The following is a 227500-nucleotide window of genomic DNA, read 5'->3' as shown; positions in this document are numbered from 1 at the left end:
TTCCTGCGCTTTCGTCATGGAATAAGCTTTGGAACTCACCTTCACGGTTCCATCGGCCTGCTTCGCTTCCGTCCATAAGCGTGTGTAAAACGGCACACCCAGCAACAGTTTTTCGTTAGGGACTTCTTCCAGCACTCCTTGCAAGCCCCGCTCCACCCATGGCAATGATGCGACGGAACCAGCTTTTGGACTCGCTGCCCAATGCTCATCATACGTCATCACTGCAACATAATCGACGACTTCGGCCAACGCTTTCCGATCCAGGAACATGGACCATTGCTTCGCGTTTGACTTGATCGTCACATCTATGGTAAGGGTCAGTCCTTGCTGATGGAGATACGGCGTCAGTTCGCGAACAAACTGCACGAGTTCTTCTTTCTCTTCTAAATACACGTTTTCAAAATCGATGTTGATGCCATCGAGATCGTATAGATGAGCGTAGTACAGAAGCTGGGCAATTAATTGATCTCGCTTGTCATAGCTACTGAGAACGGACTTGGTCCAATCTGGATTAAACCCGTTTGTAACAAGCCCCCAAACCTTGTAGCCTCTCTTATGGGCCCATTTGACGTACGCAGAATCGGCTCTGTTCAATAGTTTTCCTTCTGCATCCTTCATTTCAAACCAAGTAGGTGAAACTACATTTACTCCTGGTAATGCACCAATTTTTGAAACATCCGGATTTTTACTGACGACGTGCTCCCATACGAGGTTGATCTTTCCCTCAGGCTTCCAAGCAGTGTGTTGTTGTCCGGTAGTAGTCGTGTGCTCCAGCTGGACTTTGCGCACATCTGTCATTCCAATACTTTTCTCTGAAATGAATCCACCTACTCCCGAAGCCGTCAAAACGTGATACCAGTTTTCCTTTTTGCCAAGAACGTCGACAACCTCACCCGCAGACAGCTCTGCTACAATCGGAGTTCGGTGAGAAGCACCGGTACGGACTGCTTGTTTTTCCTCCGCTGCGATTACTTTCGCTTGCTGAATTTCATAGCCCTCTTTTTCGACGACCAGGACACCCGTATCTGCTTTTCGCTCAAAGGAATACGGATACAGCTTTTCCAAAGGATCTAAGGGGACATAGCGTGTGCCGTCGACCTCTTTCACCGGCACGAGTAAATCCACAGGTTTTTTGTTCAGATAAGCGACAACTTCTCCGCTCTCCATCCGAAGCACCTTATCCTTCGTCGTGACGATAACGGAACGTGTAGGTTCATCCCAAAAAATCGCTGGATCAATGTTTTCTTTAATGAAATCAAAGGGCAACAATATTTGCTCTGATTCCAATAAATACGTAGACTCTTTCCGCGAGCCTTCGTATACAATCACATTTTTATCACCATCATACGGCTGCACATGCTCAGTTGAGGCACGGAGTACAAAAAACCAGTAAATGCTACCAAAGATAGCCAACAAGAAAAAGCTTAATAAAAACAGCCTGCCAAAAGCCCTTCTTTTTCTTCGTCTTGGTCGCAGAGCTCTACCTGACCCCCTGCTCATAATCTCCACCTGCTTCCCGGTACATAAGCCTGTCTTCTGACTTGGGCTGTATGATTTGACTCATTATTTCGATCATAGCGTTGGTTCAATACATTCACAACCTTTTGTATTCTGGTAATTCACGGACAAGCTTCTACCAAAAAGAAGACGTACGAGAAGCCAAAAGGTTACAGATATCGACAGAAAGGGTTATGTCCTCCAAAAACAAACACCCCCTGCATCACCGGAATTATCCGATTCAAGCAGGAGGTGCTCATCCATCAAATACATTCTTAGTGGGGATTCTTTTGACAGGAATCACAAACGCCATAAACTTCCATACGATGTCCGGTTACTTTGAAGCCGATGTCCTTGGAAGCAGCTACTTCTGCATCCCGCAAATACGGAAAGTGGAAGTCACTGATTGCCCCACAGGTGGTACAGATCGCGTGATAATGATCTTCTTCCACATTGGCATCGAATCGGCTGGACGCATCCCCGTAAGTGAGCTCTGTAACCAATCCAGCATCTTTAAAGACTCGTAGATTGTTGTAAATCGTTGCAACGCTCATATTCGGGAATTTGCCTTCAAGGGCTTTATATATTTCGTCAGCCGTCGGGTGAGTCATCGTTTCCAGCAAATAGGTCAAAATTGCATGGCGCTGTGGTGTCATGCGAACCCCGGTATTCTTCAGGATTTCAACAGCTTTCTCCACACGTTGTACCATCTTGTTACACCCCACAGTCTTTCGCAAAGACAAAAGAACAAGCTTCTCTAATGTCATTGATTAGAATTACTATAAATAAGTGTACGTCTAGTCGGCGAAAACTGTCAATATCCATTCATTCGATTTGAACAGAAAGAAGTGGAAAATCCAGTTTTTTACTTTGCTTTTGCAGGCTTTTTGGTTGCAGGTTTTTTGGCTTTTTTGGCTTCAGCCTGTGCAAACTTACACATGGATTGAAGTGTACAGCTACCGCACTGTGGATTGCGCGACGAACATACACGTCTGCCGTGCCAGATTAGCCAATGATGCGCATCCGTCCACTTCTCTTTCGGAATGCGCTTCATGAGCTGACGCCCCACTTCGTCCACATTGTCGCTATTCGCAAGGCCTAACCGGTTTCCTACGCGGAATACGTGCGTATCCACCGCGATCGCAGGAATCCCGAATGCATTGGACAAAACGACATTTGCAGTCTTTCTCCCTACTCCCGGCAATGCTTCGAGCTCGGCATGCGTTTGTGGAACTTCGCTATCATATTTTTCGTACAAGATTCTACAGGTCTCTAAAATGTTTTTACTCTTATTCTTATACAACCCGAGCCCTTTTATATGCTCTTCCATTTCTGCCTGTGTCAAATGAAGGTAATGCTCCGGCTGGTTTAGTTGCTGGAACATGGGTGCGGTAATCTCATTCACCCGTTTATCTGTACATTGGGCCGAAAGAATGGTCGCAATGAGAAGTTCAAACGGGGTTGTATAATTCAATTCACAGTGCGCATCCGGATAAAGCTGCTGCAAATTATCCAAAATGTCGGTCACAGGTACTTTGCGTTGTGCCATAAATATATCCCCCTTTTCCCTACATTATACCGCCTTGGTCAACACAGCGATCGATAGCACCGCAGACTGCAACTGTTGTACAATGAATCTGGAAGTATTTAACGGGAGGAGGTTTTCCATGAAAGTATTCCTGACTGGTGCCACAGGTTTTGTTGGACGGGGTATACTCGAGCGCTTGCAGGCAGAAGGATATGAGACGGTTTGCCTCACCAGAGCTGGTTCAACAGGTAAGCTTCCCTTTACCGAAACCGCAAATCCACATGTTACGGAAGCAACTGGCGATCTATTTGATAAAGAATCATTGATAAGAGCAATGCAAGGCTGCGATGCTATCATCCACCTCGTTGGAATTATTCGCGAACAACCGGGGAAAGGCATTAGCTTTTCTCGTATCCATGTAGAAGGTACAAAAAATGTACTGGACGCCGCCAAGCAAGCTGGAATTAAGCGCATTGTCCATATGAGTGCTCTTGGTGCACGTGAAAACGCCACGAGCGCCTATCACCGAACCAAATACGAAGCAGAGCAGCTTGTGCAAACAAGCGGTATTCCATACGTCATTTTCCGTCCATCTGTTATTTTTGGGCCTGGAGATGAATTCGTGAACATGCTCGCCGATCTGGTGCGGTTACCTGTCACACCAGTCATTGGTGATGGCTCCTATCCTTTGCAGCCAGTCGCTCGCAAGACGGTGGCGGATGTATTCGTCCAAGCCTTGAGCAGACCGGAATCAACCAATCAAACCTACGAAACAGGTGGACCCGAACGGCTTTCCTACGGACAAATTCTCGATACGATTGGCGAGGCCATTGGAAAGCGAAAGGTCAATAAAATCCACATCCCTCTCGCTCTCATGAAGCCTGTAGTAAATATGTTGGAGAGATTTCCATTTTTCCCGATTACCAACACGCAGCTCACTATGCTGCTAGAAGGAAACGCATGTAAGGATGGAAAGCTTCTCTACGAGACTTTTCACACAGAGAAAATCGATTTTCTGCCGGGAATCACCACTTACCTGCGTACCAAATAAAAAGCGGAAGCCCCCTGCTTGATCCCAGGGGGCTTTTGCCTATTCATGCAGTGTTTTTTCTACTGCACTTGTCTCTTTATTAATATGACGAGCCACAATGAACAGATAGTCGGACAGTCGGTTGAGGTATTTGACCACGGACGGGTTTACCTGATCCTGCTGTGCCACATGAACAGCTTTGCGCTCTGCACGTCGGACGACCGTCCGCGAAACATGGAAGGCAGCCGCAGCTGGATGTCCGCCAGGCAAAATAAAATTGGTGAGCGGCGGCAACTTAGCATCTAGCATGTCAATTTGCTCTTCCAGAAAAGTAACGTCCTCTTCTGCAATCGGCCAACCGACCTTCTTGCCTTCTGGCGTCGCAAGCTCAGCTCCTACATGGAACAGCTTTGTCTGAATGACATGGAACACATCCTGCAATTCCTTCCATTCTTCTGTCGCAGGCAACAGAGCCAGTGCCAAACCAATCTGCGAGTTGGCTTCATCGCAAGTACCGTAGGCCTCTACACGGTCCGCAAACTTAGGCACGCGGACACCTGCAACCAGTGACGTCTCACCTTTATCCCCTGACTTTGTATAAATCTTCATTCCATATCCCCTCCACAGGTTCCGTTTACAAAGCCTCTGCGACCAGAATCAATTCTGAGCTATTTGCATCAAAAGGAGTCTTTGCAAAAGAACCGTATCGTTGTGTGACCTTCAAGCCGTTTAAACGAAGCAGATGATGGAGCTCCGCGGGGAAAATGTAGCGGAGGGTAAATCGGCCCCTCACCCGTTCCGTCACAACTCCCTGTGCATCCGTACGCTCGTATATGCGTGTCACTTCGGACAGTTGCTGAAAGTGGTCATAGCGGGTGTAATCCCACATCGCAACCTCTTCTCCTGACGGGAGTGGATAGGTACCACGCAAGGACATTTTTTCATTTTCCTCGTAAAAATGATGGATCTTGGGTACAAACACGTTCATGATGAACTTCCCGCCTGGAGCCAGATGCTTGCGAATGCACGTCAATGCCTTCATTTGCTCTTGAACATGCAAAAGGTGCAAAAATGACCGAAAAGGAATCATAATCAGTGAAAATGACTCCTGCAGATCAAAGGCGCGCATATCCCCTTGAAGTAGCTTCAAGCGGGATGTCACACCTTGTTCCTCTGCTTTTACCTGAGCCCTTGCCAGCATATCCTGGGATAGGTCAATTCCGGTAACGTCGATGCCCGCCTGCGCCATCGGAATGCTGATTCTTCCGGTGCCGCAAGCGAGATCCAGTACTTTTCCGCCTGCCAGCTTGGCTTGATCCAGATAGAACTCAACATCACCCGCAACACCACGTTGGGTGAGATCATAGTAGTCAGCCCATTGATACATATTGCTCATCTGGTCCTCCTATGCTTGCATTTCTTTCGATTGAAGGTAGGCCATCACGAGCTTTGCCGTGTTGTCGAGCGCTTCTTTATGTGTACGTTCATGGGAGTGGGAAGCATCTACTCCCGGTCCAATCAAGCCATGGACAACGTCATATCCGGCTCTCAGGGCAGCACTTGCGTCAGAACCATAGTAAGGATAAATATCCACTTGATAGTTAAGACCGTTCGCTTGTGCGAGCTTGGTCAGATGGCTGCGCAATCCGTAGTGGTAAGGTCCTGTGGAATCCTTCGCACAAATGGACACGCAATACTCATCTGTCGTCTGACCGTCCCCAATCGCTCCCATGTCAACAGCCAGGTACTCCACCACGTTGTCAGGGATGCTGGAGTTGCCACCGTAGCCGATCTCTTCATTATTGCTGATAAAAAAGTGCGTGGTGTAAGGCAGCTTCAAGCCGGATTCACTCAGTTCTTTGAGAACCCCCAGCAGCACAGCTACGCTTGCTTTGTCGTCGATGTGGCGGGACTTGATAAAGCCGCTATCCGTTACAGTCACTCGTGGATCAAAGGAGACGAAATCTCCGACGGAAATCCCAAGCGCAAGGACTTGCTCTTTGTTTGTAACCTTTTCATCCAGTCGAACTTCCATGTTCGCCTCATTGCGCTCTGCTTTCCCCGCTTCTGAGCTGTATACATGCACGGAAGCTTTGGTGGACAAAATGGTACCGGTTACAAGACGGCCGCTGCTAGTCTCTACAACGCAGTGCTCTCCTTCAATCGCATTGAATGCAAAGCCACCGATCAAGGTCAGCTTCAAGCGCCCGTTGCTCTTTATTTCCTTTACCATCGCACCCAGCGTATCGACGTGAGCGGTCAAGAGTCTTGCCTTTTCGTTATTGGCCCCCGCTACTGTTGCAACAATTGCCCCTTTGTTTGTCCGTTTATAAGAAACGCCAAGCTTTTCTAACTCTTGTGCAACCCAAGCCATTACTTTTTCCGTATTGCCGGATGGACTTGGGATGTTCGCCAATTGGCAAAAGCTTTGTACAACATATTCCGTGGATACACTCATTTGTATTCCTCCATTCGCTCATTGCGAAATAAACGTTAGGATTGAAGCTCTTCCTTAATAAATTGAAGCACTTCCTGCACATGTCCTTTGACCTTTACTTTTGGCCATACCTTTGCGATGTTGCCTTCTTTGTCGATGACGAACGTGGTGCGTTCTATACCCATGTACTCTCGTCCGTACATTTTCTTCAACACCCACACACCATAAGCCTCAGCCACTTGGTGATCCGGATCGGCCAAAAGTGGAAAAGGTAATTCGTGCTTCGCGATAAATTTATCATGCGATTTCACAGAATCCGGACTGATTCCGAGAACAACTGTATTCAGCTCTGCAAAGCCCGAATGGAAGTCACGGAAATCACATGCTTCTGTGGTACATGTCGGCGTTTGGTCCTTCGGATAAAAATAGAGTACTACATTTTGACCATGAAATTGGGAAAGTGAGAGGGTCTGATTGTCGCTCGCCTGCAAAGTAAATGCAGGTGCAGCTTGTCCTACTGCCGTCAAACTTTTCCCTCCTCTCGATAATATCCTGTTTTTGCTGGTCCCATTTTACCACAATCTAGTAGTGACTTCATCCGCATACAAGTTGCGCTTTGATCCAGAAAAGGATAGAATAAAAAAAAATAAAATTTGGCCTAGTCAGTTGGATGGTGAATTCGCATGAAAGAGTTTTTTGAAGTAACAGATCCAGAAGCGCTAAAATCGCTTGCTATAGCGGAACGGGTTAAAATTTTGGAACTCTTTGAAGATTTGGAGCCCAGAACGGCCAAACAAATCGCTACAGAACTAGGCGAAAATGCTGCACGGCTACATTACCATGTAAAGGAGCTCGTGCGTGTTGGACTGCTCGAGCAAGTGGATACCCGGGTAAAAGGCTCCATTGTGGAGAAATATTATGAGCCTGTTGCCAAGGTCATTCAGGTCAAGCTCCAATTGATGATCGAAGAAAACGCTCAACAATTAAGTGATGTCATGTTTACTCCGTTTCGTACTACGGAAAAGGACCTCATGCGAACTCTCAATCGCTTCGTCGCAAGCGACCAAGATGTTAGGAAAGAGTATAAAAATACGTTCGCTTATAATTTGACTGAATTTTATTTGAGTCAAGATGAACGTAATCAATTTGTGGAAGACATCTCTGAGCTGTTGCAAAAGTACAAAGGGTTCAAAAAGGAATCTGGCCGTCGAAAATTCAAGTTTTTCGACACCCTGTTCCCATTGACTCCAGCTGACCCAACAGATGATTCAGATGATCCTTTTGATGATTCGGATGAGTAAGTCACCAAGAAAACCATCAGATACGATGGTTTTCTTTTATTTTCTAATCAAAGGAGGACTCCCATGCGGACAATCTTGTTTGATTTCGACGGCACAGTTGCCGATACTCTCCCCTTGATCTTCACCGCTTTTCGCTCTACCTTTCAGCAGTTTTTACAAGAGCATTATACCGACGAGCAGATTGTAGCTCTCTTTGGCCCAACAGAGACAGGCATTTTGCAAAACAAGCTGCCCTCCCATGTGCATGACAACGCCCTCGCTCATTTTTATCGTGTATACACAGATGAACACTCCCGTATACAAAACCCGGAAAATATCCGAAACATGCTCGATGAACTACACACAGCCGGTATCCAAATGGGGATCGTGACAGGAAAAGGCCGCAAAAGCGCTGATATCTCCCTCCGAGAATGGGGATTAGACAAGTATTTTTCCGTCGTAATCACAGGGGATGAGGTCACCGATCCGAAGCCCCACCCAGAGGGGGTTTTTACCGCTATGCAACAACTAGGCGCAACACCGGAGGACACCATTTTCGTAGGTGACAGTGATGCCGATGTGTTGGCTGGTCGTGCCGCTGGTTTGCAAACAGTCGGTGTGGATTGGCTTTTGGTTACACAAAAGTCGGGAAAATTCGCTCCCGAGCCTGACTACCACTTTACGGATGTTCGAGCTTTTACTGATTGGATACTCGGACGCTAGATGACAAAAGGGTGTGCCCTGCCGCCAAAGCGTGGACACACCCTTTGTTTGATTAATACGCCCTACCGAACCAGACACTATGCTGTGAATCTTTGCCGCAGCAAATGCAGGCTTTCTTTTGTACAGGAGGCTCAAACGGGATGTTGCGGGAGGTGAACTTAGTTTCTTCCTTGATCTTCGATTCACAACCATCATCTCCACACCAGCCGGCTAACACCCATCCACTCGTTTTGCTTTCGCTCTCATTTTTGGCAATATGAGCGGATAGTTGCTCCAGTGTATCGATCCCCAAATGGGAGTTCTCATCCCGGAAGGCTAGTGCTTTTTGGAACATATTTTGCTGAATCTCTTCTAACAGTTGAACAACTGTTTGCGCGATACCTTCAAGTGAAACCGTCACCTTCTCCCCTGTATCACGTCGAGCCAAAATTACTTGACCATTTTCCACGTCACGCGGACCGATCTCTAGACGCAGAGGAACCCCGCGCATTTCCCATTCATTGAACTTCCAGCCTGGCGTTTCTTCGCGAAGATCAGCACGGACACGCACACCCGCGGCCTTGATCTCGTCAAAGAGTGGATCAAACGCCTCCATGACTTTCTCGCGCAGCTTCATCGGACCGACTGGGATCATAATCACTTGTGTCGGAGCCATGCGAGGTGGCAACACGAGACCGCGGTCATCGCCATGCACCATGATCATCGAACCAATCAGTCGCGTAGAGGTTCCCCATGATGTGGTGTGAACGTACTTGAACTGATTGTCACGATCCAAAAACTTGATTTCAAAGCCGCGCGCAAATTTATCGCCCAAATAGTGCGAGGTACCCGCTTGCACTGCTTTGCCATCCTTCATCATCGCTTCAATGGAATACGTGTCGACAGCACCAGCAAAGCGTTCACTTGGTGTTTTTTGTCCCTTCCAAACCGGAATGGCCAGCTCCTGCTCGACGACCTCTCGGTAAATCTCTAGCATTTGCATCGTTTCCTGACGAGCTTCCTCCTCTGTCGCATGTGCCGTGTGGCCTTCCTGCCAAAGAAATTCTGATGTCCGCAAGAACGGCATCGTCCGCTTCTCCCAGCGAAACACGTTTGCCCACTGATTGATTAATACAGGCAGGTCGCGATAGCTCTGAATCCATTGGCTATACATATGTCCGATGATCGTCTCGGAGGTTGGACGTAGCGCGAGCTTTTCCTCTAGCGGCTCGCCCCCAGCCTCTGTTACCCAAGGCAGCTCGGGATTAAAGCCCTCGATATGCTCTTTTTCTTTTTGAAAGAAAGACTCGGGGATCAGCATCGGGAAATAGGCATTGCGATGCCCTGTCTCCTTGAAGCGCTTATTCATCGCCTCTTGAATTCGCTCCCATAGCTCGAAGCCATCCGGCTTGAACACGATGCAGCCGCGTACCGGTGTGTAGTCCATCAAATCCGCCTTTTTGATGGCATCAATGTACCAACGCGAAAAATCCTCCGATTGCGGTGTAATTTCTTTTACAAACGCTTTGTCCTCTTTCATCCGTCTACGCTCCTTTTTGTTCTTACGTAAAATGCAAAAAATCCCCCATCCCAAAAAGGGACGGAGGATTAACTTCCGCGGTACCACCCTGATTGACTACAGCATACGCCATAGCCCTCTCAATAACCCGATAACGGTGGGCATCCGGCTCAGTTCTTCACTAGCGGCTTCAGGATGGGGTGCAGTTACCCTTTACGTATCAGCCTTCCAGACTAGGGCCGACTCTCTGTCACGTGGGTATAGCTGCGGGTCCTTTCATAGCCTTTTGTGACTTTCTATTAAGTAAACATATTAGCGAGTCACATCGTGGTTGTCAATTGTTGGTTCGCGCAGCGATTCTGGAGCCGAGCTTCACGTAGATCGGATATGCAACCACTGAAATCATAACACCTTTGAAAAGATTGAATGGTACGATTCCGTACAGAACCAATGACCAGATACTTGTCGCATTGAACATGGACAAGAGCTGTTCAATCGGCATTTGATAAAGCACAGCATACGCAGGCAACAGCACATAAGCATTCGCTACAGCCATGACCAGCGTCATCAAAATCGTCCCCAGAGCCAGACCAGTCAGGAAGCCTTTTTTGCCTTGGCCAAGACGCTGCATGTAGACAGCCGCAAAAATAAAGCTTGATCCTGCTACGACGTTTGCGAGCTCACCGATCAACAGACCGTCTGTATTTTTGAAGAGCATATGCAGTGTATTTTTCAGTACCTCGATAATAACGCCGGCTACAGGTCCGTACATGAGTCCCCCGATCAATGCCGGAAGTGTACTGAAGTCGAGCTTCAAAAAGCTAGGCATCATCGGAACAGGAACCTCGAGATACTGCAGAATAAATGCAACCGCCGCCAGCATGGGAATCGTCACCAGCTTTTGGGTTGCACGTGTGCGCGAAGAATGCAGCGCTGTTTCTTTCATGTTTACCATCTCCTCATTTTTCTACTCCTTCTTGAGGAATGGCAACAGTCGTTGTAAGCTCACACGTCTTGTTACACAAACAGAATAAACCCTGTGGCTATAAGTTCCACAGGGCATTTGCAAGCGTATGACAAACCATGCGCAAATAAAAGGTACAAGAAACAAGAGGACTGGCCTCTACGTTCTCATCCCGTTTGCACAGGCAAACAAGCACGTGTGATAAACGTACTGTCGTCATCCTTCTCCCATCCAGACTGTACTGTCGGCTCTGGAATCACACCAGATCCTGCACTCCGTCGCTACCTATCAGCTCGGGAGGCTCGCGGGCTTAACATGCATAAAGCATGATCACCGCCGGTCGGGAATTTCACCCTGCCCCGAAGGAATGTGTAGTTGTATACAGCATATTATACTGCTGTTTTTTGATTTGACAATAGAGGAAACTGCCAGCTCGACACTTCTTGTTTATTTTTCCGATGTGGTTAGTGTGATTAATGAATGAAAAAAGACACTTGCTAACTAGAGAGCATTTCATGCTATCATTCGCTTGTACAATAGAATCGGCTCCTCAAGGGTGGTCGCGGCTCATCCCCATTTGAAAGGGGGTGAGGCCTGTGGTAACGAATGATACACTCGGACTGCTTTTCCAGTTTGGGTTGTTCCTGGTCGCTTTAATCGGCTTAGTTGTTACCTTGACCAAAAAGAAATAGACCGCCCTTGAGTTCGCACCTCAGCGGTCTATTTCACACCCAGATTTGAGCCGCACCCCTATGGGGGAAGCTCCTATTGTACCGACCGTTCCGGTTGCCGCCGGAACGGTCTTTTTTACTTTATGCTTGTGGATCTCGTTACATCCAATATTACCACAGCGAGGTCGAATTATAAATAATCAAGAACCTGCTCCCCGATACTTCGTAACTCCCCAGTTCCAGACTAACAGCCCGATCCCGAAAAAGATGACAGCTACTAGCGGAGTCATCGCGGCATACGTGTACCAGACTTCCTTGCGTAAAAAGTAAGCCGCTGGATAAACACCCACGAAGGCAAACGGCAGCACGTAAGTGAGCACAAAGCGAATAGCCTTGTTGTACACATCTACCGGATAGCGCCCATATTGCTGGATGTTGTAAATCATCGGGGCAATCCCTGTTCGCGAGTCGGAAAAGAAGCTAACCGCAGCAATTGCAGTATACACGCCACCGTAAATCAGTGCCCCACTGATCGAGAGCCCGATAAAGATGAACACGTCGTACCAGTAAAACGACAAATCGAGTTGAATGGCAGCATACCCCATAATGATGATTCCGGTTATGACGCCAAAAATGCGGTCAGGCGCAATCGACTCGAGGCACACCTGCGCCAGATTGTGAATCGGTCTCGTCAGGATGCGATCCATCTCACCACGGATGATATACCGTTCATTGAAGTCCCAAAAACCGAAGAACATCGAGAACAATGCGTATGGAACCAAAAAGAAACCGTAGATAAAGATAATCTCGTCACGCGTCCAATCCCCCATCAGCGGAACATGGGTGAACACAACAACAATAAAGACGAGATTGATCAACTCAGAAACCAGATTGGACACAAAATCTCCGAGAAAATCCGTTCGATAGGCAAGTCTTGTCTTGAAATACTGGCTTAGGTAGTCGGCAAAAATACTAAAAATATGTCTCATGTTTTGCATGCTCTACCCTCCTTGCACAACCAGCTTGTTGCGGGCAAGACGCCACATCACCAAGATGGGGACCAGTATGACAAACATCCAGATGAACTGAAAACCGATCAATTCCCAAGAGCGTTCCGTTGAAATCGCACCTGTGAAGATCAGGCTCGGATAGTAGTTGACCGCCTGGAATGGAAGATAGCCCATTACCGTTTGCGCCCAACCGGGGAAAAAGCTGATCGGCAGCACGAGACCAGACAACAGATCCACCACGACCCGCTTGGCTCGCATCATGCCATCGTTTCGGAACAGGAAGAAAGTCAACAAGCCTGTCACCAAATTGATTTGTGTATTGATCAAAAACGCACACATCAAGCTGAGCAAATAAAGCCCCCATCCGGTCGCTGTAGCCGGGAAGCTGAACGGAATGATCAGGCTGATAAGAAAGATTCCTGGACCCGCGAAAAAGAGAAAGCGAAAGATCCCTTCCCCAAACGCCTGCGCCGTTTTCACGGTCAAGTAATTATAGGGGCGTATCATTTCGATCGCGACCTTGCCTTCTCGGACGTCCTGGGCTATTTCTGTATCGATGTTGTTAAAATAAAACGCCCGCGACATCCAAGCAATCGCAACGTAGGAAGTCATCTGTTCCACCGTTAGCCCGCCCAGCTGCTGCTGGCCTCCGTAGATCGCTCCCCATAAAAAGTAGTACGCACCGATGTTGATCGCGTAGATAATGATCCCGCTGTAATAGTTCACACGATAGGCAAGCATCGTCAAAAACCTCATGCGGATAAGTTCCATATAAAGCTTACGCATGGCTGGCTACCTCTTGGTCTGAGGAATAAATGTTGCGCACGATATCCTCTGTGCTCGTCTCCTCGATTTTCACGTCACTGACTTCAAACGATGACATGACCGTCGACAAAACAAAGGGCAACATTTCCTGACTTCGCGCTACTTTTACATTGAGGGTAAAATCATTGATTTGCTCGATCTCACAAGGCATCTCTCCCAATGCCTGGCGAAGTGCGGCTGCGGAAGTGCGCTTTTTCATTTGGAAGGACACCTCAGTGCCATTGCCCCATTTTTCCTTGAGGTCATTCAGCAAGCCATCGAAGATCAGCTTCCCTTTGTCCATGACAAGCACACGTTTACAGAGTGCTTCGATGTCTGACACATCGTGAGTCGTCAACAAGATCGTCATGTTTTCCGTCTCGTTCAGATTGCGGAGAAACTCACGGATTTTTTGCTTAACGAGCACATCGAGTCCAACTGTCGGTTCATCGAGAAACAGCAGGCGTGGCTTATGAATCAACGAAGCAGCCACTTCACAGCGCATCCGCTGTCCAAGACTCAGCTTGCGCACTGGCTGACTGACAAACGGAGAAATTTCCAGCTCCTCGATCAAACGCTCCAGCCACTTTTCTCCTTCTGCTTCGTCAACTTTATAAACACTTTTCAATAGGCGGAAGGACTCTAGTGGAGATAGGTCCCACCAAAGCTGAGAGCGCTGCCCGAAAACTACTCCGATGGAACGAACATACTCTTCCCGCTGCTTGAAAGGCACAAAGCCGTTAATGACGATTTCGCCATCGCTCGGAGTTAAGATACCAGTCAGCATCTTGATCGTGGTCGATTTCCCAGCACCATTTTCCCCAATCAGCGCGAACATTTCCCCTTCCTCTACTGTAAAGGAAAGGTCATCCACCGCTTTTACCGTCTTGTACTCCCGACTGAACAAATCACGAAAAGCACCACCAAGGCCCGGTCTGGACTGATGGATGCGGAAATCCTTTTGTAAATGATTTACTTGAATCATGGAAAACCGTCCTTTTTTCTTCGCTTAAATACCATTTGTAGTGTATATGAGCTAATCGAATTGTGCAAAAGGCAAACTGCACCAAACTGTCAATGAAGAGAAAGGATCATGCCCGTTTTGTCGTCAGACTTTTTGAAGCGAATATAGTGGATGCATTCGGGATCGTTATTTTCTAGAGAAATGAGCTCGTCTGTATAACGTTGCAGCCCTTTATGTACGATCGGCAGCACCGTTTCTTCCCACTCCGGCTGTGCTCCACCTAAAGCTCTCGGCATGAACAGACCGTCCGTTGCCAGCACCAACGCCTTCACGCCAACTCGATTCATGCGTCCATACTCAATAAAATCCCGACAGGCAGCATCGCCATTCAACACACCGTAGCCCCCTGGTCCATTCGCCTGATAGCGGTTATGGATCAGGATGTCCATACATCGTTCGTACAGCTCTGTTCGGGTACACAATCCTTCGTTAATTCCTTCTTCCCACTTCGCCAAGGCCGCCTGTTCCAAATGGCTGACTTGCGTATGCGTCAGGGGTCTTACCATGTCATCCTCATAAACGGCAAATATCATGCAATCTCCCAACTGTGCGTACTCGATTTGGGCATCTTTTACACGGACGACTGCACAGGCCGCTCCCCACAATGCTTCCTTTTTCTCAAGATCGATGCCGCTTTGCCCCATCTGCTCCCGGAGAGCTTCGTTTATCATCTCCATATAATCGTGCAAAACTGCATCCTCAGGGATTGCTTCCAGCTGCTTTTTTACAAGCTCAGCCGCGATAGCTCCGCCTGTCTGTCCTGCTTCGTTCTCATACGGGATCAGCGACGTAATGCCATCGATGACCGCATACACATGCTTGACCTGCTGAATCACATAGGCGTCCTCATTGCTTTTGCCGCTTCCTTTCATGGAGATGCACTCAAGTTTCATGATGACCCCGCCTTTACCCATGGAGTGATTTGCTTGAAAATTGTATCATTTTTCCTTTCCTTCATCTATAGCCCTCCGTTTATATCCAGTTGTTGAACTGCTGTGGTAAGATAATGAAGGACTTTTTCCAAAAGAAAAGAGGGAACATGCATGAAACGTGAACGATCCGCGCAACTGCACGAGCAAGCACTCGACGTCATTCTAGGCGGGGTAAACAGCCCTTCCCGCTCTTTCAAGGCTGTAGGTGGGGGAGCACCCGTAACGATGGAACGTGCCCAGGGCGCGTATTTCTGGGACGTGGACGGCAATCGATATATTGACTATTTAGCAGCATATGGCCCCATCATTACTGGCCATGCACATCCACATGTGACCAACGCGATTTGCGAAGCCGCCACCAACGGAACCCTTTACGGTACGCCTACTCCATGGGAAATTACCTTTGCAAACATGATCCGCGAAGCAATTCCTTCGATGGAGCTCATTCGCTTCAACAACTCCGGTACAGAAGCAGTCATGACCTGCATTCGTGTCGCACGTGCCTATACCGGGCGTGTCAAGATCATCAAATTCGCAGGCTGCTACCACGGCCACTCTGACCTGGTCCTCGTTGCTGCCGGCTCCGGGCCATCTACCTTGGGGATTCCGGACAGTGCAGGTATACCACAAAGCATTGCCAGCGAAGTCATTACGGTACCCTTTAATAATATCGAGGCTTTCGCAGAAGCTATGAGTAAATGGGGCAGCGAAACGGCTTGCGTCCTCGTTGAGCCGATTGTCGGCAACTTCGGTATCGTGACGCCTGAGCCTGGATTCCTGGAAGAGGTTAACCGCATTACGCACGAAGCGGGCGCACTTGTCGTCTACGATGAAGTGATCACGGCCTTCCGCTTCTGCTATGGCGGAGCACAAAACCTCCTTGGAGTCGAGCCTGATCTGACTGCATTGGGCAAAATTATCGGCGGTGGTCTGCCAATCGGCGCTTATGGCGGTCGTCGGGAAATCATGGAGCAGGTCGCGCCACTCGGACCTGCGTATCAAGCAGGAACAATGGCTGGTAACCCTGCTTCCATCCGTGCGGGAATTGCCTGCCTGGAGGTATTGAAGCAGCCGGGCGTTTACGATGAATTCGAAAGACTGGGCGCCATGCTTGCGAACGGAATTATCGAAGCGGCAAACAAACACGGCGTAACCATCCAGCTCAATCGTGTAAAAGGGGCATTGGCTGTTTACTTTACGGACGAGCCTGTTCATGATTATGATGCAGCTCAGAAAGCGAATGGAGAAGTATTTGCTCGCTTCTTCCAGCTGATGCTGAACGAAGGTGTTTGCCTGGCACCATCTAAATATGAAGCTTGGTTCGTGACGACAGCTCATACAGAAGAAGACATTCAATTCACCATCGCAGCTGTAGACCGCGCCTTTTCTCAGCTGTAAACCATTCCCACGTCCTTTCGCATCCTTCCGTGGAAATAATAAGCCTGTTCGCGATTATGTTTTCGAGGAGGATATTTCGGTGTCCAAAGGTGAAAAATCATATCCCCAGGCTCCTGAAAAGACATTGGATTCCAAAATGAGCAGTAAAATGCTCGAAGTGAAGGGCTTTCAAAACCCGCGAAAAACCGAGCATCATAAAACCCAAAATCACGACAGATAAGTATCAAAACAGACACATTCCCAATCATACTGACGAGGAATGTGTCTGTTTTTTTGGCATGCAGCTACATTGTCAATAATGGTCAGAGAATGTACAATAAATTAGTGAAACTGCCATAGGACTTATTCGTATACATGAATATGGGACAGAATGTAGTAGTAAGGTTACATGTATGGCTTAGCAACATTCGTTTTCATAGATTACAACGAGGAGTGAGTGTGGAATGTTTTTCCATCCTATGGATTTCCTGATTCTGATTGCATTCGGACTGTCGCTCTGGGCACAGTTCCGTGTGAAAGGAACTTTTAACAAATTCGCCGAAGTTCCTACCTCCTCCGGTCTAACCGGTGCAGAGGCCGCCCGCCGCATGCTCGATGCCAACGGCTTGACGAACGTTCCTGTTCAACACATCCCAGGTACATTGACAGACCACTACGACCCGACTGACCGTGTCGTACGCCTGTCTGATCCTGTATACTTCGGTAACTCGATTGCCTCTCTGTCCGTCGCATGTCACGAGGTCGGCCATGCGATTCAGCACAAGGTCTCGTACCCGATGCTGGTAGCTCGTCATCGTATTTTCCCAGTAGTCAACCTGGTGTCCGGTGTGGCGCCATTGCTACTGTTGGCTGGTTTCTTCTTTAAAATGGCTGGCCTCCTGCTGATCGGGATTATCTTCTTCTCCGGAGCAGTTGCCTTCCAGCTCGTCACACTGCCTGTCGAGTTTAACGCAAGTAGCCGTGCGAAAGACCTGATGCTCAGAATGGGCTTCATCCGTAATGAAGAAGAACGTGGCGCAAGCAAAGTACTGGGTGCAGCCGCTCTGACGTACGTAGCTGCCGCTCTGATCTCTGTTCTGGAGTTGGCGAAGTACATCATGATTTTCCGAAGCTCTGACGACTAATCTGTTAGATGAAACATCAAAGGTACAGCTCTCTCACATGGGAGGCTGTACCTTTTTTCATGAGCCTACGTTACAATAAGACGGGAGGTTTTGCACATGCGAATTGGAATCATTGGACTAGGCAGTATGGGTCAAATGCTGGTGAAATCACTCTGTAAAAGCGGTGTGATCCAGCCCGAGCATATCACCGTCTTCAATCGAACAAGAGAAAAGGCTGAAAATCTGCAAGCATCACATGGCATTCTCATAACTGAAAGTGCGCAAGAGGTTTGCGACCAGGCAAAGCTTGTCTTTCTCTGCACAAAGCCACTGGATATCCTGCCTATACTGCGTGAGTTGTCTATCCCTGAAAATGTACATATTGTTTCTGTAGCAGCAGGTGTTAGCATCGATGATTTGGAAACCTTCCATGCAGATGCCGTGAGCAAGGTAATTCCTACCGTCACTTCGCAAGAGCTGCATGGTGTATCTCTATTTACATGCAACAGTCGAACAAGTACAGAGGATCGCAATGAGCTTCTCACTCTCCTGTCTTCCATTAGTCAATCACAGGAAGTATCCGAGGTCGAGATCGAAACAGCGACGATCCTCACCAGCAGCGCCCCAGGACTGATCGCAGGGATTCTTGATTCGTTCGCGCAGGCTGCCGTTCGCAAAACACCAGAGCTTGACTTGGATACTGCGAGAAGCATGCTGGTGGAAACGATGCTGGGAACCGCTCTTTTGCTCAAAAACGAACAGCTTAGCTTCGACCAGCTGATCGAACGTGTTGCTACCAAAGGTGGCATTACCGAGGAAGGCTTGCGTGTTCTGGACAAGACGCTTCCTTCTGGATTTGACGAGTTGTTTGCGATGACAGAATCCAAGCACGCTGCTTTGAAGATACTTGTCCAACAACAAAGTACAGTTTACAAGGGACTACACAGGGTAACGGTGTGACGGGAGGTATACTGCCCGTCAGATTTTCCATGTAATGTTCATCTTGTCGCTGGTGGCTTCCACAGTAGTAACCAGCAAATCCAGCACTCGCCGCTTATCGTCAAAGCTGACGGTTTCCCATGTGTCCAAGTACCCGGAAATTTGCTGTACCTGTTCCGGGCTGATGGTTTCCACCGTCAATTCCGCAATCTCTTTGACAAGAGATTGCTTGTGGCTGTCCAGTTCCGCTATCTTCACATTCACATAGGAGAGCAGGACATTGTTTGCCCCGGTAAGGCTGTCCACCAGCTTTTCAATTTCGCTGTCCACACGGACAAGCTCCACTTGCAAGGCGGTGATTTTCGGGTTACCCTTTGCCGCCTTTTTCCGTCCCGTCAGTGTCTTGTAGCTTGCCAGCTTTTTTACCATCTGCTGATAGGCAAGGGCTTCCAGTTCGGCGGTGTAAATCTTCCCGCAGCCGATACAGCAAGTCGTTGTGATGTGCCGCCAGTTGGGAATAGACTATACAAAACTGACGCCAGAGGAATTTCAGACATTGATTAACATATTGAAAAAATCCAAGCATCTGAATATTCCTAAAGGCAAGCGAAGGATGAAACGGAAATGACAGGGTTGGATTTATGTGGTAGAATGAGTATTAAGAGGGAACAGAAAATTGTAGAGCTGGGTTGAACTAAGAATTATCTATATAATGCGAATTTAATGCGATTGCAAGGAGGATAACATATGTCAAATTTATTTCCAGAGCCGATTAGCAACCTTCCAGAAGCAGATATGCCTTTTTCCAATTATCAAGCATACCTTTCTCAAGGAGAGAATCACCAAATAATTTTTATGCAATTTAATGAGGATATTGATTTGCCAGAACATTCGCACGAAAGTCAATGGGGCATCGTGCTTGAAGGCAAGATTGAATTAACCATAAATGGTGTAAAAAATATTTATACTAAAGGCGATAGGTACTTTATTGAAAAAGATGTAAAACACTCCGGAAAAATATTTGCGGGCTATGCTGATATTACTTTTTTTAATCAAAAGGATAGGTACAATACAAAGCTGAAAAAGCAAAAATGAACAGCTTGTGTAGATGCCGGTTATGAGCATTATATGAAACTTGCAAACATTTGAAGCAAGGAATGGGAAATCAGGCCGCTACGCCTATCCAGCTGCCTTTGCCCTGAAGCATATGGCCAAGGACCTTCGCCTTGCGAATGAAGCAGGCGTCTCTCCCCATTAGCTGAATCCGTAAATGCGACCTATCATCATGCACTGGAATCAGGGCTGGGTGAGCTCGATTTGATGGCGATCCTGCGTAACCTTGGTGGAAAATAGTTTTCGTGGTTAGACTGACCCTACATAAAAAACAGCGGCTACCTAAGACCTGAAAATAACGTCTTAGACTGGCCGCTGTTTTTTGCATTCTACGCAGAGCATACGCCTATGTTTGACATATATTGCATACAAAAGGAGGAGTATGCTATGCATTATTCAAATTTTCAATATGTAAAATACAGTCATCGACTCCCTTTATACGCTGGTAAGACCTTTCGCTATGATTATGATGATGGCAATGTTTTTATCATTCATTTCTTTGACGCTACTCATCGGCATGATGAAGGGATTGCTGGACCGCATAAAGGCTTCAATGGTTACTATACATTCAATTACGTAGAAATAGCTCCTTGCGTTTACTTTATGTATTGGCTGGAAGAGGTCTACACGGTCAGCCAGGTTGCTGATTTTAATCGAATGCTTGTGTATACCCATTATACCTATGATGCACAGGGTGTTCGAAAAAGTCTGTTCCATTCCGGTATCATAACCGAACTAGACAGCTTCAACTCCTAATCCGTGAAAGATGACAAAGCGAAAGACCGGAATTGTCGGTCTAAGACTGTAGAGAAACTCCATTTTTTTCGGGGTTTCTTTCATTATGATAATCCGTGGGAATAATAACGATTAACGAAAAGAGCCGGCAAAATTCGTGAATGCAAAACAAACCTTCAGCTCCACATTTCTAGTGGTTTTGAAGGTTTGTTTGTAGCGGATGATTTAGCATCCTAGCAAATTTTTCTTGTAATGCTGGTACACTCATCCCCTAAATTATTCTTTTCCCTAGCAGCAGGTAAAGTTGAGAGGATTCTGCCAGTTATGTTTTGCTGTCCCTTTTTCTAAAATACAAAACACATTAACGGTGCAGGGAGGATCGATATTGATTGTAGATTCTTTCTTGACACCAATTAACTTTGAAAATTGATCTAACATAGTCATAACCTCCATATTTTTACATTTTTTACTTTCGATTCAATTATAAGAATTGCAACACATACTGTCAAATGATATATTATTTTCAAATAGTTACCAAATTATAGTTTGAGGGAGGTTTCTGTGTACGTTCTCATTCCACTAACGGTAGCAGTTGCTTTATTCGGCATGCAACTCTATTCATACCGAAAGTTCAGGAATATCATTACTCTCTTTTCTGTAGAAGATTCTTTATTTTCACTTCTAAACCAGTATTTTATCGGTGTAAATCTCAAAGAGTCACTTATATTCCCCACGCATTTTTCACAAACACCAACCATTGTCATGTTCGCTGCCCCCTCATGTGATACATGCCATCATGAAGTAGAAAGATACTTAACCCATATCAAGAAAAAAACAACCAACCTTCCTTTCTTATGTGCAGTTAAGCAGGATGATTCTGACTATCAGCACTTTATCGACACTTTTAGCGAAAAAATTACTATGGTTCCCGTCGACAAAAAAACCTTGAGCGAATTACAAATCATCAACTTCCCAAGCCTGTTTATTGTTGACTCACAGGGGATCATTCGATACGTAGGGCGCTCAGTTGGTGAGCTAGTAGACATCTTGAAGCACAAGGAGAAGCAAGAGCTTCACAACATCCAATAAAACTAGAAAAGGTGTTCCTCATGATTGTTCAATCATTTATCAAGCTGTTCGCTTTCTTATGGGAACATGCCCGGCTACTTCTCACACTTTTAGTTTGCTTAACAATCATGACTGGTTTACTACCAGTAGCCACCCTTTGGCTATCCAAAGAAATGATCAATGAGGTCGCGAAAATCATTCAACTCCAAGTGGGTGATTATCGTTATGCTTTTTTCTTACTCTCACTTCAATTTTTAATAGCGATGGCTACATCTGTGCTTCTTAATATCCAACAATACCTGAATGGAAAGCTTGAAAATGTTTTGGAAATCGCGGCGCAAACACTTGTACTTCAAAAGGTAGAAGCGGTACCGCTTTTCTATTTTGATATTCCCGATTTCTACAATCATTTAGAGAGAGTTCACTTGAATGTGGGCACACGCTTTTTATCACCACTCACGATCCTTCTAGAGATCGTTAGAGCCAGTATTACTATTTTCAGTTTCTTGCTCTTTTTGCTTTCGGTTCACTGGAGCCTCGTCATTTTAAGTCTGATCGCGGCAATTCCCGTCTTCTTTGTTCAAATTCGGTTTGGCAGTATCAATTATTGGCTCAGATACGGCTTAACCCCCTTAATTCGCGACATACAATATACCAGTTTTTTATTGAAAGATCGGCAGTCAGCCAAGGAAATTCGACTATTTGGCTTAGGTCAAACGTTACTGAAAAGATGGTCAACCTCCATTACCCACCAGTTCACTGAAACATTAAAGGTGCTGCGAAAGCAACAAGCAACTGAGGTCGGCCTAGATGGGTTTACCGCACTTTTGTACTTTGGGACAGCTGGAATTATCATCTGGTTAATCCGTACCACCTCTATGCAAATCGGGGAGTTTGTAGCAATCGGACAAGCTGTGCAGGGAACACAAGGATTGACCAATCAGCTATCTAACCAGTTAGCCAAAATATTTGGAGAGATTCTCTATATAAACGATTTTTTTCAGTTCATCGAATATGAACACCCTGAAAAGGATGCAAGCGACGAAGGCTCGGCTCTTTTTCCTGCACCGCTACAACAGGGCATTTTTATAAAAGGATTGTCATTTACCTACGTGAATACGACAAATCCTGTTCTACGGGATATTCACTTGCACATACGGCCTGGTGAAAAAATCGCAATCGTTGGTGAAAATGGCTCGGGTAAATCAACCTTGGTCAAATGTGTGATGGGGTTGTATCCCATATCACAGGGTGACATTTTCTTCGATGGCCTCAGTATTAGCCAGATCAAACCTGATGATTTACGCAAAAATATGACCGTGATCTTCCAGGATTTCATCAAATATGCCTATACGTTACAAGATAATATTGGTTTTGGTGATACCGAACGAATGAACGATTTAAAATGGATGCAAGAAATTGCCGCTACAGCTGGAGTGGATCAAATCGTTTCCAAACTTCCAGATGGCTACCAAACGTATTTAAGTCGCTATTTGCAAGAGGGAACGGATCTTTCTGGAGGACAATGGCAAAAAATTGCCTTGGCTCGTGCTCTGTTTCGAAATAGTGATATTGTGATTTTAGATGAGCCAACAGCAGCTCTTGATCCCATGACTGAGCTTTCTGTATACCAACTCGTAAGAAAACTGACCGAAAATAAAACAACCCTATTTGTCTCACACCGTATGGCTGCCGCTAAAATGGCAGATCGGATTATCGTGATGAAGGATGGTCAGTTAGTCGAGTCTGGAACGCATGATGAACTGATTTCTCGTAATAAAGAATATGCGCAGATGTATCATGCTCAAGCACAATGGTATGCAACACCAGTGGAAAGTAGGTAAAAAATTGGAAATCGCATCCTTTATCTTTCGCATGGTTCTGGCACTGTTGTTTATAAGCTCGTCTGTATCAAAAATCAAAAACAGCACGACTCATGCTTCAATTGTAAAAGACTACAAAATACTGCCTGAGCGATCTATTAGATTTTTTGCCGTCCTCGACACTTATTCTGAATTGCTGATTGGATTGCTACTCATTTTCGGGCTGTACTATTCCTGGGCAGCTGTGACTGGTAGTGGTTTACTACTCCTGTATAGCGTGGCTATTGTGGTCAATTTATTGCGCGGAAGACGAGAAATATCATGTGGTTGCGGTGGTATCGTCGGCAATCACAATCTATCATGGGTACTGGTTGGCCGAAACGTCTTGCTCATTACGATGTGTCTCTGGGTCTATCAAATACCGACCACCTATGGGAATCTCTCATCGGCATTAGAAACAGGAAATTTCAGGACCGTATATGGAGAAGAGTACTGGACGTTAATGATCATCACATTGTTGTCCACACTTGTGATTCTGATTGGTCAACATCTAGGGAGCATTCGGAAGAAAGTACACGAGCTAGTCGCAGAAAAATAAATATCATTCCCTCACGAAAAAGGAGCGATCCTCTGTGGAAACGTTTATACATTGGTCTGTGATTGCGTTATGGGTATTTGTCATTGTGCAATTCATCGTTATCTACCTGCTAACAAAACTAGTAGCAGACTTTATCAATAAATTACAAGCAAAAGAAAAAGAACCGAGTGTAGACAACTGGATAGGCTCCAGAGCCCCGGTTCTGATCGATAACAGTCCATCTGGAACAAGCATTGATTTTACAGAGATGAAAAGTCACTCTACACTTGTCCTTTTTACTGCAGAAGGTTGTCCCATATGCCAGCAAATCATTCCACATTTAGAGAAGGTAAAACTACGATTTCCTCAGCTTAAATTACTAGTTGTTTATTCAGGAAAGCTCATTCACGAGACCCAAAACCAGGACGATATTCAGTATATCGCCTCTACCATTTCGTTTTCAATGTACCAAATCGATGCCATCCCATCTGCTGTCCTGATCGACAAAAAAGGAATTATCCTTGCCAAAGAATCGGTTCCTACCTTTCATTATCTACTGGCATTGCTTGAAAAACATGTGCATATCGAAGCAGACACCTCGGAGTTCATTCCTGCGTCGCTCTCAACAAAACCAGGAGAAAATAAAGCAAATAAAATTACCCCTCAACCATATTCATGACTGTAGAAAACCTACCATTCATATTTTAAGAATATTACAGTAAATCAACGCGGTGTCTTCATTTCAGCTACTCATAAAAACCTTCGCTTCCTCTACTCCCCGTTGATCTGTCAATATACATCACCGGGTTTGTTGCCTTCCCCGATGATATAGCCCGCAAATCGTATGCCTACAAAAGAAAGCACATACTGAATATGATCAAGAAACATATCATCAAAAAAGGCTGCCTTACCAGTAGAAAAATCTACGGATAAGACAGCCTGTTTCATGTTTAATTTACGGAAACCCCACTAGTATGATCCGTCTGCTTTTTTTGTAAGCGCAACGCCAAAAGGAAAGCGATGAGTAGCAATCCAGCAGATACATAATAAACAACCCGGACTCCCTGCCATTCAGCGATAGCACCCATCACTAGGGCAGAAGTACCAAAAACGAGTAAATCAATCGTCCCCTTTGCTGACAGGACATAGGGCAGTACTGATTCCTCCGTCTCTTGCTGCAAAAGCGTCTGCTTGCTTACATGCACCATTTCCAAAAACGGTCCCAACGCAAACGAAAATAACAGTGCCACCAGAGCGTTCGTACTACTGCCAAAACAAAAGGTAAAAAATCCGACGCCAATCGTACCGCAAATGATCCAGCGAAATAAATGGCGCCGCATCCGCTCCGCATACATCAATAGCAGCGTCCCACCCGCAATGGCTCCAAGCATGTAACCGGCATTGATATAGCCCCACCATTCTTCTCCTTGTCCAAGCACATCGAGGACAAATGGCAGCATAATCGCAGCGATCCACACACCCCCGGACAAGCCGATCACGACATCCATCGCGACCAACAGTCTAAGGACAGGTACATCGCGAATGGTTTTCCATCCAGTGAGCCAGTTTGTTGTCGCCCTAGCTGCCTGTTCTTCACGCAGCTTTTCACTTTCCGGTACAATGCCTGTCATCGCGATCGTTGCCACTACATAGGCACCAACCGTTCCCCACAGAACAACACCCGCTCCCAGCCAGGAAACGAGTAATCCTCCTGCGGCCCAGCCAGCAAAATGAACCGTTTGATCCGAGGTGGAAAGCAAACCATTCGCTCGCATGAGATCTTCTCGCCCTACCAACTGCGGCACCATGGCGTTGCGCGCAGGGTTTGCCCATCCATCCATAAAGGCGATGGTTGACCCTAATCCGAACAACAGCCAGATCCACTCTCCCTGCTCTCCCACACTGCTACTGACAGCTAATGCGGCTAAAGCCAAAAGTATTGTCTTCAAGCCTTGCGACAGCACGAGCATGCCCGTCAACGACAAACGCTGAAACACTAACGGAGCCAACAAGCTGCTCACAGACTGCGCGGCTACGATGACAACCGGTATGAACGCCGTGTACATGACAGAACCAGTTGCAGCGTACATGACCGAAATAAACGCGACAATATAAAATACATCCCCAAGGTTGGCCAATGTCTGACCCGCCCAGAGGCAAATAAAGCGTCGATGCCACATAAAGCACACCCTCCTGTCGGTTCAGGACCAGCCTATACGTCCTGATGGAATATGAAGTTATTCACACCGACTCGCCGTCACAATGGAGGTGCACCTCTTTTCGTGAAAATTACCTTTTATTCTATTCCAGAATCAGGATGCTGTACAGATTTGTTTCGGAAAAAGCTGTAGTACACCCAGCCTGCGTTAATAAACAGGAAAGCACTCGTCATGTAAAAGACTCCGCTAATGCTCACATAACCTGCCAAAAAGCCGCCAATCATCGGTCCAAGCATGCTGCCAATACTGACGAAGCTGTTGTTATAGCCGTAGACGCGACTGACCATATGTACTGGTGTTGCTCGCCGCAGCAAAGCATTGACGGATGGGTGTAATCCTCCCAGCGACAAGCCTAACAAAAATCGGAGCACGACCAATTGCCATACCGTATGTACGAGACCTTGTGGAATGAAGATGATTGCGGCAGCCAAAATCGAGAACAAGAGCACCTTTTGCGAGCCGAACCGATCTCCTAAACGCCCCAGCTGTGGGGAGGCGAAGACATTTGCTACCCCCATACATGCCTGGACAATTCCGGCCCACAGCGCTACCTTTGCCCCTTCTGAACCGAGCAACTGCGAAATGTAAATCGGCAACACAGGGATAATGCTAAACAGCGCAAACTGGATCATTACGGTTACAAAAAAGAGCGCCGGGAGTTCTTTGGAGGAAAAGATCATCTGAAAATCTTCCCGTAGACTCGACCGTTCCTTTTTTTCAGGTGGAACAAAATTCTCTTTCACCGTAAACGTAATGACCAAGGTCGCCAGTAATAATACGCAACCAGTAATCACAAAAATCATTCGAAAGCCGATCTTCTCCGCGAGAACACCGCCAAACAGCGGTCCCATAATAGTTCCGGCCGTAATAAAAGACTGAAGCAATCCTGTTGCATAGCCAATTCGTTCTTTTGGGACAGAGGATGCTACTAATGCGGTACTGGCAGGGATGATTCCGCCTACGAGTCCATTGAGCAGACGAAGGGCCAAAAGCTGCCAAAGACTTCCCGCAAAACCGGTCATTGCCATGGTAATGGACATGAAAAATCCCGAACGCAGAATCATAATCTTGCGCCCGTGCTTATCGGCCAAATTTCCCCAAATAGGCGAGACGAGGCCCGCCGTCAAAAAGTTGGCTCCAAAAATAATCCCCGCCCAAGCCGTGACTTGATGAGGATCTTCAATTCCGAAATCCTGCTGAATGTAAAGCGGTAAAAAAGGCATGATCATGCTCATCGCCACCATGACGAAAAACAGCGATCCACAGAGCACATATAAATTACGGCGCCATATCTCCATCGGATTTCCCCCAATCCCATCTGCTTATCCCTGTTGCAGGTCGGATGTACTTCCTAAATCTTGCACACTCCACAGGCCATAGTATACTCCCTTTCTCTCCAGCAATTGCTCGTGGGTGCCCTCCTCAACGATTTGTCCCTCTTTCATGACAATGATTTTGTCCGCATGGGTAATCGTTGAAAGTCGATGGGCCACGATGAGCGTGGTTCTTCCTTTTGCCAATCTGGACAAAGACTCCTGAATCGTGTGCTCTGATTCCAAGTCGAGTGCAGACGTCGCCTCATCCAGAATCAGAATACCCGGGTCACGCAGAAAAACACGCGCAATCGCGATTCGCTGCTTTTGCCCGCCAGAGAGCTTTACGCCTCGCTCTCCCAGCTCCGTATGGTAGCCATTCGGTAATTCACTAATAAAGTCATGGGCATTGGCCGCCTTCGCAGCTTCTTGCACAGCATTGTCATCTGCATCAGGATTGCCCATTAAAATATTCACTTTTGCTGATTCACTGAACAAAATATTATCTTGCTGCACCATCCCGATGTGGTGACGCAAATTTTGCTGCTTCACATCGCGGATATCGAGGCCATCAATCGTAATTTTCCCTTCTGTCACGTCCCAAAAACGCGGAAGCAAGCTAATCAACGAAGATTTTCCACCGCCTGACATCCCGACAATCGCAACTGTTTCACCAGAAGAGATGCTCAGATTTACATTGTTCAAGACGAGAGGGCCTTCCTCCCGATAGCGGAAGGACACATTCTCAAAGCGGATTTCTCCACGAATGCGTTTCGTTGCAGGGTCTACAGGCAACTCTCCTGCGTTTGGCTTGTCGACGATATCGTACGATTCATCGATAAACTCGAACATCCGGTCCATCGAAGCAATTGCCTGCGTCAGTACCGTACTGGAATTGACCAGACGTCGCAGTGGTGTGTACAAGCGCTCCAAATAAGCATAAAACGCAACGAGCGTCCCTACGCTCATGCTCCCGCCGATGACTTGGTAGCCAGCATAGGCAATGACCAGAAGTGGTGCGATATCCGTCACCGTATTGACCACAGCGAAGGTTCGGGCATTCCACCGCGTATGTGCCAGTGCCTTATCCAGAAACTGATTGTTCTCCTTGGCAAACTCCTTGCTCTCTTGCTTTTCTAATGCAAAGCTGCGGATGAGCGACATGCCGTTCACACGTTCGTACAAGTACCCTTGTAAATGAGCCAGTGCAGCAGAACGATCCTTTGTTAATTGACGCAAGCGCTTGTAGAAAAACTTGACGGAGATACTGTACAAAGGGAAGACGATAATGGCGACGACCGTCAGCTCCACGTCCATATAGAGCATGATCCCCATCGTCAGTGTAATCGTAATCAGGTCCAACCAGAGATTCATCAATCCCGTTTCCACGAAACTTTTGGTTGATTCCACGTCGTTAATGACCCGAGAGATGACCTCACCCGTTTTTGTATTGTTGTAGTAGCGCATTGACAGTCGTTGTAAATGAGAAAACAATTGATTGCGAATGTCGAACAAGATACGACTGGATACCCACTGTGCATAGTATTGCCGGATGTACTCAACAGGGGCGCGAACGACGGTAAATAACAAAAAGGCCCCGAGCATCAGCCAAAATAACTGTTTCAGCTTTTCCTCTTGAGGAAGCGGACTTGGCAGCAGGTCATCAATGACGTATTTGATAAGAAGCGGCAGAGCAAGTGGGATCGCGAACTTAATAATACCAATCAATATAGTGCCCAATATTTGTTTCCAATAGGGCAGGACATAAGCCAAATAGCGGCGTATGCTCATCCTTCATACCTCCTTTGCAAACAAGGAAATCCCTCCCCCGGTCATTCGGGAAAGGGATTATTCCTCATCATCTCGTACTAAAAGATAACGCTCGTACCAGCGTTGGACGAAGCCGTTTTGAAAAGGGCCACGTCGTGCGCTTACCCAATCCAGCACCTCTCGCAATGCTGTCTGCACTCTTTCCACAACAAATGGAGGATAATTCATCTGTTTGCTATGTAAAAGAAACTCCTCTTCGTCGAGAATCGAGTACGTCATATCGGGAAACACTTTTACGTCGAGATCATAGTCTATGTAGCTTAGCAATTGCCCCTTCATGCTGAAGGGCGAACCAATGTTGCAATAATAATAAATACCGTCATCACGAATCATGGCAATGGTATTGAACCACTGGCCTCTACCAAATGTACAAATGGCCGGTTCACGCGTACGCCATTCCCGCCCGTCTGCTTCTGTCACCTTGACCCGATCATTTCCCCCAATCACCACCGCATCACTGGTATGAATCAACGTAGATTTGTCCCATATGCGGTGCAACGAATGGTCATGTTTATAACTTTCTATGCGGATATTGGAGCCCGGAGTTGGTGACATGACTCTCCCCTTTCTTCTCTTCTCTATTTGAATGGGGACAAGCCTCCTTTAAGAAGAGAGCTTTTTGGAAAGTGTAACATATTTTTGTACTTCATAGCCAAGTGAAAGGTAAAACGGAAGGACTTCCGGATTTGATTGATTGACCATGATCAAGACGTTATTGACACCTCGTTGCTTGAAACGCTTTTCAATTGCTTCAACGAGTTCGCGACCAATACCTGAGCCTTGCATCTCTGGAAGTACAGCCAATCGGTAGAAATAGGCACGTGCTCCGTCGATCGTGCCAACCACGACCCCTACCACTCTGCCTTCAATTTCCGCAACCATTACCAGATCGCTGTCCCAAGCCAAATGCTGGGCCAAATCGTTCAATGACTCTTTGTCCGATTGGTCCAACCCCGTCTCCTGCCAAATACGTGTGATAGCCGAATAGTCACCGAGTCGAAACGGACGAATCAGCATGTGTTGCCTCCTTCGTAACCTTCTTCCTCTATTGTACAACACATGGACAACTTTGTCTTGTGTCGCAACACCACAAAGTCTCCAACTCCATACTCCATCTACAATTAATCATTATGTCAAAAGAGAAATACCGCCGTCTACAATCAATGTCTGTCCGCGAACCATCCACGCTTTGTCGGAGAGCAAGAACATCACAGCATTAGCCAAATCTTCCGGCTCCACAATGCGTCCTGCTGGCGTACGCTCTGCTGAGCTACCGAGCAATTCTTCACGATTCGGGAAATGTTTGAGTGCATCCGTATCCACCGCTCCGCCAGATACAGCGTTTACTACAATATTATGCGGTGCGAGCTCTACTGCCAAATAACGAGTAATCGCTTCTACAGCTGCCTTCGATACGCCAACGGCTGTATAGTTGTCGAGTACGCGAATGGACCCAAGGCTGGACAAGCTCACGATTTTTCCGCCGTTGCCACCCTTGATCATTAGTTTTGCCGCTTCTTGCGCACAGAACAACAGCGCCTTGCTGTTAATTTCCATGGTCCAGTCCCAATGGCTTTCTTCCAGCTCCATCAGGGGACGCAATACACCCGATGCCGCATTGTTCACAAAGACATCCAAGCGACCGAATTCCTGGTCAATTTCTGCGAACAATTCTTTGATTTTTGCTACATCCCCTACATTGGCTTTGATCAGATGGACACGAGCGCCCTTTGCTTCCAGCTCTGCTGCTGCTTCTCTTGCCGCAGTGCGGTTACGCAAATAGTTCAGCACCAGGTCATAACCCTGTTCCGCCAATTGAAGAGCAATCGCTTTTCCGATCCCTCGGGTCCCGCCAGTAACCAGTGCAACTTTTTTCGTTGTATTCATAAAAAGATTACCTCCCAACCTGACCAACTATTAATAGCAGGTACTAATATGTAAAAATCACCTTTTCATTATACAACTCCACCTGCGCTTTTTCCACCTACGGAAAAAATCCCGGCATGACTTGATCCTCTCAACTATAGCCATACTAAGCTCGCGGTATTAGGCAACCACTACCACATAAGGAGGAATGGCAGGGTGTACATAGGTCGGGAATTATCCGAATTAACCATGGTGCCACTAGCTGATTGGGAAATGAATGAGCTACTTTATTACCATCACAATTTTTCGCAATTGGCAGCTTACCTCAGTGCAGAAGGAGCCTCTCTTCACGTCAAAGTAATCCATGAGCTTGAATCCAGAGGGCCAGTGAATGGAGACAGCGGGGGATGGGATCATTCCTCGTCACCTATTTACGATTAAGGAAAAAGCCCGGCTGCTCGTGTATGTAGACACGGCACCGGGCTTGTTTTTAGATACGGAATTGACCGATCTGGTTTTGCAATTCTTCCGCGAGGTGTTCAAGAGAAACGGCCGAGGAAGCGATCTCTTCCATAGAGGCTAGCTGCTCCTGGGCAGCTGCGGATACACTTTGTGTTCCATCAGCCGCTTGCAGTGTCACTTCGGAAATATGACCAATGATCTCAACCACTTGCTGTGCCCTTGTAGAGAAATGACGTGTCGCTTCAGATACCTGACCGATTTTCTCTGCCACTTCATTGACGGCTGATTGAATTTGTTCGAAGGACTGACCAGCTTCGTTCACTTTTTCAATACCTTGCGTGACTTCACGCTTGCTCTGATCCATGACAAACACAGCATGGTTTGTCTCCGCTTGAATCGCGGTGATCAGCTGACTGATTTGTTGTGCCGAGCTTGCAGATTGCTCTGCCAGCTTGCGTACCTCATCAGCCACCACAGCAAAGCCTCGTCCATACTCCCCTGCTCTAGCCGCTTCGATTGCCGCATTTAGTGCGAGCAGATTGGTTTGGTTTGCGATAGCAGTGATCACATCCACGATGTTTCCGATTTCCTGGGAACGGGTACCCAAATTATCCACGACTTTTGCCAGACCGTGAATCGATTCGCTGGATGCGTTCATTTGCAGCACAGCCGATTGAATGGCTTTGTTTCCGGTCACTGCTAAGTCTGACGATTCCCTAGCTGCGATGAATACGTTTTGTGTATGCTCTGCGATTTGACCGATTCTTGCCGACATTTGTTCGACTGCTGCGTTACCCTCCTGCGTATGGGAGACTTGCTGCTCGGTTCCTTCCGCCATTTCTTGCATGGTCTCTGCGATCTGTTCTGTCGCTTTGCTTGTCTGGTCCGCACTTGCAGAGAGCTGCTCTGCCGAAGAAGCCAGCTGCTGAACGGAATCATTCACAGAATGGAGCAAGGAACGAAGAGATCCCGCCATATGATTGAAGGCTTTTCCCAACGTACCCAACTCATCGTCACTTCGTATATGTACTTGTTGTGTTACATCGCCTTGGCTCATTTTTTCCGCTGCTTCTGTCAACATGCGCAAAGGACGGAGTAAGGAGCGCAATATCAGGTAAATGACTCCGCCAGCTAGCGCCAGCGCAGCTATTATAATCACGAGCATCGTGTAAAAAATCGGATTTGCTGCTTCTGCTGCTTCGCTTTCATACATCATGCCAACCAGCTTCCAACCCGTATTTTCATTCGTAGTAAACACGGCTTGGACGGGATTTCCTTCGTGCTGAAATTGTAATCGACCTGACTGTTCTGCATATACAGTATCCGCCCAAGACTCCACAACCTCAACGCCAGACTCTCCATTTGGATTGACTAGCATTTTTCGGTTTTTATCCAAAATCGCCATATATCCTTGGGTCCCGATTTTCGCTTGCTTGACCGTCGCGTCGAGCGCTGTCAGTTGAATATCGATTCCCAGAACACCGGATTTATCTGGCAAGGCCATCGCCATTCCCAAAACGATTTTTCCGGTTATGGCATCAACGTATGGATCCACAATGATGCTCTTGCCTGGTTGCTTCATAGCTGCTATGTACCAATCCCTCTTACGCGGGTCAAACCCCTCTGGAAGCTTCGAACCAGTCGCGGTCAACATGCCACCATTTTCGTCCCCGATATACGCCTCACTCACTTCTGGGTTCATCGCGAGAAAACGCTTCAATTGCTTTTTCGTTTCCATTTTGGTCTCTTCTAAGATGTCATCGCGTACAATATCAGAAGCAATCCATTCCACATTCCTCGATTGCTCCAACAGTATTTGATTCAAAAGCGCATCTATCAACCGAACGTTTTCAGAGGCAGTCGTCAGCAATTCATTTGACAGCTCAGCCTTGGCACTTTGATAAGAGAGCAACCCGAGCAAAAGCATGGGGATCACTAATATTGTGGAAAATGTAGCGATAAGCTTGGATTTTACAGTGAGTCTGGGTGTTTTCATTCACTAGCATCACCTTTCTGCGTGTCATGATTGTTCTATATGGTTATCCGTTATATTCTCATTGTAAACTTTCCATTGCCCACCAGACTACATATTTGTTTATTTTTTATTATTTTTTATTATATTCAGAATATACTTTCTTCTAGAAATAGGTAAAAATCGCTTTACAACAAGAAAAAAATGCCATATTCTAAGAGTACGTTCCACTCACACTACTACTTCGGAAAGAAAGGAGGCAGCACCATGATGATGATAGCAATGAATCTAAAACCAGCTCTTCTTGATCGTCTTGTGGATGTTACAACTGAATATAGCAGCGCCTCCTGGGTCGACGAATTCCAGTAGTATTCGTACTCTTCAACATTTCCTTTTCGTCTATTACCGACCACAGGCGTTGTTGCTTGTGGTCTTTCTATGCCCTTCAAAACGGCATGTCCGTTTTTGTTGCCAGAAGACCGCAGGCTTTCGCCCGTGGTCTTTTTCTTTCTCATGAATTAACATTTTCCACCTTGAAAGGGGGTGATTGGTAATGGTACTGAACTTTTTGCTTTTCACTGTCAAGATTGAACGCAATAAGGAACAAGCAGAGAAACTTTTCGCAGAATCTGCTCGCTGTCGCTATCTCGAAGAACGCGCCGAAGAACACGCTTTTGAAGCTGCACAATTTGTGAGCCGCATTTAATGGACACCACTACTTGACTACAGGAGGGATTTTGGTATGAAAAACAAACAACGGCGTCAGATGATGAGGTTTACAGGAGTCAAAGCGATAGACGGTAGCTGACTGCACCAAACTAACGGGATGGGAGGGATACACTCATGTACATTCCAATGATTTTCTTCACAATCATTATTGAGAAACGGAAATTGACACCGAAGCAACTTGAAGCAAAATACATGCAACAGCAAGCGCTGAAACGCATCGAAGAACAAAAGCATCAGATCGTGACACAATTTCCAGAGTTTTTGATTCGATAAAAAGTAACAGTTTCACAAAGATCATGTCTGCGGGGGCATGATCTTTTTATTTTCCACTGCTCTTCCCCTCTCTCCAAGCTTTATAATGGATTCAAAAGGAGAAAAGTGGGGAGTGAAATCATGGAGTATCAAATCGTCTTTTTAGACATTGATGGAACACTCATCAACGAAGAGAAAATCATACCACCGGATACACTCGAAGCCATTCAAGAGCTGCAAAGAAACAAGATCGAGGTCGTCTTGGCAACAGGCAGAGCTCATTATTATTTTGACGAGCTTGCCAAGCAGTGCGGCATCGACTCGTATGTCAGTTGCAATGGCGCATATGTCGTCTATAAAGGAACAACCATTTATGATCGCCCCATCCCGACCAAAACACTCGATCAATTGCAACAGATCGCAGCCCAACACGACCATCCTATCCTGTTTCAAGGCAGGACGGCGGGCTTTTCTACCCATAAGCAGCATCCGTATTTGGATTGGACCTTTCAGCAACTGAAGCTTGATTCCCCTGATCACAATGCAGATTTCGCCCATTCTGAAAATATTTATCAAGCGCTGTTGTTTACACCAGATGCGCATGAACAGCAGTACAGAGAAGAGATTCCCGCTCTCTCGTTTATACGCTGGCATGAGTATTGTATGGATGTTTTTGCGAAAGGCGGTTCAAAAGCACTCGGTATTGAAGCGCTTCTATCCCATATCGGGCTTGCGCCAGGCAAGGCAGTCGCTTTTGGAGACGGTCTGAATGACAAAGAAATGCTCTCTTATGTCGGGATGGGAATCGCCATGGGTAATGCGCATGAAGCTTTGCTGCCGCATGCCAATTACGTCACGCGCCACGTCGATGATGGCGGGATATCTCACGGTTTGCGTCACATCGGTCTGATGAAATAAATAAAAGCTGCCGAGAAATGCTCGACAGCTTTGCCTACCTGTTATTTTTGTCCCAACAGCTCGCGAATTTTTTGATGCGCCATCGGAATGGTGTAAGCATCTAATTCCTCCCAAGCTGCGTATCTTGCATGAACGGGGAGCTCTTCCCCTTCGATCCAGTCACAAGACCATACCTGCATGTTCCACTGCAAATGGGAGAAAACGTGCTGAACCGTACCTAACGGCTGCATGACTTCTACATCGATTCCGAATCGTTCACGCAATCCAACTGCGAGTGCCTCCTGCTTGGCAGCATCACTTTCCTGTTCGGTTTCAACAGTAGGAAATTCCCACATGCCGGCGAGTAGCCCCTGATCGGGACGCTTGTTCATCAATACTTTGCCGTCGCGAATGATAATACCTACTTGCAGATCAACAGGACGTGGAGGTTTGGCTTTGCCTTTGACCGGCAGCTCTTCTGCCACTCCTTCTTGGCGCGCCATACAGTAGTCAAACACCGGACAGGTCAAGCATTGCGGAGTGCGTGGAACACAGACCATCGCTCCCAGCTCCATTAAAGCCTGATTGAAATCTCCCGCTCTTCCCTCTGGAATGACTTGGCGTACGAGATGTTCGATTTTGATTCTTGTGGCAGGCTTGGCAATGTCATCAGTTAAATACAGCAGGCGTGAAAAAACACGCATAACATTTCCATCCACAGCCGGCTCCGCCTTTTCATAGGCAATGCTAAGAATGGCACCTGCTGTATACGGCCCGACACCTTTTAGTGTAGCAATCTCTTCTGGTGTATCTGGCACAACGCCTCCATAGCGAACCGTTACCTCGCGGGCTGCAGCTTGAAGATTGCGTGCGCGGGAGTAATAACCGAGTCCTTCCCACGCTTTTAAGACATCTTCCTCGGGTGCTTTCGCTAACTCACTCACCGTCGGAAATTTCTCCATGAAATTCGCATAATAAGGTTTAACGGTCTCTACGCGTGTTTGCTGAAGCATAATCTCCGATACCCAGATCCGATATGGGTCTTTATTGATCCGCCAAGGCAAATCCCGCTTTTGTGAGTCGTACCAGGCCAGCAAATCCTGAGCAAAGCCAAACACATGAAATTGTTCAGGAAGTGTATATTTCAAGCTTTCTTTTTTTCTCGCCATTTCCGTTTACTCTACTCCTTTTCAACCCAGTTTAAGCGGGACGAAACGCCCACACATGCAGTTTCGCAGCTCCGCCGGAAATACAGTCGCAAAAGTCTTGATCTGCCAATCGGTTTGCCTTGATATCTTCGTATATTTGAACAGTCTCGACCTCAAACGTTTCGACAAACAGACCGGGCTGATCCAAGCCCTCCATTGAGCGGTATTGACGTGCCCCCATCGCTTCCATTCGCTCAGCCATCGAGGTGAGCAATCGCAGAGCGTGACTTCGTTTTTCAGTATCCAGCTTGTATTCAATGAAAACCGTTAGCATGCGACGTGTTCCTCCTTTACCGATTCAACGCTTTCATCATACCCTTCCCACCGCGTATCGAACAAGCACACAAATATTTTCAGAACGGGCGGGAATTAACCTTAGGCAAACGCTATAATAAACAATAACAGTGGAAGGAAGGGAGGAAGACAACGATTCCATGGATACAGCCACACATTTTGCCATGGGCTTTGGATTGGCCGGGCTCGCCTATCTTGATCCTGTCGTAGCTTCTACTCCGTCACTTGCAATGGCCGTCATGATTGGTACGGTCATTGGCTCGCAGGCACCTGATTTGGATGGCTTAGTCCGCCTTCGTGGTACCGCTGCCTACATTCGCAACCACCGAGGCGTTTCTCACTCGGTTCCCGCTTTATTTCTCTGGACTGGAGCCATTTTTGTTCTCATCCAGGCCATGATGCCACAGCCCCATTGGCTGCATTTGCTCGGCTGGATATTCCTGGCCGTCTGTTTACACGTATTCGTTGACTTGTTTAATTCCTATGGCACAAAGGGCCTGTACCCGTTTCGCGATAAATGGGTGGCGCTCAACGCCATTTTCATTTTCGATCCGTTCATTTTCGCTGCTCATCTCGTCGGCTTTATGCTATGGGCGGCAGGCGCGCATCCTGGACACGTCTTTTTATGGATATATGTGATCATTGCCGGATACTACTACTGGCGTTGTCAGGTGCAAAGACGTACGACGGAGCTGGTTCGCCAACGAATCGGCAAAGCTGGTACCTTCACCATCATCCCTACTCTTTCCTGGACGTATTGGACCTTCGTCGCAAAGACAGAGCAGCATTGGTATGTAGGTGAAGTCATTTCGGGGGACGTCGTCATCTTGGACACCTTCTCCATCAAACCGGAAAATGAGCGGATTGCGGCAGCCAAGAAAAGTTACAAAGTCCAGTCCTTCCTCGCTTTTACTCATCATGTGCATGTAGAAACAAAGGAGCGTTCCTTTGGCTATGAGGTCAAATGGATTGATCTGCGCTACCGCTCGCGTTTTCAAGGGAAAAGTCACTACATGTTCGTCGCCGTGGTCTACCTCGACTTTGATCTGACCATCCGCGATTCCTTCGTCGGCTGGATCCACCGCGGAGAAGAACAGCTCACTAAAAAATTGGATTCAAAACGCTCGTAATAAGACGAGACTCCCGCCCCTGCTAGAAGAGGGCGGTTATTTTTTGATCATCTGACCCGTTCATTTTTACCAAAATTGCACCTGTTCTCCTAGTCAAATACCCATTACGATCAAAATAACAACGACAGACTGGGGGACTCGACATGATACCAATTCGTTATTCCAAGCGTACCATTACTGATCAGGAGCAAATTGACCAATTTTTGCAAGTGGCAAAGGTCGGCCATCTCGGCTTGTCCAATGAAATCGAGCCGTACATCCTGCCTTTGAATTTTGCTTGGTGGAATGGCTGTATTTATTTTCACGGCGCGGATTCTGGCAGAAAAATCGAAATGATCAATGGCAACAACCGCGTATGTTTCAGTGTTTGCGAGGAGTACGGCACAATCGCCTCACCTGTGCCTGCCCATATCGATACGGCTTACATGAGTGTGTTTATCGCCGGAACAATTGAGCGTGTTTCTGAACCTGAGGAGATGCGCGATGCGATGCAATCCATGATCGACAAGTACGTACCCGGCTACTATTCAGAACCGTTGCCTTTACAGCATGTCATCAAGTATCGTTCTTCGATGGGCAGTACAACTGCCATCTTCCGGATTACACCTACTGCACTGACCGCCAAAGGTAACCCACTTTCCGAAGAGAAACAGTTCTATCCCGGCAGAAAAGTCGAGATGGATGTATAGCAACGAAAAAAGACACGCTCCTTTTTATAAGAGGCGTGTCTTTTGCTTGAGTGATCTTTACTTATTATACGGGGCACTCATTCCTGTCGAAATCGCGATTCGGTTCCAGCAGTTGATCGTATTGATTGCCATAATCAAGGAAACGTACTCGTTCTCGTCAAAATGCTCGCGAACCTGCTGATAGAGCTCTTCAGAAACACCATTAGCTGTAATGACAGTGACTGCTTCTGTCAGAGCAAGGACGGCGCGCTCTGCCTCTGTGTAAACCGCGGATTCTCTCCATACACTGAGCAAGTAAATGCGTTGCTCTGTCTCACCGAGCTTGCGCGCATCTTGCGTATGCATATCCATGCAAAAAGCGCAGCCGTTGATTTGGGAAGCACGAATTTTGATCAGCTCAATCAGTTTTTTGTCCAAGCCGCTCTCATTCACGAATTTTTCCAGCTTGAGCATGGTTTGATACGCTTCGGGATTTACTGTACGATGATTGATTCTAGCTTGCATGATTCATCTTTCCTCTCCACTCGAATTTGCTTTCAACCTCAAAGACGAGTGAAGCGTCGTTCTTGTGACGAATCATCCATTTTCTTTTTGCAGATGGGCAAGCTTATCAGGATTGACCATCATGTACAAGCGTGCAATGCGATCATCTTCATTCATTGTGATCTGCATGATCGCTTTCAGCTGACCTTCGGAGTAGACAGCGATTCCATCCTGGCCATTGATCGAGCGAATTTGCATGGTAGCATGAGAAGCCCACCTTGGCCATACCCCCATCCAGAAGGCCGTAATCCGCTCATCTGAGAAGATGGGATGAATAGCCGCACGGACTTTCCCGCCACCATCGCTGACAAACACGGCATCTTTTGTCAAAAGTCCGATCAACGACTTCGCATCTGACTTGGAGATGGCCAGCATCAACTGTTCTACCAAACTCGAAGTCCGACTTGGCTGAGGGACGATCGCCTGATAACCTGCTTCAGCCAGCTTTTTTCTCGCAAGGCTAAACTTCTTACGGCAATTTACTTCGGTCATTCCGAGCATCGCAGCAATTTCGCTGTATTCGTAGTCGAGTGCTGTTCGGAGCACAAAAACGGCCCGTAGCGTCGACGGTAGTTTCTCCAAGAGAACAAGTAAGCCATACGAGACGGCTTCTTCGGCAATCACCGTTTGCAAGGGATCATTGGTTTCCGAAGCGTCCAGCATCGGCTCTGGCAGCCATTCCCCTACATACTGCTCCCGCTTCCAACGGGCTGATTTTAATACGTCCAGGCAGCGATTGGTCACAGCTTTGCACAGATAGCTTTTTACATGGTGAATGTCTTGGATGTCGGTACCTGCCAATGCAAGAAAAGTATCCTGAACAATGTCCTCCGCTTCCGTTACGGAGCCAGTCATCCGGTACGCAAGGGAAAACAGTAATGATTTATACTCCCGATAAACATCCTCCATGTGCACGGTCATTATTTTGCATCACCAAACTGCCAAAGGGTGTGGCTGAGACTTCCATAGCGGATGCTCATATGCAGGCGCTTCGCTGTACGCTCATCGTCGGCAGCACCCATGACGTACACGAGTGGGACAAAATGCTCGGTTCCATACGCGGGAACAGCTTTTTCGGCATGTGGAGCAAGTTCGCGATAGTTGGCTAGATCATCGACATTCCAGTCAGTCAATGTTGTTTGCAGCCAGTCTTCGAATTGCTCCGCCCACTCAAAGGTATTACTATCAGACTCTCTCAAGTCCATATAGGAAAAATTATGGACAGTTCCGCCACTGCCGAGGATCAGAACGTCTTTTGCGCGGAGCGGACTGAGTGCTTTACCGATCTGATATTGCTCCTTCACTGTCAGGTTCGGATTAACTGATAAGGCAACAACAGGAATATCTGCATCCGGATAAATATGGCGCAAAACTACCCAGTGTCCATGGTCCAAGCCTCTTGTCGTGTTCAAAGCGACCGGAATGCCGGCTTCCTGAAGAAGTCGGATGGTTTCATCCGCTACTTCACGCTCTCCTTTTGCCGGGTACTCGATTTCGTATAACGCTTGCGGAAAACCGCCAAAATCGTGAATGGTCGGGAAGGTGTCCATGGTTCCCACCATTTGATCATAGGCTTCCCAGTGAGCGGAAAAAATGACAATAGCACGTGGCTTGCGCGGGAGCAGGCCAGGCAATTGGTTCAGTGCTTCTGTATAGGCATTGTTTTCTATAGCAAGTAACGGGGCACCATGTGCAATGAAAAAAGACGGCATCATATGCGTACACTCTCCTCTATACTTTTTAAACTTAGTTACTTTTTGTAAGTATTATATCGCATAATCATCACGGTTACAAGTGTATCCAGAATTGATGCCGTTTCTTTCTTCTGAACAAAAAAAGCTTGCCGTTCCTAAAGAACGACAAGCCTTATAGCTGGTAAAGTTACAATTACTTCGCTGCTGCGAAACGCTTGCTAACTTCATCCCAGTTTACTACGTTCCAGAACGCACCGATGTAGTCAGGGCGTTTGTTTTGGTAGTTCAGGTAGTATGCATGCTCCCAAACATCCAGACCAAGGATAGGTGTTTTACCTTCCATGATTGGGCTGTCTTGGTTAGGAGTAGAGCTGATTGCTACTTTTCCGCCTTCTGCAGTCAGCCAAGCCCATCCGGAACCGAAACGAGTAGTAGCTGCTTTTGCGAATTCTGCTTTGAAGTTGTCAAAGCTTCCGAAAGCCGCGTTGATTGCGTCAGCCAGTTCACCAGTTGGTGCGCCGCCGCCGTTCGGGCTCATGATTTCCCAGAACAATGTGTGGTTAGCATGGCCTCCACCGTTGTTGCGAACAGCAGTGCGGATGGACTCAGGCAGAGCATCCAGATTGCTGATCAGCTCTTCAACGCTTTTACCTTGCAGGTCAGCGTGTGCTTCCAGAGCTGCATTCAGGTTGTTAACATAAGTAGCATGGTGGCGTCCGTGATGGATTTCCATGGTTTGCGCGTCGATATGTGGTTCCAAAGCGTTGTGTGCATAAGGCAATGCAGGAAGTTGATGTGCCATTGTAACATTCCTCCTCAAATTATGTAGGTCAAGCTTACGACTTCATTATACTGTAAGCCAAACAGTTTTTCAACAAATCGGTATGCAAAGTATATTAATCTATTTACTATTTCAAAGAAATTCTATCTTGCAAACGAAAAGGAGCGTGCTAGACTTGGATTATTACAAACGAAGAGAATCAGGTGATTACTAGTGGAAATGGACTTATCAACGATCGTACTTCTCGCCGTCTTTGGATTCGTTGCAGCATTCATCGACAGTACTGTTGGTGGAGGTGGACTCATCTCTCTCCCCGCTCTGCTCGGTCTAGGAATGCCACCGTACCTTGCTCTTGGCACAAACAAGTTGGCTGGCACGATTTCATCTGCCACCAGCTCCTACACCTTTATCAAGAACGGTAAATTTGACAAGAAGCTCATGCTGATCTTGTTTCCCGTCTCCCTGGTCGGCGCCTATTTCGGAGCGAAAACAGTTCTGTTCGTTCCTCAGGAGTTTTTGAAGACCCTTGTCGTTATTATGATGGCACTCATTTTTGTTTACACCCTTTTTAACAAACGATTCGGTCAAGATTCCAACTACAAAGGGCTGACCAAATTTACACTCGGCATCGGGATTCCTTTTACCTTTTTAATCGGATTTTACGATGGATTTTTCGGGCCAGGAACCGGTTCGTTCTTTGTTTTTCTGATGGTGCTTTTGTTTGGCTATGATTTTGTGATTGCAGCCGGCAATGGACGAATATTGAATCTGGCCAGTAACATTTCTGCGCTTTTTGTCTTCACCATGGAGGGCAAGGTCGTCTTCATGACTGGGCTTATCATGGGGATTGCGATGTTGTTGGGGGCAAACCTCGGTGCCAAAATGGCCATCAAAACGGGAGTACGTTATGTCCGTCCGTTGTTCTTGGTTGTATCCATTACCTTGATTGTGAAGATGGTGTATGAGTTGATTTTTACAGCTTGATCATATGACGTACAACACTAGTACGTTGCTGTAGTGGTGGGGAGGAAACAGGAGAAAACGCTCAGATTCTAGGGCCACCTGCTGAGGGATTGACTGCACGACTCCATGTAAAAAGCGAAACCGCGTCCAAAGTAGTCCATTCAGGAGGTTTTTCAGAGGTGGACGCTTAAGAGCGTGTTTCGCTTTTTGCATTCCGTCTCGGTCGGTGTCCCTAAGATCTTCGCTTATTTCTCCTGTTTCCTCTACGAGCTTTCCGTGTTTAAACGGGTTGTAAACGACATAAAAAAATGAAGAATGCAATCAGTTACGATAGAGAAGAATATTTCCAGACGTAGCGACTTGTGGAGTCCTACCGAGCGGAGAAGGGATTCGCGGGAAAAAGAAACGCAACCGTGCCCATGCGACGTAGCGGCTACCACTTTTGCGTTTCCCCGTGAATCCCTTCGGAGCGGACAGTCCCAACCCTCAGCAGGACGGAGCCTGGAGCCTAGACTGGAAATATTCTTCTCCCCACTACAGCCATAAGCAAGTGATAACAAACTCTCCTACTCAAGCTGCCATGGCAATGCCGGGCTGGATTCGACCTCGTCATTGACAGGAGTTACCGCCGTCGATCCGCAGTACATCGCCCGCTCTGACAAGGTACTGACAATTGAGGATCGGATCAACGGCTTTTTTCAACGATGCATGAATGGTAAACCATTGCCATACAACAGTGATGAAATGCGGGCAATGGTCGCTCATCTTACTTACATCGCTACAAATCGACCCTGGCTCATGAAAAGTGATACGGGCATAGCGAAAAAGGTCACCTGCACAAGGGGCTGTTGACAAAAAGGGTTAGGGACCCAATGCCCTAACCCTTTTGCCGTTTTTTCACTTATACGTCGTCGGATTGTTTTGTTTCGTAACCTGTGATTAGTTTGCTTTTATCATTCGTTTAATGTTAATTGCCATTGCAGAAAAGAGGCAGTGTTCGGATACATTTCGAATGCCTCTTTTGTATGTTTCTTTTAAGTTATGCTGCCTTTTCATTGTACCGAAGGTACCCTCGCACCATATTCTTCTTTGCCTTTGGATAACACTGTACTCTTGGCTTTGCTTCCTTGCTTGGTTGCGTTCTTTAGCCTCTTGGAATAATGGTCTTTCTATTGTTTTGCGAGATGCGGTTTGTCCAAAACATTGTTGGCGTAACTCACAGGACTTACAGTCCTTTGTTTGGGCAGCATAAATTTTGCTATAACTTTGTTTCCAACTGTGCCACTTAACATGAGTAAATTGAAGTGCCTTGCCATTCGAGCAATAATAGGCATCGTTCATTTCATCAAATGTAAATTGTACTGACCTTTCGGTCTGATCAATAACACCTTTTATCGGAGAGATATAACCGGTTATCTTTAAATTTTCTAATTCATGGTGTACTCCAGAGCGATCATACCCTTTATCTGCGCCTACTTTGCCAATATGTAAACCAAATTTCTCTTTTTGTATCTGTAATCGCTTTATAAATGGTTCGTGGTCATTCACATTAGCAGCCGTAACGTGTATATCAGTTATGATTCCATGCTTAACGTCCACACTGGTATGCGCTAAATAGTGAAATCCCTTGGGTTTATTAGGACGGTTCAATAAACCTGACTCCGGGTCTGTTGTGCTCTGTTTTACTTCCTTCTCAGGAGGAGAGGTTTTAGGTTTTCTTCCTCGTTTTTTCCTAGTGGGATCGTTATCTCTGTCTTTTTTAATTCTCCGTGCTTCCTTTTCTAGCTCTTCAAGGTACTCAGTAGGCTTTTTCTCCACTAAAACTTTTTCTGACCTATTAATCGATGCATTCGCTTTGATGTGAGTAGAATCAACAACAATTATTTCCCCAGTAACTAAACCAGTTCGAATACATTCCGAGACGATGTGATCGAAGATCTCCTGAAAAATATGACTTTCTTTAAATCTACGACGGCGGTTCTGGCTCAGTGTGGAATGATCGGGAACAGTGTCAGTTAAGTCCAATCCTAAAAACCATCGATAGGCCAAATTCACTTGGATTTCTTGTTCCAACTTCCTTTCGGAAGGGATGCCATAAAGATACCCGATAAGGATCATTTTCATTAACAAAACTGGATCAACTGAGCGACGACCTACAGGCGAGTATAAGTGTTGCACTTTCTCATAGATAAAAGAAAAATCAATCTTATTACGAACAACACGTAAAAAATGATTCTCGGGTACAAGATCATCCAAATTTAAGAACATAAACTGGTGCTGTTTGTCTCCATCGATTCCCATCATGAGATAGCCCTCCAAAATAAAAAGAACCGTATAGAAATGATTTCTACACGATTCCCAGAAACCCCTATCTCTACGGCAATTTGTCAACAGCCCCGCACAAAGGGGACCTTTTTCGGCTAGCATGTGTGATTCGTCCCGCAATGGAGATAATGGCGCGTTCTTATCCTGCACCGTTTGTTTAATCAAGATAGCTCGCCATTGCCTTTGGTTCCAAAGGCACATAGACTAGCGAAGGGGTCTCTTGGCCTTTCACCCATATATAAGCCAGCTCTACAGGATGGTTTTTCAAGTAGGCTCTCGCTGCTTTTTCTGGCTGCATCTCTTGCTCGTCAGTCTGCGCACTTGAAGTGTTGCTGGATAAATCCTTCTGAAAGCCGATCACCTTTCCGGTTTTGGAGTCGATGTCAACCGTGTACCCTTGTACATGATTCACCGGAGGCTTTTTTCCAGACAGAGCTTTGAAATAGATGCGGTATGTAGGTGAATGGAGTTCAACTTTGATCACTTGCAGCCCCGTAATTTCGGAATCCAGATATTTTTGAAGGAATGAAACGGCTGTATCGGTCACAACAGCAGCATCCTTCGCTTCAGCAGAAGGAGAGGTTGGCGGATTCACATACTCGATTCCGGTGACCTCACCTGTCAAATCGTTCGCCTGAAGAGAAACAGAACTGTTCTTGCCCACCTTCCAATAATAGGTAGTCGTATACTTGTAGTGCTCCACTTTCCACAAGCTTTCTCCTTCTACCGTGAAATCAAAATTCGTTTCCAATATTCTCAAGGCCTCTTCTTTATTCATAGCAATCATTCTCGTTCCAACGCCACTCACCTTGTAATTCTTGCCACGCAATTGGCTATATTCCCTCTCGACTCCAATCAATTGACCATCTTTGGCATCTACAAAACCCATCAGGTCAGGATTGTAGCTGATGTTCTGCGTGTCTGAATAGAAAAGCGACATGACATCGGCTAGAATGGACTCCGCCTCTACTTTAGAAATCGTACGGGATGGATCAGGAAAGGTTTGTTCATTTCGTTCTCTTTTCTGAATCTGGCTAGCAAGTACAGATTTTCCGTTGTTGGCTTCATCCAGCATCACGATGTAGTGATCATTGATGAACGGAATCCCGTTTACGGTACGCGCAAAGACAAATTGCTTTTGCTTTGTATCCGACAAGGAATCTACAAACTGGTAGGAGCGACTATCCTGTCCAACCATTTGCTTGAGATAGGCAGCTGCTTGGTCATGCAGGGTAGTCGAGGTCGTTTTGCTGTAGGGAGCCGTTGTTGTCATAGCAGTGCTCTCCTTAGGAGATTTCTCTCCTATTCTCGACTCTTTTGCAGTGACTCGTTTTTCTGGCCCCGCTATCTGTTCTTTTTTCCCCCCAACCGCAGGAGGTACCGGTACACTTTCCTTGGTATCTTCAGGAGCTATTTTTGCAACAGTCATCGGTTCAAAACTCGGAGGAGACAACTGTTCTGGTGACGAGTGCCTTGGTTCTTCTACATCTGTTGAAGGAAGAGCGAGTGAAGCTCCCCAGGCAACCAACAGTAAAAAGGCAACAGCCTGAACACTCTTGATCATTCGATTGCTGGCGATTGACTGCTGATCCATTTTCCTTGCTTTCGCCGCCAAAGCCACTCTTAGCCGTTCCTTTGCTTCCATTTGCGGTTTTGGAGCATATTGATTCAATTCTTTCATTCTCTCATGTAGGATATCTACGTCTTTCCAATACATGTGCTCCCCCCTCCTTCCGTCCCCTTTCCTCCATCTTTTGTTGAACGAGTTTAATGGCCCGATGATAGTCTACCTTGGCTTTGGACTCAGAGATACCCAGGAGCTCTGCTGTCTCTTTCACGCTGTGCCCCTCAATAGAACGTAAAATCACAACCATGCGATACTTGGGAGGAAGCGAGAGAATCGCATCTCTAAGCTGGCGGTCTCTCTCCTTTTCCATATAAATCTCTTCTGGCAAGCCATCCTTGGCTGGAAGCTCTTTAAACCAAATATCCGCGAATATTCTCTGGAATTTTTTGCGTCGATAAAGATCAATGGCAGCATGTTTGGCAATGGAAAATATCCATGTTTTTATCTGCACTCTTCCGTCATACCGAGGCAATGCCTGCAACACCCGCGTGAATACTTCTTGGGTGATATCTTCCGCGTCGTTTCTGTTCCCAATAAAGTGATAGAGGAAATAATAGATGTCCTGATAATAGGTTTCGACAAGATCATGAATCCGCTCTTCATAGCTCCCATACATCTGCTTCCCTCCTTTACACAAAACAAGTGTGCTTGCTCCATTATTGAAAGCAAGCACGGCACTCCCTTATTTCTTCTTTCTTGGGTTTTGGATAGACTCCCCAGTCAGGGCGTCTACGTACTCTAACATATAGTCATTCTCTTGTGGCTTGTAAACCAGTATCGTGGACTCCGAACTTTCACGGTCTATGACCGGAGCATAGTACATCAGTTCCAATGGGTGATGCTTCAGATACTCTTTGGCAGCTTTCTCTGGTGAGACTGCCTTGGCTGGATCGGGATAAGTGACTGCGCTGGGGTCAAATTCTCCAAACAGACCCATGAGTTTGCCTGTCTCACTGTTAATCTCAACCCTATAGGTTTGATCCTCAACCGGGATGCCATTTATCGTGTTGAAAAAATTGAAGATGTAATGATCGGATTGCTTCAGTCGGAAATCCTTGTCCAGTACCACAGCTTTTGTATCGGTATGCAAATAAGTTTGTAGCACTTGCAGGGCTGTCTTTTGAGCTTCTTCGATGGATACCTTCTTGCTAGGCTCTTTAGAATCGTCTTCCAAATACAGAGCAACGACTTGACCATTCGTTGTTTTTACCCGTACGCTGGCGACTTGATCCCCTTTTTTCCATTGAAACTCCTTCACATCCCCATTTGGCTTATTTTCGGGGACCTTTTCAGTAAAAGTAGCTCCGGTTGTGTCAAAGCCAAGAAGATTTTTCAAATGGCTCGCAGCTTCATCCTTATCCTTTGCAGTCAACTTTTGGCCCTGCGGCGAAACTGGAGTAGCAGGAGCTGAAAGATTAGGTTCTCGGTAAAATCTTGCATGTTCGGTCTCGACTGATTTGCCCGACTTGGCATCCAAGAATCCGGACCAGGAGACTTGATAGGTCAACATCAAGCCACTGCGGTCTTTATTCGAACGATAAACGGGTGTCATCAGTCCTACGACTGCTTTTTCTGCCTCTTCTAAAGACATCGCTTCTTCTGGTTTCGGAAGGGAAGCAGGATCAATCTGCTTGGAGATCTGCCCAACGTTGCTGATCAGAGAGACGACCTCCCCATTCCCATTCAGACCCAAAGACATTTTTTCATCATGATGCGGAACCCCGTTTATGACTAACCGATATGCGGGACCGCCCAATTGCTCTGACTTTTGCGGATTATATTGGTACATCTTCGCCGCGTCTCCCAATAAAGCTTTCAAAAATGCATCCGCTTTTTCCTTCTGGACGTCCAACGGAAGCTCCTTGTCTTCCGGTTCATCTGTCCTATAACCAAAGCTGTTGATGTCCCCTGTCTTCTTGTCCAGAAAAATGACCATCCGGGGAGTTTTTTTACCGTCTCCCTTTTTTCGTTCTACCATTACAACATCGCTTGTTTCTCCTATGTCCATTTTCTGAACAGTGAGCTCTTTCATATATGGCAGTAGCTCTGACAGCTTGTCGATTGTTTTTTGGGCCATGGCCTGCGCTGTTGCATCCACCGCCACTCCCGTATGGCTGGCTGAAGTCTTCTCAGCTTGAGCCGCCCATGCTGGCGTTGCTGTCAGAAGAGTTGCCGCCATGACTGACATAACTGCCCGATTCCATTTTTTCATCTATTCTTTCCTCCTCAGATTTGTTTCCTGCTTCTCATTTGCATTATTCGCACGAGCTTACAAAAGGTTACATTTTATTTCCAGTTTCCTCCACAAAAAGACAATCATCTGAACAGCGACTATCCGTCAAACAATCGGTTTCCCCGGTCAAACTATGGTTACAAACATACAAAAAAACCTTGCTATGGTGATAAAACAGCAAGGTTTTCAGGCTGACTTTTTATGTTTTGGCTTTTAGCTAGCCCCGGCTGTTACAGCTTTTGCTTGATGATCACGCACCGCCTGATTGCTCGCTGCCATAAACGCCTGCGCGACCGCCATCAGTACATCTCGATGCTCGGCAACTCCTTTAAAATGACTTCCGTTGGCGCTGACCGTCACGATCGCTTCGCCTGTCGCATGCTCTCCCGACGACAATGAATACAGCTCCATGTCCGTAAACTCCACGTCGAACGGCAGTGCCTGCTTGATGCCTGCCACCAATGCCTCAACAGGTCCTTCTCCCGTGCCAGAGTATGCTTGTTCTGCTCCTGTCACATTGTTCGTAATCGTGCAGGAAGCCATGCGATGTCCAGATGTGCCGGTGAGCACTTGCGCATTTACGAGTGTGAATGGCTCCAGTACGGCGTTCACGGTATGTCCCACGAGTTCAAGCAATTGATGATCCTGAACAACTTTTTGCTTGTCAGCCAGCTCTTTAAATTGGACGTACAGTGTCTCCATCTGCTCATCGGTCAGCTGTATCCCGAATTCGTTTACACGGTGCTTAATGGCATGGCGACCGGAATGTTTTCCGAGAATGATCATGTTGCGAGGCACGCCCAAGCTCTCCGGGTCCATGATTTCGTAGGTGCTGCGCTCTTTTAAGAGACCATCCTGATGAATTCCCGCTTCGTGTTGAAAGGCATTGCGACCGACAATTGGTTTGTTGAAAGCAATCGGGAAGCTCATGGCACGACTCACCTTTTGTGAAGTGGTGTAAATGTGCTCCGGTCTGATGCCAGTCTCGGCATCCAGTGCTTCTTTGCGCGTCTCAATGGCCATCACCAGCTCTTCCAAGGAGCAGTTCCCTGCTCGCTCACCGACCCCGTTGACCGTTACTTCGACTTGAGTGACCCCAGCACGAATCGCAGCCAAACTGTTTGCAACCGCGAGTCCCAGGTCATTGTGGCAGTGTGCACTGAACTCTACCTTGTCGCTGCCACGAACGTTTTTCATGACACGAGTGAACATAGCTCCGTACTCTTCCGGAAGCGCGTAACCTACCGTATCGGGGATGTTGATAATGGTTGCCCCTTCTTCAATCGCTGCCTCAATCATCTCAAACAGGAACTCATCACCTGTACGAGTCGCATCCATCGGCGAAAATTCGAACCGGTCTACAAACTGTTTGCCGTACGCAATCATCTCGCGGGCGATCTTAATCACCTGCTCTCTGGACTTGCGGAGTTGGAAGTCCAGATGAATGCTAGAGGATGACAGAAACATGTGGAGTCTGCGACGCTCTGCCGCTTGTGTAGCCCGAACGGCAGCGTCGATGTCCTCTTTCACCGCACGAGCAAAGCCACAGATTTCCACGCCCTGCACCTCTTGCGAAATACGTTGCACCGCCATGAAGTCACCAGGGCTGGAGATAGGAAAGCCCGGTTCGATGACATCCACACCGAGGTCTGCCAAATGCTTTGCTATCACGATTTTTTGCTCGGGCGAAAGAGACGCTCCTGGCGCTTGCTCTCCGTCACGCAGTGTCGTATCAAAAATATGGATTCGTTTTGTCATGGGTAATGCCTCCTCAATTTTTAGTCGTTTTTTTCGTAATAAAAAAAGCCCACCGTCTCCATATACAAGAGACGACAGGCTTTTCGCTGCCGCGGTACCACTCTCGTTGATCCCCTCTTTTTTCAGAAGAGAATCCACCTCGCTGTCCCGATGACGTGGGACGATCCGTCAAGGTCTACTGAACGTTTTCAACCTTGCCGCTCCCGGGTGAGATTCGAGCATTTCCTGACTGCGTCGCACCTACCCGCAGCTCTCTGGACAAGAAATTCGCTTTACTAGCTCCCGTTCTTCGCGTTTGTTCTATGTCGTTGTGAAAATCAAAAAGGCCTGCCGTCTCTATCGAAGAGACGACAGACCTTGTCTATCGCGGTACCACTCTCGTTGACCCCAGCTACTCGCCAGAAGTCCACCTCATGTACTGATCCTAGTCGATCAGCACAACCCGATCACGGAGGTTAACCGTCAGAACTTACTACTCGATGCAGCGCTACATCTAGTTCAGTCCTGCCGCTCCCGGGCGAGCTTCACTGGCTTCTCTGACTGCGTTGCACCATCCCGCAGCTCTCTAAACAGATCAGTCCACTTACTGTTCCCGTTCTTCGCGTTATTGTTATTATTGTTTGAAATTTTATTCGGTTTATATCTGATTGTCAATGGCGGCTAGCAATAAAAATAATTTTAATAAGCAAATTAATTGACCTCTCTCACCGATCTGCGGCTGAACTGTCTGTAATAAAGGCAAGCGAGACCCAATATCACGAGCACTAAAGCGGAATAAATATTGCTATAGACCGACGCTCCTGGATAGCTATTGAGCAGATTCCAGCTCTCAGCAGCTCCTCCATCAATCGACTTGCCGTACAAGGTAGCTGCAAGTGCACCCGCAATAAAGTTCAGCATTGCCAACAGTCCCATCCCGACGCCGATCTGTTCCTTTGGTAACGACTGTGAGATTGCGTTTGACATCGAAATCATCATAAACGATAGTCCGACATTGCCAAAAATCAGAAAAACGGCAATGAAGAACGGGGAAACTCCCGCAAAGGAAGAGAATAGGACAAAGCTGCTCAAAAGTAGCGTAGACGCAGTGTAAAATAAATACGAATTCCCTTTCTTATCTGCAAGAATCCCAGCCTTTTTCCCCAAAAACGCGGTCACAATTGCTCCTGGTACCATGACAAAGCCAATGAGCCCCGGTGCCAGATGATTCACATCAGCCAACAATTGTGGACTAAGAAAAGCGAATGAATAGCCGCTCCCTATCATCAAAAAGGCAATGACCAGCCCGAGCGAATAGCGTTTACTCCGGAATAAGCCAGGGCGAATAAATGGTTCTGCAGTCGTCCGAATCCTTAACAGGAACAGAAGGAATGAGAGGATGCACCCCAGTGCGAGCAACAAGCTCTGATTCGTAATAGCGAGCAAAAGCAATGCAATCGTTATGGCGAGAAGCCCACCACCGACCCAGTCCATTTTGACGGCTTCCCGCTCCTCCTCCTCCAAATACTTGCGGAAAAAAGGCACGGCAAAAAGCGCGAACAACGGCATGCAGAACAGCCATCTCCAATCGAGCAGACTGACCAGCAAAGAGGAGAGAACAGGACCTAATGCGCTACCGATTGCCATCCCGGTCATGGAGATTCCTAAAGCTCGGCCCCTACTCTCTGGGGGAAAATAACGCACCGGAATAATGGAAGACGTCGCCGGAACAACAGCAGCTCCTGCTGCCTGCACAATTCTCCCAAAAAGCACCATGCCATAATTATCGGCGAAAAAACCGATAACGGAGCCGATGGCAAATAGAATCAATCCGAATGTAAGCAAATGCTTGAGCTTGTAGGAATCAGCTAGCTTTCCGTACATCACGGTTCCAACCGCATAGATTAACAAAAAGGCAGACGTCACCCAGCTTACTTGGCTAAAGGATAAATGAAACTCCGTCCTGATTTGCGGTAACACGATATTGAACATCGTAGCACTCATCACCGTAATCATGAGCGTAAACACGAGTACGCAAAGAACTTTTTCGGCAGATTGTGGTTGTGGTTCGGTTTGCATATTGGAAAGACACCTCTCGTTATCACCGATTTCTTCCCGGGAAGGTGATTGTTGGCCTTGCTAGATGTAGTTTATAATGATTTTAAAATAAACAAAAATATATCTTCTGACATGTAGTTGATATACCTGAGTATATGGAGTTGAATCGAATGGAATTGTTGCAATTGCACTATTTCCGAACAGTGGCCAAGTGGCAGCATATGACGAAAGCCGCCCAAGAGCTGCGAATTGCTCAGCCTGCTCTCAGCAAAACCATTGCTCGGTTGGAAGAGGATGTCGGGGTTCCGTTATTTGATCGCGAGCGAGGACGTATTCGGCTGAATACATTTGGGAAGGCGTATTTGGAGCGTGTAGATAAAGCACTGAACTTGTTGGAGGAAGGTCAAAAAGTCGTATCGGATCTGGCCGGAATGGAGCATGGTCGTATTCATCTGGCAACGTCGACCTTGGATCTATTATCAGAACCGTTGGGCAAGTTTCTCGCACTCCATCCAGATGTGCATTTCCAGATCACGCAAGCCACCATGGAAGAAATGGCACTCCTTTTGGAATCAGGCGAAGTGGATATTTGCTTCACGCATTTGCCGATCAAGCTACCGGATATTTTGACAACGCCCGTATTGAAAGAAGATATTCATGTAGCTGTCCCACGCACGCATCACTTAGCCAAGCAAACCAGTATTCAACTAAGCGAGCTGGCTGAAGAGTCCTTTATCGGCTACCGTGAGGACTTTCCCATCCAAATGCTGTACGATCAGTTCTTTCAAAAAGCGGGGATTACCCCCAAATTCGCTTGTCGGGTAGATGATCCCGGCTCTATCCAAAAGCTGGTCCGGGCCGGTCTTGGTATCGCCCTCTATGGCTGTATCAGTCGAGAGGAAGACCCTCACCTAGTCATGCTTCCGATCAAACACCCGATCTGCCAGCGACATTTTCAAATGATTCGGCACGAAAAAAGATACCTCTCCCTGGCAGCACGCCAGTTCTGTGATTTTATCGTCCAGTATTTTGCTGATTCTCTTGAAAAATAAGCCCCTTTCCAACAGAAAAAAGCCTGGCATCCGTCGCCAGGCTCTTCCCCTACTCTTGTTTTCTTTTTTTCATACGTAAAATAATGCCGTCAATGAGCAGTCCAATCCCCGCTCCGTAAAAAGGGGCCGCAAATCGAGTTCCTTCAGCAAGCGGCAGGTCTTTCAAGTACACGATAAACACACCGACAATAAAACCGATCATCGTGTAGCGCAGCCGGGTCGCCCCCATCAAACGACACTCCCTTTCACGCTACTTCCCGAATTTATTTGGCATTTTCATGTTTTTCATCGTACGACTCATTTGTTTGAGCTGCTTTTGATTGAGATTCATCCCCATTGAGCGGGCCATGGCTTGAAGCTGCTTGTCGTCCATTTGCATGTTGGACATTTGTTTTTTCAATAAATAAGTCCCTCCATAAAATCCACCAGCGAGACCGATTAACAATGTAACAATTGGAATTACCCAGTTGTACCAAGCCATCAATACATTACCATCCTCTATACGTAATTATGAACTCTTTTATTGTACCATAGTTGAGCTATCTTCTGTAAATTGTGATTAGAAAACTTGGAAAATGAGAACACTGCCCTCAACAACATCCTTGTCTCAAGCATATTCTAATAGCAAGAGGTGAAACAACTATGACTCCAATTGTGATTCTGGACGCTGGACACGGTGGCAGCGATCCAGGCGGAGGTAACAACACGCAATTTACCGAGAAAGATATGAATTTGCAAATATCGCTTTACCAATATAATCGCTTTTTGGCTCTAAATATTCCTGTCGCGATCACACGAACAACCGATGTGACTCTGACAAGTGAGGCTCGGACTGCTCTGGTTCGAAACAGCAGTGCTCGCTACTGCATATCCAACCATATTAACTCAGGTGGCGGCCGGGGCTCCGAGGTCATTTACTCGATTTATGGCTCCCCAACCTTTCCCCAATTGATCCAGGATGCCCTGACAGCGGAGGGGATGCCGAATCGGCGCATTTTTACGCGAACACTGCCAGATAATCCGCGGCTCGATTACTACTTCATGCACCGGGAGACTGGTAGCGTGGAGACGGTCATTGTCGAGTATGGCTTTGCCGACAATGCGTTGGATGCAAATAAACTACAGCAGGATTGGCGAGATCTCGCGGAAGGGGTAGTCCGGGCATTTTGCACGTACGCTAAGCTTCCCTACCAGCCCCCTACGACTCCTACTTCAACTCCAAAACCTACTACAGCACCTACCCTTGCTCCCACCACTTCTCCCGGAAACGGCGATGACTGGAAGCAGGAAGCCGTCAATTGGCTGTATGATCAAGGCTTTTTAACAGACGAACAATGGCGTCAGCAGCCTGACCAACCTCTGCCGCTCTGGGCACATGCTGTCATCCTGAAGCGTTTATTCGAAAAGCTCAAACCGTAATATCACGTCTCCGTTTAATCATCTGCTTTAAAACGGGTCAGCGGCGTATCCGTTAAACCCGAATAGTTTCTTTTTGCTGGCACACTCACCAATTCGTCCTCTGGGTAACGGTAGGCGGTTAACTTTCCGCCGAACACACATCCTTGGTCGATGTTGATGGTGCCATTTTTTCGTTTTGGTTCTGGATGCGGATCATGTCCCCATACGATGATGGGCGAAGTCACTTTTCGTTCTTTTGCCCATTCTCTGCGGATCGGGCGCCCATCCGGCCCCGTCCCTGCTACATCGCCATATCGGCAAAACGTGTAGACCGCAGGCGAATCCATCCCTATGTAATCGTCGCGAATCCCCGCATGAACTGCGATCGCTACTATTTTTTCATTTTGTTTGATGATCATGTGCGAAGGAGAAGAAAATAGCAATCTACGGCTCTGCTCACGCAGTAAGGAGGCCTTCTTCGGTCCGTATTCTTGCTGATACAACCGAATCTCCTCTTCTACCTTTTCATCTCCGTGAGCCAATGTCACTGGTCTGCCATCCAACCAGCGGGCTACTTTCCACCCGTGGTTACTATCTACCATTTCAGCCAGGCCTGCCGTGACATGCTGGTGAAAAAATTGCAGCATTTTGATTGAGTAAGGTCCACGACTCGTGATATCACCGAGGGAAAGGAGCTTTCGGCCGTGGGGATGGCGATATGTACCGTCTGGGGCTCGTTCATATCCCAAGCGTTTGAGCAATTCTATAAATTCGTCGTAACAGCCGTGAACATCCCCAACGATATCCACACCATTGTCAGCCGAAAGCACCTTGGAGCGTGTTTGAGGTTTGTGCCTCATAGCCCGTCCCTCCTTTCCGTTATCTCTCATTCGTTACTTACTATCTTTACCACATCTACGAAAAAAACTCACGGTTTGCATACAAGAAAACGGTTTAAACAAGTAAACGCGCGAAAAAGCCCCTGTTTACTGAGGAGCTATTTGGCGCGTTTACTTATTATATGATGCTATGTGCTTAACCTAAGCTATGCGTGTGCACGTAAATAGCCGCTTGCGTGCGATCCTCCACGTTCAGCTTGGCAAGAATGTTGCTGACATGAGTCTTGACTGTTTTGATCCCGATAATCAGCTCATCAGCAATTTCTTGGTTGGACTTGCCCTGACCGATCAGCTTCAAAACCTCCAACTCGCGCGGTGTCAGCTGTTCATGAGGATGAGACTCTTGACCATGACGGAAACGGGCCATGATTTTTCCTGCTACTCTCGATTCCAGAACTGGCTCACCCGCCGCAGCAGAGCGAATTGCTTTTGCAATTTCGGCTGCACGCGAAGTCTTTAACAAGTAGCTGAATGCCCCCGCTTCAATGACCGGATATACCTTTTCGTCATCAATAAAGCTAGTCAAGACAATAACCTTACTGGAAGGGCAGCTTTCACGAATACGCCGAGTCGCTTCCACACCGCCGATGCCTTCCATGACCAAATCCATCAGAACGACATCTGGGAGCAGTTCTTGCGTCATTCGCACCCCTTCTTCCCCACTTCCTGCCTCTGCTACGACTTCAATATCGTCCTCTGTAGACAAATAAGCCGCCAGACCCATCCGAACCATTTCGTGATCATCTACCAGTAGTACCCGAATCACCGAGCCTTCACCCTTCCCGTTCCGTCTGTGACACTAGAGGAATACGCACCTCAATTTGCGTCCCCTTCCCAATCGCCGAGTAAATCTCCATGGAGCCTCCGACCTCTGCTACGCGTTCTTGCATGCTGCGCAAACCGTAGGACGTCATTTTCTCCCCATCCGGATCAAAACCAACACCGTCATCCGTTACTCGCAGGCGAACCTGCTCTTGCAGTGTAAATAGCTTCACTGTAATCTGGGTAGCTCTGGCATGCCGCAATGTATTGGACAAGGACTCCTGCAAAATACGGAACAAATGATCCTCAATTCCACTCGGCAAGCCTTCGACGTCTTCGATCTCCCAAGTCAGCTGCATGGTATTTTTACGCGTCAGCTCATCTAAAAGTTCCAGAATAGCTTCCTTCAATGACTTGTTTTGTAACGTAGCCGGGCGAAGGTGCAAGAGCAATGCCCTCATCTCCGCTTGTGCAGCTGCTGCCATCTCTTCGACCAATTCGATCTGTTGGGCTGCACGCTGAGGATTTTTTTCTACAAGCCGCTTCATCGCCGCAGTCGTCATGGCGATAGCGAACAACTGCTGGCTGACTGCGTCATGCAGTTCTCTCGCCAATCTCTGTCGCTCCTCCGTTACTGCTGCATGCTTCAATTGCTCTGCGAGAGCCGCATTGTGGTTCGACAAACGCTGCAAAGATGCTACTTGCTCTTCCCATTGCGAAGCCAAGCGATTGATCTGCCATCCTAATTCGCCGACTTCATCGACGCCCAATTCGGGAACCCGATATGACAACATCCCGCGTCCAAGCTTCATGGCAGCTTCCCACAGTACACTCAGTCTTTTTTTCAACAAATTGCCGATAATATAGGAAATGATCAATGCCACTAAGACACCTGCCGGCAAAGAAACAACAAAAGCAGCAAGCTGAATCAAGCCCTCTGGATCGATAGGCAGATTGATGCCTATATATTCTGCCAGCCACTTCACGAGGTTGCGGTCGCTAATTATTTCGTTGTACCACCGATGAATCCCGGGGTGGTCTTTCCATAAAAAATATAGCCAAAAGAAACAAATAAACGCGGCAGTAATTGCACTGACGGCCAGTAACATGCCATAGCGCACGTATTGCCACTGAATACTTGCCAATCGCTGTCGACGCATCCGCCAGTACCTCCTAGATGTACTTGACTTTTATATCGCCGACAAGCAGCGAGATATGCAAGTTTACTTTTTGCAATGCTTCATCATACTGATCAGAACGAATCTTAACACTGCGATTGATACCTCCCTGTCGGTGGCTTAGCACCTCCAGGTCACCAATACTCAAGCCTGCCGTTACCGATACAGGAAGATCGATAGGCACATAAATCGTCACATCGCCTACCCAGCCCTCTACGACAAGAAACGCCTCATCCCGCATCAACACTGCCCGAGAAAGATCAATCACAACATCCCCGATTCCATGCCAGACATGCAAGTAACTCAGTTCAAAACGCCCGGAAGTCAGGTGATAATCCCCAATCAGAGAACTGCGGGAATCTTTTGGCAACATGTCGTCAGGTGATGAAGACATTTTTTCGTGATGAGGAATTTTGCCACCAACATGCTTCCATTTGTTCCAGTTGTCTTGCCAAGGGCATTCTGCTGTTGAAACGTTCACGTCATTCGGGACACTCGCATCACTAGTTAAAATCGTCTCCGCAGCAGAAGGGGTCCCACTCTCTCCCAATGGTTGATTCACACGCTGATCTCGTTTGTTGTTCTTGCCCCGAATCAACTGAAAGCCGAAATAAATAAACACGATTGGTACTGCAATCTGGAACAAATCATCAATTCCGACACCGAACCACATATCCGTCGCGATGATGGTCCCAAGAGAGAATAGAATCCCTCCGCCAATCCGATTTTTATTCCCCCACAAACGAAGGCCAAAATAAATAAGCACCATCGGCCACAAGTCAAACAGACCGAACGATATGATACCCAAACTGTCTAATAAAAGACCGATTCCCGTAAAAATAATCAGGACACCAGCCAACATTTTGTGCAAACGGGACAGTTTCACAAAAGTCTCCTCTCTCACGCCCCACGCTGATCGTTTTCACTTTGTCCATTACGACATGTATAGATGAATGCAGGCGGAATGTTCAACAGGGTAAAGTCGATCTTGACCCAGGGAAAACGATCCTGCAACTCAGCTTGGAGTTGTAGCGAATATTGGAATGTAATAAATAGGCCCCCTGGCTTCAGTACAGATTGAACTTCGTCCAGAATTGCTGCCCGCAGCTCTTGTGGAAAATTGGCGAATGGCAGACCTGAGATAATGACATCTGCACTTGCAAGGTCCTGCTCCTCCAAGTAAGACCTAAGTTTAGTCGCTTCCTCCCTGATAGGAAGATCGGGAAAACGTGATTGAAGCATAGAGCGAAATTGGGAATCTCGTTCCACGAGCACGTACTGTGTGCCGGGATGCAAGCGCTGATAGATCGTTTGGGTAAATGCCCCTGTACCAGGTCCCAGCTCCAGGATCACATCGGTTGAAGCCCAATCGACGCTTTTCAACATTTGCTCACATAAAAAACGAGAGCTGGGGATTATACTACCGACGCGTCCAGGCTCAGCGATAAACCGCCGCAAAAAGACCAAGAAGTCCTGCAAGAATCGTACCTCCTAGGGGAAAAGCAGCCTGATGTACACAGGCTGCCGAATTGACACAATCTATTCTACACCTTATCCCCCAGTTCCTGTTGAATTAGGATTGTACTGGTTTGGCTACCGGTGTTTTCACTTCCTTAATGGATGCTTTGATGCTGGCAAGTTCTGCATCGAGATCATCCTTTTCCAGTTCAGACAAAGCGTTCTCCCAAGCGCGGTTCGTTTGACGCCATTGCCCGCTCATTTGCGCTTCTGCTTCCATGCGCATGACTTTCTCTTCCATGCGAGCGAAGCCACGGCCTGCGGACTGATTGCCGATACCGACAACTGCTTGATTGACTTGCTTTTGGGTACGAGCTACTTGTGCACGTGCCATCAGTGTGAACTTTTTCGCACGCATTTTATAGAACTCTTCCTTCAGCTCAGCCAGCTTCTCGCGCATTTGCGTAGCTGCCTCGGATGCTGACAGGTAGAGAGTTTCATATTCCGCTGCACGGCCTTCGTACTGCTTCTTGTCAGCGAGTGCTCGACGAGCCAACTCGTCTTCTCCTTCAGTCAAGGCGAGCTTGACTTGGCGATCACGTTTTTCGATCAGAGCATTGGCTTCGTCCAATTGCTGACGGAATTTCTTTTCCAGTGCAACCTGACGGGCAACCGCTACTTCAACTTGTCCGATTTCTACTTCCATGTCACGCATATATTGATTCAGCATTACTACCGGATCTTCCATCGAATCCAATGCATCATTTACCGAAGCTACTGTCAGGTCACGCAAACGTTTAAAGATACTCATTATTTTTTCCTCCTCATCATATCACATCATATTGTTCATCCAAAAGACTCTTGCGACATTGGCGTTACTGTGGGCGTCTTCTTACATCTCTCTCCCAAGTGTCCAGCGTATCTTCCTTTAATACTTTTTGGGCCCATTCACGCTCCCAAGCAGGTGGCGCTTGTTTAGGTTCTTGGCTGGGACGCAGTAAGCGATATCCCAGATAAATCACCCCAATGGCCAGAAGCGCGTGAAACAGTAGGTCAAGCTTGCCAATCAACATCAGGAACCCGAATAGGAAGACCAGGATTCCCCAAAAACGTGAACCGGTTTGTCCCATGATCTTTTTGGCACCGTATATCATGATCACGCCGGGAATGATAAACCCGAGCAAGTCTCCGATATCGATCCCCACCAGATCGAGAAGAACCAACCCACCGACTAGCAGCAGAACCAGCCCGAGTAGTACTTTGCCAGACCGTTCGCTCATTACTCGCTTACCTCCATTCGTTTTGCATGTGGTGCTTGTGGAACGTTATGCCCTTATTGTAGCCCTCGGTATAGGCTTCCCATAACGGGCGTGCGGTTGGTTTTTCCCTCCGTCCTTGGACGGAGACATTTTCCTGCCTTAATCGGACGAGCTCTCCCGCAAGGCAGGAATAAGCCCGCGTCGAAGGGCGGCTTGCACTGTCGAACGAAAACGTTACAGCATTTGACGGTATCTTTGTGACGAATATGTGAATGAACAGATAAAAAGAAGGAAAAAAAGGACTGGCGTAGAATCTTAGTAAGAGTGCGTGTAAAAAAACATCGAAAAATAGCCGAATTCCGCTTAGCGGAAACGGGGGAACCACGTTTTTGGGGTGAATGGTTGCTACTCCTAGCAGCCTAGGGCGTCCTTTCGACCGAACCCTTCAGCTAACCTCGTAGGCTCACGAAGGGAGCAGTTTCTTTTGCGCAAGATGGTTTTATCTTTATTTATGGCTGGATTACTTGCTATGGGGGCAGGCGCTGCACAGGCTGCTGAGGAGAATACTCTCCATGAAGTTGTCAGTGACTTGTACGGTACCCCTTACAAATCTTCCGGCTCGTCCAAAAAGGGCTTTGACTGCTCCGGTTTCACGCGCTACGTATTTGATGCGTTAGGTGTAGACCTGCCTCACAATTCTGCTTCCCAGTACGAATTAGGTACAGAGGTAGACAGAAAAGATTTGCAACCAGGCGATCTCGTATTCTTCAATACGAACGGTCGCAGCATTTCTCACGTGGGTATCTACATCGGAGACGGCACATTCGTGCACTCGGAATCTGGTCGTGGAGTCGTCAACACCAAGTTGAACGATCCATACTACTGGAGCAAGCGTTATGTAGGCGCCAAGCGTCTCAATGCTCCTGTTCTAGCGAAAGCAGAAACTCCGAATAAGGAAAAAGCGGTGCAAGCTGCATCGTTGCCGGAAAAACCAGCTAAAAAATAGTCATTCGGCAAAATAATAAAAGCCAGGGACACTACGTCTCTGGCTTTTTCTGACGAAATTTAGTACCTGGTCTAAAGAGGTACCCTCACATATTAGAACAACTTAATAACTTACGGGGTTTCTTCCCCTGATAAGGTCAAAGCATGTTATGATAGACAAGACCCATTCTTTGAATGGTATTCCTTATTAATAGAAGTAACTGGGGGTTGTTCCGGTGAAAGATCACATTTTAATTGTCGATGACAATCTGGAGATTATTGAACTGCTAGAAGACATTTTGGAGAACGAGGGCTTCAGCGTTTCTTCTGCTGAAAGCGGAGAAGATGCTCTCTCGTTGCTCAGCCAAGGTGAGCGTCCCAACCTGATCCTTTTGGATATTATGATGCCCAACATGAGTGGCTACGAGCTCTGCTCTCAAATTCGCCGTGAGTGGGATTTGCCTATACTGTTTCTCAGTGCCAAAGGAAAAGCGGTAGATAAGGTAGTCGGTTTCGAAATCGGCGCAGACGATTACATCACGAAGCCTTTTGATACAGAAGAGCTGCTCGCTCGCATTCGTGCCCACCTTCGTCGCTATGAGCGCATTCGCAAGCATACCGAAGAGCAGCCTGAGAAAGAAACAGCCTCTTCTCCAATTACGGTTTTGAAATTCAAGGACTTGGAAATTCATAAAGAAACGTATTCCGTATATGTATGTAACCAAAAGATCGAGCTCTCTACCAAGGAATTCCAACTGCTCACCTTCCTCGCAGAAAATGCGGGCATCGTCTTTACAAGAGAGCAAATTTATGACCGTGTTTGGGGATATGGTTATGGCTCCCTCAATACAGTGACGGTCCATATTAAAAACCTCCGTGAGAAGCTGGAAACAGAACGTCAATTCATTAAAACACAATGGGGGACAGGCTACGTATTTATCGGGGAGAAGCTTTAAATGAGCTTGCGCAATAAAATTTTTCTCTCCTTCATTGCCTTGCTCACACTCAACATTTTGTTGTTTAAATTTGTTTTTCAAGACATTATTGTCGCTCAACTCAAAAATGACCGGCATAATCAGTACCAGGCTGAGAAGGAAGCCGCTGAGAAGGTCATGCTCAATCAACTGCTTCTCGTCAGTAATTTCAAGGACCCAATCGAACGCATGGAGCTTGAGAAGCAGTTGCCAGACGACGTGATGTACCGCATGCTCGTGAAGGACGCCAATGGAAACACCATCTATAGCAAAACATCAAGCGCCTATAATTTAAAAATGCCTTCCCCCTCCTCATCAAGCCGTGGCGATTCTGCTAAGCAAAGTGACCTCAAAGTGGTCGCTGAGTACCATTTTCAGCAGGAGCCACCGCGTACAGGGGAGATTGTTGTTTATTTCTACACGGATGATTACGACATGATGGCTACAACAGGAGTTTCCATGATGCTTTGGTTTATTTACGGAAGCATTAGTCTGGTAGGATTGGTTCTGCTCGCTTTGTTCGTTCGCTGGATACTACGGCCAGTTAACGAATTATCGCGCGTCACCCAAGAAATCCAGGAAGGGAAGCGACTGGTCACATTTACGTATCGCTCGCATGATGAATTTGGACAACTCTTTCGATATTTCGGGGAAATGGTTGATGAACTTCGCTTAGCGGAAGAAAGACAGGCTGAAATGATTGCTTCGATCGCCCACGACTTCCGTACACCTCTCACCACGATAAAAGGTTATGCCTCATACATCGGCTCTGGTCGCGTGACGGATATGACCAAAATACAGAAACAGATGGGCAAGATCGAGCTAAAAACGACGGACTTGGAAAAGCTGCTGGACGAGCTGCAGGACTTCACCACGCAAAGCTCCGAAGTTCGACTCAGCATTAACCGCATTCATGTCAAAAGCTTCTTGCGAGGAATCATTGAGGACTATTTGCCAAGAATCAAAGAGGCAGGCCTCACCTTTCAATGGAAGCTACGAATCTCCAATGAACTACACATCGAAGCGGATGAGACCAAGCTTCGTCGTGTCATGGAAAATTTGTTGAACAACGCCATTCACTACAACAAACCAGATGGCTCCATTTACCTTACCTGTGATCAGCGAGAAGGACATGTCCTTTTCACTGTAATCGACAAAGGGGAAGGAATCGCCGCTGAAGACTTGACGAAGATTTTCACCAAGTTTTATCGGGCGGAGAAATCACGAAATCGCAACAGTGGCGGTACAGGTTTAGGCTTAACGATTTGCAAAAGCATCGTCCGGCTTCACGGCGGAGATCTGATGGTAAACAGTGAATTGGGAATGGGAAGCAGTTTCTCCTTCACCATCCCCTTCTTCCACGGGTAGCTTTCACAAGCTACCCTTACTTTATATAGATTTATTCTCAGTTAATTATTTCTTTATATTTTACTTGTAAAATCATTTTTGTAAGCATGTTGCTTTCAGTGATAAATAACCCCCAGTTCGGTATCTGACACAATCGGCGAAACCGTAGTGATAAGATGCCTCTTTTTTTGCCTCTTGCTCCCATTTTTTTCCTATCTCTTTTCTAAACGCATCGGCAGTCCGTTCTTAGGACGCAAGGTGACCAATGGTTCGGGCTCCACTACCTGGTTCGGTTCAGCCAGTCGTAATCGATATCGCTGTGCAATCGTCGCTAATAGCAAAGCTGCCTCCATCAAAGCAAAGTTATTCCCAATACAAACACGCGGCCCGCCGCCAAACGGGAAATAAGCATAAGCTGGATTTCTTTTTAAGAGGTCGCTGTTAAAACGCTCTGGAATGAATTCTTCAGCCTGCTCATAATAGCGTGGGTCACGGTGCATGACATATTGGCTCATCATCAGTGTTTCCCCAGGCTTGTACGTGTGACCACCGATCTCAACCTCATCTACCACTTCTCGGTTAATCGTCCAAGCCGCAGGATAGAGCCTCAGCGTTTCCTGTACAATGAGATTCGTATACTTCAGCTGCGGAATATCTTCAACTGTCGGCAGCTTATCACACAGCACCGTCGACAGCTCATCATGCAGCTTTTTCTCCACCTCGGGATGAGTAGCCAGTAAATAGAAAATCCACGACATGGTATTCGCAGTCGTCTCATGGCCAGCTACAAAAATGGTCATGACCTCATCGCGCACCTGCTCGTCTGTCATTCCCTCCCCATCATCTTCATCACGCGCAGCCAAAAGCATCCCCAACAAGTCCTTGTGCTCTTCTCCTTGGCTATTACGACGCGCTTCGATCAAGGAGTAGATCGTTTTGTCCAGCAGCTCACTCGACTCCAGGAACTCCCGATTGCTTTTGGTAGGTACGGACAACGGAATGTCGATAAAAGAGGAGCCCTTGTTTGCTACATATTTCAAACCAACATCGATGGCATGTCCAATCTGATCGGCGCCTTCCTTGACGGTTTTGCCAAACATCGTCTCCGTAATGATCGCAAGCGTTACTTTCATCATGTCCGAGTGAATATCGCGCAGCTCCCCGGTTTTCCAATCCGACATGAGATCAACTGCTTGCCGGACCATCACGTCTCCGTAGGTGGCGATACGATCTCGATGAAAAGCTGGTTGCATAAGCCGTCGTTGTCGCAAATGCTTTTTTCCTTCACTGGTAAGAATTCCATCTCCTACAACAGCTCGCGCAACCTGTAGTCCTTTCCCTTTTCGAAAATGCGCCTGCTTGCTGACCAAAACCTCTTTGATGTGATCCGGATTCGTTAACAGATAAATATGGCGGGAAGGACCGAAGCGAAAATGGACGACTTCTCCATGCTCTTCTGCCGCGTCGCGGATGAACTGAAGCGGCGATCGGCGAAATGCCATCAAGTTCCCTGAGATTGGAAGACCTTTTGGGCCAGTGGTCGTGATATTCATGCGTCTCCTCCTTTTTACATGCAAAATCCTACCGATAGTATCCGGCACGTTTAGGAGATTATGCGAAAAAAAACCACCCGAACTTCGGGTGGCTGACGAAATCATTTTGTTTATCGTGTAACAGGCTGATCTGTGCGCAACAGACGAGAAGCAATCAGTCGCTCGCGTACCTTGATGCCAATCAGAGAAGCCAGAACTGCTTTGACAACCCCTACAATGAGGAAAGGTGTTACACCAAAAGCGACAGCTTTATCCCAAGGAATGTCCATGACGTATTTGAGCTGAACAGTACCAAAAGCGAGTGTGACAAACATACCAATGATATTGGCGATGATGGCGTTTTTCAAGGTGAATCTTGTTTTCTCCAAGTAGAGTCCGGTCACATAAGCGGTTGCAATAAACCCAAATATGTACCCGCCGGATTTTCCAACCAATATTTGCAATCCGCCTTTTGCCTCGCTGAATACAGGCAATCCGACTGCACCGAGCAAAACGTAAATAACCAAAGCAAGTGTCCCGTATCGTTTTCCCAAAATGGTCGCCGTCAGCCCTACCGCTAACGTCTGCGCGGTAATCGGAATCAACGGCAAGGGAATTGTCACCTGCGACAATACCGCAGTCATTGCAGCAAAGATGGCAGAGAGCAATAGCCATCTCAAGCGTTCGTTTCTCATGCGTACTAGCCTCCGTTTTGTTAACTAAAAATAATATAAGGTTAACAAAATAATAATACGCATCTGCCCTTTTGTAAATCCCCGTTCTGTCCGCTTACCTTTTTGCTTGTTGATTCATGTATAACTGTAGCTTTTGAAGTGACTGAACCGTATGATCGATTAATTCGTTCAAGTCATCGATGTTGCCTTCATCAATTTTCCGATGAAAGTCCAGCGTCACCTGATTGGTTATTTGCTTCGGCGGCCAGTCGATTCGATGCTCTTCTAGCTTTGCCGATACTTTCTGTGTAATATACGGTCGCTGCCCCCAGATGTCATTGAGAATCGATGTGATTTCTCTCGCTTCGGCGGGCACATCTCTGTAATTCTCCATCTGCAAGAAAAAATGGATACAAATCGTACATCCGATATGATCTGTCAACGGCTGTTCTAGCTGCTCGGCTGCAATATCAGCTAACTGGGTACGAAGCTGCATCTCAGCACGGACAGCTGTGGTATGCTCATGTTGATCAGCTAGTTTGAACTCGATCTGAAACTGTCGATGGAACGTAGCCATATCCATGACATCCGAACGGTTCGTAATCGTGATTGCCCCTTCGAAGTCCCGGTCGTATACCGCACCTTCCAACACAACCCTGATATTGTCAAAAACAAGTGGATGAAACATTTCGCGCCCTCCTTTTTCCCAGGCGTTCCGGCCCTTTCTTTTACAGTATATAGCATGCCTGCTTTCTCCTTGTTTTGCAAGCAGACCGACTTCCCCATGGCGGCGTCTTCAGGAGAATGGTACCATGAGAGTGATCCAACCTTTGAGGTGACAGCCATGTTTTTAATCGGAATTCTAATCGTTGTTGCAATCCTTGGTGAAATTATTCATCGTTTGAATCCATGGAAAAAGCCAGAACCTGCATATGAGGATCTCGTCGCCCAAATCAAACAGGCAGACTGGTACCAGGAGCTTTCTCGTGATCAGGCGTGTCGTTACGTTCTCGACAACGATCCGCATGTCCAAGCCTACTATGCGAGTACGTATGAAGCCAAACGTCTCCTTACACAGGAAGGCTTTCAATTGGGACTGATTGATTACGTCAAGCAGGAAGCTGCAAAGCACGCCGATAAACCGCGCTGACATGCGAAAAAGCCGTTGTTATGGAACAGCGGCTTTTTCTTTGAATCAAAAAACAGGTATACCTGCCATGGCTCATGCCCTGTGGTATACCTGCTTTATCCAGTATTTATGCTCGGCTTAGCGTTTTTGATGATAGTATTTGTAAGCGTCAAAGGATGCTTGCTCTTGGCAAGGTGCGCATTCTGTTGCATACGATTCAGCTTGTTCGTGGATCGTCTGACCGCAAGCAGCACAGCATTTTGCTTCGAGATTGCGAAAGAAAGAAGTGATCGGCGTCATGATTAAAACCCCCCGTGTGTTATTATCTGTATTGTATTACAACAGTATCTGTTTTATAAAAGTTTGTTATAATACATTACGCCGATTTATCTTTCTCTCTCGCTCATTATCTCTTTATTGCTCCTTTTTTCGCTGTATTCATACATTTTTGTAAATTCCGCATCTGTTGTAACACAATGGCCTAAATCAGCAGATTGAACAAATACGGATCATTCGTAATCTCTACATAGCGGATACCATGCTGCTTCATCCGACTGACTAATGGCTGATAGTCATCCTTGCACTTCATTTCAATTCCAACCAGCGCCGGGCCATTTTCTTTGTTGTTCTTTTTCGTATACTCAAACCGGGTGATATCATCGTGCGGCCCCAATACTTTTTCCATAAACTCTCGCAAGGCTCCGGCACGCTGTGGGAAGTTGATCACAAAATAGTGCTTCAAGCCCTCATGCAGCAGGGAGCGCTCCTTGATCTCTTGCATCCGGTCAATGTCGTTGTTTCCCCCGCTGATGACACACACAACGTTTTTCCCGGCGATTTGATCCCGGTAGTAATCGAGAGCGGCAATCGACAGGGCACCAGCAGGTTCTACGACGATGGCATTGCTGTTATACAATTCCAAAATAGTTGTGCATACCTTGCCTTCTGGGACCAGCACGATATCATCCAGCAGCTCCTGACAAATACTCATCGTTAGCTGCCCTACTTGCTTGACGGCTGCACCATCGACAAACTTGTCAATTTCATCTAAGGTGACAACATCGTTTTGCTCCAGAGCGGCTTGCATTGAGGCTGCTCCTGCCGGCTCTACGCCAATGATCTGGGTGTTCGGGCTGATGCCTTTTACATACGTTCCCACACCCGCTGCCAATCCACCTCCACCGATACTCATAAAGACGAAATCAGCTGGTTCCTCCATGTCATTCATAATCTCCAGGCCGACTGTTCCTTGTCCAGCTACCACCAATGGATCGTCAAACGGATGAACAAAGGTCCGATCTTCCTGAATGCAATACTTCATCGCCTCTGCAAATGAATCATCGAAGGTGTCCCCGATCAATACAACCTCTACATAGGAGCCGCCAAATAGCTTGACCTGCGATATTTTTTGGCGCGGGGTGGTCGCTGGCATAAAGATCGTGCCCTTGATTTGCAAATGGTTACACGAGTAAGCTACACCCTGCGCATGATTGCCCGCACTCGCACAGACGACACCACGCTCCCGCTCCATTGTGGAAAGATTCCGCATAAAATGATAAGCACCACGGATTTTGAAGGAACGAACGACCTGCAAGTCTTCTCTTTTCAAATACACGTTGCAACCGTAGCGCTCAGACAGCACTTTGTTTTTTTGCAAGGGCGTCTTCTCCACAACGTCTTTTAATGCATGATTGGCTACTACGATGTCTTCCACTCTGACCGTATGCATATATATGTTCCTCCCAAATTCCTTCTCTTTTGTAATAAGGACCAGACCAAATCAAAAAGCCCCCGCCCCAACCAGCTACGCACAAATTACGCACGGCTGGCTGAGGCGAGGGCATCGCGGTACCACTCAGCTTCTCTGTCTTCCTCACGAAAAACAGACTTTGGCAGTTCACTATGAAACTCCCGTCCGATAACGAGGACGAATTCGTTGTCCTATACTCACTGGCTACACAAGCTGATTTTCCAGGACAATGCTCCAAGGTGATTTTCAAAACAGGCTGGCGGCCATTCTTTCAGCACGGGGAACGGCTCTCTGCACGCTGCTTTCTGTTTCTACTCTTCCTTTTCAACGCTCATAGATACGAACTATTCGAATTAGTTAAACATTCTACGCCGAAACCCACTAGTTGTCAATCTTCTTGTCATTTGGCAGGAAAGCAACGACAAAAAAACGGGTTCCCTTTCGAGCTAATTCACTCAAAACGGTACCCGTTTTTCTCTTCGCTACACCCTATACTGCTTCGTAAATTGCTTCGTAACGCTTGCCGATTTCTTCATCAGTCAAACCAGCTTCACGCAGACGACCAATCAGTGCATTCGCCCAAATCTCAGTGCGCTGTGCCATTTTTGCGTATTTTTTCGCTTCCTTCACTTTGCGTTTGGAGCGATCTTCACCGTTTGACTTGAGGTTGTCGAGGATGAACAGCATGTGCATGGTATCTTCCTCGTTCAGCGTTTGCCAGCTATCGTTTAGAAACGCAGTTACCTTTTTGTAGTAGCCATCAAACTCGTCAAAAGAAATCTCAGTATCCATGTTGAGATATTCTTTCATTTTTTCAAATAGATCTTGCATCTAGCGTCACAACTCCCTCATTATTCTCCGCACTATTATAACAAAAACATAGCTGGACAGGAAGTTTCCATTATCTGTGAGGTTTTTCGAGGTACCTTCTCGCATACATGCAACGTCTCTCGTAATGCTCTATAATAGGGAAATACTGAATTGCTTGAGGAGAACGGAACAGATGACAACGCATAAAAAAGAACAAGACGCCAGCATCCGTGTCGGCCAGCAAATGACGCTCACGATCAAGAGCTTGGGCATTAATGGCGAAGGGATTGGCTATTTTAAAAGAAAAATCGTTTTCGTAGAGGGTGCCCTCCCTGGCGAGGTCGTCCATGCGGAAGTGACCGAGGCAAGAGAAAAATACGCGACCGCGCGTCTTTTACGTGTCGTTGAAAAATCAGCATCTCGCACGCAGCCCCCCTGTCCAGTCTATGCGGAGTGTGGCGGATGCAGCTTGCAGCACATGGATTATGCCGCACAGCTCGCAAGCAAGCAGGAAATCGTCATCGAGTCACTGCGCAAGTACGCTCGACTGAATCAGCCACCAGTCGCCCCTACGATTGGTATGGATAACCCATGGTCGTATCGAAATAAAGCACAGTTTCAGGTGGGCAAGGAAAAAGGCAAGCTCATCGCTGGACTGTATCAAACAGGCAGCCACAAGCTCGTCAACTTGGAAGGCTGTCAGGTGCAGCATGAAGCGACAACGAAAATCGTCCAAACAGCGAAGCAAATCATCGAGGAGCTCGGGATTCCGATCTACGACGAGAAAAAACGGACGGGCGCCATCCGTACCATCGTAGCTCGTGTTGCTTTTGCTACGGGTGAAACGCAATTAACACTTGTAACGGCTACACCAGAAATTCCACGGGTGAAAGAGCTGCTTTTGGAGCTCCGCACGAGACTGCCTGAGCTGGTAGGAATCGCGCAAAACGTAAACAACCAAAAAACGTCACTCGTTTTTGGTGACAAGACCGTATCCTTATGGGGCAAGGCTTCCATCGCTGAAAAGCTAGGTGAGCTGTCCTTCGACTTGTCGGCTCGTGCCTTCTTCCAATTGAATCCCGAGCAGACACAAAAGCTGTACAATCAGGTGAAAACGGCGGCTGGACTGACCGGAAAAGAGCTCGTGCTCGATTTGTATTGCGGGACAGGGACGATTGGTTTATGGCTCGCTCCTTATGCCCGCGAGGTACGCGGGATTGAGCTGATTCCTGAGGCTGTCGAGGATGCCAATCGCAATGCAGAGCGTAACCAAGCGGCGAATGCCAGCTTTCACGTGGGGCGTGCCGAGGTCTTGATGCCGAAATGGGCCAAGCAAGGAACTCGACCAGATGTCGTCGTAGTCGACCCGCCGCGGACTGGCCTGGATGATGCGCTGATTCGTTCCTTGTTGGATGTGCAGCCGAAGAAGATTGTGTATGTGTCTTGTAATCCTTCTACGCTGGCGAAGGATGTTGGGAAGCTGATGCAGCGGTATGAGTTGAAGAGCGTGCAGCCGGTGGATATGTTCCCGCATACGGCGCATGTGGAGTCAGTGACGCTCTTGACGTTGAAATAGGTGTTAAAGAAAAGGCTAAATTCCCTTGATGTAATGGGAGTTTAGCCTTTCTCATTTGAAATAGTAGGTTTCTTTTTGTCGCTTTTCGGAGGTTTTGGAAATAATTATTTTTTGAGAAATAAGTTATGTCCTCCTTTTCGTAGTCCTAGTGTTTAGGATGCGATTTTTTCGATAGTATGGGCGTAAAATTGATCGGGTTTTGCTTCATTTAGAGATTGATGAGGGCGCTCCTGGTTATAAAATTGGACATAACGAGCTATCTCTCTGAACTCTTAACGAACTTCATCATCAATACACCATCTTACAGTTCAGCAGAATAATAATTTTCGTTTAAATTTTCAGTTGAATATTGATATTCGAGAATTGCATCTGCCATTTCTTGAGTGAATCTCCCCTTAAAATACGGTATATTTAGCTTAGTTCCAACTTGAAAATCTTCATCACAACAATTAATATCAATGTGTTCTATTATTGTTTTAACTGGATCGCTTAAATCAGCCCATTTTAAATTACATTGATTATTCACCACTTTCTTCCTCCTTAAAATTATCTTTTCATTACATCAGAAGTTAAGTCATAGGAGGTGAACCCCTCCTTTTAGACAGTCTACAGAAGCACAAGGCAAGGACAATTACAGGAGTTGTTTCCCCCTACATTTCAAAATTCTCCTTTCTATCAAGCTTTATGAACAGGGCTTTTTACATAACAAAAAGAAGTGGGGCTATCACCACTAAAAAAAGATGATGATAGCCCACGTACTTGAATAAAAAGCTATCCAAATTATTTACCACGATGCTTAGCTTTAGCTTTTTGAAGTCTTAATTCTCTTTTTCGTTCCTTCATTTCGTCTCTTTGCTGACGAGTGTATACTTTTTTCTCTTTTTTTCTCTTCTCATGCTCCAATTTCAAAGCCTCTTGAGCATAAGAAGAGATTCCTTTCATGCTTAGTTCGCGAGCCACTTGTCTGGCTAAACGTTTTGGATTAACCCTTCGGTCACAAGAGGTATGAATATCCACCTCTTGTGATAATTTGTTCGTGACTTCATGAATATTTTTCTGGATGAACTCCAGAATTTCATTATCCTTTGGTTCAGAACCAAATAAATATCTGCCCGCTTTTAACTTACCGTAATCATTTTCCTCTACAACACCTACCCAAAATTGACCATCATAGTAGACAGTCAGCTTCATAAATATTCCCCCTCAAAAGTATTACGGGTAACGATGGACATCCCGAGGGGGGAAGGTTACTGACATGGACAAAATTATGGCCATGCGTTCGGACTACCAACCGAACCGTGTTTTTTCGTTCCCGTTGCAAAATTACTGGCTCATATTGTATCATTCATCCCCTAAAATTTCCACGGGAACGCCGCCCTAATACACGATTTATCATATCGCCTTCATTCGTTACACCCTTTCCTTTATCTTGACAGGAATTGTAATATCGCAAAGGCTATGTATGCAGCAACTATTAAAAACATGAAATACATGCTTGCAGTCAGCACAGCGTAAAGGAAAAGGAACTCATTGAGGTCGTTTTAACACACATTCTGAATAATGCAAATGCCATTAACGAAGATTATATAGCAGTATTAAGAACCTTCTGCAATATTTTAAGTTTGTATGGAAAGGTATCCTCTATTATTGTTTTGGTATTGTTCTCCCAGTCTTCTCTTATCATGGCATACCCAACAGAATCAATTGACACTCCCCATGCCTAAAGGCGGGGGATTCTTGGGTAGTCACTCCTAACGGAGTGAATTTTACCAAGCTATCCCTGTGTGTCCCACAGTTTAGTTGACTACGCCAACAATCGAAGTCCTTCTTGCTCGATATTGATCGCAGCGTTTTGGTCACGATCATGTTGCACGCCACAGTGCGGGCATATCCAACTGCGCAAGTTGAGACTTTTCACTTCTTTGTTGCGGTATCCACAGTTTGGAGTTGAGCAGAGCTGGCTTGAAGGAAATTGTTTTCCAACAATAGAGACCTTTCTTCCATACCATTCTGCCTTATACTCCAACATCGTACGAAACATAGACCACGAAGCATCTGCAATGGATTTGGCTAACTTGTGATTTTTGACCATATTTTCCACTTGCAAGTCCTCCAAACAGATCACTTGGCTTTCGTTGATCAGCTTGGTTGACAGCTTATGTAGGAAATCGTTACGGGTATTTGCAATTTTTTCGTGAAGTCGAGCTACTTTGGTACGCGCCTTGTTCCGGTTGTTGCTGCCTTTTTTTCTACGAGATTGAATCCGTTGCCACTTCGCCAGTTGCTTTTCATACTTGCGATAGTATTTGGGATTTGCCACCTTCTCACCAGTAGAGAGAATGGCGAAATCCTTGATTCCAAGGTCAATCCCAACTGTTCGTTCTACTTGTGGGAGTAATTTACACTCCGTTTCACACAATACGGATACAAAGTATTTACCTGAAGGATTGCATCTTATCGTAGCTGATAGGATTCGCCCTTCAACTTCTCTAGATTTAGCATACGATACCCATCCCAACTTAGGAAGTTTGATGCGATTCCCTTCTATTTTGATGTTCATCTTGCATGTATAGGATTGCTTTGGGTTCTTCTTGCTCTTGAATTTGGGATAGCCTTTTTTCTCCTTGAAAAACTTTTTGTAGGAGGAATCCAAATCTTTTAAGGTTGATTGCAGGGCAGTGGAGTCCACTTCTTTCAACCATTCGATTTCTTTTTTAAGTTGTGTGAGCAAAGCAGAACAGTCGTTGTAATTCAACGTTTTGTTTTCTTGTTCGTAAGCATCTTTTCGTTTCGCAAGAAAGTGATTGAATACAAAGCGAGTACATCCAATTGTCTTGTTGATGAGTGTTGCTTGTTCTTTGTTTGGATACAAACGGAATTTGTAGGCTCTATGCAAGTTCAATCATTCCTTTCTTTTTGAGACTCAATGTAGTTCTTAATCACATCGAGTTGCACCGTGCCAACCGTTGCTACAAAGTAGGAGTTTGTCCATAGCGAGGGAAGTCTACTTTTGAGATGTCTAAATTCCATCCGCAACACTCTAGAGGTATAGCCCTTCAAATGTTTTACCACTCGGTGGATTCCGAATTGCGGATCGCATTTGATGAGCAAATGAACATGATCAGGCATGATTTCCATTTCAACAACTTCCGCACGTAACTCCGCTACCTTTTCAAGAAGCAACTCTTTTAATCGAATGTCTACTGGCTCTTTCAAAACCTTTTTACGATACTTCGGACAGAAAACAACGTGATATTTACAGTCAAATACGAGATTGTGGTTACTTTCCACTGATCTATTCAAAACCATCACCCATGGTTAATTATACCACTTCGTTAGATAGAGGAGAAATATCTAACAAAAAAGAACTATTTTTGTTTGCTCTTAGCACCCCCTACAGGGGATGCAGAGCAAAGTGCCTTATATCCCCATAGCTAAAGCAAGGGGTTTTACGGCACGAGTGATAAAGACATCCAAGCATATAATCCTTATACAAATAAAGATAATTTATCAAGCTATGATATGATAGCGAAGTATTTACCGGTCCTTCATTTCAAAAAGCTTGTCGATACAATTAGAGCTGATAGCATCGACACATATGAAGACAACATAAACTTTCAAGTGAGCAGCGAGGTTTGTCGTGGTATGTTACTTTGTGCTACTTACGGAACAATCTATGCCAATAATAAGCTAGAAGTTACGCATAATTGTTAATAAAAGAGTAACTGCCGTAAATACTGGCAGAAGGCTTTGTGAACATAGGAGGATACATGTCCTGGAGCAAATTGAAGAAACAACTGGAGAGCTTTCTCTGTCCTGCGTTAGATGGAAGGGTCGAATACAGTGCAACCGCTTACCGTTATTTACCTGATAAAGCCGGAATTTGTTATATTGCCGTAGATAAAAAGAACATACTTAATATGAAAGATATAACTAGCTCAATTAAATGGTATCAGACGGAGCAGGAAATTAAGAATGATTCAGATATCCAAATTCCTATCAGCAATGAAGAAATGGAAGCAGTCAGAAAAGATACCAAGGGAACCGTTCCGGAGGATCGCCTAAAAGTAATTGCAAGAAATAGAAAAATATCAGAATATGCTAAGGAGCTTTTGTCAGCACAGTCATCATTAAGTAAATCAAATTTTATCGTTGTGGCTAATCAATTTTTATCTATTTCTATAGAGGAAAGCATAGAGAGCAATGATATCTTATTGAATATTCTAGCCTTGGTGGACAGAAGGGTTGGGAAAAAGAGGATTTTAAATATGTCCGAGAAGATGAAGTTAAAGCATCCAATTGTGCAGTATTTCTATGAATTACGGCTTAGCACATTATGAACCGAAGACCATGAGTATCTGAATATAAAAGGAAAGCACCCAAGCGTGAATGCTCTCGTGCTTTCCTATCAAACCAAACGGTTAAGAGGGAAAGTAGCCCTTTTTAAATAATTCGTACCATTGATTCAATTCATCGCCTTCTAATACGGCCAACCTCCCCAAAATATGTCTTGAAAACTCCAATGCACCGCTTCCATTCGCAGTGATGAGATTCTCGTCCCGGATTGACTGACCCTCTACATAATGTTGATCTCCTCTGTAGTTCGGAGCCCCTTCCTTCAAATAAGCTAACGTATTACCTGTATGTTTGTGATTGTCCAAAAATCCGTGATTCCCCAAAAAAGTCGTAGCATCACAGATGGCAGCGACAGGAATATCCTTGCTCACACAATAATCAACTACTACTTTTGCGTGCTGATTCTTTTCTTCTCTCCATCCCGTTCCGCCAGGGATGATTAACATGGCGATATCCACATTCGGATTGAATTCGCTTACGCTATAATCGGGAAGGACCGTTAACCCACCCATCGAAACTTTAGGTTCCTGATCGATGGCGATTGTCTTTACACGATATCCTGTTCCTGGCTTGTTCAGCTCTGAACTGACGTAACTTGCCTCCCAATCAGCAAAACCATCCGTAATAAAAATCAACACTTCCTTCAAAGTGATTCCCTCCTTGTAATGTTTTGTACAAATGAATTGTAAAACAACTTCACTGACAGTTATGGTCAGGAAAGAAAACGGAATCACATGAACAATGTGTGAATGCTAATCTAATTATTGACCACTTTGCAGTATAACGCTCAAAAAAAAATTGACCACCTGAGCACCTCTTTCCTATATCTTGAAGTTGCTGAGACTAACAAGATATAGGAGGAAAGGAAATGCTTCAGATGGCTAATTATGAGTTTATCAGGAAACAGCACTTCGTGCTAGGCAAACCGATTCGTCAAATTTCCAGAGAGACAGGATATTCTCGGCAAGTCATACGTAAAGCCTTAACAACAACAGAAATTCCTGTATACAAGCTTTCTAAACCGAAGCCGAAACCAGTCATTGAATCCGTTAAACCAATCATCTTGGAATGGCTGCGTCAAGATGAACATGCTCCTCCAAAGCAGCGACATACTGCCAAACGCATCTATCAAAGACTCGTAGAAGAATATGGCTTCATAGGCGGCGAATCAACCGTTCGTGGCTATGTTAGACAATTACGAGTTTCTCCGCCAAAAGCGTACGTTCCTCTTGAATTCCCACCAGGGAAGTTTGCTCAATTCGACTGGGGAGAGGTGGATATCCTACTGTTTGGAAAGCAAGTTACCGTCCAGGTATTCTGTTTGCGCTGCACGTATAGCCGGAAAATATTTATCCAAACATTCTTTCATCAAAAGCAGGAAGCACTTTTACAAGGTCATGTAAATGCTTTCGAGTTTCTTGGAGCCGTACCTCAAACCATTGTCTACGACAATTTAAAGACAGCTGTGAAAAAAATTCTGGAGGGGAAAAATCGAGAAGAACAGGAACGGTTTACCCAATTACGAGCACACTATTTGTTCGAAAGTTACTTTTGCGAGCCCGCAAAAGGGAATCAAAAAGGACAGGTCGAGAACCTTGTGAAAATGGTCAAACAGCAGTTTTTTACGCCAATGCCCTCCGTATCCTCTTTAGATGAACTAAATCGTTGGCTATTGGAAAAATGCGTGTCTTATGAAAAGACTAAGGTTCCGCGATCAACCATTACAGTGGCGGATGCTTTTATTGAAGATAAGGAGCGTATGTTGCCACTTCCGCCTCAGCCTTTAGATTGCTGTCGAATGGTAACCGTCAAGAGCAATTCGCTCTCCTTGATTACCTTTGAGCAAAACGCGTACTCTGTACCTGTTTCATATGCATCAAAGGAGTTAGTATGCCGAGTTTACGCTGATGATCTTGCGATCTATCATAATGGAGAGCTAATCGCTACCCATAAACGCTGTTTTGAAAAAGGAAAAGAGATTTTCGATTATGACCATTACCTCGATCTCATGTTGATCCGTCCTGGATCTGTTCTTTACGCTCGGCCCTTGCAGAAGGCCAAATTCCCTGATGTTTATCACCAGTTTCTAGATCGGTGCAAACATCGGTCTGGAGGAATGAAAGACTTTATTCGTATTCTCTTATTGCATCGGGAGTTCGAGCCCACCTTAGTGGAGAATACATTGCGCGAATCAGCCCAAAAAGGGATTTTCCAGTACGATGCCGTAAGGCAACTTCTTCTCCAACGAACAATACCAGAGCATCGGGTTCCGTCTCTTGCTTTTGAGACTGACAGCCATGTCCCTGTTATCCGAGTAAAGTCCCCTAATCTTACTCAGTACAATGACTTGTTGCGAAAAAGGAGTGTGGTTCATTGAGTACATCATTTTTACTTGAAGCCTATGCAAAACGTCTACGGTTGCCCGCAATCAAGAAATCCTATAAGGAAATGGCTCATGATGCCATGGAGCGTCAAATCCCTTATGAAGATTTTCTCTTGGCTCTTTTGGAGCAAGAGGTTTTGCAACGAGATGCGAATCAAATTGCATCCCGCACCAAACAAGCAAAGTTCCCTACAATTAAAACCATAGACCAATATGATTTTTCAGTCATGCCAGCTCTAAATAAACCGAAGGTTCTCCAGCTTTCTCGTTGCGAGTACATCGAGAAGGCTGAGAATGTAATCTTTATCGGAAATTCAGGCACCGGGAAAACACATTTATCGATTTCCCTTGGGATGGAGGCTTGCCGTCACGGTTACACTGTTCAATTCTGGACAGCAGCCAAACTGTGTAATGAGCTGATGGAGGCGCAATCAGAGAGGCGCTTGCTTCAATTGGAGAAACAATGGTTAAAAGTCGATCTAGCCATTCTTGATGAGGTAGGCTTTGTTCCTTTAAGTAAAACAGGTGCTGAGCTACTATTTCAATTTTGTGCTGCTCGTTATGAAAAAGGAAGCATGATCCTTACTAGCAATTTGGACTTCGCTAACTGGACTCAAGTGTTCAAAGATGAACAAATGACGGCCGCTTTAGTGGATCGACTTACACACCGAGCTCACATTTTTGCAATGAACGGTGATAGTTACCGATTTAAGCAAAGTCTGAAGCAATCGTGATCATGAAAAAGTTACCCACCCGTCGGGTGGAATAATTTTTGCCATGGTGGTCAATTTTTTGATGAGCACGGTGGTCAACATTTTGATTGACATTCACACAATGAACAAATTGAAGCGATCAAGCCGGAAACAAAAAACGTAATACCATCACGACAATAATGCCTGCGAGAACAGTTACCAGTAAGCTACGTGTTTTTATCGCAATGAAAAAGGTTGGTATGGCTGCTAAAAGTTCAACATGATTCAAAGAAAAAGAAATATTTTCACCGTTTTTAAATATCTCTTGCGCTACTAGAGCAGCCATAACAGATATGGGGACATAGCTTAACCATCGTGTTGCCCACTCTGGCAATTGAAAACGACTCAGTACCATAAGAGGAAGGACTCTAGGGATGAAAGTAACAATAGCTGTTCCTACAATGATCAAAAAAACATCCCATCTTACTTCCATTTTTCCAACACCATCCCTATCGTTGAAGCAAAAATTGTAGCAACAATAACTCCCATACTGCCAGACAACACTGAACTGGCTCCCACAACAATAACAACTGCGATGATCGCAACAACCACATCACGTACAATTTTTTTTCGACTTAACATCGAAAGTACCAAAAGTCCAATAAACATCGCTGTCAAAGCAAAATCCAAACCTAATGTTTCAGGATTCGAAATCCATTGTCCCAAGAATGCTCCGGCTATATTGGCTGCGCACCAGTTTAAATAAGCCGTTATATTTAGACCGTGCATCCATTTTTCACTAATGTAATTCTTTTTTGCAGCTTCGTTGATCGCAACACCAAACGACTCATCGGTAAGTAGAGACCCTACCAGCATGTTTCTAAGCGGAGAAAGATGCCGAAAATATGGTGCCAGGGCTGCACTAAGTAAAAGATGCCGAAGATTAACAAAGAAAATGGTAATAATAATGGTAGTAATCGAACTGCTTGCTACCATCATTCCGGCAGCGATAAATTGGGCGGAGCCAGCATAAAGAATTAAACTCATCAGGGCTATTTCCGCTATACTCAGACCCGCTGTTTTTTCGATAACACCAGCAGCAAATCCAATACTTAAATAACCCAGCAACGTAGGGATACAATCCTTTACACCTTGGCGAAAAGTATCCTTATCTCTTGAATCTGCCACCGTTTCGATTTGATCATTTGCCAGACCCATTTTATCCCTCCTTCGTCTTATTTACATTCAGGGAGTTATTGTGATAACTACTATGAAAAAATGAAAGAAAATACGGTTCAAATTACTTGAACCGTTTTCCTGTAACCACGTGGAACAGGTCAGGATGGTTAATCCAGACAGCTTCGGCTTTCTCGGGGCCAACTTCCTTAACTAATTGCGCAAACATAATGTCGTGCCTGATGTACTCCACTGCTACTAATACAAGTGCTGGGTCTTGTGTTTTTATAGCCCATGCAGCAGTATTGGGAGCGAAATTTGCTATTAATACTTCTTCATTGTCCCGGGAGACAATAGTTAAACGACCACTCATACGTTCCTCTGCTACTTTCGGAGACATGTAATCATGATGAGTGGTTGCCCCTAACTCCGTATCGGGTGCTCCAAACAACATAGAAAATACAGGAACACCTTCTTTTACCCGCTTATCTACGTCCTGTTTAATAAAAGAAATCTGTGGTTGCCAAATCGATAACCAAAGTTCTTCTCGGGCTTTGTTTATCATATCAACCATTTCTGTGATAACCAATTCATCGGTACTAATGCGTCGAACTACGTCTACTTGCTGTTCACTTTCTAATGCAGATAGATTTTTTTCAAGATAATCAAATGATTGCTCGAAGGAATTACGTAATCGCGTGATTAATTCTTTTGCTGGCAAAGGAGAGTAGGTCAGAGGTTCAGACGGTACCGTATAAACTGCTCCTTTATCTAGCAATTTCCCCAATACCTCATAAATCATGGAACGCGGTACACCCGATCTTTTACTAATTTCATATCCAGTTATAGGAGACTGCTTTAAAAGCCCGATATATGCTTTGCACTCATATTGTGAAAATCCCAATTTCTGAAGCTCTTTATAGATTTCATCCAAAGAAAGCCACCACCTTTCATGCTTACCTTTAGTCTTTCGTGGTTATGATAATAACCTCTACGTTTTATGGTAGTTATTATAATAATCACTAATAATATCGTCAATCATTTTCATGATACTTTTAGAGAAAACAACGGAAGAAGGGATATACGATGGATGTAGGGATGGTCATGCAAGAGCTTGAAGCTCTCGGCAAGGAACGAACCAAGAAAATTTATCTATCCAATGGCGCTCACGAACCACTTTTTGGCGTAGCTACAGGCGCTATGAAGCCCATGGCGAGAAAAATCAAGATCAATCAACCCTTGGCTGAGCAGCTTTACGCTACCGGGAACTACGACGCCATGTACTTTGCTGGTGTGATCGCAGACCCAAAAGCAATGACCAAGGCGGATTTTGATCGGTGGATGGATTCCGCTTATTTTTATATGCTGTCCGATTATGTGGTTGCCGTAACCTTATCGGAAGCAGATATTGCCCAAGAAGTTGCCGATCAATGGATCGCAAGCGGCGAAGAGCTCAGAATGTCTGCGGGCTGGAGCTGTTACTGCTGGCTTTTGGGTAATCGCCCCGATCATGAATTTTCCGAAAACAAACTTACCCATATGCTTGAAACTGTGAAAAAAACGATTCACGATGCTCCCGAACGCACGAAATACGCTATGAATCAATTTATTTACACCGTGGGAACCTCCTATTTGCCACTCCATGATAAGGCGGTCGAAATCGCGAAAGAAGTAGGTCCGGTAGAAGTCCAAAAAGATAAAGCAAAAAGCAAGTTCCTAAACGCTTTGGATCAAATTCAAAAGGCAGTAAATAAAGGTCAGCTTGGCTTCAAACGGAAACATGTGAGGTGTTAACAGCGCGAACAAACTCCTTCTGGAGACTGAGGTCAAAATACATCGACTGCGGGATGTAACCACTTCTCCTTGGTATATTATGGTAGGTAAGCTTCGGAAATTAAGATACGAGGAGATGTAGTCCGTGAAGACGTTAATCGAATTCAAAAGAGTAACGAAAGAATACAAAATCGGAGAAGTGCCAATCAAGGCGCTTAATGGTGTTGATTTTTCCATAGCGGAGGGAGAATTTGTCGTTATTTTGGGTGCAAGTGGCGCTGGTAAAAGTACGATTTTGAATTTGCTAGGCGGAATGGATACGGCTACCTCAGGTCAAGTATTTGTTGGCGACCAAGAAATCACCACATTCAACGAAAAAAAATTAACGCAATTCCGCGGTGAGAAAGTTGGCTTTGTCTTTCAATTTTATAACTTAATTCCGAATTTAAACGCTCTCGAAAATGTTGAATTTGCCACAGAGGTATGCAAAAACCATCTGGATGCGAAAGAGATTTTACATAAAGTTGGATTACAAAATCGCATGAAGAACTTCCCTTCTCAGCTCTCTGGTGGCGAACAACAAAGAGTTGCAATCGCGAGAGCTGTTGCCAAAAATCCTTTGCTCTTACTTTGTGATGAACCAACCGGAGCATTGGATTATGTAACAGGTAAGTCCGTCTTAAAGCTTCTCCAGGATTTGAACAAAGAAACGAAAAAATGCGTCGTATTGGTCACACATAATTCCGCGATTGCTCCAATGGCTGACAAGGTTATTAAGGTAAAAAGCGGGATGATTGAAAGCGTTACCATTAATCAGGAAAAGCAAAGTGTGGAAGGGATTGAGTGGTGATCATGAAATTATTTTTAAAATTAGGAAGGGATATCAAACAATCGATCGGGCAATTTATCGCCTTTGTTTTGGTTATCGCAGTAGGAGCCTTTTTCTATGGAGGGCTCGTAACTTATAGCAATAATCTTAGTACTTATACAGAAGGTTATTTTCAAGAACATAACATAAGCGACCTGTATGTATTTTACAATCAAATCTCCCAAAATGATGTCGCTGTTTTAAGGGAAATAGAAGGCATTAAAAAAATAGAAGCACGTTATACCTTTGATGCCACGCAAGCCTTTAAAGGCGAAAAAGCTACATTGAAGATTCATTCCATCCCTGTCAAAAACGAGATTAACACCATTACTCTGATTGAGGGCAAAATCCCGTCCAAAAAGAATGAGATAGTAGTAGATTCGCGTTATGCAAAAGAACATCTTTTTCAAGTCGGTGATGAAATCAGCATTCGTGCGAATGAAAGAAATTTTACATTTACCATTAGCGGTCTGGGTGAGAATGTCGAACATGCCAAAAAGAACGAAATACAAGACCATAAAACCTACGGAGTCGCTTATATAGCCGAAGAGACCCTCTCTGAAATCTTAGGTGGCCTTTCTTATAATGAGATCATGATCGATGCTACAGAAGGTTACGATATAGATAAATTAGGTCAATCCATTCAAACACACTCCAAGCACCTTCCTTATGTAAATCAAGTAAGGAAAGAACGGACTTTCAGCTATTCGAAAATTAATGAGACGATCCAAAACAATAAATTGATGAGTATGGTTATCCCGTCCGTTCTCTTTTTGATTGTCGCCATTATCCTGTTTCTTACCATGTCGAGAATGATTGATTCTCAAAGAAACCAAGTAGGGATTATGAAGGCTTTAGGTGTCAAAAACAGAAGCATCATGCTTCATTACATGGGATACCCAGTGCTGGCTAGCATCATTGGCTCAATCATTGGTTGTGCGATTGCCGCACTCGTATTTGTTCCATTCGTAACGGCATCGAGTGCAAGAGCCTACTCTCTGCCTGGCATTACATACTCCCTTTCTTTTTACACTTTCATTCCTCCCATTATTTTCTCCAGTGCTTTTGGAATCCTTGCGTGTTACTTAAGTGGTAGAAGCATATTAAAAGAATGTGCGGCTCAGGCTATGCGTCCCAAACCGCCAAAGAAGATGAAAACACTATTGATAGAAAGAATTCCAGGTATTTGGAGTCATATTTCCTATAGCTACAAACTCATCTTAAGAAACATTTTCCTCAATAAACAAAAAGCGATAGCGAGCTCCATTGGTGTTGTTGTAAGCACCGTCTTATTGATCACTGCTTTTGGTACTCAATCTGCCCTGCAAAAAGTAGCGAGTCAAATGGAAGAGGTTTATACGTATGATTTACGAGTAGATTATATGCTGGGAACATCTGGTGATACGGTAAAACTCCCCTCCGGGATAAAAAATGGTTATTCTTTATCCACCTTTCCTGTTGAATTCATAAAAGGTAATGAAAAAGATAATGCCACTCTTATTGTTACTGAAAAAGAAAACACTCTCATTCATTTCTTTGACGATAATAATAATCGGATCACCTTGGGAAATAATGGTGTGCTGGTACCGAAATCCTATGCCGACAAATATCAAATTTCAGCAGGAGATACGATCCCTATCACATTCAAAGCCCCAGAGCTTCAAAACAAATCTGTAGATATGAAGGTTTTACATATATCTACGCAGTATTCGAATCCTTCGTTTTATATCACACCAGACTATTTAATGGGCTTTGGCATAGACTACAGCCCAACCTCGCTTTTCGTTGAAGCAAATAGCTCTGCAGTGTATTTGGCAAGTAAAAAGTGCAGAGTTCGGCAGCCATTTTGTGCATAGCCTTGCCAGGCTAAATTTTTATTATTAACGGTGGGAAAGAGCATGCCGAAGGCGATAACTCTCTCCTGTGAAAGCTACGATGTGAGCATGATGCACAAGACGGTCAATCAAGGCAGCGGTTAAACGGTTATCTCCGAAAACCGTATTCCATTGGCTGAATTCCAAATTCGAGGTAACAATGACACTGATTCGCTCATAACATTCTGAGATTAGATGGAAAAGTAGGTCAGCACCATCCTTGTGAAACGGAACAAATCCTAACTCATCTAAGATTAGTAAATCAGCATCCATTAATTCCTTCTGAAATCTCGGTAGATTGCCAGCATGAAACTTGGTTTGCAAAATGGAAACCAACTCTGCAACCCGATAAAACCTCACATTTTTCCCCTGTTTACACGCCTCTACACCAATTGCCGTGGCCAGATGCGTCTTTCCTGTGCCTACGGCACCCAGCAAAATAACATTTTCCTTTCGTTCTACAAACGAGCCTCTCTTCAATTCCTCAATCGTTACACTCTCAGGTAGCGAAACCGACTCGAAAGAGTACCCTTCAAAAGTCTTTATTTGCGTAAATCTTGCTTTCTGTAACAATCGTCGGATTTTTCCCTGCTCACGGGAACTTCGTTCCGCTGATAGAACCGCATGAAGAAACTGAGTTGGGTGTTCAAACGGTACTTGATCATAGATATTCATGACATGTGCTAATCTCATCTGCTTGCATAGTTGACGTAATTCTTCTCTCATTTTCGTACCTCCGTCCGTTGAAGTTGATCATATCTCGAAAGATCTGGCTGATACCCAACGAAAACAGACGGTGTTCGATTGTCTTTCATAGGTGTTGGGATTATCTCTGGATGACGTAAACGGTACAGAACATGCTCCAATCGACTCACATCATCCTGCTTTTCTTGCGTAAGGCATCTTTCGATCTCCTCAATTTGGTATGTTCTTAGCATTCGAATGATCCAGCCGATTCTTGCTTTGCGACTTTTTCCTTCCACAGATTGAAGAAAAGCTTTTGTTTGGCTGGGAAGCAAAGCAAGGACAGAACTGTAATCGAGAGCCTTCGGCCTATTATAAAGTGGCTCCAACAGCGTTTGCAGATCAATTGGGATCGGCTCGTCTATATATCCCCTTGGTAGTGAAATGAGGACTTCATAGCTGTCATTTAGTACGTCTACTTTGTTCCACCAATACTTCAGCCATACTCGTTCGTGAGAACGGATAGATGGAACCTTTAACGTTTTTTGATCAACGAGAACTTCACCGTATCCATTGGCTTTTACGGATTCTAAACGGAAAGCCTCGTAAGGTACGAGAGGAAGTTCCAAAAGCTTGATTTTCTCTCGCTCCCAAAGCTCTTGCTGTAAGACTCCCTTCGCATAATGGAGTCTTTTCAAATCCTCAAAGGCTTGCTGATTGATAACATACTGTAGTTGTTCCAAATCATTGGCTACAGGTAATGGAACACACCAATTTCTTCGTGCATAACCAACTTTATTCTCAACATGTCCTTTTTCGTTTCCCTGAGCTGGATTACAAAATACAGGCTGGAAGCGATAGTGAAGAGCAAATCGTTGAAATTCGTCTGTAAGCTTTCTCTTTCCATCGGTTCCTACAGATACAACTGCCGCTGAAAGATTGTCAAACCAGATTCGATTAGGCACTCCGCCGCTCATCTCAAATAACCGCCGTAACCCTTCCAAGAAACACTCGGTGTTCTCCTTCGGAGTAACAAAAACAAATGCCGCGTTGCTGTAAGGGTAGGAGAGGATCAACATTTTCCGCTCTACCAGTTCACCGCCAATAATTGCTTGAAATGTTCCAAAGTCCGCCTGAGCTTCTCCACCTGGATGTTTTAAACGAATATAAGGTTCCGATTTTTCGATTTGCAGTTCTAACTTCCGCTTGGCAACATAGTACCGTACGGTACGATCTGATCCTGCAAAGCCAAATTCGGAAACAAGGCGATCATAGATACGTTTTGCCGTGTGCCTCTGCTTTTTGGGGCGGGTTTGATCTTCCATAAGCCAAGTATCCACTTGCTCACGATAAGCTTCCATAATAGGGAATTTTCCTCGAAGAGGACACTCTTCTTTGTTCCAGTCCGAACAATCTGCATATTTCTTTGCTGTTCTCCAGTTAACACCAGTTTGTTCTGCTATCTGGGAGATCGATTGATCTTTTACGTCCCGCAAGTATTTGATATAGTATTGTTGAGCCATTGCCAGCATTCCTTTCATCCCTCTCCTATCTGTTCCGCAAATAGAAGAGTAGGGGGTTGTTTAGTTAGCTGGCAAGGCTTTTTTCATGTTCGGAAATGGTCTGCACTTTTCGGTTGCCAAAGTGTGTACTTTTATTTTGCCAAACACACTGCAGATCTTATAAGTGTTCGTAACTTCTTTGAACAAGACCCTCATGTAGAAACCCTTGCAGATAGAGATGATCTAAAGAAAACCGCGGAATATATTTTGAAACAAAACAATTTCGTATTTATTATGTTTATTGTTTGCGCCGTCATCCTCTCTTTTGGCGCGATATACTCGATCTCTTCCATCAATATTTATGAAAGGAATCGCGAGCTTGCAACCCTTAAGGTATTAGGCTATCAAAAACATAAAATAAACCGACTTATCTTTTTTGAAAACCTGATACTCACTACATTTGCGATCCTTGTAGCTTTACCGATAAGCAGTTACGTTTATTCCGTGATTGTCAAAGCACTGTCTAGTACCCATCAACAAATCCCGGATCAATTAACGATTCCTATCCTGTTGGTTTCTGTCTTTCTTGCCTACTTGCTTACAATTCTGTCCAACTTGCTACTTCAAAGAAAAGTAACCAACATCAATATGATTGAATCATTAAAAGGAGTTGACTGAAATTATCGGCCAACTGCTTGTCTTTGCTATGAACCACCTTCCAGTAGATTTAATAAATATCTGATTTACTAGAAAATATAAATTTATCTGTTTAAATTCCCCTCCATTTCCATTACATTATATATATAACTAATATTTTACATTCACTAACAGAGGAGGATTCCTATGATTAACAAAAAATCCCTGAGCGCTATGTTCCTAGCTACGATGGTAGCAACAGGAGTCGTAAGCTATACAGTACCTACAGCAGTAGAAGCAAAGATAAGTGAATCTACAAGTCATTTAAATCTTTATCCAGCAGGAGTATTTGCTTACACACCAACACCAGAGGAAGAAGCGCAATGGGGTTACCGATGGGCCTTTTTGGATAAAGAACAGACTCTTAGAAAGTACGTTTATAAAGAGCATGCATTGATGCAATACAATCAATATGGACCCGACTCTGATTGGAAAGGCTCAAACAAAGGAGTGTTTGCGTACAAACCAACGCCAGAGGAAGATGCACAATGGGGCTATCGTTGGGCATTTATTGATAAAGAAGGCAAGGTTCGAAAGTTTGTAAAGAAAGAGAATGCTGATCTGATTTATAAGCAGATTTTTGGATGATTGCAAAAGGACGGAGCTGTCTTCTGACGCTCTGTCCTTACTCGTTTCCACCTCAGCAGAATAGGCCATCATCCGTTTCCGTCCTGTACCTGTCTTCATACGATAAACAAAAACAGGGAGGAAACAAGGAATGCCCAAAAAAGCCTCGCTTTGTGAGCAGTTCTCCAGAATTATCAGGGGGCAATCCGGCTTTGCCGGCGGAAAATGCGTCGCGACCATCAATCGTAATCAAATAAAAGCGACCATTTTGGGGAAAAGATTTCGTGTGACGTCTTCTTTTTCGTTCGAATCCTTGAATCCAAAAACGGGCAAAGCACTCTGTTTAGGGAGAGCTGCGTTCTTGCAGAAAGAAGTCAATCCGTTCATTACAGCCATCCGAAAGCAAGGCATAAGAGTCTCGTCCATCCGTAATGAATGGTTATTCGATCGTCCCCGCTTGATTTATGTAAATATGGAAGCAGTCGATAGACCTCTGGCTTTCGCAAGAAAAGTAAGGAGAGCATTGGATGCCATTCCTTCATAAGATATAGAAAGAAACGAGTCCTCTCTGTCACCGCAGGGAGGATTTTTTCGTCTATAGAACCTAACAGCTCCATCAGATATAATGAAAAACAACCAAAAATAGGCATTTTAGTAAAATTCGGTACACGCTCATAATCTCTTACTAGGAAGGATGAATTCTCTTGGACACACAGATCATCGATATAGGCGTAAACCTGATGCACCGCTCCTTTCAACAAGACCGCGATGAAGTCGTTGCCAGAGCAGAGAAACAAGGAATATACCCATTAATTTTGACAGGGACAAGCTTGAGAAACAGTATGGATGCCTCCCGATATGCGAGTCGCTCCAAAGGAAAGCTGTACACTACGGCAGGTATTCATCCTCACGATGCAAAAAGCTGTGATGAATCGACGATCAAGAAGTTAAGAGAACTGGCATCGCTTCCCCATGTGGTAGCGATTGGAGAGTGCGGGCTGGATTATAACCGTGACTTCTCCCCCCGTGATGTTCAAAGAAAGTGGTTCATCGAACAAATCTCCCTAGCCACAGAACTTCAACTGCCGTTGTTTTTGCATGAACGCGATGCTCATCTCGATTTTGTCTCGATTCTCAAAGAGCATCGTCAAACTATCAATCGTGCGGTTGTACACTGCTTTACCGGAACCTCCAAGGAATTGGAAGCCTATTTAGAGATGGACTTCCATATCGGGATTACGGGATGGATTTGTGATGAAAGACGTGGGAAACATCTTCGGGAGCTTGTCAAAAAGATTCCGTTGAATCGTTTGATGATTGAAACAGACGCGCCATTTTTAACTCCTCGTGATTTGCAAGAAAAGCCTGTGGATGGTCGGAATGAGCCCATGTATTTGAGACATATTTTGCACGCGGTCGCGGGGTGTATGGGATTAAGCCCTGAGGAAGTAGCCAGCGGTACTACCAAGACTGCGAAAGAATTTTTTAACGTATAGGTAGTATACGAAAAGGCGTTTTATTGGGTAGATCCCTCCCGCACTCGAAACGGCGGCGGTGCGGGATTGGGCTTGACGCTTTGCAAGCAAATTGCTGATAGTCATGGAGCAGAGCTCCGCTTTGCATCGGAGCCGGATAAAGGGACAACAGCTAAACTGGTCTTGCCCACCTACTAAACCTATACGATAGAACAAAGACACCTGACTGATCTTCCGGGGTGTCTCATTTTTTTTCATGAAAGTGAAAGATTGTCAGCAGCTACTCCGTCTATACAGTGACAAGGAGGTGGAACACCAGTGGATGATCATTCTGGTGCACGAATTGAGCAATGGTTTCTTACATACAGCCAGGATGTATATCGGTTTCTCGTCTATTACACGGGACGAACAGATATCGACGATCTGGTTCAAGAGACCTTTATTCGTGCCCTCAAAGCTATGCAGGGAACAGAGGTTGAGAATCCCAAAACGTGGCTGTTTGCCATAGCACGTAACGTAGCCATTGATGAAAGACGCAAGGCAAAGCTAATCAGCTGGTTGCCGGATATCTTCTTGCAGCACCTCGTGTCGCCGGACAAAACACCGGAAGAGTCCCTGATGTTAAGCGAAAACAAGCGTCTGCTCTATGAAATGATCAATCAGTTAAAGTCTTCTTATCGGGACGTGTTGATACTCAGAGGGATCAAGGGATTATCGAGCAAGGAGACTGCGGAGGTTTTGGGATGGACAGAAGCCAAGGTCAATCTTACTTTGCATAGAGCAATAAAAGCGATTCAAAACAAAAGGCATGTTTCAATTGCGGAGGTGATGAACGATGCCATCATGTGATGAGCAGATCATTCTTGAAGAATTGAATCAATTCCCCGAGCAAATCCTTTCCCGAGAACGAAGCCAAGCCATATTAAAGGGTGTGCGAGAAGAAGGAGGTAGACTTCAAAAAGTGAGCAAACGAAGAATGTACTATGGATGGATGGCAAAAGGGCTAATTACCTGCGGGCTGTTGCTCGGCTTTTTCTGGATGAAACCATTTTCTGCACCAGCAGAATCGACGAGTAGTGCGGCAGCCTTGACTCCTGAAGAACAAATGTATTTTGCGGCTGCTCAAAAAGCCGTACAAGATGCGAGTGGCATTCAGAAGACCTTCCCATTTAGAGAGATTGAGAAAGACGCAGACTCCTATAGTGTACAGGCAAAGGATGAAGAATCCAGAGAAGCTCTCGTAACTTTTAAGCCTGGTACCACAGAGGTTCTTACCGTCTTTGCGAGATTTGCGATCAACGAATTACCGAAGTCCTATCATACCTATGTAGAGACTGCACGAGAAGCATTTAAGGATACGAAACAGCAGGTTACCTTCCAAAAAACCAGTTTTTTCAAAAGCAAGAATCAGGCATATTTCTCCTTTTGGACAGAAGACAGACAGTACGTCTTAGTCGATTTCCCAACAAATAAAGTGTCTGATTTCACATTATATTACAACCTAGAAGACGTCGATCAAAAGATCATCTCCATCGCGCAAACAGCCTTGATGCGTTTTTCCAATGAAAAAAATCTTTCCTTTACCCAAGCCAAAAAACGTTCAGACGAAAGGGAAGATAAATGGCTGCTCATTAATAAACAAAAGAAATACGATGTAATGATCGGAGCAAATACAGGTCAAGTGTATGAAGTGAGCTATGAAACAGATAACTATAAAATTAAAGCACTAAATGAAGTCATACCCGTAACTAAGCCACTTATTCAAGACATTTTTGGCATAGATATCTCTGGGTATACGGCTTACGGCGGCCGGGACTGGGGCGGCTATATTCTGAGAAGTCCGGGGAAACCAAGTTTCTCCATACAGCTTGGAAATTTGGATGTTGGTGATATTAATCGAATTGAAATCGAATAGGCCAAGACAACGTCATTGTCTTGGCTCGGTCATAGCCGAGTAGCAACGGGTTCTATATTACGTATATGGAACCCGTTTTCCTTCCCCATCGTACTTTTGCTAGTCGATCGACAGCTTCATTTTCAGCCCCTCATGCATCGCTCGCCAACAAGAAAACCCCTTTAGCTAAAAGGGGTGGGGAATTCATATATGCTTACTTGCACGTATTTCTTCTATTCGGATTCAAAATCAGCGCGTCATCTTCCAGCTCAAACAATTTATCCAATAGTGCATCCATGCCATGCTCCAATTTATATTCCATCTCTTCTTTATACAAAGGAATTAAGAAATAGGCATGAATCTTGTTTCCGTCCTTGGTAGGAATGACACTGATTTCTTCTGATAGCTGAAACAGAACGACTCCATTTAAACCCGTGCCATCCGCATACGGTTCATATTCCTGAAAATTCGGTATCGTATGCCCATATCCCAACCATGTATTGTAGTGATGGGGAAACCGCGCCAGCATCTTCATCAGTCTGATTGGCCAGTAGTTATTCTCATCCTGTAGCGACTCTTGTGTCAGCTCCCAGGAAGCTGGCAAGAATATCATCAGTTCTGCTCGCTCGATATTCTCTTCCATCTGCTCCTGTATTTCATCCGGGATCGTCATCGGTAAATCACTCATCCCGTTCGTATACAGAACCCAAAATGGCTCTTCTTCTGTAGGGCTCATCACATTCACATCAATATGGATCGTATCGGAAATAATTTCGTGAAAAACACTGCTTTCTCTTCCCACAAATACTGTTTGAAAGTGGTTTCCGATTTCTTCCACATATTCCATTGGAGCTGGGGGTTCATACGTTGCCTGCTGGTCATATGTGTAAATGGTAGTGCCGTCCTTTGACTTTTCTCCGTTATTCGTACCGCCGAATAGCTTTTTGAAAAAGTTCATCGCTGTTCCTTCCCTTCTTATCCTTCAGGTGCGTGGTCCTCTCTATTGTATCGGCATGAGATACACCCAACTTTTACCTTAACTTTTCATTTCTTGCAAGAGAATTCCGAATCAATTTGCATAAAAAAGAGGGAAGCCTCTCTAGTGCTCCCTCTGTTCGTCTTTCTTATTTCAATTCTGTATAATACCTGATCTCTTCTTTATCTACCTCGAATCCAACCGATTTGTATAGAGACAAAGCTGATAGATTCGTCGTTTCAACCATGAGATACGCGGATTTCTGCTCATGCGATTTTAGATATTCCAATGCTTTTGTCAGTAAAAACTTCGCAAACCCACGCTTCCTCCAAGGTTCTTGTACGAAAACATCCTCGATTACTCCCTCATCTTCTTCTCGCCATGCCATCGAGCCGGCAGCTATCGTATCGTTATGACGAATCACCATGGATGTCCAGAGCGCTTTCCTCTTGTATTCGGACAATCGTTCAAGTCCTAATGGAGCATCCGGCCAAATCGTGGCTTCCACATTCAAGTAATCTTTTTCTTCTTCTGGGCTCTCCATTTTCCAATATGAAAAATCAAAGTCTTCGTCCAGCGTTAACACGGGAATAGGCTCCAGTAAATCTCGCTTCATTTGATACAAGCTATTCAAATGCTTGTAGCCCATTTGAGTGAAAAATTGGTTGTTCGCCGTTTCGGAAGAATCGTTGCCGACACATAACATTGTTTGGTACGTTCCTGGCAACGTTTCTTTTAATTGCAGAGCTCTTTGAAGAAGATGCTGATACATCTTTTCTAGCAAATCGGCGTCATCGTCTCGCTCCGGGAGTGTTTTTAGATTCACGAAGATCGAATGCTTGTTTTCTTCTGAACGTCCGGGAGGGATCGTATTTATGATACGAACTTGCCCTTTCGCAATCATTTTCCCATTTTCAAATGCACAATAGACATTACACCAATTTGCTTCTTCACCGACCCACCAAAACGTTGCGTTTTCTTTTGCAGTAACAGCTTGATATAACTCGCCAAGTAACGGGAAGTCTACTTTTTGAAAATTCCGAATAATTATATTCGTTGATAATTGACTCACCATTATACCCCTTTCAAAATCAGGGAAGATCACGGGTTTGCGGGCTACTTACGCGAGTTCCCCCTCAAAATTTTGCCCTTTGTCAGCATTTGCTCAATCAAGCACAAGATTTATCTTGCGAGAAAATCAAAAACCAAGTAAACTTTATCTCATTTACTCGGGGGTATGAAAATTATGGAAGCCCCCAACGTGTTCAGCCATGATCGACCATGCAAACGTGATAGTTGCTGGATGAACATCACGCGAATCTTGATTACCAAAAAGGAGCTTGCTTATGGACTCGAGAATCCCCGAAAGCGTTAGACCTTTATTACACGACTATACGCAACGGCTTATGACAGAACTGCCGAATGTCATCTATGGTGTGTATTTGTATGGTTCTATTGCTCTGTCTGGCTTCGAGGAAGATAACAGTGATATTGATTTTGTGACACTTTTGCATAGAAGGTTAACGAATGCAGAAATAGAAATGCTCAAGAATATTCATAAGGCTCTTCATAACACCAGCCCATTCGCTAAAAGAATGGACGGCATGTATATCCAGCTGGATGACATCGGAAAAACCAATCCATCCTTGGAGCCTTATCCTTATGTTGACAGTGGGACATTCCAATCATCCGGCCACTATGATATCAATCATGTGACGTGGTGGATTCTCAAGCAACGGGGCATTGCGGTTATGGGGAAAAGTGTTGAAGCATTACACATCCCTACCCAGTGGTTTGATGTTGGGGAAACGATGAAATACAACATACATGATTATTGGTCACCGAAAGGAAAAAGCATGATGAAATTCATGCTCGATGAGTGGGTGGAATTCGCCGTTTTCACCTTATGCCGAATCGATTACGCGCTCAACCATGAAGACATTATTCCGAAGAGAAAAGCCGTAGAGCACGCTCTACAAGAGTTTCCCAGCGAATGGCATCTCTTACTGCAAGAGTCGTTGCGAATACGCTACCAACCAAATGATCCATCCTTATTTTCGAACAGAATTAAGCGGGCAAAGGAAACCCAAAGATTTATTCGCTATATTTGCGAGCCGAAGCTCTAACGCAAAGCCGCTTGCGTAAAGAAGGAGATTTGCTTATGAAGATCATGGAGCATTTGCACCTTGAGCATTTTAGACAAATGGAACAACTCGAGCTTCAATACTATGATGCTGAATTTATTACACCGTATCAAGAGAGCTATAATTGGTATTTGTTTCGTCCCGATTCGGTCGTTGCGATCGAAGAGAATGGGCGCATCATCGCTTTTATGAACCTGCTTCCCGTCAAGCCGCATATTTATCTACAAATTGCGCAAGGGACGTTTAACGACAGCCTGATGACGACCACGGATATCGAAGATTTAACTACTTCTCCCGAGCAAGTCTATTATTTTCTGTCCTGTGTCGTTGTCGATCAAGCTTATCGGAAAAGCCCTGCCTTGCCCATGATGCTACATCATTATCTCGATGTACTGGCTCATGTCGAACAGAGTGGCTACCGCATTCAATCGATCATCATGGATACTATCACAGAAGCAGGCAATCGGTTCGCTCAGCGCCTTGGCATGAAGCATGTGTGCATAAGCGACCACGACTCTCATATACATGCCTCAGACTATGAGAGCTTCAAACAGCATGTGCACGCGAGTTATCCCCTGCTCTCCCGCTAAAAGGCTTCGTATCGACCGTTCTCGAACCAGTAAAAAGCAAATCCTCCATGAAGCGTCTTTTCATGGAGGTTCGTTGCGGGCTTTTTAGTTGATGACCTTACCTGTCGTGGCTTCTATTGCCCATGGCTGTTCTGAATCCCGACGGATTTGGTAAGCAAGCACTGGCTCCGCCCCTTTTTCTGCTGGCAAGTACACGAGTTCCAGTGGAGCATGTTGCACAAATTGATCCAGTGCCTCTTCCTTGGAGAGCGTTTTTGCTGTCTGATCAATCTGTATCCATGATAAATCCGAAAAGTTGCCCGTAAGCTCGGTAACAAGCCCGCTAGCCAGCTCGACCGACACTTTATAAGGATGCTCCATGACGGGAATCCCGTTGACCTTCGGAGCAAAGGTAAACTGAATGGTGCTAGGTAACTCTTGCGACGCTTCCAATGACAGCTCACGAACATCGTTGGGGAGGAATTTCTCCAGGTGGGCTATCGCCAGTGTTTGTGCCTGTTCGTAGGTCGTTTCACGTTGGTTCTTACGTTCATTTGCAGTCATCCGTGAAAACCCGAGGAACGCTCCGTCATCTGTTGTCTCAACGGAAACGCTGTTGCCCTGCCCATCGTTCCAAGAGTATGAAATACCACGCGGATTTACACCGATAAATGCTTTTTGTTCCACCTTTATGCCCAGCTTGCGCTCAAGCAGCTCTGCCACCTCATTAGAAGTTTTCAGCACAAGTGGTTTTCCTTGTCCCGAAACAGCAACGGACTTTTTCTCTGCTCTCGCTTGGCTGATTAACGTGCCTGTTTTCGCGTTCACATAAACATCTGATGCTACTACATATTGAAGCTCTGGTTGTTTCTTTCCTGCATAAACAAGGCGAAGCGTACTCCCCAGCTGTTGTGCGGCCTTCTTCTTGTCGATCGTCCCGTCCCGGTTGGCAGACTGGGATGCTCCCCCACTATCTTCGAGATCAGGGTAAAGAAGCAAGGTCATTTCCCCGGTTTTTGGGGAGATACGGACCGTCGCGCTATTCTCCTGAAGAGGAATGCCATTGATGATTTTGCGAAAAGCTACTTCTCCTTGTGCCAAATTCGAGTGAATATAATCTACTTCAAACTGCTTGCTCTGTGCTCCCAGCTTCTTTTGCAAATAAGCCTCTGCCTGATGTTCCAATGGTGATTTCTCACGTGTTGTTGTGGGTTGGCTCCTATCTGTTGCGTTCGTTGCAGACTCCTTGGCTACGGACTTCGGCTGTGGAGCATCACGTGTAACCGTTTGGTTTTGAACGATTTTGTTGTCTACTTTTGGGGTAGCTTCCTGCTCCTGCTGTGGCTTGGCCATGCTTTCAACTGGCAGAGAAGGCGTAGCTGATATGGTGGCTGGAGGTGAGATCGTTGTTTGCCTATCAACAGACGGCTTCAGCGGTGAATCATAGCTCAGCCAAACACCCATGAATACGGCTGCTGCAAGGGAACCTGCTCCGGCGACAACTCGCTTGATCTTCGCTGACTGCTGCTTGCGATGCGCCTCACGAAGGAGCCTTTCCTTGCCCATCTGCTTCCACACTTGACGAGGTGGGATGCTCTCCTGCCTGACTTGCTTCAGTAATTCGATCACGTGGTTTTCATCTGGCAAACTCATTGGCAATCCTCTCCTCGCAAGCGTTGCCGAGTATTTTCTGCAACGCCTTTAGTCCCCTGTGACAGTCCACTCTCACTTTTGTCTCCGGAAACCCCAAAATCTCGGCTGTTTCCTTGACGCTGTACTCCTTTATGTATCGTAAAATCACAATAATACGCTGATCGGGCTTTAGCTTTTGCAAAGCCCGTTGAATACTATGCATCTCTTCTTTTGTGGCAAACTCCTCTTCTGGAAGACCCTCCGTAGACTTCATGAGGGCCAACCAGTTGTCTGAGAACAAACGCTGCCACTTTTGCTTGCGGTAATGATCAATCGCGACATGCTTGGCGATGGAAAAAAGCCATGTCTTCATTGCGACTCGACCATCATACCTCGGCAGTATTTTTAATAGTCGTGAAAATACTTCCTGCACCATGTCTTCTGCATCTTCTTGTCTGCCCGTAAAGTAGAGCAAGAAGTAGTAGATGTCATCATAGTGAGCCTCGTAAATAACCCCTATCCGTTCTGCCAAATCGGGAGACAACAGGCTCCCCCCTTTCTATTCAGTTGCTTCCTCTTCTCCATAGGTGTAGAACTCGCCAGTCAGGGCATCCATTTCTTCTATAGGAACGAGTGGAGACATATATACGAGCTCGGCAGTATTTTTATTTTCCTCATCCAAGGAGTAATACAGCTTCATGGGATATTTTTCGAGAAATTTCTTGGCTGCTTCCTCTTTTGTCATCGCGTTCTTGATATCCGGCAGCTTGATATTTGAGGAGACTCTCCAGTCTAGTAAAGTGGCTTTTCCTGTAGCCCCATCTATATGCGCCTGTCGAAGCATACCATCTACCTTATAGCCCTGATGAAGCATGGTAAAGTCAAACTTGTATAAATTTTGATCAGAGTCATATTGATCTGAAATGATTACCATTTCTTTATCGGTGAGAGGAAGGAACTCTGACATGGCTTCCACGGTAGCTTTTAGTGCCTGTTCTTCGCTCAGCTTTTTATCCGCTTCACTTTTCCGCTTTCTATCCAATACTTGATAATTCGTGACCTTTCCAGTCTTGGTTTCGAAAAAGATATTGGCAATGACCTCGTCCTCGGTCATCCACAAGTAATGGCTAATTCCAGTTTTCGGATCGCTCTCTTCCTGAAAAGTCGCGCGCCCTTTTGTGGGATTGTATCCTGTCTTAGCTGTCAAAAAAGCTGCTGCCTCTTCTTTTGACTTGATGATCGTTTGCTTTGCTTTTGGTTGAAACTGGATGATTTTATTGTTCTGTTTGGCTGTCAGTTCGGCTCCGATGCTTGCATTGATTTCGAGAGAAGGCGTGTACAAGAACCTGTAGCTTTGTCCATCCGCACTCTGTCCGTAATAAGGCGTCATAGCATGAGCAAACATCGCTTCTACCTTTTCTTTTGCATGCACCTTATTTGGATCAGCGAATCGAATTTTGCTGATGTCCTGTTCCATTTCCACTGGCTCTGCATACCCATCGCCTCTGGCCAGATGCCCAATCTGCCCTTCACTATTGATGGCGAAATTCAGTGTGTCATTGCGGAACGGAATTCCATCTACCATTTTGCGAAACTTAATCGAAGAGCTTTGTTCGGACGCTTCCTCGTCCAACTGATAGCCCGCCATGTCCTCTCCATACCATTGCTTCATGAACTCCGTTGCCTTTTTCTTCGCATCATCTAGGGGATAGGTGGAAGAGAAGTCTCCTTTACCTGTGATATGGCTAAAAAATTTGACTTCACCTGTGTTTTGGTCGATATGTATTCGAACATAAGGAGCTTTGTTTTCCTTCGTTTGATACTTTTTCACTTCAATCCGGGATGTTTCTGCGTTCATCTCAAATTCGGTGATCGGATAGTCCTTTAGATAAGGCACAACTTGAACAAGTCTCTCTACAGACTTTTCTATTTTCTTGATCAGCTTCTCATCGATTACACGATCGCCTTTGCTCTCTTCCTGAACCGATACGCTCGATTCCTTTGCCGCCACAGCACTGATTGATGCCGTTACAGCCAGACCCGCTGTCATGAGTACAAATACGCTTTTCGTCCATTTATTCATGGTTTGTTCATTCCTCACTCTTTTGGGATAGTGGGCTGGGGCCCCAACCGTTTTTCGCTCTGTCCATTATTCGAATGAGTTCCCTTTTTGTTTCAGGGGGAAGAAAATTTTCCCATAAAAAAAAGACTCCCCTAAAAGGAATCGGCTGTATGCGGCCTGTATTTGAACTAAAAACGAAACTAGATGTCATCGATATCCTTAAATAATCACCAAAAATAGACTGTAACGAGTTATTAGGGCCTACCAAAGAAACGGAGCCGATGGTGAGACCTGGAAGACGTATTATAACGATCCACATAATACCAAATAATGAATCATATCGAAACAGGCGTGTTATGCCGACAACTTTGGGCAGCCAGGGCATATGATGACCAGTAGAAACCAGGCATAAGGCTACTACGGGAGGTAACTAATATGAACCTGACATTAAATCGACTCAGTCTGACGAATGTGGATGACTCTGCTGGTGTGTGGCAATATGAAGGTGGTAAAGTGTTTGATGGAAATAACCATGTAGCCAATTACGCGAGTACGAAGCGAACCGTGCATCAGGGAACTGAAGCGCAGAATACGGCAATGCTCACATTGACACTTTTCTTTTATGGTCTCGAGAATATTACTCTCCAAGGAAGTCATGATTACAGCTCTGGCAAGCAAATTGGAAGCATTAGCGCTGCTTCATCCCAATATGCTTCTTCTATTGGTAAACAGTTCACAGTATTAGGAAATAATCTCGTTATTCAGTGATTTCAAGCGATGAGAAAAGCCGATTCCCCTTCATTTAAGGAGGATCGGCTTTTGAGATTTTGCTGTAAGGGTATCACCAACAACATAACCAATTTACAGCAGTAAGGGTCTAACATTGAGTTATTCGTTTTGCGTCGCTTATATTTTGCAGGAGCCATCTGCGCAATTGTCGCCGGATTGCTCGTCTTTTTTCTCGTCGTTCTGTACGAATTTCAGAGCAGGAGCGGCGCTTTCTTCTTCCCATACCTGGTTCAATGCGCCTAAAAAGACTTCTCCTGGCTGCGCGCCTGAGACTGCATATTTGTTATTAATGACAAAGAACGGTACACCTGTGACACCCAAATCGTTGCCTCTTTGTTTGTCCTCTTGTACTTGCTCTCTGTATTCGTCTCCTGCCAGCATGGCGAGCGTCGCTTCCTTGTCCAAGCCTACCTCAGAAGCAAGCTGTGCTAGCACCTCGTGGTCACCGAGATGGAGCGATTCCGTAAAGTACGCCTTCAGCATTCGCTCCTTCATTTCCTTCATTTTTCCATGGGCATGAGCAAAGTGCGTCAAGCGGTGCGCATCGAATGTATTGGTCGGAATCATCGTGTCAAAATGATAGTCGAGACCGACACCTTTTGCCATTTGGGTAACTTGGTCATTCATCCCCTTCGCCTGTTCGAGCGGAATGCTATATTTGGCTGCCAGTACTTCATGCATGTCCATATCGGTGTCGCGTTCCATCTGCGGGTCGAGCTGGAAGCTGCGATATACGACCTCTACTTGATCCTTATGCGGAAATTGAGACAGCGCTCCTTCCAGACGGCGCTTTCCGATATAGCAAAACGGGCAGGCAAAATCAGACCAGATTTCAATTTTCATGTTCCATCCTCCTCTATTTGAACGGTGCTGACCAAAAGACAGCAGACCGCACACTGCAAAATTCGTCGTATGCACATTATACAACAACACACGGTACGACTATGCACTTTGGAGGCTGAAAGCTGCACATTTCCCTTAGCGAGTCATGCGAGTCATGCGAATGATGCGATCGCAAATCGTTTCCGCATCTGCTTTGTCATGCGTGACAAGGATCGAAGTCATCTTGGCAGCTCGCAGCATTTGCTTCAAGTCATCGCGTATTTTCGTTTTCAGCTCGGAATCCAGATTACTGAACGGCTCATCCATCAACAAGATAGCCGGTCTAGGTGCCAGTGCACGCGCAAATGCGACACGCTGCTGCTGTCCCCCGCTCAGCTCATGTGGATATCGCTTCCCATAGCCTTCGAGCTGCACGAGCGCCAGCATCTCTTTCAATCGAACTATACGCTCTGCTTTGGACAATCGATGCAGACCGAACAAGATGTTTTGCTCGACAGTCAAATGCGGAAAAAGCGCATAATCCTGAAAAATCATGCCGATCCCGCGTTGCTCTGGCTCCACAAACTGCCCCTGATCGACCAACAACTTTCCATCGATCTGGATACGTCCGCTCTTCGGGGACTCCAGTCCGGCTATTAAGCGAAGCAATGTACTTTTTCCGCAACCGCTATTCCCGAGCAGCCCGACTACTTCCCCCTGCTCCATCTGCAAGGAAAAATCCCGGATAACGCTGCCGTTCCCGCTTGCATAATCAAACGTCAGGTTTTTCACTTCAAAAAAAGTCATTTTGCCTGTCTCTCTCCTAACCAGTGATAGAAAATAACGGAGACGATCCCCACTGCAATGATACAGAGCGAAGGAATCGCGGCCTGATGAATTTGTTCATCGCTCGCATATTGATAAGCTTTGGTCGCCAGCGTCTCGAAGTTATAGGGACGAAGAAGCAAGGTAAGCGGCAATTCCTTCACGATTTCCATGAACACCAAGATAAAACCAGTGAACACAGCCCCTTTGATTAATGGCAAATCCACCTTGAAAAAGGTTCGTGTCATGCTCATCCCGAGCATACGTGCCGCTTCTGAATAACGGTTTCCCGTCTTCTCAAACCCCGCTTCGACTGCATTGAATCCGACAGCAAGGAAGCGGATGATGTAGGCAAACGTCAGCATGAACAAGGACATGCTGAGTACCAGCTTGTTGGCGCCTAAGCCCAGCCAGCTATAGAAGGAACTCAGTTCTTTATCTACGGACATCACCACCGCCATCACCCCGATGGACAAGACTGCGCCCGGAATGGAATAGCCCATGGAAATCAAGCGCGTCAGTGCCACAGCGAATATCGAGCCTCGGGAGAATCGGATGACATTCGCTACAGTTACGGCGAGCAGCATCAAGATCGTGATTGAGATACAGGAGATGAACAGCGTATTGCTCAAGAGCTTCCAGAAGGTCTCATTCAACACTTCCCCATACGTCCACGTCGCCCAGACAATCAACTGCCCAACAGGGATCACAAATGAAAATGTAACAATAACCAATCCGAAGATTACAGCAGCGAACATCGGGATTCCGCGCAATTTTCTGCGTCTGAGCGGCGTGCTCCTGTTCGTAGGCGAGCTGTATTTTTTCCGCTTACGCACGAGTCGTTCGACGATAAAGATCCCGATAATCAAGGTCATGAGCCAGGCGGACAAACGAATGGCCGATTCTACGTCATACATGCCAAACCACGTCTTGAAAATCGCCGCTGTAAAAGACTGAATCCCAAAATGCTTCGTCACTCCAAAATCATTGAGCACTTCAAATGCAACAAGACTCGCACCACCCACAATGGCTGCCTGTGACATAGGCAGGACGATGCGGAAAAAGATATGCGCTTGGTTTTTTCCAAGCAATCTGGCATTTTCAATGAACACCGCACTCTGTTTTTCAAGAAAGGCTTTCGTAATCAAATAGACGTACGGGAACAAAAACAGCGTAAATATAAAAATAGCGCCCTTCATCGACATGATGTCAAAGTAGCGTTGATCGAGCGTCAACCCGAATGTTTCACGCAAAGTCGTCTGAATGCTCCCCGTGTAGCTGAGCATGGAGCCGTACGTGTATGCTGCGATATACGGAGGAATCGCCAGCGGCAGTACAAAAGTAAATGAAAAAAAGCGACGCAATGGAAAATCGTAAGCAGCGACCAGCCAGGCCAGGGTCACACCTACGATGATCGTACAGGCTCCGGTACCGAGCACGAGCCATAACGATTGCAGCGCATAATCCAGCAGCATGTACTCTTGAATATGCTGCCAGTTTTCATTCTGTTTTTGAAAGAGTCCGAAAAAAATATAAAGAGACGGGAGAAGGGCCAAAAAGGCCCCTATCACGCTCAGCGTTACCCACCCGTTCAGTTTTCGTCTCAGGCTTCTACGCAAAAGTGCTCCCGTCATGCTTATTTCCAACCTGCTTGATTTAGCAGTTCTACCGCTTTTTTGTTATACTCGCCGAGCTTAGCAAAGTCGAGCTTTTGCGTTTTGAATTCTCCCCACTCTTTCAAAAGAGCAGGCTTGTCAGCCTCTGCATTGACAGGGAACTCGTAGCTTCCGTTTGTCAGCATCGTTTGAGCCTCTTTCCCTGTGACGAACTCAATCAATTTCACGGCATTGTCCTTGTTTTTCGCGTGCTTGGTCAAACCAATACCACTGATGTTCAAGTGTGTGCCTGTCGTTTCTTGGTTCGGGAAGAACACGCCGATGTTTTGCGCGACTTTTACTTCCTCTGTATCTTTAGAATTCAGCATTTGTCCAACATAATAAGTGTTCATGATCGCAACGTCACCGACTTTGGCAACGACAGCTTTTGCCTGATCACGGTCTCCACCTTCAGGCTTGCGTGCGAAGTTGTTTACCAGACCCTTTGCCCAATCCAAAGCAGCCTGCTCGCCATTCAGCTCTATAAAAGAAGCAACGAGTGACTGGTTGTACAGATTGGAAGAAGAGCGTACCAATACTTTGCCTTTCCATTTATCTGTAGCCAAATCTTCATACGTAGACAGTTGCTCTGGCTTCACGCGATCCTTTGCATAGACGATTACACGCGCACGGGTAGCCATACCGATCCATTGATTGTCAGGATCGCGCAGCTCTTTCGGTACGTTTTTCTCTACTTCAGCAGATTGAATCGGTTGCAGAACGCCATTTTGCTTCGCGTAGTTCAGAACACCACCGTCAACCGTGATGAACAAATCCGCTTCGGAGCTCTCTCCTTCACGCTTCAAACGCTCAACCAGCTCTTCTGCTGTACCCTTCACTTCGTTTACCTTAATGCCTGTTTGCTTGGTAAATTCAGCGAACAGTTTGCTATCAATATCGTAATGGCGCGCAGTAAATACGTTGACGACTTGCTCTGTAGCAGCCGGCTCTTGTGCCTTTGGCGCTTCTGTTTGCGGCTGGGCAGTATTCGCACCGTTTCCGCATGCAGCAAGTATTGGCAGCGTCAGCATCGTACTCAGCATGACCGCCAGCATCGATTTTTTTCTCATTTTGATTCTCCCTCTCTATCGCACTGATTATTGATAATGAATATCATTGCCAATTGACAAGGCTTATTGTAACGAACAAAAATGAGAAAATGCTGTGAAAATAAAAAAACATCCCCAATTATTTTTAGCGAGATGTGGATCGGTTGAAATTCACTGACGAAGCGGCACAAAAACAGTAACAGTCGTGCCTTTCTGCTCCACACTCTGAATCGTTATACTTCCGTTGTAAAGTGCCAGCAATCGTTTGGCGATGGCAAGCCCGAGTCCATACCCGTTCTCCCCGCTATTTCTTGCTTTGTCTACCCGATACAATCGGTCCAAGACATACGGCAAGTCCCGCTCGGGTATGCCGATTCCTTCATCAATGATTTCCATACAGGCAACCTTTTCTTGCACCTTGGCCCTCACGCAGATTCTCCTGCTCTCCCCGGAATACTTGACCGCATTATCCAATAGGATCAGTAGCACTTGCTCCAGGTGTTCTTCCGATATGGCTAAGGTTTCTCCGCCCAAAGGACCAAGCTCTTGCTCAATCGTAAATGTCGGCTGAATCATGGCAAATTTCTTGACCATGTGACAGACGGCTCGATCCGGATCATGGAGCGCAACTTCCTCTTCTACCTCCACATGCTCCGCTCTCGTCAAAGCGAGCAGCTCCTGCACCAGTCCTTTTAGTCTGGCGAGCTCTTGAACAGATGTCTGCAAGGATTCCTCCAAAACAGCCGGATCATTTTTGCCCCAGCGCCGGAGCATTCCCAGATGCCCTTCGATAATCGCGATCGGCGTCCGCAGCTCATGTGAGGCATCTTCGACGAATTGTCTCTGCTGCAAAAAGGAACGCTCCACCTGATCCATCATTTTATTGAACATTTTCATCAGGGTCGCAATCTCATCCTGATTATCGTGAAACTGCACACGTTCATGGAATCCTTTTTGCCGGACGTTGCTCATCGTTTCATTCATCGATTGCAGGGGCCTAAGCAACTGCCGCGCGAGCAATCTGCCACCCAGACCGCTTATGATCACAGCGGTCAAGCACCCGATTGCCATGACCTGAAAGAGCGCACCACTCAACTGCTCAAACTCTTTCATATTCTTCAGAATCATCACTGTCCCGTTAAATTGAAAGATCGTAAGCGGACTGCTCATGATCAACAGGTCACCACGCACTTCTTGGGTCTGGGTGCGAATCGACTGAACAGGTGGAAGCGATGGCAGTGTGATATCTTGAAAATTTTCCGATACGACAACAATCGGATTACCCTCTTCGTCCAAAATGCGAATCATCTGGTTTCGTTGATTGATTTTCTCCAAGAAGCTGCGCAGCTCTGTTAGGTCCTCTCCCTCAAAAGATTGCTCTTTTTCCAGCGCGTAGTTGAGGAATTCTCGCATTGTCTGTTGCACAACCTGCTGTTCCTGATTAAACATCCACTTCTCTACAAAAAAATATTGAAAGCTATTATAGCCAATGAATACAAGAAAAAGCAGAAGCGACGACCAGAGTGTCAGCTTCCATTTGATCGGGAGCTTTAAAAATCTCGATGGTCCTCTCATTTTCGCATTACATAGCCAATCCCGCGTACGGTCGAGATATAGCTGTCCTCATTGGGGGAATCGATTTTATTACGCAAATATCGAACGTACACATCGACAACATTGGTCTCGACAGCCGCCTCGAATCCCCACACGGTATCGAGCAGCACGTCACGAGGCAGGACTCGATTGATGTTTTTCATGAACGTCACGAGCAAATCATACTCTCTTTTGGTCAACTCAACAGGTTGATTATTTTTGGTTACGATACGTCCCTCTATTTGGACCACCAGCCCTCTGTGCGCGAGCATGGTTCGGGGGACATTCTCCTGTTCTTCCTGACGGCGAAACACAACGCGAATGCGTGCCAATAGCTCCTCGATCGCGAAGGGCTTCGGAATATAATCATCGGCCCCACTGTCCAAGCCAAAGACGCGGTCCGTAATACTGTCTCTGGCTGTCAGCATAATAATCGGCGTTTTTTTCACGCTGCGTATTTTTTGACAAACCGCAATACCATCAAGCCCCGGAAGCATGACGTCCAATAATATGACATCCCATTCTTCCTGTAAAGCGAGCTCGAGTCCTTTATGTCCATCATGCGCGACTGTAATCGCAAACGATTCATAGCTAAGCTCCAGTTCAATAAATCGGGCCATATTGATCTCATCTTCTATCAGCAGCACTCTTTTCACGTTTTGCCCACCCTTTTGCCCATGCTGGGGAATTCCACCTGATTGTAGATGAAAATAATTATCAGCGTCAATGTTCTCCTACCCAGCCCAGTAACCATCCGCCCACCACTTACATAGAATATGTCAAACTGGTTCATGAAGTAAGGTGGTGTATAGCATGCACAGATATCAGCCTTATGAATACCCATATGAATATGACTTGCGAGCCGTGTCCTCTCAACATGGACGGAGAACAGGACAATCTTTTGCCGAAATTCAGGGTGGTCCACTGGCACCGGATCTGCACGGCTACATTGTGTTTACCGATGTCCCCTACGGCACCGACGTGTTCGTGGAAGTCAGCGGCCTTCCCGCTTTCCAGCCAGCCACTGGCAATCGACCGCAAATCGGGCCATTTGGTTTTCATTTGCATGAGCATGGCGTCTGCACGGTAGGAAATCCGGAAGATCCCTTTACCGCGGCAGGCAGTCACTGGAATCCTACACAACAACCACATGGCAACCACGTCGGCGACTTCCCCGTGCTGTTTTCCAATGACGGCTATGCACGAATGACTTTTTTCACAAACAAAATCAGTGCAGCCGATGTGGTCGGCAGAAGCGTGATCATCCATCAAAGTCCGGATGATTTCCATTCACAGCCGGCAGGAAATAGCGGGAAACGCCTGGCATGTGGATTGATCTACGCTGGATAAGCTTCACTCGAACAAAAAAAGGGGGCAACCCTGTAAGCTGCCCCCTCGCATTATTGAATTAGCTAGCGTCGTAATGTCGACAGATCAAATGCTGGTACAAGCCCTTCCTCGGCTGCACGACCGAGCAACGCCTCTACAGCTGCATAACCATCATTCCCCAAATTTCTTGTAAACTCATTTACGTACAAATTAATATGCGCTTGCGCTACCTCCAGAGATAACTCTTGGGCATGGGACATGACATATTCTTGTGATGCGGTCGGATTCGCCCATGCATATTCCACAGAGGAGCGCGTCCAATTCGTCAGAGCCTCGATATCCATTGATTTTTTCGCGATGATGGCACCCAGCGGAATTGGTAAGCTGGTATCAGCTTCCCACCAGTTGCCCAAGTCAGTCATAAGCGACAGCCCGTAGTTTTGATACGTAAAACGTGCCTCGTGGATCACGAGTCCTGCATCGATCTTGCCGTCACGTACAGCAGGCATAATCTCATGAAACGGCATGACGACGATCTCCCCTACACCACCCGGGACATTTTGTGCAGCCCAGAGCCGGAACAGTAAATAAGCTGTGGAGCGCTCACTTGGAACCGCTACACGTTTGTTGGACAGGCGTGCTGGATCGTTCACACTCTCGCCAGAATTTCCTTGGGTCAAAACGAGTGGCCCGCATCCTCTGCCCAATGCACCGCCGCAAGGGAGCAGCGAGTAATTGTCCATCACCCATGGCAATGCTGCATAGGAGATTTTCATTACTTCAGGGCCTTCTCCCTGTGCAGCAAGTGTATTCGTAATATCGATATCTGCGTACATAATATCGAGCTTTGGCGCTCCCGGAATCAAATCATGTGCCCAGGCATGAAAAACAAAAGTGTCATTCGGACATGGTGAAAATGCAATTTTCATGATAGTACCTCCCGTAGTACAGAGCTTCCCTTTTCTAGAGATTCCAACGCATCTTTTATCCGCCAAGCAGATTTATCCCGCGGTCCAATTGCATTCGATACCGTACGAATTTCCAGAACAGGTCGTCTGGTAGCCTGGGCAGCAGTCGCAACGCCATACCCCTCCATCGCTTCAGCTAGCGCGTCTGGCATCCGCTGCGCCAAAGCCGCCGCTGTTTCCGCTGTTCCCGTCACGGTGGATAGTGTAAGGACGATGCCTTTTTTGGCAACCAAGCCTGCCGCTTTCATTGAATTGGTCAGCTGTTCCACCAACTCCTGATCAACACTTACTTTTGCTGATCCAAATCCCAGCTCGTCCACACTGCAAAAACCTTCAGGGGTTTCTGCCCCCAAATCTGCACAAATAATCTCTGTCGCGACAACCAGTGACCCAATCTCTGCTTGCCCTATGAATCCACCGCATATTCCTGCACAAATGACCAGATCGTAATCCGCCCAAGCAAGCTCTCTAGCTGTACTCGCTGCGGCTGCTGCGGGCCCTACTCCCCCAACGATGACAGTGAATCGCTCATCTCCTTGAATGCCGCGCATCACTGCATCCCGTTCTGCGTCAACGGAGGTCACGACCAGAATGCTTCTATATTGTTGTGACAAAATCATTTGCCCCTTCTCCCTTCAATCGCTTTCCACTTTCCACGTTATCGCTACTTTTCGTTCGTGTAAAGCCGTTTAAAGAGTTTGTCAAAAGACAGGGAAATACTTACAATGAATTCTGTTGTGCATTTTCATTAGATGAGAGGTGACCGATCATGCTTCATCCCCAGAATCCGAACACCCATCCTGAGTGGCTCGCCCCCCACTCATTGGCCTGGTACACTCAGCTGGGAAAAATGACTGGTGAATACGTATACCCATGGCGCTCTACCATTACGGAACCGAATGGCGAGTCGCTTTTTATGGAAGAAATCAGTCGTCTAGTTCCGAATCAATCCGTTCTCGACATCGGCTGCGGGCACGGCGCATTCACACTGCACTGGAGCCGTTCTGCCAAAGAAATCGTCGGCTTGGATGTGACAGAAAACTTTGTGCAAAAGTCCGGTATGCAAACACCCGAAAACGTCTCCTTCGTTGTTACCAATACGAAATATACCCTCCCCTTCCATGACAATACTTTCGATTGCGCCTACAATCGCAAGGGACCTACCTCCGCCTATCCAGATATAGCACGTGTCGTCAAAAGAGGAGGCTCGTTCATCGGATTACATCCGGGCGATCAGTTGTCTGCCGAATTATTCGAATGGTTTCCTCATTTATTTGGTTCACGTCCAGCAGACACTCCGATCCTGCAAAATCTGCAGGAGAGACTCAGACAAGCTACTTTCCAACGAGTGGATATTCAGACGGTGATTGCCACCGAGTATTTTCAGACCCCACTTGATGTCATTCGCATGCGTTGCTACGGGCAAAGTCCCACTATTCTCACGTCCGCCATCGAACAACACATGGACAGTGTTCTGCCGATTTTTGACCATTATGCGACTTCTGACGGTCTGCCCACTACGCATATGTATTACCTCGTTCGCGCGATTGTTTGATTCGTCTTATTAAAAAACCTCCAGCCGTATTTGGCCAGAGGTCGTCACTGCTCTTATCCTTTTAGCAAATAGCTGTTGCCGTCTTCATCCTGAAAAGTCGCATAGGTCCCCCATTGCATCTTGTTCAGTTCTCCTTGAAAAACAACGCCGTTCGCCCGCATCGTTTCGTACGTCTTTTCAACTTCTGTACATTCAAAAACGATCGAGGCTTTTTGTTCCTGCCAGTTGCTCATCATACTTTTCGGATAGAGCACCAAAGCAGTCTGGGCACCTGCTGGTCCTACCTCCAGCCAACTGCTGTTTGGTCCCATCGGGTGCTCTTGCTTGACCTCAAATCCAACCTTCTCTGTCCAGAACACTTTAGCGCGTTGCTGATCTTCTACGTAAACAGCTACCGTTGCCATTTTTGTAATCATAATATCCTCCTTAACTAATTCGAGCATTTATCATCCCATTTTAACCGAAAAAAAGTTTACTTATCGCTATCAGCAAACCCAAATGTTGACAACAGTTGCACGCAATTTTATATTTAATTACGAAATGTAAGAAACAAAGCATTGAATAAGCTTCTCCCTTTCAATGCATCATGTTAGTGTAAAAACAAGTTGCAGGAGGAATGCAAAGTGGGTAAGGATTTTATTGCAGCCGTAAAAGACAGAAGAACGTACTATGGAATCAGCAAGGAAAACGTTGTATCTGATGAACGTATTAAAGAAATCGTGCAGGAAGCAGTAAAGTACACCCCATCGGCATTCAACTCCCAAAGCGCTCGCGTTGTTGTCCTCTTGGGTGCGGAACACGATAAGCTGTGGAACATTACCAAGGAAACGCTGCGTAAAATCGTTCCCGCTGAAAATTTCGGAGCCACGGAAGAAAAAATGAACTCCTTCGGTAGCGGCTACGGCACTGTTCTTTTCTTTGAAGACCAAAGCGTCGTCCAAAACCTCATGCAGCAATTCGAAGCGTACAAAGATAATTTCCCGATTTGGTCCGAGCAATCTTCCGGAATGCTTCAGTATGTTGTGTGGACTGCGTTGGAAACCGAGGGCTTCGGTGCTTCCTTGCAGCATTACAATCCACTCATCGATGAAGCAGTCCAACAAACGTGGAAGATCCCTAGCGAATGGAAGCTGAGAGCACAAATGCCTTTTGGCAAACCAACCGCTCAACCAGGCGAAAAACAATTCCAATCGTTGGATGAGAGAGTGAAGTTCTTTTCCTAAGTAACTTTTGTTCCATGTCTGTAATGGACGGCTCAGAATTTCCTATTTGGGCCGTCCTTTCGTGTATTGAGCGATTGCTTTCCTCTGTCGTCTGTGATAGTATTAGCTTAAACAAAAGATTCTTATTTAAAGCGTTCACATATTGTAAAGGGTTTACACTTATGTTTGAACCTTTTACAATGTGTGAATTTTATTTTATATAAATAAAAGTTACATATTCATTTTATTTTGTTGGAGGTAACACCCATGCAAACAGGTACAGTTAAATGGTTCAACGCAGAAAAAGGTTATGGCTTCATCGCAGTTGAAGGCGGAAACGATGTATTCGTTCACTTCAGCGCAATCCAAGGCGACGGTTTCAAAACCCTCGAAGAAGGCCAACGCGTAGAATTCAACGTAGTTGAAGGCAACCGTGGTCCACAAGCTGAGAACGTAACAAAACTGTAAATTACACATAAAGCTGCCCTTGCGAATAACAAGGGTGGCTTTTTTTTCCACATCTTTTTCCTCACATAATTCGTTCTTTGTTCCTAAAGGGCAGTTGACATTAGCCATGCCTCCCCATATAATCTCTTTATAATGCAGAGTAAAGCAACGGCGCTTTCTAGCATAAAATATTCAGAATGTACACAAAGGAATAAACGCGACATGTATTTTTCGTTTATTTTTAGCGAGCTATGAAAGCGGTTCCAGTTGGCTGTTATTACCATTACCTGTAAACAAGTTCATAAAAGTAAGCAAAGGCGCTTAGGGTATCACTCATTTATTTAATGAGATCCTAAGTGCTTTTATTGTTTACATCCGCAAAAAGGTGGGATATCCATGGAGCACATTGGAAGCGTCATTATTTACATCATCATGTTATGTGCAGTAATTGGTGCCATTGCCGCGATCCGCAACAGCGATGAGGGTCTCGGTAAGGAGTTCATGGAAGGGATTCACTCAACAGGTTACATCTTCGTTCCTGCCGCCGGTATTATGGCGTCCCTCCCGTACATCTCTTGGTTCGTAGAAAAAGCGGTATCACCCATCTTTAACAAAATTGGAGCAGATCCTGCAATTGCGGCAACTGCGATTCTCGCATCTGACATGGGTGGTTATCAGTTGGCAAACCTCCTGAAGACCTCCACGGAAGGTTGGATTATGGCGATGATCGTCGGTCTGATGGCCGGTGCTACGATCGTGTTCTCCATCCCAATGGGACTTGCTATGTTGGACAAGCGCGATCATAAATACATGGCGCTTGGCGTAATGTCCGGTATTTTGACAGTTCCGATCGGCGCTTTTATCTCCAGTGCCATTCTCGTTTTGACAAATGCAGAGGTTCGCAATGAAATCTCGACGAACGCTGAATCGACTTATGCTTTTGCCATCGGCTTCGGACAGGTACTGTTGAACCTTTCACCAATTTTGTTCTTCGTATTAGCGATTGCTGCTGGTCTGCGCTTCCTGCCAGACTTGATGATTAAAGGCTTTATGATTTTCGGTAAGACAATGGATGCAGCTATCAAGCTCGTACTTGTTTTCTCGATCGTGCAACACTTTACTGGCATCTTCACAAAGATTTTCGGAGCTTGGGGCTTCGATCCGATCATTGCCGATCCAACCGACCAATACCGTGCGTTGGAGACCGCTGGTTACATCGGTATCATGCTCGCAGGTGCGTTCCCAATGGTTTACATGCTGCGTAAATATGCAGCGAAGCCACTGGAAGTATTGGGTAATAAGCTTGGCATGAGCCCTTCTGGTAGTGCAGGCTTGCTCGCAACGAGCGCAAACATCCTGGCGATGTTCCGTCTCATTCGTTCCATGCCGCCTAAAGACAAGGTTATCAACATTTCCTTCGGGGTTTGTTCCGCTTTCTTGCTAGGTGACCACTTGTCCTTCTCGGCAAACTTCCAACCAAACATTATCTTGCCGGTCATGCTCGGTAAATTGGGCGCAGGTATTATCGGGATTGCTTTTGCTTACTGGCTCTCCGTACCGAAAGCCCTTGAACTGGAAAAACAAGATCGTGCTGCTGGAATTATCGGACCAGATGAGTATCTGGATACTCACAACGCTCAAGCTGAAGTTGCAGCAACCAAACAATAAATGCAAAAGAGCGGTCCTTCGTGGGCCGCTCTTTCCTTTACACACCGTTCTTGCTCATCTCCCAAATTTCCAATGCAGGTACCGGCTTTTTTGAGCACCCATCCATCGTTAATTCACGAGCTTCTTTTGACCACAAAAAAGGATAGATTGCGAACATTTCATCGCCTTTTAGCTCGGAAACGTGCTTGTCCCAATCCGTCCAGAAAAATGTTTTATAAAACGTATGGATATCCCCGGTCATTGCCCAGTGCAAAAAGTCGGTATAGCCAATTTCAAGATCCTCCCACGCAAGACTGTCCGGAGCGAAATACCATATACCGCCTATCGAATCCGGAAACAATCCACCATTGATCGCAAAGAATCCCCCTATGACATCGTCTGCTACCAGCAGCATTCCATTCAAGGCACATTGCTGATTCCACGAAGTGATGGAACGCGGCAAATGAGGATGGCCAGACCCTAGAATCCTTAGCCAGCCTTGGTGAATCAGAATCCCGCCTGTTTCAAAAGCAACAGCACCTAGAGTTGACCTCGTCGTCACTTGTAAATCAACAAGCTGTTTTTTCCCTTTCTCCAGTTCAGCTGGAAGAAGAGTAATTTTCCGCTCTGATGCTGACTGCCATTTTTTTATTTCTTCCATCGCTGAATCCTTTTCGCTGTACAACTCCTCGAAGCTTTTCATTTCAGTCTCCACCGCCAATTTCCGCTGATCTTACCAAAATAAACAATAGTATGGATGCTGTTAGCTCGCCATGACGGATGAATCCTCAACATCTACCCTTGATGAGCAGCCTGTGGAGAGCAGCACAGATCCCCTTTGCCCGATTCAAGTGCAGACTTCAGGCTCCCCAACACATGAGACCAAGCCATTTCGTGCCACCCCCGAGCCTTTTCCCACTCCTCTCCCTCTTTCCAACCGAAATGCTCGACTACTACATGCGTTTTCCCCTCTGTTTCAGACAAGGTGACAAGCACATATGTCAAAGCATCCTCGTGATTCATGGTATCTGCGAATTCATCCGGTCCCTTCCATGTGAAGCCCAGGCGCTCCTTCGGTTCAAAATGGGTAATGATGCAACCTTTCGTCCCCATCTGCTCGCGATTGGCTGGGTTGAAGTACAATTCATACGTTCCGCCCAGGTACGGCTCAATCGTTGCATCAGGCGCAAACCACTGAACTAGCCGTTCCTTTCGTGTCCATGCCCACCAAACCAGCTCTATAGATGATAATACTTCTATCTCCGCTTTCAAGAAACCCATGGAACATCCCCCTAACTATTTTCCTAACAGTTTGAAAATAGCAATTTCTGTATAACCAGTCAATACGGTACACTCGCTATCCTCAACATTCACGCCCGAACGAGATTTTAAGCGTATGAATGAGTCTGAACAAGTCTGAATGGATTATTTTTTACTAAAAAGTGTAATTATGCAGTAATCGCATAAGAATGAATGCTATAATAGCTGAGTAAGTAAAAAATTTCACAATGGGGAGAGGAACGATGGAACAACCACTTGCTAAATCGGCTCATCAGAAATTACCCATTGGAAAATTGCTCAAGAGGGTCTTCGGTATCCTGATTGGTGCTTCCCTGTTTTCGGTAGCGCTCGAGATTTTTCTCGTACCGAACAATATTATTGACGGTGGAATCGTAGGTATCTCGATTATTACCTCGCATCTGTCTGGAATCCCTCTTGGCGTTTTCCTGTTTGTGCTTAACTTGCCCTTCTTGATCATAGGGTACAAGCAAATCGGAAAAACGTTTGCACTCTCAACCCTCTTCGGGGTTACGATCATGTCAGTTGGAACGACATTCCTTCACGAAGTCAAAGGGCTAACGGATGATCCCTTGCTTGCGGCTGTTTTTGGCGGCATACTTCTCGGGATTGGGGTAGGACTCGTTCTCCGTTATGGAGGCTCTCTGGACGGTACAGAGATCGTCGCTGTACTTCTTAACAAGAAATCTCCATTCTCCGTTGGTGAGATCGTAATGTTCATGAACTTATTCATTTTGAGCAGTGCCGGATTTGTATTCGGTTGGGATCGCGCGATGTACTCGCTGATCGCCTATTACATTGCATTCAAAATGATCGATCTGACCATCGAAGGCTTCCAGGAGTCGAAAGCCGTATGGATCATTAGCGACAATCACAAGGATTTGGGAGATGCAATTGTTGCTCGTCTGGGCCGTGGCGTTACCTATTTGAATGGTGAGGGCGGCTATACCGGAGACGACAAGAAAGTGATTTTCTGCATCATTACGCGTTTGGAAGAAGCCAAGCTGAAGCTGATCGTGGAAGAAGTGGACCCGAATGCCTTCCTGGCTGTCGGCAATATTCACGATGTGCGCGGTGGGCAGTTTAAGAAGAACGCGATTCATTAAAGGGAAAAAAGTGTACCCTATAGATTGGGCGTTGGGGAACGTCTGTCTATAGGGTATTTTTTGTATGTTAATAAGATATGGTAATATTTTCGAAGACTTTCTTTTTTCTATCTAAATTGTTGTTTTTTACATTGATTTCGTAACGATGGGATTTATCATAATTGTATTTTTTATACGGTTTATCGCTGGGAACTTATATATATCGGATTATTTAATAGGTATTTTTACAATAAATAGTAAGATGGTAGTGGACATTCCTTAAAAAACAAAAAGCCCCAAACGAGTACAGACAGCTCGTTTGGGGGCATCAAATATATACCATATGTTCCCACAACCTAAAAAATAAAGTACGATACTCCTATATCTCAAGAAAAAAGGAGGTTTTCTCAGTGAATCAAGCATTCTCGATAGAACGAGTTCCTTTTGAACAGAAGCACGCTCTCAAGCAACTGTTGGAGCTGTATACGTACGACTTCACTGAGTTTGAGCCTTTCGAAGTAGATGACGACGGCTTGTTTGGCTACGACTACTTTGAGAAGTATTGGGTCGAACCAGAGCGCCATCCCTTTTTCATCAAGGTTAATGGTAAGCTCGCTGGTTTTGTCCTCGTCCGCATGCTCACAAGCCCTAATGCAAATTTGCCATCGGTCCACTCCATTGCTGAATTTTTTATCATGAAACGCTACCGTCGGCTGGGGATCGGAAAAGCGGTCTCCCATCAAATCTTCAAAATGTTCCCGGGTGCTTGGGAAGTCTTTCAATTGGAAAATAACGTGCCTGCCATCGGCTTTTGGCGTGCGAGCATCTGCGATTACACTGCCAATCACTATGAAGAGCGTCAAGCGGATGGCAAAGTCATACAAACGTTCATTTCGAGACCATAGCAGAAAAAAGCCAGGGGACAGCGCAAATCCCTTGGCTTTTTTTCATGAAAACTAACTAGCTGATAACCGCAGGAAAGGTCATCACGACAACCGTTCCGCTACCCAGCTTACTGTCCACCGTAATCTCTCCCCCGTGCGCCAAAACGAGCTGCTTGGCTATCGCCATACCCAGCCCCGTCCCACTCGTATTCTCTCCTGTATGCCCACCTCGGTAGTATCTTTCGAACAGATTGGCCAGTGTCGTCTCATCCATGCCTGGACCATTGTCCGCGATTTTGACCACAAACTGATCGGCTGCAATCGACTGTACCTCTACGAGCACGTGTGTACCTGCCGGGGTATACTTGATCGCGTTTGTCAAAATGTTGACGATGATGCGGCGAAACCAGATTGGATCGACCTCGGCCGTTATCGATGGGACATTCGCCGAAAATTCGATATCATGCAAAGACGAGCTCGGATCGTTCACCATATCCACCACAATCCTGCGAATGGTTTCAACGATCGCGACAGGTTGTTTGACCATCGGCAAAGCTTGATTCTTGAGTCGATAGGTCAGATTCAAATCTTCAATCAGCCCGTTCATGTAGTCTGACTTTTCCCGAATCGTCTTCCCAAATTCGCTGACTTCTTTTCTATCCCACTCATACTGTTCCGACTCTAAAAAGGTAGCATAACCGTAAATCGAGCTCAGTGGTGTCTTGAGATCATGGGAGAGTCCGGTAATCCATTCCTCTCGCGTCTGCTCGATCTCTTGCTGAAGCTTTTCGTTGGAGCGCAAGGTTTCACTCAGATGCCGGAGAGCGTCAAACACGTCCTTGAAAACACGAAATGACTTCTTTTCCTTCCCTCGCCAATTCCTTCCGATTGGTTTCCCCTTTTTTCCGATCGGCTCCTCATAGCGGCCTTGGGCCAGTCTGTCCAGCCAATTCACCATATGCAAGAGCGGCTTGCCTACCCGCCACGCATACCAGCTGCCTGCAAATAAAACGACAAGGATCAAAAGAATACCGATCTGAAGGAACGTTTCCTTGACCATGGCATCCTCAGACGTTTCTTGGACACCAGACTGATAGGTTGGATTCGGTGTGCCCACTACGTAGGTCAAGTCGCTCTTCGTGTCATATCGACTCGTAATGCGGACAGGAACATTTTTGGTGGTCTCGCCGTTCTGAAGAGCCTCCGTCATGTCTAACTGGGCAGAAGCGTTCGGGTGATTCCATTGATGGATGAGCTTTCCCGTACGATCGTATACCAAGTACCATGCCTTTTCTTGGGAAAAGCTTTTGTTCAACTCGTCCCATGTCTCCTTGCTCTTTCCCGTTTTTTTTGCGATCAGATGGTGCATCATTTCTTTTTCGGGAGCGGGTGTTCCATAGAGGATGATCATGTTTTCGTCAGATTGGTTTATAACCCAGTGCGTGACGTGATAGCGAGAAGCATCACGGTCTTCTACATAACTAATCCACTCTCCTGGCCTGAATTGACTGGGAACGTCAGCAGGTGTCCGATAGTTGTACAGTATTTTTCCGTGCTTATCGATAATCTGCAACCAGCCTTGATGTCTCGCCACGCTCTTCTCAATTTCCGGATCGACGCGGATTCGATTCCCCTCATACTCTATCTTCAATGTCAAATCGGATGCATCCAGCCGGGACAAATCGCTAGACAACTGCTCGTTCATAATGCGCCAGCCTAACCCCAGCATCGCGAAAATCAGAAATAGCAGCAAGACGAGGAGAAAGCCAAACAGTTGCCGGACATATTGAAAAATCAGCTTGTTCCGCAAATTCATGACTGTCTTGCCGGACTAACCAGCTTGTAGCCCAGCCCTCTCACCGTGACCAAGAGCTTTGGCTGTCCCGGGTTTTCTTCTATGCGCTGACGCAGCTTGTGAATATGCACCATGACTGTATTTTCGTCAAACATCCCGTACTCGTCTTTCCATACATGATCGTAAATTTGTTCTTTCGTAAATACCCGGTTCGGATTCTGGCAAAAAAAGACGAGCAATGAAAATACTTGCGCTGGGCAGTCCACTCGCTCTCCGTTCACGAACAGCTCGGCTGCCTCCACATTTACTTGAAAACGTCCAAAATCATAGCGCTTTTCTTCCTGCGATGGAGCAGAGCCCCCCAAGGTTCTGCGCAGATGAGCCTTCATCCGGGCAACGACCTCTAATGGATGAAATGGCTTCGTTATGTAATCATCCGCTCCATAGGCAAATCCGCTTAATTTATCAAAATCGGTACCTTTTGCTGTCAGAAAAAAAATCGGTGCCTTCGTTCGCTGGCGCACTGCTCCGCACAGCTCAAATCCACTTTTATCAGGCAGCATGACATCTAGAATCAACAAGTCGTATGTCTTCTCCTCCACGAGACGAATCGCCTCTGCTGCTGTCGTGCATGTATCAATCTGGACAAATCCTTCCTTTTTCAGCACCGTTTGGAGCATCTGCAAAATCGCTTCTTCATCATCTACCAGCAAGATTCTTGCTTCTTTCTCCATATCCGTTCCCTCCCTTGCTGTCATACATTCTACCATGATAAACGACGCCAATAAAAAAGATAAGGAAATGGTAAGGTAGTGTTTTAGTAGGGGAAAGGTCTGGCTATTATGATGAAGGAGAAAGGAGCGGATTCACCTATGTGGGCTATTTGCCAACACGAATTTTTTCGGTTGTTTAAAAGTATCAAATCGTTAATTACCGTTGCCTTTATCGTCGGCATCTCGTACTTGGTTTCTGACCTCGTCAATCAGGCAGCAAGTCTTCTCCCAGAAAAGGAGCTGGCGCAGGGACATGCACTTGGTATTTTTGCACTTATCATGCTGTTCGGGCCCTTGTTTGTATTCAGCCTGTCTCATGATGTCATAAATCGTGAGCTAGCGGGCAGGACCATTCGCTTTCTCGTCACCCGGACTTCACGCAATCAGATCATTTTGGGGAAATTTCTTGGAGTGGCGTTCTTCTGGTTAACCTGCATGATTATTACGTTTGGCGTAGTTTTTGCCACCGTGCAAACGTTTGACGCGAAGACTTTTTATCTATGCGTATCTCTGCTTATCTACTGCATCTCGCTGGCACTGCTGCTCTCGCTCGTGATACCTCGCCCCAGCTACACGATGTTTTTGGGAATCGTGATTGCACTGATTTTGCCAGGCCTCGGACTATGGAGCACCTTCTCTAGTCACCCAGCAGCACCATGGATTAAATATTTGACACCCTTTTCATTTATGGAAAAAGGCGGCGCTTGGACCGGCTTCATTTGGCTCTATGCAGCAGCTTTCCTGGTCGCTTCTATGTACTTATTCCGACGGAGGGATTGTTAATGGCAATGATCGAGACCATACAGTTGAACAAGCGCTTTGGCAATCGCACGGTCGTGAATGACGTCAGTCTTACTGTGCACAGCGGGGAGATTTTTGGATTCCTCGGTCGAAACGGCGCAGGAAAATCGACCTTTATCAATATGCTGACAGGGATTCTGATTCCGACAGCGGGTACCATTCGTATGTTCGGAGAAGAGGCCCATACAGAAGGATGGAAAAAACGAATTGGCGTACTGCCAGACTACTCCACCTTCTACGACCATTTATCTCCTGCGGAGCACCTGCACTATTTCGCTCGGGTAAAAGGCGTCACACTCACAAAGGAAGACTGTATGCGCATCCTGACAGCCGTTGAGCTTGAGGAGCATGCATCCCGCAAAGCCAAAACGTTTTCCTTCGGGATGAAAAAGAAGCTGGGTATTGCCCAAGCCTTAGTCGGTGACCCGGAGCTCATCTTCCTTGATGAACCTACTTCTGGCGTAGACGTCGAATCAGCCCTGCATATTCAAAATTTGCTGCGCAAGCTCCATCAACAAGGAAAAACGATCTTCATGACCTCGCACAATTTGAATGAAGTTGAGAAAATCTGTACCCGCATCGCCATCATGAAAAGCGGAAAAATCAGTTCACTCGGCACTCTCGATGAGCTGCAAGCTGCCCACCAGGCATGGCGATCTGTTAACGTACGTCACTCGGCTTTTATTACAGAGGATTCTGTAAACCTGCGCACCTTTATCGAGTCCCTCGGGCGCAATACGATTTGGGAAGATGGTCGTCTCTCGATTCAGGTTGATGACGATCAAAAAGTGGCAACCCTCGTTCGTGCTCTTGTTCAGGCACGCGTGGATATTTATGGCGTGAACGTTGAAGTCCCTTCGCTCGAACGAATTTTTATGGGGGAAGAGTCTCATGATGCTTAATCTCGTTTTTGTCCTGCTCCTATCCGGGATGCTGCTTTTCAACATCTCGATAGGAAAAAGCATGACTACCGGAAGTATGTCAATTACGCTTGGCCTGATTGTCCTCAATCTCATCTTTTTCATCACAAAGTACAGGAAGAGTCAGCATGAAAAAATAGATCAGGTTAGTAGATACGAACGATAATCAGGCTCATGTAAATGGGGGAAGATTCGTATGAAAAGTAGGTATCTGGATTTTGCCGTTATCCTGACAGGGGTTTTGCTGTATAGAATCTTTTGGGGAGATAGCCTTACACCAGGAGTTATCGGGATTTTAGTTGGGCTGATTATTGTTTCTCTCATCCTTTTCATGAGAAAGCAGTACGCACAACGCTAGGAGCAAAAGGAGCAAGAAAAAAAGCAGCTTGATTGCCACCGAAAACAGCCTGCAAGCTATGCGGCTATGGGGCAATGGGCTGCTTTTTTCTACAAGATTGCCAAAAGCTGATCCAGTCGTTCAATGACAGCGAGTGGCTGATGCCGGGAAGTAGGCTTTTTCCCTCGTGGATTGATCCAGACAGCTGAGAAGCCTGCGTCCATCGCTCCGGCTACATCTGCCTCCCACGTATCTCCGACGAACAGCACCTGCTTGCTCTCAACTCCAAGTTTTTCACGAACATGTTCATATATGCGTAGATCTGGCTTATGATGTCCGATGATTTCTGAGAGAAACACCCGCTCCCGCGGAAAATAAGCAGACAATCCCAGACGCTCCAGCTTGATAAATGCCATATCGACAGGACCATTCGTAACAATCCCTAGTGTATGCTCTTCTGCCAACCTCGCAATGGTAGACTGAACAGTGGGATCTGGCTGGACTGCATCCATACATGCCGCCTGATAGGCTCGTTGAAAATCGTCGACCTGCTCCACTTCAATCTGTCGGTTACAATCAGCCATAGCTCGCTGAAAACGCAACCTCCTGTATTGCATAAAATCGTAGCGCTTGGCAATAACATCGATCCACAAATCATCTCCGTGGCGCCGCAGAGCTTCAAGGAATTTCTCTTGGTCGAGTTCTGCCGTAAGTGCATGGGTCGCAATCGTCTGCCGCATCCCTTTCTCCCAGCAAGCTGAAAAATCGAAGAGAGTATCGTCGAGATCAAATAGGATTGTTGTAAATTTGGACATGGCTATCCCTTCCTTTCTTTTGCGAAATTCTATCTGCATGAGATTCTGTCTTTTGATATGATCATTGTAATGGATGAAAAGGAGGTTGGGACATGTCTGAACAGAAACTCGATATTTTGTTGGAAGGGATTAATGAACTTCTCTTGCATCTTAACCGTCCACTATTATTTTCACTCCGTTCTTTGGTTGACCGTCTCCAACTCCACAAGCAATGTCTCTTTCAACTCAACTGGTAAAGAAACAGATTGGCGTGTATTCGCATCGATCATGACCATTGTCACATCGGCGTCCGCCACTAATACATTTGCAGCGTTGTACAGCTCCTGGCGGATGACGAAGCTTTTTTCACCCACCTTGACCACCGTAGTAATCGCCGTTACCTCTTCACGCATTTTCAATTCTTTGCGGTAGTTAATGTTTATATTGGCCACTACTGGCATGATGGCCCGTCGCCTCAATTCATCCAGTGTAAATCCTTGCTCCCATATCCACTCAAAACGCGCCCACTCCATGTACTCCAAATACTTGGCATTGTTCACATGTCCGATTACGTCAATATCAGTTGAACGCACAGTTAGATGATAGTGATGAGCCATCTTTCTCACTCCTTGTTTTTCTTTAGTATAACGAATTCAGGTTGCTGAGTGAACATTCATTCAAAATATTCCGAATGGTCATGCTGTTCTTTCCGGATCTTTTTCCTATAATATAAATAAACACTAGAAAGGAAGATTGGATGTTCGAACAAGAACTATTGCCGACCTTGCAAACAGCTCGCTCCCGGTATCAGGATGCACTCGTCCAATTGGAAGAAGCCGAGCTTGGCTGGAAGCTGGCTCCGGGCTCCAATTCCATCGGATTTTTGATTCATCACATCGCGGAAGTCGAATATCGATTCTGTATGATGTTTTTCGGAAGAGCAATCCCGTCCGACATCACTCTCACTACCATTGGACCTGTGAAGGATGAAGGAAACTTTACCGACTTGTCTGCCTTGCTTGCTTTCAAAGATGCTGCCTACCATCACTTGCTGGATTCTCTGGCTGCCCTGCCAAAAGACGCGTGGGACATCCCCTGTGAAGCACCGATTGCCACATTGACTCCCCGTCAGGCACTTGGTCGACTGATCTATCATATGGGCTACCACGGCGGACAGATTGGACTTATCCGCAAGTACGGAGGACCGCAATGAGTCTCATTTTGACAGGTGAGCGGCTCATCATTCGCGAATTGCTGCGCGAGAATTTACCCGACTTACTCGCCACCTACAACAGCAATCCAAAGTACAATCAGCTTCGAAACGGCACGAGCGCAGTAAGTCTTGCTGAACTGGAAGCGGAATATGACGCTACCATAAGCATACCTTCCGGGCATTGGCTCACTATTACTCGTGAAGGTACGATCATTGGAGTCATCCATATCGTCCTCTCCAGTGAAAACGATCCAAAAAGCTGGATCAGTCTTTTGCTTTTGCATGCCGATTATCAACAGCAGGGCTTTGGAAAAGAGGCAGTGACACTCATGGAAGCCTACTGCATCCAACATGGCAGTCAGCATGTTCATCACGGTGTCATTGCGCATAATGAACCTGCTCTTCTTTTCTGGGGGAAGCTTGGCTATGAGCAGTATCGTCAGGTGGAGGCACCAGTCGGTCGTCTGACACAACCGGTGCTGCTGGTAGCCAAATGGCTAACCGCTACAAAGTAAGGAGGTGAAATACATGAACCGTCGCCTTTTTGAAAATGATGTGCCCACCCTCCTCTCCTAGTCGGTGAGGAAGTGGTTCTCTTACTGCCTCCCGGCTACGGAATAACGCTCGAACGATTGATTCATTATTCCGGGAGGGACTTGTTATGTCACAATCACAATGGAAGCAAATGTTTTTAGGGGCTGTCTGCCTGACTCTCGCGGCAGCGATCTGGGGCGGTGTTTATGTCGTCAGCAAGGTTGTGTTGGAAGTGATTCCACCGTTCACGCTATTGATTTTGCGCTTTTGCATTGCCTTAGTCGTGCTGGGGGCATTTATCGTTGCTCGCAAGGAGCGTGTCGCGAAAAAAGATTATCCTCTGCTGATGGCCATCTCCTTTGTCGGGGTCACGATCTCCATCGCCGCACAATTTCTCGGTACCAAGTTGTCTACTGCCCATATGGGTGCTTTGATTACCTCCGCATCGCCTGCCTTTATTGCCATTTTTGCGGTCTGGCTATTAAAGGAGCGCATCCATCTGAAGCAGGCAGCGGGTATTTTGTTAGCGACGATTGGTGTCATCATCGTCATTGGTGTTCCTGATCAAGCTGACGCTCAGTCTTCCCTCGCAGGAAACCTGATTTTGTTCCTAGCAGCGATTAGCTGGGGATTGTATACCGTTCTCAGCAAAAAGGCAACGCAGCGCTATTCATCCCTGATCGTCACTACCTACGTAGCATTGTTTGGCATCATCTTTACGAGTCCGCTCATGTTTTGGGAGCTGTCTGTCACACCCGTCTCCTGGCAATTTGGTTGGGACATCTGGGCAGGCGTCCTCTATATCGGGATGATTTCTACCGCAGGTGCTTTTTATTTGTGGAACAAAGGCTTCGAGCTGATGCCCGCAGGGAGTGGGGCCGCGTTCTTTTTTGTTCAGCCCATTGTCGGTGCATTCTTGGGCTGGCTGTTGCTGCATGAACATTTGGGTATTGGCTTTTTCGCTGGTGGCTCATTTATTTTCCTCGGTGTCGCCTTGTCCACTTTGCGTACCAAAAATAAACGTGAATCGCTGGAGGAACATCCTCTCCCCCATTACAACGAGAAGCAAAGCTAAAATCGTGTTTGCTTACATGCTACGAGGACTTCCCAATCGTTGGGAAGCCCTCGTTTTTTAAGCTATGGACGAAAATATTGCCGTACACTTCCTTTTTCAAAAGACAACTCCACTTCAGCAAATGCCCCATTTATAAATGTGATTTGTGGCGGCATATGCCCACAATCTATATCGTAGAGGACAGGGACTTGCAGCTCTTCAGCCAGTTCCTGATAGACGTCTTCCACAGTGTAGCCGTCGACCGTCTGATTCGCTGGACTGCGCCCAAACATGATCCCCGCACAATGGTCGAACCATCCGGCCAGCTTCATTTGTACCAATGATCTGCGCAGATCAGTCGTTGAAAGCTCACAGTTTTCCAAATACCAGATGATCGCTTCATTCCCGATCTGTTCTTTTTGAAACGTTTGCACGTCCCCATACGGTGTGCCGATCACATGCCGAATGATATCGATACAGCCGCCTAGTAGCCGTCCCCGCATATTTACGTGAGGAGTAGTCTCTGTAGTTTTCCATACAGTCGGTTCCGTCAGGTGAAAGATATGCGGCGAAGGATTCGTATGCTGCCATTCCTTTTGATACATCGGAGAAGAGTACTGCAAGACTGACTCGCCCTTTTGCGTTGACAAAACCGTTTCCCACATAGCCGTCGTCTCATCCATATCTGCTCCACGCAAATCTATCAAATTCGTCCCATGGGCCGTAGCCATCCCCGTTTTTAATGTAATCGCGAGCAACAGCACACTCACATCCGAATAGCCTAACACCCATTTTGATTGCATGGCATCAAAATCAAGTTTGTCCAAAATCTCAATCAGCAACTCGCCACCCCAAGGAGGGATGATGATATCGACGTCTTCCTTTTGCATCAGGGAGTTGAATTCGGCTGCGCGGTTTATGGCAGGAGCTGACTTGGCTTTTTCCTGTGTCCAGACTGTATCTTTGCAAACGATGGAATACCCCCTGCTCTCCATACGACTGCTTGCCAGCCTGATTAGTTCATGCAAATACTCTGGTACACCTGATGATGGTGCAGTTACCCCTATAGTAGCGCCCTTTTTCAACGATGGATACGTGATCATGCTTCTCCCCCCCGCTATGTATGATTTTGGATAATCATACCACATGCCACCGAAGCGTAGACTGGAAATGCACTTCTCATCACTACGGCTACTTTTCTTAGACAAAAAAAAGACGACCTATAGTCGTCATCAAAGTATATAAAACGGGAGGGAAGTAGAGGAGTTCAGACGAACGTGTTTCCTGTTCGTGAATGATTACTTCTTGCTAGCGTCAGTCGTTGTAGACTGTCCAGCGGAACTGCTGTTGTCGGTTCCCACAGCACCAGGCGATCCAGTGCTGGTACCTGCATCAGATTTGGCATCTGTCGCAGGTGCTTCCGTAGACGAACCTGTGTCCGTAGATGCATCAGAGCTCTTCGCTGAAGCATCCGGAGTAGACTGATCTTGCGGAACCGAGCTATTGGTCGATTGTCCGCTATCAGAAGTGGAGGAGCCCGGAGCGGTTTCGCTTGTCGTGCCCTCTTGTTGTGTCGCCGGTTCAGGTGTTCCTGTGGTGTTAGAGCAGGCAACCAAGCTGCCAGACAGGAGTAATGCGACAGTGGCAATGGAGAACCACTTTTTGTTCATGTTCATTCCCCTTTCATTCCTTGGCTTCGTGACCTTCTCGCTGTCACACCTATATCGTAACGGGCAAAGATAACCATTCTGTAAGGAAAGTAGGAAAAAACGATGATCAAAATATGAAAAAAGTATGACCATGATCATTTTGAATAGATTCATTTTGAACGGATTATGATTTAGTTCTCCGGCTTAATCCTAGGAAGCCATATCGTAAAAGTACTGCCCTTACCAGGCGAGCTTTCCACTCTGCATTTGCCATCATGCAGTTCTACCAGCTCTTTTACAATGGCGAGTCCAAGTCCTGTTCCTTTATTGTTCTTGGAACGTCCCCGATCTACTTTGAAAAAACGTTCCCAGATGCGGTCCAGGTCATCTGCTGCAATTCCCATCCCTGTATCGATCACTTGAATCTGTACGTATTCTCCTTCCAGCGAAGCACGCATGCGGATTTCACCAGCAGACGTAAACTTGAGTGCATTCTTCACCAGATTTTTTAGAATTTGCGCGATCCTGTCTTTATCGGCATAAATTCGCGGAAGCTCGTCCTCTACTTCTACTCCCATGCGAAGCCCTTTTTCCTCTGCTTCTTGATGGAAGGAAAAGGCAACCCGATTCATGACATCTGCCACATCGACAGGGAACTTGACCAGATTTACTTCATTGTTCTCCAGCTTCATCAAATCCATCAGGTCATCCACCAAGCGATTCACTTGCATCGTTTCGGTGTACATCACAGCGTAATACTTCTGTCGCGCCTCTTCCTCCTCTACCAAGCCATCCTGCAACGCCTCGAGGAAACCTTGGATCGCCGTGAGAGGCGTACGCAATTCATGGGAGACATTCGCCAAAAAATCATTGCGGACTTGCTCCAAATGATGACGCTCCTGCTCTACCTTCTCCAGCTTCTGTGCCATCGTATTGATCGTTTGCGCCAAGTCGCTGATCTCGTCGGACGTATCGACCTGGACGCGCTCTGCATAATTCCCTCGACCAATTTCAGCCGCTGTTCTCTCAATGGTTCGCAATGGGCGAGAGATTGACCATGACAAATACGAAACCATGATCGTAGAAAGAAGCACCCCGAACAAGGTCGCCCACAAAATCGACTCGCGCATTTGCCCAAAGGTTTTCTCAATTCCTTCAATCGGCGCGTGCAAAATAATTCCGCCGTAGACGTTTTCTCCCTCGCCCCATGGGACGGAGACCGACAACATCGGATCATCCAGACCTTCGATTTGCAGCTCGGTAACCGCGCTTTTTCCCTTCAGCACGTTATCCGCGATGGAAACTGCCACGGACTTGCCCGTAAACATCTCATCCTTCATCGAAGTCGCGACAATTTTTCCTTTTGTATCAAATAACCAGATGCGGGTATCAAATGACTCGTCCAGCATTGCCAGCTTGTCCAAGAGCCGTTTGTTTACTTCATTGCTGTTATGGATAGCGGTATTCACTTTTTTGGCCATCCGCAAAAGCTCTTCTTCTTTGGCGTTGTAAATATACTCCTTCGTAAAAAAGGAGAGAACGATCCCTGTAATCCCCAACCCTACCAAAACGGTCGCCAAAAAGCTGACCAGCAGTCTGCGGTAGATACTTTTCGACATGCCTAGCATCAGTTATCCACCCCAAACTTGTAGCCGATCCCCCAAACCGTTTGAATGCAATCATACGGGAGCTTATCTAAACGCTGTCTGATCTTTTTAATATGAACATCGATCGTTCGAACATCGCCAAAATAATCAAATCCCCACACCTGTTCCAGCAATTGCTCCCGCGACCATACACTTCCCGGCGATTTGACAAGTTGAACAAGCAGATCAAACTCCTTCGGGCGAAAGCTCACTTTTTCCCCAGCAACGATCACTTCCCGTTTATCCAGATCTATCGTCAATTGCTCAAAAACAAAGGTTCGAAGCGCTGCCTCGTCTTCTACTTTTGACTTTGGCTGCAATCTGCGCATAATCGCGCGGATACGTGCAACGATTTCACGTGGACTAAACGGCTTCGTCACGTAATCATCCGCTCCGAGCTCCAAGCCGAGAACACGGTCAAACTCCTCATCCTTTGCCGTCAGCATAATGATCGGCGTATCCCACTTTTTGCGGATTTCCCGGCATGCTTCAAAGCCATCCAACTGCGGCATCATGACATCGAGAATGACCACATCCGGCTGTTCCTTTTCCATCATCTCAAGAGCTTCTCGTCCATCTGTTGCTGCGATGAGCTCGATTTGTTGTTTTTCAAAATAAAGGCGAATAATTTCGCGTACGTTTGGATCGTCATCGGCAACCAAGACTTTCATCGTGGACATAGCCAATAACCTCCCTTCTTTCAAAACGACATAAAATGAAACATGCCGTTCAGACAATTTACGTTTTTCCATGGTAACATAGATCACCCGTGTTGTGGACGGGTAGAAGTCCTATCCAGCTGGTAATAGCAGGACAAAATGGTCTGCGACAATAAAAAAGCGAGTGGACCTAAAGCCCACCCGCTCTTCATTCTTTACTTCGTTTCTCTTACAATCGGAACACTGCGTGTGAGGCTAGCCCACAACAACCCGAACAGTGCGCCTGCAAAGGCTGGCACCAGCCAACCAATTCCTACTTTATACAGTGGCAATTGCTCCAGGATTGGTATCAACGAGTCGATAGACACCCCAAACTGGGAAACTCCATCCAACAGACTGATGACAGCCGTTGCCGTGATCGCACCTACGTATACAGCACGATGTCCATTGAACATCCGATGACAAAACGTCAGCAGCATCAGCACGATCGCCAGCGGATAAATCGCCATCAAGACAGGAACGGAGAAGGTAATCAACTGTGTCAAGCCTACGTTTGCTACCGCAGCACTGAACACAGACAAAATTACTGCCATGTTCTTGTAAGAGATGCTAGGAATCCGACTGGAGAAAAATTGACTGCACGCAGTGACAAGCCCGACAGAAGTGGTGAGGCAAGCAAGCGTAACAGCTGCTCCCAACAAGAGCGAGCCTAACGGACCGAACAGTTGATGCACGACCCCTGTCAAAATTTGTCCACCATTTTCCGATTTCGCAAACGATATACTCGTCGCTCCCAAATAGCTGAGGGCAAGATAGACGAGTCCGAGTCCGGTAGCGGCGAGAATTCCTGCTTTGATCGTAGACCACATCACTTTTTTGCGATCGAGGATGCCTCTTTCCTGGACAGCTGTTGTTACTACCAGACCAAATACCATCGCAGCTAATGCATCCAGTGTCAGATAGCCCTCGATAAAACCTTTGAAGAATGCTGTATCCTGATAGGCGCCTATCGGTTGTCCCACCTCACCCATTGGAGAAATGAGTGATTTAACAAACATCAGGCCAATGATGATTAAAAGAGCAGGTGTCAAGACTTTACCAATTCGATCCACCAGCTTGCTCGGGTTCAGACTCAACCAGAAGGTGATGGCAAAATAGACGACCGTGGTCACAAAAAGCGGTACCCAACTGCCTTTCATCGATTCTGGCAAAAACGGCAACACGCCCATTTCAAAGGTTACTGTACCTGTCCGCGGAATCGCCATGAATGGACCAATCGACAGATAAACAATAAACGTGAACACGACTGCAAACATCGGATGGACTCTTGACGCCATCGTTTGCAAGTTACCTCCCGCCAAGCCTACCGCGATGATGCCTAGTAAAGGCAGACCTACACCAGTAATCAAAAAGCCGCCCATCGCGATCCAAACATTATCTCCTGCAGCTTGTCCTAGCGCTGGCGGAAAAATCATATTCCCTGCTCCAAAGAATAGGGCAAACAGCATTAAACCAATTGTAATTGTTTCTTTCGTGGAAAGTTCTTTCATATGAATCCTCTCAATATTGTTTAATAAAATAAAATTTTCATTAGTATAACTTGAAATTAACTCACTATTCAACCTTTAATTTTTTAAAATTATTGAACTTTTGTAAAAAATGAAAGTTCTTACAGGTCAAACATCTCTTTTCTCTTGATCGCCCCCACAGCTTCCCATACGTACAGACAATAGATACTGCGCCATGGAGCCCACTTTTCCCCTAGTTTGCGAATATCGTTTTCATTCGGCTTCGTTTCCATCCCATAGAGGTGCACAATTCCATTTCGCAAACCGATGTCAGCAGCAGGCAACAAGTCTGGACGTCCCATTCCAAACATGAGTAGGCACTCTACTGTCCACCGCCCAATTCCTCGTAGCGAAGTGAGGTACGTAATGATTTCCTCGTCCTTCATTGTCCATAGTCTTTCCAAATCTACCGTTTCATTCACAATGGCACGGGCGAAATCGATGATATACTCTGCTTTTCGCTGACTAAATTGCAGAGAACGCAAATCCTCCACAGTCAATCTCGCTACTGAGTCAGGTGTCGGAAAAGCGAGGATGTCCTCGCCGTTTTGGTTTTCTACTGGGTCGCCTGCCATTGTAACTAGCCTCTCGGTCAAATTGGCTGCAAAGGTCAGATTGATCTGCTGCCCGATGATCGTCTTGACCATACATTGAAACAAATCAGCATCCAGCATAGGACGAAGACCGCGAAACCGCTCAGTCAAGATGGCGAGCTCACTCTCCTCCCTCATCTGCTCGTAAATAACGGATAGCTCCAAATCGGCACTAAAAGTACGGCGGATCATTTTTTCTAGCAGCTGTTGGTCTGACGTGGACAAAATCGCCTGTGTCTCGTAGCGCAATGCCGGTTCTTCCAAGCTACCCATAAATTGCATATGGACCAGAACAGGCCGTAAGCCGATACGAAAGACGCGCTGTAGGCTATTTTTTTCTTGATTCACACGTATCTGCGTATCTGGATGTGTCTCTAGACGCCGAAGCAACCGGTCAAAAGAATATGGAGGAGTAAGCGAAATAATCCAACAATTCACAAGACTCTCACCTTTCCAGATAAAATAAAAACCTCCGGAGAATCTCCGAAGGTGTCAAGTATACTTCGCAAAACTTATTTCGTAAACATCCCTTTGAGAACAAATTTTACGTTTGCCGGACTTTCTGCCAAACGGCGCATGAAATATCCGTACCAGTCGTTTCCGTACGGTACATAAACACGCATTTTATAGCCTTCGCGAGCCAAGTCAATTTGGGACTGCGTACGAATACCATACAACATTTGGAATTCAAACTGTGTACGCGGGATGCTGTGTTCCTTTTCCAGCTTTTTCACAAAATCAATGATATTGTCATCATGAGTTGCCACAGCAGCGTACCCGCCATTCAACAGATGCTGCTTGATGATTTTTTTGTAGTTCTCATCTACATCTGGCTTGTTCGGGTAAGCGACTTCAGGAGACTCCTTGTATGCTCCTTTTACGAGACGGAAGTTCACTTTTTTGTCCTTCAAGCTGTCGATATCGTCCGATGCTTTGTAGAGATACGCCTGAATAACGGTTCCGACGTTGTCGTACTCTTGCAGTAATTCGTTCAAAATCTCCATGGTCACCTGATTGTGTGCGTAGTCCTCCATGTCGATACGAACGAAAATGTTTCCGTTTTTCTTAGCCGAATCCAAAATGCGTCTCATGTTGTCCATGCAAAGCTCACGGCTGATATCCAGACCAAGCGAAGTCATTTTCAACGAAAGATTGCAATCGACACCAGATTGGTGGATCGCATCCAGCGTTTTGATGCAATAGTCAGCAGATTCGTTTGCTTCCTCTACGCTGAACACGAATTCGCCCAAGTGATCCAGCGTGCATACCAGACCTTGCTGGTTCAGCTTGCGTACGGCGTTGATTGCCTCCGCGATTGTTTGACCAGATACAAAGCGGCTCGCTCCAAAGCGCAGGCCCCACTTTTTTGCGGCAGAATTTAAGGTTTTGTTTTTGGATAAGAATAGAAAGAAATCCTTCATCGCTTGTTCCATCGTTGACTGTCTCCTCCTCAACGTACTCTGTCCACTTCTACAAGCATGAATCATGCCAACTATTTCACGTAAGCGCTATCGTGATGTCTATCCGACGTATTTAACACATATGTACATTACGTGTCTATTCTTGTACACTTCTGATTAGATGTACAACAGGAACCATTCCTTTCCCTGTTAGTTTGGATAAGAGGTGACAATTTGAAACCGTTATTTTCGTTGGACAGTACGCTCTCTTCCTTTGCGATTCCGCTTCCACCTGATATTGTCAAAATACGCACAGGAGAAACTGTGGGTGAATGGGTGGATAAAGAACGAAAGGGCAGAGTAGTCGTCGTCGCTTCTACAACTACGCTCGAACAATCCATTAGCCACATTGTCGCTGGCTCAGCTCTTTCCGATCTGCCAGCAATCGTTATCGTGGATGAACATGGCACTCCTACGGGAATGGTTGAGCCATACCAGCTCATGACTGCCTTTGTCGTGTTGACCCAAAACCAGTCTGCCCTGCTCCGTACCTTGATGGATACGATGAGTGAGGCTGTCACAATCGTAGACTCCCGCAATGTCGTCCAACACTGGAATCGGGCAGCAGAAACGATTTATGAAATCGATCGCGCCAGGGTCGTCGGAACCTCGCTCGATGAGCACTTCGCGAGTGAATCGATTCGCCTGCTCGATGCGCTGCGCCAAGGGACATCTGTACAACGCGTCTATCACATTCCTCGTCCTGATAGTCATGTACTCATTAATGCGGCACCGATTCGCCGTGAGGGTGAGATTATCGGAGCGATTTCCATCGAACAGGATATTACCGAGCTGGTTCGTCTCAATGAAGAATTGGCACATACGACGGCCCATCTCCATAATTTGCAGCAAGAGATGAGTCGGTTTCAGGCAGCAGACGATCCTTTTTACGCAATCAAAGGTCATTCCGCCTCGATACAATCTGCTATTGGTTCCGCTAAAAAAGTGGCGCAGACGGATGCGACTGTGCTGATTTATGGAGAAAGCGGCGTTGGGAAAGAGCTGTTTGCCCAAGCCATTCATCAGGCAAGTCGCCGACATGAGAAGCCTTTTATTGCGATCAACTGCGGTGCCATTCCTGCTGCACTGTTCGAAAGTGAGCTGTTTGGCTATCAGGGCGGCGCTTTTACTGGAGCCGAGAAAAAAGGCAAGCCTGGCAAGCTGGAGCTGGCGCATGGCGGGACGCTTTTCCTCGATGAAATAGGAGAACTGCCGCTAGAATTACAGGTCAAGCTACTTCGTGCCTTACAGGAACGACAGTTTTACCGTGTAGGCGGAACAGAACCGATCACCGTCAATACACGGATCGTAGCGGCGACAAATAGACAACTGGAGCAAATGGTTGCAGACGGTCGTTTTCGCGAGGACCTGTATTATCGGCTGAACGTCTTTTCTCTGGAAATCCCGCCACTGCGCGAACGACGTGAGGATTTGCCAGAGCTCGTGCAAATTTTCATTCATGAGTATTCCGTGGCCCATAACCAATCCGTACCACGCATCTCTCCCGAAGTCATGCAAGCGTTGTTCGAGTACACTTGGCCTGGAAACATCCGCCAGCTTCGCAACGTCATTGAACGTCTGTCGATCCTGCAAGAAAACGGCGTAATTTTGCCTGAGCATCTGCCGTCTGTCATTCGCAGTCACACAGAACCCACACACGTCTCTCTGCACACGCCGATGGGGGGAACGTATGCACCACCGACTACGACACCGCCGCCCATCATCCGTCCGTCGATTGCGTACCCTTCTTCACCTGCGAACGAAAAAGAGCGCATTCTGGCAGCGTTGGAGCGCACATACGGCAACAAAAAAGCAGCAGCCGAGCTGCTCGGCGTCTCTCGTGGCACCCTTTACAATAAAATGAAGAAGTTCAATATAAATGAGGAGTCTTTCAAATGGGATTGATAACATGGTCGGATGATACGTATCAAATCCATTATGCTGGGGAAACGATTGTCCTTTTGCCAAAGGAATACGCCTTGTTTCAATATCTGTACACATGGAAAAACCGGGCCTTTTCAAGGAGTGATTTGCTAGATCGCGTCTGGCCGCTGGAGGAGCCTACTGACCGTACTGTTGACGATCACATATACCGCTTGCGGAAAAAACTGCAAAAGTGGTCTCATCTGCTCACGATTGATACGGTCCGAGGAGTCGGCTATCGGCTTACACTAAAAGAGCAGCCATCACCTAGTCCATCCGTATTAACCAGTGATTTCTCCGAGAACATCCAGAGGATGCTAACCACCTACCACGGCATGGGTATGGGGGCCGCTTTGCAGACACTCTATGCGAATCAGCAAGTGCTTGGCTTCCAGATGGACTCTTTTTATGCTACCTATCTGCGGTTTGTTGGCGGTGACTTCGGCTGGTTTGTCGAGGATAAAACTTCCCTCTCCGACAAGCTGTTTTATTTGTTTCATTTATACCATATGACAGAAATTGACTCGCAAAAAACATTAGAAATTTTACAATGGGCTCTGAAAAACGCGAAAAGTATGCCTAAAAATTATCAGGATGAGATGCAAATCACCGCAATCAGCGTCTACGCCCAAGCCAAAGAATGGGAGCGAGCAAAAAAACAGCTGCTTCCTGCCTGGAAGGTTGTTGAGCGAATCAATTCACCCGGCTTTCAACTCTTTTTTCAAGCGGAAGAAGCCCTCTTATATCTGCTCATGGGTGAGGTTGAAAAGGCTGAGAAGGTCATTCAACGCTCTGAGGAGATCTTGCAAGAACTCCCTATGCAACGTGAACTCGGCAGCTTTACTATTACGCGCGGTCTTTGTCTGTACCATCGACAGGAGCTTACCAAGGCGCGCCGCTTGGTCGATGAAGGTCTGGAGGTCTTACGAAGCACCAAGTTCGTCCCCCATCTCATTTATGGCGCAAAAATGATCTTGTTGTTCTTGAAAGACTTCAGTTACGACCGAGAATGGGAGCGCAAATACCAGAAAATCTGGACAGAATTATCCGAAGAGTACAAGTTCGACTACTTGCAGAAAAAAATTCGTGCCATCATCTCATCCACTATCTGATATTCCTCTGACAAATCCCTTTTATCATCGAGTTAACAGATCGATGGAGGGATTTTTTTGTTAAAAGAAAATAGAACGTTTCGCACGTTGTTCGTCTCTTACGGACTGTCTACGCTTGGCGATTGGTTTGATTTTATAGCGGTATCCATCCTGTTGGGGTTTGTGTGGAAGGTTGATCCGATGACGATGGCCCTCCTGCCCGTTGCCTATGCAGCTCCAAGCATTTTGCTCGGACAGTTTGCCGGGGTACTTGCAGACCGCGTGAACAAGGTTCGGATGATCATGTCCATGAATATCATGCAGGCTGCTCTCACTCTGCTCCTGCTTGTCATGCCGAATCCGTTCTGGTTCCTGGTAGTCATTGCCCTGCGTTCAGGTGCCTCTGTCTTCAACGATCCAGCGCAACAGACCTTGACGCGTCAAATCGTCCCTGAAAATCAATTGTTACAAGCCTCTGCCTTGAATGGAGCCGTATACCAGATGGGGAAATTGATCGGTCCACTTGCCGGAGGATTGGTAGCGGCCGTTTTTGCACCCGCCATTTGTCTCATGATTAATGCTTCGACATTTCTCCTCTCTACTGGATTTCTGTTCACGATTCGTAAAGTGGAGAAAACGTTGTCTCGTCCATCCGTAGAAGAGCAGCCTCTCCCTTACCGTCAAGCATGGCAAGAGGGCTGGCGGATCTTTTTGCAAAACCGTGTCCTGTTGTACAGCACGATCTTCGCAATCATTACCTCATTGGCGATTCAGTTGGCGGATACACAGTTTCCCGTGATCTTCCGCGAGAAGCTGCCCGACAATCCGGAAATGCTCGGGTTTACAGTCAGTGTCATTGGATTAGGCGCACTTGTTACCGTCACTTGGCTCCATCGCTTAAAAGAAATTCATTCCTATGGATGGGTACTGGGCGGTGGCGTTTTGCTCATCGGAATTAGTTTTTCGTGGATTGGATTTTTCCAGCCGGGTGATGGTATGTATTGGCTGCTGATTCCTGCTTTATTGGCTGGAGTCGGAACGGGTCTGACTTCGGTCGGCACCAATTATCTGGTACAAAAAGAAAGCCCCCCGCAAGCACTCGGCCGCGTGAGAGGAATTATCGATTCATTGACGAGCGCCACTTTCATTATTGCTCCGTTGCTCGGAGGCGTCATTATGACCATCTGGGGTCCAAACACCGCTTTTTTATGGGTCGGAATGTTAATCGCTGCGATTGGCGGAGGCGCTGTCCTCTTACAGCGCTGGATCTGGGGGAAACGAACAAAAGACGTGACTGTCTCGACAGCTACAGCTGGATCGGAACGAGCCGGATAAATTTATCGTCCCCTTCTCTGTTGAGTAGCATCTAGGTGCCAATGTCGTATTACCGCTTTGCAGGAGGGGGTTTTCATCCCCTCTTTTTGCTGTTCACCAGAAATGACCGTCCTGTCGAGACGATGATCCAGACCGATTTGATTTACCAGAGAGGCCTTTCCGTTTTTCTGTGTTTTGCTTTATCTTTTTTCCTCTTTGATGCCTTTCAAATGTTGACTGAAGCCACGTAGGAAGAAGCGGATTTCCAGTCCAAGCGCCTCTGGAGCCCTACTCAGCGAAGGAATGAATGTCGGGGGTTTTCAGCCTCAACCTCTGAAATTTCATCCTCGAACCTCTACTTTTGAGGCGCTCCCGACATTCATTCCGTAGCGGACAGTCCCCGCCTCCCGGCAAGGCATAGGCCGAAGCGTAGACTGGAAATCCGCTTCTTCCCCCTCCCTACACCCCCTCCAAAAGGCAAAAAAAAATTGGTCCCATTGAACCAATTAACGAAAAGACCTACTCGATTTTCACTCGTCTTCGTTCCTCGATTTGTCGATGCAAAATGTACTTTCGCAAATTGTGAAAATGACGGGCATTGATTCCTTTGATCGTGCAGCCGTAAAAATAATTCGGTCCCTCTATTCGCTCATGAATGATAACCAAATCAGTTTTTATTACCCCGTCCGGGCGATTGCGACCATACAATTCAAAGGAAAAGACAATGTGCTGATCCGCGGGAATCTGTTTGTCTGAGCGGAATGCCAAGCCTCCCAGGCTCAAGTTCACCAAGTACACCATTTGACTATAGACGGAAAAAAATGAGTCTGGCTCCTGCGTCGGATACTGGATCCAACCCTTAACCTCCATGTCGAAACGGGGATAGCGTCTGCGCTGCTCCCGAAACTCAGCAGCTGTTGGAGAGTGGAACAAAAATAAGCGATTTTTGTCTTTAGCCACGACTACGGCTTCAAACGTATTGATTGTTTCATAGTCAGCCGTCAATAGACAGGGGAGCTGATCCCCTACTGTGACATCCAATGGGCTGGGAAATACGGCTTCGATCAAGTCCCCTTCTTCATAGGTAACATGACCTTCTATCACTCGATTCCCTTTTCTAATTTGTATTATGCTTTCCATCTGCGTTCTCCACCACTTCGCACAAATATATTACCGGGATTTCCGAAATCTTTACCTGGATGCTTTTCGCGGAAAATAAGGTATAATGGGAACATTGACAGGTAGGAGGTTACAGACCGATGAATCGTTATCAATTGGTAACACTGGCTTTGGCATTTTTGGTAACCGCCTGTCTCATCGGAGTTGGCATTGCCATTGGGGAAAAAAGCCCCCTCGGTATCCTTGGCTGTATCGTTGTTGCCTTCTCGTTGATGGGATTTGGCTTTTCGTACAAGCGCAAGCATATGCGCTAACCTCTTCTCCGTTATCGCCGTACAAGTAAACTGTTCACATAAAACAGGACAGAGGGCAAGCCCTTAGCCTGCTTCAGCAGTTGTCTAGCGATAGTATAAATGTGTGGCTGGCTCCGATTTACCTTGCGATCCGCGAGATAAAACGCGACTAGCCCGTCCACGATCATACGGTGAAATGCAGGATTTGGCAAGCGTTTAACGCTTGCCTTTGCTTGTTTTATGAAAAGCTTCAAGCGTTCAGTCGCTATCCGTTCCGAATCGTAATAGCTCACGAAGTTTAAATCTCCACCCATTTTATCTTCTTCCAGGTCAATTAAATAGTCCAATAAAATATGTAACCCGCACAGCCACGGAAAGTAAGCCTCACTTACTGTTTGTATTTGCTCTTCCCCTACATCAGGATCAGTCGCCAAGCAAAAAAGAGCGAATATCCCGATAGTCGAGCCTGTGACAGCCGCAAATTCTTGCCAGTGCAAATCGTGATAGCGTTCTTTGTACTGATCCCACCACGTCAACAGGTGATCCTCGCGCAAATGGGGAGCAATGTGCTTATATACTTGCAAATCGCTATACAAACAAGAAAACTCGAGTATCTTTGCCTGGATTTTTTCATAGGCTGGCAATTGTGCGACATGCTGTTGACAGGTCTGAACCAGCCCAGCCAAAAAGCCGCCGTCATCCTTATCCTCACGGTACAAATAATAGTCTCGTAAGGGCGCACCTGGTGTCAATGCATCCTGCATCGACACGTGAAGCTGACGGAAGTCTTGCGGATCTAGTGACGTGCTGCGATCACACAGATTATCCAAGTAGTCGCTGATTGTTTGGTAGGCGACAATCAGTGGAACAATTGTCTCTACATGCGGAATGACCTGTGCTGCATAGACACATCCCCCTTGGCAGTGAAACTTTTTGGAGTCCATGCTGTCTTGTGCCTGTTTTCTCAGCTCGGGATTGGGAATCGCCTGCGCTCTTTTATACCAGGCCGCAAACTCCCGCTCCAGAACAGGTTGCACATGACGATAGACTCGGTAAAGTAGCTGCCATGGATTATGTAGTTCGCTCACTTTCTTCCCTCCCAAAACAAATGTAAAACGGAGGCATTCCAAAGCTTTTACCAGCTTACATCGAAGCCCTCGCTCATGACCAATAGAAATATCTTATCACATTTGGATGCCCACTCCAAAAATCAACACTGAAATACACCAATTCGCCTTTTTGACTCCATGTAGAGTACAAAAATAAACTTCTTGGTATTGATACGCGTAGAAGAGATCGTCGCTTCCATTTGATTCTCCAGCTCCAGCATGCGTTTTCGCACCTCGGTAAAATCGAAGAATGTGGTCGCGTAGCTCTCGAATTTAGGATGACTGTAATCGGTCAGCCCGAGGGAAGCCAGGTGGGTTAATGCCTGATAAATGGCTCTGCGTACCCGCTGCTCAGCGGCCTTCGTTTCCTTTTGGATCAGGACAGTCACTCCCTTCCCCAGCTTGCGGGCAGCAATCGCCCAAAAAATATCGCGTAAAGGAGGGAGATTCACTTCTCCATCCCTTTCCTTCTCCCAGCGATACAGCCACTCCATCATGTCGAGTAAATCTTTGCTGCCTTTTTCACTAATCATCCCCAGTTCAGTCAAGAGAAATCGTGCGGAAGATAAGATGCCCTTTTCAGGATACGATGTATCTTTTGATGGAGCTGCCGTCATGTTAATCGTGCCGGACAAGACGGAAAGGGACCGTTGAATACCCTCGATGGATTGCTGTAGCAATATGCGTTCCCGTACCTTTTGCAGAACACTGATGACCTCTAGGCGATTCACCGGTTTGGTCACGTAGTATTCGATCCCTGTCGCATACGCCTCAGCGATCATCTCCTTCGTTTCGATTTGCGAGATCATGACAATTTTTCCGGTAAAACGCCTCAGATGGCGCACCGTTTCAATGCCATCTCGATTCGGCATTAAAAGATCAATCAACAAGATGTCTACTTGCTTCCAATTCAAAAAATCGTGGTCAATTTGCGAGCCATCCTCCGCTTCCCCACATACCTCTCCCAAATCAGCATCCTCAATCATTTGACCGAGCATGAATCGAATCGCAGGATCGTCGTCCACAATGAAGTAGCGCATGAGGTCACCCTTTCTGAATCAGAGTTGCGATTGGCAAGCGAATGCAAAATTGTGTCGTTTGTCCGTATGAGTCGGATAAATCAATCATTCCTTGGAGACTGTCTGTCATTTCCTTTACGTATGAAAGTCCGATCCCCGTGGAAGGTCTGCCTGATACGTCGTATTTGGTCGTGAATCCCGGCATGAACAAGAGCTCCTTATCCTTCACCACAATGCCTGGACCATCATCGGTTACGACAAAATGAAGCCAACCCTGACTCTCATCAATCGAAGCCACGATCGATACCATCCCCCGGTCGCGGATCGCTTCGACACTGTTGCCGACCAGATTATTGATGAGTGAGAGTGTCGTGTAAATGTGGCAAGCGAGATACGGCACCTCCACATTCGTTTCAAACTGGATGTCCTTCTCCAATAGTCTCGCGTACTTTCGTTGTCCCTGAACAATGATCCCTATCAATTCGCCCAGTGGCATATAGTCTCGATCATTCTCATCAGAAATCAGCTTGGAAAGACCAGCATATATGCGTTGATTGTCCTTTTTCACTTCATGCACTTGTCCAGCAAGGGATAGCAGCCGCTTCGCGTAACGCTTGCTCGTCCCATTCTTTTGTTCCACCTCGTCCATCTCGCGATACAGCTCATAGCAGTTGCGTGTGATTTCCTCAACCTGATGCAATGTCTTTTTTAGGTGAACAGATTCCTCGTACAAATTGGAAATGAGCATCAACATCTGCTCGTTTCGATTACGCTGTTGCTTTTCCATCCATTTCGCCTGACGCAGCTGAATCATATTGAAAAAACTAAGGACAAAAAAACTGCGTATCAATGCAATCACAGCAATCGGCCCTACAACCTCCAACTGAAAAACTCCCTCCCAGGACACAGCACGGAAGGACAGCTCTACCAAATTCGCTGCTATTTCTGCGACTGTCCCCAACAGCCCCACCCAAAGCGGTCGATGATGTAGCGTATTAACGCGAAAGAGCGAGAATAGACAGGCAAAGGCAGCATAATAGCAAAATGCGGGGAAGTGCATCTGAAAAGAAGCCAGAAGCGAAAAGACATCCTCATACAAAGAATCCAAGACTATTCGAAATAGAACGACAATTAATCCGGTTATGACCCCTGCCAAGAAAGAAGGACGCAGCCACAATAAAAAAAAGAAAAACGCCGTTGTACCAAAGCTAATGCGAAACTCATCCTGAAACGGGTGAAATTTGAGCTCTCCGGCAATCGGGACAGCAATGAGCATAAGCAGCAAAATTGAAATGTTCTCTCTCATAAAATGTTGCCCGCACTTTCTCATATGAAATTGTTCAAAAACCGTTAACGTTTATTTCTTAGTTTACTATATTTTTCTATAGAATTTTGTAGTTTTTTATAGACCTCCCTTTACAATGCCGAAGAAAGCCGTATAAACAGAATTTTTAGACTAAGGGGGAATTATCTTGAAGAAGCGTCATTTTCTTCTCTCGCTCACACTGCTTCTGTCCATGTCGCTCATGACGGCATGTGGAGGTGGCGGGAACTCTGCTCAAGGAGGGGCAGGTGGAGGCAGCTCCAGCTCGGGAGGAAGCGCCGATCCCTCTCAACTCATTATTGCAACAGGCGGTACAGGAGGCACCTATTTCCCACTCGGCGGCGGCATGGCTGACCATATTACGAAAAACGCCGGGATCACTGCTACAGCCCAAGCCACAGGCGCTTCAGCAGAAAACATTCGCCTCATTCGCGATAAAAAGGCGGACATCGCCTTTACGCAAAACGACATTGCCGAGTATGCGTCAAAGGGAACGAACATGTTCCAGCAAGACGGTAAAATTGATTCCTTCCAGGCATTGGGCGCTCTCTACGATGAAACCATCCAAATCGTCGTCTCTGCTGACAGCAATATTAAAAGCGTTGCCGATTTGAAAGAGAAGCGCGTATCTGTAGGCGCTCCAGGAAGTGGGACGGAAGTGAACGCCCAACAAATTTTGGAAGCATACGGGATGACCTTTGAAGATACGAAGCTCCAGCGCCTCTCCTTTGCTGACTCCGCCAAAGCCATTCAGGACGGGCAATTGGATGCTGCCTTCCAAACGGCTGGTACGCCTACCGCAGCAATCACGGAGCTGGCAGCGACAACTGGTGTAAAAATCATTCCAATTGACGCGGACAAAATCGATGCAATCATCGCCAAATACCCTTACTACGTGAAAACAACAGTCCCTGCCCATACGTACCAAACTGTTCCTGAAGAAGTGACAACCGTCTCCGTCAAATCGATGCTCTTGATTCGCTCCGATCTGAGTGAAGACCTCGTGTACAAAGTAACAAAGGCGATCTTTGAGAACAGCGACAAGCTCGGTCACGCCAAAGCCAAGGAAATCAAGCTGGAGAACGTGAAGAACGGCGTCAGCATCCCTGTTCACCCGGGGGCACAAAAGTACTTCGACGAAAAAGGCGTGAAGTAAAGCCAGATGGTTTTTATCCAGGCAGTAACAAAAGGAAGAGGGCGGACGTTGTTCCGCCTTTTCTCCTTCTTTCTTCTCATCACTATCTTTTATGTAGGCATCTCCACTCCTTTGTTTCCCGCTCTGGTTATCCGGGATATACAGTCAAATCAAGTTGTTTGGAGTGCCAACATACAGGATGAAGCAGCCTTTGGCATCCGCTGGACTCATTCCATTCATCGCTCCACAATCGAGGAGCAATACCGGATTGTAGACGGTCAAATTATTTTGTCGGAGATGAGCTTTCACGACTACGGTATCGGCATGGAAAATGAATTGGCTCCTGGCGAGAAGCTGGTTCTGGCCGATGGTCGATTCCACATTCGCAATATGCAGCGGTCTTTTCCTGCCCTCCGGCTGTTTATCGGGCAAGTACGTGCTAATCATACGTTGCTTTTCGCTGGACAGGATATTCCGTTGAGCTTGATCGACAAGCCGGGAGAAGCCATCACGATTCAGGCAGAAAAGCGATCCATTCTGAGCGAGTTAGGAGGTTACTAGATGAGTACAACAACGAATATGAACCAGCAAGAGATGGATAAGCTGATCGCGCAATACGACAAAGAATCAGCCACACGCCAGCTCGCGGGTCCCATGAAGTGGATCTCCTTTGGTCTACTTGTCCTCTTCTCCCTGTACCAATTATCCAGCACGCTTTTCTTCACGCTTCCTCCCCAGATTCACCGCCCGATCCACTTAGCCTTCGGGCTTGCCCTTGTCTATCTGCTGTATGCGGGGACATCCAAAGGCAAGCATAACAAAATCGGGATCGTGAACATGATTCTCGCTCTGTTAGGTGTCTTCGTCTCACTCTATTGGGTCATTGACTACGAGGGACTCGTGACCCGAACAGGCAACTATACGTCGATGGATATGGTTGTCGGCGGTATCGCTGTCTTGCTTGTCCTCGAGGCTGCACGACGAGTCGTCGGAATTCCAATTGCTCTCATCGCCACCATTTTTCTTTTATACACCTACTTCGGACCTTACATGCCAGGCTTTTTGGAGCATCGCGGCAGTGATGTCGAGCGGATTATCGGACACAGCTATTACACGCTGGAGGGGATTCTCGGTACTCCGCTCGCCGTTTCCTCTACCTTTATCTTTTTGTTTGTGCTGTTTGGTGCGTTTCTCGAAAAAACAGGCGTCGGTGAGTATTTTAACGATTTGTCGCTGGTCATTGCAGGTAGACGTATCGGCGGTCCGGCGAAGGTAGCCGTTTTTTCCAGCGCCCTCCAAGGAACGATTAGCGGCAGCTCTGTTGCCAATGTCGTTACCTCTGGTGCCTTTACCATCCCGATGATGAAACGACTCGGCTATCGCTCCGAATTTGCCGCTGCGGTGGAAGCCTCGTCCTCTACCGGCGGACAAATCATGCCGCCTGTCATGGGAGCTGCTGCCTTTTTGATGGCGGAGTTCATCGGTGTTCCTTACTTGGAAATCGCCAAATCAGCGATTCTTCCTGCGATTTTATTTTTCGTAGGGATCTGGATTATGACGCACTTTGAAGCGAAGCGACTCGGATTACGCGGACTCTCGAAGGAAGAACTGCCTGACAAAAAAGAAGTGTTGAAAAAAATGTACCTGCTCCTTCCCATCGTGATCATTATTACAGCCTTGATGATGAACATATCAGCCGAGCGCTCCGCGATTATCGGTATTGTTTCTACGATTGTCGTAGGAGCCTTCCGAAAAGAAACCCGCATGTCTATTGCTGATATTTTTGCAGCACTTGCCTCAGGTGCCAAAATGGCTCTTGGCGTCGTCGCTGCAACCGCGTGTGCCGGAATCATTGTCGGTACGATTACGTTGACAGGGATTGGGTTGAAGCTGGCAAATGGTCTGATTGATCTGGCTGGCGGTCAGCTTTTGCTTACGTTGTTCTTTACCATGATTGCATCGCTCATTTTGGGAATGGGAACGCCAACAACGGCGAACTACATTATCACTTCGACCATCGCGGCTCCAGCGCTCATTCAATTGGGCGTTCCTGCTATCGCGGCTCACATGTTTACCTTCTACTTCGGAATCGTCGCAGACATCACTCCGCCAGTTGCGCTTGCTGCCTTTGCCGCATCAGGCATTGCCAAGTCAAAGCCGATCCAGACAGGTGTAGAATCAACGCGGCTATCGATCGCCGCTTTTATGGCTCCCTATATTTTCGTCATCTCGCCAGCCTTGCTGCTCATTAATACCACCTTGCTGGAATCGATCTGGGTCATGCTGACATCTATAATTGGGATGATCGGTGTGGGAGCAGGATTGATCGGATACTGGATGTCCAAGCTAAACGTACTGGAGCGAATCCTGGCCATTGCGGGTGGCGTGCTCGCGGTCATCCCCGGAATTGAAACGGATATCACCGGCTTTATTTTGATCACACTCGTATTTGCCCTGTCGTATCACAAAGCCCGCAAGCAAAAGCAATCTGTACAAACGACACTGTAAGAACAACCAAAAAACCCTCCCGAGCATTCGTTTCCTGTTGTCAGGAAGCTTTTGCCCAGGAGGGTTTTCTTCATTTAATCTTCTTGTTCGCTTCGAATGATTTTGGTCCAACCGTCTACTTGCTCCACGCGGCGTTCCTTCATCAGCTTGCCAAGTGCTCGCTTGAAGCTGGACTTGCTCATTTGGAATTTTTCTCGGATGACATCCGCTTCTGTCGAATCAGTATAAGGCATAGCCCCGTCACGATTGATCAAATAGCGCAGCAGCTTGTCCGCATCTTCGCCATACTGTACTTCCTTGCGCTCTTTCATGGAACCGTTCAGGCGACCATCCTCACGAACAAAGCTAATGCGGCAGCGCACCGTTTGTCCGAGTCGCAGACGCCCCACCATTTCATCACGATGAATGAAAAGGATATGCTCGTCCTCCGTCAACAGGAATGCACCTGCTTGAATCACTTTGTAGACCGTACCTTCGACAGATTTGTTTTTCATACCCTGATCTGCCATTGCTGCGATCTTGACGATTTCGTTTTCCGTGACCGGCTTTGCCAAGAGTCTGCCGAGCTTGTCTTGCTTCAGCGCTACCAGCATTTGATCCTTGGGACGCGGCCATTCATCGCTATGCTTGGGCAGGTCATCGATGAATAAGAGCAGGTCCTTGTTAATGCCGTTGTCCAGGAAAACACCCATGCGTGGAGAAATGTCCACTACCTCTAGCCAGCCATATTCACCCATGCCGACATGAGGCATGTCCATGGTCGCAGCCAATCGGTTTTCGTGATCATGGTACAAAAACACTTCAACCTCATCATCGATATGTAAACGCTCGTGCGCTTCATTGGCATGGAGAAACACTTCGTCTTTGCCATCGCTCAAAAAATAGCCGATTTCTGTTTTACGCGCTACCTTCAGGGTAAGCGTCATCCCTGCCGCCAAATTGCCGTTCTGAATGATTTGGGGCTCACGCTTTTCACGCATTTGTCTTTTGTACATATGTATTTTTTCCTCACTCTCTACCTTTGTGCACACTAACTATACCCATCCCCCGCAAGAAAATACCACAACTTTTTTCTAACAAAATAACGATGCCCAACGAAATAGGCAAGTCTTCCATTCACGGACATACATATGACAGTAAGACTGGCTTGACCCTACTTTTTCCAGACTGGAGTGACTCTTGCCTATGCTGTTGTTACTTGAACATATTTTTCTCGGCATTGTACAAGGCTTGACTGAATTTTTACCGATATCCAGCACGGGTCATCTCGTCCTGTTTCGCAAAATGTTTGGCATGCAGGAGGTCGGCCTTTTATTTGACACGATGCTTCATTTCGGTACGCTGATCGCTGTCGTTATTGTCTTTTGGCCACAGGTTCGGTTTATCATCATGAATCCGATGAGCAAGCTGACAAAGCTATTGGTCGTAGGTACGATCCCTACAGCAGTGATCGGACTCGCCTTTGAAGATTATTTTGAAGAAATCTCGCAGACAGGCATTACGATCGGGTGGGAATTCCTTGCGACAGGCGCGATTCTCTGGGCGGTGGAATCTATGCGCCGTGGAAATCGGCGATTCGAGGAAATCAACTACACGGACGCCCTGATCATCGGGACACTGCAAGGTGCTGCGATCCTGCCTGCTATTTCCCGCTCAGGACTGACGATTGCCGGTGCTCTCCTACGCGGGATCGACCGTGCTGACGCTGCGCGCTTTTCGTTTTTAATATCCTTGCCCGCGATTCTGGGTGCTTGTGTCTTGCAAACAGCCAAACTCGTAGAAACACCGCTCGAAACAGCTTTATTGATCCCGATGCTAGTGGGCACTATGTTTGCCGGACTTGCTGGATATGTTGCCATTCGCTGGATGCTTACGATCATCAGTACAGGCTCTATGAAGGGCTTCGCCATCTACGTCTGGGTATTGGGTGGGTTCATTTTACTCATGCAGCTCTTGGGCTGGTAATGTAAAAAAAGCCGGCTGCTTGCTCGCCGGCTTTCATCTGCTTTCTTCCTTGTCTGGATAACGGCTGGCAATTAATTTACCTACCAATAAAATAACGCCGTAGAACGCTGTTGCCAAAAGCGAGGTAGCCAGCCACGTCGCCGTCCCCAGCACCAGATAGAGCGCGGCATGAGCAACAAAGATACCCACCAGCCACACCATAATGTTCATTCGATTAAAAAATGTCATCAAACTACGCAATTACCTTACACCTCCACCATTCCATTTACTACTGTTATAGCCGATGAAACGGTGTTTTATCCCCTTACCGCTCTCCAAGATCAGGATGAGGAACAATAACCGCAAAGCCCGCTTGCTCCAAAATTTCTGCCAGTACCGAATGAGGCGTGTCGGCAACCTCTCTGTACATTTTCGGCGTATGCAGATGGATCGCATCAGGAAAATCTTCACTTAAATGCGTTCGCAATTTTTTCCCGCTGTCGTCTTCATCAGTAAATAGGTATACCTCATCTGCATCTGCTGCTTCCGTTTGGGCGAGCAGCTTCTCCCCTTTTTCCAAGCTGTAGGAACCATATGTACAAAGAATCGTGACAGGCTCAGCCAGCACCCGAAGCAAACGTTCTTTGTCTGTCTTCCCCTCCACGATCATGACACACCCTGCCATCCGCTCCCATCCTCCCTGACGCACCCATTTTATTTAGTATACCTCAACTGCCGTCTAGGAAAATGAGGATGACTACTCCCCTTCGAAACAAGACATCTTAAGGAAGCATCCATTTTAGCAAATAGGGGGTAGTAATATGTCCAAATTCAAAAGCGCCAAAAACCTGAATCAAAAAGGATTAGCCGTAGCAGGGCTAACCAGCAGTACCGTTGCAGATGATACGCATACCGAAGACAACCAAGGCGCTTCCTATCAGCACCAACACAACAACGAAAATAGGAAGTATCAAAAATAAAAGGAATGAAATGGTTGCCTGGATTGCGTTTCCTTAGTAAGATAGTTTTATGAATATTGAACAACTTGAACTCACCGAAAAGCGAATCAAGATTTTTAAAGCGTTGGCAGATGAGACAAGGCTAGCCATTTTAAAGGCCTTATATCATTCCAGCAACGAGCTGAGTTGTACAGAAGTGGGTTTGACCTGCGATACTTCCAAGTCCAATGCCTCCTATCATTTCAAGACACTTCGAGAGGCAGGACTGATCAAAGTAAGAAAGGAGGGGCAAACACGGTACATGCACATTTATAAAGAGACATTTGATGAAATTCTGCCTGGCTTTTTAGATACCTTATAATTGGTATCCTTTTTTTGCTCACTAGTTAAAAAGTTATTTAACTATAGAATTATAAAACAAAGAGGAGAGTTTTTTATGGAGCGCCTATTTTTGATGATCTTTTTCTTCACCATGTTTTTGATCGGTACGAATACATTTATCATTAGCCCACTGCTGCCAACCTTGCGAGAGTTATATCACGTATCCACTAACCAGGCTGCTTGGCTGATCGGAACCTATGCTCTCGGATTTGCTTTAGCCGCTTTAATCGCCGGCCCGCTATCTGATAATCGAAACAGGAAACATGTGATGGCAGTCGGTATGCTCGGATTTGCCCTTTCCACACTTGCATGCGCCTTTGCACCTGGTTTCACCGCGATGCTTTTCTTTCGCTTCCTTGCTGGTATCTGTTCAGCCTTTATCGGTCCTCAGGTGTGGGCCGCCATTCCTGTTTTGTTTCCCCCTGCTCGTATCGGAAAAGCAATGGGGGTTGTCATGGCAGGTCTTTCGGTTTCCCAAGTGATCGGTGTGCCTATCGGCAGTTTTCTGTCAGCTTATCATTGGTCGTTTCCTTTTTTGGCTGTAGGAATTGCTTCTCTCGGAGCTTTTGTACTCATCATCCGAAAACTTCCTGATCTATTACCTCCTACCTCCATTGCCGGACTTGGAACCACCAACGCTATTTTTGCACGTTACAAGGATCTGTTGCGACTGCCGCAAGCTTCACGCAGCTTTATCGGCTATTTCGTTTTCATGACGGGTGTCTATGCAGTCTTTTCATTTTATGGCGTATGGCTTTCCGATCAATATCAACAATCTGTTACCGAAATTGGCTTGATCACTTTAGTTATCGGGCTTGGCAACACCGTTGGGAGCTTACTCAGCGGATGGTTACTCGAGCGTTGGAAGAGAGGTACGATTTTGACCGTTGGGTTTCTGGGAAGCGCCCTGCTCTATCTTGTTTTGCCTTACATACCGGGAATCATCTTTTTGCAGGTTGTCCTCTTCTTCATGTATTGCTTCGGCGGTGTACTCGTGCCTGTCCTGATGGGCTACTTGCAATCATTGTCCGACACCTCGCGCGGTACCATATCGAGCTTGGCTAACGCTTGCATGTACATAGGAACTTTCATTGCCTCTTCTTTCGCAGGCAGTTTGTATTCGATTTTTGGTTTCGTGGGGGTCAGCACCTTCGCCACCTTCACTTTTCTGATCGCCTATTTTCTCTTCGTTTGGAGGACTGGTAAATTACATGTAACCGCACAAGCATGAGTCCTTTACTTTCCCTCTTCGCCTTGCTACGCTATGGTCAAATTCATTTTATCGCAATCAGCAGGACGGAGAGGGTCAACGTGGATTCATCCCCATCTTTATGGAAAAACAGTTCGTTCCTCAAGCTTTGGCTTGCACAAATGACGGCAAGCATCGGTGATCATTGCTACAGCTTTGCTTTACTCTGGTATTTGCTCCAAGCAACCAAATCGGGTACGGCGCTCAGCCTGCTCGCAATCCCGGAAATGGTGGCGGGTCTCATGTTTTACCTCGTTGGCGGGGTCATGGCTGACCGGTACAGCCCACGCATGCTTATGGTGGGTGCGGATGTTGCGCGAATTCATGTCGCAATCACGGTAGGCATCCTGGTCTACATGGGTGTGAAGGAGTTTGTTTTCTTTCTGGCAGCCCAATTTTTGTTGGGGTTGTTCTCCAGTCTGTTTCAGCCAGCACGAACCGTTGCACTCAAATCAGTGGTTCCCCAAGAGCAGCTAGGACGAGCAAATGCCATCTTGGACACCACTTTCCGAACGATTCGGATTATTGCGCCAATGTCGATTGGGTTGGTCGCTTCGATTATGCCGCTGTCTACCTTGTTTTTTGTAAACGCAGGCAGCTATTTGATTTCCGTCTTTTTCCTTTATGCCATTCGTATTTCGTTGACCGATCAACAACGCGCATCTTCTACGAAAATGACACCCAGCCAGTACGCCCGGGATATTGCCTCAGGTCTACAGGAGCTAAAACAAAATCGCGCTCTGTTCTTGATTCTTCTCTTTAGCAATATGGGCTTTCTCGTCTGGCAGGTGACTTACACGGTGGGCTTCCCGTTTATGGCCGAGCGCATGCAGCAAGGAAACGGAAGTACATTAGCTGTCTTGTTGGGCTTTTACGGGATCGGTAACTTGCTAGGAAGCCTGTACATGGCTCGCTCATTCTACACTCGGTATTTATTTGTGGTTACGGTTGGATGGGTGTTTCAGGCAGTCGGATTCCTGTTGCTAGCGACAGGAGGTGCCGCTCACTGGATTGCCTTTCTCGGAGCAGCAGTGGCAGGGATCGGAGGGCCGCTCATTGGTATCCCGACCGTGACTGCCATTCAAATCAAAGCATCTATCAGCAGTACAGGGAAAATTTTTGCGATCAACATGCTCATGTTCACCTTCTTTTGTACATTGTCCAGCAGCCTCGGTGCCATCTGGATGGGCAAATGGCCCGTCGAGCAGCTTTTCCTCGTCAGTGGACTATTCCTCGCTGTCATGAGCTTCACTGGCTTCCTGATAGAAAAACGAAAAACAACCGGACAACATCAATCCTCCTCTGTTTAAGTAACATTTTACTACCAAAAAAGCCGGTTTTTCCTCCTTCAAGGAATCACCGGCTTTTTCAGTACGGATTTAAGGCATTTCAACTGGCTGTTGTTGTGTTACACAATGAATCATCCCGCCATATTTATAAAGCTCTCTTACATCAATGCCAATCACTTTACGATCAGGGTAAAGTTTTTGGATGATATCGTTTGCGACTTTGTCGTTCGGATCATCATAATTCGGAACTAATACAACGGTATTCCCAATATAAAAATTGAGATAGGAACCTCTGTATCCTAAGTCCTTTCCATTCTCTAAAACGACATCGTGTTTCGTTATTGGTAAATACTTATACTGATACGATTTTCCAAAAGCATTCTTTGCACGCAGTAATGTTTTTCTATCCTTATTCGGGACACCCCATTCTTCCAAATCATTTTCATTCATCGTAATGATGGTTGACTGATCATAAAATTTAGCAAAACCATCAATGTGAAAATCTGTAATGTCCTGGCCAGGCACACCATCTAACCAAATAAAGTTCGTAGCACCAAGATACTCTTTTATATATTCCTCAACGTCTGCTTCTGAAAATTGGGGATTTCTATTCTTATTCGTAACAGCACTGCGTGTCGATAAAAATGTACCATTCCCATCCAGTTCAAATGCTCCACCTTCAAGCACAAGATCATTCAAATCAATTCGTTCCATCCCCGATTGCTTGCTTAGTTTGCTTGAAAGTAATGCATCTTTTTTATACGGCGTTTTCTTCCCCCATCCATTAAATCCCCAGTCCATCATTTTCAAGTTCTTATCCTTGTCGTATACAAAGATCGATGCAGTGTCTCTTGCCCATACATCGTCCGTAGGCGCAATGTAGAAGTCAATTTTGTCCATATGGATACCTTCCTCGTACAGAAGATCATAAATATAGTCCTTTTCGTATTGATCATAGGCGACAATATGGACATTTTCCCCTTTACTTAAGGCATCTGTCATCTCGATCCAAATGGACTCAACCTCTTCTTGATAACCTTTCCCATACGTAAAGTTATGCGGCCATAGTAACCACGTACCTTCATGCTTGCTTTTTTCATCTGGCATGGTGTACTTGCCTACGAATTGTTTTTCCACACCTTGATTCTCCTCCGCTTTACTTGACATACACCCTATTAAAATCCCGGCCGTTAATACAACCCCTGAGCACAGTACCATAAACTTATTCAATTTCATCATCCCCTCATGTCCTAGAAGCTTTCTTGCAGAAGTAGAATAAGCTTTGACATAGTGTCAAGGTCAAGCAATTACTGTTTGGCTTTTTTCATGACCGGAAAGGAGATTTGCGTCACATATTCTTCGACAGGACAGTCACATTCTGTGCCTTTCAAGTAGGTTTCGTAAGGCGGACCTTCCAAGCAGTAGCCGCTGCTATCTGTCCACTCTTCAAGTGCCATATGGGCGTATCCGATATCGTCATAACTGCCGAAATGCAAAGTAGTCGCAACAAACTGTTCGGGAAGTTGTTTGATTTGCCATTCGCTTGATGAATCAACGCTATTCCCATTCATGATCGGGATCATCAACTCCATATTGCTGTGGTCAGGGGCGAATTCTTCATCGAAAAACACAACAGACGGAGCACCCAGTAACTGAACTTGATTTTCTTCCGCCTTTGCGTACATAGAATCAATGTACTTGTCCATATCCGCAATACGAATCTGTAATCTTTGACTGATGACACTTACTTCTTTTCTCATTCCCAGCAATATATCGTACGATCTTCTTTCCCCACGAATGATATCCGCTCTTTTTTCAATCATCTCTTGCATTTCTGTAATGATTTGTCTATATCGATTCATCTCATTGGATAATTCATTTATTTTCGAGTGGATCAATCCGATAAATAATTTCCTATCTGATGTCTGAAGGATCGCTTTAATCTCTGGCAGGGAAAATCTGTATTCTTTCAGCTTCTTGATCAATAAGGCTGTTTCTAATTGACTCTTTTCATAGTATCTGTACCCATTTGTTGTATCTACATGTACGGGCTTCAAAAGTTCTTCCTTGTCATAATGTCGCAACATGCGCGGACTCATTTTGCAAAGCTGAGAAAATCTGCTAATTGTGTACATATTTCTCCCTTACCTTCTGTGATGGTATCAGAGGCAATTATATCATTCCGTATCGAAGTCCTCCCGATGCCTTCAATCGATGTTTTCTCATTATTTGCAAAAAAACAATTGCATCCGAATTTTTCATGTCATATAATCTGACATAAATAAAATCAGTGTCAGGTTATCTGACACAGAAAAGAGGTGGATGGATGGAACCTACTGTCGCAAGTCTCTCGTCTGCCATTGACTCCACATGGGTCATGGTCTCGGCCATTCTGGTCATTCTCATGCAGGTTGGATTCGCCCTGCTGGAAGCCGGTTCTACTCGCATGAAAAACGCCGGTCACGTCGCAGGCAAAACGGTCCTTACTTTCGGCATCTGCTCGATTGCCTTTTGGGCGTTTGGCTTTGGGCTGACGTTTGGAGACGGGAACTCTTTCATCGGACTTTCCGGATTCTTTTTTGACGGCATGCAAAAAGACGCTTTCTCCACTTTTTCCGCTGCAACTGTACCTATCTCGATTCTCTTCCTCTTTCAGCTCGCTTTTGCAGCCGTTTCACTCGCGATCGCCTGGGGCGGTTTTGCTGAACGCGCCAAGCTGTCCATTTATTTTCTTTTCAGTGTACTGTTTACCGTCCTCATCTACCCTGTCGTCGGTCACTGGGTATGGGGCGGAGGTTGGTTGGCACAGCTCGGGATGCAAGACTTCGCTGGTTCTACGGTTGTCCATCTCCAAGGCGCTATCGTCGCACTCGTCGCCACTATCCTTTTGAAACCTCGCATCGGAAAATACAATCGCGACGGCAGCTCCAATCTGATTCCTGGTCACAACCAAGTCTACTCTGTCCTAGGTGTCCTGTTTCTGTGGATCGGCTGGTTCGGCTTTAATGCTGGCTCCACGCTCGGCAGCACATCTGGATTTTTCGGCTATATCGCCGTCACTACCAATCTCGCTACCGCAGCGGGCGCCGTCGCCGCTCTTGCTATCTCCTGGATCGTCATGGGGAAAGCAGATATTCCAAGCATGCTCAACGGCGTCCTCGCAGCTCTCGTCGCGATTACAGCATCCTGCGCCTTCGTCGATCTGTGGGCAGCTGTCGTGATTGGTTCCGTGTCAGGTATTCTGACATTTTATACATCTATTTGGTTTGACCGCATGGGGATTGATGATCCTGTCTTTGCTTTTTCCGTGCATGGGGTGGCTGGTATATGGGGAACATTGTCCACGGGCTTATTCGCTACCCCTGAGCTTGCTGAAAAGGTCGGCGTAGGCGGTCCTGGGCTGTTTTATGGCGGCGGTCTGCATCAGCTAGGGGTTCAGGCGTTGGGCTTGGCTGGCTCTGCGCTCTACGTTTTCGTAGTAGCCTTGATCATTTTGTATGTGTTAAAAGTAACTATTGGCCTGCGAGTCACTGAAGAGGAAGAGGTGATTGGTCTTGACCTTAGCGAACATGGGGGATACGGCTATCCCGAACTGCTCCAGCCTGAACGCGCACGACCGACTGGATCTACTCAAAGCAGCACCTCTCACTCTCTCACCTAAACAAGTGGAAAAAATACGGAATGTTGACTCCTTTAACGAGCTGGCCTTATTGCGACGCGAATTGTTGGACCCTTCCCCGTTACGTTCATTAAATCGCGCAGGAGAATTGGCCTCCTTTTCCATCGTCGTCAATCTGATTCATGATAATCTCATCCGACAAGGGGTACTTCTCGCAGTAAACGACCTTGCCAAAAGAGGCTTGGGCACCCCTCCCGTCCCCTTTGCCTTTCTGCAATTCGGCAGTGGCGGCCGATCAGAGCAAGCACTCATCAGCGATCAGGATAACGGTCTCGTCTATCAATTGCCAGATCATCTGGGCGAACAGGACACAGAAAAAATACATGGCTACTTTCAGCTACTGGGGGCGACGATCGTTGCTGGTTTGGAGGTAGCTGGCTATCCTCCCTGCCAAGGGAATGTCACTTGCCTCTCCCCTAAATGGCGGGGCAGCACCGATCAATGGCTGGACCAAATAGACAGATGGGTCTCTCACCCCATCTGGGAGAACGCTCGTTATTTACTACTCGCAAGTGATGTGCGTGTCTTATGGGGCGAATCGGCCATTTTTACTCCCGTCCATGACCGCTTCCGTCAATTGCTTGCAGGGAACGTCTTTTTGTTGAATCGACTAGTGAGCAATACGTTGCATTATCGGGTACCACTTGGAATATTCGGCAGAGTTTTACCCGAAGTCCATGGGCGCTTCCGCGGTGCCATCAATGTGAAGTATGGCATCTATTTGCCACTGGTGAATTGCGTACGGCATTTTGCCTTGGCACATGGCATCTTTGCCAGCTCTACCTTAGAACGATTGGATCTACTCGGCGAAAAAGGCGTCTGGAGCAAAAGCTTTTGTGACGAGGTAGCCGCGTACTTCCGGCAAATTCAAGGTCTTCGACTGATCGCTCACCTCCATTGGGAAGATGGACAATACACAAGCAATAGCTATATCAAACTAGGGGAGCTTTCTCCTGACACCCAATTGATGGTGCGACAGTCGATGAAGCTAGCGATCCGCCTGCAAAAAATGACAGAAAAGCTCCCGTCCATTTTGGGGCGATAGGAGGAAATTGCGTGGCAAACTGGGACTTATTCGGTCGCATTTGGCATATGAACCGCGACGTGCCGGGTATTGCAGATGATAAACAACACATCGCCTATTTGCGTTCCATCTCCAAAGTGAATAAACAGGTCGATTCCAGTGCCGATATTCCACTACACGATCTGGAGGTTGTTGTCGTCGATCTGGAAACAACCGGTTTTTATCCCGATCACGGAGACGCGATTATCTCGATGGGAGCAGTCGCCATGAGAGGAGAACACCTCCTCCTCGGCGATTCTTTTTATACGTTGGTCAATCCCGGACGGGCGATTCCTCCACACATCCGCTCTCTCACCGGGATTACCCATGATATGATTGCCGATGCTCCTCCGCTATTAGAGGCTTTGTCCCGGTTTTTTCAATTCGTTGGAGATCGTCCGCTCGTTGCCCATCATTCTCGCCATGAGCGTGAATTTTTGCGATCTGGGCTTTGGAAAACGAGCCGGCGTCCGTTTACCCATCGCATGCTGGATACGATGCTGCTCATCCGATTGTTGAATAATCCGATTGGCAACGGCTCGCTGGACGCCCTCTGTGCGGCCCACGACATCCCGATCTCACGCAGGCATCACGCTTACTGTGACGCTGTTGCCGCTGGAACGCTCTGGGCGAAGTATTTGGTAAAAGCACAATCCCAGGGATTTACAAGCCTGCGGCAGGTTTACGAAGCCGCACGCTAGAATTCGTTCGAATCGTTCAATAAGTCCTACCACCCAACATGAGGAGAGAAAATATCATGCTACAGATCAGAGACGCAGTTCTGGGTGACCTGCCCGCTATGCTTGCTATTTACAACTACGCGGTGAAAATCTGGTTGCGACATTTGACTTGGAGCCACAGACCTTAGCCCAGCGCGAAGTGTGGTTTCACAAGCACGGTGGCAGACATCCGATCATCGTCGCCGAATATGAAGGGAAAGTGATCGGATATTGCAGTCTGTCCATTTTCCGTGAGAAGCCCGCCTATCAAAAATCAACGGAACTGTCTATTTATATCGCCCCTGATCAAAGTGGGAAAGGCGTTGGCACTACCTTGATGAGTGCGATTCTGGAGCGTGCCAGACAACTCGAATACCACACGATCGTGAGCGGAATCGTAGGTGGCAATGACGCCAGCGTGAAGCTGCATGAGAAGTTCGGGTTTACATTGGCAGGGAGGTTTCAAGAGGTGGGATTCAAGTTCGGAGAATGGCACGATGTTCATTTTTATCAATGGATGGTCAAGTAACCACATACGAAAAGCCGACACCCCTTTTACACAGGAAGTGTCGGCTTATTTGTTTTGTAAGAAGCGAATCCCTAAAAGTGGCACATCTTAAGCCAGGGTCTAATCCCTTAGCCCTTATGATATTAGTGTAACCGACGGATGATTATAAGTCTATATCTTTTTGAAAATTTGCACTAAAGTGGGTGTACCTGGCCAGGGAATCAAAAATAGGAGGTAACCCTGCTGTGCAATGGCTGTCATGGGATCTGAACCTGAAGACCAGATTGATCGGCGAGACCCTTTTCAACCTATTATTTTGGATGTACTTTCCCTTTCTTACCCTCCACTTTAGTGATACCTTTGGCAAAAATGTTGCCGGGTTACTCATGACAGTGCCACCGATTATGAGTATGATCGGCAATCTTTTTGGCGGCTATTTGGCTGATCGATTTGGTCGTCGATATGTCATGCTGTCAGGAGCGTTTTTGCAGGCGAGCATGTTTGTCCTGTTTGCCTTCTCCCTCTCTTCTTGGATCGATTATCTTGCGTTTATTGGAATCGGGATTGGCAAAGCGGTATACAGCCCGGCGAGTTCTGCGATGGTCGCTGATCTCACCTCCGAAAAAGACAGACGCAGAGTCTTCGCTACCTTCGTTACGGCCATGAACATTGGCGCCGTATTGGGACCCGCTCTGGGGGCCATCTTTTTCTTTCAATACCGCAGTGAGCTGCTGTGGACTTGTGCGCTTGTCACTTTTTTGTATTCGATCGCCATCTGGATCAATGTGAGAGAGACACTGCCACAGTCCGTAAAAAGCTCTGTCGCCTCTATCCATTTCCCTTCCGTTATGAAGGAGCAACGGCAGAGCTACGCCGTCATTCTACGCGACAAAGCTTTTGCTATCTATATTTTCGCGGGCATGCTAATAACGATCGCAATTGTGCAGCTCGATTTATTTTTGGCGGTCTATGTAAAAGAGTTTGTCCCAGCGCAGACACTTCTTTCGTGGAATGCCTGGTCGCTCTCGCTTAGCAGTACGGAGATTTTCGGATGGATGCTGGGAATAAGCGGCATACTGTTTGTTCTGTGCGCTCTGCCAGTTACCAAATGGTTTGAGAACTGGAGCGACCGGAATATCTTCCTCTTGTCCTCCTTGCTATTTGGCATAGGCATGTTTTTGGTGGGTTTCACGACGAATGCCTGGCTGTTGTTCGGATGCGTGGTTGTCTTTACAGTTGGGGAAGTGATGCGAACTCCGGTCGAGCAGAGCTTCGTCAGCAAATACGCACCAGAACATGCACGCGGACAGTACATGGGTGCCGCTAACCTGCAGTACTCGCTTGGTCGCTTCCTCGCTCCCGTGACCGTCATTCTTTCGGAGTGGATCATGCCGATTGGCGTTTTGGGGTTTATCTTGTTCTGCTCTCTGTTGAGTGCCATTCTTTATGTGAAGCTATTCCAAATCGTTCAGACACGCGAGTCCTCTCATTCCCGCTAAACGACAACAAAAAACGAAAAGTGGTTGCGCAGCCATAACCTCCTGCCAACCACTTTTTCATTTTCAGCATCATAATTTTTTCGGAGCTTCTAATTTCACAGGGTCAACCATTACTTTTATATGTGCTGACGTTCCTTCGATCGTTACTTTCACATCGGAAACAACCATTTCTTTTGGCGTTTTTGCAATGTTGGTAACCGCAACGAATTGATCCAGCTCTGGAGTCCAGGTAAGTCCAGTAGCTTGAATCATCGCCTTCACTGTATGAACGTCAGGTACCCCTTCATACATGATACCGTCTATTGTTTTTTGATCACCGCTCAGCATAACGCTTACCCATATCGCTTTTTCGTTTGCCGCATTTTCTTGTTTTGGATAATAAAAGCGGTAGTAATTCGTTTGCTTGTCCAACTCAAGCTGAAAAGGAAGAGTATGAATTCCTTTCACAGCTAAATCTTCTTTGATTTTGTTGTACTGACTCAGGTACGTTTCTGTTGTCATCTCTTTAAATGAGGAAGCAGATTGGGAGATGTTATTTCCAATGGCTGTCGTTTGGTTTGACATTCCGAGCATGGAAAGACCCGCGACTACGACAATGGCTACTACTGCGATGGAAACTGCAAGCTTTTTCATGATGCGCTTCCTTCTGCCGAAGCCGCATCGATTTCCTTTGCCCCTGTCATTTCCAACAGTGCTTCATAAGAGACGGGTAAAAGCGATTCTGCTATACCAGCAGCCGTATAAACCACAGAAAAGCGTTTCAAGGATCGATCCACATAGACAGGTACTTCTTCCTGCAAAGCAAACGGACAAACTGCTCCGACACGGAAGCCTGTCATTTTTTCTACCTCTTCCGGCGTAGCCATCTTTGGCTTTCCTTGTCCAAATGCTGCCTTCACTTGCTTGGGATGGACACGTACATCGCCTGCTGCCACAAACAAGGCGAACTGCTCATCCACCCGAAACAAGATTGACTTTGCGATTTGTCCGATCTCGACACCTAATGCCTGTGCAGCCACTTCCGACGTAGGCAACGGCTGTTCAAACAAAATTGGCTCGATACTCGAATCATAGCGTTGTACATAGCTGCGAACCTTTTCTAAAGGGCTAGCGATCATTCCCCGTCACTCTCCATCTCCACTAAAAAAACGTCATCGCCTTGTGACACACTGCCAGTCGTGACAACTGAAGCATAAACACCGAAGTGATTGTTGTGCCGCTTGACGCATGCCTTCAATACGGCAGGGGTCATCGCCAACGTTTCCGGGTCGATATTGACATATACACAGCGCTCGCAATGCTTGTTGATTTGCAAGGTCACATCATTGATTTTGATCTGCTTGCCCAGCCATTTGTCTTCGGCGAACGGCTCATCATCCTCCAGGACAACGACCAAATTCCCCCGAAAGCGTCGTGGATCTACCTGTTCTGCGTCAATCTGCCGCGCAATCTCTCGAAGAGATGCATCCGTGACCAGCAGAATGTGATCTTCCCAGTTCACGCCGCCTTCATGCGGATTACTAATCATAGGCGTAACGGAGCGCTTCGCCGTCTCCGCGACATGGGCAAATAAGGCATCATCCCACGTATGTACACTGCCGTCTCGGGCTTCAATCCGAATCGGCGGGTACGCCTCTTTTCCTGTCCCTTCGCTCATGCTGGCATGATACCCGATTAAAGCGGGCACAACATCCGCACTGAGATACTTACCTTGACGAGCATTATCCAAAAAATAATAGGCACGGTCTCCATACAAGCCAAATTCATCGACCGTACTGGATGATAGCTCTTCCCCTCGCATCCCTTTGACAGGATGACGGAAAATGGTCTGCAGTGTTCCTACTTTTTTCATTTGGTTCCCCTCCCCAACGCTTTCTCTATCCGGATATAAACGAATTGCGAACCCGCCCCCAAAACGTCAGTCGCTTGTAGCGAGCGAATTTCACTTTGTCAGGTCCCACTCGGCAACGAATGGAACACACATCTTTCCACACTGCCTGCTCGCGGTCCAAGCCAATCATAATCTCAGGATTCATGACGATCAGCTCTACTTCATGATGCTTCGGCAATACGAGCGAGCTGTTGATCGTCCGATACGCTTGATTATTAATCGAAGCGATCTCGGACAACTGAATCGCCTCAATAGACGGATGAACAATCGCTCCATCCACCGCCTTGTTGTAGGCTGTACTTCCTGACGGTGATGAAACGATCAAGCCGTCACCGCGAAATGTCTCCAGCTCATCGCCATTTATATAGACGCATGTCACCAAGGTAGACAAATTCGCGTTGCGCAAAACCATTTCATTCAACGCCCACTTTTCATACTGCTTGCCATCTCTTGTGCTAATCCTGCATTGGACCGTCGGGTATTCCGCGATCAGAGGCTCATCGTTCATCAGACGCTCAACAAATTCGTCCAGCTCCTCGGGACGCCAGTCCGCATAGAAGCCGAGATGTCCCGTATGAATCCCCACATAAGACGGCTCGATTCCGTATTGATGGACAGCCTCCAAAAGTGTCCCGTCTCCCCCGATGGACAACACCATATCCGGGTGCTCACCTGGTCCCTTCACAAAGGTAAACGGGCTATTCGCTGCATGCAGCTTTTCTTTTAATGCTTGTTCCACTTCTCGTGTATAATCGTCATTTCGCAGTACAGTCGCAATCTTCATGCTGGTCTGCCCTCACTTTTATCCTTACAAGCGGTCATGTACGCTCTGGTGTTTGTCTTCACTATACCATAGGAAAAATCGACTTGCATAAAATCCCACCTGTCACCAGTGGTCACTCTTAAAAGACTGCATGCGATACTGAGATAAACGCCTCTCTGTAGCTGGTGATATTTCCTGAGGAAGTTCATCCCAAGCAAAAAAGCGCATTTCCGCTACTTCTTTGTCATCCTTATGCAATTCTTGGCCAGGTGTGAGGTCGACATGATACAAGGCAATGTGGTCACGTTTTCCTTCCCGCTCACTGTAAAACAGATGGCAGAGGGTAAGTACGTCTGCTCGTATCCCGCACTCCTCCCACAACTCCCTGCGAGCAGCTTCCCCAAACGACTCTCCTCGCTCTACCCCTCCCCCCGGCAAATACCAGCCATGGACATACGTATGCCGAATTAACAAAACTCCCTTTTCTTTATCCGTTACAATGACACGGACACCCAAGGTGAGAGGCTTGCGGATTTTCCAATACCATTTCGCCACTGCATGGTACCAGGCCATATTTCCACCTCGCTTTTTCCATGTGCTACCATTCTTTAGTCACCTATATTTTCCCTGCTATGAACAAGAAAAAACAGGCCTATCGGCGGCCTGTCTCACGCGAGGCGATTCTCCAGCTCTTTGACAACCGCCTCTGCTTTTCGAATCCATCTCGAATCAATCTGTGCGTCTTTGTCTACCGGCTCTTGAAACTGATTCATCAAACCCGAAGCGAGCGCCTCCGTGTAGCCAATATCTTCTTCTACCCCAGTCTGGTACACATGCCGGATCACAAACGGTCGCCCCAGTTCCAGCCATGCATCCGGGCTATCTAGCTCGCCTTGCAATACTTTTACAGGCAAGCGCAAATAGACCATGTTTTTATCATCCAGCGCCCGGTCGAAGTACCCTTGCTCATAATCCCAGTTGGATAATGTAAAATGCGGCTGAAGCGCTTCACGAAAATAGCCAAATGTCGCCCGCGTGCCTGGCAAGCTGCTGTTTATTTGTTTCATCGTCAATCCCTGCCTTTGTTTATACTATGAGAAACGTCCACCTTTTGTTCGTAGTGTGTGACAAAAGGCGAGGTTGTACTCTCACATCTACAAAAAGCAGCAAGCCTCCTAAGCCTGATGGCCTTGAGAGGCTTGTAAGAGTTCCCCACCATTAAATCAAGACAATTGTCAGGAGTGTAAAGAGTGCCAATGGAATGATTCTACGTCCGTTCCGGCATCTTCTACGTCTTCTCCCTTGGACTTTTGGCAAAATATATGGCGGTGGGGGTGGTGGCGGCGGCGGACAAAAAAATGGCGGATACGGCGAGAATGGTGGAAATGGCGATAGATTTTGCTCCCACGGACTTACCTGCGGTTTCTGCTCGCTATACGGACTGACTTGGGGAGCGGGACGGTTACTGCTGCTGTACGGGCTGACTTGGGGGGCGGGACGATTGCTGCTGCTAAACGGGCTGACCCGTGAGTTGTTGGAACTGCCGAAAGGACTTACCTGACTGTATGGATTGAACTCATCGCCATAAGGACTTACCTGCGGATAGTATGGATTGCTTCCATATGGACTGAGATCGCCATAGGGAGGATAACCTGCATACGGATTATAGCTCACATATTGAAAGTAATAATCAGGATACTGCCCCCATCCTCCATACGGCTGCCGATGCGCCACTTCCATTACTTGATAAGGATTGTAGTCCTCATAGTTCTCATAATCATACTCTTCGAAAACTTCTTCTTCCTCCGCATCCTGGTCGACAACTTCTACGTATACGTTTTGATCATCATAATCGACAATGACGCCTTCAAACACTTGCCCGTCAAGTGCTTCGATGCGCACTTTTTTCTCCACGTGCTCCTTGCAGATGTTGTGCACATTTTCTCGCATATCCTTTAACAGGCTGACAAACTGAATGTCAGCCTGATACAGGTTTTTTTCAGAATCAGACTGCATGGAAACTCCTCCCCTTCTGGTGTTTCTTTATTACCATATACAAGTGCCCATGGGGAGGTTACCGGAATCTAGGCGTGACTAGCCCAATTTATAGAAAGCGGGCAGGTAAAAATGGCAAAAGGCGCTCCGTCTCCCCTTTTTCCACAAAGTCTGCCATCGCTTTTGCAGTGACAGGAGAAAGCAGGATACCATTGCGAAAATGTCCGCCTGCGATCGACAGTCCTTCCCAGCCAGGAACGGGGCCCAAAAGCGGCTTGCCATCTTGTGTCGCAGGTCGAAGTCCCCCCCACGCCTCCAGAAAGGTAGCGGAGTGAAGCGCAGGAACATACGGCATGGTCCCTTGCAAGATACTCGCTAAACCTGCCATTGTAACGTCTCGCTGGAAACCACTCTCATCCTCAGTCGCACCAAGGACAATTTTCCCATCCTTTTTCGGGGTGATGTAGCCTGTCGTTCCGAAAATCACTGTTCGTAATGGAATGCCCACGGAAGAAACGGCCGCAATCTGCCCGCGTACAGGGCGAATCGGCACGGAAACACCCAGCATCGCAAGCATCATTCCAACCCACGCTCCCGAGGAAATCACGGTCTGTGTGGCACGTAGTGACCCTGAAGAGGTCTCGATTCCGATCACTTTTCCGCCTTTCACGGCAATCCCGCTTACCACACAGCCTGATAACAGCTTCACTCCTTGCAATTGGCAAGCAGTAGCCAAGGCGCGAAGAAGCATTCGATTGTTGATGTGTCCTTCGTACGGCGAGTAGATGGCCGCCTGCACTTGATCGGTCAGAAGCGGCTCTATCTCCTTCACTTGCGCTGTATTCGAGAGCCAGTGCACAGCATGGCCCGCTTCTTTTTGCCAACGGTACTTGTCGGCGAGCTGTTGGACTTCCTCCTCATTTAACGCGACGGTCAACAACCCATCCAGGCTTAGTTGGACGTCTCCACCACTCCATTCTTCCAGCTCTGCTGCCCATTCCGGGTATAGCGCAAGCGACTCCATGCCCAAATCGAGCATCGGTCCAGGTGCTGTGAATTCTTTCAAAGGAGCAAGCATTCCTGCCGCAGCAGAAGACGCCTGCCCTCCCCATTCGCCCTGCTCAACCAAAGTCACGCTCACCCCGCGCTGTGACAGCTCGTATGCCAAGCTCAATCCGATAATTCCTCCACCCACTACCAGACAATCACTCATCTTTTTTCTCTCCTCACCATGTTGATTAAATGCGTCTTGAACGTTGCTGTTGTGGCGTGGAGGAAACAGGAGAAAACGCTCAGATTCTAGGGCCACCCGCTGTGGGACCCTCTGCCCGACTCCATGCAAAAAGCGAAACCGCGTCCAAAGTGGTATCTTCAAGGATGTGTATCAGAGGTGGACGCTTAAGAACGTGTTTCGCTTTTTGCATGGCGTCTCGGTCGGTGTCCCTAAGATCTTCGCTTTTTTCTCCTGTTTCCTCTACGAGCTTTTTGTGTTATCCGATTCCTAAAGATTTTTAATTAATGAAGAACGCAATTAGTTACGCTAGAGAAGAATATTTCCAGAAGCGGCTACCACTTTTGCGTTTCCCCGCGAATCCCTTCGGAGCGGACAGTCCCAGCCCCCAGCAGGACGGAGCCTGGAGCCTAGACTGGAAATATTCTTCTCTCCCCTACAGCCACATGTCTTCATAACAAAAAGCCCACCAGTTCCCGAGCAGGAAAAGGTGGGCTACATGCGCATAGGTAACAATCAAGCGAAAAGCGCTGTCTGCCGGCAACCGTATCCCTGCGCCGGCATGATCCGGATCAGGTGCAATGGGTCGATGGTCGATCGCTTCCATCCTCTCAGCCCCGCATGAAGGACTCCCCAAGTTGCTTGTTCATTATGATATTCCTTTGTAAGTATAGTCCTGTTTGCAGCTATCTGACAAGCACGTCCCCTGGTTAATCCTCATCCTTCACATCGTAGCTCTCCGGAATCGGTTCATGACGCGCGGCATCCTCGAACTCCTGGAGCTTGCGAATTTCCTCCAGATGATGATTGAATTGCTCTTTATTAATGATGTACTCATTGCCGTCATGAACAGCACGGATGCGTCCCTGCTTGATTTTTTCCATAATAAACGTCTCAGGAAGCTCCAAATAGGCGGCTGTCTCCTCAACGGTCAAATACGTTTTATTCTCGCGCAATCTTGCCTCCAGTTCCGCTTTCTGCCGCTCGTAGCCCGGCTTGCCCAGCAAGGCAAACATATTGGCCTTGTACGCCTCCACCCCTGGCTGATCAAACGGATTGACGCCTAGCAAATAGCCGCTGATTCCGCATGCCTTTTCAAAAAAGTAAATCAGTCCACCGAGATAGTAAGCTGTCGCCTCCGGTATTTCCACAAGCAGATTCGGTACACCGCCGTCCACATGAGCCAGCACCGTTCCCTCGAAAGCCTTTTTATTGACATACCCCATTCGTTTTCCAGTCAAAAAATTCAATCCATCGACGTCAGCGGGATCCTCCTGGACAGTCAAATCAACAAGGGGCTTCGTCACAGACAGAACGGTCTCAAACAAATGCCTCATGCCGTCCTGTATGTATTGACCCAACGAATGCAAGTCCGTTGAAAACTCGGCAGAAGCCGGAAAAATTCCTTTGCCATCCTTGCCTTCCGATTCCCCAAAGAGCTGCTTCCACCACTCCGCAAAGTAGCGAAACTGGGGTTCATAGCTGACCAACAGCTCCACTGTCTTACCTTTTCGATAGAGTGCATTGCGAATCGCCGCATACTGATAGCATGGATTATCGCGCAAATCCATGACCATGTAGCATTCGCGTGCATCCCTGGCCCCTTGCATGAGTGCATCTACGTTCGCCCCGCTTACAGCGATCGGCAACAATCCAACCGCAGTCAGAACTGAATATCGCCCACCGATATTATCCGGAATGACAAAGCACGCATAGCCCTCATCATCCGCCAGCTTTTTCAGGGCTCCTCGCTGCTTATCCGTCGTAATGTAAATTCGTTTTTTGGCCTCTTCACGTCCGTATTTCTTTTCCAGCCATTCCCGAAAAAGTCGAAACGCGATAGCGGGCTCTGTAGTCGTGCCCGATTTTGAGATGACGTTGACGGACACATTTTTTCCTTCTATTACGTCCATCAGATGAGAGATATAAATCGGACTAATATTGTTGCCCACAAAATAAATCTCTGGAAAACGTCGCTTGGACTTCGGCAGCAAATTGTAAAAGCTGTGACCCAAAATGTCAAGCACCGCTTTTGCCCCGAGATACGAGCCTCCGATGCCAATCACCAGAAGCACATCTGAATCCGATTGAATCCGAACTGACGCTTGGCGAATTCGCTCATACTCATCCCGGTCGTATTGTTCCGGCCAATCGACCCAACCAAGATAATCCTTGCCGGGTCCAGTCCTTGAATGAAGCATTTGATGCGCCATTTCGATCGCTGGAGAAAGCTGCTCCCACTCATGCTGTTTGACAAAGGCTCGAGCGTTGGCGTAATCAAAACGAATCGTTTTGTTCATAGCTCCCCTCCGAGGAACGTCATCTCATCTTTATCTATGATATCACGGCAATTGGCGGCAAAGAACTTCCCGATAAAACGTATCAAAATGCATTTAAATGTGTCCAAAATGTGAGCATTCGGCGTTTTATGTTACCTTTTTCCAGCACTACCGTAAAACCCTTTTGAGCAATGAAATAATATGGTTCTTACCAAAGCAAGGAGAATGAACATGAAAAAACGATGGTGGATCATCGGTTCCGTCGTAGTCCTCCTGGGCATCGGGGGCGTTGCGTTTTCCATGATGGGATCGCAACAAGCTATGGGAATGCCTGTCAACATCGGCGCACCAACGAAATCAGCTTTGGAAAGCAAGGTTTTGACATCAGGGCTCGTCACCGTAGAAGACAAGCTCAAACAGTACGCCAACGTCACTGGAACCTTACGTGAGTTTGTCGTCAAGGAAGGAGACAAGGTGAAAAAGGGACAAGTGATCGCGAAAATCGACACGTCCGATGTCGATAGCCGAATTCTCGAGCTGGAAGCGCAAATGGAATTGGCCAAAGCCAACCTCGCCAAGGCACAAATCGGCAACGAACCGGAAGAAGTCGCACAGGACAGAGAACGCGTCTCCCAAGCCCAGCGTGAATACGATGCGGCAAAGCGGGAATATGACCGGATGAATCAATTATTCACTTCTGGCGCTTCTACCCAGCAAGAGCTGGACAAGTTGAAATCACAAATGGAAAGTACCCTATCTACGCTGAATGTCGCCAAGCAACAGCTCGCTCTCAAGCAAAAGGGGCCACGCAAGGAAGACATTGCCGCTCAGCAAGCCCAAATCAACAAGCTAAATGTAGAAAAAGCACAGTTGAATAAAGAACGTGTCCAAAGCGTCGTCGTAGCACCTATGGATGGAACCGTCATTGGCGTTGCAGCTGATAACGGTCAATACGTCAACAAGGGAACAGAAATCTTGACCCTTGCCAATCTGAACAATCTGTTGGTTGAAGCAGATATCAACGAATCCGATGTCAATAAGCTCAAAATCGGTCAATCTGCCACGATTGAAGGCGTGACACTCGGAAAGAAAAAGCTGAATGCGGAAGTAGCGCGCATCTCTCCAACCGCGATCACTACTGCCACCAAATCGGGGCAAGGTGAAAAAACACGCGTCAAAGTTACCCTCAAGCCATCTGGAGATCTATCTGCTTTGAAGCCTGGCTTCCATGTGGACATCAACATCTCCGTCGAAAAAATCGATAATGCCTTGCAAGTGCCAATCGAAGCTGTACAGCAAGATGCTGACGGCAGCACCTTTGTTTGGGTATCTGACAATGGTGTGGCGAAAAAACAGAAAGTCCAAACCGGTATGGAAAATGAGTTGTTCTCTCACGTCAAGTCTGGACTTAACGGTGATGAGCAAGTGATTCTTGGCCCTGTCGAATCCCTGACTGAAGGAACACCTGTCATGCCGATGAGTGGCGGCGGCGCACCAATGGGCATGTAACACGTAAAGAAGGAGGTCAGCCGACGATGCTTCATGTAGAAGGCTTGACGAAAGCATACAAGACGGGTGATACCGTACTGCCCATCTTAAAAGGTGTCTCCCTGCTGGTGGAACAAGGCGAATTCGTTGCCATCATGGGGCCATCAGGATCAGGGAAGTCGACATTTATGAACATGCTAGGCTGTCTGGATCGTCCAGATTCTGGCTCGTACATGTTAGACGGCATTGAGGTCAGCAGCTTGAAGGATACGGAGCTCGCCGTTGTTCGCAACCAAAAGATCGGCTTTGTGTTCCAATCGTTTAATCTACTCGCCCGCTCTTCCTCCTTGCACAATGTAGAGCTGCCGATGTTGTACGCCAATGTCAGTCGTTCAGAACGGCGCAAGCGGGCTACAGAAGCACTCAAGCGAGTGGGACTGGCTGAACGCATGGATCATAAACCAACCCAGCTATCCGGTGGTCAAAAACAGCGTGTAGCAATTGCTAGAGCACTGGTCAATAAACCAGCCATCCTGTTGGCAGATGAACCCACGGGAAATCTGGATAGCCGCTCTGGAGTCGAAATTATGGCCATGTTTCAGGAGCTGCATGCGCAGGGCGTTACGATCATTCTGGTTACCCACGAATTGGATATCGCCCAGCATGCTGAGCGGATTGTGACTTTCAAGGATGGCGTGATCATTCGGGATGAAAATGTTACGGAGCGAATTTTCTCCAAGCCGTCTAACGAGGTGATTGTCACATGAATTTTATGGAAAGCTTTAACACCGCCGTAGAAGGTATTTGGGCGAACAAAATGCGCTCGATCTTGACCATGCTCGGGATCATCATCGGGATTACCTCCGTCATTGTCGTCACGGCACTCGGTGAAGGTGGACAAAAAGCCATCAACGAAGAGATGGAAAAGTTCGGGCAAAACACGTTTAACGTCTTCATCAATTGGGAGACAAAAGAAGAGATAGCTTCAGAAGATATGACCGTGGAAGATACCGAGGTACTCGGCAGGATTAGTCCTGCCATTGAATACATCGTGCCTTCCAACTCCAGTACGATTGATTTGAAGGGCCCGAAAAAAGAAGAGCGCGTCAACCTCACTGCCTCCACTGCTGACTATTTTTCGATGCAATCAACCTTGAAGGTGGCAAAAGGGCGACTTTTCAACGAGGTCGATGACAAAGAGCAACGCGCTGTCATCGTTCTAGAGGAAGCTCTTGCTCAAAAGCTGTTCGGTCAAATGAGCCCGATTGGTCAGCGTGTTCGCTGGGGAAATCAATCTCTCGTCGTAATCGGGACGTACACGGAAGAGAAGTTCAAGTTTGATATGGCAACGAGCTATGGAGCGATTATTCCCATCCGTTACGAAATGAGCTTGCAGGAAGAGCCTTTTGTCCAAATGATCATGGGAAAAGCGATCGACAAAGCGTCTGTCGACCCAGCCATGCAGCAGGTCAAACAGTACTTGAGCCGCAAGCATCAAAAGGAAGACCATTACAGAGTTCGCAGCATGCAGGAATCGATGGATCAGTTTAATCAAATGACGGGCACCTTGACGCTGATCTTCAGTATCATCGCAGGTATCTCCCTCGTGGTTGGCGGCGTCGGCGTGATGAACATCATGCTCGTATCCGTGACAGAGCGTACTCGGGAAATCGGGATTCGCAAAGCATTAGGGGCACGCCGACGAGATATTTTGATTCAGTTTTTGATTGAATCGGTCATCGTCTGCTTGATCGGTGGATTGATCGGGGTGTTGTTCGGCCTTGGTATCGCTTCGATCATTGCCTATTTTGCACAGTTGCCGCCGCTTATGTCCTGGAACAGCGTGTTTATCGCATTTGGCTTCTCCAGTGCCATCGGTATTTTCTTCGGCCTCTATCCGGCCAACAAGGCAGCCAAGCTCGATCCAATTGAAGCACTGCGCTACGAATAATGAAAAATGGCTAGCCATTTTTTCTTTCCTTGAAGAAAAAACAAGCACCTGTAAGCTCTCTGGCTACAGGTGCTTGTTTATGTTGGCAACGTATCCGTTACCAGCTTCAAAAGAAAAAAAAGCGCAATCCCCACGCTCGCGACCGTCCACCAGAGCGGCTTGCTGTCAGCCTTTTCTGCCTTGTAGATCCCGATTAACTTCCAGGTCCCTACTGCCACACACAAGAGGCTAAACAGGAGCAGGATTGTCCCCATGACCTCCCTCCCCTCACTCCTAGCTATATGGGAATGAGAGAGAAAAAATCACTTCTTCGGGTCCTTTTTGCCCAATCGACCGAGGACCATCCGGCCCCGTTCTTTTATGGACTCGTCCTTGATATCTTGTTGACGCTTTTTCATCAAACCGTTTTTGGAAGTATCCGGTCGGTCCGTTTGCCGTCCATCACGCATTAGCTGTACTTGCCTCCGCCTTTTTTCTCGTAATCGTTCAAAAGCTCAGCAAAGCTCTTGTTGCGCTCGCGCTCTTCCTGCTCACGGCGCTTTTGTTCAGCTGCTTCCCTTTCTTTGCGCTCGCCTTCTGTCTTCATGTCTTTTTCAAGCTGCTTGAGTGCTCCGAGCGCATCTGCATTCAGCATATCCTTCAAACTGTTCAATCCGCTTTTCGCGTCTGTCGTAGTCGTTGTCTCTGGTTGACGCTGTTGTGGTTTTCGTTGTTTTTTTGCCATTTGAAATTGCCACCCTTTCCCTATCCTCATTCTGTCCTCATTCTCTGGCCCCATCCGGGTCATACTATCTTCATCTTTCACAAAGAGGAGGACATCACATGGTTCGTAACAAAGAAAAAGATTTTGGAAAAACCGCTGAAATCCGAGGACCCAAAGCCCAATCCGAGGCTGTCCGTTCTGACGGCTCCATTAATAGTGAACCACAAGAAAGGCTAAAAGAAAACCGCTAACAAAAAAACCGCCGGGCAGCCATTATGCTCGGCGATTTTTACTCTTTCTAAAGTTTGATGAGTCTAGGGGGACTGGAAGAGAGAATCATTCTTGAGTATGCAATTGAAGGGAATGTTTCTTTGGTTGCGGACAAATTAAACAAAGAAGGGCTCAGAATAGGAAATCGAAAATATATCAGCAATGACATTTCCGCAGTGCTAAAACAAAAGCCTATGGATGCTCTCCATCAAATCGTGAAAAAGTCCTTTGAACATAATAAGGCTGGACTACGGTATTTTTGAGGTTCTTATCCAAAGAACTCGAGGGACGAAAAGCTAAGAAAAACGGAGCTAGAGCGAGATCGTGTTTTTGGGCCCAAAAGTGCCGTTTGTCCACGATGGGAGGACATTTCGAAGGATTTTTCTCCAGCCCCCAAATGGTGTACACAGAGAACTATCTAAACGAAGTACGTAATGATATTAGCGGACCTCAATAAAAAATGCAGCCCACTCTCTTGGGAGTTTTTTAGCATATGCAGTTGGGTCTCTTTTGGGCTGGGCGCAAGCTCCCTTCCAAAACCGAATAAGGGGTCAGTGACTGATGCATGCTATGGGATAAAAGGAGGTCCTGATGATGGATAACGAGAAGCAAAAGAACGATCAGACGAAGGATATTTCCCTCGATGGGACGCTGCCGCATCAAATCAGTGCTCCTGACTTCAAAAACTCGTCCCGTACGATTCAAAAGCCATTCGTCAATGAGTTCGGAGTCGTCATCGGTGACAGCTTGTACGAGTCCAAGGAATCTCCCCTACACAACTGGAGCACAGAAACCGACCCCTCCATCATGTCAGGGGATGAGTGGGTACATCCGACCAATGACATTGGCTGGAACTCGATAGAAAACCGTGAGCTCCTCGAGGATCAAGAAGAACCAGATAGAGCGCGTTTTATGCATCCTACCCTCGACGTGAGCAAAGGTAGGGACTAATACCAGCTTTTTCATGCAAGCCCGTTCGGCAGAGGCACTTCTGACCGGACGGGTGTTTTTGGATTGCGCTTGCACCTTGAGTCTCGGGACACTACTCTGACTTGTGTTACAATGGAAGACAAGTAGCAGAAAGGAGCTAGTCCATGAGTATCACACTTGCGATAGAGCCAGCGTTTTCCCTTGCCTATCAACGTTATGCCGGGTTTGTACCTGGAGATACACTTCGATTATATGTACGAACAAGCGGCCCCGGGACCGGTGGCATGTTTTATGCGATTGAAAAAGATGAGGCCCTCACCGATGATGCTGTGTTTGAAGTAGAGGGGTTGCGATTTGTCATTCGTCCAACTGATTTCTGGTATTTCGACGGGGGACAACTGAGCTACAATCCGCTCTATGGCGAGTACGGCTTTCACTTCACTAATCCTCGTCTGGATGGCAACTAGACAGAAACTTCTATCTGCTTGATTCGTAAGAAAGAATATCTGCCTATATCTTCTGGGAGGAAAAACAATGAAAAAAAGCCGTTCAGTCCTTTTGGCGATCGGTGCTTTCTTACTTGCCAATTTAAAATGGATACTTAGCTTACTGAAGTTTTCGAAATTCGGAACCACCATTATATCCATGGGAATTACCTTGTGGGCGTATGCCGCTTTTTACGGATGGAAATTCGCCGTAGCTCTCGTCTATCTGATCTTCGTCCACGAAATGGGGCATGTGATTGCCGCCAAACGAAAAGGAATCGCCACTTCACCCGCTGTCTTTATTCCTTTTGCGGGAGCCTTCATCGCCATGAAGGACATGCCGCGTGATGCAAAAACGGAGGCGTACTTAGCCTACGGCGGACCCTTGGCGGGAATGATTGCTTTCTTGCCTGCCCTTCCGCTGTATTGGTATACGCAAGACCCTTTCTGGGGGTTGGTTATCTATTTGGGCGCCATGCTCAATTTATTTAACCTTCTGCCCGTCTCCCCGCTGGATGGCGGCCGAATTGTTTCGGTATTGTCGACGAAGATTTGGTTTATCGGGTTAGTCGGGCTGGGGGTAATGCTGTTCGCCAACCCAGGACCGATTACTGTGATCATTTTCATCATCGGCTTGATTACGTGGTACAACCGCCTACGTGGCAGCTATCAACAAAAGCTCCTGCAATACGAGCGTGAAAGGATTGCAGACTTCCAGCAAAGTATAGCCAAATGGCCCGCGCTGGAATCGACATGGGATGTTCGCACGCAAATGAATGCCGAGGTAAATGCGATCAATCAGGAAGATTTGAAGAAATTTTACGTTCCATTTGTGCAGGACAAACAACGCCTTCAGCGTGACTTCAAGCGACTCGATAAAGTGTATGTGAACAGAAAATGGGAACTGTTCAGACTGTGGGAACGAGAGCCTGTTCTGTATTACAATTCGGACCCGAACCGACCGATCCCATCTGATACTCTTCGTGATGGAGAGCGTGTGGCGCAAGAGAGGTTAACCGAACTAGATGAGCAAATGCACCAGCTCACTACGTACTACGATGCACCTGCCTCTACGAAGTGGAAAGTGTTAGTTGCCTATCTCGGTCTCGCTGCTGTACTGTCAGCGTTTTTCGTCTACGCCCAACAAATACTGCACAGGTAACCGCTTGCACTCTGCGTTGCTTGACAAAAATGGATGCCTATCTGCGGCCTTCTCCGAGCGCAAAAACGTGCGCTACGGTTATCTGAGGATCGCTCTTGCCGACCAAAAGGGCAGAAACGCCCTCTATGGTGGTATATCGCTTTTGTACGTTCCACGCAATCAGAGTAAAATAGAAAATAGTACTTTCATAAAATTCCAGAGAGGATGACTTTTTACTTGGACACCGTCCCGATAGTGCTCAACCTACTGCTTGTTATATTTCTTGTTTTTCTCAACGGCTTTTTCGTAGCCGCAGAGTTCTCACTCGTGAAGGTGCGGCAAACGCGCCTGACACAGATGGTGAATGAAGGTAACAGACGTGCAGTCTATGCCCAAAAAGTAACGCATAAGCTAGACGCTTACCTATCTGCCTGCCAGGTCGGGATCACTCTCGCCTCGCTGGGACTGGGTTGGGTCGGGGAACCGGCCATTGCCCATATGATTGTGGAGCCTTTGCTTGGATCTTCTGGATTGCCTGAATATGCGATCTCCGCGATTTCTTTTGGTGTAGCCTTTGCGATTATTACGTTCCTCCACATTGTCTTGGGTGAGTTGGCTCCGAAATCATTGGCCATTCAAAAAGCAGAAATGACCTCGTTGTGGGTTGCCGCGCCATTGATGTTTTTCTATAAATTGCTTTACCCTGCAATCTGGTTCTTGAACGGAACCGCCAACGCTCTCATGAGACGTCTGGGACTCGAAGCGATCTCAGAACATGAAGCGGCGCATACCGAAGAAGAAATTCGTCTTCTGGTCAACCAAAGTCACCAAAGTGGCCATATCGACCAAACCGAATTGGCCCTTGTGGAACAAGTTTTTGACTTCTCCGAAACCGTTGCTCGGGAAACAATGATCCCGCGCATAGATATGGTTTGCTTATATACGACGAATACCTTTGAAGAAAACCTGGAGATTATTCGATCGCAGCGCCACACCCGTTTTCCAGTTGCAGCTGAGGACAAGGACAACATCATTGGTTTTGTCCATGCGACAGACTTCTACCTTTCTGCCTTGCAAGAGGGAAGCGTAGAGCTCGATTCGTTGCTCCGCCCTGTCCTGACCGTACCGGAAACCATGGAAATCAGCACGGTATTGCGTTTGATGCAAAAAAACCGTTCGCAGCTTGCTATTGTTATCGACGAGTACGGCGGAACAGCCGGTCTCGTGACGATGGAAGATATTTTGGAAGAAATCGTTGGGGATATCCAAGACGAGTTTGACGAGGAAAGACCAGAGATTGAGAAGCTAGATAATGGCCTCTCCGTATCCGGTATGCTCGTGTTGGCTGACCTGAATGACCATCTTCCGTTTGAGCTCGAATCCGAAGATGTAGACACGATTGGTGGTTGGCTGTACAGCCAGCTGGAAGAAGACATCGCTGTTGGTGCAACAGTAGAATGGGAAAACCACCTGTTCACCGTCAAGCAGATGGATCATCACCGTGTCACACGCGTTCTGATTACGCATTTGGAAAAAGATGAATCGGAGCAACAAGAACTGTTGACCGTCTCCTAATCATCACACCTCAGCACAAACCAAAGCCCCGCACCTGCTTAGATCGCTGGTGGGGGCTTTTTTTCGTCTATGTGATTCTCTGCCCCATAAGTGGCTTCCAGTCGTCCTCGCCATTGTCCTCCAAAATCCCCATCGTCACATCGCTAATATCCGGGTCAGTGAGCAAGCTGTCGCGAATCCGGTATTTAATATCGTCCGCCACAGCAAGACTCAGTCCCGTCCGCAGCTCTACATAGCTCTCCACATGGTAAAAACGCCCTTCCTGTACAATTCGCAACTTGTTGATGTCCGTCACATCTGGATCAGCAAAAATGACTTTGGCTACCCGATCCTCGATTTCTTTGGGAGCTGCAATACCAATTAAACCGACCATGTTGTCGTACCCTACCTTGAATGCCACACCCACCATGAGAATCCCGATCAGAATGGTGGCAATCCCGTCCAGCAAGGCAAAGGAAGTAAACGTAGTGACGATAACGGCAATCAGCGCCAATAACGCACCGAGCGTCGCTACGATGTCTTCGTAAAAGACAAGTCGTGTCGGCGGAGCCGCACGTCCTACATTTCGAAAGGCTGCTGGGATGACAGCAAAGCCTTTCGCTTCCACCCGCGCTTCATGAACGATTTCGAACATCACTTTTACGAGTACGTACCCATCCACAATGACCGCCAGAGACAGAATGATAAAATTCAGCCAAAAGTGGCTGGATTTTGCTGGCTCGGAAATGAGATGAAAGCCTTTGATAATGGTTTCGTAGGCCATGATGGTTACGACGATCACCGCTACCATACAGAAAAGGTTAATGACACGACCAAAGCCTGTAGGGAACCTTGATGTCGGTTTTTTCTCTGCAAGCACGCTGCCAAAGAAGACGAAGAACTGGTTGACCGCATCGGCTACCGAATGCATTGCCGACGCAAACATGGCTCCGCTCCCACTATACACAGCTGCAAAGCCTTTTGCGATAGCAAGCCCTGTGTTCCCCAAGGCCGCTGTCGCCGAGGACGTATTTCCCTTTTTTAGCGTTGCCCAGAAAGAGCCCATGGTGTTGCCATTCCCTCCTTGAACGAGACGATTTTCTTTACTATTCCCTATTCGTAAGGAGTGTTCCTTATGAGAAATGGAACATATACACAAAGAAAAGGCAGACATCCGAAGTGGAACATCTGCCTTTCCTTGATACGGCTACCTTATGCTACTAATTTCAATCCTGCTACAGCTATAATCACCATGGCGATGCATAAGATTCGCAGCTTGTCTTTTGCTTCTCCATAGAACAACATCCCGACCAGAGCGCTTCCTACCGTACCAATCCCTGTCCAAACCGCATAGGCTGTCCCCATAGGGATTTCTTTCATGGCGCAGGACAAGAGGAAGAAGCTGAGAGAAAAGCCACCGATCAGAACCGCAAACGAGCGGAACGAAGGCTTTTGGTTAACTTGTGTAATCCCCATCACTCCAACGACCTCAAACAACCCTGCAAAAATTAAGGATAACCATGTCATGCCACTTCACCCTCCCTCTTCGGCTTCTCTTCATGATCCGGTGTGACCAGCTTCAACCCAAGAATTCCGCCCAGAAGAAGTGCGATCAAGCCTACTTTCGCCCAGCTGAACGGTTCCCCAAACAGAACCATTTCGCTAATAACGGTACCAGCCGTACCCAAACCGACGAAGATCGCATAAACCGTACTCGTCGGCAGCTTTTTCCCTGAATAGACCAAAACACCAAAGCTGATAATAATCGCTAGGATGGTCAACGTCCATGACCAAAAGCCGTCGGCGTGCTTCAAGCCCGCTACCCACATGACTTCAAATACTGCTGCTACGACAACCATCAACCAATATTTCCCCATTTCTGGCTCCCTCCTCTTTCTTTTTCGCTTTTCGCAACGGACGTATCCGTTTTTATCGTTCCCCAAAATACATACTCATCCAAGATGGCTCAGTCTTTCCGAATGCAAAAAAAAGCCTCGGGTGAATACCATCACAGATATTCCTCCCGGGCTTTTATCCCTCCGTGTACACGACCGTGGTCGTGGGTTTTCTCTCGGTCCTGACCGGCCAAATGACTGACCGCGGAACCCTAGAAAACTCCGTACATATGCAGTTCTTTTCTTGGGGTAACTGCCATCATCATATCAAAAAACGCCGCGATTGGCAATGAACGTGCGCGCTTCGTTAAAAAAGCAAGAAGCCCAAGCTGATAATGGCGCCTGTCACGATCAGCATCATCAAGCAGTAGCCCATGATATCCCTCGCACCCAATCCAGCAAGAGCTAGCACAGGTAAGGCCCAGAATGGCTGAATCAGGTTCGTCCACGCATCCCCCCAAGCAATGGCCATCGCGACTTTTGCATGGGAAACGCCCAGCTCAGTGGCAACAGGCAGCATGATTGGTCCCTGTACTGCCCATTGCCCTCCACCAGAAGGAATGAATATGTTCAATAGGCCTGCACTCCAAAACGTGAACAGCGGAAAGGTAGTAGGCGTCGAGATGCTGATAAACCATTGAGAGATACTCGCTGCCAGTCCTGAAGCCGTCATCATCCCAATGATCCCGGCATAAAACGGAAACTGCACGACGATGCCTGTCGTGGTTTTCACCGCCTCATTCATGGCATCCAAAAACTTGCGCGGTGTCCCATGAAGGAGTATGCCTAGAAACAAGAAGCCCATGATGACGACATCCAAATTCAGCTTAAAGCCTTTATCAGCAAAATAGTAAATCAAATAAATAATTCCGAGTGCTGAAACAAGAACCGAGATCAAACGACTGTTTTCCATTTTGGAAGCAGGAGTATTGTCGATTGTTAAATCAGCAGCAGCCATTTCTTGTTGCGCGATCCCTTCCCCCTTGAATACAATTGTATCTTTTTCGGCAGGCATCATGAATCTGTTCACAATCGGGAGGACAATCATGATTGCGACTACGATGGTCAGATTCATTGGTGAAAACATCGTTTCCGAGGTCGGAATGACACCGATGATGTTTTCCAGGCTATGCTTTTCCGTGGCGATCGTCAAAGGAACAGAGCCAGCAAGCCCTCCATGCCAGACGACAAATCCGCCATATGCGCTGGCGACGAGCAATCGATAGTCTACCCTTTCCACTTGATTGGCAAGAACGCGTGCCAATAGCGCACTGATGACAAGCCCAAATCCCCAATTGATCCAGTTGGCTACACAGGAAACGACTGTGACGAGTACAATCGCTTGTCCTGGCGTCTTTGCCAGTGATCCCAAGGCATTCAAGCCACGCTTACAAATATTCGTACTGGCTAGCGTATGACCCGTAATCAAGATCAAGACCATTTGCATCGTAAAGCTGAGCAGGCTCCAGAAGCCGCCTCCCCAGTAGTTGACCATTTCCATCGGCGTTTTGCCATTGACGACGATCCCGGCAACAAACACGAGGAAGGTCAAAATGATTGCAAATAAAAAGGCGTCTGGCAAATAGCGTTGCACCATGCGAACCGAAGCATTCGTTAAGGCTTGAAACACATTTTCATCCCCTTTTCAAAAAGCATTCATGTACGTATGCCTTCCGATATAGCAAGAGGGATGCCAATCTGTTTTTCGAGGAACATGAATACGCTTTCAAAACAATTGCTCTGCTTTGCTGACTACTTTTTGCACAGTATGACACTTGTTTGCGCACACCAGGCGATTAGTCTCTTTCCCCTATTGCTGAATCCAATCCGTACATTTGCAGCTTATAGAGCAGTGCTCGCCGTGATATACCTAGCCTTTTCGCTGTCTGTAGCTTGTTGCCGCGTTCTATGCGCAAGGCATGGGCAATTGCTTCCCGCTCAACCTGGGCAATGATTTCCCGCATGGTTCGTCCTTCATAGCTGATTTTGCCATGGCCTGGGATCTGTTCGCCCATCTTGTTATCCTGAATGGGGGATAAGACATGCTCGTGACCGATAACTGCCCCTCTGGTCAAAACAACAGCCCGTTCGATCGTATTCTCCAGCTGACGCACATTGCCTGGCCAGTGATAGGCGATTAGCGCTTCCGTGGCAGCAGCGGACAAGCAAAGGTCATGCTTCCCTGCCTCTTTTCCATATTTAGCGAGAAAGTGACGGATTAGCAGAGGAATGTCCTCTTTTCGCTCACGAAGCGGCGGCATGCGAATTGGAACGACATTGAGCCGGTAGTATAAATCTTCGCGGAAAAGCTCCTGGCGAATTCTTTCCTGCAAATCACGATTGGTGGCAGCAATCACGCGAACGTCAACCGATATAGCCTCGATGCCCCCTACCCGAATAAATACACGATCCTGCAAAAACCGCAGCAGTTTTACCTGCAAAGAAAGGCTCAGTTCTCCTACTTCGTCAAGGAACAAAGTACCTCCATTCGCAAGCTCCAACAATCCTTGCTTGCGATGAACGGCCCCTGTAAATGCACCCCGTTCATAGCCAAACAACTCACTCTCCAGCAAATTTTCAGGAATCGCGCCGCAATTGACGGGAATGAGTGGCTTGTCCGCCCGCGGGCTATTGGAATGGATCGCTCTTGCAATGAGCTCTTTGCCCGTTCCGCTCTCCCCTTCAATCAAAACAGTGGCTTTAGACATCGCTACTTTTCCCACCAGCTTGTACACGTTTTGCATAGCCGGACTCAGGCCAATCAAGCTGGTTCTGTTTGGATTCGCTTGCTCTTCCTGTAGGACTTTCCCGACTTCGCCTTGCTCAAGCAGCTCTCCCTGTGTGAGTGCATGAGTAACGACTTGTTTGACCTGCCCCAAGTCGAATGGCTTTTGCACATAATCAAACGCTCCCAGCTTCATTGCCTCCATGACGTCACTGGCGGAACCATAGGCAGTCATCATCACGACTCTCGGGAGCCTTCCCTTTCTCTCGTTCAGGCGGCGCAACGTATCCATGCCGTCTAAATGGGGCATACGCAGATCCAAAAGCATGACTTGCGGGCAAAAGCGTTCGACCTGTTCCAAAGCCTCTACTCCACTGCCAGCCTCCATGAGCTCGTATCCCATTTTGCGCAGCGTAGTTGACAATGCCCTTCTCACATTGGCCTCGTCGTCTACGATCAGCACTTTGCTCGTCATCACAATCCTCCTTTTGCCCGAATCGGCAGTACGACAGTAAAACAAACGCCTTCGGGGGTATTTTGAGCAAAAATATGTCCGCCATATGCTTGCACAATCCGTTGGGAGATCGCCAGTCCTAGTCCCGTACCCGTTTGCTTCGTCGTGAAAAACGGTTCGAATATAGCCAGCAGATTTTCCTCCGCAATAGGCGGACCTTCATTCGTTACCTGGACATGCACATCATTATTTATGTTTTTGATTTCAATCTGGATACGACCTTCCATAGGCTTTGCTTGCAGTGCGTTGTGCAATATATTTAAAAACACCTGCTTTAACAACTCTGGTGAAGACATCACGGCAGAAATATCCTCGTTATAAACAAGCTGCACATTCACTCCGTTGAAGCCCTCGGCATGTTCCATCAGCTTGAGCGTGTGCTGGATTACCTCTTGCACGCGCACAGGTACGTTCGACTCTTCATTGGGACGAGAAAATAACAAGAGCTCGTCAGTAAAACGGTTCAGACGCTCGACTTCCTCCACAATAATCCCTGTGTATTCCCGAGAGCCATGGTCTTTTGGCCATTCCTCCTCGATGATCTGGGCGAAGGCTTTGATAGCCGTCAACGGATTGCGTACTTCATGGGCAATGCTAGTCGCCCACTCACCTATGACCGCCAGTCGCTCAGCTTGAGCCAGCCTTGACTCCATCCTCCGCCATTGTGTGCGATCCTCCAGCACGACGATCGCCCCCAGCACTTCCTCTGTCGTATTTTTCCAAATGGAAGAGCTGACCTTTAGCCAGAGCACGCCCCTGTCCGGATACTGATGGCGCCACATCGCATCTCGGATGGCTTGACCGTTTTGCAGCGTATCCAACAGGATATGAAGGAGAGCCTCACTCTCTGTAAAAACTTCCGTGTAGTGCATCCCCTTTGCTCGACTGGAGGTGAAGCCAATCATATGTATCGCTGTCTCATTCCATGCAATCAAGCGCCCGCTCTGATCCAACGCGAGGACCCCACTATCCATGCTATTCATGATTGTTTCCGTGCGGCTACGGCTAGCCTGCAAGTCACTCGCCAAATTGTTGATCGCACCTGTAATTTCTCCAGGCTCACCATCCATTTTCCTCAAGCGAAAGGAAAGGTCTTGGCTAAGCCGCTTCAACCCTGACTTGATTTCTGACAAAATCACTTCAAAACGATGGACGAGCAAACCGCTGGCCGCTGCTGCGATCATACAGCCAATGCCCAAAATCGCATAAATGCTTTGTCGCATTCCCGCGAGTTGTATATCGATCGTAGACATGAGCTCATTCGCCCAAGCATAGCCGATCACTTGATCATTGCGAATGAGTGGAACCATGGCGTTCATGATGTTGCCGCGTACTTGTTCGCCGATTACTACATCAGTCTGCCGCGTCTGCATGACACTACGACCCGGGTGAGTTTCGCTAATCGATTGTCCTATGTACAAGCTCATTTCATTGCTGGGTCCATACGTCACGATGGAATCGAGAGCTACGGAATAATACCCGACGCCAATTCCCGGGTGGGCTAGAGCGATCCGATCTGTAAGCGGTTGCATTTTCTCGTTTAATGCTTGAAGCTTGTGCTCTTTTTCCGCCTTTTCTAATCCAGCTTCCACGACAATGGTGTCAAAATCTTTCGACAGCGCAAAATCCAGCTGCTGCGTGATGGCGATTAGCTTTTGTTTCTTTTCCGCCAGTAAAGCCTGCTCTGCCGATTTTACCAATACGATTCCGGTAATGATAATCGGTAAAATGGTAACAACAATGACAGCCATGACAAAACGTATGCGGTACAGATATGTTTTCATTGCAGATTGCCTCCTTATGGTATTCTAACATACAGAAGCATCACACACAGGAAGAGAGGAACGTATATATGACAACCGTTTTGTTCGTTTGTCTGGGCAATATTTGCCGCTCGCCCATGGCCGAAGCCGTATTTCGCCATCTCGTAGAGTCTGAGGGATTGGCAGGGGAAATCTCCATCGATTCAGCGGGGATCGGTGGCTGGCACGCAGGTGAACCTCCGCACAAAGGTACACAAAAAGTGTTGACCGAGAATGGGATTGCCCATGACACACTGCGTGCTCGCCAAATTGTCACAGAGGACTTCTCGGAGTACGACTATATCGTCTGCATGGATGAGGAAAATTTGTCCGCACTCAAGCAAATGGGGCCTTCAGGGAAAAAGGTGTACCGCCTGCTCGACTTTGCCGATTCTGCTCAGGAACAAAATGTGGAAGACCCTTATTATACGGGGCGATTCACGTATGTGTATGACCTGGTGAATGCGGGTTGCCGCGGGCTCTTGAACGAAATCAAAGCCAATATCGCAAAAAAGGGATAGCCCGTCATCAGGGCCATCCCTTTTTCTTATACGGCAACCGTCTCCTTCTCAACCAGTCGATTCAACCAGCTCTTCGTACTCGCAATCAAGCGCTTGTAGCTGTCCGCCGAGGAAAAGGTATGATCTCCCCCTACAACTACTTCTGTTTCGCAACTCCCCCGTCTCCGCAGATGCAGCTCTCGCTCATAATGAAACATGGCATCCACCGCAATGACGTCATCCCGATTGCCATGCAGGATTAACACATCTCCCTCAAACTGCTTGGCTTGACGTAATGGGAGAGCAGTACCGAGCGACTGAAAAAAGCGATTCTCCAATCCGTAGCCCAAATGATCCGTTTTGCCGTATGAAAGTGCTTCCTTGTATTCCTTTTCCCCCACGATCCGAACGATATCATCGAAGGGACGTGCTACCGGTGCCCATAGAATGAGGGAGTGTATTCGTTTATCCTGGCTCGCTGTCAGCACACTGACCGCACCACCCAAACTATGCCCTAGCAGGCACACACGCTCCTGATCTACCTGTTCCAGTGTGAAAACATGGTCGAGAACATCTCGTGTTTGTGCAAGCAAGACGTCCAAACCACCAGCTCCATAATCGCCATCGCTTTCCCCGCAGCCTCCGTAATCGAAGCGCAGTACGCCAAAACCGTGTGAAGTTAATTCTCTGGCAGCTTTTACAAACAAGCGGTTCACTCCAATCCGACTGCCGATAAAGCCATGGCAAATGACAACCAACGGGTATTTCACTCTGGTCTTGCCTGTTGTGCATGTAGGTTCATGCAGGGTAGCCGTCAACGAAATCGTGTCGCTGGGTATTTGTAAAATCCGTTCCAAAGAACTCACCTCTTTTATTTTAGTATTCCGAGTTGTTTACTTAGTTATTATTTTTATTATCTTCATTTTCATGAACGCTGTCAAGATGAACCGGAAAACTCAATGAAAAATCATCCTGTACGGTTTATGATGGAGGGGAACGTGTCGCAATATAAGAAGAGCTGTTGGACCGAAGATAGAATTGTGAGGAGAAAAATATGTCTGATTTGCGGAAAGAAACCTTGGACAAAATCAAAAACGGCGATTTCACCTGTTCCAAGGAGCTGACCTTGTCTATGTTCAGCGGAAAATGGAAAGTCGTGATCCTGTGGCATTTAGGGGTAGAAGGCCCGCATCGCTTCAGTGAGCTGCAACGGCTGTTCCCAAAAATCACTCATAAAATGCTGACGAATCAGTTAAAAGAGCTAATCGAAGACGGCATTGTTCACCGGGAAGTATACCCGGAGGTTCCCCCGCGCGTGGAGTATTCCATGACGGAGTTGGGGATGACTTTATTGCCTATAGTAGAAATGATGTATGAGTGGGGCGAAATGCGGATGGGGCAGTTGAAGCTGGAATTGGGGGAGAACTCTGTATAGCTGCTGTGGTGGGGAGGAAACAGGAGAAAACGCTCAGATTCTTGGAACACCTGCGCGGGAGCAGGGGGTGCCCGGCTCCGTGAAAAAAAGAGAAACCGCGTCCAAAGTCGATGATCCAGGGGGCTTCTCAGAGGTGGACGCTAAAGGCAGTTTCTCTTTTTTTCACTGCGCCTCGGTAGGTGTGTCCAAAGATCTTCGCTGTTTTCTCCTGTTTCCTCTGCGAACTGTTGTCATTCCACCTTCTTTTAATAAAAAAGAAATAGACCTCATGAATGCTGCTTCCAAGAAGTAAACACTAGCTGCTTGGGAAGAAGAACATTTCCAGTCCGAGCGCCTCTGGAGCCCTACCTAGCTCCGAAGCGCTCCCGACATTTATTTCGGAGCGGACAGTCTAACCCCTTGCGGGGCGTAGGCCGAAGCGTAGACTGGAAATGGGCTTCTTCCCCTCCACTACAGCTACTATAAACAAAAACAAAAAAGGATAGCCTCCCGAGGAAGCTATCCTTTTTGTTATTACGGATTCACAGTATTTTTCGGAGGAGAAGCCAGATCACGCAGGATCGCTACCTCTACCCGTCTGTTTTTCGCTCTGCCTTCATCCGTCGTATTCGGCGCTACCGGATGGTATTCTCCCAAGCCTGTCGCGCTGAACTTCGTCGGGTCTAGATTCTTGTTTTCCAGAAGCACCTTTAAGAAGTTAACGGAACGTTTGGCACTGAGATCCCAGTTGGATGGGAACTCTGCACGGCGAATCGGCACATTGTCCGTATGACCGGTTACAGTCACTTTTTTCGGGTGCGGCACCAGCATTCCTGCCATTTCACTCGCAAGCTTTCTCGCTTCCGGTTTCAGATCAGCTTTACCGGAGTCAAACAACGCATTGTCCAAAATGGTGATCAGCAGACCTTCATCGGTCAGCTTCGTCTGGAGCTTGTCCTGTAGCTTGTTTTGCTGAATGTATCCGTCCAGCTTTGTCTGTAGCTTTTTCAAGTCCTCTGTCTCTTTGCGGACCGCTTCTTCCAGACGCTTTTCTTCTTCTGTCTTCTGTTTTTCTGCTTCCTGTGCGCCTTTGTGCAAGGTTTGCTGCTGAAGCTGCGGGTCTAGGGGTACCGGGCTTGGGTAGTTCATGACTCCCGTACCGCCGTTGATTGCAACGCTGAAGGACCGAACCATTTGGTCGAACTTCTTCGCATCCATCTCGCTAGAGGCGAACAACACGATAAACAAAGCAAGCAGAAGGGTAAGCAAGTCCGCGTATGGAATTAGCCAAGACTCGTCCATATGCTCTTCATGATGAGCATGTCTCTTTGGTCGCTTAGCCATTTACCGCAGCTCCTTCCTCCCTCTTCTCTTCCTTCATTTCTTCTTTCATTTCCGCACGCTCTTGGTATGGAATGTAAACCAGCAGCTTTTGCTCAATCGCAGTCGGGGATACACCCGCTTGAATGGAGAGCAATCCTTCGACCATGATTTTTTTGATTTCAATTTCTGCCTTTGATTTTCGTTTGAGCTTGGTCGCGAACGGGTGCCATAATACGTAACCCGTGAAAATACCGAGCAAGGTAGCTACGAACGCAGCCGCAATCGAGATACCCAATGCATCGATGTCACTCAAGTTACCCAAGGCGGCAATCAGACCGACAACCGCACCCAATACCCCGAGAGTCGGAGCGTAGCTTCCCGCTTGGCTAAAGACAAGGGCCCCTGCCTGATGGCGCTCTTCAATGGCGTGAATTTCTTCATTCAGAACATCGCGAACAAAATCCGGTTCCCCACCATCAATGATCATTTTCATACCGTTACGCAGAAATGGATCTTCAATCTCATCAGAAGTGTTTTCCAGTGCAAGCAATCCTTCGCGACGAGCGATGGAAGCCCAGTTCATAAACTGACCGATCATTTCTCTTTTTTCAGGGAGCTTTTGTTCTTTAAAAATTATCTTGAAAAGAGCAGGAATACGCTTGATTTCCGACATGGGAAATGCGTTGAAAAGGGCAGCAATAGTACCTACGATGATGATCATAATTGCTGCTGGATTCAGTAATGACATAGGACTTGCATGCTTCAAGATCATCCCGACCACCACTGCGATAATACCTAAAACTATACCTATCAAGGTAGACTTTTCCATCGTGACACTCCCTACTTCCATAATCGAAATCTATCTATATATGGTTTCGGAATTTTTGCGCTCACTTGTGAGGCTTTTCGAAAAAAACAGCTTATCCGAACGACTGAACTAGTCCAATCATGACCAAAAGTCCTAGGATGAACGAAAAAGTAGCGGAACGAGCATGACCATCACCATGACTTTCGGGAATGAGTTCCTTGTAAACGATAAACAACATCGCGCCGGCAGCAAAGGAAAGCCCATATGGCACCAACCCGTGAACCACAGAGGTCAGGTAATAGCCACAGATCCCGGAGACGATTTCGACTGCTCCGGTCAGCGTTGCTAACATAAAGGCCTTGAAGCGACTAACCTTTTGATTGATCAGGAAGAGAGCAACCAGGAAGCCTTCTGGGGCATTTTGCAGACCGATTGCAAAAGATATCATGCCACCCAAGCCAGACTGTTCACTCGAATAGCTCACGCCCACGGACAAGCCCTCTGGTATATTGTGCAAGGTAATCGCGGCCAAGATTAGCAGCGATTGCGAATCCATCGAAATGTTGATTCTCGTATGCTCCAGATCGATATGCGGGACAATGCTTTCCAACACTGTAAGCATCAATGTTCCGGTAAGCACTCCCAAACAAACGATAATAAATGGCGCGCTCTGAAGTGCCTGTGGGATCAGACTGAATGTCGAGGCAGCCACCATAATTCCAGCCGTAAACGCCAGCAATATATCCCGCCATCGATGTGATACCGACTTAAAAAAAAGGATAGGCAAGGCGCCCACACCTGTAGCCATGGCAGATAGAAAGCTACCTATCAGTAGTTGTTCCATGTATGTTCCTCCACGTAATAATGCCGCTCTTCAGATATCCGGAACAAACGGCCTTCTACTATCATATTTCCCGAATGGGAACGGTACGCCTTTTTGTTAGGCCTTTTTTGTTAAGCGGATCACATCCAGCACATCGACTTTTTGCCTTGTTTTTTCATGATACAGCCATTTTTCCTGAACATGATCCACAAATAAAATTCCGTCTAAATGATCGATTTCATGCTGCATGCAAACAGCAAGGAATCCGTCTCCCGCAAGGATCATTTCCTCGCCTTGTCTGTTCAATGTCTTTACTTTTACATGCTGGGCTCTCTTTACATTGCCATAGTAACCCGGAAAAGATAAGCAAGCCTCCATTCCGATTTGTTCGCCACTTCTTTCGATGATTTCTGGGTTAATGAGCTCAATTAATCCATCTCCGCAATCCATGACAACCACCCTGCGAAGAATGCCTATTTGAGGTGCGGCAAGGCCAGCACGGCCGTCCGCAGCATATAAGGTTTCTGCCATCTCATCCAGTAGCTTGAACGTTTTCTCATTCAGCTCTTCCACTGGCTTCGCTACTTTGCGCAGAATCGGGTCTCCAAACGGCAAAATCTGTTTCACTGCCATATTTTTATACTCCCTTCACTCTATTAGGCGGTGTATATGCCCACAAGTCATTTGGTGTACACTCTAGCGCTGTACAGAGTGCATCAAGTGTCTCGGTTTTCATTTGTTTGGGCTGACTGGTTAGTAAAGCGCTGATGGAGGCTGGAGACAGACTGTAATTTGCTTTCTCTTTCAACAGCCTTGCTAAAGCGGCTCCCGTCCAAACTCCTCTTTCTGCCATTACTTTTCGCAACATCCAGACAAGCATCTACTCACCCCTCATTTTTTCGGTACTAACTAACTTTATTAGGCAACACCTAATATATCATATGTTGCATTCCAAAATCCAAAAACGCCAAAAACTTGGCGTTTTTGACGTTCTATGTTTCTGATCGATATGTTTTTCCCAACTGATCACCGAGACCAAAATAATGGCGGAAGTTGTAGATCAGCGGATTCCACGCTTGGGGGTTCACGTGATGAGCACTCTGTACAATCTGTTTGTCTGCATGGACGTGACGCACTTCTGTCTCTACGATCGCAAACATGTCGGCATATTCCGGAAAACGGATGGTGCGAACAACTGCTTCAAGTTGAAGCGGGCATTCTCCCACTCGCTTTGGACGAACGATAGCAGAGTCAACAGGAGTAAAATTGGCTGCCTGAAACTTATTCGCTTCATAGCGGAAGCCCAGCTCCCTTTTATAGTCAGGTACGGGATTACGGCCTGTTAGCGGAGCCAACGCTTCCACTTGCTGCCACATCGAGGCATCCGGCAAATTGATAACACACTCCGGACGTTGTCGCAAATTTTCCAATCCATGCGAGCCGAACCCGAGCCCCAGAATGACGTAATTTCCTAACGCCCATGACGATGAAATGGGACTGATATTCGTTGAACCATCTTCATTTTCAGTGGTCAACAGGACAACGGGAGTTCCATAATATAAAATCTTCGGTTGAATGGTCGTATGGCTTGTCATGAACATAGCCTCCCTTGACTAGAATCAATCTTGCTACGACTTATTCTAGTCGAGGAATATTTCCATTGCGCTCGAAGTGTGAATGTAATCTTATCTCCGTATATTAGCGTGCTCCTGCTTTTTGCAGGATTTGTACAATCTCGTGATAACCCCGTTCTTTTGCACGATATAGAGGTGTTTTTCCTTCGCTATCCGGGATGTTTACATCAGCGCCGTGGTCGATTAGCAGTTGGATCATCTCTTGTTGGTTTTTTCCGCCATCGTTCAATACGATTGCTTCCATCATCGGGATTGTTCACATGGTTGACGTCTACATCCGTCCGAGTAAGAAGTTCCTTTGCTACTTCCACATACCCATGTTCTGCCGCCGGTATCAATGGTGTTCCTCCGAAGCGGTTGTAAATCTTCGTATCTGGACCTGCATCGATAACCAGCTTCAATATTTCTAGGTATCCTTCTGCTCCTGCATACAAGAACGGGTTATCTTGCCGGTCGTCCTGAATATTGATGTCAGCACCTGCTTCAATGAGGACCTTCACTATTTCCACATGGTTGCCGTGTGTTGCTGCCATCGCCGCTGTTCTTCCACGATCATCCTGTGCGTTTATCTCAGCCCCTGCTGCCAAGCTAGCCTTGACTTCATCGGTTTTGCCCTCGGCTGCTGCAAAGAGCAGTTTTTTGTTCAGTTCTTTCACTTCTTCTTGAGATAGCGTTGGTTTTTTCCCTGGTTGAGATCGTTGCTGTAGTGGCTGTGGTGTCGCTGGTTGTTGTTGCTGCTGTGCGGTCGTTACAGCCGGAGCTGTTGTGGACGATTCATCCATGCAGCCTGTCAGCAGCATTCCGAATGGGATTGCAGTGAGGATGAGTTTGTACATTCGGCACCTTCCTCCTTGGTATGTGATGGAGATATAGGTCTAAGCCCGGTTGCGTACCGAGCGTAGGTTGCCTGTTAAACCTCTGAATCCATCGTAGTCCGTAGAGATAAACTCCTACTAAACCTGTTCTTAATGAACTATTTCCTAAAGATTAACTTTTTCTAAAAAAATGACAATGGAAAGAAAAAAACGCCAATCACGTTGGCGTTTTTGCGTTCGTTTAGACGGTATATACCATGCCTATACTTTGAATCGGCGAATCATGTGCTGCAGCTCTTCTGCCATGTTGGAAAGAGCTGTTGCCGACGAAGCGATTTCCTCCATAGAAGCGAGCTGCTGCTGTGTAGCAGCGGAAACGTTTTGCGTGCCATCAGCAGTCAAGTTGGAAACCTCGCTGACCAGCTCCATCGCTTGTACGACCTGTTCGGAATGGGCGGACACTTCCTGGGCAGATGCAGACACATCATGAATCTGGTCGGCTACTGTGCTAATCGAGTTCTGAATTTGACCGAAGGTTTCGCCTGCACGATGAACGACGCGAATTCCTTCTTGTACTTCCCGTGTGCCTGTTTCCATCGATTCGACCGCAACTTTTGTATCTGTCTGAATCGTACTGATCAACTGCGCGATTTTTTGGGCGGACTGTGCTGATTGCTCTGCCAGCTTCCGTACTTCATCTGCAACAACCGCGAATCCACGTCCGTGCTCTCCTGCGCGTGCTGCTTCAATCGCAGCATTGAGGGCGAGCAGATTGGTCTGATCCGCGATGCCTGTAATAACCTCGATGATCTCTCCAATTGCTTGAGAATGATTGCCCAGACCATCTACTACGGATGCGAGCTCACGCATGGAATCGTGGATCGCATTCATTTGTTGAACGGCTGCCTGAATCGACTGGTTCCCTTCTCCTGCCATGTTGGCGACTTCGCTCACCATATTGGATGTTTGCTGTGCGTTATTTGCGATTTGACGAATTCCTCGTGACATATCATCAATGGATTTCGCCCCATTCTCCACACTCGCTACCTGGCGATCAACACCTGCTGCCACTTCTTGAACAGTAACAGCAATTTGTTCAGTGGCCCTGCTCGTCTGATCTGCACTTGCCGTCAATTGCTCAGCTGATGAGGCTACCAGCTCGGAAGTTCCGCCTACCTGACGAATGACTGTAGTTAAACTGCTAGTCATCTCATTGAACGAATTCGCCAGATCCAAAATCTCGTCACGACTTTTGACAACCAATGGCTCCACACGTAAATCACCATCAGCCACTTTCTTCATCTCTTCCATCAAACGCAAGATCGGTCGACGGATGCTTGACGTCAGTACGACAGCCAGCACTACACATGCGATGACAGAGATCACCATAATAATAATCAGATCCCGCTTGACTGACTCATACAGTTCCGCGCTTTCTGTGCCAGCGCGTTGTGCGCCCTCACTGTTGTACGTTATCATTGCATCCAAATACTTCTTGCGTTCTACAAACAATTCACTGCCTTTTTTCTTGATGCGATCCAGCTCGGCCATGTCTGCATCGGTAGCTGGCCTTCTGATGTCGACCTTTTTGGCAATTGCCACGTATTCCGGACTGATTTCCTCGTATTTTTTTAGCGCCTGCTTCAATCCTTCATAATTGTTACGGTCCTCTTCATTGAAAACCGTTTTTTCATAGCTGGCCAATAAGCCATCCATATAGGCAAATTGGTCTTCGACTTGCTTTGCGTACTTGTTCTTTTCATCCATGCTCTCTGAAGTAAGCATGGTTTGCGTAACTCCGTAAACAGTTTCCAGCGTCATGTTGATCTTCAAAATAGCTTCCAGACCTGGGCGCAAGTTCGTATTCATTTCCACCATCTTCTGATTCATCTGCTGCATCTTGGTAATGGTCGTGATCCCCATAAACAGCATGATGACCAGGATCAACGCGTACGCACTAGCCAATTTTTTTCCGATCGTCCATTTCATTTCGTAAACACCACTTTTCTTGACATATGATGATAGCGTAATCTCCTATTCCCTCCCAACTGATGGAATAAACCTTATTGCACACAAAAAAATGGATCTTTACACAAAAAATTAAAATCCACAATTTAGAAAACTCCTGTAAGATAGATGAAAATAAGCGGAATGGAGGGCTGATGATGCAAAACTACGACGTCATTATTGTGGGAGCAGGATCGATGGGAATGGCAGCTGGCTACTATTTGGCCAAACAGGGCGTGCGTACACTCATGATCGATGCCTTTGATCCCCCACACACGATGGGAAGCCATCATGGGGATACCCGTATCATTCGCCATGCATACGGAGAAGGAAAACAGTACGTCCCGCTCGCATTGCGGGCACAACAGTTGTGGTCAGAACTCGAACAAGCGTCTGGTATACCAATCTTCGCCAAAACGGGTGTTTTGAACGCTGGACCCTTGAATTGTACTTTCCTGAATGAAATTCGGGAGAGCGCCGAGCAGTACTCTCTTCCCCTGGAAGTACTCAGTGCCGATGAGGTCATGCAACGCTGGCCAGGAATCAATCTGCCTGCTGATTACTACGGTTGCCTGGAGCCTACCTCAGGTGTGCTTTTTTGCGAAAACGGCATTCGTGCCTATCGAGAGCTCGCCCTCGCCTCAGGAGCCACACTGTTGACGAACACGCCAGTCACCCAGTTGGAACCAGCAGAAAATGGGTTCATTGTGCATACGGAATCTGCCAGCTACCACGGCGATAAAGTCCTGCTATCTGCCGGTGCTTGGAATGGTACTCTCCTTGACTCATTGGGCTTGTCCATCCCGCTTAAGCCTACACGCAAAACGGTCGCCTGGTTTGGTGCAGATGAGGGCCAGTACAGTGCGGATGGCTTTCCCGCCTTCATCTTTCGCCTTCATGACTCCATGTTCTACGGATTTCCCAGTTTTGATGGCGCTGGTGTAAAAATCGGACGCCATGACGGTGGGCACGCCATCGATCCCGATAAACTGGAACGTACCTTTGGCACCTATTTGTCGGACGAAGGCTGTGTTCGCTCTTTTTTGGAAGCGTATATGCCTGGAGCAGCAGGACCATTGCGCCAAGGCAAGGTATGCATCTACACTATGACACCGGATGAGCATTTCGTCATTGACCGTCATCCTGAACATCCACAGCTTGTATTTGCAGCTGGCTTTTCCGGGCACGGTTTTAAATTTGCCAGTGCGATCGGGGAAGCCACCAGCCAACTGCTAGTAGAGGGAGCTGCTTCCCTTGACCTGTCTATGTTTTCTTGGAAGCGATTTTCTTGTCCAGCATGAGTGAAAAAAGCCTCTCGCCGCATTTCTGGCAGGAGGCTTTTGTTCATTTTACCACTCCCAAGATAAAGAACCGATCTGCGCTGTAATTCGACTGCTCGCTTGTATGGGCTGGCCGAAAACTTGCATGGTAGATCGACCATTGTCGTAGGGAAACAGGTAGGCGAAACCAGGCCGAGTCGCCTGATTGACCCGATAGGCAGACCTCATTGCTCCCTCTCTTCGTTGTTCATTCAAAAAGGCTACCATCTCACTCGCTCGTTTGATCCCCGCACCATGCCCGTAATACAAGCCATTGCCGAGCACTACTGCATTTTCTCCTTGCCACTGCGGTGTCTCACGATCGTAATCAGGATTGGCAAAATAAATCACATCACCAGGCAAAAAGGTATTTGTCCTTATTGTTTGCAAGTCCAAATCCTGATCGTACCGCCAGTCATATAGCAAGATGTCCGAAAACATTCTCTCAAAATCCGGTAAACGAATGGACTGTAGGACTGCATGATAAATAATAATGACCATCGCCGTAGCACACTCCGTGGCGTATTTTTGACCCTCTAGAAAAATATTGATAATCCCGCTGGATGGCAGCACTCCAGGTCGCAAGCGGAATCCGCCTTGGTCAGTTCGAATCCAGTAAGCTGGATTGGCACGAGATTCTTCAAAAGTAGAAAAGGCCAGGCCGCTTTCGTGCAGTGCCAAGGCAGACCTCACCAGATGATCGCGCACTTTCAGTTCAAATTGCAGGAGCTCAGGAGTTGGATATTCAAATGTTTCATCACTACGTGCCATTATCGCTACCGTTTCACGCTGTACCGGATTTAGTCCCCATTCCGCTGCCAACGAGGCGGGATTAGCTGGTCTCCCCGCTATGACAATCATATACAACCTCCCCTTCACACACTGTCCTTCTTATATGTATGCGAAAGCCTATGTCCACGTGATCGACTAAAAACCATGAGTCAACATAGTGGTGGAGAAGAAAAAGCACAGTTCTCTTCGACTCTGACACGTCAGTAGGGGGATTCACTGGACGTCTCCACTACAAAAAGGGGACCGTCGAGCCAAAGCCACCCTACGGGCGGAAGATTCTCAGGGGAGAAGTGTTCGACAAGCGTGGTCCCCTTTTTGTAGTTCCGACTGGGTAGGCGTTGTCAAGGTCTGAACTACTACCCGTTAGATGGACACTTTGAAAAAAGTGACCGTCTAACGGTTTTTTGTGTTTTAATCATCATTAACGAGAAATGAGTGGGGATATGTTAGATGAGTAAAAACAGAATAAGTTTTACGGAACATGAGATACATATGTTAGAAAAAAATCAAAATGTACTTCGAGTAACAGGGAAAAACATCACGTATTCTCCTATGTTCAAATTTACCGCTGTACAGGCATATCGAGAGGGACAAACGCCGATTGAGATATTTCTTCAGGCAGGTTTCCCCTTAGAAATAATGGGTCGTCATACACCAAAAAAATGCTTACATCGATGGAGAAAAGTATGTACGACTTTTGGTGAAGCTGGATTAATTGAGGAGCGCAGAGGCAAGGGGAGCACCGGTAGAAAGTCAGAGGGAGAATTATCAGCAAAAGAAAAACTGAGACGTGCTGAAGCACGAATTAGGCTTCTGGAAGCAGAGAACGAACTTTTAAAAAAGCTAGAAGCGCTCGAAAGACAAACCAATAAGACGTTATCGTCTCCCGAGCGCTTTCAGCTTATTAGCATAGTTCTTCGTAAACATGGCTTGAAGCGTGTAACCCGTTATCTATGCCAGATTGCTGAAGTGAGCTCAAGTGGCTATTATCGCTGGTGTAGTGCTGAGGAACAGCGACAAATTCGAGAAGAAGCCGACGAACGAGACTTCCTGCTCATCAAGGAGCATTTCGAAACTCGAAAAGGGAGAGCAGGAGTGCTGGTCATTAAAATGAGATTGGAGCGAATGAACGGTGTCGTGATGAATCATAAAAAGATTCGTCGTCTTATGCAAAAGTTTAAGCTAGTCACTCTTATTCGGAAAGCGAATCCGTATCGAAAAATGGCCAAGGCTACTCAGGAACACCGCACATGCCCAAACCTACTTAAACGTCAGTTTGATCAAGGTATACCCGAGAAGGTTCTACTTACTGACATTACTTATTTGCGCTATGGTACTGGTCAATGGGCATATTTGTCTTGCGTAAAAGATGGGGCGACCAAACAGATTTTGGCACACTATCTGTCTTCGACATTGGAGTTATCACTAGTGAAACGGACACTAGACTTATTAATCAAACGATTGGACGGTAACGTCCATCCTGATGCTATTTTTCATTCGGATCAAGGAATGCACTACACTCATCTTACAACGAGGCGCCTTATTGCTGAGGCTGGTTTTAAACAGTCGATGTCTCGCAAAGGTAACTGCTGGGACAACGCTTCAATGGAATCGTTCTTCGGTCATATGAAAGACGAACTCGAATATAAGGACTGTGTTTCACTTCAAGAGTTGCGTCAACGCGTCAACGAATATGTAACCTATTACAATTCAGAGCGTTATCAGTGGACATTAAAAAAGATGACTCCTGATGAAACCAGAAATCATCTCATTGCTGCTTAATTTGCAACAGGCTCTTTTTAAATACTGTCTATTTCTAGGGGAGTAGTTCAGTCTGCGAGCCCTGTGCTTTTTCTTCTCACTAGCCTTGTGCGTTGATCGGTGCCTTTTAATAAAAATCCCTCGTCTGTTCGATCAGACGAGGGATTTCCTTTTTAGCCTTGTGCTTGTTTGACTGTATGTGGTGTCGGGGGCGAGACGTGCTTTAGACGCGAGAACATATAGCAGCCGACAATGACGATTACACTGCCGAGTAATTGGATGATGGTCATACGCTCGCCGAGTAAAAGAAATGCAAGAATGGCTGTAAAAATAGGATTGAAATTAAGGAACATACCTGCTGAGGTTGCGCCGACCTTTTGTACACCGATATTCCACAACACCATACTGACGACAGTTGCCATTACACCAACGTAGAACAGCGACAGCCAGAACGTCCAGTCTGTGTTGCTGATTGTAAATGTGGTGATATTAAAGGGCAGCATCAGCGCAACACCGAAAATCCCCGAGTACAGTGTGGACATCATCGGCGAGACCGTCTTCATTGCCCAACGCGCGCATACGGAATAAATCCCCCACATGGCGACAGCGGCGAGCATCCACAAATCGCCCGTGTTGAAGTGCAACTGGGACAAGTGTGCGAAGTCTCCTTTGGTCATCACCACAAGTACGCCTGTAAACGAGACAAGCATCGCGACAATCTGCAACGGTCGAATTTTATCGCCCATAAGCAAAAAGGAAAAAATCGCGATCGAAACCGGATTGAGCGTGGACAACAGCCCGACATTGGTCGCGTCTGTCCGCTCAAGGGCCCAGAACATGAATAAATTAAAAAGTGCTACGCCGGTTACTCCCATCACGATCAAAGGAAGGAGTGCTTCTCGCGTTGGAAAAATCCGCTTTTCGCGTATCCAAACAACGGGCAACAAGCAAACAACAGCAATGAGCCAGCGCAAATTGGTCAACGTCAAGGAAGACGCGTGCCCGACAAGAAATTTACCGACAACAAAATTTCCTCCCCAAAGGAAGCTGGTACAGAGTAATAGGACGATATATAGCGGTCTCATGTTGCCTCCTGCCAAGATGAAAGAGTTATGAAGCTTTTATTTGTCCTCTATCATACACCTTTCGCCAGCATTTGGACGGTCATGATACACTTCCATTTTTATCCTTCACCAGAAGCAATCCACTTCTCCATGAAAATTAGTTCGTCACGCTCATACCCAAGCTGATTGTAAAAAGCTTGTACACCATGATTGGTCGGCTCGATCAATAGGTTAATCTTTTCACACCCGATATTCGCCAGCCGCTTTTCCAGCTCATCCATAAGCCTGCTCCCTATGTCTTGTCCTTGGAAATCCGGATCGACTGCCAGATGATTCACCCATCCTCGCCGTCCGTCATAGCTGCCCATTACAGCTGCTATCATCCTTTCCTCCTCATTCATTGCCACCAAGAAAAGCTCTGCGTCTCGCTCCAGCTTTTTACGCAATCCCTCACGTGTATCCGAGCAAGAAAGCTGTAATCCTGCTCGTTGCCATAGCTGAATGACGTCCTCGTATTGTTGCAAAGAGAATGATTCAATTCTCATATTTGATCACCACTATCTTGTGTATTTTTATTCATTTAATTTTATCTTTATACGATTATTGTAATACAAAAAGGGGCTATCTAACAGCCCCTTCCTTCACACAGCCAGCCACGACATGATCACCGGTAGCAAGGTAAACGCCCACACTACGGTAATCATCGCTCCGGCGATCACAGCCAAAGTCGCGCTGCTTCCTTCTGTTTCCCCACGCTCAAACGCTTTTACCATCCCCAACGCATGTGCACCCATTCCGTACATCAAACCGATGGAAACAGGATGTCGGAGCCTCATTCTCTTGATGATTGTGGGAGCCAAAAAAACACCTGCGAAGCTGGTCAGCATGCCGAATACTGCCGTCATCGTCGGCATACCGCCAATCGCCTCGGTTACGCTCATCGCAATCGGCAGGGTAATCGAGCGAGGAATGACGCTAATCGCCGCTTCTTTTCCCAATCCAACGAGCATCGTCGTGGAAACACCTGCAATGATGGCAATGAGGGAACCCGTAGCAAGACTCGTCAAAATCATCCGGCGATGCGCCATTAACACCGACCAATTTCGGTACAGAGGAATCGCAAACGCCACTGTGACTACGCTCATCATCTCACTAATGAGCGAGGTCGCTTCACTGTACACCTGATAAGGAATGCCTGCGAAAAGCAAAAACAAAATCAAGCCAATCGGCGCCAAAATAGCCGGAGAAAATAGCAGAGACGGTCTTTTTTTGTTGAACCGTTTGGCTGCATAGAAGAAAACGAGTGTCAGGAGCACACTAGATGTTTTCCACAGGATCATGCTGTTTCACCTCTCCACGATTGAACATGCGCTCAGCAACAACACCTGTCGAAATCATCACAAGCGCACAACCGCTCACGACGACCACAAGCACCAGCAATCCTTTTATCCCTAATAACCATGGATACTGCATCATCCCGACCAACGATGGTACGAAAAACAGGATCATCTGCGAGAATAACAGAGTCGCTCCTGCCTCAACCCACTGTAGACGAATCAAGCCGGTATACAGACAAATGAACAATAGCGCGAGTCCGATCAGACTGCCGGGAACAGGAAGGTGAAAAAACGAGGTCACCCATTTCCCCAGCCAGGTGAAGCCGAACAAAAGCAAAACTTGTGCGATGATGGAGAACCATCTTTTCATCGAGACCACCCCAGTTGCTCTACAAAGGTTGTTCAAAAAGTCACTGTTTGAACGAGTTACCTTCATTCTAAGCCGTCTCGATTCCATTCGTACAATACATAAACATCATCATTTATATTCCATTTGGTTATGGCTGTACATTTTCTCTACAAACGATATGAAAGCCTTTGTCGCATGCGATAAATACCCTTCTTTTCGATAAATCAAGGCATACTGCCAGTCAATCACCGGGTAGGAAATGTTGACGGTGTGTAATTGTCCGTTATTCAAGCGTCTCACGATGGAGCGTGGAATGAGTGATATCCCCAGTTGAGTAGCCACCATCTCTCCGACAAAATCCCACAAAGAGCTCATGTAAGCGACATTCGGTTCAAAGCCGGACAGCTTGCACGCATGGCGCACCACATCATGCATCGCGTACTCTTCGGTAAACAAAATGAAAGCTTCGTCCTTGAGCTGTTCCAAGCTCACCTCATCGACTCCCGCGAGCCAATGCTCCCGATGAACGATCGCAACGAGGTCCTCTGCGAGTAAGGGAACCGCCTCAAATTTCTCCTGATCCGTTGGCAGAACGGTTAAGGCCACATCGATGCTTCCTTGCTCCATTTGGATTTCAAGCAGCTTGGCGCTGTATTCCTTCATCTCGATATCAATGCCTGGATACTGCTTTTTAAACAAGGCAATCACATTCGGCAAGAGAAAGGAACCCACCGTTGGCATCATGCCCAGCTTAACCCGCCCCCGCTCGACATTTCGCAATTCTGCAATCGACGACGCCATGCCTTCCATTAGCTGCAACACTTTGGTCGCATAGCTGTAGACCATTTCCCCTGCGTCTGTCAGATCCATTTTCCGCTCCGTCCGATCCAGCAGAACTACCTCTAGCTCTTCTTCCAATGCTTTGATCATTTTGCTGATAGAAGGCTGAGAGACGTGGAGGGATTGAGCGGCCTTCGTAAAGTTTTTATGTTTGACTACTTCCACAAAGTATTGCAGCTGTCGAATATCCATGATGTCCTCCGTCTTCGTCCAATCAAAAGGTTAGCTACAGATTACCACAGGCCGGTGTATGCGAAAAAGCCAGGTACGCAGTCGCGCCCTGGCTTTTCCTCCAGCGTGAGTTACTTCACGGTTACCTGTATATTTACGACTTTTCCATTATACGTCGCGACAATCGTTGCACGACCTGCTTTCACAGCCGTGATCTTGCCATCCACTACAGTCACAACGGAGCTGTTCGTGGAGATCCAGTCTGCATCGGTAGTGACATCAACCTTGGTTTTGTCGGTATAGATAACAGATACCTTCAAGTCTTTTGATTCGCCGACTTTGAGATCAGCCTTTTTCATGTCAAATTCCATCTTGGAGATGACAGCAGACTCTACAGGGATCGAGATCGTCTTTCCACCGTAAGTTGCTTTGATTCTCGTTTTTCCAGAGCCTACAGTTGTCACGACTCCGTTTTCAACTGTGGCAACTTTTGCATCGTCGGATGTCCACTTGGCTTTGCTTGTTACATCTACTTTTTCTTTCGTAGACAAGGTAGCCAACAGCGTAACCGACTGGGTAGTGTCTGGGCGCAGATACAGCTTTTTCTTATCACTGTCCAGCTTGGAGACGACATCTACCTCTACTGGAATGGAGACGCTTTTTCCACCGTACTTCACTTTGACCTTCGCTGTGCCCGAGCCTACTGCCGTAACCAATCCATTCGTTACCGTTACGATTGCCTTATCATCGCTTTCCCACTCAGCCTGAGCCGTTACATCACCAGTAGACTTATCAGAGAAAGTTGCTGTTGTGTTTACTTGTTTCGTGCCACCTACGCTGAGAGCCAGTTTCTTCTGGTCAGCAGTGAGCTTGGAAATCACATCGATCTCAACAGGGATATTCACACTTTTGCCCTCGAAGCTTACTTTCACTCTCGTTTTACCGGAACTAACTGCTGTGACCAAGCCCTTGTCAACGCTCGCGATGTCACTGTCAGAGGAAGTCCACTCCGCTTGTTGTGTGACGTCTTCCGTTGTTTTATCCGTGTATTGCACGCGGACAGTCAACTGCTGTGTCCCCGCTTTTTTCAATTTTACTGTCTTTGTATCAACTACAAGCTTGGAAATCTTCTTCTGCGTACTTGTCGTCGCAGAATTCGCCAATGCCGGTACATGGCCGACGCTGGAAAAGATCAGCCCAACGGTAACAGCCGTAGCGAGCATTCCTTTTTGCCAGTTTCTCATGCTCACATCCCTCTCCTCTCTATTTTTCCACCATTTTCTATATCGGCTAAACAACTGTACTTCTTGAATACTAAATGGCAAAAACCATCCGAATCACCTCGGATGGCTGCTACGTTGCTATCGCTTGTCGTTGTTCAAATCATACGGTGTCTCTTGGTAAACATAATAGTTTAACCAGTTAGAAAACATCAGATTCGCATGTGCGCGCCAGGTGACGATGGGCCCGCGGCTTGGATCGTCCTTTGGATAGTAATTACGCGGAACAGCTATATCCAGGCCTTTGTTCACATCTCGCTGGTACTCGTCTTGCAGGGTCGTCGGATCGTACTCGGAATGTCCTGTCACGAAAATTTGTCTGCCATCCCTGGTCGCCACGATGTAAACCCCTGCTTCATCAGACTCGGACAAAATCTCCAGTTCAGGCACTTGCTCGATGTCTTCCCTGCGATTTTCGGTATGTCTGGAATGCGGGATGTGGAAGTAGTTGTCAAATCCGCGGAACAGCTTCACATTTTGCTTATTAAGCGTATGAGGGAAGATTCCGAACATTTTTTCTGGCAAAGGATGCTTCGGAACGCCAAAGTGGTGGTAAAGCCCCGCTTGTGCTCCCCAACAAATATGCAGGGTCGAGGTGACGTTCTCCATTTTCCAATCGAGAATTTCTGTTAGCTCATGCCAATACGTGACGTCTGTGAACTCGAGCTGTTCGACTGGCGCTCCGGTGATGATCATGCCATCAAATCGCTGGTCACGGATCTCCTCAAACGTTTTATAAAACATGGATAAATGTTCTTCCGACGTATTTTTGGACGTATGACTGGACATATGCAAAAGCACGATTTCCACCTGTAGCGGCGTATTCCCCAGGAGGCGGAGCAACTGTGTTTCTGTTGTTTCCTTCACCGGCATGAGGTTGAGAATGACGATCCTGAGCGGTCGTATGTCCTGTGTGAAGGCACGGCTATCCTTCATCACAAAAATATTTTCCTGGGCGAGTATTTCCGTTGCAGGCAATTCGTCGGGCAATTTGATTGGCATAAAAATCCCCCTTTCCATCCTTTGAACACAGGTAGAAAAACAATAATCCGACAAATTCGACAAAAATACTCGCCTTCCTGCTAATCCCGCAAAGGAAAACGAAAAAATCCCCTTGCAAGCAAATTGCAAGAGGTTTCTTCCCTTAAATCCAGCCGCGTGCTTCCATCGCCTCCGTAATTCGCAAAAGCGAAATCATATAGGCTCCCGTGCGCAAGTCCACCTTGTATTGATCAGAGAGTTCTTTTACGGCCCGATAGGCGTTAATCATGGTCGTTTGCAGCTTTTCGTTTACCTCAACCTCGCACCAGTAGTAATTCATCAGGTTTTGCACCCATTCAAAATAAGAAACGGTTACACCACCTGCATTGGCGAGAATATCCGGGATCACGGTAATCCCTTTTTCCCGCAAAATGGCGTCAGCATCGGGTGTAGTAGGTCCGTTTGCTGCCTCTGCAATCCACTTGGCTTGAATGCTGTCGGCATTGGCTGCTGTGATGACATTTTCCAAAGCGGCCGGGATCAGAATGTCCACTTCCAGCTCCAATAGCTGTTCATTGGAGATGACCGTACCACCTACATAGTCCAAAATGGTGGTGTTGTCTTTCAACTGTCCTACCTTTTCGATGTCCAAGCCAGCAGCATCATAAATACCTCCGCGGGAGTCACTGACTGCCACGATTTTGAAGCCCAGCTCTGTTAAAAGCCTCGCTGCTATTCTTCCCGCATTGCCAAAGCCTTGGATCGCGACGGTCGTTTGTTCTGGCTTGCGTCCAGAATCTTTTAATGCCTCAAGTATGGTAAAGACACATCCGCGAGCAGTCGCTTCGTTTCTTCCTTTGGAGCCGCCGACAGAGAGTGGTTTTCCAGTGATCACTCCCGGAGAATAGGTGCCTTTTAATCGACTGTACGTATCCATCATCCACCCCATAATTTGTGGGGTCGTATACACATCGGGTGCAGGTATGTCTGTCTCAGGTCCGACAATATCAGCGATAGCTTCCATGAAGCCGCGGCTGACTCGTTCCAGCTCATTTTTGCTGAATTCGTGGGGATCACATATGACGCCGCCTTTTCCGCCGCCATAAGGAAGACCAACCACGCCACATTTGAATGACATCCACATAGAGAGCGCCTTGACTTCATCCATCGTCACATCCGGATGAAAGCGAATCCCTCCCTTGGTCGGTCCTACCGCATCATTATGCTGAGATCGGTAGCCTTCAAAGACACGCACGCTGCCATCATCCATCTTGACAGGAAAGCTTACGGCCAATACTCGTTTGGGTCGCTTTAAAATTTCGACAGCATCGCTCCGCAATCCCAACAATGCCGCTGCAGCGTCAATCTGTTTCTGCACAATCTCGTATGGATTCAGGTTTTCTTTCTCTACAGTATTTAGCATCTCTCTTCCTCCCCAATACTTTTCACATGCGTTTTTCACATCACCTTGGCGCAGAACTAAAGGATGAATGGAGTAATTATATACGATGAAAGTAAATTCAGACAATTGATTTTCTTTGTTTTCACATTATTGTGTTATTTTTGGTAAACAAATAAAAAACGCCTGATGCATCCTCGCGACACATCAGACGTTTTCTCTTATTTTTTCAAATACGCCTTCATCAGCTTTGTTTTCGTTTCCCACATCTCTTCGCTGATGTGCAGACGGTAATGCTCCGGATTCAGCATGCGCAAGTATTCAGGCCAGAACAGCTTGAGTTGCTCGCGATGGTAGCTGCGAATCTCTTGGAGGGTCGGCAGTTCATAAATCAGTTCCCCATCCAAAAATACCGGAACGAGCAGTGACTCTGCCTGGTAGTTCTCCAAATGCTTGCTCAAATACGTATGGCTCGGATGGAACAAATGGAGAGGGGCTCCCTTTTCGACTGTTGTTTCATGCGGGAAGCACATGTAGTCAGCAATCGCTTTGCCTGTTTCCGGATCAATCAATCTGTACGTATCTTTAATGCCCGGCGTCGTGACTTTTTCCGGATTCCCGGAGATTTTGATGGTCGGCTGATATTCTCCGTCCGCGCCTTCGCGTGCCACCAGCTTGTATACGCCTCCGAGCGTCGGCTGATCCGCTGCCGTGATGAGCTGCGTTCCAACTCCCCAGCTATTTACGCGTGCTCCTTGTACTTTCAGGTTCATAATCGTGTGCTCATCGAGATCGTTGGAAGCGACAATTTGCACATCGGTCATGCCTGCCTTATCCAGCATTTCACGCGTCTTGCAGGATAAATACGTCAAGTCGCCACTGTCCAAGCGCACTGCCGTCAGCTTTTTGCCTTGTTTCTCCAGGCGTTTTCCGACCTTAATTGCATTCGGCACGCCGCTTTTGAGTGTATCGTAAGTATCGACCAGCAAGGTTACCTGTCCTGGTAGAGCTGCTGCGAAGCGCTCAAATGCTTCTTCCTCACTCTCAAAGCTCTGTACCCATGAGTGAGCGTGTGTTCCTTTTGTCGGAATGCCAAACATTTTCCCTGCCAGCATGTTCGAGGTTGCGTCAAAGCCAGCCAAATAAGCTGCCCGCGTCCCCCACAGCGCAGCATCTGCCTCCTGCGCCCTTCTCGTTCCGAACTCCATAAGAACATCATTGCCCGCCACGTTTTTAATCCGCGAGGCTTTGGTCGCAATCAGCGTCTGGTAGTTCATGTAGTTCAACAGGGCCGTCTCAACCAGCTGTGCCTCCATGACACGCCCCTCTACGCGAATCAGCGGCTCGTTCGGGAAAACCACAGTTCCTTCTTTGACAGAGTAGAGCGAGCCCTTAAAACGAAGCTGGCGCAGCTCTTCCAAAAACTTCGGATCGTAGTTCTCCTCCTGCTCACTCAAATACTTGAGATCGCTTTCTTCAAAACGCAAATTTTTTATATAGGAAACGATTCTTTCCAATCCGGCAGATACAGCGTATCCGTTTCCAAAAGGCAGCTTGCGGAAAAATGCTTCGAAAACGACCTTCTGATTGTGTGTTCCGTTCACCCAATGGGCGTACATCATGTTAATTTGATATTTATCTGTGTGTAGTGCCACACCAAATGATTGCATGTCACTGAGGCCTCCTGTGTATTCCTTTCTATCATCATACCAGAAGCGTTCGCTGATGCCCATCCGCTGTGGAGGATATTAGGGAATGTGGTATAGTATGGGGATAAAAAGAGAAACAATCATACAGGCTGGGAGTGAGCATAAGTTGACCAGAAAAATCGTTACTATTAGTAAAGGTTTGCCTAAAAATAATATGTACAACGGCAAGGAATATCTCTCCGGCATCTGGAAGGAAGAAGCTGACGAGCTCGTTGTCCGTTCCGAGAAAATTGATGACGACGATATCGCGAATCCAGAGTATCACGGTGGCCCAGACCGCGTCGTCTGTGCGTATCCTTTTGAGCATTATGCCCATTGGGAGAAGTTATTCGGCCAACCTCTGACCAATGCGGCATTCGGAGAAAATCTCACGCTCGCTGGCATGACCGAAGAGCAGGTCTGCATCGGGGATGTGTATCAATTTGGTGATACGATCCTGCAAGTGTCCCAAGGCAGATTTCCTTGCGCAACGATCAACAAGCGCAACAACAATAACCAACTGCTCAAATCGGTGGTGGAAATGGGCTATACAGGCTATTTCTTCCGCGTTTTGCAGGAAGGGACGATCAAGCCAGAATCAGAGATTACCCTAATCTCTGCTCATCCAAAGCAAGTCAGTGTGGCTTCCATCCACCACTTGTACTTCCATGACAAGGCACCATCCCAAGGGACGATACAGCGTATGCTCGAGCTGGAGGAATTGGCCCTGCCTTGGCGGAATAAATTACTTGAAAAACTGGAAAAGCAGCAGTAATAGCGAAAGGAACGTCTCATGCGAATTAATAAGTTCATCAGTGAAACCGGCATTTGCTCACGAAGAGAAGCCGATAAATTAATCGAGTCCAAGCGCGTGACAATCAATGGCCAACTCGCGGAACTGGGAAGTACGGTTGCGTCAGGAGATGACGTGCGCATCGATGGACAGCCGCTCGGTGTCAAAAAGAAAGATGTCTACATCGCCTTGAACAAGCCTGTCGGAATTACGTGTACCACTGAACTGCACGTCAAAGGCAACATCATCGATTTCGTGAATCACCCGGAGCGGATTTTTCCTATCGGGCGTCTGGATAAAGATTCGCAAGGCCTCATCCTGTTAACCAATAACGGGGATATCGTAAACAAAATTTTGCGTGCTGAGAACAATCATGACAAAGAGTACATCGTCACCGTAGACAAGCCCATCACGGCGAATTTCTTGCACGGAATGGCAAACGGCGTACGCATTCTCGGAACGACTACAAAGCCTTGCAAAGTAACCAAAGTCAGCGACCGCGTCTTCAATATCGTGCTGACGCAAGGGCTGAATCGGCAAATCAGACGGATGTGTCAGGCTTTTGGTTATCAGGTAAGAAAGCTTGAGCGAATACGCATCATGAACATTGCCTTGGGGAATTTGAAATTGGGGCAATGGCGAAATCTGACGGCCAAGGAATTGACTGATCTGAATAAAAACTTGTGAAATCAGGACGGGTTGGAGTTCGTATAGTGGCTCATCTATATTTTCTTTCATCAAATATACGCGAATAATTTGCTATCCTTTCAATATCCTGTTATGCTAGTAGAGAATTATTTTTGTTCGAAGCAACGGATAGCGTAGATAGCAAAATTTCGTCTAGATGATCCTGAGAGCAAGGATAGTAATATATGTGTGTTACACACTAGGAGGCAATAACAATGGAACAAGGTACAGTAAAATGGTTTAACGCAGAAAAAGGTTTTGGTTTTATCGAGCGCGAAGGTAAAGAAGACGTATTCGTTCACTTCTCTGCTATCCAAGGCGACGGTTTCAAATCCCTTGACGAAGGTCAAAAAGTTACTTTTGACGTAGAACAAGGCCAACGCGGACCACAAGCTACTAACGTTCAAAAAGTTTAATTTAACCAAACACAAAAAACAGACTCCTGTAAGGGTGTCTGTTTTTTTGTTATCTGAGACACAAATTAAAAACCCTACTCACGTAAATGGAGTAGGGAATGCTACAGAACAGTAAATGGTAGACTCAGTATAACACAGTACATCGCACTTCTTAAAATTTTTATATTTTCAAATACGGATTATTCAACCCAGCCCTTCCTTTTCCTACATGTTCAACTGACGAACCGTACTGACGAGCCTTTGCAAACCGTCGCGCAGCTGGTGTTCATTCAAATAGGAATAACTGATGCGTATCCAAGAACTAAACTCCCGCAGCGGGTCACAGATCGCACCGGGCACAAACGTAATCGATTGTTCTATGCATTTCGCCAAAAGACTATCCATCGGGACGGAATCAGGCAGCTTCACCCATAAATTAAAGCCTCCTGGTGGACTGGACCACTCCCAGTCGGTCACAGACAGCTCTTCCTCCATAATATCCCGGCGAATGGCCAATGCAATCCGCAGCTTCGCCAAATGCTGCTGCATCCGTTCGGAGAAGAAATAATGCAAAAAAATCTTTTGATTCAACAGGGGCGCTCCACTGTCGGACAGTGATTTCGCCTGAATCAAATAATTCATAATAGATGGTCGGCATGCCACAGTCGCAATACTTAGCCCCGGCGCGATGTACTTGCTAAAGCTGCGCAGATAGATGACATAGCCCGCCGTGTCGTAAGCAAAAAACGGCAGTGGAGGCTCGTCACCGAAGTAAATATCGCGGCACGGATCATCCTCTACAATCAGGCACTGATACTTCGCAGCCAGTTCCACCAGTCTCTTCCGTTGTTCAGCGGGAACCGTATAGCCTGTCGGATTGTGAAAGGTAGGATTGAGATAAAACAGGCGTGGTTTTTCTTTTTGCATCAACAATTCAACCTGCTCCAAATCATACCCATCCGGCGAAATCTCGATGGAAATCATGTTGGCGCCCTGGCTTCCGAATACATCGATGGCCGGACTGTACGTAGGTCTCTCAATCAACACGACATCACGCGGCTTTACAAGGACTCTGGCAACCAAATCAATCGCTTCCTGCGAACCAGATGTAATCATCAGCTCATCGGGGGACAGGTGAAAATGATTACGGCTAACATAATAGCTGCACAGTGCTTCCCGCAGCTCCTGATCTCCCTGTGTGGTTGAGTAGGTACCCAGCACTTTTGGATACAGATCAAACACTTTCTTCACGTACTCGGAAAAGTAATGATTCGGCAATAAATTAGGTTCGATTAATGCTTTGGAAAATTGATAGGTCGCCTGCACCTGATGAATTTCCGAAAGATAACTCTTGTGCACATAGGCAGAAACGATTGGATCATTCATCGACTCCACTGGCAACAGGCTGCTCGGTTGTACATAATACCCTGACTTATCCTTCACGTACACATGGCGGTTTTGCTTTAATAATTGAAATGCTTTAAAAACCGTCAGGCGATGCACATTCAATTCCAACGCCAACGTTCGAACAGAAGGGAGCTTTTCATGTGCCCTCCACTCATCGCGTCTGATTCGTTCCAGAAGATAGTCATACACTTGTTCGAACAGCTTATCAGAATGACTGTTTGAAAGAGCCTTCCTTTTCATGCCGCTCCCCCCTTCCCCCATGATAATGGATGGATCTCTGTATCTGTTCTATTCTATTTCATCTGTTCTATTCCCTTCCCCTTATGATGAGGAAAAGGGAGGAATCATAATGGTACTGCTTAATTATGTGGTCATGTGCTTGATATTCGGAACGACTTTTCTGGCAATCAAAGTCGGGATCGATGCGGGAGCGCCGCCGTTTTTCTCAGGAGGACTTCGGTTCTTTCTGGCAGGTGTCATTTTGTTTTCATTCATGCTCTGGAAAAAACAGGCGCGTCTCTCGCTCCTGCTTCATAAAGAAATGCTCCTTACTGGTATCGGTTTGACGTTCGGGACATTTGCCCCCTTGTATTGGGCAGAGCAGCATGTAAGTTCAGGAATTGCAGCGATATTATCTGCAACAGGCCCTCTCATGGTGATGCTGCTTCAGACCGGTATTACTCGGCAAAAACCCCCCGGTATTGCTTTGATGGGTTGCTTGGTTGCCTTTGTCGGTGTCTTTTTGCTGATTTTACCCGGTGTGACCATCTCATTCAGTCTCCTTTGGCTTACAGGGTGCATCGCAGTCATATTCGGGGAACTCTTTTATTCTGCTGGTGCAGTATACTCCCGGAGCGTCATCCAACGGTTTCAAGATACCTCACCCATCGCTTTGAATGCGGCACAGATGATGTATGGAGGAGCCATGCTGCTTGTCTTATCTCTGTTCACCGAGCAAGTGCATATTGAATCGATGCTTACGGCGAATGCGATCCTCTCGCTTCTGTACTTGGTCTTCGTTGGTTCCATGATGGGGCACACCATTTTCTATTGGCTCGTGGCCAAAACCAACCCTGTGTTTCCCTCCACGTGGCTCTATATCTCTCCGTTGATTGCCCTAAGCTTGGGCGTCATCCTGTACAATGAACCGCTTTATCTCCTGTCGTTAGCAGGGGGAATCACGATTATTGTCGGGATTATCCTGATTAATATGGATGGCTTGAAGCAGTTGATGGGTAAAAAGGCAAACAAACTGAGTGATGTAAGCCATTCATGACAAAAAAGGAGTACCAAAAGAAAGCCTAGCGCTTTCTGGTACTCCTTTTTTTATCTTCGATTATTTGATCTCGTTGATCTGCTTGGCGATATTGATCAGCTCGTCTTTAGATACGACTTCCTCACCAGCACGCACAGAGTATTTCAGTTTGGTCCCATTTTTTACCCAGGTGATCCAATGGAAATTATCGCTATTTTTAGAAGTGTGCGTCGTGAGAACCGCTTCATTGTTGCCAATCATGATTTTTTCGATTGCCTCTGCATTTGTTCCCGCTTTGCCTCCGTCAGCTATTCGTACCTCTACCCTTACCTTGCCTTTCTCAGACTTATAGGCGACACTGGTAAAATCGTACTTGTTGCTTGACGGAATTTCTGTAAAGGCGTAATCTTTGTTTTCTTTGATGGCTTTTGCCTTCAGTGCTTCGAGGTCAACCATGTACTCGTAGTTTTCCTCATAGTGTACGTCACCTTCATCGAAACGGAAGCCTCCAGCAAGCTCGTTTGGAAGCGTGAACATCTTCCCTACAACCGGCTCCATTTCCTTCCATGTTTTATAAGTCATCGGCATAGATACCATTGTGATATACGGTTGTTTATATATTGACCAGGTTGTGTTCTTTTGGATTTCTTCCTCATCTTTTGTTGGCTTCCAGTATATAGCGACTGAGGTTCCAGGCTTCAAGCCATTAATAATCTCATTATTGACCTCATCCCGTTGCTCATACATTTTCTCCCTCGCCTCCATTTTCGCCTGTTCCTCTGGGGGCATTTGCTGAATCAATCGCTGTTGTTCTTGATCAGTATGCTGTGTTAGCTCGTAAACCACTTCGCCCTTTTCATTTTTCAACTGGATCATTTCCACTCCTGCCCATACGGAAGACGCTCCTACCAGCATACCTACAGTGACCAGCAAGCCAATTTTCTTTTTCACGACTTTCTCCTCCTTGTTTTCCTTGGCACGAATTGCTGCCATGACTTTATGTTTGACATCGACTTTCGGGACTGGCTTCGCTACCAGCATGTCTCTCATGTGCTTAAACGGATTTTTGTCCATCATTCAGCACCCCTCCCATCGTTGGCAAATAACGTTTGCACTTTTTCAAAACGCGTTCAAATTGCTTGCGCAAGGCTGCTGGCTTTTTGTCCATCAGCTCCGCGATTTCCTCGTACTCTCTTTCCTCTAGCACACGCAGGAAAATAAGTGTGCGTTCTTCAGCAGACAGCCGTTTCCAGATGCGTTCGATTGGCTCCCCGAAGTAATTGCTGTCAATGCTCTCCTCGACATAATTGCGTCCATCCTGATCACGGTTGTACAAAAAGGGCAACACGCGACTTAATTTCCTGCGCTTTAGCACATTCGCACAATGGTTGTAAGCGATCCGGTACAACCATGCTGAAAATGAAAGCGAGTACGTATACTGTTCAAGATGCTCGTAGGCACGAAACAGGACTTCCTGGACAGCGTCTTCTGCATCTTGACGGTGACCGAGTATGTGATAGCAGTATGTAAAGATCGGTTGTTGATAGTAATCGATAATGAGTTCGTATTGCTCAAGAGAACCGCCTTTTATTTCGATCAGCAGGCGCTCTATCTCTGTTTTTTCCACGGTTTGCCCTCCTCTCACTATGAATAACAACTGGCATCTTTTGTTTGTGACACCTATTTTAGAAATTTTTGGTTCTGCGAATAAAATGAAAAAGGTGTTCCACCCGTCTCGTACGAAAAACCTCGTACCACAGGAAGGAACACCCTTATTCCATGCTTGCATTCATTTGTTTGTCTGTACGCTTGTCGAATGTCTTGATTCTTTCCCGGGAAATCGACAGCACCTGTCGGCTTCTCTTAGAAATGCTCCCCGTTGGCATAATAGCTTTCTTTTTGATAAGCGACAAATGCCATTTCCACTTCTGGGATGCCAAGAGATAGGACATGCTTGGTTACAATCTGGGCAAACTGGTCACGAGCTTCTTGCCCCCGCTCAAACCATGCTACTTCAATAAAAGGAAACGACTCCACGATCTTCCCGCCAAAAACGCCTGTTGTATGCAAGCATTCGATTGTGAAATTGTCTGTACCGCATTGGCAGAGTGCAGCAAGCTCCACTGCAAGCGGTTCGCTAATCGTAGCCATTTGTTCAGCTTGAATGCCTCGAACGATAAGATGTGGCATGATGATCCCTCCTGAAAAGTCCAAACTACTATGCTCTATCTTACCGTTCAAGAGGCAAAAAGAGTAGAGAAAACTAGGTTAGAGCTGCGGCGCTCCCGTGCTTACCTACTGCCTCTTGCATCCGCACTTCTTTGTTCCCTTGCTGCAATTGATACATCTGATAGTACCTGCCTTGTTTCTCCATCAAGTCTTCATGCTTTCCTCGCTCTACAATTCTGCCTCGATCCAGTACGAGAATTTGATCTGCATTTTTGATCGTAGACAGGCGATGAGCAATGATGAAGGTTGTTCTCCCTTTTTTCAACACCTCAAGCGCATTCTGAATAATGCCCTCTGTTTCCGTGTCGATGCTGGCAGTCGCTTCATCCAGAATGAGGATAGCCGGGTCAAACGCCAGAGCACGCGCAAACGAAATCAACTGACGCTGTCCGAGAGAAAGCGTGCTTCCCTTCTCGATAACGGGTTCATCGAATCCTTGCGGAAGACTGCGGAACAGTTGGTCTGCCCCTACATCACACAAGGCCTTCTCCACTTTTTCCGGCGAAATCGACGGATCATCCAGACTCACATTGGAACGAACCGTTCCTGTAAATAAAAACGGGTCCTGCAAGACAATAGCCATATGCTGACGAAGCTGCTGTTTGGAAAACGACTGCACATTGCGCCCATCAATCATAATCGCTCCTCTGTTTACATCATAGAAGCGGAGTAACAGGTTGATAATCGAGCTTTTTCCCGAGCCTGTATGACCAACTAGTGCCACCGTCTCTCCAGGCCAAGCTTCGAACGAAATGTTTTTCAGTACGTATTTGTCGTCTTTGTAGGCAAAGGAAACATCGTCGAAGCGAACATTCCCCTGATAGCACGGAACCTTTGCTGGATCAACGTCGACGCCCTCTTCATCCAGCAGTTCAAACACACGCGACGCCGCGACGAGAGATTGCTCCAGGTTCGCCAATTGGTTGACGATTTGTGTCATCGGCTGGAACAAGCGGTTGAGATAATCAACGAATGCGTAGAGGACACCAAGTGAGAGCAGAGTACCTATCCCCATGGACGCTCCTCCGAAATACCAGATGAACAACACAAATGCGATATTACGGATCAACTGAACCAGGTTAAACGAAGCGGTCGCATTGAGCCGCAGCATTTTATTTTGGTAGGTGAACAGCTCTTCATTCAGCTCGCCGAATTCCCGCATCGTTTCCTTTTCCCTGCGAAACGCCTGAATGATCGGCATCCCTTGGATCGACTCGTTAATCATTCCGTTGATGTCACTGATGCGTGCCCGAATGACATGGTTGAATGAAGAAGCGTACTTGCGGTACAAGTAAATCCACACGACCATGATTGGCAAAATGACCAGACACACAAGCGCGAGTCGTATATCAAGCAAGAACAGCGCTGCGAAAATACCGATTAAATAAATCCCGCTCGTAATAAAGTTGCCGAGCACATTCGTAAACAGCTCACGGATTGCCTCCGTATCGTTTGTGACACGAGCAACCACCTTCCCGGCAGGGAGATGATCGAAATAGTGAATAGGCAATCGTTGGATATGCGCGAACACGTCAATACGCAGTCTCTCGATGACCTGATTCGCTGATTTTTGCCATAAAAATTTTTGCCCATAGTGGAAAAGTGAGGCAACTACCAATAATCCGAAATAGAGAGCAGCCAGTTTGAGCAAGCCGCTTGTCTCTGGCCGGAAAAATTCAAATATCTCCTGATTGCTTAAGAGAGTAGCCTGGTACTCCGCTCGATCCTCACCTTTGACAATGACGAGCTTCCCATCCTCAACGGAGCGCTGGCCATCATACGAAATCGCCTGATTCAAGAAATAATAGTCGCGTCCTACTTGTAAAACACGAACTTCCCCACCTGTGCTCTCCCCTGCTGCCAAGTGGTCCTGTCTTGTGTAGTACTTCCCTTTGTAGAACACGGAATTCTCACGCTGTGCCGTCTCATACCACGGGAATTCAATGCCCATGATGTGCGTATCGATCATTTTTTTCGCCAAAAACGGTCCCGTCAGTTCTGCCCCAACCGAGATGGACAGCATCAATACCGCCAAGAGGATCGTCTTTTTAAAAATGGATGCATAATGGACTAGCCTTTTCCCTGTCGTCATTCATTCACCCGCTTTCCGTCAGCGTCGCTTCAATTTGCTGTTTCTCGAATTGTTCTTTATACCAACCGCCCAGCTCCAATAGCTGTGCATGTGTACCTTCCTCGACGATTCGTCCTTCGTCTATGACGAGAATCCAATCTGCATGCTGGACCGCCGATAAGCGATGTGTGGTGATCAGTGTTGTTTTGCCTGCACGCTCCCGGCGAATATTCGTGATCATCTCCGCTTCGGTTTTGCCATCCACCGCCGACATGGCATCGTCGAGAATCAAAATTTCCGGATTGACCAAAAGAGCCCGAGCAATCGAAACCCGCTGTTTTTGCCCGCCAGAAAGGGCTACACCTTTTTCACCAACGAGCGTTTGCAATCCTTCAGGCAATAGCTGCACATCCCGAGCAAATGCGGCCTGCTTCAATACTTCCTGTAATTGTTCTTCTGTTGCCTCGTTGTTCCCGAACAGGATGTTTTCGCGGACTGTCTTCGAGAACAGAATCTGCTCCTGCGGTACATAACCGATCCAGCTCTTGATGTTATCCAGACTAATCTGTTCTAGCGCCTCTCCCGAAACACTGATGGCTCCTCGTCCTACCGGATATTCGCGAAGCAGCTGTCGCACCAGCGTGGATTTCCCGCTTCCCGTACGCCCGACGATTCCTAGCGTCTGACCCCGCCCCAGAGTAAAGGAGACATCCACTAGTTGGTCAACCTGCGCAGATGGATAGCGGAATGTCACGGAATCGAACCGAATCACTTCTGGTACTGCCACACGAACCGGTCTGTCGTGATCCGTCACATCAGCTTCGTACGCCAAGGTTTCATTGACCCGATCCAGCGAGGCACTTCCTCTTTGCATCACATTGATCAATTCGCCAATCGCAAACATCGGCCAAATGAGCATCCCGAGATAGACGTTAAACGAGACCAGCTCTCCCAAGGTCAGTTCTCTTTGGAACACGAGGTAGCCACCGTAGATCAAGCCGATCATATAACTGATCCCAACCAATATTTTGACGGTCGGCTCAATCAGCGAATCGATTCTCGCTACATCGATATTTTTTTGATACACTTCATGTGTTTTTTGGCGAAAGCGCTCCTGATCCGCCATCTCCTGTACGTAAGCTCGAATCACGCGAACCCCAGAGACGGATTCCAGCACGCGGTCGTTCAGCTCACCGAACGAGGTTTGTGCGGTAGAAAAGCGCTCGTGTATTTTTTTCCCATACTGCTTAATGATATAGGCCATGAACGGCAATGGAAGGATCGCCGCTAAGGTCAGCTTCCAACTGATCAAAAAGCCCATCGTCAGCACAATTGCCCCTGTAAAGGATAACGAATCCACCATCGTCAAAATTCCGAAGCCTGTCGTCATCGAGACAGCCTTTAGGTCATTTGTCGCTCGTGCCATCAGATCACCGGTACGATTGCGCTGATAAAACGTTGGCGTCATCCGCAAAAAATGTGTCATGAGCTTCGACCGTAACGTCCGCTCCGCCAAAAACGCTCCCCCAAACAGCTGGCGAATCCAGATAAAATTGACCCAATAAATCGCGACAGACAATACACCGAAAAACAGCAAGATGGATACTAGCCGCTCGCCAGTCAGCGTCCCCAGGTGAATCTCATCAATAGCCACCCCGATGATTTTTGGAGGGATAATCTCCAGTAGGCCGCCCAGAATCAATAGCAGAATAGCGACCGTATACCGTTTCCAATGCTCCTTGAAAAACCAATCAAGCTTTGCCAAAACCGAGAACATCCGTATTTCTCCCCTCTCTTTACCCGGCTGGGTGACCTTTTAAAGAGGCCAAAAAAAGACATATCGCCCATGAGCAACATGCCTTTTCCTCAACAAAAATAGAAAAGGCGCAAGTTACGAAAAATGTAACCTACGCCATGTTAACGAGATCAAAAAAACGATACTACGCTCGTATCAATGGTGGGGTTACGTCATGTATGCCCTTGTTTGAATGACCCATGCGTACAATTCTTTTCATGACTAGCCCACCTTTCCATTAATATTTTAAATTTCCAATAAATACATTCTGAACTTTACCATTATTACAGATACATTGTCAACCGCGAAAATACCGCTGGCAGAATTCTCTCAGCATTGATTCGGCTCTTGAACAATGGGCAAACGTATCTTTTGTATTTTTGCTTGCGAACTTTTTTTGGTATGATTATCCTCATGAAGCTTATTCAGGAGGCCATTTATTTTGTTATCATCCAATCAAAAGCGTCGATTGACATCTGTTCAAATCATCGTGTTCGCCTACGTTGGGCTCATCCTGATCTCAGCGTTTCTTCTGTCATTGCCGTTTTTTCACTTACCGGGAGCCTCTCTTTCTTTTATTGACTCTTTGTTTACTGCGGCGAGTGCCATCAGCGTTACCGGGCTGACTGTCATTACGATTCATGAGGTTTTCAACCAGTGGGGGATTTTGTTTCTTACGTTGCTCTTCCAGGTTGGTGGGGTCGGAATCATGACACTCGGCACGTTCATTTGGATCCTCATGGGTCAAAAAATCGGCTTGGAACAGCGCATCTGGATCGCAACAGACCACAACCGCTCCACGCTGTCCGGTCTGGTCGACCTGATGCGCAATATTCTCGTGATTGCGCTCATGATCGAGCTGGTGGGGACCATTCTGTTAGGTAGTCATTTTATTTACGCCGGCTATTACGACGATTGGTACACCGCTTTTTACCACGGTTACTTTGCATCTGTCAGTGCTTTTACGAATGCCGGGTTTGACCTGCACGGAAACTCCATGCTCGACTTTACCCACGATTACGTGTTTCAGACTATCGTGATGATCTTGATTATTTGTGGAGCGATCGGTTTTCCCGTCCTCGTGGAGCTGAGAACGTACTTTTCCTATCGCCGCGCAAAAGTGCGTTTCACCTTTTCCCTCTTTACCAAGATCACGACACTGACGTTCTTTTCCTTGATCGCCATTGGCGCCCTGCTCATTTTCGTTTTTGAACGAAATCACTTTTTGGTCGATAAGTCTTGGCATGAAATGCTGTTCTATTCATTGTTTCACTCCGTCTCCTCGCGAAGCGGCGGCTTGGCTACGATGGATATCAGCCTCTTGTCAACCACAACACTCATCATGCTCTCCGGGATGATGTTCATTGGCGCCTCGCCGAGCAGCGTGGGCGGGGGGATACGGACCACGACGTTCTTCGTCCTGATTGCCTCTGTTTTTGCCAACATGCGTGGCTACAAGGAAGTAAAGGTGTTCGGAAGAGAGCTGGTTGATGAGGACATCCAACGCTCCTTTATTGTCTTTTTCATCGCAATCATCCTTGTGTTCACAGCGGTCATGCTGCTCGTCTGGCTGGAGGATTTACCTTTCCAGTACGTCTTGTTCGAGGTCTGCTCTGCTTTCGGTACGACCGGATTGTCTACCGGGATTACGGCTCAGATGGGCATAGGCGGCAAGCTCATCCTGATTATTACGATGATGATCGGACGTATCGGGATTATCAATTTGCTCCTCTTCTTGAAGCGCAATGACCGAATCGTACGCTACCATTATCCGAAAGAACGCATCATCATTGGTCAATAGAGGAAAGGAAATCCCCCAAAGCTATGTAGCCGTTGGGGGATTTTTTTCTAGAATCAAAAAGCTGGCAGAGGACAGGTCTGGATATTTCTGCTCAATCTTTCGCGTAATGGAGAAATCGTTGTACTTTTTCAAGTAACGCAAGATGTCACGATCCTTGATCATGTCGACAACCTGGGGTTCTGTCCCATTTGTTACTTTCGTGTAGAGAATGACATGTTTTTTAGCGCAAGAGAAGGTGTCATCCAATGTTTTCGCGAAGTCTTCCTCATCAGTAATGTGATACAGCACATCCAGGCATACGACCAGATCACTTTTTAAGTATCCTTGATTGTAAAAGGATTTCGGATGGTATAAAAAAAAGCTTTTCGACGAATCCTTGCCAAACATTCTGGCACACATCTGAACCGAAGTCGGTGAAACGTCCAACCCCACGTAATTTTCATATTTCATAAAGAGAAGTTGATTGCCGTCCCCACAGCCAAATTCAATAACGCTTTTCACTTGCTGCTCCTCGATATATGCATTGATCACTTCTGCTTTAAAAAGAGCCAGCACGCCATAGGAGCCAAGTCCAGAATTTCCACCCGAAGCGTAATTGTCCTCCCAGTACTTCCGATAATCAAAAGCGGATTGATTTTCCGTACTCATGGTGAGCTTCCCCACTTTCTGCCTGCGAAAATGATGTGTCGTTGCACAGTTTATGCGCGTGAACGATTTTCATGAAAAAAAGCTCCGCCAAGTGATGTTGGCGAAGCCTTCCTTGTCAACGCATGTAGAATTAATACGGGCCCCAGTTAATCAATACCCCGATCACGATAAACACGATGGAGAGAACTGTCCATACTGCTGTGAGCGGAAGCATGAACTTCAGCCACTTGCCGTAGGAAATGCCACTCATCGCCAAAATACTCATCAGAACACCTGAGGTTGGGTTAATGCAGTTAACCACACCTTCTCCGAGCATCAGAGCCTCTACTGCGACCTGACGCGTAATGCCCATCAGGTCAGCCAATGGTGCCAGCAGCGGCATCAGCATAACGGCTTCACCTGATCCGGACGAAATCAAGAAGTGCAGTCCGGCGCTTCCGAGGAACATCCCAATCGCCCCTGCCATCGGAGAGAGCGGCTCCAGGATGGTAGCAAGCCCGTACACGATGGTATCGAGGAACTTTCCATCCTCCAAAATGACCGTGACAGAACGTGCCATACCGACGATCAATGCCCCGTAAATCAATCCCTGACAGCCTTTTAAGAACGTTTTGGCGATATCGTTGCCGCTCATCTTGTTGAGCAAGCCTACTCCGATCGCAATAAAAATAAAGATTCCAGACATCTCGTTTACGTCCCATTTGAACAAGATCGTGCAGACGATAAAACCAATCAGAACGATCCCCGTAAACGCCAGGATCAATTTGTGACGGGTAGTAAAATCAACATTATTCGTGTCTACTTCCATCGTGGTTGAACCACTATCAGAAGGAAAGAGCTCACCCTCCAAGATACTCTTGTTTTGACGAACCTTACGCGCGTAACGCCCGATGTACAGGATGGTTACGATCACAAACGTAACATAAATGATGGTGCGGTAGCCGATACCTGAAAACAGCGGCAGCTCCGCAATTTGTTGGGACAAGCCCAGCGTTCCTGGAAAAGCAATTGTCGTATTGAATCCGGCATACACACCCAGATAAATCAGAGCCACACCAAAGATCGCATCCATTTTCATCGCTCTCGCAATCATGATGCCGAGCGGAACGAAAGCAATGACGGAGTTGACGATGACACCCAACGTACCCAAAATGGAGAAGACGGAAGTAATCAAAATAACCAGTAGCCACTCTCTATTTCCCAATTTTCGGACCATGGTCAGAATCGCTGCGTTGAGTGCACCTGTCTTATCCAAAACAGCTAAAGCACCGCCTGTGAACAAAACGAGGAAGATGATCGGTGCGCCTTTGACCATCCCTGTCTGGATCGCGGTAAAAAACTCGATAAAGCCTGTAGGATTCGGCTCGACCGCATGATAGCTACCCGGTACAACCGTCGTCACATTGCCGTTTTTTACACGGTCAAATTCTCCTGTTGGGACCACATAGGTAGCCAATGCACATAGAAGTAAGATGCAAAACAAAAGGACATAGGCGTCTAGCCGAAATAAGCTTTTCTTTTTTAGTTGCTTGCTCTCTGTCATAAGGTAACCCCCTGCTCGTGTAGCGCTTCTCTAAGAATGTTGGGCTGCTTCATAAATCGCAGCTGTCATGATTTTTGCCCCATAAATCAAGGCATCTGTCTGAAAAGTCATCTGTGGATGATGCAGAACAGGTGTGAGACCACACCCCAAACCAATCATCGTGGTAGCAAGCTCAGGGCGGTGAATTGCGTAAAAATGGAAGTCCTCTCCACCTGGTGTCACACATATATCGGCAATTTTGTCCTCACCCAGCACTTGCCCAATTGCCTTTTTGGCTACTTGGATCATATTCGCATTGGCGACCGCAGCCGGTGTGACTCCCGACCATTCCCACTCCACATCCATGCCCATCAACGCCGCTGTCTGAGCCATGGCATGCTCGGTTTTTCTCCGCAATTCCGCCATGCCTTCATTGGACTGTGCACGTACATCGAGGCTAAAGGTCGCTCGATCAGGGATGACGTTCACCGTTTCTCCCCCTGCTTGCAATTGGGTCATCTTCACGGAAAAAGAGCATCCGTCTTGTAGGCGAATATTTTGCAACACTTGTACCAAAAATGAAGCGGCTTCGATGACATTTTTTCCGAGCGCCGGACGTGCTCCGTGTGCTTGAAGACCTGTAATCGTCCCTCTGATGGAGCTAGACGATCCATGCAAAATCGCCGGAGCAGCGCTGCCATACGGGACTTCCATTTCCGGGCGCAGATGAACGCCGATCAGCTTTGTCACGCCTTCGAGGGCACCATCCTTCATCATCTGCAAGGCTCCGCCCATCTTCTCCTCAGCAGGCTGGAATAGAAAGCGCATCGTTTTCGGCGGCACCACCCCGCTTGCTTGAATAGCCAGGGCACTGTAGAGAGCCAGTGTCGAGTGAGCATCGTGTCCGCATGAATGATTCGGTCTTACTACGCCATCTACTTCCTGCACGAGTGCATCCATATCCGCGCGCAAAGCCACGATTTCAGCACTCTCTCCAGGAATCTCCGCATAGAAGCCATGGTGCCCCTCGAAGCGTGTGACGGCAATGCCAGCTGCCTCCAAGCGTTCCCGCAAATATCTCGCTGTTTTCTCCTCGTGCCAGCTCGGCTCCGCCAATTGATGCAAATCTTTGTATGTTCGCACTATTTCGTCGCGATGCTCGTCCACGTATAAGAACGGATTCATCCGATACATCCTCCTCCTTGATGTCTTCTCTAGTATCTCGTTTTGCTCTACCGGATGTATAGCAAGATTTGTGCCAAAAGCATATTGTTATAAAAGTTAAGCATTTCTGAACAATTCTGTTTTTTTAGGTTATAATATAGGTTGTTTTTTATAGATATTCGCTCCAATATTTTCACCCAAATCTAAAAGCTATTCGGCAAATATAAAGGAGTCGCATCATGATAAAACAGAACCCATGCATCTTGTTGATGACCCGACTGGAGACGATCAGCTTGGTGTTTGCAAACACGCTCACGTCTTTTTTCGGCAACCGTTTGAACATCATTCGAAACCATATGCAAGAACGGCTTCACCCGAGTGTGTACGATGCAGTTGACCTCATTCTCGTTTCGGACACCAGTCTCTTGCACGATCAGCCAGCTCTTCCGTCAGACATCCCTGTGCTGCTAGCAAGGCGCACGATTGACATTAACAAGTTGGATCAACTCATGGATTTACCTCCAGGAACGCGCTGTCTCTTTGTTTCCAACTCCATCGAAATGGTAGACGGCGCGATTGAGCTATTGTTTCATCTCGGATTCTCTCATCTGACTTTTATCCCGTACGTACCCGATACCGAGACTCCGCTTCCTGAAAAAGATCAAATAGATGTCGCTGTCTGTCATGGACTCAGGGAGCTGATTCCTGCCCATTTTGAAAACGTCATTGAATTGGGGCACCGCCCTTTGGATTTGACGACGATCTTTGATATTTCGCGCCTGCTTGATCTGTCTCCGGACAAAGCAAACCTGTACACGGCCGATTTCATCAGTGATTTCGTCCATATCGGGCGCAAGCTGACCAATTCGGTACATAATGAGCGGAAGCTGAATGAAAAGCTGAGCTCCATTTTAAATGCTGTTCATGAAGGCATCATTGGCACAGATGCCACAGGGAATATCACGGTGCTAAATAAAGAAGCTGAGAAAATTTTGCATATGACTGAAGCAACTTGCATTGGGCGAAATGTAGCAGAGGTCATTCCCGAATTTCATATTCTGGAGGTAGTCGAGTCACACACAGAAGTAACGAAGCAGGTATTGGAGTTCCGCGATTTGTACCTCTTGGTTACCAAGATTCCCACATTCTTGGATGATCAGTTTCTTGGGGCAGTCATTACCTTTCAGGACGTGACGAAGGTACAGCAGATCGAACAGGAAATACGGACGAAGAGTGCCGATCTCGGACTGATGACCAAGTATTCGTTTGACAATATCATCGGCAAAAGCACGTCCATTCAGGCTAACAAGCGTGTGGCGACCAAACTGGCCGAAAGCGACTTTACGATTCTCATTACTGGGGAAAACGGAACGGGGAAGGAAGTTTTTGCCCAAGCCATCCATCACCACTCGACGCGTCGTGACGGTCCGTTCGTCCCCGTCAACTTTGCAGGGCTGACCGAGAGCTTGGTAGAGAGCGAACTGTTCGGGTACGAGGAAGGTTCTTTTACAGGGGCACGAAAAGGCGGAAAGATGGGGCTATTCGAGCTGGCTCACAACGGGACTATTTTTCTGGACGAGATTGGGGATGCCCCACTCAGCATCCAAGCGGCACTGCTTCGCGTTCTCCAAGAAAAGCAGGTTATGCGTGTAGGGGGCTATCGCGTCATTCCAGTCAATGTCCGCGTCATCGCTGCTACCAATTGCAACTTGATGGAAATGGTCAAAAAAGGGACGTTTCGTGAGGATTTGTACTACAGACTGAATGTCCTGCCGTTGCACATCCAGCCCCTGCGTGATCGTCCTGATGATATTTTGGTGCTGATCGATTATTTTTTGCAGAAAAAAAAGCAGCGTCTGTCCTTCTCCCGAGAAGTGACGGAACAACTACTCCGTTACGATTGGCCAGGCAATATTCGTGAGCTGGAAAATTTCATTCACTATGCAGTCGTTATAGCAGAGGGGAATCAGGTGGAGCTGGCTCATTTGCCAGAGCGTTTTTTTGCGGGGCATGTCTCTACTTCACCACTTCTCTCTCACCGGGATGATATGTTGGAGGATACAATCCGGTATTTGTCCAGGCAAGGCTCCTTGGTAGATTACACAGCAATCCTGCAAGTGCTGTCCGATTGCTACAAGCGTCAGGAGCGTACTGGACGCAGCGCCCTGCTCACAAGAATGAACGATGGTCCCTCCATGACTGAAGCCCAAATCAGGCACAAGCTGACCATGCTGGACCGCGCTGGGTGTGTCTCGATCGGGGTCAAGAAGCAAGGGACGCAGATTACTGCGTTTGGGCAGCAGGTGTTGGAGGCTTTGCTGAGTAAGAACAAGGGATAATTATAGTTGTCTTCCAACAGATGTGGAGACCGAAGTCCTGCCACATGTTTTCCAGTCGCCTATATCCTCTCTTCGTTCGGGCGGTCTCCTTCCAAACATGTGGCAGGGCTTCTTTATAGCAATGTTATTATTCATCTTTTAAATCGTTTTGTAAGTTAGTGCAAAGTAGCTAACTTGCTACACTTCTTGAAACACTCTCAAGATGTTGACCAAAGCCACGTAGGAAGAAGTGCATTTTCAGTCCAAGCGCCTCTGGAGCCCTACCCAGCGTAGAAATGAATAGAGGGGAATTTCAGCTTTTATCATATACAAAAACGCTGTCACGTTTTCTGGTTTGAAGCGCTCCCGCTATTCATTTCGGAGCGACCAGTCAATCCCCCATGCGGGGCGTAGGCCGAAGCGCAGACTGGAAATGCACTTCTTCCCTCCACTACAGCATCGATACAGCATATGAAAAACAAAAAAGCGGCAAGTTTTTAACTCCTCCGCTTTTTTCATGAATCCACCTACGTAGTCACGATGGACGACTCTATTTTTTCTGGTTGAATCATAGGCAAAATAGGCAGCTCCATCAAATTCCGATGCTTGCCCGGCCCGTAGTAATCCTGCTCAGCATGTGCCAGACGGAAGCCATAGGCAGACAGCGCGCGAATAGAGGATGCGTTCGTTTCACTCACCGTAACCTGCACGGTGCGAAGTGTTGGAAACTGGCGCAGGGCTTGCAGTCTGGCTTCGATTAACCGCTTGCCGATGCCTTGACCTTGAAACTCCTTGCTCACATTGCTGAACAGAAGCCAGCCAGTCGTTTGATACATATCAATGCCGGCGCAGCTAAAACCGATGAGCTGGCCGTTGTAGGTCGCCTTGAAAATCAGCTCAGGAAACAGCTCCATATACTTTTTCAGCTCATGCAAGTTCATTCGATCGGGTAATGTCATATCTGCCAACGTAATCATTTCAGCAAAATCATCTCTTACGACGCGCTCAATCTGCACTTCCACCCTACCCGCCTCCTGTACATTCGCTCTTACATTTACACTGTAGCAAACGGGTATAAAGCTGGAATGGATGGCGTGTGAAAGTACTGTAAAATTCATTGCGTTCCGCTGAACAAACACCTATAGAAGCGGGATGTAAATAGATACTCTCATCGCCTCAGGAAAGCGTGAACCCCTCACATCTGTCACTTCAAAATCCGGTCCCTCGCCTCTCTCATAATTCGATTGAGGTAACCATGTTCCATAAATGTAGCGACGCGTGTTTTGCACAAGGTCGGCATCACCTGTCACTTTGAATTCCGCGTATTTTCCGCCAGGCAAGACGAGCGAAATAAAGCCTTCGGACAGTTCATCGGGAACATGATGCACAGCCTCCCCGATCACAAAGGAAAAGCCCCCGTCATCTTCAAATTCGCAGGCGATCCCATACGACATATCCTCCGCCGCTTTATTCGGAATCCGCAAATAGTCTTGATTACGTCCAAATTCATAATAGAAGCCCGGAATGTCTTTGAAATGCTGCTCATCCTGTAAGCTCGTCCGGAACCTCCGCCCAATGATACGAATGTCATCCAATGTCGTGATGGTTGGTTTGTTCATCATAATCTCCCCTTTGATCGTTTGGCGAAAGGCCAAAAAGTCCATCTTGGCTAGATAAGGTAGCGAATGATTTTCTTTGCGATATCTTCCAGGTGTAATGCCGAACTGCTTCTCGAAAGCGCGAGTCAATGCTTCCTGCGACTGGTATTGATAGGTCACGGCAATTTCGAGCACATTGTCACTTGTCTGTTTTAGTGCCAGTGCAGCTTCCGACAGTCTGCGCTTGCGAATGTACTCCTGTACACTGAAGCCTGAGATTGCCTGAAACAGACGTTGAAAATGAAACGCAGAGAAATGCGCCCTGGAAGCAATATCTGTGATGCTCATTTCTTCCTGAAGATGCTCTTCGACATAATCAATCGCGTCCTGAATCCGCTTGTACGTGTCCAACTTTGACTTCCTTCACCTATTTTTTCTTTAGTATGCGGGAGATGCCGAGCGTTTTTTTGATCAACTGTGCTATCTTTCAAGCTCACGTGGTCAATCGCTCTACCAATTCGGGCGACAGTTCCTTCTCTTCCTTTTTCCCATCCAGCTGCTGTGTCCAAATCCGCTCATGCAGCATCTCAAAAGCGTATTTTCCCATCAACGTACTGGAGCTGGATACCGTAGTGATCTCTAGTAATTCTCCGATTGGCTGATCATCGCAACCCACTACGGCTAAGTCTTCCGGTACGCGAATCCCCAATCTACTCGCCTCTTTGAAGATCCCTGCCGCTATATGATTGCACGATACGATCATTGCTGTCGGCCGCTCTTCTAATTGCAGCAACTTCCCCACAACATCCTTGCCATCCTGGATCGTTAAACATTCTTCAAATGACCACCCAGGGGAGGGTGTCACGTCAATCGAATGCAGCTTTTCGTAATAGGCACGTTTGCGATGCTGACTGTTAAAGCTGTTTTTTCTGCCTATGCAATACCCGATCCGGCGATGCCCCTTCTTCATCAGATACTCCATCCCAATCAGAAACGTTTGATAGTGGTCGATATGAACACTCGAAACAGATGTGGTATCATTTGCTTCACACGTGATGATAGGTCCATATCCTGCGTATTCATTGAGGGTTTCGCAAGAGCTGGACCTGGAGCACATGATTAGCCCATCTATTTTTTTATTTTTGAGCAAGTGTAAAACGCTACGTTCTTGCTCGGGGTTGTTATTCGTTTGGCACACCATCAACTTGTAATGATGCTGGGCTGCTTCTGCTGCAATGCCTTCGATAATGGAGCTGTAGTATTGGTTGTTGACGAGAGGCAATGTCACACCGATGACCATCGTTTTTCCAGTTGAGAGGTGGACCGCATTACTGTTTTGAACATAATTTTGTTCTTCAATAATCTTGAGAATCTCCGCGCGTTTTTTCTCGTTCACGTACGGATGGTTGTTAAGCACACGGGAAACGGTTGAAACGGATACACCTGCCAATTTCGCGATTTCTCTTATGTTAGCCACTCAGATTACTCCTCGACGTCGGATCAGTACTTATTACATACATCAAAACACATTCTACTTGCTCTGAAAAGCGTTCCACATCTTATGCTCTCCTTATGTAGAATGAAAGGAGTCGTGTTTTGTGATTCGCTTAAAATTTGAACATCTCTTGTTTATCGTAGGCTTATTGATTTTGGCGCTCGGGATCAACATGATGACGACCATTACATCCTTTGGTCTTAGCCCGTATGATTCGCTGTTTATTGCCCTGCATCAAAACTTCGGGATATCGATTGGCTTTTGGATGTTTGCCATTAACCTGACTTTTGTCATCATCGTCCTTTTCATGGATCGCAGTTATATTTCTGTCGGCGCCATTTTGGTCATGGTGCTGATCTCCGTCTTTGTCGATTTGATCGGGTCCATCGATGGGCTCATGGCTGCTATCCGTTCATTGCCGCCGCTTCTGACGATGGCACTCGGAAACATTTGCATCGGCAGCGGTATTGGGTTGTATGTGTGTACGCAAGTGTGCACAGCTCCCCAAGAGGCATTTGTACTGGTTATGTCGAAAAGATTAAAGTGGACATTCAGACGGACAGAAATTTTGCTGGCGTGCATGTTTCTTAGCGCAAGCTTCCTGTTAGATGGCCCGATTTATTACGGAACAGTCGTGCTGTCGTTTACAACTGGCTACATTATTCAAGCAGCAATCAACGTCGGGAATAAAATGCTTCGTCTCGCCAATCAAAGGAAGGGGGCGGAGGCATAATAGGAGGAAAGCCTTGAGAAATTTTCGACCAAAAGTTGTGTGTTCGCTTGCAGTGAGCCTGTTTCTATTGCTTGGTGGTTGTTCCTCTTCCACTGGTCTCGTAAAAGCTGACGGAGATGTTTTTGCCCAGAGCGAAATTCACAGACTGACCCAAGATCCTGAAAACGTGACGCATTACCAGCCGATGAGTATTCAGGAATTGACACCGCTATTGCCTTCGTCTCTCCAAAGCCGTATCAGGTCAATGGATAAAACGAAGCTGCCTTTTCCTGTCGAAAAAGAGATAGCCTATCTCGTCTCATTCTCCTCAGGCTCCGAAAAAGAAACACGATACCAGCTACAGCTGACATACACGCAGAATAACGAAGTCCCTATTACGGAAAACTTCTTTATCTTACGCATGACAGAGACTGATGAAAACCCCTTGGCCCATGTGAAACCATCTGGTTCTGGACTGGATTCGTTTGGGAACGTCATGCGCGTTGAGCCATTGACCGACGATATCACTTTCTATCATCATATCATCACGACAAACAGCTCTTATGTGTATAACTTTTACAAATATGATGATAAAAATCACGCAGTCAATCTGATCGTCACAAACGCCCATGAGATGGAGTTCTATGATCAAGGAATCTTTTATCATCTCGCGTACCACACGGGAAGCAATCAACTGGACCCTACCCTTCATGATCAGATGGTAGCGCTGGCGAAAGACTTAATCTCTGTCCGTTCCTAATTGAAAAAGAAGGATTCCCCTGTCGCTCATAAGACTGCGAGGGCGGAATCCTTTTTTCTATCTCTTGACCTTCACGTGGCGTGAGGCTTTACTATATTTCCCAGTACGATCAAGTAACTGGAGGATGAACGATGCCAAACCACGAACAAATTTATAAAACGCAAGCGGAACAGTACGATTTGATGATTTCCAGACAACCAAGTCTGCTTGCTGTCGTCGAAGAAATCACCCCTATCAAAGGACAGGACGTGATCGATCTGGGAGCTGGCTCAGGAAGGCTCACCTCTGTGCTTGCCCCTCATGCCAAGTCCATTCTTGCTCTGGATGCTTCCGCCGCTATGCTAGAAGTGAATGCACAACAGCTGACGCAAGCCGGTCTATCCAATTGGAAAACTAGCGTAGCGGATCATCGAAATATTCCCGCGGACGATAACACTGCGGATGTCATCGTAGCAGGGTGGACGGTTTGCTACCTCACCAGTTCTGAAGTTCCCAACAACGAACTCAATCTTGAAAAGATCATTCTCGAGATGAAACGTGTGCTCCGTCCTGGTGGCATGATCGTCATCATGGAGACGATGGGGACCGGATATGAAACACCTCATCCACCCGAATTTCTTACACAGTATTATTCCTTGTTAGAAAACAAATACGGCTTCTCTCACAAATGGATTCGCTTGGACTACCGATTTGCAGACTTGGAAGAAGCAGAGCGGCAAGCAAGGTTCTTCTTTGGTAATGAACTTGCGGACAGAGTCGTTGTGGAGAAGCTAGTGA

General features: G+C 46.9%; 238 protein-coding genes, 7 pseudogenes, 4 riboswitches and 3 other annotated features (2 of these 252 cut by a window edge). Of the genes and pseudogenes, 98 read left to right on the top strand and 147 right to left on the bottom strand.

The annotated features are described in order from the left end of the window. The 3 genes from ACUUHJ_RS05965 to nth all read right to left on the bottom strand — a co-directional run. Window positions 1-1500 carry the 5' portion of a glycosyl hydrolase family 18 protein gene (locus tag ACUUHJ_RS05965; RefSeq protein ID WP_472298454.1) on the bottom strand. The gene continues 234 nt to the left of window position 1, outside the view, so the window shows 1500 of its 1734 coding nt (coding positions 1-1500); the start codon lies at window positions 1498-1500; the stop codon falls past the left edge of the window. A 272-nt stretch (window positions 1501-1772) separates the two neighbouring features. Further along, window positions 1773-2207: a peroxide-responsive transcriptional repressor PerR gene (gene perR / locus ACUUHJ_RS05960; protein WP_012684796.1), complete on the bottom strand. Its 435-nt coding sequence runs from the start codon at window positions 2205-2207 to the stop codon at window positions 1773-1775. Between the two features lie 155 nt (window positions 2208-2362). Further along, window positions 2363-3046, bottom strand: a complete 684-nt coding sequence (gene nth / locus ACUUHJ_RS05955) for an endonuclease III (protein WP_472298453.1) — start codon at window positions 3044-3046, stop codon at window positions 2363-2365. A 118-nt stretch (window positions 3047-3164) separates the two neighbouring features. Here nth and ACUUHJ_RS05950 point away from each other — a divergent pair, with 118 nt between their 5' ends. Then, on the top strand, window positions 3165-4076 hold the full coding sequence (locus ACUUHJ_RS05950; RefSeq protein WP_289676428.1) for a complex I NDUFA9 subunit family protein: 912 nt from the start codon (window positions 3165-3167) through the stop codon (window positions 4074-4076). Between the two features lie 39 nt (window positions 4077-4115). On the opposite strand, the gene ACUUHJ_RS05945 is transcribed toward ACUUHJ_RS05950, so the two are convergent. Genes ACUUHJ_RS05945 through bcp form a run of 4 tightly spaced genes read right to left on the bottom strand, consistent with a single transcriptional unit; the run spans window position 4116 to window position 7019 of the window. Continuing rightward, the gene (locus ACUUHJ_RS05945) at window positions 4116-4664 is read right to left on the bottom strand and encodes a cob(I)yrinic acid a,c-diamide adenosyltransferase (RefSeq protein ID WP_472298452.1); all 549 of its coding nucleotides are present in this window, start codon (window positions 4662-4664) and stop codon (window positions 4116-4118) included. A 25-nt stretch (window positions 4665-4689) separates the two neighbouring features. Beyond that, window positions 4690-5451: a class I SAM-dependent methyltransferase gene (locus ACUUHJ_RS05940; protein ID WP_289676426.1), complete on the bottom strand. Its 762-nt coding sequence runs from the start codon at window positions 5449-5451 to the stop codon at window positions 4690-4692. A gap of 9 nt (window positions 5452-5460) precedes the next feature. Beyond that, window positions 5461-6513, bottom strand: coding sequence for a M42 family metallopeptidase (locus ACUUHJ_RS05935; protein ID WP_173607259.1), 1053 nt, complete (start codon window positions 6511-6513; stop codon window positions 5461-5463). Window positions 6514-6548: 35 nt separating this feature from the next. Continuing rightward, the gene (gene bcp / locus ACUUHJ_RS05930) at window positions 6549-7019 is read right to left on the bottom strand and encodes a thioredoxin-dependent thiol peroxidase (protein ID WP_048031450.1); all 471 of its coding nucleotides are present in this window, start codon (window positions 7017-7019) and stop codon (window positions 6549-6551) included. A gap of 156 nt (window positions 7020-7175) precedes the next feature. On the opposite strand from bcp, the gene ACUUHJ_RS05925 reads away from it, so the two are divergent. After that, complete coding sequence (locus ACUUHJ_RS05925; RefSeq protein ID WP_289676424.1) at window positions 7176-7793, top strand: winged helix-turn-helix domain-containing protein; 618 nt, start codon at window positions 7176-7178, stop codon at window positions 7791-7793. A gap of 63 nt (window positions 7794-7856) precedes the next feature. Further along, window positions 7857-8495 (top strand): HAD family hydrolase, encoded by a 639-nt coding sequence (locus tag ACUUHJ_RS05920; protein ID WP_472298451.1) that lies wholly within the window; start codon window positions 7857-7859, stop codon window positions 8493-8495. 52 nt (window positions 8496-8547) lie between these two features. Here ACUUHJ_RS05920 and proS read toward each other — a convergent pair whose 3' ends face one another. Both proS and ACUUHJ_RS05910 read right to left on the bottom strand, forming a co-directional pair. After that, window positions 8548-10014, bottom strand: coding sequence for a proline--tRNA ligase (gene proS, locus ACUUHJ_RS05915; protein WP_472298450.1), 1467 nt, complete (start codon window positions 10012-10014; stop codon window positions 8548-8550). 313 nt (window positions 10015-10327) lie between these two features. After that, window positions 10328-10939 (bottom strand): ECF transporter S component, encoded by a 612-nt coding sequence (locus ACUUHJ_RS05910; protein ID WP_289676420.1) that lies wholly within the window; start codon window positions 10937-10939, stop codon window positions 10328-10330. 233 nt (window positions 10940-11172) lie between these two features. After that, window positions 11173-11328, bottom strand: a riboswitch (FMN riboswitch). Between the two features lie 225 nt (window positions 11329-11553). On the opposite strand from ACUUHJ_RS05910, the gene ACUUHJ_RS05905 reads away from it, so the two are divergent. After that, a complete protein-coding gene (locus tag ACUUHJ_RS05905; protein ID WP_289676419.1) occupies window positions 11554-11649 on the top strand; it encodes a putative holin-like toxin in 96 nt (31 codons plus the stop codon). Between the two features lie 179 nt (window positions 11650-11828). Here ACUUHJ_RS05905 and ACUUHJ_RS05900 read toward each other — a convergent pair whose 3' ends face one another. From ACUUHJ_RS05900 to ACUUHJ_RS05885, 4 genes are all read right to left on the bottom strand, one after another. Then, entirely contained in the window at window positions 11829-12626 is a 798-nt protein-coding gene (locus tag ACUUHJ_RS05900; RefSeq protein ID WP_436406349.1) for an ABC transporter permease, read from the bottom strand. A gap of 3 nt (window positions 12627-12629) precedes the next feature. Continuing rightward, a complete protein-coding gene (locus tag ACUUHJ_RS05895; RefSeq protein WP_289676418.1) occupies window positions 12630-13424 on the bottom strand; it encodes an ABC transporter permease in 795 nt (264 codons plus the stop codon). Next, window positions 13417-14427: an ABC transporter ATP-binding protein gene (locus tag ACUUHJ_RS05890; protein WP_289676416.1), complete on the bottom strand. Its 1011-nt coding sequence runs from the start codon at window positions 14425-14427 to the stop codon at window positions 13417-13419. Before ACUUHJ_RS05890 ends, ACUUHJ_RS05895 begins: the two co-directional genes overlap by 8 nt. A gap of 89 nt (window positions 14428-14516) precedes the next feature. Further along, entirely contained in the window at window positions 14517-15359 is an 843-nt protein-coding gene (locus ACUUHJ_RS05885) for a protein phosphatase 2C domain-containing protein (protein WP_472298449.1), read from the bottom strand. Between the two features lie 150 nt (window positions 15360-15509). On the opposite strand from ACUUHJ_RS05885, the gene ACUUHJ_RS05880 reads away from it, so the two are divergent. From ACUUHJ_RS05880 to ACUUHJ_RS05865, 4 genes are all read left to right on the top strand, one after another. Further along, window positions 15510-16796: a glutamate-1-semialdehyde 2,1-aminomutase gene (locus tag ACUUHJ_RS05880; protein WP_472298448.1), complete on the top strand. Its 1287-nt coding sequence runs from the start codon at window positions 15510-15512 to the stop codon at window positions 16794-16796. Between the two features lie 79 nt (window positions 16797-16875). After that, window positions 16876-17016 (top strand): hypothetical protein, encoded by a 141-nt coding sequence (locus ACUUHJ_RS05875; protein WP_162837772.1) that lies wholly within the window; start codon window positions 16876-16878, stop codon window positions 17014-17016. Window positions 17017-17239: 223 nt separating this feature from the next. Continuing rightward, window positions 17240-17920 (top strand): zinc metallopeptidase, encoded by a 681-nt coding sequence (locus ACUUHJ_RS05870; RefSeq protein ID WP_188067252.1) that lies wholly within the window; start codon window positions 17240-17242, stop codon window positions 17918-17920. A gap of 96 nt (window positions 17921-18016) precedes the next feature. Then, window positions 18017-18859 carry a pyrroline-5-carboxylate reductase family protein gene (locus ACUUHJ_RS05865; RefSeq protein WP_472298447.1) on the top strand — a complete coding sequence of 281 codons (843 nt, stop codon included), beginning with the start codon at window positions 18017-18019 and terminating at the stop codon, window positions 18857-18859. A gap of 18 nt (window positions 18860-18877) precedes the next feature. On the opposite strand, the gene ACUUHJ_RS05860 is transcribed toward ACUUHJ_RS05865, so the two are convergent. After that, window positions 18878-19267: a hypothetical protein gene (locus tag ACUUHJ_RS05860; protein ID WP_012684777.1), complete on the bottom strand. Its 390-nt coding sequence runs from the start codon at window positions 19265-19267 to the stop codon at window positions 18878-18880. A gap of 318 nt (window positions 19268-19585) precedes the next feature. Here ACUUHJ_RS05860 and ACUUHJ_RS05855 point away from each other — a divergent pair, with 318 nt between their 5' ends. Next, entirely contained in the window at window positions 19586-19933 is a 348-nt protein-coding gene (locus ACUUHJ_RS05855; protein WP_012684775.1) for a cupin domain-containing protein, read from the top strand. Between the two features lie 405 nt (window positions 19934-20338). Continuing rightward, on the top strand, window positions 20339-20707 hold the full coding sequence (locus ACUUHJ_RS05850; protein ID WP_289676411.1) for a MoaF-related domain-containing protein: 369 nt from the start codon (window positions 20339-20341) through the stop codon (window positions 20705-20707). 267 nt (window positions 20708-20974) lie between these two features. Here ACUUHJ_RS05850 and ACUUHJ_RS05845 read toward each other — a convergent pair whose 3' ends face one another. Continuing rightward, on the bottom strand, window positions 20975-21124 hold the full coding sequence (locus ACUUHJ_RS05845) for a hypothetical protein (protein WP_289676409.1): 150 nt from the start codon (window positions 21122-21124) through the stop codon (window positions 20975-20977). Window positions 21125-21247: 123 nt separating this feature from the next. On the opposite strand from ACUUHJ_RS05845, the gene ACUUHJ_RS05840 reads away from it, so the two are divergent. Genes ACUUHJ_RS05840 through ACUUHJ_RS05825 form a run of 4 tightly spaced genes read left to right on the top strand, consistent with a single transcriptional unit; the run spans window position 21248 to window position 24833 of the window. Then, window positions 21248-21775 (top strand): TlpA family protein disulfide reductase, encoded by a 528-nt coding sequence (locus ACUUHJ_RS05840; protein WP_064203183.1) that lies wholly within the window; start codon window positions 21248-21250, stop codon window positions 21773-21775. A gap of 20 nt (window positions 21776-21795) precedes the next feature. Then, a complete protein-coding gene (locus ACUUHJ_RS05835) occupies window positions 21796-23598 on the top strand; it encodes an ABC transporter ATP-binding protein (RefSeq protein WP_472298446.1) in 1803 nt (600 codons plus the stop codon). Between the two features lie 4 nt (window positions 23599-23602). Beyond that, window positions 23603-24175 (top strand): MauE/DoxX family redox-associated membrane protein, encoded by a 573-nt coding sequence (locus ACUUHJ_RS05830; RefSeq protein ID WP_472298445.1) that lies wholly within the window; start codon window positions 23603-23605, stop codon window positions 24173-24175. Between the two features lie 34 nt (window positions 24176-24209). Beyond that, a complete protein-coding gene (locus ACUUHJ_RS05825) occupies window positions 24210-24833 on the top strand; it encodes a thioredoxin domain-containing protein (RefSeq protein ID WP_142498326.1) in 624 nt (207 codons plus the stop codon). 271 nt (window positions 24834-25104) lie between these two features. Here the strand turns inward: ACUUHJ_RS05825 and ACUUHJ_RS05820 are convergent, their stop codons facing one another. The 6 genes from ACUUHJ_RS05820 to fabL form a co-directional block, all read right to left on the bottom strand. After that, the gene (locus tag ACUUHJ_RS05820) at window positions 25105-26334 is read right to left on the bottom strand and encodes an MFS transporter (RefSeq protein ID WP_472298444.1); all 1230 of its coding nucleotides are present in this window, start codon (window positions 26332-26334) and stop codon (window positions 25105-25107) included. A 116-nt stretch (window positions 26335-26450) separates the two neighbouring features. Continuing rightward, a complete protein-coding gene (locus ACUUHJ_RS05815) occupies window positions 26451-27671 on the bottom strand; it encodes an MFS transporter (protein ID WP_472298443.1) in 1221 nt (406 codons plus the stop codon). Window positions 27672-27695: 24 nt separating this feature from the next. Further along, window positions 27696-29477 (bottom strand): ABC transporter ATP-binding protein, encoded by a 1782-nt coding sequence (locus ACUUHJ_RS05810; protein WP_472298442.1) that lies wholly within the window; start codon window positions 29475-29477, stop codon window positions 27696-27698. Window positions 29478-29534: 57 nt separating this feature from the next. Beyond that, window positions 29535-30071 carry a DUF402 domain-containing protein gene (locus tag ACUUHJ_RS05805; RefSeq protein WP_007729805.1) on the bottom strand — a complete coding sequence of 179 codons (537 nt, stop codon included), beginning with the start codon at window positions 30069-30071 and terminating at the stop codon, window positions 29535-29537. A gap of 48 nt (window positions 30072-30119) precedes the next feature. After that, window positions 30120-30533, bottom strand: a complete 414-nt coding sequence (locus ACUUHJ_RS05800) for a GNAT family N-acetyltransferase (protein WP_016742780.1) — start codon at window positions 30531-30533, stop codon at window positions 30120-30122. Window positions 30534-30644: 111 nt separating this feature from the next. Next, a complete protein-coding gene (gene fabL / locus ACUUHJ_RS05795) occupies window positions 30645-31403 on the bottom strand; it encodes an enoyl-[acyl-carrier-protein] reductase FabL (RefSeq protein WP_012684763.1) in 759 nt (252 codons plus the stop codon). Between the two features lie 195 nt (window positions 31404-31598). On the opposite strand from fabL, the gene ACUUHJ_RS05790 reads away from it, so the two are divergent. Then, window positions 31599-31823, top strand: a complete 225-nt coding sequence (locus ACUUHJ_RS05790) for a hypothetical protein (RefSeq protein WP_012684762.1) — start codon at window positions 31599-31601, stop codon at window positions 31821-31823. Window positions 31824-31872: 49 nt separating this feature from the next. On the opposite strand, the gene ACUUHJ_RS05785 is transcribed toward ACUUHJ_RS05790, so the two are convergent. Both ACUUHJ_RS05785 and ACUUHJ_RS05780 read right to left on the bottom strand, forming a co-directional pair. Next, window positions 31873-33840: a methyl-accepting chemotaxis protein gene (locus ACUUHJ_RS05785; RefSeq protein ID WP_472298441.1), complete on the bottom strand. Its 1968-nt coding sequence runs from the start codon at window positions 33838-33840 to the stop codon at window positions 31873-31875. Between the two features lie 215 nt (window positions 33841-34055). Next, the gene (locus tag ACUUHJ_RS05780; protein WP_289676395.1) at window positions 34056-34331 is read right to left on the bottom strand and encodes a hypothetical protein; all 276 of its coding nucleotides are present in this window, start codon (window positions 34329-34331) and stop codon (window positions 34056-34058) included. Window positions 34332-34369: 38 nt separating this feature from the next. Here ACUUHJ_RS05780 and ACUUHJ_RS05775 point away from each other — a divergent pair, with 38 nt between their 5' ends. The 3 genes from ACUUHJ_RS05775 (at window position 34370) to ACUUHJ_RS05765 (ending at window position 35715) form a co-directional block, all read left to right on the top strand. Next, window positions 34370-34522, top strand: coding sequence for a hypothetical protein (locus tag ACUUHJ_RS05775; protein ID WP_012684760.1), 153 nt, complete (start codon window positions 34370-34372; stop codon window positions 34520-34522). Between the two features lie 137 nt (window positions 34523-34659). After that, complete coding sequence (locus tag ACUUHJ_RS05770; protein ID WP_012684759.1) at window positions 34660-34818, top strand: hypothetical protein; 159 nt, start codon at window positions 34660-34662, stop codon at window positions 34816-34818. Between the two features lie 120 nt (window positions 34819-34938). Then, entirely contained in the window at window positions 34939-35715 is a 777-nt protein-coding gene (locus ACUUHJ_RS05765; protein WP_472298440.1) for a Cof-type HAD-IIB family hydrolase, read from the top strand. Between the two features lie 41 nt (window positions 35716-35756). On the opposite strand, the gene mutY is transcribed toward ACUUHJ_RS05765, so the two are convergent. Both mutY and ACUUHJ_RS05755 read right to left on the bottom strand, forming a co-directional pair. After that, a complete protein-coding gene (gene mutY, locus ACUUHJ_RS05760) occupies window positions 35757-36863 on the bottom strand; it encodes an A/G-specific adenine glycosylase (RefSeq protein ID WP_289676392.1) in 1107 nt (368 codons plus the stop codon). Between the two features lie 31 nt (window positions 36864-36894). Then, window positions 36895-37176: a hypothetical protein gene (locus tag ACUUHJ_RS05755; RefSeq protein WP_472298439.1), complete on the bottom strand. Its 282-nt coding sequence runs from the start codon at window positions 37174-37176 to the stop codon at window positions 36895-36897. 160 nt (window positions 37177-37336) lie between these two features. Between ACUUHJ_RS05755 and ACUUHJ_RS05750 the strand changes: the two genes are divergently transcribed. Then, a complete protein-coding gene (locus ACUUHJ_RS05750) occupies window positions 37337-38326 on the top strand; it encodes a metal-dependent hydrolase (RefSeq protein WP_064203194.1) in 990 nt (329 codons plus the stop codon). 143 nt (window positions 38327-38469) lie between these two features. Continuing rightward, window positions 38470-39015, top strand: coding sequence for a pyridoxamine 5'-phosphate oxidase family protein (locus ACUUHJ_RS05745; protein WP_016742787.1), 546 nt, complete (start codon window positions 38470-38472; stop codon window positions 39013-39015). A gap of 57 nt (window positions 39016-39072) precedes the next feature. On the opposite strand, the gene ACUUHJ_RS05740 is transcribed toward ACUUHJ_RS05745, so the two are convergent. The 4 genes from ACUUHJ_RS05740 to ACUUHJ_RS05725 all read right to left on the bottom strand — a co-directional run bounded on the left by ACUUHJ_RS05740 (window position 39073) and on the right by ACUUHJ_RS05725 (window position 42054). Beyond that, on the bottom strand, window positions 39073-39519 hold the full coding sequence (locus tag ACUUHJ_RS05740) for a carboxymuconolactone decarboxylase family protein (RefSeq protein WP_289676390.1): 447 nt from the start codon (window positions 39517-39519) through the stop codon (window positions 39073-39075). A 72-nt stretch (window positions 39520-39591) separates the two neighbouring features. Continuing rightward, complete coding sequence (gene sigJ / locus ACUUHJ_RS05735; protein WP_289676388.1) at window positions 39592-40479, bottom strand: RNA polymerase sigma factor SigJ; 888 nt, start codon at window positions 40477-40479, stop codon at window positions 39592-39594. After that, a complete protein-coding gene (locus ACUUHJ_RS05730) occupies window positions 40479-41273 on the bottom strand; it encodes a dioxygenase family protein (RefSeq protein WP_289676387.1) in 795 nt (264 codons plus the stop codon). Before ACUUHJ_RS05730 ends, sigJ begins: the two co-directional genes overlap by 1 nt. 172 nt (window positions 41274-41445) lie before the next feature. Then, the gene (locus tag ACUUHJ_RS05725; RefSeq protein ID WP_016742791.1) at window positions 41446-42054 is read right to left on the bottom strand and encodes a superoxide dismutase; all 609 of its coding nucleotides are present in this window, start codon (window positions 42052-42054) and stop codon (window positions 41446-41448) included. A 192-nt stretch (window positions 42055-42246) separates the two neighbouring features. On the opposite strand from ACUUHJ_RS05725, the gene ACUUHJ_RS05720 reads away from it, so the two are divergent. Then, a complete protein-coding gene (locus ACUUHJ_RS05720) occupies window positions 42247-43017 on the top strand; it encodes a sulfite exporter TauE/SafE family protein (RefSeq protein ID WP_472298438.1) in 771 nt (256 codons plus the stop codon). Between the two features lie 546 nt (window positions 43018-43563). Further along, window positions 43564-43848 (top strand): annotated as a pseudogene (locus ACUUHJ_RS05715) (c-type cytochrome); the annotation flags it as partial. Window positions 43849-43935: 87 nt separating this feature from the next. Here the strand turns inward: ACUUHJ_RS05715 and ACUUHJ_RS05710 are convergent. The 6 genes from ACUUHJ_RS05710 to ACUUHJ_RS05685 form a co-directional block, all read right to left on the bottom strand. Further along, on the bottom strand, window positions 43936-45300 hold the full coding sequence (locus ACUUHJ_RS05710; RefSeq protein ID WP_472298067.1) for an IS1182 family transposase: 1365 nt from the start codon (window positions 45298-45300) through the stop codon (window positions 43936-43938). A 178-nt stretch (window positions 45301-45478) separates the two neighbouring features. Continuing rightward, a complete protein-coding gene (locus ACUUHJ_RS05705; protein ID WP_472298437.1) occupies window positions 45479-47038 on the bottom strand; it encodes a hypothetical protein in 1560 nt (519 codons plus the stop codon). Next, on the bottom strand, window positions 47007-47564 hold the full coding sequence (locus tag ACUUHJ_RS05700) for an RNA polymerase sigma factor (protein ID WP_016742795.1): 558 nt from the start codon (window positions 47562-47564) through the stop codon (window positions 47007-47009). The genes ACUUHJ_RS05705 and ACUUHJ_RS05700 overlap by 32 nt, the downstream gene beginning before the upstream one ends. 66 nt (window positions 47565-47630) lie before the next feature. Next, window positions 47631-49160, bottom strand: a complete 1530-nt coding sequence (locus ACUUHJ_RS05695) for a YcdB/YcdC domain-containing protein (RefSeq protein ID WP_472298436.1) — start codon at window positions 49158-49160, stop codon at window positions 47631-47633. 234 nt (window positions 49161-49394) lie between these two features. Then, window positions 49395-50939: a 2-isopropylmalate synthase gene (locus ACUUHJ_RS05690; RefSeq protein WP_289676380.1), complete on the bottom strand. Its 1545-nt coding sequence runs from the start codon at window positions 50937-50939 to the stop codon at window positions 49395-49397. 64 nt (window positions 50940-51003) lie between these two features. Beyond that, window positions 51004-51238: a binding site (T-box leader), on the bottom strand. A gap of 41 nt (window positions 51239-51279) precedes the next feature. Then, window positions 51280-51548 (bottom strand) — a binding site (T-box leader). 81 nt (window positions 51549-51629) lie between these two features. Further along, window positions 51630-52997, bottom strand: a complete 1368-nt coding sequence (locus tag ACUUHJ_RS05685; protein ID WP_289676378.1) for an MFS transporter — start codon at window positions 52995-52997, stop codon at window positions 51630-51632. 149 nt (window positions 52998-53146) lie between these two features. Between ACUUHJ_RS05685 and ACUUHJ_RS05680 the strand changes: the two genes are divergently transcribed. Beyond that, window positions 53147-54028: a LysR family transcriptional regulator gene (locus ACUUHJ_RS05680; RefSeq protein WP_012684744.1), complete on the top strand. Its 882-nt coding sequence runs from the start codon at window positions 53147-53149 to the stop codon at window positions 54026-54028. A 49-nt stretch (window positions 54029-54077) separates the two neighbouring features. On the opposite strand, the gene ACUUHJ_RS05675 is transcribed toward ACUUHJ_RS05680, so the two are convergent. Further along, entirely contained in the window at window positions 54078-54257 is a 180-nt protein-coding gene (locus ACUUHJ_RS05675) for a hypothetical protein (RefSeq protein ID WP_012684743.1), read from the bottom strand. 21 nt (window positions 54258-54278) lie between these two features. Next, on the bottom strand, window positions 54279-54509 hold the full coding sequence (locus tag ACUUHJ_RS05670; RefSeq protein ID WP_012684742.1) for a YneF family protein: 231 nt from the start codon (window positions 54507-54509) through the stop codon (window positions 54279-54281). Window positions 54510-54670: 161 nt separating this feature from the next. Here ACUUHJ_RS05670 and ACUUHJ_RS05665 point away from each other — a divergent pair, with 161 nt between their 5' ends. Beyond that, the gene (locus ACUUHJ_RS05665) at window positions 54671-55447 is read left to right on the top strand and encodes an N-acetylmuramoyl-L-alanine amidase family protein (protein WP_472298435.1); all 777 of its coding nucleotides are present in this window, start codon (window positions 54671-54673) and stop codon (window positions 55445-55447) included. A 14-nt stretch (window positions 55448-55461) separates the two neighbouring features. Here the strand turns inward: ACUUHJ_RS05665 and prpE are convergent, their stop codons facing one another. From prpE to ACUUHJ_RS05630, 7 genes are all read right to left on the bottom strand, one after another. After that, entirely contained in the window at window positions 55462-56286 is an 825-nt protein-coding gene (gene prpE / locus ACUUHJ_RS05660) for a bis(5'-nucleosyl)-tetraphosphatase PrpE (protein WP_289676376.1), read from the bottom strand. Between the two features lie 175 nt (window positions 56287-56461). Continuing rightward, on the bottom strand, window positions 56462-57091 hold the full coding sequence (locus tag ACUUHJ_RS05655; protein ID WP_016742803.1) for a response regulator: 630 nt from the start codon (window positions 57089-57091) through the stop codon (window positions 56462-56464). Between the two features lie 7 nt (window positions 57092-57098). Beyond that, entirely contained in the window at window positions 57099-58247 is a 1149-nt protein-coding gene (locus ACUUHJ_RS05650) for a sensor histidine kinase (protein WP_289676375.1), read from the bottom strand. A gap of 13 nt (window positions 58248-58260) precedes the next feature. Next, complete coding sequence (liaF, locus tag ACUUHJ_RS05645; protein ID WP_289676373.1) at window positions 58261-59151, bottom strand: cell wall-active antibiotics response protein LiaF; 891 nt, start codon at window positions 59149-59151, stop codon at window positions 58261-58263. 14 nt (window positions 59152-59165) lie between these two features. Then, window positions 59166-59744, bottom strand: a complete 579-nt coding sequence (locus tag ACUUHJ_RS05640; RefSeq protein ID WP_289676372.1) for a class I SAM-dependent methyltransferase — start codon at window positions 59742-59744, stop codon at window positions 59166-59168. 94 nt (window positions 59745-59838) lie between these two features. After that, entirely contained in the window at window positions 59839-60534 is a 696-nt protein-coding gene (locus ACUUHJ_RS05635; RefSeq protein WP_289676371.1) for a PspA/IM30 family protein, read from the bottom strand. Window positions 60535-60598: 64 nt separating this feature from the next. After that, entirely contained in the window at window positions 60599-61003 is a 405-nt protein-coding gene (locus ACUUHJ_RS05630) for a LiaF transmembrane domain-containing protein (RefSeq protein WP_012684734.1), read from the bottom strand. A gap of 319 nt (window positions 61004-61322) precedes the next feature. Further along, a riboswitch (cyclic di-AMP (ydaO/yuaA leader) is annotated at window positions 61323-61462 on the top strand. A 4-nt stretch (window positions 61463-61466) separates the two neighbouring features. On the opposite strand from ACUUHJ_RS05630, the gene ACUUHJ_RS05625 reads away from it, so the two are divergent. From ACUUHJ_RS05625 to ACUUHJ_RS05615, 3 genes are all read left to right on the top strand, one after another. Continuing rightward, window positions 61467-61988: a C40 family peptidase gene (locus ACUUHJ_RS05625; RefSeq protein ID WP_289676370.1), complete on the top strand. Its 522-nt coding sequence runs from the start codon at window positions 61467-61469 to the stop codon at window positions 61986-61988. A 214-nt stretch (window positions 61989-62202) separates the two neighbouring features. Further along, window positions 62203-62922 (top strand): response regulator transcription factor, encoded by a 720-nt coding sequence (locus ACUUHJ_RS05620; protein WP_012684732.1) that lies wholly within the window; start codon window positions 62203-62205, stop codon window positions 62920-62922. Next, complete coding sequence (locus ACUUHJ_RS05615) at window positions 62923-64308, top strand: sensor histidine kinase (RefSeq protein ID WP_289676369.1); 1386 nt, start codon at window positions 62923-62925, stop codon at window positions 64306-64308. Window positions 64309-64499: 191 nt separating this feature from the next. Here ACUUHJ_RS05615 and ACUUHJ_RS05610 read toward each other — a convergent pair whose 3' ends face one another. The 3 genes from ACUUHJ_RS05610 to ACUUHJ_RS05600 form a co-directional block, all read right to left on the bottom strand. Continuing rightward, window positions 64500-65840 (bottom strand): cytochrome P450, encoded by a 1341-nt coding sequence (locus tag ACUUHJ_RS05610; RefSeq protein WP_289676367.1) that lies wholly within the window; start codon window positions 65838-65840, stop codon window positions 64500-64502. Between the two features lie 110 nt (window positions 65841-65950). After that, window positions 65951-66514, bottom strand: coding sequence for a biotin transporter BioY (locus ACUUHJ_RS05605; protein ID WP_289676365.1), 564 nt, complete (start codon window positions 66512-66514; stop codon window positions 65951-65953). A gap of 94 nt (window positions 66515-66608) precedes the next feature. After that, the gene (locus tag ACUUHJ_RS05600) at window positions 66609-67181 is read right to left on the bottom strand and encodes a hypothetical protein (RefSeq protein ID WP_289676364.1); all 573 of its coding nucleotides are present in this window, start codon (window positions 67179-67181) and stop codon (window positions 66609-66611) included. A 96-nt stretch (window positions 67182-67277) separates the two neighbouring features. On the opposite strand from ACUUHJ_RS05600, the gene ACUUHJ_RS05595 reads away from it, so the two are divergent. Next, window positions 67278-67643, top strand: coding sequence for a hypothetical protein (locus ACUUHJ_RS05595; RefSeq protein ID WP_472298434.1), 366 nt, complete (start codon window positions 67278-67280; stop codon window positions 67641-67643). Window positions 67644-67760: 117 nt separating this feature from the next. Here ACUUHJ_RS05595 and yhfH read toward each other — a convergent pair whose 3' ends face one another. The 3 genes from yhfH to ACUUHJ_RS05580 all read right to left on the bottom strand — a co-directional run bounded on the left by yhfH (window position 67761) and on the right by ACUUHJ_RS05580 (window position 70203). Then, on the bottom strand, window positions 67761-67922 hold the full coding sequence (gene yhfH, locus ACUUHJ_RS05590; protein ID WP_016742815.1) for a protein YhfH: 162 nt from the start codon (window positions 67920-67922) through the stop codon (window positions 67761-67763). A gap of 181 nt (window positions 67923-68103) precedes the next feature. Next, a complete protein-coding gene (ilvA, locus tag ACUUHJ_RS05585; protein WP_016742816.1) occupies window positions 68104-69351 on the bottom strand; it encodes a threonine ammonia-lyase IlvA in 1248 nt (415 codons plus the stop codon). 98 nt (window positions 69352-69449) lie between these two features. Beyond that, window positions 69450-69709: a binding site (T-box leader), on the bottom strand. 152 nt (window positions 69710-69861) lie between these two features. Beyond that, window positions 69862-70203 (bottom strand): hypothetical protein, encoded by a 342-nt coding sequence (locus ACUUHJ_RS05580; protein ID WP_048031397.1) that lies wholly within the window; start codon window positions 70201-70203, stop codon window positions 69862-69864. A 172-nt stretch (window positions 70204-70375) separates the two neighbouring features. Here ACUUHJ_RS05580 and rlmD point away from each other — a divergent pair, with 172 nt between their 5' ends. After that, entirely contained in the window at window positions 70376-71758 is a 1383-nt protein-coding gene (gene rlmD, locus ACUUHJ_RS05575; RefSeq protein WP_472298433.1) for a 23S rRNA (uracil(1939)-C(5))-methyltransferase RlmD, read from the top strand. A gap of 152 nt (window positions 71759-71910) precedes the next feature. On the opposite strand, the gene ACUUHJ_RS05570 is transcribed toward rlmD, so the two are convergent. The 5 genes from ACUUHJ_RS05570 to tnpA all read right to left on the bottom strand — a co-directional run bounded on the left by ACUUHJ_RS05570 (window position 71911) and on the right by tnpA (window position 75067). Continuing rightward, window positions 71911-72018 (bottom strand): hypothetical protein, encoded by a 108-nt coding sequence (locus ACUUHJ_RS05570; RefSeq protein WP_354142434.1) that lies wholly within the window; start codon window positions 72016-72018, stop codon window positions 71911-71913. 41 nt (window positions 72019-72059) lie between these two features. Further along, the gene (locus tag ACUUHJ_RS05565) at window positions 72060-72284 is read right to left on the bottom strand and encodes a hypothetical protein (RefSeq protein WP_472298432.1); all 225 of its coding nucleotides are present in this window, start codon (window positions 72282-72284) and stop codon (window positions 72060-72062) included. Window positions 72285-72538: 254 nt separating this feature from the next. Then, window positions 72539-72949, bottom strand: a complete 411-nt coding sequence (locus tag ACUUHJ_RS05560) for a YjdF family protein (protein WP_289676345.1) — start codon at window positions 72947-72949, stop codon at window positions 72539-72541. A gap of 613 nt (window positions 72950-73562) precedes the next feature. Beyond that, complete coding sequence (tnpB, locus tag ACUUHJ_RS05555; RefSeq protein ID WP_472298431.1) at window positions 73563-74654, bottom strand: IS200/IS605 family element RNA-guided endonuclease TnpB; 1092 nt, start codon at window positions 74652-74654, stop codon at window positions 73563-73565. Window positions 74655-74656: 2 nt separating this feature from the next. Further along, window positions 74657-75067, bottom strand: a complete 411-nt coding sequence (gene tnpA / locus ACUUHJ_RS05550; protein ID WP_472301147.1) for an IS200/IS605 family transposase — start codon at window positions 75065-75067, stop codon at window positions 74657-74659. A gap of 156 nt (window positions 75068-75223) precedes the next feature. Here tnpA and ACUUHJ_RS05545 point away from each other — a divergent pair. Both ACUUHJ_RS05545 and ACUUHJ_RS05540 read left to right on the top strand, forming a co-directional pair. Continuing rightward, window positions 75224-75472 (top strand): annotated as a pseudogene (locus ACUUHJ_RS05545) (hypothetical protein); the annotation flags it as partial. A 56-nt stretch (window positions 75473-75528) separates the two neighbouring features. Beyond that, window positions 75529-76098, top strand: a complete 570-nt coding sequence (locus ACUUHJ_RS05540) for an SF0329 family protein (protein ID WP_472298430.1) — start codon at window positions 75529-75531, stop codon at window positions 76096-76098. A gap of 81 nt (window positions 76099-76179) precedes the next feature. On the opposite strand, the gene ACUUHJ_RS05535 is transcribed toward ACUUHJ_RS05540, so the two are convergent. Next, the gene (locus ACUUHJ_RS05535; protein ID WP_472298429.1) at window positions 76180-76761 is read right to left on the bottom strand and encodes a type 1 glutamine amidotransferase family protein; all 582 of its coding nucleotides are present in this window, start codon (window positions 76759-76761) and stop codon (window positions 76180-76182) included. 221 nt (window positions 76762-76982) lie between these two features. Between ACUUHJ_RS05535 and istA (ACUUHJ_RS05530) the strand changes: the two genes are divergently transcribed. Together istA (ACUUHJ_RS05530) and istB (ACUUHJ_RS05525) are read left to right on the top strand one after the other, a co-directional pair. After that, window positions 76983-78491, top strand: a complete 1509-nt coding sequence (gene istA / locus ACUUHJ_RS05530; protein WP_472298428.1) for an IS21 family transposase — start codon at window positions 76983-76985, stop codon at window positions 78489-78491. Further along, the gene (istB, locus tag ACUUHJ_RS05525; RefSeq protein WP_087349016.1) at window positions 78488-79231 is read left to right on the top strand and encodes an IS21-like element helper ATPase IstB; all 744 of its coding nucleotides are present in this window, start codon (window positions 78488-78490) and stop codon (window positions 79229-79231) included. The genes istA (ACUUHJ_RS05530) and istB (ACUUHJ_RS05525) overlap by 4 nt, the downstream gene beginning before the upstream one ends. 118 nt (window positions 79232-79349) lie before the next feature. Here the strand turns inward: istB (ACUUHJ_RS05525) and ACUUHJ_RS05520 are convergent, their stop codons facing one another. The 3 genes from ACUUHJ_RS05520 to ACUUHJ_RS05510 form a co-directional block, all read right to left on the bottom strand. Then, complete coding sequence (locus ACUUHJ_RS05520) at window positions 79350-79682, bottom strand: AzlD domain-containing protein (protein WP_289676341.1); 333 nt, start codon at window positions 79680-79682, stop codon at window positions 79350-79352. Continuing rightward, window positions 79673-80407, bottom strand: coding sequence for an AzlC family ABC transporter permease (locus ACUUHJ_RS05515; RefSeq protein WP_289676340.1), 735 nt, complete (start codon window positions 80405-80407; stop codon window positions 79673-79675). The genes ACUUHJ_RS05520 and ACUUHJ_RS05515 overlap by 10 nt, the downstream gene beginning before the upstream one ends. An 82-nt stretch (window positions 80408-80489) precedes the next feature. Further along, on the bottom strand, window positions 80490-81299 hold the full coding sequence (locus ACUUHJ_RS05510; RefSeq protein WP_012684714.1) for a TrmB family transcriptional regulator: 810 nt from the start codon (window positions 81297-81299) through the stop codon (window positions 80490-80492). Window positions 81300-81451: 152 nt separating this feature from the next. Between ACUUHJ_RS05510 and ACUUHJ_RS05505 the strand changes: the two genes are divergently transcribed. The 3 genes and pseudogenes from ACUUHJ_RS05505 to ACUUHJ_RS05495 all read left to right on the top strand — a co-directional run. Continuing rightward, complete coding sequence (locus ACUUHJ_RS05505; RefSeq protein ID WP_289676339.1) at window positions 81452-82159, top strand: DNA alkylation repair protein; 708 nt, start codon at window positions 81452-81454, stop codon at window positions 82157-82159. A gap of 124 nt (window positions 82160-82283) precedes the next feature. Next, window positions 82284-82988 (top strand): ABC transporter ATP-binding protein, encoded by a 705-nt coding sequence (locus ACUUHJ_RS05500; protein WP_289676337.1) that lies wholly within the window; start codon window positions 82284-82286, stop codon window positions 82986-82988. Window positions 82989-82990: 2 nt separating this feature from the next. After that, window positions 82991-84811, top strand: a pseudogene (locus tag ACUUHJ_RS05495) (ABC transporter permease); the annotation flags it as partial. A 75-nt stretch (window positions 84812-84886) separates the two neighbouring features. Here the strand turns inward: ACUUHJ_RS05495 and istB (ACUUHJ_RS05490) are convergent. Continuing rightward, complete coding sequence (gene istB / locus ACUUHJ_RS05490) at window positions 84887-85606, bottom strand: IS21-like element helper ATPase IstB (protein ID WP_092272886.1); 720 nt, start codon at window positions 85604-85606, stop codon at window positions 84887-84889. Next, a complete protein-coding gene (gene istA, locus ACUUHJ_RS05485; RefSeq protein WP_472298126.1) occupies window positions 85603-87105 on the bottom strand; it encodes an IS21 family transposase in 1503 nt (500 codons plus the stop codon). Before istA (ACUUHJ_RS05485) ends, istB (ACUUHJ_RS05490) begins: the two co-directional genes overlap by 4 nt. Before the next feature lie 129 nt (window positions 87106-87234). Here istA (ACUUHJ_RS05485) and ACUUHJ_RS05480 point away from each other — a divergent pair. The 7 genes and pseudogenes from ACUUHJ_RS05480 to ACUUHJ_RS05450 form a co-directional block, all read left to right on the top strand. Then, a pseudogene (locus ACUUHJ_RS05480) lies at window positions 87235-87744 on the top strand (ABC transporter permease); the annotation flags it as partial. A 165-nt stretch (window positions 87745-87909) separates the two neighbouring features. After that, complete coding sequence (locus ACUUHJ_RS05475) at window positions 87910-88350, top strand: hypothetical protein (RefSeq protein WP_472298427.1); 441 nt, start codon at window positions 87910-87912, stop codon at window positions 88348-88350. A 130-nt stretch (window positions 88351-88480) separates the two neighbouring features. Then, window positions 88481-88873 carry a DUF1259 domain-containing protein gene (locus ACUUHJ_RS05470; protein ID WP_173605786.1) on the top strand — a complete coding sequence of 131 codons (393 nt, stop codon included), beginning with the start codon at window positions 88481-88483 and terminating at the stop codon, window positions 88871-88873. A 160-nt stretch (window positions 88874-89033) separates the two neighbouring features. Further along, window positions 89034-89825, top strand: coding sequence for a TatD family hydrolase (locus ACUUHJ_RS05465; protein ID WP_472298426.1), 792 nt, complete (start codon window positions 89034-89036; stop codon window positions 89823-89825). A gap of 36 nt (window positions 89826-89861) precedes the next feature. After that, window positions 89862-90002, top strand: a pseudogene (locus ACUUHJ_RS05460) (ATP-binding protein); the annotation flags it as partial. Between the two features lie 120 nt (window positions 90003-90122). Next, entirely contained in the window at window positions 90123-90653 is a 531-nt protein-coding gene (locus ACUUHJ_RS05455) for an RNA polymerase sigma factor (protein WP_064203015.1), read from the top strand. Then, complete coding sequence (locus tag ACUUHJ_RS05450) at window positions 90640-91719, top strand: hypothetical protein (RefSeq protein WP_472298425.1); 1080 nt, start codon at window positions 90640-90642, stop codon at window positions 91717-91719. The genes ACUUHJ_RS05455 and ACUUHJ_RS05450 overlap by 14 nt, the downstream gene beginning before the upstream one ends. 193 nt (window positions 91720-91912) lie before the next feature. On the opposite strand, the gene ACUUHJ_RS05445 is transcribed toward ACUUHJ_RS05450, so the two are convergent. Both ACUUHJ_RS05445 and ACUUHJ_RS05440 read right to left on the bottom strand, forming a co-directional pair. After that, window positions 91913-92656 (bottom strand): suppressor of fused domain protein, encoded by a 744-nt coding sequence (locus tag ACUUHJ_RS05445; RefSeq protein ID WP_472298424.1) that lies wholly within the window; start codon window positions 92654-92656, stop codon window positions 91913-91915. A 166-nt stretch (window positions 92657-92822) separates the two neighbouring features. Next, complete coding sequence (locus tag ACUUHJ_RS05440) at window positions 92823-93749, bottom strand: GNAT family N-acetyltransferase (protein ID WP_472298423.1); 927 nt, start codon at window positions 93747-93749, stop codon at window positions 92823-92825. A 271-nt stretch (window positions 93750-94020) separates the two neighbouring features. Here ACUUHJ_RS05440 and ACUUHJ_RS05435 point away from each other — a divergent pair, with 271 nt between their 5' ends. After that, entirely contained in the window at window positions 94021-94800 is a 780-nt protein-coding gene (locus tag ACUUHJ_RS05435) for an aminoglycoside adenylyltransferase domain-containing protein (protein ID WP_289676327.1), read from the top strand. Between the two features lie 35 nt (window positions 94801-94835). Then, window positions 94836-95408, top strand: a complete 573-nt coding sequence (locus ACUUHJ_RS05430; RefSeq protein ID WP_472298422.1) for a hypothetical protein — start codon at window positions 94836-94838, stop codon at window positions 95406-95408. Window positions 95409-95492: 84 nt separating this feature from the next. Here the strand turns inward: ACUUHJ_RS05430 and ACUUHJ_RS05425 are convergent, their stop codons facing one another. From ACUUHJ_RS05425 to ACUUHJ_RS05415, 3 genes are read right to left on the bottom strand one after another with little or no spacing between them, the layout of a single operon-like run. Then, a complete protein-coding gene (locus tag ACUUHJ_RS05425) occupies window positions 95493-97040 on the bottom strand; it encodes a YcdB/YcdC domain-containing protein (protein WP_472298421.1) in 1548 nt (515 codons plus the stop codon). Continuing rightward, the gene (locus ACUUHJ_RS05420) at window positions 97024-97563 is read right to left on the bottom strand and encodes an RNA polymerase sigma factor (RefSeq protein WP_289676325.1); all 540 of its coding nucleotides are present in this window, start codon (window positions 97561-97563) and stop codon (window positions 97024-97026) included. The genes ACUUHJ_RS05425 and ACUUHJ_RS05420 overlap by 17 nt, the downstream gene beginning before the upstream one ends. A gap of 15 nt (window positions 97564-97578) precedes the next feature. Beyond that, window positions 97579-99102, bottom strand: a complete 1524-nt coding sequence (locus tag ACUUHJ_RS05415) for a YcdB/YcdC domain-containing protein (RefSeq protein ID WP_472298420.1) — start codon at window positions 99100-99102, stop codon at window positions 97579-97581. Window positions 99103-99516: 414 nt separating this feature from the next. Here ACUUHJ_RS05415 and ACUUHJ_RS05410 point away from each other — a divergent pair, with 414 nt between their 5' ends. Next, window positions 99517-99849: a hypothetical protein gene (locus ACUUHJ_RS05410; protein ID WP_289676323.1), complete on the top strand. Its 333-nt coding sequence runs from the start codon at window positions 99517-99519 to the stop codon at window positions 99847-99849. A 138-nt stretch (window positions 99850-99987) separates the two neighbouring features. On the opposite strand, the gene ACUUHJ_RS05405 is transcribed toward ACUUHJ_RS05410, so the two are convergent. The 6 genes from ACUUHJ_RS05405 to ACUUHJ_RS05380 form a co-directional block, all read right to left on the bottom strand. Next, on the bottom strand, window positions 99988-100713 hold the full coding sequence (locus ACUUHJ_RS05405; RefSeq protein WP_289676322.1) for a DsbA family oxidoreductase: 726 nt from the start codon (window positions 100711-100713) through the stop codon (window positions 99988-99990). A 135-nt stretch (window positions 100714-100848) separates the two neighbouring features. After that, window positions 100849-101499 (bottom strand): ABC transporter ATP-binding protein, encoded by a 651-nt coding sequence (locus ACUUHJ_RS05400; RefSeq protein ID WP_472298419.1) that lies wholly within the window; start codon window positions 101497-101499, stop codon window positions 100849-100851. Beyond that, the gene (locus ACUUHJ_RS05395; protein WP_472298418.1) at window positions 101496-103151 is read right to left on the bottom strand and encodes an ABC transporter permease; all 1656 of its coding nucleotides are present in this window, start codon (window positions 103149-103151) and stop codon (window positions 101496-101498) included. Before ACUUHJ_RS05395 ends, ACUUHJ_RS05400 begins: the two co-directional genes overlap by 4 nt. Window positions 103152-103153: 2 nt before the next feature. Beyond that, entirely contained in the window at window positions 103154-104242 is a 1089-nt protein-coding gene (locus ACUUHJ_RS05390; RefSeq protein WP_012684692.1) for a Fe(3+) ABC transporter substrate-binding protein, read from the bottom strand. A gap of 150 nt (window positions 104243-104392) precedes the next feature. Beyond that, window positions 104393-105796 carry a sensor histidine kinase gene (locus ACUUHJ_RS05385; RefSeq protein WP_472298417.1) on the bottom strand — a complete coding sequence of 468 codons (1404 nt, stop codon included), beginning with the start codon at window positions 105794-105796 and terminating at the stop codon, window positions 104393-104395. Next, complete coding sequence (locus ACUUHJ_RS05380; protein WP_173605769.1) at window positions 105793-106470, bottom strand: response regulator transcription factor; 678 nt, start codon at window positions 106468-106470, stop codon at window positions 105793-105795. The genes ACUUHJ_RS05385 and ACUUHJ_RS05380 overlap by 4 nt, the downstream gene beginning before the upstream one ends. A 157-nt stretch (window positions 106471-106627) precedes the next feature. Between ACUUHJ_RS05380 and ACUUHJ_RS05375 the strand changes: the two genes are divergently transcribed. Continuing rightward, window positions 106628-107164 carry a superoxide dismutase family protein gene (locus ACUUHJ_RS05375; protein WP_472298416.1) on the top strand — a complete coding sequence of 179 codons (537 nt, stop codon included), beginning with the start codon at window positions 106628-106630 and terminating at the stop codon, window positions 107162-107164. A gap of 62 nt (window positions 107165-107226) precedes the next feature. On the opposite strand, the gene ACUUHJ_RS05370 is transcribed toward ACUUHJ_RS05375, so the two are convergent. Both ACUUHJ_RS05370 and ACUUHJ_RS05365 read right to left on the bottom strand, forming a co-directional pair. After that, the gene (locus tag ACUUHJ_RS05370; RefSeq protein ID WP_472298415.1) at window positions 107227-108072 is read right to left on the bottom strand and encodes a 1,4-dihydroxy-6-naphthoate synthase; all 846 of its coding nucleotides are present in this window, start codon (window positions 108070-108072) and stop codon (window positions 107227-107229) included. After that, a complete protein-coding gene (locus tag ACUUHJ_RS05365; protein ID WP_472298414.1) occupies window positions 108069-108731 on the bottom strand; it encodes a futalosine hydrolase in 663 nt (220 codons plus the stop codon). The genes ACUUHJ_RS05370 and ACUUHJ_RS05365 overlap by 4 nt, the downstream gene beginning before the upstream one ends. Window positions 108732-108880: 149 nt before the next feature. Here ACUUHJ_RS05365 and ACUUHJ_RS05360 point away from each other — a divergent pair, with 149 nt between their 5' ends. Next, entirely contained in the window at window positions 108881-109666 is a 786-nt protein-coding gene (locus tag ACUUHJ_RS05360; RefSeq protein WP_472298413.1) for a class I SAM-dependent methyltransferase, read from the top strand. Between the two features lie 53 nt (window positions 109667-109719). On the opposite strand, the gene ACUUHJ_RS05355 is transcribed toward ACUUHJ_RS05360, so the two are convergent. Continuing rightward, window positions 109720-110082, bottom strand: a complete 363-nt coding sequence (locus tag ACUUHJ_RS05355) for a VOC family protein (RefSeq protein WP_016738945.1) — start codon at window positions 110080-110082, stop codon at window positions 109720-109722. 207 nt (window positions 110083-110289) lie between these two features. Here ACUUHJ_RS05355 and ACUUHJ_RS05350 point away from each other — a divergent pair, with 207 nt between their 5' ends. The 3 genes from ACUUHJ_RS05350 (at window position 110290) to eutH (ending at window position 112983) form a co-directional block, all read left to right on the top strand. Continuing rightward, window positions 110290-110889, top strand: coding sequence for a nitroreductase family protein (locus ACUUHJ_RS05350; RefSeq protein ID WP_289676311.1), 600 nt, complete (start codon window positions 110290-110292; stop codon window positions 110887-110889). Between the two features lie 246 nt (window positions 110890-111135). Continuing rightward, window positions 111136-111336 (top strand): cold-shock protein, encoded by a 201-nt coding sequence (locus tag ACUUHJ_RS05345; protein ID WP_007725380.1) that lies wholly within the window; start codon window positions 111136-111138, stop codon window positions 111334-111336. Between the two features lie 375 nt (window positions 111337-111711). Then, a complete protein-coding gene (gene eutH / locus ACUUHJ_RS05340) occupies window positions 111712-112983 on the top strand; it encodes an ethanolamine utilization protein EutH (RefSeq protein ID WP_012684681.1) in 1272 nt (423 codons plus the stop codon). A 37-nt stretch (window positions 112984-113020) separates the two neighbouring features. Here eutH and ACUUHJ_RS05335 read toward each other — a convergent pair whose 3' ends face one another. Both ACUUHJ_RS05335 and ACUUHJ_RS05330 read right to left on the bottom strand, forming a co-directional pair. Continuing rightward, the gene (locus tag ACUUHJ_RS05335) at window positions 113021-113665 is read right to left on the bottom strand and encodes a DUF2625 domain-containing protein (protein ID WP_472298412.1); all 645 of its coding nucleotides are present in this window, start codon (window positions 113663-113665) and stop codon (window positions 113021-113023) included. A 92-nt stretch (window positions 113666-113757) separates the two neighbouring features. After that, window positions 113758-114243, bottom strand: coding sequence for an SRPBCC family protein (locus tag ACUUHJ_RS05330; RefSeq protein ID WP_289676308.1), 486 nt, complete (start codon window positions 114241-114243; stop codon window positions 113758-113760). Between the two features lie 242 nt (window positions 114244-114485). Here ACUUHJ_RS05330 and ACUUHJ_RS05325 point away from each other — a divergent pair, with 242 nt between their 5' ends. Further along, on the top strand, window positions 114486-115367 hold the full coding sequence (locus ACUUHJ_RS05325) for a YitT family protein (RefSeq protein ID WP_041749263.1): 882 nt from the start codon (window positions 114486-114488) through the stop codon (window positions 115365-115367). A 389-nt stretch (window positions 115368-115756) separates the two neighbouring features. Then, window positions 115757-116251, top strand: a complete 495-nt coding sequence (locus ACUUHJ_RS05320) for a GNAT family N-acetyltransferase (protein ID WP_289676307.1) — start codon at window positions 115757-115759, stop codon at window positions 116249-116251. 55 nt (window positions 116252-116306) lie between these two features. Here ACUUHJ_RS05320 and ACUUHJ_RS05315 read toward each other — a convergent pair whose 3' ends face one another. Both ACUUHJ_RS05315 and ACUUHJ_RS05310 read right to left on the bottom strand, forming a co-directional pair. Then, window positions 116307-118046, bottom strand: coding sequence for a sensor histidine kinase (locus ACUUHJ_RS05315; protein WP_289676306.1), 1740 nt, complete (start codon window positions 118044-118046; stop codon window positions 116307-116309). After that, a complete protein-coding gene (locus ACUUHJ_RS05310) occupies window positions 118043-118759 on the bottom strand; it encodes a response regulator transcription factor (protein ID WP_016738937.1) in 717 nt (238 codons plus the stop codon). The genes ACUUHJ_RS05315 and ACUUHJ_RS05310 overlap by 4 nt, the downstream gene beginning before the upstream one ends. Before the next feature lie 108 nt (window positions 118760-118867). Between ACUUHJ_RS05310 and ACUUHJ_RS05305 the strand changes: the two genes are divergently transcribed. Genes ACUUHJ_RS05305 through ACUUHJ_RS05290 form a run of 4 tightly spaced genes read left to right on the top strand, consistent with a single transcriptional unit; the run spans window position 118868 to window position 120877 of the window. Continuing rightward, on the top strand, window positions 118868-119581 hold the full coding sequence (locus ACUUHJ_RS05305; protein ID WP_289676305.1) for an ABC transporter permease: 714 nt from the start codon (window positions 118868-118870) through the stop codon (window positions 119579-119581). Continuing rightward, on the top strand, window positions 119581-120501 hold the full coding sequence (locus tag ACUUHJ_RS05300; protein ID WP_199927476.1) for an ABC transporter ATP-binding protein: 921 nt from the start codon (window positions 119581-119583) through the stop codon (window positions 120499-120501). Before ACUUHJ_RS05305 ends, ACUUHJ_RS05300 begins: the two co-directional genes overlap by 1 nt. Next, complete coding sequence (locus ACUUHJ_RS05295; RefSeq protein WP_289676304.1) at window positions 120491-120685, top strand: hypothetical protein; 195 nt, start codon at window positions 120491-120493, stop codon at window positions 120683-120685. The genes ACUUHJ_RS05300 and ACUUHJ_RS05295 overlap by 11 nt, the downstream gene beginning before the upstream one ends. Before the next feature lie 30 nt (window positions 120686-120715). Further along, window positions 120716-120877 carry a hypothetical protein gene (locus ACUUHJ_RS05290; RefSeq protein ID WP_289676303.1) on the top strand — a complete coding sequence of 54 codons (162 nt, stop codon included), beginning with the start codon at window positions 120716-120718 and terminating at the stop codon, window positions 120875-120877. Between the two features lie 89 nt (window positions 120878-120966). Here ACUUHJ_RS05290 and ACUUHJ_RS05285 read toward each other — a convergent pair whose 3' ends face one another. Together ACUUHJ_RS05285 and ACUUHJ_RS05280 are read right to left on the bottom strand one after the other, a co-directional pair. Next, entirely contained in the window at window positions 120967-121671 is a 705-nt protein-coding gene (locus ACUUHJ_RS05285) for an HAD family hydrolase (RefSeq protein ID WP_289676302.1), read from the bottom strand. A gap of 170 nt (window positions 121672-121841) precedes the next feature. Continuing rightward, window positions 121842-122267, bottom strand: coding sequence for an acyl-CoA thioesterase (locus ACUUHJ_RS05280; protein ID WP_289676301.1), 426 nt, complete (start codon window positions 122265-122267; stop codon window positions 121842-121844). A gap of 140 nt (window positions 122268-122407) precedes the next feature. Between ACUUHJ_RS05280 and ACUUHJ_RS05275 the strand changes: the two genes are divergently transcribed. The 3 genes from ACUUHJ_RS05275 (at window position 122408) to ACUUHJ_RS05265 (ending at window position 124472) form a co-directional block, all read left to right on the top strand. Beyond that, window positions 122408-122863, top strand: coding sequence for a DinB family protein (locus tag ACUUHJ_RS05275; protein WP_472298411.1), 456 nt, complete (start codon window positions 122408-122410; stop codon window positions 122861-122863). Continuing rightward, window positions 122860-123378 (top strand): GNAT family N-acetyltransferase, encoded by a 519-nt coding sequence (locus tag ACUUHJ_RS05270; RefSeq protein WP_289676299.1) that lies wholly within the window; start codon window positions 122860-122862, stop codon window positions 123376-123378. Before ACUUHJ_RS05275 ends, ACUUHJ_RS05270 begins: the two co-directional genes overlap by 4 nt. 146 nt (window positions 123379-123524) lie before the next feature. Next, window positions 123525-124472: a DMT family transporter gene (locus tag ACUUHJ_RS05265; RefSeq protein ID WP_289676298.1), complete on the top strand. Its 948-nt coding sequence runs from the start codon at window positions 123525-123527 to the stop codon at window positions 124470-124472. 62 nt (window positions 124473-124534) lie between these two features. On the opposite strand, the gene ACUUHJ_RS05260 is transcribed toward ACUUHJ_RS05265, so the two are convergent. The 7 genes from ACUUHJ_RS05260 to ACUUHJ_RS05230 form a co-directional block, all read right to left on the bottom strand. Further along, on the bottom strand, window positions 124535-125554 hold the full coding sequence (locus ACUUHJ_RS05260) for a S66 family peptidase (RefSeq protein WP_472298410.1): 1020 nt from the start codon (window positions 125552-125554) through the stop codon (window positions 124535-124537). Window positions 125555-125749: 195 nt separating this feature from the next. Next, the gene (locus ACUUHJ_RS05255) at window positions 125750-126121 is read right to left on the bottom strand and encodes a hypothetical protein (protein ID WP_472298409.1); all 372 of its coding nucleotides are present in this window, start codon (window positions 126119-126121) and stop codon (window positions 125750-125752) included. A 170-nt stretch (window positions 126122-126291) separates the two neighbouring features. Next, a complete protein-coding gene (locus tag ACUUHJ_RS05250; protein WP_064202314.1) occupies window positions 126292-127728 on the bottom strand; it encodes a sensor histidine kinase in 1437 nt (478 codons plus the stop codon). Then, on the bottom strand, window positions 127728-128426 hold the full coding sequence (locus ACUUHJ_RS05245) for a response regulator transcription factor (protein WP_289676295.1): 699 nt from the start codon (window positions 128424-128426) through the stop codon (window positions 127728-127730). Before ACUUHJ_RS05245 ends, ACUUHJ_RS05250 begins: the two co-directional genes overlap by 1 nt. 194 nt (window positions 128427-128620) lie before the next feature. After that, window positions 128621-129955 carry a branched-chain amino acid transport system II carrier protein gene (gene brnQ / locus ACUUHJ_RS05240; RefSeq protein ID WP_472298408.1) on the bottom strand — a complete coding sequence of 445 codons (1335 nt, stop codon included), beginning with the start codon at window positions 129953-129955 and terminating at the stop codon, window positions 128621-128623. 119 nt (window positions 129956-130074) lie between these two features. Then, complete coding sequence (locus ACUUHJ_RS05235) at window positions 130075-131004, bottom strand: DNA-3-methyladenine glycosylase family protein (RefSeq protein ID WP_289676293.1); 930 nt, start codon at window positions 131002-131004, stop codon at window positions 130075-130077. Window positions 131005-131078: 74 nt separating this feature from the next. Next, window positions 131079-131999: a proline dehydrogenase family protein gene (locus ACUUHJ_RS05230; protein ID WP_012684658.1), complete on the bottom strand. Its 921-nt coding sequence runs from the start codon at window positions 131997-131999 to the stop codon at window positions 131079-131081. Window positions 132000-132200: 201 nt separating this feature from the next. Here ACUUHJ_RS05230 and ACUUHJ_RS05225 point away from each other — a divergent pair, with 201 nt between their 5' ends. The 3 genes from ACUUHJ_RS05225 to ACUUHJ_RS05215 are packed head-to-tail and all read left to right on the top strand — an operon-like array spanning window position 132201 to window position 136375. Continuing rightward, on the top strand, window positions 132201-133931 hold the full coding sequence (locus ACUUHJ_RS05225; protein WP_289676291.1) for a sigma 54-interacting transcriptional regulator: 1731 nt from the start codon (window positions 132201-132203) through the stop codon (window positions 133929-133931). Continuing rightward, a complete protein-coding gene (locus ACUUHJ_RS05220) occupies window positions 133922-135061 on the top strand; it encodes a winged helix-turn-helix domain-containing protein (RefSeq protein WP_472298407.1) in 1140 nt (379 codons plus the stop codon). Before ACUUHJ_RS05225 ends, ACUUHJ_RS05220 begins: the two co-directional genes overlap by 10 nt. A 57-nt stretch (window positions 135062-135118) precedes the next feature. Continuing rightward, on the top strand, window positions 135119-136375 hold the full coding sequence (locus ACUUHJ_RS05215; RefSeq protein ID WP_472298406.1) for an MFS transporter: 1257 nt from the start codon (window positions 135119-135121) through the stop codon (window positions 136373-136375). Window positions 136376-136873: 498 nt separating this feature from the next. Here ACUUHJ_RS05215 and ACUUHJ_RS05210 read toward each other — a convergent pair whose 3' ends face one another. Further along, window positions 136874-137494: a PilZ domain-containing protein gene (locus ACUUHJ_RS05210; protein WP_289676288.1), complete on the bottom strand. Its 621-nt coding sequence runs from the start codon at window positions 137492-137494 to the stop codon at window positions 136874-136876. Between the two features lie 119 nt (window positions 137495-137613). On the opposite strand from ACUUHJ_RS05210, the gene ACUUHJ_RS05205 reads away from it, so the two are divergent. Next, window positions 137614-137787, top strand: a complete 174-nt coding sequence (locus ACUUHJ_RS05205) for a YlaF family protein (RefSeq protein ID WP_007722723.1) — start codon at window positions 137614-137616, stop codon at window positions 137785-137787. An 11-nt stretch (window positions 137788-137798) separates the two neighbouring features. On the opposite strand, the gene ACUUHJ_RS05200 is transcribed toward ACUUHJ_RS05205, so the two are convergent. The 3 genes from ACUUHJ_RS05200 to ACUUHJ_RS05190 form a co-directional block, all read right to left on the bottom strand. Continuing rightward, window positions 137799-138854, bottom strand: a complete 1056-nt coding sequence (locus ACUUHJ_RS05200) for a tetraprenyl-beta-curcumene synthase family protein (protein WP_472298405.1) — start codon at window positions 138852-138854, stop codon at window positions 137799-137801. 122 nt (window positions 138855-138976) lie between these two features. Next, window positions 138977-139915: a response regulator gene (locus ACUUHJ_RS05195; protein WP_472298404.1), complete on the bottom strand. Its 939-nt coding sequence runs from the start codon at window positions 139913-139915 to the stop codon at window positions 138977-138979. A gap of 4 nt (window positions 139916-139919) precedes the next feature. Next, the gene (locus ACUUHJ_RS05190; protein ID WP_289676284.1) at window positions 139920-141200 is read right to left on the bottom strand and encodes a sensor histidine kinase; all 1281 of its coding nucleotides are present in this window, start codon (window positions 141198-141200) and stop codon (window positions 139920-139922) included. A 166-nt stretch (window positions 141201-141366) separates the two neighbouring features. Here ACUUHJ_RS05190 and ACUUHJ_RS05185 point away from each other — a divergent pair, with 166 nt between their 5' ends. From ACUUHJ_RS05185 to ACUUHJ_RS05175, 3 genes are read left to right on the top strand one after another with little or no spacing between them, the layout of a single operon-like run. Next, a complete protein-coding gene (locus ACUUHJ_RS05185; protein ID WP_472298403.1) occupies window positions 141367-142374 on the top strand; it encodes a TAXI family TRAP transporter solute-binding subunit in 1008 nt (335 codons plus the stop codon). Window positions 142375-142380: 6 nt separating this feature from the next. After that, a complete protein-coding gene (locus tag ACUUHJ_RS05180; protein WP_289676282.1) occupies window positions 142381-142914 on the top strand; it encodes a DUF1850 domain-containing protein in 534 nt (177 codons plus the stop codon). Next, window positions 142915-144861, top strand: a complete 1947-nt coding sequence (locus ACUUHJ_RS05175; protein ID WP_289676281.1) for a TRAP transporter permease — start codon at window positions 142915-142917, stop codon at window positions 144859-144861. Window positions 144862-144935: 74 nt separating this feature from the next. On the opposite strand, the gene ACUUHJ_RS05170 is transcribed toward ACUUHJ_RS05175, so the two are convergent. Beyond that, a complete protein-coding gene (locus ACUUHJ_RS05170) occupies window positions 144936-145856 on the bottom strand; it encodes a CvfB family protein (RefSeq protein ID WP_289676280.1) in 921 nt (306 codons plus the stop codon). 190 nt (window positions 145857-146046) lie between these two features. On the opposite strand from ACUUHJ_RS05170, the gene ACUUHJ_RS05165 reads away from it, so the two are divergent. Then, window positions 146047-146826, top strand: a complete 780-nt coding sequence (locus ACUUHJ_RS05165) for an undecaprenyl-diphosphate phosphatase (protein ID WP_064202330.1) — start codon at window positions 146047-146049, stop codon at window positions 146824-146826. Between the two features lie 33 nt (window positions 146827-146859). Here the strand turns inward: ACUUHJ_RS05165 and ACUUHJ_RS05160 are convergent, their stop codons facing one another. Continuing rightward, window positions 146860-147066: a hypothetical protein gene (locus ACUUHJ_RS05160; RefSeq protein ID WP_012684645.1), complete on the bottom strand. Its 207-nt coding sequence runs from the start codon at window positions 147064-147066 to the stop codon at window positions 146860-146862. A 64-nt stretch (window positions 147067-147130) separates the two neighbouring features. Continuing rightward, window positions 147131-147490, bottom strand: coding sequence for a toprim domain-containing protein (locus ACUUHJ_RS05155; RefSeq protein WP_472298402.1), 360 nt, complete (start codon window positions 147488-147490; stop codon window positions 147131-147133). Between the two features lie 136 nt (window positions 147491-147626). On the opposite strand from ACUUHJ_RS05155, the gene ACUUHJ_RS05150 reads away from it, so the two are divergent. The 4 genes from ACUUHJ_RS05150 to ACUUHJ_RS05135 all read left to right on the top strand — a co-directional run bounded on the left by ACUUHJ_RS05150 (window position 147627) and on the right by ACUUHJ_RS05135 (window position 150704). Further along, complete coding sequence (locus ACUUHJ_RS05150; protein WP_289676278.1) at window positions 147627-147785, top strand: hypothetical protein; 159 nt, start codon at window positions 147627-147629, stop codon at window positions 147783-147785. Window positions 147786-147834: 49 nt separating this feature from the next. After that, window positions 147835-148125 (top strand): ArsR/SmtB family transcription factor, encoded by a 291-nt coding sequence (locus ACUUHJ_RS05145; RefSeq protein WP_064202332.1) that lies wholly within the window; start codon window positions 147835-147837, stop codon window positions 148123-148125. 75 nt (window positions 148126-148200) lie between these two features. Continuing rightward, window positions 148201-149376 (top strand): MFS transporter, encoded by a 1176-nt coding sequence (locus ACUUHJ_RS05140; protein ID WP_472298401.1) that lies wholly within the window; start codon window positions 148201-148203, stop codon window positions 149374-149376. 80 nt (window positions 149377-149456) lie between these two features. Continuing rightward, a complete protein-coding gene (locus tag ACUUHJ_RS05135; protein WP_472298400.1) occupies window positions 149457-150704 on the top strand; it encodes an MFS transporter in 1248 nt (415 codons plus the stop codon). A 69-nt stretch (window positions 150705-150773) separates the two neighbouring features. On the opposite strand, the gene ACUUHJ_RS05130 is transcribed toward ACUUHJ_RS05135, so the two are convergent. Continuing rightward, window positions 150774-151913, bottom strand: coding sequence for an agmatine deiminase family protein (locus ACUUHJ_RS05130; RefSeq protein WP_472298399.1), 1140 nt, complete (start codon window positions 151911-151913; stop codon window positions 150774-150776). Between the two features lie 77 nt (window positions 151914-151990). Continuing rightward, complete coding sequence (locus ACUUHJ_RS05125) at window positions 151991-152818, bottom strand: MerR family transcriptional regulator (protein WP_289676272.1); 828 nt, start codon at window positions 152816-152818, stop codon at window positions 151991-151993. Window positions 152819-153009: 191 nt separating this feature from the next. Here ACUUHJ_RS05125 and ACUUHJ_RS05120 point away from each other — a divergent pair, with 191 nt between their 5' ends. The 5 genes from ACUUHJ_RS05120 (at window position 153010) to ACUUHJ_RS05100 (ending at window position 158151) form a co-directional block, all read left to right on the top strand. Beyond that, on the top strand, window positions 153010-154344 hold the full coding sequence (locus tag ACUUHJ_RS05120) for an ammonium transporter (protein ID WP_472298398.1): 1335 nt from the start codon (window positions 153010-153012) through the stop codon (window positions 154342-154344). Continuing rightward, a complete protein-coding gene (locus ACUUHJ_RS05115) occupies window positions 154238-155407 on the top strand; it encodes a DUF294 nucleotidyltransferase-like domain-containing protein (RefSeq protein WP_472298397.1) in 1170 nt (389 codons plus the stop codon). The genes ACUUHJ_RS05120 and ACUUHJ_RS05115 overlap by 107 nt, the downstream gene beginning before the upstream one ends. 11 nt (window positions 155408-155418) lie before the next feature. Beyond that, window positions 155419-156126, top strand: a complete 708-nt coding sequence (locus tag ACUUHJ_RS05110) for a 3'-5' exonuclease (RefSeq protein WP_289676269.1) — start codon at window positions 155419-155421, stop codon at window positions 156124-156126. 148 nt (window positions 156127-156274) lie between these two features. Continuing rightward, window positions 156275-156673 (top strand): GNAT family N-acetyltransferase, encoded by a 399-nt coding sequence (locus ACUUHJ_RS05105; protein WP_436406346.1) that lies wholly within the window; start codon window positions 156275-156277, stop codon window positions 156671-156673. Between the two features lie 224 nt (window positions 156674-156897). Then, on the top strand, window positions 156898-158151 hold the full coding sequence (locus ACUUHJ_RS05100; protein WP_472298396.1) for an MDR family MFS transporter: 1254 nt from the start codon (window positions 156898-156900) through the stop codon (window positions 158149-158151). A 69-nt stretch (window positions 158152-158220) separates the two neighbouring features. On the opposite strand, the gene ACUUHJ_RS05095 is transcribed toward ACUUHJ_RS05100, so the two are convergent. The 10 genes and pseudogenes from ACUUHJ_RS05095 to ACUUHJ_RS05050 form a co-directional block, all read right to left on the bottom strand. Continuing rightward, window positions 158221-158784, bottom strand: a complete 564-nt coding sequence (locus tag ACUUHJ_RS05095; protein ID WP_472298395.1) for a hypothetical protein — start codon at window positions 158782-158784, stop codon at window positions 158221-158223. Continuing rightward, complete coding sequence (locus ACUUHJ_RS05090) at window positions 158781-159269, bottom strand: YbaK/EbsC family protein (RefSeq protein ID WP_056490471.1); 489 nt, start codon at window positions 159267-159269, stop codon at window positions 158781-158783. Before ACUUHJ_RS05090 ends, ACUUHJ_RS05095 begins: the two co-directional genes overlap by 4 nt. Next, entirely contained in the window at window positions 159266-160003 is a 738-nt protein-coding gene (locus ACUUHJ_RS05085; protein ID WP_289676266.1) for an MOSC domain-containing protein, read from the bottom strand. The genes ACUUHJ_RS05090 and ACUUHJ_RS05085 overlap by 4 nt, the downstream gene beginning before the upstream one ends. A gap of 25 nt (window positions 160004-160028) precedes the next feature. Beyond that, window positions 160029-160826, bottom strand: coding sequence for an NAD kinase (locus tag ACUUHJ_RS05080; protein WP_289676265.1), 798 nt, complete (start codon window positions 160824-160826; stop codon window positions 160029-160031). Between the two features lie 102 nt (window positions 160827-160928). Then, window positions 160929-161378: an NUDIX domain-containing protein gene (locus ACUUHJ_RS05075; protein WP_289676264.1), complete on the bottom strand. Its 450-nt coding sequence runs from the start codon at window positions 161376-161378 to the stop codon at window positions 160929-160931. A gap of 95 nt (window positions 161379-161473) precedes the next feature. Next, entirely contained in the window at window positions 161474-161872 is a 399-nt protein-coding gene (locus ACUUHJ_RS05070; RefSeq protein ID WP_289676263.1) for a YugN-like family protein, read from the bottom strand. A 151-nt stretch (window positions 161873-162023) separates the two neighbouring features. Continuing rightward, window positions 162024-162821 carry an LSm family protein gene (locus ACUUHJ_RS05065; protein WP_472298394.1) on the bottom strand — a complete coding sequence of 266 codons (798 nt, stop codon included), beginning with the start codon at window positions 162819-162821 and terminating at the stop codon, window positions 162024-162026. 88 nt (window positions 162822-162909) lie between these two features. Beyond that, window positions 162910-164013 (bottom strand): glycine oxidase ThiO, encoded by a 1104-nt coding sequence (gene thiO / locus ACUUHJ_RS05060; RefSeq protein WP_472298393.1) that lies wholly within the window; start codon window positions 164011-164013, stop codon window positions 162910-162912. Between the two features lie 547 nt (window positions 164014-164560). Next, a riboswitch (TPP riboswitch) is annotated at window positions 164561-164677 on the bottom strand. 64 nt (window positions 164678-164741) lie between these two features. Then, complete coding sequence (locus ACUUHJ_RS05055; RefSeq protein ID WP_306299208.1) at window positions 164742-164966, bottom strand: excisionase family DNA-binding protein; 225 nt, start codon at window positions 164964-164966, stop codon at window positions 164742-164744. A gap of 15 nt (window positions 164967-164981) precedes the next feature. Continuing rightward, window positions 164982-166331: pseudogene (locus tag ACUUHJ_RS05050) on the bottom strand (glucose-6-phosphate isomerase); the annotation flags it as partial. A gap of 210 nt (window positions 166332-166541) precedes the next feature. Here ACUUHJ_RS05050 and ACUUHJ_RS05045 point away from each other — a divergent pair. Genes ACUUHJ_RS05045 through ACUUHJ_RS05035 form a run of 3 tightly spaced genes read left to right on the top strand, consistent with a single transcriptional unit; the run spans window position 166542 to window position 169749 of the window. Next, on the top strand, window positions 166542-167819 hold the full coding sequence (locus tag ACUUHJ_RS05045; RefSeq protein ID WP_173627867.1) for an efflux RND transporter periplasmic adaptor subunit: 1278 nt from the start codon (window positions 166542-166544) through the stop codon (window positions 167817-167819). Window positions 167820-167845: 26 nt separating this feature from the next. Further along, window positions 167846-168565, top strand: a complete 720-nt coding sequence (locus tag ACUUHJ_RS05040) for an ABC transporter ATP-binding protein (RefSeq protein ID WP_472298392.1) — start codon at window positions 167846-167848, stop codon at window positions 168563-168565. After that, window positions 168562-169749: an ABC transporter permease gene (locus ACUUHJ_RS05035; protein WP_472298391.1), complete on the top strand. Its 1188-nt coding sequence runs from the start codon at window positions 168562-168564 to the stop codon at window positions 169747-169749. Before ACUUHJ_RS05040 ends, ACUUHJ_RS05035 begins: the two co-directional genes overlap by 4 nt. A 77-nt stretch (window positions 169750-169826) precedes the next feature. On the opposite strand, the gene ACUUHJ_RS05030 is transcribed toward ACUUHJ_RS05035, so the two are convergent. The 3 genes from ACUUHJ_RS05030 to ACUUHJ_RS05020 are packed head-to-tail and all read right to left on the bottom strand — an operon-like array spanning window position 169827 to window position 170473. Further along, entirely contained in the window at window positions 169827-170003 is a 177-nt protein-coding gene (locus tag ACUUHJ_RS05030; protein WP_007724726.1) for a hypothetical protein, read from the bottom strand. A 48-nt stretch (window positions 170004-170051) separates the two neighbouring features. Beyond that, on the bottom strand, window positions 170052-170198 hold the full coding sequence (locus ACUUHJ_RS05025) for a hypothetical protein (RefSeq protein ID WP_007724729.1): 147 nt from the start codon (window positions 170196-170198) through the stop codon (window positions 170052-170054). Then, a complete protein-coding gene (locus tag ACUUHJ_RS05020; protein ID WP_289676257.1) occupies window positions 170198-170473 on the bottom strand; it encodes a DUF3886 domain-containing protein in 276 nt (91 codons plus the stop codon). Before ACUUHJ_RS05020 ends, ACUUHJ_RS05025 begins: the two co-directional genes overlap by 1 nt. Window positions 170474-170571: 98 nt before the next feature. On the opposite strand from ACUUHJ_RS05020, the gene sspK reads away from it, so the two are divergent. The 5 genes from sspK to ACUUHJ_RS04995 all read left to right on the top strand — a co-directional run bounded on the left by sspK (window position 170572) and on the right by ACUUHJ_RS04995 (window position 174853). Continuing rightward, window positions 170572-170703, top strand: a complete 132-nt coding sequence (sspK, locus tag ACUUHJ_RS05015) for a small acid-soluble spore protein K (protein WP_007724732.1) — start codon at window positions 170572-170574, stop codon at window positions 170701-170703. Window positions 170704-171316: 613 nt separating this feature from the next. Next, window positions 171317-171673 carry a DUF3905 domain-containing protein gene (locus ACUUHJ_RS05010; protein WP_142498342.1) on the top strand — a complete coding sequence of 119 codons (357 nt, stop codon included), beginning with the start codon at window positions 171317-171319 and terminating at the stop codon, window positions 171671-171673. Window positions 171674-171816: 143 nt separating this feature from the next. Then, the gene (locus tag ACUUHJ_RS05005; RefSeq protein WP_016738886.1) at window positions 171817-172119 is read left to right on the top strand and encodes an iron-sulfur cluster biosynthesis family protein; all 303 of its coding nucleotides are present in this window, start codon (window positions 171817-171819) and stop codon (window positions 172117-172119) included. A gap of 67 nt (window positions 172120-172186) precedes the next feature. Then, entirely contained in the window at window positions 172187-173299 is a 1113-nt protein-coding gene (locus ACUUHJ_RS05000; RefSeq protein WP_472298390.1) for a site-2 protease family protein, read from the top strand. Window positions 173300-173515: 216 nt separating this feature from the next. Continuing rightward, complete coding sequence (locus tag ACUUHJ_RS04995; protein ID WP_289676252.1) at window positions 173516-174853, top strand: hemolysin family protein; 1338 nt, start codon at window positions 173516-173518, stop codon at window positions 174851-174853. A 67-nt stretch (window positions 174854-174920) separates the two neighbouring features. Here ACUUHJ_RS04995 and ACUUHJ_RS04990 read toward each other — a convergent pair whose 3' ends face one another. The 6 genes from ACUUHJ_RS04990 to atoS form a co-directional block, all read right to left on the bottom strand. Then, window positions 174921-175898 (bottom strand): cation diffusion facilitator family transporter, encoded by a 978-nt coding sequence (locus ACUUHJ_RS04990; protein WP_472298389.1) that lies wholly within the window; start codon window positions 175896-175898, stop codon window positions 174921-174923. A gap of 146 nt (window positions 175899-176044) precedes the next feature. After that, a complete protein-coding gene (locus ACUUHJ_RS04985; RefSeq protein ID WP_472298388.1) occupies window positions 176045-176359 on the bottom strand; it encodes a DMT family transporter in 315 nt (104 codons plus the stop codon). Beyond that, a complete protein-coding gene (locus ACUUHJ_RS04980; protein ID WP_289676249.1) occupies window positions 176356-176709 on the bottom strand; it encodes a DMT family transporter in 354 nt (117 codons plus the stop codon). The genes ACUUHJ_RS04985 and ACUUHJ_RS04980 overlap by 4 nt, the downstream gene beginning before the upstream one ends. A 141-nt stretch (window positions 176710-176850) precedes the next feature. Continuing rightward, window positions 176851-176954, bottom strand: a riboswitch (guanidine-I (ykkC/yxkD leader). A gap of 80 nt (window positions 176955-177034) precedes the next feature. Next, window positions 177035-178357: a short-chain fatty acid transporter gene (locus tag ACUUHJ_RS04975; protein ID WP_289676248.1), complete on the bottom strand. Its 1323-nt coding sequence runs from the start codon at window positions 178355-178357 to the stop codon at window positions 177035-177037. A 166-nt stretch (window positions 178358-178523) separates the two neighbouring features. After that, window positions 178524-179927 (bottom strand): sigma-54-dependent transcriptional regulator, encoded by a 1404-nt coding sequence (locus ACUUHJ_RS04970; protein ID WP_289676246.1) that lies wholly within the window; start codon window positions 179925-179927, stop codon window positions 178524-178526. Then, entirely contained in the window at window positions 179927-181750 is a 1824-nt protein-coding gene (atoS, locus tag ACUUHJ_RS04965) for a two-component system sensor histidine kinase AtoS (protein WP_472298387.1), read from the bottom strand. Before atoS ends, ACUUHJ_RS04970 begins: the two co-directional genes overlap by 1 nt. A 68-nt stretch (window positions 181751-181818) precedes the next feature. Between atoS and ACUUHJ_RS04960 the strand changes: the two genes are divergently transcribed. Further along, the gene (locus ACUUHJ_RS04960; RefSeq protein ID WP_472298386.1) at window positions 181819-182289 is read left to right on the top strand and encodes a low molecular weight protein-tyrosine-phosphatase; all 471 of its coding nucleotides are present in this window, start codon (window positions 181819-181821) and stop codon (window positions 182287-182289) included. A gap of 26 nt (window positions 182290-182315) precedes the next feature. Here ACUUHJ_RS04960 and ACUUHJ_RS04955 read toward each other — a convergent pair whose 3' ends face one another. Next, a complete protein-coding gene (locus ACUUHJ_RS04955; protein ID WP_472298385.1) occupies window positions 182316-183134 on the bottom strand; it encodes an alpha/beta hydrolase family protein in 819 nt (272 codons plus the stop codon). Window positions 183135-183322: 188 nt separating this feature from the next. On the opposite strand from ACUUHJ_RS04955, the gene ACUUHJ_RS04950 reads away from it, so the two are divergent. After that, window positions 183323-183703 carry a winged helix-turn-helix transcriptional regulator gene (locus tag ACUUHJ_RS04950; RefSeq protein ID WP_472298384.1) on the top strand — a complete coding sequence of 127 codons (381 nt, stop codon included), beginning with the start codon at window positions 183323-183325 and terminating at the stop codon, window positions 183701-183703. Window positions 183704-184216: 513 nt separating this feature from the next. Here the strand turns inward: ACUUHJ_RS04950 and motB are convergent. The 8 genes and pseudogenes from motB to ACUUHJ_RS04910 form a co-directional block, all read right to left on the bottom strand. Continuing rightward, the gene (motB, locus tag ACUUHJ_RS04945) at window positions 184217-185026 is read right to left on the bottom strand and encodes a flagellar motor protein MotB (RefSeq protein ID WP_064202361.1); all 810 of its coding nucleotides are present in this window, start codon (window positions 185024-185026) and stop codon (window positions 184217-184219) included. After that, window positions 185019-185834, bottom strand: a complete 816-nt coding sequence (gene motA, locus ACUUHJ_RS04940; protein ID WP_289676242.1) for a flagellar motor stator protein MotA — start codon at window positions 185832-185834, stop codon at window positions 185019-185021. Before motA ends, motB begins: the two co-directional genes overlap by 8 nt. 91 nt (window positions 185835-185925) lie before the next feature. Then, on the bottom strand, window positions 185926-186657 hold the full coding sequence (locus ACUUHJ_RS04935; RefSeq protein ID WP_064202362.1) for a ZIP family metal transporter: 732 nt from the start codon (window positions 186655-186657) through the stop codon (window positions 185926-185928). A 96-nt stretch (window positions 186658-186753) separates the two neighbouring features. Then, complete coding sequence (def, locus tag ACUUHJ_RS04930) at window positions 186754-187269, bottom strand: peptide deformylase (protein ID WP_289676241.1); 516 nt, start codon at window positions 187267-187269, stop codon at window positions 186754-186756. Between the two features lie 4 nt (window positions 187270-187273). Continuing rightward, window positions 187274-187516 (bottom strand): helix-turn-helix domain-containing protein, encoded by a 243-nt coding sequence (locus ACUUHJ_RS04925; protein ID WP_289676240.1) that lies wholly within the window; start codon window positions 187514-187516, stop codon window positions 187274-187276. Between the two features lie 112 nt (window positions 187517-187628). Then, complete coding sequence (locus tag ACUUHJ_RS04920) at window positions 187629-188231, bottom strand: flavin reductase family protein (protein WP_289676239.1); 603 nt, start codon at window positions 188229-188231, stop codon at window positions 187629-187631. A 103-nt stretch (window positions 188232-188334) separates the two neighbouring features. After that, a pseudogene (locus ACUUHJ_RS04915) lies at window positions 188335-189106 on the bottom strand (ankyrin repeat domain-containing protein). Window positions 189107-189346: 240 nt separating this feature from the next. Then, entirely contained in the window at window positions 189347-191074 is a 1728-nt protein-coding gene (locus tag ACUUHJ_RS04910; RefSeq protein ID WP_472298383.1) for a methyl-accepting chemotaxis protein, read from the bottom strand. Window positions 191075-191250: 176 nt separating this feature from the next. Between ACUUHJ_RS04910 and solA the strand changes: the two genes are divergently transcribed. Further along, window positions 191251-192393 (top strand): N-methyl-L-tryptophan oxidase, encoded by a 1143-nt coding sequence (gene solA, locus ACUUHJ_RS04905; protein ID WP_472301145.1) that lies wholly within the window; start codon window positions 191251-191253, stop codon window positions 192391-192393. Window positions 192394-192441: 48 nt separating this feature from the next. Here solA and ACUUHJ_RS04900 read toward each other — a convergent pair whose 3' ends face one another. After that, window positions 192442-193272, bottom strand: a complete 831-nt coding sequence (locus ACUUHJ_RS04900) for a protein-glutamine gamma-glutamyltransferase (RefSeq protein ID WP_289676236.1) — start codon at window positions 193270-193272, stop codon at window positions 192442-192444. Window positions 193273-193695: 423 nt separating this feature from the next. On the opposite strand from ACUUHJ_RS04900, the gene ACUUHJ_RS04895 reads away from it, so the two are divergent. Then, window positions 193696-194985 carry an IS3 family transposase gene (locus ACUUHJ_RS04895; RefSeq protein WP_289673973.1) on the top strand — a complete coding sequence of 430 codons (1290 nt, stop codon included), beginning with the start codon at window positions 193696-193698 and terminating at the stop codon, window positions 194983-194985. A 152-nt stretch (window positions 194986-195137) separates the two neighbouring features. Here the strand turns inward: ACUUHJ_RS04895 and ACUUHJ_RS04890 are convergent, their stop codons facing one another. The 9 genes from ACUUHJ_RS04890 to ACUUHJ_RS04850 form a co-directional block, all read right to left on the bottom strand. Next, window positions 195138-196049: a DMT family transporter gene (locus tag ACUUHJ_RS04890; RefSeq protein ID WP_472298382.1), complete on the bottom strand. Its 912-nt coding sequence runs from the start codon at window positions 196047-196049 to the stop codon at window positions 195138-195140. 98 nt (window positions 196050-196147) lie between these two features. Then, on the bottom strand, window positions 196148-196573 hold the full coding sequence (locus tag ACUUHJ_RS04885) for a GNAT family acetyltransferase (protein WP_016740644.1): 426 nt from the start codon (window positions 196571-196573) through the stop codon (window positions 196148-196150). A gap of 96 nt (window positions 196574-196669) precedes the next feature. Further along, window positions 196670-197368, bottom strand: a complete 699-nt coding sequence (locus tag ACUUHJ_RS04880) for an LrgB family protein (RefSeq protein ID WP_012684595.1) — start codon at window positions 197366-197368, stop codon at window positions 196670-196672. Continuing rightward, window positions 197346-197735: a CidA/LrgA family protein gene (locus ACUUHJ_RS04875; RefSeq protein ID WP_012684594.1), complete on the bottom strand. Its 390-nt coding sequence runs from the start codon at window positions 197733-197735 to the stop codon at window positions 197346-197348. Before ACUUHJ_RS04875 ends, ACUUHJ_RS04880 begins: the two co-directional genes overlap by 23 nt. A 108-nt stretch (window positions 197736-197843) precedes the next feature. Continuing rightward, window positions 197844-198746 carry a LysR family transcriptional regulator gene (locus ACUUHJ_RS04870; RefSeq protein ID WP_472298381.1) on the bottom strand — a complete coding sequence of 301 codons (903 nt, stop codon included), beginning with the start codon at window positions 198744-198746 and terminating at the stop codon, window positions 197844-197846. A 110-nt stretch (window positions 198747-198856) separates the two neighbouring features. Then, entirely contained in the window at window positions 198857-199969 is a 1113-nt protein-coding gene (locus ACUUHJ_RS04865) for an Ig-like domain-containing protein (protein WP_472298380.1), read from the bottom strand. Between the two features lie 117 nt (window positions 199970-200086). Further along, window positions 200087-201007, bottom strand: coding sequence for a homoserine O-acetyltransferase MetA (gene metA / locus ACUUHJ_RS04860; protein WP_472298379.1), 921 nt, complete (start codon window positions 201005-201007; stop codon window positions 200087-200089). Between the two features lie 142 nt (window positions 201008-201149). Then, window positions 201150-202409 carry a Glu/Leu/Phe/Val family dehydrogenase gene (locus tag ACUUHJ_RS04855; protein ID WP_289676227.1) on the bottom strand — a complete coding sequence of 420 codons (1260 nt, stop codon included), beginning with the start codon at window positions 202407-202409 and terminating at the stop codon, window positions 201150-201152. Between the two features lie 197 nt (window positions 202410-202606). Continuing rightward, a complete protein-coding gene (locus ACUUHJ_RS04850) occupies window positions 202607-204055 on the bottom strand; it encodes a nicotinate phosphoribosyltransferase (RefSeq protein WP_289676226.1) in 1449 nt (482 codons plus the stop codon). Window positions 204056-204200: 145 nt separating this feature from the next. Here ACUUHJ_RS04850 and ACUUHJ_RS04845 point away from each other — a divergent pair, with 145 nt between their 5' ends. From ACUUHJ_RS04845 to ACUUHJ_RS04835, 3 genes are all read left to right on the top strand, one after another. Continuing rightward, on the top strand, window positions 204201-204848 hold the full coding sequence (locus ACUUHJ_RS04845; RefSeq protein ID WP_289676225.1) for an MOSC domain-containing protein: 648 nt from the start codon (window positions 204201-204203) through the stop codon (window positions 204846-204848). An 18-nt stretch (window positions 204849-204866) separates the two neighbouring features. Then, the gene (rluF, locus tag ACUUHJ_RS04840) at window positions 204867-205553 is read left to right on the top strand and encodes a 23S rRNA pseudouridine(2604) synthase RluF (protein ID WP_472298378.1); all 687 of its coding nucleotides are present in this window, start codon (window positions 204867-204869) and stop codon (window positions 205551-205553) included. A gap of 215 nt (window positions 205554-205768) precedes the next feature. Further along, on the top strand, window positions 205769-205969 hold the full coding sequence (locus ACUUHJ_RS04835) for a cold-shock protein (protein WP_007721941.1): 201 nt from the start codon (window positions 205769-205771) through the stop codon (window positions 205967-205969). 204 nt (window positions 205970-206173) lie between these two features. On the opposite strand, the gene ACUUHJ_RS04830 is transcribed toward ACUUHJ_RS04835, so the two are convergent. Next, window positions 206174-207595: an aminotransferase-like domain-containing protein gene (locus ACUUHJ_RS04830; protein WP_289676224.1), complete on the bottom strand. Its 1422-nt coding sequence runs from the start codon at window positions 207593-207595 to the stop codon at window positions 206174-206176. Between the two features lie 109 nt (window positions 207596-207704). Here ACUUHJ_RS04830 and ACUUHJ_RS04825 point away from each other — a divergent pair, with 109 nt between their 5' ends. After that, window positions 207705-208631: a DMT family transporter gene (locus ACUUHJ_RS04825; protein WP_289676223.1), complete on the top strand. Its 927-nt coding sequence runs from the start codon at window positions 207705-207707 to the stop codon at window positions 208629-208631. Window positions 208632-208691: 60 nt separating this feature from the next. Here the strand turns inward: ACUUHJ_RS04825 and ACUUHJ_RS04820 are convergent, their stop codons facing one another. The 5 genes from ACUUHJ_RS04820 to ACUUHJ_RS04800 all read right to left on the bottom strand — a co-directional run bounded on the left by ACUUHJ_RS04820 (window position 208692) and on the right by ACUUHJ_RS04800 (window position 214687). Further along, window positions 208692-209687: a hypothetical protein gene (locus ACUUHJ_RS04820; RefSeq protein WP_289676222.1), complete on the bottom strand. Its 996-nt coding sequence runs from the start codon at window positions 209685-209687 to the stop codon at window positions 208692-208694. Then, window positions 209665-210237 (bottom strand): RNA polymerase sigma factor, encoded by a 573-nt coding sequence (locus ACUUHJ_RS04815; RefSeq protein ID WP_289676221.1) that lies wholly within the window; start codon window positions 210235-210237, stop codon window positions 209665-209667. The genes ACUUHJ_RS04820 and ACUUHJ_RS04815 overlap by 23 nt, the downstream gene beginning before the upstream one ends. 236 nt (window positions 210238-210473) lie before the next feature. Then, window positions 210474-210800: a DUF1904 family protein gene (locus tag ACUUHJ_RS04810; RefSeq protein WP_173627804.1), complete on the bottom strand. Its 327-nt coding sequence runs from the start codon at window positions 210798-210800 to the stop codon at window positions 210474-210476. Between the two features lie 73 nt (window positions 210801-210873). Then, on the bottom strand, window positions 210874-212931 hold the full coding sequence (locus ACUUHJ_RS04805) for an ABC transporter ATP-binding protein (RefSeq protein WP_472298376.1): 2058 nt from the start codon (window positions 212929-212931) through the stop codon (window positions 210874-210876). Between the two features lie 4 nt (window positions 212932-212935). Then, window positions 212936-214687, bottom strand: coding sequence for an ABC transporter ATP-binding protein (locus tag ACUUHJ_RS04800; protein ID WP_289676219.1), 1752 nt, complete (start codon window positions 214685-214687; stop codon window positions 212936-212938). 460 nt (window positions 214688-215147) lie between these two features. Here ACUUHJ_RS04800 and ACUUHJ_RS04795 point away from each other — a divergent pair, with 460 nt between their 5' ends. Further along, window positions 215148-216506, top strand: coding sequence for a TrkH family potassium uptake protein (locus ACUUHJ_RS04795; RefSeq protein ID WP_172142641.1), 1359 nt, complete (start codon window positions 215148-215150; stop codon window positions 216504-216506). A gap of 21 nt (window positions 216507-216527) precedes the next feature. Here the strand turns inward: ACUUHJ_RS04795 and ACUUHJ_RS04790 are convergent, their stop codons facing one another. The 3 genes from ACUUHJ_RS04790 to ACUUHJ_RS04780 all read right to left on the bottom strand — a co-directional run bounded on the left by ACUUHJ_RS04790 (window position 216528) and on the right by ACUUHJ_RS04780 (window position 219861). After that, window positions 216528-217154 (bottom strand): class I SAM-dependent methyltransferase, encoded by a 627-nt coding sequence (locus ACUUHJ_RS04790; RefSeq protein ID WP_472298375.1) that lies wholly within the window; start codon window positions 217152-217154, stop codon window positions 216528-216530. A gap of 130 nt (window positions 217155-217284) precedes the next feature. After that, window positions 217285-218697, bottom strand: coding sequence for a YfcC family protein (locus ACUUHJ_RS04785; RefSeq protein WP_472298374.1), 1413 nt, complete (start codon window positions 218695-218697; stop codon window positions 217285-217287). A gap of 30 nt (window positions 218698-218727) precedes the next feature. Continuing rightward, on the bottom strand, window positions 218728-219861 hold the full coding sequence (locus tag ACUUHJ_RS04780) for a M20 peptidase aminoacylase family protein (RefSeq protein ID WP_472298373.1): 1134 nt from the start codon (window positions 219859-219861) through the stop codon (window positions 218728-218730). 218 nt (window positions 219862-220079) lie between these two features. Between ACUUHJ_RS04780 and ACUUHJ_RS04775 the strand changes: the two genes are divergently transcribed. After that, window positions 220080-222179: a sigma-54 interaction domain-containing protein gene (locus tag ACUUHJ_RS04775; RefSeq protein WP_472298372.1), complete on the top strand. Its 2100-nt coding sequence runs from the start codon at window positions 220080-220082 to the stop codon at window positions 222177-222179. 506 nt (window positions 222180-222685) lie between these two features. Here ACUUHJ_RS04775 and ACUUHJ_RS04770 read toward each other — a convergent pair. The 3 genes from ACUUHJ_RS04770 to ACUUHJ_RS04760 form a co-directional block, all read right to left on the bottom strand. Next, complete coding sequence (locus ACUUHJ_RS04770) at window positions 222686-223180, bottom strand: GNAT family N-acetyltransferase (RefSeq protein WP_035984911.1); 495 nt, start codon at window positions 223178-223180, stop codon at window positions 222686-222688. A gap of 117 nt (window positions 223181-223297) precedes the next feature. Then, window positions 223298-224167 (bottom strand): AraC family transcriptional regulator, encoded by an 870-nt coding sequence (locus ACUUHJ_RS04765; RefSeq protein WP_289676213.1) that lies wholly within the window; start codon window positions 224165-224167, stop codon window positions 223298-223300. A gap of 82 nt (window positions 224168-224249) precedes the next feature. Continuing rightward, window positions 224250-225233, bottom strand: coding sequence for a LacI family DNA-binding transcriptional regulator (locus ACUUHJ_RS04760; protein ID WP_289676212.1), 984 nt, complete (start codon window positions 225231-225233; stop codon window positions 224250-224252). A 121-nt stretch (window positions 225234-225354) separates the two neighbouring features. Here ACUUHJ_RS04760 and ACUUHJ_RS04755 point away from each other — a divergent pair, with 121 nt between their 5' ends. From ACUUHJ_RS04755 to ACUUHJ_RS04745, 3 genes are all read left to right on the top strand, one after another. Then, a complete protein-coding gene (locus ACUUHJ_RS04755; protein WP_012684569.1) occupies window positions 225355-225984 on the top strand; it encodes a YczE/YyaS/YitT family protein in 630 nt (209 codons plus the stop codon). Window positions 225985-225997: 13 nt separating this feature from the next. Further along, a complete protein-coding gene (locus ACUUHJ_RS04750) occupies window positions 225998-226723 on the top strand; it encodes a hypothetical protein (RefSeq protein ID WP_472298371.1) in 726 nt (241 codons plus the stop codon). 131 nt (window positions 226724-226854) lie between these two features. Continuing rightward, a protein-coding gene (locus ACUUHJ_RS04745; protein ID WP_289676210.1) for a class I SAM-dependent methyltransferase crosses the window boundary here: on the top strand, window positions 226855-227500 show its 5' portion. It continues 41 nt past the right edge of the window; 646 of the gene's 687 nt are visible here — the first part of the coding sequence; the start codon lies at window positions 226855-226857; the stop codon falls past the right edge of the window.

This window comes from Brevibacillus schisleri (assembly GCF_055685845.1).
The sequence above is the reverse complement of the archived record's forward strand: the minus strand, read 5'-3'. Positions and strand labels throughout refer to the sequence as shown.

Excerpts from the sequence above, each read along its gene's own strand:
- solA (WP_472301145.1), top strand. The coding sequence starts at position 191,251 with ATGCAAAACTACGACGTCATTATTGTGGGAGCAGGATCGATGGGAATG.
- ACUUHJ_RS05275 (WP_472298411.1), top strand. The coding sequence starts at position 122,408 with ATGTTCGAACAAGAACTATTGCCGACCTTGCAAACAGCTCGCTCCCGG.
- ACUUHJ_RS05435 (WP_289676327.1), top strand. The coding sequence starts at position 94,021 with ATGGACTCGAGAATCCCCGAAAGCGTTAGACCTTTATTACACGACTAT.
- ACUUHJ_RS05705 (WP_472298437.1), bottom strand. The coding sequence starts at position 47,038 with ATGTATTGGAAAGACGTAGATATCCTACATGAGAGAATGAAAGAATTG.
- ACUUHJ_RS05710 (WP_472298067.1), bottom strand. The coding sequence starts at position 45,300 with ATGATGGGAATCGATGGAGACAAACAGCACCAGTTTATGTTCTTAAAT.
- ACUUHJ_RS05175 (WP_289676281.1), top strand. The coding sequence starts at position 142,915 with ATGAGTACAACAACGAATATGAACCAGCAAGAGATGGATAAGCTGATC.
- ACUUHJ_RS05080 (WP_289676265.1), bottom strand. The coding sequence starts at position 160,826 with ATGAAGATTGCGACTGTACTGCGAAATGACGATTATACACGAGAAGTG.
- ACUUHJ_RS04830 (WP_289676224.1), bottom strand. The coding sequence starts at position 207,595 with ATGAAAAGGAAGGCTCTTTCAAACAGTCATTCTGATAAGCTGTTCGAA.
- ACUUHJ_RS05815 (WP_472298443.1), bottom strand. The coding sequence starts at position 27,671 with ATGGAGATATGGCGCCGTAATTTATATGTGCTCTGTGGATCGCTGTTT.
- ACUUHJ_RS05165 (WP_064202330.1), top strand. The coding sequence starts at position 146,047 with ATGCTGTTGTTACTTGAACATATTTTTCTCGGCATTGTACAAGGCTTG.
- ACUUHJ_RS05680 (WP_012684744.1), top strand. The coding sequence starts at position 53,147 with ATGGAATTGTTGCAATTGCACTATTTCCGAACAGTGGCCAAGTGGCAG.
- ACUUHJ_RS04925 (WP_289676240.1), bottom strand. The coding sequence starts at position 187,516 with ATGCTTGTCTGGATGTTGCGAAAAGTAATGGCAGAAAGAGGAGTTTGG.
- ACUUHJ_RS05800 (WP_016742780.1), bottom strand. The coding sequence starts at position 30,533 with ATGCTGATTCGTCCGTTTCGACTCGGTGACTATTCGGCTATCACACGT.
- ACUUHJ_RS05010 (WP_142498342.1), top strand. The coding sequence starts at position 171,317 with ATGGATAACGAGAAGCAAAAGAACGATCAGACGAAGGATATTTCCCTC.
- sspK (WP_007724732.1), top strand. The coding sequence starts at position 170,572 with ATGGTTCGTAACAAAGAAAAAGATTTTGGAAAAACCGCTGAAATCCGA.
- ACUUHJ_RS05560 (WP_289676345.1), bottom strand. The coding sequence starts at position 72,949 with ATGAAGCTGACTGTCTACTATGATGGTCAATTTTGGGTAGGTGTTGTA.
- ACUUHJ_RS05315 (WP_289676306.1), bottom strand. The coding sequence starts at position 118,046 with ATGAATTTGCGGAACAAGCTGATTTTTCAATATGTCCGGCAACTGTTT.
- ACUUHJ_RS04810 (WP_173627804.1), bottom strand. The coding sequence starts at position 210,800 with ATGCCACATCTTATCGTTCGAGGCATTCAAGCTGAACAAATGGCTACG.
- ACUUHJ_RS04880 (WP_012684595.1), bottom strand. The coding sequence starts at position 197,368 with ATGATCCTGTGGAAAACATCTAGTGTGCTCCTGACACTCGTTTTCTTC.
- ACUUHJ_RS04950 (WP_472298384.1), top strand. The coding sequence starts at position 183,323 with ATGTCTGATTTGCGGAAAGAAACCTTGGACAAAATCAAAAACGGCGAT.
- sigJ (WP_289676388.1), bottom strand. The coding sequence starts at position 40,479 with ATGACCGTGCACATGGAGGATGTTTATCGGGAGTATAAATCATTACTG.
- ACUUHJ_RS05255 (WP_472298409.1), bottom strand. The coding sequence starts at position 126,121 with ATGAACAAAAAGTGGTTCTCCATTGCCACTGTCGCATTACTCCTGTCT.
- ACUUHJ_RS04820 (WP_289676222.1), bottom strand. The coding sequence starts at position 209,687 with ATGATGGACAAAAATCCGTTTAAGCACATGAGAGACATGCTGGTAGCG.
- ACUUHJ_RS05440 (WP_472298423.1), bottom strand. The coding sequence starts at position 93,749 with ATGGTGAGTCAATTATCAACGAATATAATTATTCGGAATTTTCAAAAA.
- ACUUHJ_RS05605 (WP_289676365.1), bottom strand. The coding sequence starts at position 66,514 with ATGAGAAACGAACGCTTGAGATGGCTATTGCTCTCTGCCATCTTTGCT.
- ACUUHJ_RS05065 (WP_472298394.1), bottom strand. The coding sequence starts at position 162,821 with ATGCAGTCTGATTCTGAAAAAAACCTGTATCAGGCTGACATTCAGTTT.
- def (WP_289676241.1), bottom strand. The coding sequence starts at position 187,269 with ATGGCAGTGAAACAGATTTTGCCGTTTGGAGACCCGATTCTGCGCAAA.
- ACUUHJ_RS05745 (WP_016742787.1), top strand. The coding sequence starts at position 38,470 with ATGATACCAATTCGTTATTCCAAGCGTACCATTACTGATCAGGAGCAA.
- ACUUHJ_RS05390 (WP_012684692.1), bottom strand. The coding sequence starts at position 104,242 with ATGAGAAAAAAATCGATGCTGGCGGTCATGCTGAGTACGATGCTGACG.
- ACUUHJ_RS05445 (WP_472298424.1), bottom strand. The coding sequence starts at position 92,656 with ATGAACTTTTTCAAAAAGCTATTCGGCGGTACGAATAACGGAGAAAAG.
- ACUUHJ_RS05125 (WP_289676272.1), bottom strand. The coding sequence starts at position 152,818 with ATGTACACAATTAGCAGATTTTCTCAGCTTTGCAAAATGAGTCCGCGC.
- ACUUHJ_RS05195 (WP_472298404.1), bottom strand. The coding sequence starts at position 139,915 with ATGCGCTACTTCATTGTGGACGACGATCCTGCGATTCGATTCATGCTC.
- ACUUHJ_RS05000 (WP_472298390.1), top strand. The coding sequence starts at position 172,187 with ATGAAAAAAAGCCGTTCAGTCCTTTTGGCGATCGGTGCTTTCTTACTT.
- ACUUHJ_RS04970 (WP_289676246.1), bottom strand. The coding sequence starts at position 179,927 with ATGACGAGCAAAGTGCTGATCGTAGACGACGAGGCCAATGTGAGAAGG.
- ACUUHJ_RS05600 (WP_289676364.1), bottom strand. The coding sequence starts at position 67,181 with ATGTTTCATCCACTTGTTTTTGACAATATCAGGGTTGTGTTGGAAGGT.
- ACUUHJ_RS05780 (WP_289676395.1), bottom strand. The coding sequence starts at position 34,331 with ATGAGAAAGAAAAAGACCACGGGCGAAAGCCTGCGGTCTTCTGGCAAC.
- motB (WP_064202361.1), bottom strand. The coding sequence starts at position 185,026 with ATGGCTAAGCGACCAAAGAGACATGCTCATCATGAAGAGCATATGGAC.
- ACUUHJ_RS05850 (WP_289676411.1), top strand. The coding sequence starts at position 20,339 with ATGCATTATTCAAATTTTCAATATGTAAAATACAGTCATCGACTCCCT.
- ACUUHJ_RS04870 (WP_472298381.1), bottom strand. The coding sequence starts at position 198,746 with ATGGATATTCGACAGCTGCAATACTTTGTGGAAGTAGTCAAACATAAA.
- ACUUHJ_RS04960 (WP_472298386.1), top strand. The coding sequence starts at position 181,819 with ATGACAACCGTTTTGTTCGTTTGTCTGGGCAATATTTGCCGCTCGCCC.
- ACUUHJ_RS05265 (WP_289676298.1), top strand. The coding sequence starts at position 123,525 with ATGTCACAATCACAATGGAAGCAAATGTTTTTAGGGGCTGTCTGCCTG.
- ACUUHJ_RS05305 (WP_289676305.1), top strand. The coding sequence starts at position 118,868 with ATGATGAAGGAGAAAGGAGCGGATTCACCTATGTGGGCTATTTGCCAA.
- ACUUHJ_RS04775 (WP_472298372.1), top strand. The coding sequence starts at position 220,080 with ATGATAAAACAGAACCCATGCATCTTGTTGATGACCCGACTGGAGACG.
- ACUUHJ_RS04855 (WP_289676227.1), bottom strand. The coding sequence starts at position 202,409 with ATGCTAAATACTGTAGAGAAAGAAAACCTGAATCCATACGAGATTGTG.
- rlmD (WP_472298433.1), top strand. The coding sequence starts at position 70,376 with ATGACAACGCATAAAAAAGAACAAGACGCCAGCATCCGTGTCGGCCAG.
- ACUUHJ_RS05410 (WP_289676323.1), top strand. The coding sequence starts at position 99,517 with ATGAACCTGACATTAAATCGACTCAGTCTGACGAATGTGGATGACTCT.
- ACUUHJ_RS05580 (WP_048031397.1), bottom strand. The coding sequence starts at position 70,203 with ATGCAAGATCTATTTGAAAAAATGAAAGAATATCTCAACATGGATACT.
- ACUUHJ_RS05855 (WP_012684775.1), top strand. The coding sequence starts at position 19,586 with ATGTCAAATTTATTTCCAGAGCCGATTAGCAACCTTCCAGAAGCAGAT.
- ACUUHJ_RS05925 (WP_289676424.1), top strand. The coding sequence starts at position 7,176 with ATGAAAGAGTTTTTTGAAGTAACAGATCCAGAAGCGCTAAAATCGCTT.
- istA (WP_472298126.1), bottom strand. The coding sequence starts at position 87,105 with ATGAAAGGAATGCTGGCAATGGCTCAACAATACTATATCAAATACTTG.
- ACUUHJ_RS05120 (WP_472298398.1), top strand. The coding sequence starts at position 153,010 with ATGGAACCTACTGTCGCAAGTCTCTCGTCTGCCATTGACTCCACATGG.
- ACUUHJ_RS05880 (WP_472298448.1), top strand. The coding sequence starts at position 15,510 with ATGAAACGTGAACGATCCGCGCAACTGCACGAGCAAGCACTCGACGTC.
- ACUUHJ_RS05385 (WP_472298417.1), bottom strand. The coding sequence starts at position 105,796 with ATGAGAGGACCATCGAGATTTTTAAAGCTCCCGATCAAATGGAAGCTG.
- ACUUHJ_RS04900 (WP_289676236.1), bottom strand. The coding sequence starts at position 193,272 with ATGATTGTCATAGCGGGGAGACCAGCTAATCCCGCCTCGTTGGCAGCG.
- ACUUHJ_RS05145 (WP_064202332.1), top strand. The coding sequence starts at position 147,835 with ATGAATATTGAACAACTTGAACTCACCGAAAAGCGAATCAAGATTTTT.
- ACUUHJ_RS05935 (WP_173607259.1), bottom strand. The coding sequence starts at position 6,513 with ATGAGTGTATCCACGGAATATGTTGTACAAAGCTTTTGCCAATTGGCG.
- ACUUHJ_RS05085 (WP_289676266.1), bottom strand. The coding sequence starts at position 160,003 with ATGAAAAAAGTAGGAACACTGCAGACCATTTTCCGTCATCCTGTCAAA.
- istB (WP_092272886.1), bottom strand. The coding sequence starts at position 85,606 with ATGAGAGAAGAATTACGTCAACTATGCAAGCAGATGAGATTAGCACAT.
- ACUUHJ_RS05400 (WP_472298419.1), bottom strand. The coding sequence starts at position 101,499 with ATGACTTTTTTTGAAGTGAAAAACCTGACGTTTGATTATGCAAGCGGG.
- eutH (WP_012684681.1), top strand. The coding sequence starts at position 111,712 with ATGGAGCACATTGGAAGCGTCATTATTTACATCATCATGTTATGTGCA.
- ACUUHJ_RS05140 (WP_472298401.1), top strand. The coding sequence starts at position 148,201 with ATGGAGCGCCTATTTTTGATGATCTTTTTCTTCACCATGTTTTTGATC.
- ACUUHJ_RS05845 (WP_289676409.1), bottom strand. The coding sequence starts at position 21,124 with ATGTTAGATCAATTTTCAAAGTTAATTGGTGTCAAGAAAGAATCTACA.
- ACUUHJ_RS05945 (WP_472298452.1), bottom strand. The coding sequence starts at position 4,664 with ATGAAGATTTATACAAAGTCAGGGGATAAAGGTGAGACGTCACTGGTT.
- ACUUHJ_RS05295 (WP_289676304.1), top strand. The coding sequence starts at position 120,491 with ATGATGCTTAATCTCGTTTTTGTCCTGCTCCTATCCGGGATGCTGCTT.
- ACUUHJ_RS05870 (WP_188067252.1), top strand. The coding sequence starts at position 17,240 with ATGTTTTTCCATCCTATGGATTTCCTGATTCTGATTGCATTCGGACTG.
- prpE (WP_289676376.1), bottom strand. The coding sequence starts at position 56,286 with ATGAGGCACAAACCTCAAACACGCTCCAAGGTGCTTTCGGCTGACAAT.
- ACUUHJ_RS05075 (WP_289676264.1), bottom strand. The coding sequence starts at position 161,378 with ATGGCCTGGTACCATGCAGTGGCGAAATGGTATTGGAAAATCCGCAAG.
- ACUUHJ_RS05365 (WP_472298414.1), bottom strand. The coding sequence starts at position 108,731 with ATGATTTTGTCACAACAATATAGAAGCATTCTGGTCGTGACCTCCGTT.
- ACUUHJ_RS05685 (WP_289676378.1), bottom strand. The coding sequence starts at position 52,997 with ATGCAAACCGAACCACAACCACAATCTGCCGAAAAAGTTCTTTGCGTA.
- ACUUHJ_RS05835 (WP_472298446.1), top strand. The coding sequence starts at position 21,796 with ATGATTGTTCAATCATTTATCAAGCTGTTCGCTTTCTTATGGGAACAT.
- ACUUHJ_RS05425 (WP_472298421.1), bottom strand. The coding sequence starts at position 97,040 with ATGAGTTTGCCAGATGAAAACCACGTGATCGAATTACTGAAGCAAGTC.
- metA (WP_472298379.1), bottom strand. The coding sequence starts at position 201,007 with ATGCCAATCAAATTGCCCGACGAATTGCCTGCAACGGAAATACTCGCC.
- ACUUHJ_RS05785 (WP_472298441.1), bottom strand. The coding sequence starts at position 33,840 with ATGAAAACACCCAGACTCACTGTAAAATCCAAGCTTATCGCTACATTT.
- ACUUHJ_RS05740 (WP_289676390.1), bottom strand. The coding sequence starts at position 39,519 with ATGCAAGCTAGAATCAATCATCGTACAGTAAATCCCGAAGCGTATCAA.
- atoS (WP_472298387.1), bottom strand. The coding sequence starts at position 181,750 with ATGAAAACATATCTGTACCGCATACGTTTTGTCATGGCTGTCATTGTT.
- ACUUHJ_RS05595 (WP_472298434.1), top strand. The coding sequence starts at position 67,278 with ATGGCGGCGTCTTCAGGAGAATGGTACCATGAGAGTGATCCAACCTTT.
- istA (WP_472298428.1), top strand. The coding sequence starts at position 76,983 with ATGCTTCAGATGGCTAATTATGAGTTTATCAGGAAACAGCACTTCGTG.
- ACUUHJ_RS05250 (WP_064202314.1), bottom strand. The coding sequence starts at position 127,728 with ATGCTAGGCATGTCGAAAAGTATCTACCGCAGACTGCTGGTCAGCTTT.
- ACUUHJ_RS05505 (WP_289676339.1), top strand. The coding sequence starts at position 81,452 with ATGGATGTAGGGATGGTCATGCAAGAGCTTGAAGCTCTCGGCAAGGAA.
- ACUUHJ_RS05030 (WP_007724726.1), bottom strand. The coding sequence starts at position 170,003 with ATGGGGACAATCCTGCTCCTGTTTAGCCTCTTGTGTGTGGCAGTAGGG.
- ACUUHJ_RS05040 (WP_472298392.1), top strand. The coding sequence starts at position 167,846 with ATGCTTCATGTAGAAGGCTTGACGAAAGCATACAAGACGGGTGATACC.
- ACUUHJ_RS05665 (WP_472298435.1), top strand. The coding sequence starts at position 54,671 with ATGACTCCAATTGTGATTCTGGACGCTGGACACGGTGGCAGCGATCCA.
- ACUUHJ_RS05070 (WP_289676263.1), bottom strand. The coding sequence starts at position 161,872 with ATGAAACAAATAAACAGCAGCTTGCCAGGCACGCGGGCGACATTTGGC.
- ACUUHJ_RS05150 (WP_289676278.1), top strand. The coding sequence starts at position 147,627 with ATGTCCAAATTCAAAAGCGCCAAAAACCTGAATCAAAAAGGATTAGCC.
- ACUUHJ_RS04885 (WP_016740644.1), bottom strand. The coding sequence starts at position 196,573 with ATGAGAATTGAATCATTCTCTTTGCAACAATACGAGGACGTCATTCAG.
- ACUUHJ_RS05755 (WP_472298439.1), bottom strand. The coding sequence starts at position 37,176 with ATGCTAACGGTTTTCATTGAATACAAGCTGGATACTGAAAAACGAAGT.
- ACUUHJ_RS04990 (WP_472298389.1), bottom strand. The coding sequence starts at position 175,898 with ATGGGCTCTTTCTGGGCAACGCTAAAAAAGGGAAATACGTCCTCGGCG.
- ACUUHJ_RS04935 (WP_064202362.1), bottom strand. The coding sequence starts at position 186,657 with ATGGAACAACTACTGATAGGTAGCTTTCTATCTGCCATGGCTACAGGT.
- ACUUHJ_RS05415 (WP_472298420.1), bottom strand. The coding sequence starts at position 99,102 with ATGAATAAATGGACGAAAAGCGTATTTGTACTCATGACAGCGGGTCTG.
- ACUUHJ_RS04800 (WP_289676219.1), bottom strand. The coding sequence starts at position 214,687 with ATGTTCTCGGTTTTGGCAAAGCTTGATTGGTTTTTCAAGGAGCATTGG.
- ACUUHJ_RS05335 (WP_472298412.1), bottom strand. The coding sequence starts at position 113,665 with ATGAAAAGCTTCGAGGAGTTGTACAGCGAAAAGGATTCAGCGATGGAA.
- ACUUHJ_RS05230 (WP_012684658.1), bottom strand. The coding sequence starts at position 131,999 with ATGGAACAAGCGATGAAGGATTTCTTTCTATTCTTATCCAAAAACAAA.
- ACUUHJ_RS05910 (WP_289676420.1), bottom strand. The coding sequence starts at position 10,939 with ATGAAAGAAACAGCGCTGCATTCTTCGCGCACACGTGCAACCCAAAAG.
- ACUUHJ_RS05205 (WP_007722723.1), top strand. The coding sequence starts at position 137,614 with ATGAATCGTTATCAATTGGTAACACTGGCTTTGGCATTTTTGGTAACC.
- ACUUHJ_RS05270 (WP_289676299.1), top strand. The coding sequence starts at position 122,860 with ATGAGTCTCATTTTGACAGGTGAGCGGCTCATCATTCGCGAATTGCTG.
- ACUUHJ_RS04910 (WP_472298383.1), bottom strand. The coding sequence starts at position 191,074 with ATGAAATGGACGATCGGAAAAAAATTGGCTAGTGCGTACGCGTTGATC.
- ACUUHJ_RS05330 (WP_289676308.1), bottom strand. The coding sequence starts at position 114,243 with ATGGGTTTCTTGAAAGCGGAGATAGAAGTATTATCATCTATAGAGCTG.
- ACUUHJ_RS05690 (WP_289676380.1), bottom strand. The coding sequence starts at position 50,939 with ATGACAAAACGAATCCATATTTTTGATACGACACTGCGTGACGGAGAG.
- ACUUHJ_RS05635 (WP_289676371.1), bottom strand. The coding sequence starts at position 60,534 with ATGAGTATCTTTAAACGTTTGCGTGACCTGACAGTAGCTTCGGTAAAT.
- ACUUHJ_RS05475 (WP_472298427.1), top strand. The coding sequence starts at position 87,910 with ATGATTAACAAAAAATCCCTGAGCGCTATGTTCCTAGCTACGATGGTA.
- ACUUHJ_RS04785 (WP_472298374.1), bottom strand. The coding sequence starts at position 218,697 with ATGACAGAGAGCAAGCAACTAAAAAAGAAAAGCTTATTTCGGCTAGAC.
- ACUUHJ_RS05775 (WP_012684760.1), top strand. The coding sequence starts at position 34,370 with ATGGTACTGAACTTTTTGCTTTTCACTGTCAAGATTGAACGCAATAAG.
- ACUUHJ_RS04920 (WP_289676239.1), bottom strand. The coding sequence starts at position 188,231 with ATGACAAGCCATACGACCATTCAACCGAAGATTTTATATTATGGAACT.
- ACUUHJ_RS05725 (WP_016742791.1), bottom strand. The coding sequence starts at position 42,054 with ATGGCACATCAACTTCCTGCATTGCCTTATGCACACAACGCTTTGGAA.
- ACUUHJ_RS04865 (WP_472298380.1), bottom strand. The coding sequence starts at position 199,969 with ATGAGAAACTGGCAAAAAGGAATGCTCGCTACGGCTGTTACCGTTGGG.
- ACUUHJ_RS05630 (WP_012684734.1), bottom strand. The coding sequence starts at position 61,003 with ATGAGCGAACGGTCTGGCAAAGTACTACTCGGGCTGGTTCTGCTGCTA.
- ACUUHJ_RS05820 (WP_472298444.1), bottom strand. The coding sequence starts at position 26,334 with ATGTGGCATCGACGCTTTATTTGCCTCTGGGCGGGTCAGACATTGGCC.
- ACUUHJ_RS04825 (WP_289676223.1), top strand. The coding sequence starts at position 207,705 with ATGGTACTGCTTAATTATGTGGTCATGTGCTTGATATTCGGAACGACT.
- ACUUHJ_RS05345 (WP_007725380.1), top strand. The coding sequence starts at position 111,136 with ATGCAAACAGGTACAGTTAAATGGTTCAACGCAGAAAAAGGTTATGGC.
- ACUUHJ_RS05940 (WP_289676426.1), bottom strand. The coding sequence starts at position 5,451 with ATGAGCAATATGTATCAATGGGCTGACTACTATGATCTCACCCAACGT.
- ACUUHJ_RS05950 (WP_289676428.1), top strand. The coding sequence starts at position 3,165 with ATGAAAGTATTCCTGACTGGTGCCACAGGTTTTGTTGGACGGGGTATA.
- ACUUHJ_RS05430 (WP_472298422.1), top strand. The coding sequence starts at position 94,836 with ATGAAGATCATGGAGCATTTGCACCTTGAGCATTTTAGACAAATGGAA.
- ACUUHJ_RS05180 (WP_289676282.1), top strand. The coding sequence starts at position 142,381 with ATGGTTTTTATCCAGGCAGTAACAAAAGGAAGAGGGCGGACGTTGTTC.
- ACUUHJ_RS05095 (WP_472298395.1), bottom strand. The coding sequence starts at position 158,784 with ATGAAAAAGCTTGCAGTTTCCATCGCAGTAGTAGCCATTGTCGTAGTC.
- ACUUHJ_RS05540 (WP_472298430.1), top strand. The coding sequence starts at position 75,529 with ATGTCCTGGAGCAAATTGAAGAAACAACTGGAGAGCTTTCTCTGTCCT.
- ACUUHJ_RS05520 (WP_289676341.1), bottom strand. The coding sequence starts at position 79,682 with ATGGAAGTAAGATGGGATGTTTTTTTGATCATTGTAGGAACAGCTATT.
- ACUUHJ_RS05700 (WP_016742795.1), bottom strand. The coding sequence starts at position 47,564 with ATGTATGGGAGCTATGAAGAGCGGATTCATGATCTTGTCGAAACCTAT.
- ilvA (WP_016742816.1), bottom strand. The coding sequence starts at position 69,351 with ATGCATACGGTCAGAGTGGAAGACATCGTAGTAGCCAATCATGCATTA.
- ACUUHJ_RS05515 (WP_289676340.1), bottom strand. The coding sequence starts at position 80,407 with ATGGGTCTGGCAAATGATCAAATCGAAACGGTGGCAGATTCAAGAGAT.
- nth (WP_472298453.1), bottom strand. The coding sequence starts at position 3,046 with ATGGCACAACGCAAAGTACCTGTGACCGACATTTTGGATAATTTGCAG.
- ACUUHJ_RS05885 (WP_472298449.1), bottom strand. The coding sequence starts at position 15,359 with ATGAAACTTGAGTGCATCTCCATGAAAGGAAGCGGCAAAAGCAATGAG.
- ACUUHJ_RS05285 (WP_289676302.1), bottom strand. The coding sequence starts at position 121,671 with ATGTCCAAATTTACAACAATCCTATTTGATCTCGACGATACTCTCTTC.
- ACUUHJ_RS05300 (WP_199927476.1), top strand. The coding sequence starts at position 119,581 with ATGGCAATGATCGAGACCATACAGTTGAACAAGCGCTTTGGCAATCGC.
- ACUUHJ_RS04895 (WP_289673973.1), top strand. The coding sequence starts at position 193,696 with ATGTTAGAAAAAAATCAAAATGTACTTCGAGTAACAGGGAAAAACATC.
- ACUUHJ_RS05865 (WP_472298447.1), top strand. The coding sequence starts at position 18,017 with ATGCGAATTGGAATCATTGGACTAGGCAGTATGGGTCAAATGCTGGTG.
- ACUUHJ_RS05370 (WP_472298415.1), bottom strand. The coding sequence starts at position 108,072 with ATGAAAATTGCATTTTCACCATGTCCGAATGACACTTTTGTTTTTCAT.
- ACUUHJ_RS04835 (WP_007721941.1), top strand. The coding sequence starts at position 205,769 with ATGGAACAAGGTACAGTAAAATGGTTTAACGCAGAAAAAGGTTTTGGT.
- ACUUHJ_RS05695 (WP_472298436.1), bottom strand. The coding sequence starts at position 49,160 with ATGAAAAAATGGAATCGGGCAGTTATGTCAGTCATGGCGGCAACTCTT.
- ACUUHJ_RS05860 (WP_012684777.1), bottom strand. The coding sequence starts at position 19,267 with ATGGTAAAAAAGCTGGCAAGCTACAAGACACTGACGGGACGGAAAAAG.
- yhfH (WP_016742815.1), bottom strand. The coding sequence starts at position 67,922 with ATGACGCCGATCACTTCTTTCTTTCGCAATCTCGAAGCAAAATGCTGT.
- ACUUHJ_RS05090 (WP_056490471.1), bottom strand. The coding sequence starts at position 159,269 with ATGATCGCTAGCCCTTTAGAAAAGGTTCGCAGCTATGTACAACGCTAT.
- ACUUHJ_RS05310 (WP_016738937.1), bottom strand. The coding sequence starts at position 118,759 with ATGGAGAAAGAAGCAAGAATCTTGCTGGTAGATGATGAAGAAGCGATT.
- ACUUHJ_RS05020 (WP_289676257.1), bottom strand. The coding sequence starts at position 170,473 with ATGGCAAAAAAACAACGAAAACCACAACAGCGTCAACCAGAGACAACG.
- ACUUHJ_RS04980 (WP_289676249.1), bottom strand. The coding sequence starts at position 176,709 with ATGGGGAAATATTGGTTGATGGTTGTCGTAGCAGCAGTATTTGAAGTC.
- thiO (WP_472298393.1), bottom strand. The coding sequence starts at position 164,013 with ATGAGTGATTGTCTGGTAGTGGGTGGAGGAATTATCGGATTGAGCTTG.
- ACUUHJ_RS05765 (WP_472298440.1), top strand. The coding sequence starts at position 34,939 with ATGGAGTATCAAATCGTCTTTTTAGACATTGATGGAACACTCATCAAC.
- ACUUHJ_RS04985 (WP_472298388.1), bottom strand. The coding sequence starts at position 176,359 with ATGACATGGTTATCCTTAATTTTTGCAGGGTTGTTTGAGGTCGTTGGA.
- ACUUHJ_RS05155 (WP_472298402.1), bottom strand. The coding sequence starts at position 147,490 with ATGGCAGGGTGTGTCATGATCGTGGAGGGGAAGACAGACAAAGAACGT.
- ACUUHJ_RS05190 (WP_289676284.1), bottom strand. The coding sequence starts at position 141,200 with ATGAGAGAGAACATTTCAATTTTGCTGCTTATGCTCATTGCTGTCCCG.
- ACUUHJ_RS05450 (WP_472298425.1), top strand. The coding sequence starts at position 90,640 with ATGCCATCATGTGATGAGCAGATCATTCTTGAAGAATTGAATCAATTC.
- ACUUHJ_RS05900 (WP_436406349.1), bottom strand. The coding sequence starts at position 12,626 with ATGCAAAACATGAGACATATTTTTAGTATTTTTGCCGACTACCTAAGC.
- ACUUHJ_RS04805 (WP_472298376.1), bottom strand. The coding sequence starts at position 212,931 with ATGACGACAGGGAAAAGGCTAGTCCATTATGCATCCATTTTTAAAAAG.
- ACUUHJ_RS05375 (WP_472298416.1), top strand. The coding sequence starts at position 106,628 with ATGCACAGATATCAGCCTTATGAATACCCATATGAATATGACTTGCGA.
- ACUUHJ_RS05895 (WP_289676418.1), bottom strand. The coding sequence starts at position 13,424 with ATGCGTAAGCTTTATATGGAACTTATCCGCATGAGGTTTTTGACGATG.
- rluF (WP_472298378.1), top strand. The coding sequence starts at position 204,867 with ATGCGAATTAATAAGTTCATCAGTGAAACCGGCATTTGCTCACGAAGA.
- ACUUHJ_RS05610 (WP_289676367.1), bottom strand. The coding sequence starts at position 65,840 with ATGAATATCACGACCACTGGCCCAAAAGGTCTTCCAATCTCAGGGAAC.
- ACUUHJ_RS05260 (WP_472298410.1), bottom strand. The coding sequence starts at position 125,554 with ATGATCACGTATCCATCGTTGAAAAAGGGCGCTACTATAGGGGTAACT.
- ACUUHJ_RS05810 (WP_472298442.1), bottom strand. The coding sequence starts at position 29,477 with ATGAGCATACGCCGCTATTTGGCTTATGTCCTGCCCTATTGGAAACAA.
- mutY (WP_289676392.1), bottom strand. The coding sequence starts at position 36,863 with ATGGCGAGAAAAAAAGAAAGCTTGAAATATACACTTCCTGAACAATTT.
- ACUUHJ_RS05245 (WP_289676295.1), bottom strand. The coding sequence starts at position 128,426 with ATGTCCACGATGAAAGTCTTGGTTGCCGATGACGATCCAAACGTACGC.
- ACUUHJ_RS05670 (WP_012684742.1), bottom strand. The coding sequence starts at position 54,509 with ATGGCTTGGTACAACTGGGTAATTCCAATTGTTACATTGTTAATCGGT.
- ACUUHJ_RS05280 (WP_289676301.1), bottom strand. The coding sequence starts at position 122,267 with ATGGCTCATCACTATCATCTAACTGTGCGTTCAACTGATATTGACGTA.
- ACUUHJ_RS04890 (WP_472298382.1), bottom strand. The coding sequence starts at position 196,049 with ATGAGACCGCTATATATCGTCCTATTACTCTGTACCAGCTTCCTTTGG.
- ACUUHJ_RS05805 (WP_007729805.1), bottom strand. The coding sequence starts at position 30,071 with ATGTCACCAACTCCGGGCTCCAATATCCGCATAGAAAGTTATAAACAT.
- ACUUHJ_RS05045 (WP_173627867.1), top strand. The coding sequence starts at position 166,542 with ATGAAAAAACGATGGTGGATCATCGGTTCCGTCGTAGTCCTCCTGGGC.
- ACUUHJ_RS05750 (WP_064203194.1), top strand. The coding sequence starts at position 37,337 with ATGGATACAGCCACACATTTTGCCATGGGCTTTGGATTGGCCGGGCTC.
- ACUUHJ_RS05220 (WP_472298407.1), top strand. The coding sequence starts at position 133,922 with ATGGGATTGATAACATGGTCGGATGATACGTATCAAATCCATTATGCT.
- tnpA (WP_472301147.1), bottom strand. The coding sequence starts at position 75,067 with ATGGTTTTGAATAGATCAGTGGAAAGTAACCACAATCTCGTATTTGAC.
- fabL (WP_012684763.1), bottom strand. The coding sequence starts at position 31,403 with ATGAATACAACGAAAAAAGTTGCACTGGTTACTGGCGGGACCCGAGGG.
- ACUUHJ_RS05470 (WP_173605786.1), top strand. The coding sequence starts at position 88,481 with ATGCCCAAAAAAGCCTCGCTTTGTGAGCAGTTCTCCAGAATTATCAGG.
- ACUUHJ_RS04780 (WP_472298373.1), bottom strand. The coding sequence starts at position 219,861 with ATGAATCCGTTCTTATACGTGGACGAGCATCGCGACGAAATAGTGCGA.
- proS (WP_472298450.1), bottom strand. The coding sequence starts at position 10,014 with ATGAAAGAGGACAAAGCGTTTGTAAAAGAAATTACACCGCAATCGGAG.
- ACUUHJ_RS05035 (WP_472298391.1), top strand. The coding sequence starts at position 168,562 with ATGAATTTTATGGAAAGCTTTAACACCGCCGTAGAAGGTATTTGGGCG.
- ACUUHJ_RS05770 (WP_012684759.1), top strand. The coding sequence starts at position 34,660 with ATGTACATTCCAATGATTTTCTTCACAATCATTATTGAGAAACGGAAA.
- ACUUHJ_RS05405 (WP_289676322.1), bottom strand. The coding sequence starts at position 100,713 with ATGAAAATTGAAATCTGGTCTGATTTTGCCTGCCCGTTTTGCTATATC.
- ACUUHJ_RS05395 (WP_472298418.1), bottom strand. The coding sequence starts at position 103,151 with ATGACGGGAGCACTTTTGCGTAGAAGCCTGAGACGAAAACTGAACGGG.
- ACUUHJ_RS04790 (WP_472298375.1), bottom strand. The coding sequence starts at position 217,154 with ATGAGTACGGAAAATCAATCCGCTTTTGATTATCGGAAGTACTGGGAG.
- ACUUHJ_RS05025 (WP_007724729.1), bottom strand. The coding sequence starts at position 170,198 with ATGCGTGATGGACGGCAAACGGACCGACCGGATACTTCCAAAAACGGT.
- ACUUHJ_RS04850 (WP_289676226.1), bottom strand. The coding sequence starts at position 204,055 with ATGCAATCATTTGGTGTGGCACTACACACAGATAAATATCAAATTAAC.
- ACUUHJ_RS05920 (WP_472298451.1), top strand. The coding sequence starts at position 7,857 with ATGCGGACAATCTTGTTTGATTTCGACGGCACAGTTGCCGATACTCTC.
- ACUUHJ_RS05290 (WP_289676303.1), top strand. The coding sequence starts at position 120,716 with ATGAAAAGTAGGTATCTGGATTTTGCCGTTATCCTGACAGGGGTTTTG.
- ACUUHJ_RS05360 (WP_472298413.1), top strand. The coding sequence starts at position 108,881 with ATGCTTCATCCCCAGAATCCGAACACCCATCCTGAGTGGCTCGCCCCC.
- ACUUHJ_RS05615 (WP_289676369.1), top strand. The coding sequence starts at position 62,923 with ATGAGCTTGCGCAATAAAATTTTTCTCTCCTTCATTGCCTTGCTCACA.
- brnQ (WP_472298408.1), bottom strand. The coding sequence starts at position 129,955 with ATGAAAGAACTTTCCACGAAAGAAACAATTACAATTGGTTTAATGCTG.
- perR (WP_012684796.1), bottom strand. The coding sequence starts at position 2,207 with ATGGTACAACGTGTGGAGAAAGCTGTTGAAATCCTGAAGAATACCGGG.
- ACUUHJ_RS05170 (WP_289676280.1), bottom strand. The coding sequence starts at position 145,856 with ATGTACAAAAGACAAATGCGTGAAAAGCGTGAGCCCCAAATCATTCAG.
- ACUUHJ_RS05730 (WP_289676387.1), bottom strand. The coding sequence starts at position 41,273 with ATGATGCCGTCTTTTTTCATTGCACATGGTGCCCCGTTACTTGCTATA.
- ACUUHJ_RS05355 (WP_016738945.1), bottom strand. The coding sequence starts at position 110,082 with ATGATTACAAAAATGGCAACGGTAGCTGTTTACGTAGAAGATCAGCAA.
- motA (WP_289676242.1), bottom strand. The coding sequence starts at position 185,834 with ATGGAAAAGTCTACCTTGATAGGTATAGTTTTAGGTATTATCGCAGTG.
- ACUUHJ_RS05005 (WP_016738886.1), top strand. The coding sequence starts at position 171,817 with ATGAGTATCACACTTGCGATAGAGCCAGCGTTTTCCCTTGCCTATCAA.
- ACUUHJ_RS04875 (WP_012684594.1), bottom strand. The coding sequence starts at position 197,735 with ATGAAAAGATGGTTCTCCATCATCGCACAAGTTTTGCTTTTGTTCGGC.
- ACUUHJ_RS05650 (WP_289676375.1), bottom strand. The coding sequence starts at position 58,247 with ATGCGTCGACAGCGATTGGCAAGTATTCAGTGGCAATACGTGCGCTAT.
- ACUUHJ_RS05210 (WP_289676288.1), bottom strand. The coding sequence starts at position 137,494 with ATGGAAAGCATAATACAAATTAGAAAAGGGAATCGAGTGATAGAAGGT.
- ACUUHJ_RS05675 (WP_012684743.1), bottom strand. The coding sequence starts at position 54,257 with ATGGGGGCGACCCGGCTGCGCTACACGATGATCGGTTTTATTGTCGGT.
- ACUUHJ_RS05325 (WP_041749263.1), top strand. The coding sequence starts at position 114,486 with ATGGAACAACCACTTGCTAAATCGGCTCATCAGAAATTACCCATTGGA.
- ACUUHJ_RS05890 (WP_289676416.1), bottom strand. The coding sequence starts at position 14,427 with ATGATTCAAGTAAATCATTTACAAAAGGATTTCCGCATCCATCAGTCC.